This is a genomic window from Micromonospora sp. CNZ295, assembly GCF_004217535.1.
The window spans coordinates 2,914,135-3,140,200 of sequence record NZ_SHKZ01000001.1; the positions used below are offsets into that span (position 1 = coordinate 2,914,135).

The 226,066-nt window shown below is 72.9% G+C and carries 204 protein-coding genes, 1 tRNA gene, 3 pseudogenes and 2 riboswitches (2 of these 210 running past the window's edge); of the genes and pseudogenes, 100 read left to right on the forward strand and 108 right to left on the reverse strand.

Annotation, left to right across the window (positions count from 1 at the left end):
* Together EV376_RS13820 and EV376_RS13825 are read right to left on the reverse strand one after the other, a co-directional pair.
* Positions 1–103, reverse strand: the 5' portion of a protein-coding gene (locus EV376_RS13820; protein WP_130323342.1) for a phosphoketolase family protein. It extends 2,300 nt beyond the left edge of the window; the window shows 103 of its 2,403 coding nt (coding positions 1–103); the start codon lies at positions 101–103; the stop codon falls past the left edge of the window.
* A 106-nt stretch (positions 104–209) separates the two neighbouring features.
* A complete protein-coding gene (locus EV376_RS13825; RefSeq protein WP_130323344.1) occupies positions 210–1,025 on the reverse strand; it encodes a universal stress protein in 816 nt (271 codons plus the stop codon).
* A 664-nt stretch (positions 1,026–1,689) separates the two neighbouring features.
* On the opposite strand from EV376_RS13825, the gene EV376_RS13830 reads away from it, so the two are divergent.
* Positions 1,690–2,283, forward strand: a complete 594-nt coding sequence (locus EV376_RS13830) for a hypothetical protein (protein WP_130323346.1) — start codon at positions 1,690–1,692, stop codon at positions 2,281–2,283.
* Positions 2,284–2,409: 126 nt separating this feature from the next.
* Here the strand turns inward: EV376_RS13830 and EV376_RS13835 are convergent, their stop codons facing one another.
* Positions 2,410–3,159 (reverse strand): PP2C family protein-serine/threonine phosphatase, encoded by a 750-nt coding sequence (locus EV376_RS13835; protein WP_130323348.1) that lies wholly within the window; start codon positions 3,157–3,159, stop codon positions 2,410–2,412.
* Positions 3,160–3,226: 67 nt separating this feature from the next.
* Here EV376_RS13835 and EV376_RS13840 point away from each other — a divergent pair, with 67 nt between their 5' ends.
* The 6 genes from EV376_RS13840 (at position 3,227) to EV376_RS13865 (ending at position 8,520) form a co-directional block, all read left to right on the forward strand.
* Positions 3,227–3,463, forward strand: coding sequence for a helix-turn-helix domain-containing protein (locus EV376_RS13840; protein ID WP_130323350.1), 237 nt, complete (start codon positions 3,227–3,229; stop codon positions 3,461–3,463).
* Entirely contained in the window at positions 3,463–4,041 is a 579-nt protein-coding gene (locus EV376_RS13845; protein ID WP_130323352.1) for a Clp protease N-terminal domain-containing protein, read from the forward strand. The genes EV376_RS13840 and EV376_RS13845 overlap by 1 nt, the downstream gene beginning before the upstream one ends.
* Positions 4,042–4,130: 89 nt before the next feature.
* Positions 4,131–5,117, forward strand: coding sequence for a diacylglycerol/lipid kinase family protein (locus EV376_RS13850; protein WP_486482620.1), 987 nt, complete (start codon positions 4,131–4,133; stop codon positions 5,115–5,117).
* On the forward strand, positions 5,110–6,111 hold the full coding sequence (locus EV376_RS13855) for a YihY/virulence factor BrkB family protein (RefSeq protein WP_130323356.1): 1,002 nt from the start codon (positions 5,110–5,112) through the stop codon (positions 6,109–6,111). The genes EV376_RS13850 and EV376_RS13855 overlap by 8 nt, the downstream gene beginning before the upstream one ends.
* Positions 6,112–6,181: 70 nt before the next feature.
* Entirely contained in the window at positions 6,182–7,672 is a 1,491-nt protein-coding gene (locus EV376_RS13860) for a phosphatase PAP2 family protein (protein WP_130323358.1), read from the forward strand.
* Positions 7,673–7,680: 8 nt separating this feature from the next.
* Positions 7,681–8,520 (forward strand): endonuclease/exonuclease/phosphatase family protein, encoded by an 840-nt coding sequence (locus EV376_RS13865; protein WP_130323360.1) that lies wholly within the window; start codon positions 7,681–7,683, stop codon positions 8,518–8,520.
* A gap of 23 nt (positions 8,521–8,543) precedes the next feature.
* On the opposite strand, the gene EV376_RS30870 is transcribed toward EV376_RS13865, so the two are convergent.
* From EV376_RS30870 to EV376_RS13875, 3 genes are read right to left on the reverse strand one after another with little or no spacing between them, the layout of a single operon-like run.
* Positions 8,544–8,672: a hypothetical protein gene (locus tag EV376_RS30870; protein WP_486482950.1), complete on the reverse strand. Its 129-nt coding sequence runs from the start codon at positions 8,670–8,672 to the stop codon at positions 8,544–8,546.
* A complete protein-coding gene (locus EV376_RS13870) occupies positions 8,669–9,526 on the reverse strand; it encodes an alpha/beta hydrolase (protein ID WP_486482621.1) in 858 nt (285 codons plus the stop codon). The genes EV376_RS30870 and EV376_RS13870 overlap by 4 nt, the downstream gene beginning before the upstream one ends.
* Complete coding sequence (locus EV376_RS13875; protein ID WP_130323362.1) at positions 9,523–10,485, reverse strand: TIGR03557 family F420-dependent LLM class oxidoreductase; 963 nt, start codon at positions 10,483–10,485, stop codon at positions 9,523–9,525. Before EV376_RS13875 ends, EV376_RS13870 begins: the two co-directional genes overlap by 4 nt.
* A 227-nt stretch (positions 10,486–10,712) precedes the next feature.
* Between EV376_RS13875 and EV376_RS13880 the strand changes: the two genes are divergently transcribed.
* Positions 10,713–12,095 carry a cellulase family glycosylhydrolase gene (locus EV376_RS13880; RefSeq protein ID WP_130323364.1) on the forward strand — a complete coding sequence of 461 codons (1,383 nt, stop codon included), beginning with the start codon at positions 10,713–10,715 and terminating at the stop codon, positions 12,093–12,095.
* Positions 12,096–12,371: 276 nt separating this feature from the next.
* Here EV376_RS13880 and EV376_RS13885 read toward each other — a convergent pair whose 3' ends face one another.
* The 6 genes from EV376_RS13885 to EV376_RS13910 form a co-directional block, all read right to left on the reverse strand.
* Positions 12,372–13,625, reverse strand: coding sequence for a sigma-70 family RNA polymerase sigma factor (locus EV376_RS13885; RefSeq protein ID WP_130323366.1), 1,254 nt, complete (start codon positions 13,623–13,625; stop codon positions 12,372–12,374).
* Positions 13,626–13,628: 3 nt separating this feature from the next.
* Positions 13,629–14,021, reverse strand: coding sequence for a YciI family protein (locus tag EV376_RS13890; protein WP_486482897.1), 393 nt, complete (start codon positions 14,019–14,021; stop codon positions 13,629–13,631).
* Between the two features lie 113 nt (positions 14,022–14,134).
* Positions 14,135–16,345 (reverse strand): alpha-galactosidase, encoded by a 2,211-nt coding sequence (locus tag EV376_RS13895; RefSeq protein WP_130323369.1) that lies wholly within the window; start codon positions 16,343–16,345, stop codon positions 14,135–14,137.
* Entirely contained in the window at positions 16,342–17,253 is a 912-nt protein-coding gene (locus EV376_RS13900; protein WP_130323371.1) for a carbohydrate ABC transporter permease, read from the reverse strand. Before EV376_RS13900 ends, EV376_RS13895 begins: the two co-directional genes overlap by 4 nt.
* On the reverse strand, positions 17,250–18,206 hold the full coding sequence (locus EV376_RS13905) for a carbohydrate ABC transporter permease (RefSeq protein ID WP_130323373.1): 957 nt from the start codon (positions 18,204–18,206) through the stop codon (positions 17,250–17,252). The genes EV376_RS13900 and EV376_RS13905 overlap by 4 nt, the downstream gene beginning before the upstream one ends.
* Before the next feature lie 22 nt (positions 18,207–18,228).
* Positions 18,229–19,557: an ABC transporter substrate-binding protein gene (locus EV376_RS13910; RefSeq protein ID WP_130323375.1), complete on the reverse strand. Its 1,329-nt coding sequence runs from the start codon at positions 19,555–19,557 to the stop codon at positions 18,229–18,231.
* 275 nt (positions 19,558–19,832) lie between these two features.
* Between EV376_RS13910 and EV376_RS13915 the strand changes: the two genes are divergently transcribed.
* From EV376_RS13915 to EV376_RS13930, 4 genes are all read left to right on the forward strand, one after another.
* Positions 19,833–21,872 (forward strand): beta-galactosidase, encoded by a 2,040-nt coding sequence (locus EV376_RS13915; protein ID WP_130323377.1) that lies wholly within the window; start codon positions 19,833–19,835, stop codon positions 21,870–21,872.
* 36 nt (positions 21,873–21,908) lie between these two features.
* A complete protein-coding gene (locus tag EV376_RS13920; RefSeq protein WP_130323379.1) occupies positions 21,909–22,691 on the forward strand; it encodes a DeoR/GlpR family DNA-binding transcription regulator in 783 nt (260 codons plus the stop codon).
* 71 nt (positions 22,692–22,762) lie between these two features.
* Positions 22,763–23,416: a DUF1707 and DUF2154 domain-containing protein gene (locus EV376_RS13925; protein ID WP_486482898.1), complete on the forward strand. Its 654-nt coding sequence runs from the start codon at positions 22,763–22,765 to the stop codon at positions 23,414–23,416.
* Positions 23,417–23,593: 177 nt separating this feature from the next.
* Positions 23,594–24,565, forward strand: a complete 972-nt coding sequence (locus EV376_RS13930; protein ID WP_130323383.1) for a sporulation protein — start codon at positions 23,594–23,596, stop codon at positions 24,563–24,565.
* A 58-nt stretch (positions 24,566–24,623) separates the two neighbouring features.
* Here EV376_RS13930 and EV376_RS13935 read toward each other — a convergent pair whose 3' ends face one another.
* A complete protein-coding gene (locus tag EV376_RS13935) occupies positions 24,624–25,001 on the reverse strand; it encodes a hypothetical protein (protein WP_130323385.1) in 378 nt (125 codons plus the stop codon).
* A gap of 425 nt (positions 25,002–25,426) precedes the next feature.
* Here EV376_RS13935 and EV376_RS13945 point away from each other — a divergent pair, with 425 nt between their 5' ends.
* The gene (locus EV376_RS13945) at positions 25,427–25,834 is read left to right on the forward strand and encodes a hypothetical protein (protein ID WP_130323387.1); all 408 of its coding nucleotides are present in this window, start codon (positions 25,427–25,429) and stop codon (positions 25,832–25,834) included.
* A gap of 93 nt (positions 25,835–25,927) precedes the next feature.
* On the opposite strand, the gene EV376_RS13950 is transcribed toward EV376_RS13945, so the two are convergent.
* Together EV376_RS13950 and EV376_RS13955 are read right to left on the reverse strand one after the other, a co-directional pair.
* Entirely contained in the window at positions 25,928–28,207 is a 2,280-nt protein-coding gene (locus EV376_RS13950) for an ATP-binding domain-containing protein (protein ID WP_130323389.1), read from the reverse strand.
* A 214-nt stretch (positions 28,208–28,421) separates the two neighbouring features.
* Positions 28,422–29,501: a sigma-E factor regulatory protein RseB domain-containing protein gene (locus tag EV376_RS13955; RefSeq protein WP_130323391.1), complete on the reverse strand. Its 1,080-nt coding sequence runs from the start codon at positions 29,499–29,501 to the stop codon at positions 28,422–28,424.
* Between the two features lie 97 nt (positions 29,502–29,598).
* Between EV376_RS13955 and EV376_RS13960 the strand changes: the two genes are divergently transcribed.
* Positions 29,599–30,255 (forward strand): response regulator transcription factor, encoded by a 657-nt coding sequence (locus EV376_RS13960; protein WP_130323393.1) that lies wholly within the window; start codon positions 29,599–29,601, stop codon positions 30,253–30,255.
* Positions 30,256–30,326: 71 nt separating this feature from the next.
* Positions 30,327–31,667, forward strand: a complete 1,341-nt coding sequence (locus tag EV376_RS13965; protein WP_130328648.1) for a sensor histidine kinase — start codon at positions 30,327–30,329, stop codon at positions 31,665–31,667.
* On the opposite strand, the gene EV376_RS13970 is transcribed toward EV376_RS13965, so the two are convergent.
* Together EV376_RS13970 and EV376_RS13975 are read right to left on the reverse strand one after the other, a co-directional pair.
* Entirely contained in the window at positions 31,664–33,523 is a 1,860-nt protein-coding gene (locus EV376_RS13970; protein WP_130323395.1) for a tetratricopeptide repeat protein, read from the reverse strand. The genes EV376_RS13965 and EV376_RS13970 overlap by 4 nt on opposite strands.
* Before the next feature lie 47 nt (positions 33,524–33,570).
* A complete protein-coding gene (locus EV376_RS13975; protein ID WP_130328649.1) occupies positions 33,571–34,032 on the reverse strand; it encodes a MarR family transcriptional regulator in 462 nt (153 codons plus the stop codon).
* 49 nt (positions 34,033–34,081) lie between these two features.
* Here EV376_RS13975 and EV376_RS13980 point away from each other — a divergent pair, with 49 nt between their 5' ends.
* Both EV376_RS13980 and EV376_RS13985 read left to right on the forward strand, forming a co-directional pair.
* On the forward strand, positions 34,082–34,606 hold the full coding sequence (locus EV376_RS13980) for a VOC family protein (RefSeq protein ID WP_130323397.1): 525 nt from the start codon (positions 34,082–34,084) through the stop codon (positions 34,604–34,606).
* Positions 34,607–34,722: 116 nt separating this feature from the next.
* On the forward strand, positions 34,723–35,649 hold the full coding sequence (locus EV376_RS13985; RefSeq protein ID WP_130323399.1) for a hypothetical protein: 927 nt from the start codon (positions 34,723–34,725) through the stop codon (positions 35,647–35,649).
* On the opposite strand, the gene EV376_RS30185 is transcribed toward EV376_RS13985, so the two are convergent.
* The 5 genes from EV376_RS30185 to EV376_RS14005 form a co-directional block, all read right to left on the reverse strand.
* Complete coding sequence (locus EV376_RS30185) at positions 35,627–35,788, reverse strand: hypothetical protein (RefSeq protein WP_165438001.1); 162 nt, start codon at positions 35,786–35,788, stop codon at positions 35,627–35,629. The genes EV376_RS13985 and EV376_RS30185 overlap by 23 nt on opposite strands.
* A gap of 115 nt (positions 35,789–35,903) precedes the next feature.
* A complete protein-coding gene (locus tag EV376_RS13990) occupies positions 35,904–36,083 on the reverse strand; it encodes a DUF4236 domain-containing protein (RefSeq protein ID WP_130323401.1) in 180 nt (59 codons plus the stop codon).
* Between the two features lie 155 nt (positions 36,084–36,238).
* Positions 36,239–36,781 carry a GNAT family N-acetyltransferase gene (locus EV376_RS13995; RefSeq protein WP_130323403.1) on the reverse strand — a complete coding sequence of 181 codons (543 nt, stop codon included), beginning with the start codon at positions 36,779–36,781 and terminating at the stop codon, positions 36,239–36,241.
* A complete protein-coding gene (locus EV376_RS14000) occupies positions 36,781–37,236 on the reverse strand; it encodes an Rrf2 family transcriptional regulator (protein ID WP_130323406.1) in 456 nt (151 codons plus the stop codon). The genes EV376_RS13995 and EV376_RS14000 overlap by 1 nt, the downstream gene beginning before the upstream one ends.
* Before the next feature lie 7 nt (positions 37,237–37,243).
* Positions 37,244–38,191: a helix-turn-helix domain-containing protein gene (locus tag EV376_RS14005; protein WP_130323408.1), complete on the reverse strand. Its 948-nt coding sequence runs from the start codon at positions 38,189–38,191 to the stop codon at positions 37,244–37,246.
* A 224-nt stretch (positions 38,192–38,415) separates the two neighbouring features.
* Between EV376_RS14005 and EV376_RS14010 the strand changes: the two genes are divergently transcribed.
* Entirely contained in the window at positions 38,416–39,192 is a 777-nt protein-coding gene (locus tag EV376_RS14010) for a RhlG family 3-oxoacyl-ACP reductase (protein ID WP_130323410.1), read from the forward strand.
* Between the two features lie 103 nt (positions 39,193–39,295).
* Here the strand turns inward: EV376_RS14010 and EV376_RS14015 are convergent, their stop codons facing one another.
* Positions 39,296–39,727, reverse strand: a complete 432-nt coding sequence (locus tag EV376_RS14015) for an SsgA family sporulation/cell division regulator (RefSeq protein WP_007457244.1) — start codon at positions 39,725–39,727, stop codon at positions 39,296–39,298.
* 294 nt (positions 39,728–40,021) lie between these two features.
* Between EV376_RS14015 and EV376_RS14020 the strand changes: the two genes are divergently transcribed.
* Together EV376_RS14020 and EV376_RS14025 are read left to right on the forward strand one after the other, a co-directional pair.
* On the forward strand, positions 40,022–40,579 hold the full coding sequence (locus EV376_RS14020; protein WP_130328650.1) for a TIGR02611 family protein: 558 nt from the start codon (positions 40,022–40,024) through the stop codon (positions 40,577–40,579).
* 50 nt (positions 40,580–40,629) lie between these two features.
* Positions 40,630–40,701: transfer RNA gene (locus EV376_RS14025), tRNA-Val, on the forward strand.
* A 75-nt stretch (positions 40,702–40,776) separates the two neighbouring features.
* Here the strand turns inward: EV376_RS14025 and EV376_RS14030 are convergent.
* The 3 genes from EV376_RS14030 to EV376_RS14040 all read right to left on the reverse strand — a co-directional run bounded on the left by EV376_RS14030 (position 40,777) and on the right by EV376_RS14040 (position 43,309).
* A complete protein-coding gene (locus tag EV376_RS14030) occupies positions 40,777–41,997 on the reverse strand; it encodes a site-specific integrase (protein WP_130323412.1) in 1,221 nt (406 codons plus the stop codon).
* Positions 41,997–42,194 (reverse strand): MerR family transcriptional regulator, encoded by a 198-nt coding sequence (locus tag EV376_RS14035; RefSeq protein ID WP_130323414.1) that lies wholly within the window; start codon positions 42,192–42,194, stop codon positions 41,997–41,999. The genes EV376_RS14030 and EV376_RS14035 overlap by 1 nt, the downstream gene beginning before the upstream one ends.
* 221 nt (positions 42,195–42,415) lie before the next feature.
* Complete coding sequence (locus EV376_RS14040) at positions 42,416–43,309, reverse strand: aminoglycoside phosphotransferase family protein (RefSeq protein ID WP_130323416.1); 894 nt, start codon at positions 43,307–43,309, stop codon at positions 42,416–42,418.
* 324 nt (positions 43,310–43,633) lie between these two features.
* On the opposite strand from EV376_RS14040, the pseudogene EV376_RS14045 reads away from it, so the two are divergent.
* Positions 43,634–44,825, forward strand: a pseudogene (locus EV376_RS14045) (helix-turn-helix domain-containing protein).
* A gap of 337 nt (positions 44,826–45,162) precedes the next feature.
* Positions 45,163–45,381 carry a hypothetical protein gene (locus tag EV376_RS30875; protein WP_130323420.1) on the forward strand — a complete coding sequence of 73 codons (219 nt, stop codon included), beginning with the start codon at positions 45,163–45,165 and terminating at the stop codon, positions 45,379–45,381.
* A 321-nt stretch (positions 45,382–45,702) separates the two neighbouring features.
* Here the strand turns inward: EV376_RS30875 and EV376_RS14060 are convergent, their stop codons facing one another.
* Positions 45,703–46,503, reverse strand: a complete 801-nt coding sequence (locus tag EV376_RS14060) for a CHAP domain-containing protein (protein ID WP_130323422.1) — start codon at positions 46,501–46,503, stop codon at positions 45,703–45,705.
* 474 nt (positions 46,504–46,977) lie between these two features.
* On the opposite strand from EV376_RS14060, the gene EV376_RS14065 reads away from it, so the two are divergent.
* On the forward strand, positions 46,978–49,242 hold the full coding sequence (locus tag EV376_RS14065; RefSeq protein WP_165438002.1) for a tetratricopeptide repeat protein: 2,265 nt from the start codon (positions 46,978–46,980) through the stop codon (positions 49,240–49,242).
* 21 nt (positions 49,243–49,263) lie between these two features.
* Here EV376_RS14065 and EV376_RS14070 read toward each other — a convergent pair.
* Positions 49,264–49,509, reverse strand: a pseudogene (locus tag EV376_RS14070) (transposase); the annotation flags it as partial.
* Between the two features lie 543 nt (positions 49,510–50,052).
* Between EV376_RS14070 and EV376_RS14075 the strand changes: the two are divergent.
* Positions 50,053–50,802: an alpha/beta hydrolase gene (locus EV376_RS14075; RefSeq protein ID WP_130323426.1), complete on the forward strand. Its 750-nt coding sequence runs from the start codon at positions 50,053–50,055 to the stop codon at positions 50,800–50,802.
* A 308-nt stretch (positions 50,803–51,110) separates the two neighbouring features.
* Here EV376_RS14075 and EV376_RS14080 read toward each other — a convergent pair whose 3' ends face one another.
* Together EV376_RS14080 and EV376_RS14085 are read right to left on the reverse strand one after the other, a co-directional pair.
* Entirely contained in the window at positions 51,111–52,652 is a 1,542-nt protein-coding gene (locus EV376_RS14080) for an IS1634 family transposase (RefSeq protein WP_486482899.1), read from the reverse strand.
* Between the two features lie 110 nt (positions 52,653–52,762).
* Positions 52,763–53,545 carry a methyltransferase domain-containing protein gene (locus EV376_RS14085; protein ID WP_130323428.1) on the reverse strand — a complete coding sequence of 261 codons (783 nt, stop codon included), beginning with the start codon at positions 53,543–53,545 and terminating at the stop codon, positions 52,763–52,765.
* 168 nt (positions 53,546–53,713) lie between these two features.
* Here EV376_RS14085 and EV376_RS14090 point away from each other — a divergent pair, with 168 nt between their 5' ends.
* Complete coding sequence (locus tag EV376_RS14090) at positions 53,714–54,208, forward strand: GNAT family N-acetyltransferase (RefSeq protein ID WP_130323429.1); 495 nt, start codon at positions 53,714–53,716, stop codon at positions 54,206–54,208.
* A gap of 69 nt (positions 54,209–54,277) precedes the next feature.
* On the opposite strand, the gene EV376_RS14095 is transcribed toward EV376_RS14090, so the two are convergent.
* The 3 genes from EV376_RS14095 to EV376_RS14110 form a co-directional block, all read right to left on the reverse strand.
* A complete protein-coding gene (locus EV376_RS14095) occupies positions 54,278–54,706 on the reverse strand; it encodes a carboxymuconolactone decarboxylase family protein (protein WP_130323430.1) in 429 nt (142 codons plus the stop codon).
* 656 nt (positions 54,707–55,362) lie between these two features.
* Entirely contained in the window at positions 55,363–56,304 is a 942-nt protein-coding gene (gene yidC, locus EV376_RS14105) for a membrane protein insertase YidC (protein WP_130328651.1), read from the reverse strand.
* Between the two features lie 189 nt (positions 56,305–56,493).
* Complete coding sequence (locus tag EV376_RS14110) at positions 56,494–56,775, reverse strand: DUF6412 domain-containing protein (protein WP_130323431.1); 282 nt, start codon at positions 56,773–56,775, stop codon at positions 56,494–56,496.
* 145 nt (positions 56,776–56,920) lie between these two features.
* On the opposite strand from EV376_RS14110, the gene EV376_RS14115 reads away from it, so the two are divergent.
* Positions 56,921–57,253 (forward strand): hypothetical protein, encoded by a 333-nt coding sequence (locus EV376_RS14115; protein ID WP_130323432.1) that lies wholly within the window; start codon positions 56,921–56,923, stop codon positions 57,251–57,253.
* A 108-nt stretch (positions 57,254–57,361) separates the two neighbouring features.
* Here the strand turns inward: EV376_RS14115 and EV376_RS14120 are convergent, their stop codons facing one another.
* A complete protein-coding gene (locus EV376_RS14120) occupies positions 57,362–58,357 on the reverse strand; it encodes a ribonucleotide-diphosphate reductase subunit beta (protein ID WP_130328652.1) in 996 nt (331 codons plus the stop codon).
* Positions 58,358–58,404: 47 nt separating this feature from the next.
* Complete coding sequence (locus EV376_RS14125) at positions 58,405–60,774, reverse strand: ribonucleoside-diphosphate reductase subunit alpha (protein WP_130323433.1); 2,370 nt, start codon at positions 60,772–60,774, stop codon at positions 58,405–58,407.
* Positions 60,775–60,901: 127 nt separating this feature from the next.
* Positions 60,902–61,114: riboswitch (cobalamin riboswitch) on the reverse strand.
* Between the two features lie 133 nt (positions 61,115–61,247).
* Between EV376_RS14125 and EV376_RS14130 the strand changes: the two genes are divergently transcribed.
* From EV376_RS14130 to EV376_RS14150, 5 genes are all read left to right on the forward strand, one after another.
* The gene (locus EV376_RS14130) at positions 61,248–61,892 is read left to right on the forward strand and encodes an alpha/beta hydrolase (protein ID WP_130323435.1); all 645 of its coding nucleotides are present in this window, start codon (positions 61,248–61,250) and stop codon (positions 61,890–61,892) included.
* A 132-nt stretch (positions 61,893–62,024) separates the two neighbouring features.
* Positions 62,025–63,185, forward strand: a complete 1,161-nt coding sequence (locus EV376_RS14135) for a hypothetical protein (protein WP_130323437.1) — start codon at positions 62,025–62,027, stop codon at positions 63,183–63,185.
* 144 nt (positions 63,186–63,329) lie between these two features.
* A complete protein-coding gene (locus tag EV376_RS14140; RefSeq protein WP_165438003.1) occupies positions 63,330–63,854 on the forward strand; it encodes a hypothetical protein in 525 nt (174 codons plus the stop codon).
* A 95-nt stretch (positions 63,855–63,949) separates the two neighbouring features.
* Positions 63,950–65,425 (forward strand): tetratricopeptide repeat protein, encoded by a 1,476-nt coding sequence (locus tag EV376_RS14145; protein WP_130323441.1) that lies wholly within the window; start codon positions 63,950–63,952, stop codon positions 65,423–65,425.
* Between the two features lie 193 nt (positions 65,426–65,618).
* Positions 65,619–66,179 (forward strand): GNAT family N-acetyltransferase, encoded by a 561-nt coding sequence (locus EV376_RS14150; RefSeq protein ID WP_130323443.1) that lies wholly within the window; start codon positions 65,619–65,621, stop codon positions 66,177–66,179.
* A 79-nt stretch (positions 66,180–66,258) separates the two neighbouring features.
* Here the strand turns inward: EV376_RS14150 and rph are convergent, their stop codons facing one another.
* On the reverse strand, positions 66,259–68,856 hold the full coding sequence (rph, locus tag EV376_RS14155; protein WP_130323445.1) for a rifamycin-inactivating phosphotransferase: 2,598 nt from the start codon (positions 68,854–68,856) through the stop codon (positions 66,259–66,261).
* Between the two features lie 183 nt (positions 68,857–69,039).
* The gene (locus EV376_RS14160) at positions 69,040–69,654 is read right to left on the reverse strand and encodes a VOC family protein (protein ID WP_165438004.1); all 615 of its coding nucleotides are present in this window, start codon (positions 69,652–69,654) and stop codon (positions 69,040–69,042) included.
* Positions 69,655–69,776: 122 nt separating this feature from the next.
* Between EV376_RS14160 and EV376_RS14165 the strand changes: the two genes are divergently transcribed.
* The 6 genes from EV376_RS14165 to EV376_RS14190 all read left to right on the forward strand — a co-directional run bounded on the left by EV376_RS14165 (position 69,777) and on the right by EV376_RS14190 (position 75,830).
* On the forward strand, positions 69,777–70,610 hold the full coding sequence (locus tag EV376_RS14165) for an ATP-binding cassette domain-containing protein (RefSeq protein WP_130323447.1): 834 nt from the start codon (positions 69,777–69,779) through the stop codon (positions 70,608–70,610).
* Positions 70,611–70,619: 9 nt separating this feature from the next.
* The gene (locus tag EV376_RS14170) at positions 70,620–71,381 is read left to right on the forward strand and encodes an ABC transporter permease (protein ID WP_130323449.1); all 762 of its coding nucleotides are present in this window, start codon (positions 70,620–70,622) and stop codon (positions 71,379–71,381) included.
* A gap of 48 nt (positions 71,382–71,429) precedes the next feature.
* A complete protein-coding gene (locus EV376_RS14175; protein ID WP_130323451.1) occupies positions 71,430–72,200 on the forward strand; it encodes a MerR family transcriptional regulator in 771 nt (256 codons plus the stop codon).
* Positions 72,201–72,400: 200 nt separating this feature from the next.
* Entirely contained in the window at positions 72,401–73,939 is a 1,539-nt protein-coding gene (locus EV376_RS14180; protein ID WP_486482622.1) for a Re/Si-specific NAD(P)(+) transhydrogenase subunit alpha, read from the forward strand.
* Positions 73,940–73,970: 31 nt separating this feature from the next.
* Complete coding sequence (gene pntB / locus EV376_RS14185) at positions 73,971–75,431, forward strand: Re/Si-specific NAD(P)(+) transhydrogenase subunit beta (protein WP_130323455.1); 1,461 nt, start codon at positions 73,971–73,973, stop codon at positions 75,429–75,431.
* Positions 75,432–75,488: 57 nt separating this feature from the next.
* Positions 75,489–75,830, forward strand: a complete 342-nt coding sequence (locus EV376_RS14190; RefSeq protein ID WP_130323457.1) for an MmcQ/YjbR family DNA-binding protein — start codon at positions 75,489–75,491, stop codon at positions 75,828–75,830.
* Positions 75,831–75,891: 61 nt separating this feature from the next.
* On the opposite strand, the gene EV376_RS14195 is transcribed toward EV376_RS14190, so the two are convergent.
* From EV376_RS14195 to EV376_RS14225, 7 genes are all read right to left on the reverse strand, one after another.
* Entirely contained in the window at positions 75,892–77,544 is a 1,653-nt protein-coding gene (locus tag EV376_RS14195; protein WP_130323459.1) for a hypothetical protein, read from the reverse strand.
* A gap of 46 nt (positions 77,545–77,590) precedes the next feature.
* Positions 77,591–81,805 (reverse strand): hypothetical protein, encoded by a 4,215-nt coding sequence (locus EV376_RS14200; protein WP_130323461.1) that lies wholly within the window; start codon positions 81,803–81,805, stop codon positions 77,591–77,593.
* Positions 81,802–84,597, reverse strand: coding sequence for a hypothetical protein (locus EV376_RS14205; RefSeq protein ID WP_130323463.1), 2,796 nt, complete (start codon positions 84,595–84,597; stop codon positions 81,802–81,804). The genes EV376_RS14200 and EV376_RS14205 overlap by 4 nt, the downstream gene beginning before the upstream one ends.
* Complete coding sequence (locus EV376_RS14210; protein WP_130323465.1) at positions 84,594–87,833, reverse strand: DUF6603 domain-containing protein; 3,240 nt, start codon at positions 87,831–87,833, stop codon at positions 84,594–84,596. Before EV376_RS14210 ends, EV376_RS14205 begins: the two co-directional genes overlap by 4 nt.
* Positions 87,830–89,161 (reverse strand): hypothetical protein, encoded by a 1,332-nt coding sequence (locus EV376_RS14215; protein WP_130323467.1) that lies wholly within the window; start codon positions 89,159–89,161, stop codon positions 87,830–87,832. The genes EV376_RS14210 and EV376_RS14215 overlap by 4 nt, the downstream gene beginning before the upstream one ends.
* Complete coding sequence (locus tag EV376_RS14220) at positions 89,158–91,770, reverse strand: hypothetical protein (RefSeq protein ID WP_130323469.1); 2,613 nt, start codon at positions 91,768–91,770, stop codon at positions 89,158–89,160. Before EV376_RS14220 ends, EV376_RS14215 begins: the two co-directional genes overlap by 4 nt.
* A 120-nt stretch (positions 91,771–91,890) precedes the next feature.
* Positions 91,891–92,688, reverse strand: a complete 798-nt coding sequence (locus EV376_RS14225) for a pyridoxamine 5'-phosphate oxidase family protein (protein WP_130323471.1) — start codon at positions 92,686–92,688, stop codon at positions 91,891–91,893.
* A 111-nt stretch (positions 92,689–92,799) separates the two neighbouring features.
* Here EV376_RS14225 and EV376_RS14230 point away from each other — a divergent pair, with 111 nt between their 5' ends.
* The 3 genes from EV376_RS14230 to EV376_RS14240 all read left to right on the forward strand — a co-directional run bounded on the left by EV376_RS14230 (position 92,800) and on the right by EV376_RS14240 (position 96,287).
* The gene (locus EV376_RS14230) at positions 92,800–94,599 is read left to right on the forward strand and encodes a carbon starvation CstA family protein (RefSeq protein WP_130323473.1); all 1,800 of its coding nucleotides are present in this window, start codon (positions 92,800–92,802) and stop codon (positions 94,597–94,599) included.
* Positions 94,599–95,033, forward strand: a complete 435-nt coding sequence (locus EV376_RS14235) for a hypothetical protein (protein ID WP_130323475.1) — start codon at positions 94,599–94,601, stop codon at positions 95,031–95,033. Before EV376_RS14230 ends, EV376_RS14235 begins: the two co-directional genes overlap by 1 nt.
* A 165-nt stretch (positions 95,034–95,198) precedes the next feature.
* Positions 95,199–96,287, forward strand: a complete 1,089-nt coding sequence (locus EV376_RS14240) for a CapA family protein (protein ID WP_130323477.1) — start codon at positions 95,199–95,201, stop codon at positions 96,285–96,287.
* Positions 96,288–96,315: 28 nt separating this feature from the next.
* Here EV376_RS14240 and EV376_RS14245 read toward each other — a convergent pair whose 3' ends face one another.
* On the reverse strand, positions 96,316–96,879 hold the full coding sequence (locus EV376_RS14245; RefSeq protein ID WP_130323479.1) for a PadR family transcriptional regulator: 564 nt from the start codon (positions 96,877–96,879) through the stop codon (positions 96,316–96,318).
* Positions 96,880–96,957: 78 nt separating this feature from the next.
* On the opposite strand from EV376_RS14245, the gene EV376_RS14250 reads away from it, so the two are divergent.
* Positions 96,958–97,374, forward strand: coding sequence for a nuclear transport factor 2 family protein (locus EV376_RS14250; protein ID WP_130323481.1), 417 nt, complete (start codon positions 96,958–96,960; stop codon positions 97,372–97,374).
* 16 nt (positions 97,375–97,390) lie between these two features.
* Positions 97,391–98,416: an LLM class F420-dependent oxidoreductase gene (locus EV376_RS14255; RefSeq protein WP_130323483.1), complete on the forward strand. Its 1,026-nt coding sequence runs from the start codon at positions 97,391–97,393 to the stop codon at positions 98,414–98,416.
* A 47-nt stretch (positions 98,417–98,463) separates the two neighbouring features.
* On the opposite strand, the gene EV376_RS14260 is transcribed toward EV376_RS14255, so the two are convergent.
* The 4 genes from EV376_RS14260 to EV376_RS14275 all read right to left on the reverse strand — a co-directional run bounded on the left by EV376_RS14260 (position 98,464) and on the right by EV376_RS14275 (position 101,502).
* Positions 98,464–99,534 (reverse strand): endonuclease/exonuclease/phosphatase family protein, encoded by a 1,071-nt coding sequence (locus tag EV376_RS14260; protein WP_165438005.1) that lies wholly within the window; start codon positions 99,532–99,534, stop codon positions 98,464–98,466.
* Positions 99,535–99,817: 283 nt separating this feature from the next.
* Positions 99,818–100,267, reverse strand: a complete 450-nt coding sequence (locus tag EV376_RS14265) for a MerR family transcriptional regulator (protein ID WP_130323487.1) — start codon at positions 100,265–100,267, stop codon at positions 99,818–99,820.
* The gene (locus EV376_RS14270) at positions 100,264–100,620 is read right to left on the reverse strand and encodes a hypothetical protein (protein WP_486482623.1); all 357 of its coding nucleotides are present in this window, start codon (positions 100,618–100,620) and stop codon (positions 100,264–100,266) included. The genes EV376_RS14265 and EV376_RS14270 overlap by 4 nt, the downstream gene beginning before the upstream one ends.
* A gap of 69 nt (positions 100,621–100,689) precedes the next feature.
* Entirely contained in the window at positions 100,690–101,502 is an 813-nt protein-coding gene (locus EV376_RS14275; RefSeq protein WP_130323489.1) for an alpha/beta fold hydrolase, read from the reverse strand.
* A gap of 277 nt (positions 101,503–101,779) precedes the next feature.
* Here EV376_RS14275 and EV376_RS14280 point away from each other — a divergent pair, with 277 nt between their 5' ends.
* Positions 101,780–102,529, forward strand: coding sequence for a helix-turn-helix domain-containing protein (locus tag EV376_RS14280; RefSeq protein ID WP_130323490.1), 750 nt, complete (start codon positions 101,780–101,782; stop codon positions 102,527–102,529).
* A gap of 112 nt (positions 102,530–102,641) precedes the next feature.
* A complete protein-coding gene (locus tag EV376_RS14285; protein WP_130323492.1) occupies positions 102,642–103,073 on the forward strand; it encodes a hypothetical protein in 432 nt (143 codons plus the stop codon).
* Between the two features lie 107 nt (positions 103,074–103,180).
* On the opposite strand, the gene EV376_RS14290 is transcribed toward EV376_RS14285, so the two are convergent.
* Positions 103,181–106,174 carry a BTAD domain-containing putative transcriptional regulator gene (locus EV376_RS14290; RefSeq protein ID WP_130323494.1) on the reverse strand — a complete coding sequence of 998 codons (2,994 nt, stop codon included), beginning with the start codon at positions 106,172–106,174 and terminating at the stop codon, positions 103,181–103,183.
* A gap of 186 nt (positions 106,175–106,360) precedes the next feature.
* Between EV376_RS14290 and EV376_RS14295 the strand changes: the two genes are divergently transcribed.
* From EV376_RS14295 to EV376_RS14315, 6 genes are all read left to right on the forward strand, one after another.
* The gene (locus tag EV376_RS14295; protein ID WP_130323496.1) at positions 106,361–108,556 is read left to right on the forward strand and encodes a glycoside hydrolase domain-containing protein; all 2,196 of its coding nucleotides are present in this window, start codon (positions 106,361–106,363) and stop codon (positions 108,554–108,556) included.
* 22 nt (positions 108,557–108,578) lie between these two features.
* Positions 108,579–109,289, forward strand: a complete 711-nt coding sequence (locus EV376_RS14300) for a hypothetical protein (RefSeq protein WP_130328654.1) — start codon at positions 108,579–108,581, stop codon at positions 109,287–109,289.
* A gap of 312 nt (positions 109,290–109,601) precedes the next feature.
* Positions 109,602–109,733: a hypothetical protein gene (locus EV376_RS30880; RefSeq protein WP_486482624.1), complete on the forward strand. Its 132-nt coding sequence runs from the start codon at positions 109,602–109,604 to the stop codon at positions 109,731–109,733.
* Position 109,734: 1 nt separating this feature from the next.
* Complete coding sequence (locus EV376_RS14305) at positions 109,735–110,211, forward strand: hypothetical protein (protein ID WP_130323498.1); 477 nt, start codon at positions 109,735–109,737, stop codon at positions 110,209–110,211.
* A gap of 37 nt (positions 110,212–110,248) precedes the next feature.
* On the forward strand, positions 110,249–112,036 hold the full coding sequence (locus tag EV376_RS14310; RefSeq protein WP_130323500.1) for a glycoside hydrolase family 15 protein: 1,788 nt from the start codon (positions 110,249–110,251) through the stop codon (positions 112,034–112,036).
* 108 nt (positions 112,037–112,144) lie between these two features.
* Positions 112,145–113,047, forward strand: a complete 903-nt coding sequence (locus tag EV376_RS14315; RefSeq protein ID WP_207228154.1) for an aminoglycoside phosphotransferase family protein — start codon at positions 112,145–112,147, stop codon at positions 113,045–113,047.
* Between the two features lie 41 nt (positions 113,048–113,088).
* Here the strand turns inward: EV376_RS14315 and EV376_RS14320 are convergent, their stop codons facing one another.
* The 3 genes from EV376_RS14320 to EV376_RS14330 all read right to left on the reverse strand — a co-directional run bounded on the left by EV376_RS14320 (position 113,089) and on the right by EV376_RS14330 (position 117,333).
* On the reverse strand, positions 113,089–114,228 hold the full coding sequence (locus EV376_RS14320) for a DUF6596 domain-containing protein (RefSeq protein WP_130323504.1): 1,140 nt from the start codon (positions 114,226–114,228) through the stop codon (positions 113,089–113,091).
* Between the two features lie 4 nt (positions 114,229–114,232).
* A complete protein-coding gene (locus tag EV376_RS14325; RefSeq protein WP_130323506.1) occupies positions 114,233–114,640 on the reverse strand; it encodes a YciI family protein in 408 nt (135 codons plus the stop codon).
* A gap of 218 nt (positions 114,641–114,858) precedes the next feature.
* Entirely contained in the window at positions 114,859–117,333 is a 2,475-nt protein-coding gene (locus EV376_RS14330; RefSeq protein ID WP_130323508.1) for a M14 family metallopeptidase, read from the reverse strand.
* Between the two features lie 297 nt (positions 117,334–117,630).
* Here EV376_RS14330 and EV376_RS14335 point away from each other — a divergent pair, with 297 nt between their 5' ends.
* The gene (locus EV376_RS14335; protein WP_130323510.1) at positions 117,631–118,086 is read left to right on the forward strand and encodes a pyridoxamine 5'-phosphate oxidase family protein; all 456 of its coding nucleotides are present in this window, start codon (positions 117,631–117,633) and stop codon (positions 118,084–118,086) included.
* Positions 118,087–118,109: 23 nt separating this feature from the next.
* Here EV376_RS14335 and EV376_RS14340 read toward each other — a convergent pair whose 3' ends face one another.
* Positions 118,110–118,994 carry a sulfotransferase domain-containing protein gene (locus EV376_RS14340; RefSeq protein ID WP_130323512.1) on the reverse strand — a complete coding sequence of 295 codons (885 nt, stop codon included), beginning with the start codon at positions 118,992–118,994 and terminating at the stop codon, positions 118,110–118,112.
* Positions 118,995–119,237: 243 nt separating this feature from the next.
* Here EV376_RS14340 and EV376_RS30885 point away from each other — a divergent pair, with 243 nt between their 5' ends.
* From EV376_RS30885 to EV376_RS14350, 3 genes are all read left to right on the forward strand, one after another.
* Positions 119,238–119,369 carry a hypothetical protein gene (locus EV376_RS30885; RefSeq protein WP_486482625.1) on the forward strand — a complete coding sequence of 44 codons (132 nt, stop codon included), beginning with the start codon at positions 119,238–119,240 and terminating at the stop codon, positions 119,367–119,369.
* A gap of 353 nt (positions 119,370–119,722) precedes the next feature.
* On the forward strand, positions 119,723–120,394 hold the full coding sequence (locus EV376_RS14345) for a phosphotransferase (RefSeq protein ID WP_130323514.1): 672 nt from the start codon (positions 119,723–119,725) through the stop codon (positions 120,392–120,394).
* 141 nt (positions 120,395–120,535) lie between these two features.
* Positions 120,536–121,324, forward strand: coding sequence for an SIR2 family NAD-dependent protein deacylase (locus EV376_RS14350; RefSeq protein WP_130323516.1), 789 nt, complete (start codon positions 120,536–120,538; stop codon positions 121,322–121,324).
* Between the two features lie 120 nt (positions 121,325–121,444).
* Here the strand turns inward: EV376_RS14350 and EV376_RS14355 are convergent, their stop codons facing one another.
* Entirely contained in the window at positions 121,445–122,239 is a 795-nt protein-coding gene (locus EV376_RS14355; RefSeq protein ID WP_486482626.1) for a hypothetical protein, read from the reverse strand.
* A 60-nt stretch (positions 122,240–122,299) separates the two neighbouring features.
* Here EV376_RS14355 and EV376_RS14360 point away from each other — a divergent pair, with 60 nt between their 5' ends.
* The gene (locus tag EV376_RS14360) at positions 122,300–123,814 is read left to right on the forward strand and encodes an aminotransferase class I/II-fold pyridoxal phosphate-dependent enzyme (protein WP_165438006.1); all 1,515 of its coding nucleotides are present in this window, start codon (positions 122,300–122,302) and stop codon (positions 123,812–123,814) included.
* Between the two features lie 39 nt (positions 123,815–123,853).
* Here the strand turns inward: EV376_RS14360 and EV376_RS14365 are convergent, their stop codons facing one another.
* From EV376_RS14365 to EV376_RS14380, 4 genes are all read right to left on the reverse strand, one after another.
* Complete coding sequence (locus EV376_RS14365; RefSeq protein ID WP_130323520.1) at positions 123,854–124,600, reverse strand: zf-HC2 domain-containing protein; 747 nt, start codon at positions 124,598–124,600, stop codon at positions 123,854–123,856.
* A gap of 112 nt (positions 124,601–124,712) precedes the next feature.
* Positions 124,713–125,273: a sigma-70 family RNA polymerase sigma factor gene (locus EV376_RS14370; RefSeq protein WP_130323522.1), complete on the reverse strand. Its 561-nt coding sequence runs from the start codon at positions 125,271–125,273 to the stop codon at positions 124,713–124,715.
* Between the two features lie 202 nt (positions 125,274–125,475).
* Positions 125,476–125,955: a YcxB family protein gene (locus EV376_RS14375; protein WP_130323524.1), complete on the reverse strand. Its 480-nt coding sequence runs from the start codon at positions 125,953–125,955 to the stop codon at positions 125,476–125,478.
* A gap of 88 nt (positions 125,956–126,043) precedes the next feature.
* Entirely contained in the window at positions 126,044–126,973 is a 930-nt protein-coding gene (locus EV376_RS14380) for an arginase family protein (RefSeq protein WP_130323526.1), read from the reverse strand.
* Positions 126,974–127,033: 60 nt separating this feature from the next.
* Here EV376_RS14380 and EV376_RS30190 point away from each other — a divergent pair, with 60 nt between their 5' ends.
* Positions 127,034–127,183, forward strand: coding sequence for a hypothetical protein (locus tag EV376_RS30190; protein WP_165438007.1), 150 nt, complete (start codon positions 127,034–127,036; stop codon positions 127,181–127,183).
* A 37-nt stretch (positions 127,184–127,220) separates the two neighbouring features.
* Here the strand turns inward: EV376_RS30190 and EV376_RS14385 are convergent, their stop codons facing one another.
* The 4 genes from EV376_RS14385 to EV376_RS14400 all read right to left on the reverse strand — a co-directional run bounded on the left by EV376_RS14385 (position 127,221) and on the right by EV376_RS14400 (position 130,007).
* Positions 127,221–128,048, reverse strand: a complete 828-nt coding sequence (locus tag EV376_RS14385) for an alpha/beta fold hydrolase (RefSeq protein WP_130323528.1) — start codon at positions 128,046–128,048, stop codon at positions 127,221–127,223.
* A gap of 47 nt (positions 128,049–128,095) precedes the next feature.
* Positions 128,096–128,497, reverse strand: coding sequence for an MmcQ/YjbR family DNA-binding protein (locus tag EV376_RS14390; protein WP_130323530.1), 402 nt, complete (start codon positions 128,495–128,497; stop codon positions 128,096–128,098).
* Between the two features lie 70 nt (positions 128,498–128,567).
* Complete coding sequence (locus EV376_RS14395) at positions 128,568–129,212, reverse strand: DNA alkylation repair protein (RefSeq protein ID WP_207228551.1); 645 nt, start codon at positions 129,210–129,212, stop codon at positions 128,568–128,570.
* A gap of 75 nt (positions 129,213–129,287) precedes the next feature.
* On the reverse strand, positions 129,288–130,007 hold the full coding sequence (locus EV376_RS14400; RefSeq protein ID WP_130323534.1) for an MBL fold metallo-hydrolase: 720 nt from the start codon (positions 130,005–130,007) through the stop codon (positions 129,288–129,290).
* Positions 130,008–130,071: 64 nt separating this feature from the next.
* Between EV376_RS14400 and EV376_RS14405 the strand changes: the two genes are divergently transcribed.
* On the forward strand, positions 130,072–130,635 hold the full coding sequence (locus EV376_RS14405; protein ID WP_130323536.1) for a TetR/AcrR family transcriptional regulator: 564 nt from the start codon (positions 130,072–130,074) through the stop codon (positions 130,633–130,635).
* 60 nt (positions 130,636–130,695) lie between these two features.
* Here the strand turns inward: EV376_RS14405 and EV376_RS14410 are convergent, their stop codons facing one another.
* Positions 130,696–131,787 (reverse strand): P1 family peptidase, encoded by a 1,092-nt coding sequence (locus EV376_RS14410; RefSeq protein WP_486482627.1) that lies wholly within the window; start codon positions 131,785–131,787, stop codon positions 130,696–130,698.
* The gene (locus EV376_RS14415) at positions 131,739–132,842 is read right to left on the reverse strand and encodes a DNA glycosylase AlkZ-like family protein (protein WP_130323538.1); all 1,104 of its coding nucleotides are present in this window, start codon (positions 132,840–132,842) and stop codon (positions 131,739–131,741) included. Before EV376_RS14415 ends, EV376_RS14410 begins: the two co-directional genes overlap by 49 nt.
* 48 nt (positions 132,843–132,890) lie before the next feature.
* Between EV376_RS14415 and EV376_RS30890 the strand changes: the two are divergent.
* Both EV376_RS30890 and EV376_RS14425 read left to right on the forward strand, forming a co-directional pair.
* Positions 132,891–133,085 (forward strand): annotated as a pseudogene (locus EV376_RS30890) (hypothetical protein); the annotation flags it as partial.
* 515 nt (positions 133,086–133,600) lie between these two features.
* Positions 133,601–133,915 (forward strand): hypothetical protein, encoded by a 315-nt coding sequence (locus tag EV376_RS14425; RefSeq protein WP_130323540.1) that lies wholly within the window; start codon positions 133,601–133,603, stop codon positions 133,913–133,915.
* Between the two features lie 15 nt (positions 133,916–133,930).
* Here EV376_RS14425 and EV376_RS14430 read toward each other — a convergent pair whose 3' ends face one another.
* On the reverse strand, positions 133,931–134,716 hold the full coding sequence (locus tag EV376_RS14430; RefSeq protein ID WP_486482628.1) for a FadR/GntR family transcriptional regulator: 786 nt from the start codon (positions 134,714–134,716) through the stop codon (positions 133,931–133,933).
* Positions 134,717–134,851: 135 nt separating this feature from the next.
* Here EV376_RS14430 and EV376_RS14435 point away from each other — a divergent pair, with 135 nt between their 5' ends.
* From EV376_RS14435 to EV376_RS14470, 8 genes are all read left to right on the forward strand, one after another.
* Positions 134,852–136,138: an ABC transporter substrate-binding protein gene (locus tag EV376_RS14435; RefSeq protein WP_486482629.1), complete on the forward strand. Its 1,287-nt coding sequence runs from the start codon at positions 134,852–134,854 to the stop codon at positions 136,136–136,138.
* 77 nt (positions 136,139–136,215) lie between these two features.
* Complete coding sequence (locus tag EV376_RS14440; protein ID WP_207228155.1) at positions 136,216–137,163, forward strand: carbohydrate ABC transporter permease; 948 nt, start codon at positions 136,216–136,218, stop codon at positions 137,161–137,163.
* Positions 137,160–137,975, forward strand: coding sequence for a carbohydrate ABC transporter permease (locus EV376_RS14445; RefSeq protein WP_130323544.1), 816 nt, complete (start codon positions 137,160–137,162; stop codon positions 137,973–137,975). The genes EV376_RS14440 and EV376_RS14445 overlap by 4 nt, the downstream gene beginning before the upstream one ends.
* 4 nt (positions 137,976–137,979) lie before the next feature.
* On the forward strand, positions 137,980–139,128 hold the full coding sequence (dgoD, locus tag EV376_RS14450) for a galactonate dehydratase (protein ID WP_130323546.1): 1,149 nt from the start codon (positions 137,980–137,982) through the stop codon (positions 139,126–139,128).
* Between the two features lie 5 nt (positions 139,129–139,133).
* Complete coding sequence (locus tag EV376_RS14455) at positions 139,134–139,772, forward strand: bifunctional 4-hydroxy-2-oxoglutarate aldolase/2-dehydro-3-deoxy-phosphogluconate aldolase (RefSeq protein WP_130323548.1); 639 nt, start codon at positions 139,134–139,136, stop codon at positions 139,770–139,772.
* Complete coding sequence (locus tag EV376_RS14460; RefSeq protein ID WP_130323550.1) at positions 139,769–140,722, forward strand: sugar kinase; 954 nt, start codon at positions 139,769–139,771, stop codon at positions 140,720–140,722. The genes EV376_RS14455 and EV376_RS14460 overlap by 4 nt, the downstream gene beginning before the upstream one ends.
* A gap of 16 nt (positions 140,723–140,738) precedes the next feature.
* Positions 140,739–141,986 carry a D-mannonate dehydratase ManD gene (gene manD / locus EV376_RS14465; protein WP_130323552.1) on the forward strand — a complete coding sequence of 416 codons (1,248 nt, stop codon included), beginning with the start codon at positions 140,739–140,741 and terminating at the stop codon, positions 141,984–141,986.
* Positions 141,976–142,515, forward strand: a complete 540-nt coding sequence (locus EV376_RS14470; protein ID WP_130323554.1) for a gluconokinase — start codon at positions 141,976–141,978, stop codon at positions 142,513–142,515. The genes manD and EV376_RS14470 overlap by 11 nt, the downstream gene beginning before the upstream one ends.
* A 10-nt stretch (positions 142,516–142,525) precedes the next feature.
* Here EV376_RS14470 and EV376_RS14475 read toward each other — a convergent pair whose 3' ends face one another.
* On the reverse strand, positions 142,526–144,412 hold the full coding sequence (locus tag EV376_RS14475) for a transketolase (RefSeq protein ID WP_130323556.1): 1,887 nt from the start codon (positions 144,410–144,412) through the stop codon (positions 142,526–142,528).
* Positions 144,413–144,546: 134 nt separating this feature from the next.
* Between EV376_RS14475 and EV376_RS14480 the strand changes: the two genes are divergently transcribed.
* Positions 144,547–145,968, forward strand: coding sequence for a glucose-6-phosphate dehydrogenase (locus EV376_RS14480; protein WP_486482630.1), 1,422 nt, complete (start codon positions 144,547–144,549; stop codon positions 145,966–145,968).
* A gap of 96 nt (positions 145,969–146,064) precedes the next feature.
* On the opposite strand, the gene EV376_RS14485 is transcribed toward EV376_RS14480, so the two are convergent.
* On the reverse strand, positions 146,065–146,952 hold the full coding sequence (locus tag EV376_RS14485) for a bifunctional helix-turn-helix transcriptional regulator/GNAT family N-acetyltransferase (RefSeq protein WP_130323561.1): 888 nt from the start codon (positions 146,950–146,952) through the stop codon (positions 146,065–146,067).
* Positions 146,953–146,996: 44 nt separating this feature from the next.
* Complete coding sequence (locus tag EV376_RS14490) at positions 146,997–147,320, reverse strand: hypothetical protein (protein WP_130323563.1); 324 nt, start codon at positions 147,318–147,320, stop codon at positions 146,997–146,999.
* A 124-nt stretch (positions 147,321–147,444) separates the two neighbouring features.
* Between EV376_RS14490 and EV376_RS14495 the strand changes: the two genes are divergently transcribed.
* Positions 147,445–148,065, forward strand: coding sequence for a M23 family metallopeptidase (locus EV376_RS14495; RefSeq protein ID WP_486482631.1), 621 nt, complete (start codon positions 147,445–147,447; stop codon positions 148,063–148,065).
* A gap of 44 nt (positions 148,066–148,109) precedes the next feature.
* A complete protein-coding gene (locus EV376_RS14500; RefSeq protein ID WP_130323566.1) occupies positions 148,110–148,640 on the forward strand; it encodes a hypothetical protein in 531 nt (176 codons plus the stop codon).
* Positions 148,641–148,724: 84 nt separating this feature from the next.
* On the opposite strand, the gene EV376_RS14505 is transcribed toward EV376_RS14500, so the two are convergent.
* Together EV376_RS14505 and EV376_RS14510 are read right to left on the reverse strand one after the other, a co-directional pair.
* Positions 148,725–148,916: a DUF397 domain-containing protein gene (locus EV376_RS14505; RefSeq protein WP_130323568.1), complete on the reverse strand. Its 192-nt coding sequence runs from the start codon at positions 148,914–148,916 to the stop codon at positions 148,725–148,727.
* A complete protein-coding gene (locus tag EV376_RS14510; RefSeq protein WP_130323570.1) occupies positions 148,907–149,674 on the reverse strand; it encodes a Scr1 family TA system antitoxin-like transcriptional regulator in 768 nt (255 codons plus the stop codon). Before EV376_RS14510 ends, EV376_RS14505 begins: the two co-directional genes overlap by 10 nt.
* Before the next feature lie 268 nt (positions 149,675–149,942).
* Here EV376_RS14510 and EV376_RS30485 point away from each other — a divergent pair, with 268 nt between their 5' ends.
* The 3 genes from EV376_RS30485 (at position 149,943) to EV376_RS14525 (ending at position 151,833) form a co-directional block, all read left to right on the forward strand.
* Positions 149,943–150,239, forward strand: coding sequence for a hypothetical protein (locus EV376_RS30485; RefSeq protein WP_207228156.1), 297 nt, complete (start codon positions 149,943–149,945; stop codon positions 150,237–150,239).
* A complete protein-coding gene (locus tag EV376_RS14520; RefSeq protein ID WP_130323572.1) occupies positions 150,236–150,487 on the forward strand; it encodes a flavin reductase in 252 nt (83 codons plus the stop codon). The genes EV376_RS30485 and EV376_RS14520 overlap by 4 nt, the downstream gene beginning before the upstream one ends.
* A gap of 119 nt (positions 150,488–150,606) precedes the next feature.
* Positions 150,607–151,833, forward strand: coding sequence for a helix-turn-helix domain-containing protein (locus EV376_RS14525; protein ID WP_130323574.1), 1,227 nt, complete (start codon positions 150,607–150,609; stop codon positions 151,831–151,833).
* 5 nt (positions 151,834–151,838) lie between these two features.
* Here the strand turns inward: EV376_RS14525 and EV376_RS14530 are convergent, their stop codons facing one another.
* Both EV376_RS14530 and EV376_RS14535 read right to left on the reverse strand, forming a co-directional pair.
* Positions 151,839–152,066 (reverse strand): cation:proton antiporter regulatory subunit, encoded by a 228-nt coding sequence (locus EV376_RS14530; protein WP_130323576.1) that lies wholly within the window; start codon positions 152,064–152,066, stop codon positions 151,839–151,841.
* Between the two features lie 50 nt (positions 152,067–152,116).
* Positions 152,117–152,320 (reverse strand): hypothetical protein, encoded by a 204-nt coding sequence (locus EV376_RS14535; RefSeq protein WP_130323578.1) that lies wholly within the window; start codon positions 152,318–152,320, stop codon positions 152,117–152,119.
* A 413-nt stretch (positions 152,321–152,733) separates the two neighbouring features.
* Here EV376_RS14535 and EV376_RS14540 point away from each other — a divergent pair, with 413 nt between their 5' ends.
* The 4 genes from EV376_RS14540 (at position 152,734) to EV376_RS14555 (ending at position 155,852) form a co-directional block, all read left to right on the forward strand.
* A complete protein-coding gene (locus EV376_RS14540) occupies positions 152,734–153,549 on the forward strand; it encodes a rod shape-determining protein (protein ID WP_130323580.1) in 816 nt (271 codons plus the stop codon).
* A gap of 33 nt (positions 153,550–153,582) precedes the next feature.
* Positions 153,583–153,897: a TraR/DksA family transcriptional regulator gene (locus tag EV376_RS14545; RefSeq protein WP_130323582.1), complete on the forward strand. Its 315-nt coding sequence runs from the start codon at positions 153,583–153,585 to the stop codon at positions 153,895–153,897.
* 92 nt (positions 153,898–153,989) lie between these two features.
* The gene (gene folE, locus EV376_RS14550) at positions 153,990–154,583 is read left to right on the forward strand and encodes a GTP cyclohydrolase I (RefSeq protein WP_486482632.1); all 594 of its coding nucleotides are present in this window, start codon (positions 153,990–153,992) and stop codon (positions 154,581–154,583) included.
* Positions 154,584–154,601: 18 nt separating this feature from the next.
* Positions 154,602–155,852 (forward strand): FAD-dependent oxidoreductase, encoded by a 1,251-nt coding sequence (locus tag EV376_RS14555; RefSeq protein ID WP_130323584.1) that lies wholly within the window; start codon positions 154,602–154,604, stop codon positions 155,850–155,852.
* Between the two features lie 47 nt (positions 155,853–155,899).
* Here EV376_RS14555 and EV376_RS14560 read toward each other — a convergent pair whose 3' ends face one another.
* The 7 genes from EV376_RS14560 to EV376_RS14590 are packed head-to-tail and all read right to left on the reverse strand — an operon-like array spanning position 155,900 to position 167,055.
* Positions 155,900–156,544 (reverse strand): helix-turn-helix domain-containing protein, encoded by a 645-nt coding sequence (locus EV376_RS14560; RefSeq protein ID WP_130323586.1) that lies wholly within the window; start codon positions 156,542–156,544, stop codon positions 155,900–155,902.
* A gap of 53 nt (positions 156,545–156,597) precedes the next feature.
* On the reverse strand, positions 156,598–158,943 hold the full coding sequence (locus EV376_RS14565) for a transglycosylase domain-containing protein (RefSeq protein WP_130323588.1): 2,346 nt from the start codon (positions 158,941–158,943) through the stop codon (positions 156,598–156,600).
* A gap of 42 nt (positions 158,944–158,985) precedes the next feature.
* Positions 158,986–160,215 carry an MFS transporter gene (locus EV376_RS14570; RefSeq protein WP_130323590.1) on the reverse strand — a complete coding sequence of 410 codons (1,230 nt, stop codon included), beginning with the start codon at positions 160,213–160,215 and terminating at the stop codon, positions 158,986–158,988.
* Between the two features lie 16 nt (positions 160,216–160,231).
* A complete protein-coding gene (gene narI, locus EV376_RS14575) occupies positions 160,232–161,002 on the reverse strand; it encodes a respiratory nitrate reductase subunit gamma (RefSeq protein WP_130323592.1) in 771 nt (256 codons plus the stop codon).
* A 55-nt stretch (positions 161,003–161,057) separates the two neighbouring features.
* Positions 161,058–161,678 (reverse strand): nitrate reductase molybdenum cofactor assembly chaperone, encoded by a 621-nt coding sequence (narJ, locus tag EV376_RS14580; RefSeq protein WP_130323594.1) that lies wholly within the window; start codon positions 161,676–161,678, stop codon positions 161,058–161,060.
* Positions 161,675–163,372 (reverse strand): nitrate reductase subunit beta, encoded by a 1,698-nt coding sequence (narH, locus tag EV376_RS14585; protein WP_130323596.1) that lies wholly within the window; start codon positions 163,370–163,372, stop codon positions 161,675–161,677. The genes narJ and narH overlap by 4 nt, the downstream gene beginning before the upstream one ends.
* Entirely contained in the window at positions 163,372–167,055 is a 3,684-nt protein-coding gene (locus EV376_RS14590) for a nitrate reductase subunit alpha (RefSeq protein ID WP_130323598.1), read from the reverse strand. The genes narH and EV376_RS14590 overlap by 1 nt, the downstream gene beginning before the upstream one ends.
* A 255-nt stretch (positions 167,056–167,310) precedes the next feature.
* On the opposite strand from EV376_RS14590, the gene EV376_RS14595 reads away from it, so the two are divergent.
* Entirely contained in the window at positions 167,311–168,018 is a 708-nt protein-coding gene (locus EV376_RS14595) for a helix-turn-helix domain-containing protein (RefSeq protein WP_130323600.1), read from the forward strand.
* A complete protein-coding gene (locus tag EV376_RS14600) occupies positions 168,015–168,773 on the forward strand; it encodes a YwiC-like family protein (RefSeq protein ID WP_130323602.1) in 759 nt (252 codons plus the stop codon). The genes EV376_RS14595 and EV376_RS14600 overlap by 4 nt, the downstream gene beginning before the upstream one ends.
* 102 nt (positions 168,774–168,875) lie before the next feature.
* Here the strand turns inward: EV376_RS14600 and EV376_RS14605 are convergent, their stop codons facing one another.
* The 3 genes from EV376_RS14605 to EV376_RS14615 all read right to left on the reverse strand — a co-directional run bounded on the left by EV376_RS14605 (position 168,876) and on the right by EV376_RS14615 (position 174,703).
* Positions 168,876–171,137: a catalase gene (locus EV376_RS14605; protein ID WP_130328660.1), complete on the reverse strand. Its 2,262-nt coding sequence runs from the start codon at positions 171,135–171,137 to the stop codon at positions 168,876–168,878.
* Between the two features lie 125 nt (positions 171,138–171,262).
* Positions 171,263–172,981 (reverse strand): arginine--tRNA ligase, encoded by a 1,719-nt coding sequence (argS, locus tag EV376_RS14610; protein ID WP_130323604.1) that lies wholly within the window; start codon positions 172,979–172,981, stop codon positions 171,263–171,265.
* Between the two features lie 282 nt (positions 172,982–173,263).
* Positions 173,264–174,703, reverse strand: a complete 1,440-nt coding sequence (locus EV376_RS14615; RefSeq protein ID WP_486482633.1) for a nitroreductase family protein — start codon at positions 174,701–174,703, stop codon at positions 173,264–173,266.
* A gap of 85 nt (positions 174,704–174,788) precedes the next feature.
* Here EV376_RS14615 and EV376_RS14620 point away from each other — a divergent pair, with 85 nt between their 5' ends.
* Entirely contained in the window at positions 174,789–175,412 is a 624-nt protein-coding gene (locus EV376_RS14620) for a CG0192-related protein (protein ID WP_130323606.1), read from the forward strand.
* A 1,138-nt stretch (positions 175,413–176,550) separates the two neighbouring features.
* Here the strand turns inward: EV376_RS14620 and EV376_RS14625 are convergent.
* Positions 176,551–178,419 carry an adenylyl cyclase gene (locus EV376_RS14625; RefSeq protein WP_130323608.1) on the reverse strand — a complete coding sequence of 623 codons (1,869 nt, stop codon included), beginning with the start codon at positions 178,417–178,419 and terminating at the stop codon, positions 176,551–176,553.
* A 182-nt stretch (positions 178,420–178,601) separates the two neighbouring features.
* On the opposite strand from EV376_RS14625, the gene EV376_RS14630 reads away from it, so the two are divergent.
* The 3 genes from EV376_RS14630 to EV376_RS14640 all read left to right on the forward strand — a co-directional run bounded on the left by EV376_RS14630 (position 178,602) and on the right by EV376_RS14640 (position 181,984).
* Positions 178,602–179,081 carry a hypothetical protein gene (locus tag EV376_RS14630; RefSeq protein WP_130323610.1) on the forward strand — a complete coding sequence of 160 codons (480 nt, stop codon included), beginning with the start codon at positions 178,602–178,604 and terminating at the stop codon, positions 179,079–179,081.
* Between the two features lie 78 nt (positions 179,082–179,159).
* Positions 179,160–180,410 carry an MFS transporter gene (locus EV376_RS14635; protein ID WP_130323612.1) on the forward strand — a complete coding sequence of 417 codons (1,251 nt, stop codon included), beginning with the start codon at positions 179,160–179,162 and terminating at the stop codon, positions 180,408–180,410.
* The gene (locus EV376_RS14640) at positions 180,410–181,984 is read left to right on the forward strand and encodes a Na+/H+ antiporter (protein ID WP_130323614.1); all 1,575 of its coding nucleotides are present in this window, start codon (positions 180,410–180,412) and stop codon (positions 181,982–181,984) included. The genes EV376_RS14635 and EV376_RS14640 overlap by 1 nt, the downstream gene beginning before the upstream one ends.
* Positions 181,985–181,990: 6 nt before the next feature.
* Here EV376_RS14640 and EV376_RS14645 read toward each other — a convergent pair whose 3' ends face one another.
* Both EV376_RS14645 and EV376_RS14650 read right to left on the reverse strand, forming a co-directional pair.
* Positions 181,991–182,731: an N-acetyltransferase gene (locus EV376_RS14645; RefSeq protein ID WP_486482634.1), complete on the reverse strand. Its 741-nt coding sequence runs from the start codon at positions 182,729–182,731 to the stop codon at positions 181,991–181,993.
* A 129-nt stretch (positions 182,732–182,860) separates the two neighbouring features.
* Positions 182,861–183,907: an NAD(P)-dependent alcohol dehydrogenase gene (locus EV376_RS14650; protein WP_130323618.1), complete on the reverse strand. Its 1,047-nt coding sequence runs from the start codon at positions 183,905–183,907 to the stop codon at positions 182,861–182,863.
* Positions 183,908–184,121: 214 nt separating this feature from the next.
* Here EV376_RS14650 and EV376_RS14655 point away from each other — a divergent pair, with 214 nt between their 5' ends.
* Together EV376_RS14655 and EV376_RS14660 are read left to right on the forward strand one after the other, a co-directional pair.
* A complete protein-coding gene (locus EV376_RS14655; RefSeq protein WP_130323620.1) occupies positions 184,122–184,535 on the forward strand; it encodes an SCP2 sterol-binding domain-containing protein in 414 nt (137 codons plus the stop codon).
* A complete protein-coding gene (locus EV376_RS14660; RefSeq protein WP_130323622.1) occupies positions 184,532–186,607 on the forward strand; it encodes a glycogen debranching N-terminal domain-containing protein in 2,076 nt (691 codons plus the stop codon). Before EV376_RS14655 ends, EV376_RS14660 begins: the two co-directional genes overlap by 4 nt.
* 63 nt (positions 186,608–186,670) lie before the next feature.
* Here EV376_RS14660 and EV376_RS14665 read toward each other — a convergent pair whose 3' ends face one another.
* Positions 186,671–187,438, reverse strand: coding sequence for a hypothetical protein (locus tag EV376_RS14665; protein WP_130323624.1), 768 nt, complete (start codon positions 187,436–187,438; stop codon positions 186,671–186,673).
* A gap of 132 nt (positions 187,439–187,570) precedes the next feature.
* On the opposite strand from EV376_RS14665, the gene EV376_RS14670 reads away from it, so the two are divergent.
* Both EV376_RS14670 and EV376_RS14675 read left to right on the forward strand, forming a co-directional pair.
* The gene (locus tag EV376_RS14670; RefSeq protein ID WP_130323626.1) at positions 187,571–188,470 is read left to right on the forward strand and encodes a DUF72 domain-containing protein; all 900 of its coding nucleotides are present in this window, start codon (positions 187,571–187,573) and stop codon (positions 188,468–188,470) included.
* Between the two features lie 39 nt (positions 188,471–188,509).
* Positions 188,510–188,725, forward strand: coding sequence for a GTPase activator (locus EV376_RS14675; RefSeq protein WP_130323628.1), 216 nt, complete (start codon positions 188,510–188,512; stop codon positions 188,723–188,725).
* A gap of 67 nt (positions 188,726–188,792) precedes the next feature.
* Here the strand turns inward: EV376_RS14675 and EV376_RS14680 are convergent, their stop codons facing one another.
* Both EV376_RS14680 and EV376_RS14685 read right to left on the reverse strand, forming a co-directional pair.
* On the reverse strand, positions 188,793–189,155 hold the full coding sequence (locus tag EV376_RS14680) for a hypothetical protein (RefSeq protein ID WP_130323630.1): 363 nt from the start codon (positions 189,153–189,155) through the stop codon (positions 188,793–188,795).
* A 122-nt stretch (positions 189,156–189,277) separates the two neighbouring features.
* Entirely contained in the window at positions 189,278–189,940 is a 663-nt protein-coding gene (locus tag EV376_RS14685) for a hypothetical protein (protein ID WP_130323632.1), read from the reverse strand.
* Between the two features lie 319 nt (positions 189,941–190,259).
* On the opposite strand from EV376_RS14685, the gene EV376_RS14690 reads away from it, so the two are divergent.
* Positions 190,260–192,023 (forward strand): SpoIIE family protein phosphatase, encoded by a 1,764-nt coding sequence (locus EV376_RS14690; protein ID WP_165438008.1) that lies wholly within the window; start codon positions 190,260–190,262, stop codon positions 192,021–192,023.
* A 61-nt stretch (positions 192,024–192,084) separates the two neighbouring features.
* Here the strand turns inward: EV376_RS14690 and EV376_RS14695 are convergent, their stop codons facing one another.
* From EV376_RS14695 to EV376_RS14740, 10 genes are all read right to left on the reverse strand, one after another.
* Positions 192,085–192,942, reverse strand: coding sequence for an alpha/beta fold hydrolase (locus tag EV376_RS14695; protein WP_130323636.1), 858 nt, complete (start codon positions 192,940–192,942; stop codon positions 192,085–192,087).
* 53 nt (positions 192,943–192,995) lie between these two features.
* Positions 192,996–193,982 carry a glycosyltransferase family 9 protein gene (locus EV376_RS14700; RefSeq protein ID WP_130323638.1) on the reverse strand — a complete coding sequence of 329 codons (987 nt, stop codon included), beginning with the start codon at positions 193,980–193,982 and terminating at the stop codon, positions 192,996–192,998.
* Complete coding sequence (locus EV376_RS14705; protein ID WP_130323640.1) at positions 193,979–194,674, reverse strand: SDR family oxidoreductase; 696 nt, start codon at positions 194,672–194,674, stop codon at positions 193,979–193,981. The genes EV376_RS14700 and EV376_RS14705 overlap by 4 nt, the downstream gene beginning before the upstream one ends.
* A 142-nt stretch (positions 194,675–194,816) precedes the next feature.
* Positions 194,817–196,229 carry a PfkB family carbohydrate kinase gene (locus EV376_RS14710; RefSeq protein ID WP_130323642.1) on the reverse strand — a complete coding sequence of 471 codons (1,413 nt, stop codon included), beginning with the start codon at positions 196,227–196,229 and terminating at the stop codon, positions 194,817–194,819.
* Complete coding sequence (locus tag EV376_RS14715; protein ID WP_130323644.1) at positions 196,226–196,981, reverse strand: SIS domain-containing protein; 756 nt, start codon at positions 196,979–196,981, stop codon at positions 196,226–196,228. Before EV376_RS14715 ends, EV376_RS14710 begins: the two co-directional genes overlap by 4 nt.
* Entirely contained in the window at positions 196,981–198,198 is a 1,218-nt protein-coding gene (locus EV376_RS14720) for a glycosyltransferase (protein ID WP_130323646.1), read from the reverse strand. The genes EV376_RS14715 and EV376_RS14720 overlap by 1 nt, the downstream gene beginning before the upstream one ends.
* Complete coding sequence (locus tag EV376_RS14725) at positions 198,183–199,169, reverse strand: glycosyltransferase (RefSeq protein WP_130323648.1); 987 nt, start codon at positions 199,167–199,169, stop codon at positions 198,183–198,185. Before EV376_RS14725 ends, EV376_RS14720 begins: the two co-directional genes overlap by 16 nt.
* Positions 199,166–200,776: an HAD-IIIA family hydrolase gene (locus EV376_RS14730; RefSeq protein ID WP_486482635.1), complete on the reverse strand. Its 1,611-nt coding sequence runs from the start codon at positions 200,774–200,776 to the stop codon at positions 199,166–199,168. The genes EV376_RS14725 and EV376_RS14730 overlap by 4 nt, the downstream gene beginning before the upstream one ends.
* Positions 200,777–200,814: 38 nt before the next feature.
* Positions 200,815–201,816: a glycosyltransferase gene (locus tag EV376_RS14735; protein WP_130323652.1), complete on the reverse strand. Its 1,002-nt coding sequence runs from the start codon at positions 201,814–201,816 to the stop codon at positions 200,815–200,817.
* Positions 201,813–203,465, reverse strand: coding sequence for a carbamoyltransferase C-terminal domain-containing protein (locus EV376_RS14740; RefSeq protein ID WP_130323654.1), 1,653 nt, complete (start codon positions 203,463–203,465; stop codon positions 201,813–201,815). Before EV376_RS14740 ends, EV376_RS14735 begins: the two co-directional genes overlap by 4 nt.
* A gap of 207 nt (positions 203,466–203,672) precedes the next feature.
* Between EV376_RS14740 and EV376_RS14745 the strand changes: the two genes are divergently transcribed.
* Entirely contained in the window at positions 203,673–204,002 is a 330-nt protein-coding gene (locus EV376_RS14745; RefSeq protein ID WP_130323656.1) for a cupin domain-containing protein, read from the forward strand.
* 52 nt (positions 204,003–204,054) lie between these two features.
* Here EV376_RS14745 and EV376_RS14750 read toward each other — a convergent pair whose 3' ends face one another.
* The 3 genes from EV376_RS14750 to EV376_RS14770 form a co-directional block, all read right to left on the reverse strand.
* On the reverse strand, positions 204,055–205,266 hold the full coding sequence (locus EV376_RS14750) for an NO-inducible flavohemoprotein (protein ID WP_486482636.1): 1,212 nt from the start codon (positions 205,264–205,266) through the stop codon (positions 204,055–204,057).
* Between the two features lie 156 nt (positions 205,267–205,422).
* Positions 205,423–206,679, reverse strand: a complete 1,257-nt coding sequence (locus EV376_RS14755) for an SGNH/GDSL hydrolase family protein (protein ID WP_130323658.1) — start codon at positions 206,677–206,679, stop codon at positions 205,423–205,425.
* A gap of 1,083 nt (positions 206,680–207,762) precedes the next feature.
* Entirely contained in the window at positions 207,763–208,353 is a 591-nt protein-coding gene (locus EV376_RS14770) for an isopeptide-forming domain-containing protein (protein WP_130323662.1), read from the reverse strand.
* Positions 208,354–208,962: 609 nt separating this feature from the next.
* Here EV376_RS14770 and EV376_RS14775 point away from each other — a divergent pair.
* Together EV376_RS14775 and EV376_RS14780 are read left to right on the forward strand one after the other, a co-directional pair.
* Positions 208,963–211,071 (forward strand): DNA topoisomerase IV subunit B, encoded by a 2,109-nt coding sequence (locus EV376_RS14775; RefSeq protein WP_207228158.1) that lies wholly within the window; start codon positions 208,963–208,965, stop codon positions 211,069–211,071.
* A 34-nt stretch (positions 211,072–211,105) separates the two neighbouring features.
* The gene (locus EV376_RS14780; RefSeq protein WP_130323664.1) at positions 211,106–213,589 is read left to right on the forward strand and encodes a DNA topoisomerase IV subunit A; all 2,484 of its coding nucleotides are present in this window, start codon (positions 211,106–211,108) and stop codon (positions 213,587–213,589) included.
* A gap of 63 nt (positions 213,590–213,652) precedes the next feature.
* Here the strand turns inward: EV376_RS14780 and EV376_RS14785 are convergent, their stop codons facing one another.
* The gene (locus EV376_RS14785) at positions 213,653–214,261 is read right to left on the reverse strand and encodes an alpha-ketoglutarate-dependent dioxygenase AlkB (RefSeq protein WP_130328664.1); all 609 of its coding nucleotides are present in this window, start codon (positions 214,259–214,261) and stop codon (positions 213,653–213,655) included.
* A 169-nt stretch (positions 214,262–214,430) separates the two neighbouring features.
* On the opposite strand from EV376_RS14785, the gene EV376_RS14790 reads away from it, so the two are divergent.
* From EV376_RS14790 to EV376_RS14805, 4 genes are all read left to right on the forward strand, one after another.
* On the forward strand, positions 214,431–215,618 hold the full coding sequence (locus EV376_RS14790; RefSeq protein WP_486482637.1) for an acyltransferase family protein: 1,188 nt from the start codon (positions 214,431–214,433) through the stop codon (positions 215,616–215,618).
* Between the two features lie 90 nt (positions 215,619–215,708).
* Positions 215,709–216,113, forward strand: a complete 405-nt coding sequence (locus EV376_RS14795) for a hypothetical protein (RefSeq protein ID WP_130323666.1) — start codon at positions 215,709–215,711, stop codon at positions 216,111–216,113.
* Between the two features lie 199 nt (positions 216,114–216,312).
* Complete coding sequence (locus tag EV376_RS14800; protein ID WP_130323668.1) at positions 216,313–217,050, forward strand: hypothetical protein; 738 nt, start codon at positions 216,313–216,315, stop codon at positions 217,048–217,050.
* A 289-nt stretch (positions 217,051–217,339) separates the two neighbouring features.
* Positions 217,340–217,474: riboswitch (cyclic di-AMP (ydaO/yuaA leader) on the forward strand.
* 240 nt (positions 217,475–217,714) lie between these two features.
* The gene (locus EV376_RS14805) at positions 217,715–218,551 is read left to right on the forward strand and encodes a C39 family peptidase (protein ID WP_130323670.1); all 837 of its coding nucleotides are present in this window, start codon (positions 217,715–217,717) and stop codon (positions 218,549–218,551) included.
* Between the two features lie 449 nt (positions 218,552–219,000).
* Here the strand turns inward: EV376_RS14805 and EV376_RS14810 are convergent, their stop codons facing one another.
* Together EV376_RS14810 and EV376_RS14815 are read right to left on the reverse strand one after the other, a co-directional pair.
* Positions 219,001–219,195, reverse strand: coding sequence for a DUF397 domain-containing protein (locus EV376_RS14810; protein ID WP_130323672.1), 195 nt, complete (start codon positions 219,193–219,195; stop codon positions 219,001–219,003).
* Entirely contained in the window at positions 219,183–220,034 is an 852-nt protein-coding gene (locus EV376_RS14815) for a helix-turn-helix domain-containing protein (RefSeq protein ID WP_486482638.1), read from the reverse strand. Before EV376_RS14815 ends, EV376_RS14810 begins: the two co-directional genes overlap by 13 nt.
* A 153-nt stretch (positions 220,035–220,187) precedes the next feature.
* Between EV376_RS14815 and EV376_RS14820 the strand changes: the two genes are divergently transcribed.
* Both EV376_RS14820 and EV376_RS14825 read left to right on the forward strand, forming a co-directional pair.
* Positions 220,188–220,424: a hypothetical protein gene (locus EV376_RS14820; RefSeq protein ID WP_130323676.1), complete on the forward strand. Its 237-nt coding sequence runs from the start codon at positions 220,188–220,190 to the stop codon at positions 220,422–220,424.
* Positions 220,421–220,669, forward strand: a complete 249-nt coding sequence (locus tag EV376_RS14825; protein WP_130323678.1) for a flavin reductase — start codon at positions 220,421–220,423, stop codon at positions 220,667–220,669. Before EV376_RS14820 ends, EV376_RS14825 begins: the two co-directional genes overlap by 4 nt.
* A 57-nt stretch (positions 220,670–220,726) precedes the next feature.
* Here EV376_RS14825 and EV376_RS14830 read toward each other — a convergent pair whose 3' ends face one another.
* Positions 220,727–221,332, reverse strand: coding sequence for a dihydrofolate reductase family protein (locus tag EV376_RS14830; RefSeq protein WP_130323680.1), 606 nt, complete (start codon positions 221,330–221,332; stop codon positions 220,727–220,729).
* 251 nt (positions 221,333–221,583) lie between these two features.
* Between EV376_RS14830 and EV376_RS14835 the strand changes: the two genes are divergently transcribed.
* The 3 genes from EV376_RS14835 (at position 221,584) to EV376_RS14845 (ending at position 223,789) form a co-directional block, all read left to right on the forward strand.
* The gene (locus EV376_RS14835; protein WP_130323682.1) at positions 221,584–222,033 is read left to right on the forward strand and encodes a hypothetical protein; all 450 of its coding nucleotides are present in this window, start codon (positions 221,584–221,586) and stop codon (positions 222,031–222,033) included.
* An 18-nt stretch (positions 222,034–222,051) separates the two neighbouring features.
* Positions 222,052–222,921 carry an endonuclease/exonuclease/phosphatase family protein gene (locus tag EV376_RS14840; protein WP_130323684.1) on the forward strand — a complete coding sequence of 290 codons (870 nt, stop codon included), beginning with the start codon at positions 222,052–222,054 and terminating at the stop codon, positions 222,919–222,921.
* An 82-nt stretch (positions 222,922–223,003) separates the two neighbouring features.
* A complete protein-coding gene (locus EV376_RS14845; RefSeq protein WP_130323686.1) occupies positions 223,004–223,789 on the forward strand; it encodes an alpha/beta fold hydrolase in 786 nt (261 codons plus the stop codon).
* 64 nt (positions 223,790–223,853) lie between these two features.
* Here the strand turns inward: EV376_RS14845 and EV376_RS14850 are convergent, their stop codons facing one another.
* Both EV376_RS14850 and EV376_RS14855 read right to left on the reverse strand, forming a co-directional pair.
* Positions 223,854–225,551 (reverse strand): CDP-glycerol glycerophosphotransferase family protein, encoded by a 1,698-nt coding sequence (locus EV376_RS14850; protein ID WP_130323688.1) that lies wholly within the window; start codon positions 225,549–225,551, stop codon positions 223,854–223,856.
* Positions 225,541–226,066, reverse strand: partial view of a bifunctional cytidylyltransferase/SDR family oxidoreductase gene (locus EV376_RS14855; protein ID WP_130323690.1) — the 3' end only. 995 nt of this gene lie beyond the right edge of the window; the window shows 526 of its 1,521 coding nt (coding positions 996–1,521); its start codon lies off the right edge, out of view; the stop codon is at positions 225,541–225,543. The genes EV376_RS14850 and EV376_RS14855 overlap by 11 nt, the downstream gene beginning before the upstream one ends.

The following is a 226,066-nucleotide window of genomic DNA, read 5'->3' on the forward strand; positions in this document are numbered from 1 at the left end:
AGATCTGCCCGACGGTGAGGTAGTTCGCCGCACGCCAGTACGCGTCCAGCCGGCGCAGCTCGTCTTCGGTCAGGGGGCTGTGCGGGGCGGTTGCGGTGTCCATACTGCCTGAGCCTCTCGCGGTTCGGGTGTTGGCGCATCCGGAAGGACGTTTCCGTCCTCAGCTTCGCGGAAACGACGGTTCTGGATCAGAGTCCTTGGTCCCTGCGTCAGGGGCCCTCTGCCGAGAGCCCCCGCACCACGATCACCGGCGCCGGCGCCCGGTAGAGCACCTTCTGGCACACCGACCCGAGCATCCCCCGACCGGGCCGCTGGCCCCGGGCCGCCACCACCGTCACCTGCGTCGACTTCGACTGCTCAACGAGGACCTGCCCGGGGTCGCCGCGGATGGTGTGGCACTCCACAGCCACCGACGGGTGTCGACGGTCGGCCCGGGCCACGAGGCCGGCGAGAACCGCGGGGTCCTCGTTCCCGCCCGGTTCCACCACCCGTACGGTGACCAGCCGGGCCGCCCGCCGGGCCGCGCAGTCGAACGCCCACTCCAGGGCCCGCTGGGAGTCCTCCGAGCCGTCCACGCCGACCAGCACCGGGCCCTCCGGCGGCGGGTCCCGCCGGCCCACCAGCACCGGGCAGCCGGCTCGGGCGGCGACCTGCACCGCGGCCGTGTCGGTGGCGACCCAGCCGGAGTCGGTGCTCATGCCGCCATCCCCGATCACCATCAGGAACGCCGCTTCCGAGCGGCGGACCAGCATGTCCACCACCGGGCCCTCGGTGATCTCGCCGCTGACCGGCAGCGTCTCGTCGACGTCCTTGGCGATCTCCGTCGCCCGGGCGAGTAGCTCCTCGGCGGCGTCGTGCGGGCCGGCGACGGAGGGCGCCGCCAGGGCCGCTCCCCAGTCGAAGGCGTGCAGCAGGCGCAGGGGTCGATCGTGCGTGGCGGCCTCCCGGGCCGCCAGGGCGACCAGTGGCAGGTTGTGTTCCGAGCCGACACCGGCGAGCACCGGCGCGTCGGCGGCTGCGGCCATCCGGCATCACCTCCGCAGGTGTCGCGCCCCGGGCCCTCGTCCCGAGGCTAGTCCGGGCGGTACGACAGCGGGGCGGGATCGTCGTACCGCCGGTTCCGGCTTTGTTCGTTCTGGTCGCGGTTGGGGGGTGTGGCCCGCCGTGCCCGGCTTCCGGGCAGGCTTGATCCGTGCGCCGGTCCCGGCGGGCACACCCCTGACGTGGGCCCCATCGGGGCGTTACCGGTCAGATCCCGCCACGAGACAGCTCCCAAGCCCCTCGCCAGCGGGCGGACCCGGCCGGGGGTCTTCCGGGGGTCGGCGTCGCGGGCTGTGCTGTGTGTGCCGGGTGTCCGGATCTGGTGTGCCCGTCTGGGCCGGGTGTCGGGTTTGGGGGTGTGACCGGGGGCATGGTGGGGGCGGAATCGTGGGCGGGGTGGGGGCGTTACATCCACTGGACGATCGAGCAGGAGCCCGGGGTCTTCGACGGGTTGGTGGTCGCCGGAATGTTGGCGGCCGGTCGGTCGTTACACCTGGACCCGGCACCGTGAAGGGGCCATCCCCCCGCCCCTCGGATGCCGGTGGTCTTTCCCCCAAGTCTTTTGAGCGCCTCGGATGGTGCTTGCACCGCCTACGCCCGTCCCCCCCTTGTGGGCTGGTGGTGCCGACCCCCGAATGGAGCTTCATCATGAACACGATCATGCGTAAGAGCGTTCTGGGTATCGTTGGTCTGGCGTTCGCTGGTGGTCTGGCCGCTGGTCCGCTGAACCACGACACCGCCAGCACGACCGCGCCGGTGACCGGGGCTCCGGTCGCCGCGGTGCAGGCCGACAAGCCGGACACGGGCAAGCTGATCCCGCACGGTGTGCAGGGCAAGCAGTCGCGCATCGACCTGTCCGATGAGCAGACCGCGAATGTGAAGGCGATCATCGCGGCGACGAAGAAGTCCGGCATGGACGAGCGGGCCGCCGTGGTCGCGATCGCCACCGCGCTGCAGGAGTCGAAGCTGGAGAACCTGGGTCACCTGGGTGAGCGCAACGACCACGACTCGCAGGGCCTGTTCCAGCAGCGCCCGTCCAGCGGGTGGGGCACGGTGGAGCAGATCACCGACCCCGAGTACTCGACCATGGCGTTCCTCAAGGGCCTCCAGCAGGTCGACGGCTGGCAGGACATGCCGCTGACCAAGGCCGCCCAGACCGTGCAGGTCTCGGCCTACCCGGACCACTACGCCCAGTGGGAACAGCAGGCCGCCGACCTGGTCGCCAAGCACTGGACCAGCTGACCCACACACACATTCCTCACAGGGGGAAATGAAGTCGCTGGCCGGCACCCGAGCCCGGGGTGCCGGCCAGCGGCGTCTCCGCCCACGGGAGCCTCGAAGGGGGCGGCCGGCGAGGTGCGTCCGCTCCTACCGCACCCGGATCAGGACGGCGGTGGCGTTGTCGGCGCCGCCGGCGGTCAGGGTCGCGTCGAGCAGGTCCCGGGTGACCTCGTCGGGCTGCGCCGCCGTGAGCAGTTCCCGGATCCGGTGGTAGTCGAGCTGGTCGCTGAGGCCGTCGGTGCAGAGCAGCCAGGTGTCACCGGGGCGCAGCGTCACCGCGAGCAGGTCGGCCTCCGGCTCGCCGGGGTGGCCGGCGTACCGGGTGAGCTGGTAGCGGGCCCGGGCGGCGGCGGGGGAGTCGGCCGCGTACCAGCCGTGGACCACGCCGAGCCAGGCGGCCGTGTGGTCGACGGTGAGCAGTTCGAGGAGGCCGTCGCGCAGCCGGTACGCCCGCGAGTCGCCGAGTTGGACCAGCCAGCCCTGGCCGCCGTCCGGCTCGACGAGCAGGGGGGTGAGCGTGCACCCGGTCAGTTCGGCGAGGTCGGCGCCGGCGGCGCGTACCGCCGACTGGACCTCGGCCACGGCGGCGCGCAACCGCCGGGCGTCCACCCGGGGCCAGGCGGCCCGGACCCCGGCGACGAGCGCCTGCACGGCGGTGGCTCCGGCCCGCCGGCTTCCCTCGCCCGCGCCCATGCCGTCCGCTACCACGGCGAGCGGCAGGTCGGGGTCGACGTGAAGGACGTCGAAGTTCGCCGGGTACCGGTGGCCGACCACGCTGTCGCCCGCCACGTCCAGCCGGAGATCGCCGACGGACACCGACGTGGGGTGAGCGCGCATGGCCGGACCCTAACAGGATCGTCAACCAGGGTTGACAACGGCCGCTTCGTCAACGTAAGTTGACACCATGAGTCAGGCGACGGAACTCGCGGCGGCCGCCGCCAGCACCGACCCCCGGGTCGGGTTGCGCGCCGTCCGCGCACTGCGCCGGCTGCTCGAGCGGCTCGAGGTGGTCCAGGTCGACAACGCCCGACGGCAGGGCTGGTCCTGGCAGGAGATCGCCGACGCGCTCGAGGTCAGCCGGCAGGCGGTCCACAAGAAGCACGCCGGGCGGCCGGCGGTCGATCAGTCCTGGGAGGCGTGATGTTCGAGCGGTTCACCGACCGGGCCCGCAGCGTGGTGAAGCAGGCCCGCGAGGAGGCCCGCACCGAGGGGCAGCGGCCGGTCGGCACCGAGCACCTGCTGCTCGCGCTGCTGACCGACGGCGACAGTCTCGCCGTGCGGGTGCTGCACGAGGCGGGCGTGAGCGCGGACGACCTCCGGGCCCGCATCCGCCGCCACACCGAGCACGCCGGCACCGGCCTGGCCGACGCCGACGCGGCGGCCCTGCGCGAGATCGGCATCGACCTGGCGGCCATCGTCGCGCGGATCGAGGAGACCTTCGGCCCGGACGCGCTCCGCGAGGCCGCGCCGGCGTCGCGCCGCCGCTGGGGCCGGCGACGGTACGCGGGCGGCCCGTTCTCGCCCCGCGCCAAGAAGGTTCTCGAACTGTCCCTGCGCGAGGCGCTGCGGCTGCGCCACGGGCACATCGGCACCGAGCACATCCTGCTCGGCCTCCTCCGGGAGGGGAACGGCCTCGCCGCCCTGGTCCTGACCGAGGCCGGCGTCGGGCTCGACGACCTGCGCCGCCGCGTCGAGACCGCGCTCCGCGCCGCGGCCTGACCACCCGCGGGGCGCGCGCCGTTCAAACCTTTCTGTGGCGCTGTCCTCGTGGGCTCGCTGAACGCGCCGTCGTGCCGCACACTGGCGCCGTGAACGGTGGAGCGGACAGCGGCGGGCTGCGGTCGGCCGTGGTGGTGAACCCGGCGAAGGTGGCCGACCTGGACGAGCTGCGCCGCACGGTCGACGAAGCCCTCGTCGCCGCCGGCTGGGCCGAACCGCTCTGGTTCGAGACCACCGTCGAGGACCCGGGGCGCGGCCAGACCGAGGAGGCCGTCAAGGCCGGCGTCGACGTGGTCTTCGCCTGCGGCGGTGACGGCACGGTGATGTCCTGCGTCAGCGGGCTGGTCGGCACGGAGGTGGCGCTGGCCGTGCTGCCGCAGGGCACCGGCAACCTGCTCGCGGCCAACCTGGGCCTCTCCGACGACCTCGCGGCCGGCCTCGAGGTGGCGGTCGAGCGTGGCCGGCGACTGCTCGACGTCGGCCAGGTCGAGGAGCACTACTTCACGGTGATGGCCGGCATGGGCTTCGACGCGCAGATGCTCGCCGACACCTCCGAGACCACGAAGCGGCGGATCGGCTGGCCGGCGTACGTGATGGGGGCGGCCCGACACCTGCGGGACCGACCGATGCGGGTCGCCATCCGGATCGACGACCAGCAGCCGGTCCGCCGGCGCGCCCGGTCCGTTCTGGTCGCCAACGTCGGCCGCCTCCAGGGCGGCGTACGCCTGCTCACCGAGGCCGAGCCCGACGACGGGTACCTGGACGTCGCCGTGCTCACCCCGCGGACGCTGCGGCACTGGATCCAACTGGGCTGGGCGGTGCTGCGGCGGCGCGAGCGGGTCCCGCGGATGGAGGTGTTCCGCGGCCGGCGGGTGGAGATCACCAGCGACCGCCCGCAGCCGCGCGAGCTGGACGGTGACCTCATCGATCCGGGCCGCACGCTGAAGGCGGAGATCCGGCGCCGGGCGTTGTGGCTGTGCGTACCGCAGCCGGAGCGCGCGCCCGACCTCGCGGTTGACGCCGAGGCCGTCGCCGAGCGCGGCGAACGGCTGATCGGGGAGGCGCACGGTGAGTAGCACCCGGATGGTGCCGGAGACCCGGCTGATGGCGGACGAGGAACTGTCCGCCGACGACGCCTGGCACACGCTGCGCCGGGAGGGCGGCTGGCACCTGCTGCGGGACGCGTTCATCCGGTTCCGCTACGGCGACGGGTTCAGCCACTCCCGGGCGTTCGCGTTGCAGCTCTGCCTCGCGGTCGTGCCGTTCCTGATCGCGCTGACCGGTCTGATCTCGGAGCTGGGTGTCCAGGAGGGCGGCGAGGTCGTCGCCGACACCGTGCTGGCGCTCTCCCCGGGCGCCAGCGACGAGGTGGTGGGCGAGCTGCTCGGCGAGGGCGAGCGCACCGAGGAGGTCGGCGAGCTGGCCCTGACCCTCGGACTGCTCACCGGCCTGGTCGCGCTGACCACGACGATGGCGCAGATCGAGCGGGGCGCGAACCGGATCTACGGCGTCGAGCGGGACCGGCCGGCACTGTGGAAGTACGTCCGCGCCGCGGTCCTCGCCGTCGCCGCCGGCCTGCCCGCGCTGACCGGGTTCCTCATCCTGGTCGCCGGTGGGGCGATCGGCGACTCGGTGCAGCGCCACTACGCGTGGGGTGACGTCGCCGAGAGCGGGTGGGACGTGGTGCGGTGGCCGCTGAGCCTCGCGCTGACCGTGCTGGCCGTCGCCGTGCTGTTCCGGCACGCGCCGCGCCGCAACCAGCCCGGCCTGTCGTGGCTCTTCTTCGGCGCGGGGATCGCCACGGCGCTGTGGTGGATCACCAGCCTGCTGCTCGCGGCGTACGTGGCCTGGAGCGACGACTTCAACCAGACGTACGGCGCGCTGACCGGCATGATGGCGCTGCTGCTGTGGGCAAACCTCACCGGCATGGCACTCTTCGGCGGGCTGGCCTTCGCCGCCCAACTGGAGGCGGTCCGGATCGGCGTCCAGGAGCCCGCCCAGCCCGACCTGTGGGAGCCCGAGGCAGCGCGGGTGGAGGTGCCCGACACCGGCGAGATGACCTCCCGCTAGACCGGCCTCCGGTGTACGTGGAGCCCCCATGGGGTAAAGCGCCACGCCAGGAGCTGAGAGGGAGGCTGCCGTGAGCGCGGTCATCGATGCGTTGCGCCGACCCCTGGGTCACTTCACCGAGCGGACGCTCGCCGGCCTGGCGCTCGTGCTCGGCACCGGAGTCGGATTCGGCGTGCTGCTGGTGCTGGTCCGCGTCCGGTGGACGCCGCTGTACGACGTCGACCACGGCGTCGCCGCCTGGCTCAACGACCTCGTGTCGCCGTACGGGCCGCTGGTGACGGTGCTCAACGCGCTCACCGATCTCGGCGGGCGGGCGGTGCTGATCTGGTTGATCTCGGTGGCCATGGTCGGCCTGCTGATCCGTCGGCAGGGCCGGCTGGCGGTGTTCCTCATCGTCACCGGCGTCGGCGCGCTCATCCTGGACCCGGCGCTCAAGACGCTGGTCGACCGGCTGCGTCCCGAGGTGGCGGTGCCGATCGGCGGGTACGCGGGGCAGAGCTTCCCCTCCGGCCACGCGCTCGGGTCGTTCGTCGCGTACGGCGCGCTGCTGCTGGTCTTCCTCCCGGCGCTGGCGCCGCGCTGGCGCCGGCCGGCCGTCGCCCTGGTCGCCACGATCGTGGCGCTGATCGGGCTGACCCGGATCGCGCTCGGCGTGCACTTCGTCTCGGACGTGCTCGGTGCCTGGCTGCTCGGTGCGGCGTGGCTGGGCATCACCGCGTACGCCTTCCGCCTCTGGCGGCTGGAACGCGGCCGGCCGGTGCCGGCGTTGAGCGAGGGGCTCGAACCGGAGGCCGCGTACGACGTGGCGCCCGCCCCCGACGAGGCGCACCTGCTGCCGCACCCCCGGGCCGCGGTCTTCGAGCTGGTCGTCGGCTGGGTGCTGGTGCTCGGTGCGCTCTTCGGGTTCGGCATCTTCGTCAGCTACCACGCCGGCGGCACGTTCCTCGCGACCCTGGACACCGAGGTGCCGCGCTGGTTCGCCGAGCAGCGCACTGCCGCCCGGGACGACGTCTCCTGGTGGTGGAGCAAGGCCGGCGACACGCACGCGATCCTGCTGGTCTCGCTGGTCTTCTGCCCGCTGGTGCTGGCGGTGTGGCGGCGGTGGCGACCGGTGCTGTTCGTCGCGCTGACCATGTTCGGCGAGCTGAGTCTCTTCCTCGCCGCGGCCGCGGCGGTGGACCGGCCCCGGCCGCCGGTGGGGAACCTGGACGGGCCGATGCCGACGTCGTCCTTCCCGTCCGGCCACATCGCGGCCACCCTCTGCCTCTGGGTGGCCATCGCGATCGTCGTCTTCCCGCGGACCGACCGCTGGTGGCGGTGGGTCTTCGTGGCCCTGGCGGTGGTGCTGCCGGTCGGGGTGGCGGTCTCCCGGATGTACCGGGGGATGCACCACCCGACCGACTTCATGGGCGCGATCATCCTGTGCACCCTCTGGGTGGGGTTGCTCTACTGGGTGGTCCGCCCGAACGAGGACCTGCGCGAGGGCAACCGGCCAACGATCGAGTCGGAGGATGTGCACACCCTCGACGACGAGCTGGCCAAGGCCGGCCGGGTGGACTGACCGGGCGCATGCTGCGGGTGGCGACCTGGAACATCCGGACCGGCGGCCGCGACACCGGCGGCACCGACCGGCGGGACCTGATCCTGCGGGTCCTCGACGAGCTGCGGCCGGACGTCCTCGCGTTGCAGGAGCTGCGCGGCTTCGACGACCGGGTGCTGGCCGGCTTCGCCGACCGGATCCAGATGCGTGGGCACCTGGCCCGGTCGTGGTTCGGTCAACCGGTGGGGGTGCTCGTCCGCCCGCCGCTGCGGGTGCTCGCCGCCGGGCCGCTCCGCCGTCCGTTCCACCACGCCGCGGTCCGGGTCCGGGTGGCGACGTCGGCGGGACCGCTGACGCTGCTCGGCACGCACCTCGATCCGTACTCGGGTGGCCGGCGGCGGCTGGAGGCCGACTGGCTGGCGGCGGCCCTCCGCCGGGGGCGGGCCGACCTGGCCCTGGTCGCCGGGGACCTCAACACCCTCGACCCGGCGGCCGACCATGCCGAGCGCCTGGCCGGGCTGCCGGAGCTGTACCGGCGCCGGCACCTGCGGCGCGACGGCCGGACCGTCGACACGCGGGCGGTCGGCCGGCTGCTGGACGCCGGCCTGGTGGACCTGTGGCGATCTGCTGGCGCTGGCGGGCCGGGACCCGGTGCGAGCGGGCCCGACGAGGCGGGTGACGCGGCGGGGCGGACCGTGCCGACCCGGCACGGTGGCGCGGAGTTCGCGCCGATGCGCCTGGACTACCTCCTGGCCACGCCGAGGCTCGCCGAGCTGACCCGGCAGGTGCGGGTGGTCCGGGGCGGCGCGACCGAGTACGCCTCCGACCACTACCCGGTCGCCGCCGACCTCGACCTCACCGTCGCCTGAGGACGCACCCCGGATCCGGCGCGTCACAGCGCCAGGTTGAGCAGCACGGTCAGCACGATCGAGGCGACGATCGAGAAGAGGATCATCAGCAGGCAGCCGAGGCCGCCGCCGGCCGGCCGGATCTCCATGTTGCCGATGCGCATGCGGATCACCTGTTCGTCAGGGTAGGGGCCAGTAGGTGTCGAACGGCGTCGGCGACCTGCGCCGGCGCGGTGGTGACGACGTTGTGCGCGGCGCCGGGCACCGCGAGGTCCCGGCCGCCGGGGACGAGCCGCGCGGCCTGCGACCGCCAGCCCGCCGGCGCGACCGGGTCCCGCGAGCCGGTCACCACCAGGGTGGGCACGGTGATCCGTACCAGGTCCGCCTCGACGGTGTTGCGCACCGAGTGGCCCAGCGTGGCGTACACCCGCCAGGGGCGGGCGTCCCAGACGTCGCGCAGCAGGATCGGCGCCTGGAGCTTCGCCTCGCGCAGCGCGTCCACCAGCCAGCGGCCGAACTGGCCGCGCCGGGACCGCGCCGCCGGGTCGCTGGTCGGTCCGGCCAGCACCACCGCGCGGACCGCGCCGGGATGGCGGGCGGCGAGCGACGCGACGACCTCCGCGCCGAAGGAGTGGCCGAGCAGGCAGGCCGGCGGCAGCCGGTACGCGGCCAGCCAGGCCGCCAGGTGGTCGGCGAGCCGGGGCACGCCGTACGCCGTGTCGGGGCGTTCGCTCAGGCCGAAGCCGGGGAGGTCCGGCACGTACACGGGGTGCGTGTCGGCGAGCCGCGCCGCCAGCGGGGTGAGGTACCGGTGCGAGACGGCCAGCCCGTGCACGAGGACCACCGGTGGCGCGCCGGTGCCCGGGTCGGCGCCGCGGCGGGTGTGCGTCCGCAGGCCGTCCACGAGCCGCCACTCGCTGGTGAGCCCGGCGGCCGGGCGGGGCGCGGCGAGCGCGAGGCGCAGCTCGCCCGGGCCGAACCGGCCGGGCGCGGTCGGGCGGGGCCGCCGCAGCGGCGAGGGCCTCACAGCTCCCGCAGGCGCGGCAGCAGCTGCTCCTGCGCCCACTCCAGGAACATCGGCTGGCTGTCCCCGCCGACCTGTACGAGCGCGACGTGGCTGAAGCCGGCGTCGACGAACTTCTTGAACGCCTCGACGTGCCGGTCCACGTCCGGGCCGCAGGAGATGCCCTCGGCCACGTCCTCCTCGCGGACGAACTGGGTGGCGGCGGCGAAGGAGTCGGGGCCGGGCAGGTCGGCGTTGACCTTCCAGCCGAGCCCGAACCAGCGGAACTGGTCGTGCACGATCTTGCGGCACTCGGCCTCGTCCGGCCCGTAGCAGATGGCGACCTGCCCGTAGCGGGGCTTCCCGACGCCGCCGGCGTCGTCGTACATCTGGATGAGGTGCGGGTCCGGTTCGGTGGCGATGACGCCGTCGGCGTACTCGGCGGCGAGGGTGGTCGACTGGCGGCCGGACGCGGCGACGGCCATCGGCACCGGCCGTTCGGGCCGGTCCCACACGTACGCGTCGGGCACGTCGTAGTGGTTGCCGGAGAAGGTAAGCGTCTCCCCGTTGAGCAGCGGCCGGATGATCTGCAGCGCCTCCTCGAACATCTCGTGCCGCTGCTGCACGTGCGGCCAGCCGCCGACGACGTGCTCGTTGAGGTTCTCACCCGCGCCCAGGCCCAGGGTGAACCGGCCGTCGGAGAGCGCCCCGACGGTGCTCGCCTTCTGCGCCACGACGGCCGGGTGGTAGCGGCGGATCGGGCAGGTCACGAACGACATCAGCGCCGCCCGGGAGGTGGCGTGGGCGACCGCGCCGAGCACCGACCAGGCGTACGGGGAGTGGCCCTGGGAGTCGAGCCAGGGGTAGTAGTGGTCGGACACGACCAGGTGGTCGAAGCCGGCCGCCTCGGCGCGCACGGCGTAGTCGACCAGCTGTTTCGGCCCGGCCTGCTCGCCCAAGAGGGTGTAGCCGACGTTCACCATGGTGCCTCCTCGTTCCGACCCGGCCGATCCTCCCGGGTTACCCCGGCCTGCGCCGGTCAACCCTCACGGTCCAGGTTCCTTAACCGGTTCATTGCGTTGCGGCAGCCATCGTCCTACGCTGATGCCTGCGCCGCCGGGAGCCAGGTGGCGGCTGTCGGGCTACAGCCGCTGTCCCCTGTGACGTCCCACCCCTGCGCGGGCAGCGGGGGTCCTCGGTGAGGAAGGCCATGACAAGAAGACTCTCCGCTGCCGGCACCGCGCTGCTCGCGCTGGTCGTCGCGGTGCTGATGATCGGGCAGCCGGCGCGGGCCGCGACCGGCTTCACGGTCGCCAACGGCAAGCTGTACGAGGCGAACGGCAACGAGTTCATCATGCGCGGGGTCAACCACGCGCACACCTGGTACACGAACCAGACCAGCTCCTTCGCCAACATCAAGGCGCTCGGGGCGAACACCGTACGGGTCGTGCTCTCCAGCGGTGACCGGTGGACCCGCAACAGCGCGGCCGACGTCGCGAACGTCATCTCGCTGTGCAAGACCAACCGGCTGATCTGCGTCCTGGAGGTGCACGACACCACCGGGTACGGCGAGCAGAGCGGCGCGGTGTCGCTCGACCGGGCCGTGGACTACTGGATCAGCATCGCCGACGTCCTGCGTGGACAGGAGGCGTACGTGATCGTCAACATCGGCAACGAGCCGCACGGCAACCAGGGCTACGCCGCCTGGACCACCGACACGTCGAACGCGATCCGGCGGCTGCGCAACGCCAACTTCGACCACACGATCATGGTCGACGCCCCGAACTGGGGTCAGGACTGGACGTTCACGATGCGCGACAACGCGGCGGCGGTCTTCGCCGCCGACGCGGACCGCAACACCGTCTTCTCCATCCACATGTACGGCGTCTTCGACACCGCCGCCGAGATCAGCGATTACCTCGGCCGGTTCCGCACCGCCGGGCTGCCGATCGTGGTGGGCGAGTTCGGCCACAACCACTCCGACGGCGACCCGGACGAGGACGCGATCCTCAGCTACACCCAGGCCAACCGCATCGGCTGGCTGGGCTGGTCCTGGAGCGGCAACGGCGGCGGGGTGGAGTACCTGGACCTCGCCATCAACTTCGACCCGAACAACCTGAGCACCTGGGGTCAGCGGCTGTTCAACGGCGCCAACGGCATCAAGGCCACCGCGCGGGAGGCGACCATCTTCGGCAACCCGCCGACCAGCCCGCCGCCGACGACGCCTCCGCCGACGACCCCGCCGCCGACGACGCCTCCGCCGACCACCCCGCCGCCGACGACGCCCCCGCCGGGCGGTTGCACGGCCACGTACACGGTCACCAACCAGTGGCCGGGCGGCTTCCAGGGGGACGTCCGGGTGACCGCCGGCGGGTCGGCGATCACCGGCTGGACGGTGCGCTGGACGTTCGCCAACGGCCAGACCGTCAACCAGGCCTGGAACGCGTCGGTGACCAGTAGCGGCTCGACGGTGACCGCCCGCAACGTCGACTGGAACGGCCGGCTGGGCGCCGGCGCCAGCACCAGCTTCGGCTTCATCGGCAGCTGGAACGGCACCAACACCGCCCCCACGGCGACCTGCACCGCCAGCTGAATCTCCGCACCGGTGGCCGGGCCCGGTCGGGCCCGGCCACCACCGGCCGGCGCCGGACGCCGCCCGAGGGCACCCGCATCGGGTGGCCGTCCGGCCCGCGGCACGAGGAACCTCACCGCGTCCTTTGCTCTGCTTCAACGAGCGCATGGGTTTCCGCTCGAAACCGGTGCGTGGGTTGAAGCAGAGCAAAGGAGGAAAAGGGGCTCGTCCGCCCCCGTGGCCGCACGTCAACCCGAGTCGCCGGGCGACCCGCCACCTGCGGCGGAAGGTGGCAGGTCAGGACTCCGCGGCGAGGCGGGCGGCGCGCAGGCGTAGGTAGCGCTGTTCGGGGAGGCTCGCCGTCAGCTCGGCGGCGGCGCTGTAGTCGGCGATCGCCCGCTCCCGGTCGCCGGCCATCTCGTGCAGGTGCGCCCGGGCGGCGGGCAGCCGGTGGTGGCCGGCCAGTCGGGGGTCCGCCGCCAGGTCGTCGAGGGCGGCCAGCCCGGCGGCCGGACCGTGCACCATGGCGGTCGCCACCGCCCGGTTGAGCGAGACCACCGGGCCGGGGGACAGCCGCTCCAGCACCTCGTACAGCGCGAGGATCTGCGGCCAGTCGGTCTCCGCCGCGGTCGGCGCCTCGTCGTGCAGCGCGGCGATCGCGGCCTGCACCTGGTACGGCCCGACCGGCCCCCGGGGCAGCGCCCGGGTCACCAGCGCGACACCCTCGGCGATCGCTGCCCGGTCCCACCGCGAGCGGTCCTGATCGGCCAGGGGGACCAGCTCTCCGGCGGGGTCGGTGCGTGCCGCGGCGCGCGCGTCGGTGAGCAGCATGAGCGCGAGCAGCCCGGCGACCTCGCTCTCGCCCGGCACCGCCCGGTGCAGCCCGCGGGCCAGCCGGACCGCCTCCTCCGCCAGGTCCACCCGCCGCAGCTCGGCGCCGACGCTGGCGGTGTGCCCCTCGGTGAAGATCAGGTAGAGCACGTGCAGCACCGCCGCGAGCCGGGCCGGCCGCTCTGCCGCCGCCGGCATTCGGAACGGCACCCCCGAGGAGCGGATCCGCTGCTTGGCCCGGCTGATCCGCTGCGCCATCGTGGCCTCGGGGACCAGGAACGCGCGGGCGATCTCCGCCGTGGTGAGGCCGCCGACCGCCCGCAGGGTCAGGGCGATCGCCGACGCGGGGGAGAGCACCGGGTGCGCGCACAGCAGCAGCAGGACCAGCGTGTCGTCGCGCTGCCCGCCCAGTTCCTCGTCCGCCGCCGGTGCGGTCAGCCGGTCGTCCGGCTCCCGGCGGGCCACCAGGTCCTCGCGCCGCCGCCGGGCCGTCTCGGCGCGGACCAGCTCGACCATCCGGCGGTACGCGACCTGCACGAGCCAGCCGCGCGGATTGTCCGGCAGACCGTCGACCGGCCACTGCGTCGCCGCCGCCAGCAGCGCCTCCTGCACGGCGTCCTCGGCGGTGGCGAAGTCACCGAAGCGGCGGGCGAGCACGCCGAGGACCTGCGGCGCCAGCTCGCGCAGCAGGTCCTCGACGGCACGACGGGCGGTGTCCAGGCGTCACAGCTCCTCGGGCGGTGCGGACATGACGGGGTGCACCTCGATCGGCATGTTCAGCGGCCGGCCGCCGGGGCCGGGCGCGGTGGAGATGTGCGCGGCGACCTCCACCGCCCGCTCGGGGCTGTCGACGTCGACGATCCACCAGCCGGCCAGGAACTCCTTCGTCTCGGCGAACGGGCCCTCGGTGACCACCGGCTCGCCGGCCGACCCGGCCCGGACGATCTTCGCCTGCGCCGGCCCGCCGAGGCCCTCGCCCTGGACCCACTCGCCGTCGGCGACCAGCTTCTCGTTGACCTCGCCCATGAACCCGATGTGGGCCCGGATCTCCTCCGGGGTCCAGATGTGGATCGGCGGGAAGTCGGTGTCGGCGGTGCTGAACTGCATGAGCAACATGTACTTCACGTCTGACTCCTCAGCTCTCGGGCACCATCGTCGGTGCTCTCACCCGTAGGTAGAAGCCGGCACACCGGTCCTCGACATCCTCCGCGAACTTTTCCGGGGAATTTCTAGTCCCGCGCCGCGACCTCCACCAGCAGCGCCTGCTCCGGGTGCAGCGCCGGCAGCTGGAGACCGACCGAGGCGAGCACGCTCCCGGGCAGGGTGACGCCCCGGTCGTCCCACCAGCCCGGCTCGGTCAGCTGGAGCACGGCCGGCTCCGGCACGCCGGCCGCCGGGCGGACCGCGTACCGGCGGTGCCCGTCGAGGCCGGGGAACCGGACCGGCCCCGGCACCTGCGCCACCGAGGTGGCCAGCCGCGTCACCGCGTACACCGCTCGGGAGCGGTCGTGGGCGACCACGCCGTGCGCCCAGACGGCCGGGTCGGGGTGGTCGACCCGGACCACCCGGCCGGAGTGCAGCAGCGGCCGGAGGCGCTTGTGCAGCCCCACCCAGGCGGCCAGCTCCCGGCGCTCACCGGTGCCGATCGCCCCGATGTCCCACTCGATGCCGTGGTGGCCGAAGAGCGCGGTCACCGCCCGGAAGCCCAGGTCGTGCACGCGGTGCGTGGTGTGCGAGCGCTCCGGCCCGATGTGCGTGCCGACCAGCTCGGGCGGCAGCAGCAGGCCGGTCCAGCGCTGGATCGCCAGCCGTTCCAGCGCGTCGTTGCAGTCGCTGGCCCAGACCCGGTCGGTGCGCCGCAGGATCTCCAGGTCGACCCGCGCGCCGCCGGAGGAGCAGCTCTCGATCTCCACGCCGGGGTGACGGGCGCGCAACTCGTCCAGGAGCCGGTAGACCGCGAGGGTCTGCTCGCGTACGCCCGGCCGGCCGTGGTGGCCGGCCTCGGTGAGGTCCCGGTTGTGGTCCCACTTGAGGTAGCTGATGCCCGGGTGCTCGCGCAGCAGCGCGTCGAGCCGGCCGAGCAGGTACGCGTACGCCTCCGGGTGGGCGACGTCGAGCACCTGCTGGTGCCGCCACTCCGGCGGCAGCCGGCCGGGCACCGCGAGCAGCCAGTCGGGGTGGGCCCGGTACAGCGCCGAGTCGGTGTTGACCATCTCCGGCTCGACCCAGAGGCCGAACCGCAGGCCGAGCCCGGTCACGTGGTCGATGAGCGGGGTCAGGCCGTCCGGCCAGATCTCCTCGTCGACGTACCAGTCGCCCAGCCCGGCGCGGTCGTGCCGCCGGCCGCGGAACCAGCCGTCGTCGAGGACGAACCGCTCCACCCCGACCTCGGCGGCCCGGTCGGCGAGGTCGCGCAGCCGGTCGAGGTCGTGGTCGAAGTAGACCGCCTCCCACACGTTCAGCGTGACCGGCCGGGGTGTGCGCGGATGGTTCGGCCGGGCCCGCAGGTGGCGGTGCAGCACGTCGCTGAGCCCGTCCAGCCCGGCGTCGGACCACGCGGCGTAGAGCAGCGGGGTGGCGTACTCGGCCCCCGGCGCGAGCACGACCTCGCCGGGGGCCAGCAGCTCACCGCCGCCGAGCGTCGACTCGCCGGTGGGCCGCCGCTCGGCGAAGGTGACGTGGTCGCCGCTCCAGGCGGTGTGCACCGCCCACACCTCGCCGTGCCCGAAACCGAAGCCGGCGGTGCCGGCCACCAGCAGCAGGGTCGCGTCGTGCCCGGTGCGGCCGTGCCGGCCCTCCCGGACCCAGGTGCCCATCGGCCACGGGTGCCGCTGCGGCGACCGTTCCCGGCACCAGCGGCCGGTCAGGTCGAGCAGTTCGGTGGCGACCGCCGGCACCGGCAGCACCGGTACCAGCTCCCGCAGCTCGTACGCCGTCGCGCCGTCGTTGCGCAACCGGTGCCGTACGGTCAACAGGCCGTGCGGGTCCAGCGCCAGCTCGACGGTGAGGGACAGGCCGGCGGCCGGGTCCGACGCCCGCACGGTCACCCGCGCCGTCCCGGGCCCGTCGCGGTCCCGGGACGCATCGGGTACGCGCACCGGGTCGCCGCCCGCCGCCACCCGGTCCGGGTCCGGGGCGCTGCCGGCGACCTCGACGCCGTCCAGCCGGAACGCGGTGGACCAGGCCGCCCCGTCCCGGTGCCCGGCCAGCGCCGGCCGGCCGCTCCACCCGGCGCTCGGCTCGGGCAGCAGGGACAGCACGGTCGGCGCGTCGAAGCTGCTCGGCACCACCGGCGGGACGGTCGCGGCGACCAGGGCGGACAGCTCGTCGTCGGTGAGCGGGCCCAGGTCGGCGCCCCAGTGCACGACGCGGGGCAGCCCGGGGCCGCGCGCGTCGAGCACCAGGCTGGTCCGGGCACGGCTCAGGCGCAGGATCGTCATCCCTTGGACGCTCCCAGGGTCAGGCCCCGGACGAACTGCTTCTGGAGCAGGAAGAAGATCACCAGGGTTGGGATCGCGACCAGCACCGAGCCGGCCGAGACCAGGTTGTTGTCGGTGAAGAACTCACCGCGCAGGTTGTTCAGCGAGCTGGTGACCGGGAACTTGTCGCCGGTGCGCATCAGCACGGTGGCCCAGAAGAACTCGTTGTAGATCCAGGTCACCTCCAGCGTCGCCAACGCGGCCAGGGCGGGCCGGCACAGCGGCATGGTCACCTGCCAGTACTGCCGCCAGACGCTCGCCCCGTCGACCATCGCCGCCTCGTACAGGTCCCGGGGGAGCGCCTTCATGTAGTTGCTCAGCACGAAGACGCAGAAGCCGCACTGGAAGGCGACGTTGACCAGGATCAGGCCCCAGTAGCTGTCGTACAGCAGCTCGGAGTCGCTCATGAACTCCGGCAGCGGCACCTGCGTGAACAGCCGGAACAGCGGGATCAGCAGGGCCTGCTGGGGCAGCAGGTTCGCCGCCGTGAACAGGCCGAGCAGGATCAGGTTGGTACGCCAGCTGAACCGCGCGATGACGAACGCCACGCACGAGGCGAGGAAGAGGGTCAGCAGCACCGCCGGCACAGTGATGTACGCGGAGTTGAGGAAGTGCTGGCCGAACTCGGCGGTCCGCCACGCGGTGACGTAGTTGTCGAACGTCCAGCCGCCGAGTGAGACGTACCCGTTGGCCGCGGTGTACTCGTAGGAGCGCAGCGAGGTGAGCACGGCCCACAGGATCGGGAACAGCCAGCCGACGGCGACCGCACCCAGGAAGACGTGCAGGACCACCCGGGCGGGCCGCAGCGGTCGGCGGCGCGCGACCGGCGCGTCGGCCGCCGGCTCACGGGTCAGCGTCGCGGTGCTCATCGCCGGTCCTCCCTCATCACGGTGGCCAGGTAGACGGTGATGAAGACCAGCGAGACGACCAGCATGATGGTCGCCAGCGCCGAGCCGAAGCCGATCCGGCTGGCCTCGCCGACCACGTTCGCGGTCACCAGCGCGGAGAGCAGTTCCAGGCCGTTGCGTCCCTTGTTGATGACCCAGACCAGGTCGAACGCGCGCAGCGACTCGATCACGGTCACCACCAGCACGATGATGTTGATCGGGCGCATGACCGGGAAGACCACCCGGAAGAAGGCGCGGGTCTCCGAGGCGCCGTCGACGGCGGCGGCCTCCCGCAGCGACGGGTCCACGCCCTTCAGGCCGGCCAGGTAGAGCAGCATGATGTAGCCGACGTGCCGCCAGCCGGCCGCGACCAGCACCGCCCAGATGTTGACGTCCGGGTCGCCGTACCAGTCGACGTTGGCGCCGGACACGCCGTTGAGCAGCCCCTGGTCGCGGGAGTAGATGAGCTGCCAGACGAAGCCGATCAGCGCCAGGGAGAGCACCACCGGCAGGTAGAGCGCGGTCTGGTAGAACCGCGTGCCGCGCAGCTCCTTGTCGAGCAGCACGGCCAGGAACATGCCGAGCGGGGTCGCCACCACGAAGAGGGCGGCCAGCCAGAGCAGGTTGTTCTGCACGGCCGGGACGAACGGCGGGTAGATCTGCACGACGTCGGCGTAGTTGCGGCCACCGACCCACTCGATCTCGCTGATCGGGCCGATGCCGTCCCAGTCGGTGGCCGACAGCGCCACCGTGGCCAGCGCCGGTAGCCAGACCAGACTGACGACGAGCAGCAGCGGTACGAGCACCATCAGCGCGATGACCACGCGGTCGGTGCCGGACAGGAGCCGTAGCCGACGGCCGCGCCCACCGGTGGTGGTGGTCGCGGCCGGCGGCGGTACGGCGCGGTCCGCTTGGACCAGGGGCAGGTCGGACACGGTTGTCCTCCCCCTTCCGCCGTCAGTCGGTGAAGATCGACTTTTTCTGGTTCTCGATGCTGTTGGTGAGCCCGTCGATGTCGGCCGGGTCCTTGATGAACTGCTGGAGCGCCGGGATGATCACCGTCGAGGCGAAGTCCGGGCGGGTGTCCCGGTCGAGGAACTGGGCGATCTCGGTGGCCGAGCCGACCAGCTCGGCGGCCTTGCGCTGCAGCGCGGTGTAGCCGCCGGTGTCGGCGTCGCCGTTGGCGACCAGGGTGGCCGGGTCGTTCTTCACGGTGATGTCCGCGGCCGCCTTCGAACCGAGGTACTCCAGCAGCTGCTTGGCGTTGGCCTCCTCCTTCGGGCGGCGGGCCATCATGTAGCCGTCGATCGGCGCGTCCAGGGCCTTCGCTCCGATCGCTGGGTCGATCTCGGGGAACGTGAAGAAGTCCAGGTCGTCCTGCTCGTCGTTGTTGAACTGCTGGCCGACGAAGAGGCCGAGCAGGTACATGCCGCTCTTCTTCTGCTGCAGCGACTGGGCCGCCTCCTGCCAGGTGCGCCCGAGGCTGTCCGGCTGGTGCAGCGGCAGCAGCCCGCGCCAGGTGTCGAAGACCTTCTTCACCTTGTCCGAGGTCCACGACTCCTTGCCGGCCATCAGGTCGATGTGGAACTGGTAGCCGTTGATCCGCAGGTTGAGGATGTCGAAGGTGCCCATCGCCGGCCAGCCGTCCTTGTCGGCGAAGGCGATCGGGACGAGGCCGTCCTTCTTCATCTCGGTGGCCAGGTTGGTCAGGTCGTCCAGGGTCTTCGGCACCTGGTAGCCGTTCTGCTGCCACACCGACTTGCGGTAGAACACCGCCCACGGGTAGTACGACGCGGGCACGAAGTACTGCTTGCCGTCGTCCCCGGTCGACGCCGCCTTGAACGCGTCGGAGAAGCCGGAGAGCTTGCCCCACACGTCGCTGAGGTCACCGGCGAGGCCGCGGGCGGCGAAGAACCGCATCCGGTAGCCGGCGAACCACGTGAAGACGTCGTCCGGCTTGCCCTGCAGGTAGTTGTTGATGTTCTCCTGGAACGTGTTGTGGTCGACGGTGTTGATCGCCACCTCGAGGCCGGACGAGGTCTGGAACCCGTCCACGACCTTCGCGACGACATCCTTGGGCTTGGGGTCGGACTGGTTCGAACCGAGCGACACCGTCTTGGAGCCCGAGCCGCCCGAGTCGTCGCCACCGCAGCCGGCGAGCAGGCCGGTGCCGAGCAGCGCGCCGGTCGCGGCGGCACCGGTGAGCAGCGAGCGGCGGCGGAGGCCGGCGACGGACGGAGGTACGAGCCGGGCGAGGTACTCGGCTTGGGATCGGGGACGGGACATGGTGCCTCCTGCGGATGAGAAGGTGCGCTGCGCCCGAGGGCCGTCGGCTGGCAGTCACCCGTCGTGATCCCACATGTCGATCCACCGAGAATCCACATTGGCGAACACGAACTGCCAGTGGCCGCTCAAGCTACTCGCCTCCGGAGTCCTGTCAAGAGGGTTGTGTAGTGCCGATAACCCAGTCGTGACAAGCCTGTTACGAGGTAAACGTTGGAAAGGAGGTCGATGTTGGAAACTGTTGACTTGACCTTCCCAGCGGGGCACCCTCTGCTGTCATGCGGCGGTGGCAGGGTGAGCGGATCTTCTACGGCGGCGACTACAACCCGGAGCAGTGGCCGGCGGAGACCTGGGTCGAGGACGTCGAGCTCATGCGCCGCGCCGGGGTCAACCTGGTCTCGGTCGGGATCTTCTCCTGGGCACTGCTCGAACCGGAGCCCGGCCGGTTCGAGTTCGACTGGCTCGACCGCGTCCTGGACCTGCTGCACGACGGGGGCATCGCGGTCGACCTGGCCACCGCCACCGCGAGCCCGCCGCCGTGGCTGGCCCACCGGCACCCGGAGACGCTGCCCCGGCGGGCGGACGGCGCGGTCCTCTGGCCCGGCGGCCGACAGGCGTACTGCCCCAGCTCCCCGGTGTTCCGGGAGCGTTCGCTGGCGCTCGTCGAGGCGGTCGCCACCCGGTACGCCGACCATCCGGCCGTGGTCATGTGGCACGTCTCCAACGAGCTGGGCTGCCACAACGTGCACTGCTACTGCGACGTCAGCGCCGAGGCGTTCCGCGGCTGGCTGCGGGACCGCTACGGCACCCTGGACGCGCTCAACGACGCCTGGGGCACCTCCTTCTGGAGCCAGCGCTACGGCGACTGGGCGCACGTCAACCCGCCCCGGCTCGCCCCCACCTTCGCCAACCCCACCCAGCAGCTGGACTTCCTGCGCTTCTCCTCCGACGAGCAGCGCGCCCAGCTGCGGGCCGAACGGGCGCTGCTGGCCCGGCTCGTCCGCCAGCCGGTCACCACGAACTTCATGGTCGGCACCGGCATCAAGTACCTGGACTACCACTCGTGGGCGTCCGACGTGGACCTGGTCGCCAACGACCACTACCTGACCGCCGCCGACCCCGCGGCACACGTCGGGCTGGCGCTCGCCGCGGACCAGACGCGCGGCGTCGCCGGCGGCGAGCCGTGGCTGCTGATGGAGCACTCCACCAGCGCGGTCAACTGGCAGCCCCGCAACGTCGCCAAGACGCCGGGGCAGCTGCGCCGCAACAGCCTCTCGCACGTGGCGCGCGGCGCCGACGGCGTGCTCTTCTTCCAGTGGCGGGCCTCCCGTGCCGGAGCGGAGAAGTTCCACTCGGCGCTGCTGCCGCACGCCGGACCGGACTCCAAGGTATTCCGGGAGGTGTGCCGCCTCGGCACCGACCTGGCGGCGCTGGCCGAGGTCGTCGGCAGCCGGGTGGACGCCCAGGTGGCGATCCTGTTCGACTACGAGGCCTGGTGGGGCGTCGAACTCGACTCGCATCCGAGCGTCGACGTGACGTACGCCGACCGGCTGCGGGCGCTGTACGAGGCGCTGTGGCGGGCCGGGGTCACCACCGACGTGGTGCACCCGGCGGCCGACCTGACCCGCTACCGCCTGGTGCTCGTACCCACCCTGTACCTGGTCCGGGACGCGCACGCCGCCGCGCTGCGCACCTTCGTCGAGGCCGGCGGAACGGCCCTCGTCACGTACTTCAGCGGGATCGTCGACGAGAACGACCACATCCGGCTCGGCGGGTACCCGGGTGCGTTCCGCGACCTGCTCGGCGTCCGGGTGGAGGAGTTCTTCCCGCTGCGGGCGGGGGAGCGGGTCACGTTGGACGACGGATCGGGAGCGGACGTGTGGACCGAGTGGCTGCACGTCGACGGCGCCGAGGTGTTCGCCTCGTACGCCGACGGGCCGCTGCCGGGCGTACCGGCGGTGACCCGGAACCGGGCCGGCGCCGGCGCCGCCTGGTACGTCGGCACCCGGCTGGACGCCGCGGCCACCGCGCGGCTGGTGGCCCGGCTGGTCACCGAGGCCGGGGTACGCCCGGCCGCCGACGTGCCGCCCGGCGTCGAGGTCGTCCGCCGCCGTGCCGAGGAGCGCAGCTGGCTGTTCGTCCTCAACCACACCGACGGCGAGGTCCGGGTCGCCGCCACCGGCACCGAACTGCTCGGCGGTGCACCCTGCACGGGCGAGCTGACCGTCCCGCCCGGCGAGGTGGCGGTGGTCCGGGAGGAGGCGGCCGCCGAGGCGGCCTTCCGGGAGCCGGTCGAGCAGACCGCGGACGCGGCCTGACCGGTTGTCTTGACCTCGACCTGGCAAGGAGGTTCGATGCTCGCCCAGCAGCGGCAGACCGCCATCCTCGAGCTGATCCGGCAGCGGGGCGGCGTGCGCGTCAGCCACCTGGTGAGCCGGTTCGGGGTCTCCGACATGACCATCCGCCGGGACCTGGAGGTGCTCGCCGAGCGCGGGCTGATCGACAAGGTGCACGGCGGGGCGACGCTGGCCGGCCCGGGCTCCGCCGAGGAACCCGGGTTCGCCGCCAAGTCGGTGCGCCAGCAGGCCGAGAAGCGGGCGATCGCGGAGCGGGCCGCCGCGCTCGTCGAGCCCGGAATGGCCATCGCGCTCTCGGCCGGCACCACCACCGCCGCGCTGGCCGGGCTGCTCGCCGACGTCCGGGGGCTGACCGTGGTGACCAATTCGATCCCGGTGGCCGATGCTCTCTACCAGAACCCGCGCGCCGACCAGACGGTCGTGCTGACCGGCGGCATCCGTACGCCGTCGGACGCGTTGACCGGCCCGGTGGCCGAGGCGGCGATCGGGTCGCTCAACGTGGACCTGCTCTTCCTCGGCGTGCACGGGATGAGCCCGCGTACCGGCTTCACCACGCCGAACCTGCTGGAGGCGGGCGTGAACCGGGCGCTGATCGCCGCGTCCCGCCGGCTGGTGGTGCTGGCCGACCACACCAAGTGGGAGACGATCGGCATCGCCACCATCGCCCCGCTGGAGGACGCCGACGTCCTGGTCACCGACTCGGGGCTGCCGCACGAGGCACGCGGCCAGATCGGCGACCAGGTCGGCGAGCTGGTGGTGGTCGACGCGGTCCCGGCCTGACGTCACCCGCGCACAGATCGGCCTAATGATCAACGAGCTGTCGGGGGCCGGGTAGGCTCGACGGGGTGGAGATGGAGCCTCGACGTGATCAGCCCGTACGGAGACCGAGCGAGGCGGAGCAGGAGGCGGCCGCCGCAGCGCTGCGCGAGGCCGTCGGCGACGGCCGCCTGACCCTCGAGGAGTTCAGCGACCGGGTCGGGGCGGTCTGGGCCGCCGAACGCACCGACGAACTGGCGCGAGCGACCGCCGGGGTGGTGGGTCCGCCGCCGGTCGGCGGCACGCACACCGTGTCGACTGTGGTCGCCTTCCTCGGTGACCAGCGTCGCGTGGGCCGGTGGCGGCTACCCGCCCGGCTGCGTACGTTCAGCGTGCTGGGCGACGTGCACCTCGATCTGCGTACGGCGGTCTGCGCCGAGGACGTGGTGGAGATCAACGCCTGGAACCTGATGGGCGACATCGACATCGTGGTGCCGGACGGGGTGGACGTCGAACTCGCCGGGTTCGACCTGCTCGGCGACCGGGAACTCCGGCTCGCGCCGGTGCCCCCGGTGCCGGGAACGCCGCTGATCCGCGTCCGGGTGTACGCCCTGATGGGCGACGTGCACGTCCGATCGACGAGCGCGGGCAAGGGGGTACCGGGCTGGCGCCGCTGGTTGCTCGGCCAGCAGTCGCCACCGGTCTCCAGCGATTCCCCACCGCCGCCACCCCGGATCGAGGGGCCCTAGCGGCGCTGCCGGCGTGATCGGGTCGACCGTGCCGCTCGACCGGGGCGCGGCGGCTGGTGGCCGGGTGGCGTCGGTGTGACACTTTTCAGCGACCTCACAGCGGCAGCCGATAGCGTGCCCTCCGTCAGTCGTCCCGCTCCGCCGAGCGTGGGCAACAGTCCCAGCGGGAGAGTTCCGATGGTCTTCAAGAAGATGTTGAGCGCGTTCGGCGTGGGTGGCCCCAGTGTGGACACCGTCCTCACCAACCCGAACACCCGACCCGGCCTGACCCTCGACGGCCAGGTCAACCTGCTCGGCGGGGATGCTCCGGCGGCCATCGAGCAGATCGTCGTCGGCCTGGTCACCCGGGTCGAGATCGAGGGCCACGACACCGAGTACGCGGGCGTCATGGAGTTCCACCGGATGCCGGTCTCCGGTCCGCTCCAGCTCGCCCCCAAGCAGCAGCTGTCAATCCCGTTCCAGCTGCCGGTGCCGTGGGAGACCCCGATCACCGACGTGTACGGCCAGCGCCTGCACGGCATGACGATGGGCCTGCGCACCGAGCTGGCGATCGCCCGCGCCGTCGACAAGAGCGACCTGGACCAGGTCAACGTGCACCCGTTGCCGGTGCACGAGCGGATCCTGGAGGCGTTCCAGCGGCTCGGCTTCCGGTTCAAGGTGGCCGACCTGGAGCGGGGCCACATCCGGGGCACGCAGCAGACGCTGCCGTTCTACCAGGAGATCGAGTTCTTCGCCGCGCCGCAGTACGCGCAGACGATCAGCGAGGTCGAGCTGACCTTCGTCACCAGCCCGCACGGGGTCGACGTGATCCTGGAGTGCGACAAGCGTGGCGGCTTCTTCACCTCGGGGCACGACGTGTTCGGCCGCTACCAGGTCTCGCACCAGGACGCCGACCGGCTGGACTGGACGCAGGTGGTCGACGGCTGGCTGCGCGAGACGACCTCCCGCTACGGCAGCCTGCGGGCGCAGGGCCTCGGCATGCCGCACCAGCACGGCCACGGCCGGCGGGGGATGGGCGTCGGCGGGGTGGTCGCCGGTGCCGCACTCGGCATGGCCGGCGGCATGATCGCCGGCGAGATGATCGGGGACGCCATGGAGGGCGACTTCGGCGGGGACTTCGGCGGCGACTTCGGCGGCTTCGAGGAGTAGGCCGGACAGCCGACGGTGCCCTCCGGGATGTCCTCCCGGAGGGCACCGTTTCGCCGGGTCACCGGCGCTTGGACCGTTCCTCACCGGAGCGGTGACTACTACCGGCCTTGGCCAGGCCCCGGCTACCCAGGTAACCGAGGGTCAGCAGCGTGATGAAGAACCACGCCTGGCCCGGGTTGTTCAGGTTCAGACCGTTGGCGGTCGTACCCCGCCAGAAGGCGGCGATCACGACGGCTGCGACACCCGCGGCGTAGATCCAGAACTCGGTCGTCTGGAGCGAGCCCTTGGTCTCGGTGCCGGGCGACGGTGCCGGCTGCCGATGTCCGTCACCCGTCATCGGCATCGGCCTGGTGGGTGTCTCCTGCATGGCCGCGCGGTTCTGCACGTCCGTGTCCGGACGGTTCATCGGCCTGGTGGATGCAGCCTGCGTGCTCATCTGGTCCTCCTCAGGATTTGATGAGTACCTGCGATCCCTCGCCCCGCTACCGCGTATCGGCCACGGCACGGTTCGCGTACTTGGCGGGGGCACCCTGCGTCTACCCGACCGGCCCGAGGCAGTAACACCACCGCGGCCGGAAAAAGTCGGGACCGCGCCCGGCCCCGGGCCCTTGCCGGGCAGGCGCGCTGACCAGCAGGTCTCAGGTCGACGTCGATGATCCGTTCCAGCACCGTCGCGTCGTCGCCGGGTCCGGCTCACGCGTGGCCCGTACCGCGCCGAAGGGGGCGCACGTCCGGTCCGTAGGCGGATGCCGGGTTCGCGAGCAGCGGGCGAGGCCCGGGGCGAACCCGCCGTACGGGTTTGGCCGGGCCGGCGTCGGGCACGCAACGGGACTACCGACGATGTCTGCGAGGTGATGCAGCGTGCGTACCGACGACGCGCGGAACGAGGCGGCCCGCCGGGCCGAGGAACGGATCGCCGGTGGGGTGTACGGCGAGGGAGTCCTGGACGAGGTGACCGTGCCGCAGACCGATGTGCAACGGGTCATCCAGGAAGAGGACCCGGGTGATCCGGCGCACGTCCGGGTCGATCCCCAGGTCCTGCGGGACGGTGGCCCGACCGGGGGTCAGGGCGCGATCACGACGACCGGCGGCACGGCCGGCCCGGCCAGCGCGCGCCGGGTGGCCCGCCAGCCGGAGCGGCACCCCGGCAAGGTCGCCCCGACCACCACCGGCGACGCCACGACCGGTGGCCTGAGCACCCCGACGTCGGGCTCCACGAGCGACGCGTCCGGCCCCGGCGTCCACGTAGCCGGCCTCTCCGACGACTGACCGTCCCTGAACGCGGTCCCCGGCCCAATCCGGACCGGGGACCGCACCTCGTCGATCAAGAGGTTTTCGGGTGAGTTGATCTCGGAGCCACCCCTAAACCTCTTGATCGACCTCGCTCGGGCGGAGGATGTGTAGGCGTTGGGTGGCGCGGGTGAGGGCTACGTAGAGGTCGTTGCGGCCTCTCCGGGACTCGGTTCGGATGGTGTCGGGGTCGACCAGGAGGACCGTGTCGAACTCCAGGCCCTTGGCCTGGGCGACGGTGAGGACGACGGTGCGACTCTCCAGGTCCGGGTCGGCGCCGACGGCCGCCTCCGGGAGAGCCTGCGTCAGGGCGGCGCCCAGCTCGTCGATGCGGGACGCCGGCACGATCACCCCGACCCGGCCCTCGGCCAGGTCGGCCACCTCGCGCGTGGCCGCGTCGACCAGCTCCGCCACGAGCCGCTCCGGGAGCACCGACCGGTCGACGGGCGGCACACCGGTCGACCGGACCGAGCGCGGCGGGCGCAGCGCCGGGTCGATCTCCGTGAGCACGTCCGCCGCCACCGCCATGATCTCGGCTGGGGTGCGGTAGCTGACCGTCAGCTCCTCCAGCCGCCAGCGCTGGGCGACGTACGGCTCGAGCACGTCGGCCCAGGAGCCGGTGCCGGCCAGCGCGCCGGTCTGGGCCACGTCCCCGACGATCGTCATGGACCGGCTGGGGCAGCGGCGCATCAGCAGCCGCCACGCCATCGGCGAGAGCTCCTGCGCCTCGTCCACGATGACGTGCCCGAACGCCCAGCTCCGGTCCGCGGCGGCCCGCTGCGCCGTGGTCAGCCGGTCGGCCTCCGCCTGCCGCTCCACCAGGCGGTCGGCGTCGAGCAGGTCGGTGACGCCGAGGATCTCGCCGCCGTCCGCCTCGTCCTCGACGTCGATCGACCGGGAGCCCCGGGCGATCTCCAGCACACCTTCCGCGTACTCCAACTGGAGGGCGCGCAGGCGTTCCCGGCGGGCCTCGGCGGCGCGGTCGTCCTCGCCGAGCAACTCGGCCGCCTCGTCCAGCAGCGGCACGTCGGCCGGCGTCCAGCCGCTTGGCTCGCGGTGCAGCAGGGCCTGCTCGGCGTCGGTCAGCATGGGCGCGGCGGCGGCGATCCGGGCCGGGTCGGCGTACAGGTCGGCGAGCAGGCGCTGCGGGGTGAGCACCGGCCACAGCTCGTCCAGCGTCGCCCGTACCTCCGGGTCCTCCCGCAGCTCACGGCGGATCTCGGCGACGTCGGCCTCCTCCAGCAGGTTCTCCCCGCCCAGCGGGTCGGCGCCGATGCGCTCGGCCACCTGCGCGGCGAGCGCGTGCACGATCTCGATGTCGAACAGCGGCCGGGCCAGGTTGTGCGGCCGGCCGGACCGGCGGGCGCGCTCCCGGGCCGCGCGGACCGTCTCCGGGTCGAGCACCAGGACCTCCCGCTGGGGCTGCTCGATCTCGACCGGTTCGTCGGGCACCCGCTGGCGGTCGCGGACCGCGCCGGCGAGCACGTCGACCATCACCTCGCGGCCCTTGAGCGCGGCCGTCCCGGCCGGCTCGGTGTGCCGGGCGGTGACGCCCGGGAACAGGTCGGCCTGGGTGCGCAGCAGCACGCCGGTCTCGGCGAGCGCGGGCAGCACCTGGGAGATGTAGCGCAGGAAGGTGGCGTTCGGCCCGACCAGCAGCACGCCGCGGGTGGAGAGTTCCCGCCGGTGGGTGTAGAGCAGGTACGCCGCCCGGTGCAGCGCCACCGCCGTCTTGCCGGTGCCCGGCCCGCCCTGCACCACCAGTACGCCCGGCAGGTCGGCCCGGATGATCCGGTCCTGCTCGGCCTGGATGGTCTCGACGATGTCCCGCATCCGGCCGGTCCGGCCGGCGCTGAGGGCGGCGAGCAGGGCCGCCTCGCCGGTCAGCTCCTCGTGGGCGGTGGGGGAGGCGGCGGCCAGGTCGAGCACCTCGTCGGTGAGCCCGACCACCTTGCGCTGCCGGGTCCGCAGGTGCCGCCGCCGGCGGACGCCCTGCGGGTTGGCGGCGGTGGCCAGGTAGAAGGCGCGGGCGGCCGGGGCCCGCCAGTCGATCAGCAGCGGGTCGTAGTCGCCGCTGGTGTCGAAGATGCCGATCCGGCCGATGTAGTGGCGGGCGCCGTCCTCGGTGTCGAGCCGGCCGAAGCACAGGCCGTTCTCCACCGCGGAGAACTGCTCCACCTGCTCGGCGTACATCCGCACCGCGCTGTCCCGCTGGGAGCGGGCCTGGAAGGTGCCGCCGGTGATCCGCAGCTCCTCGGCCAGCCTCCGGGCGGCCTGCTCGCGCAGCCCGTCCAGCCGGCCGTAGAGCATCGAGACGTACTCCTGCTCCTGACCGATCTCGTCGTCGTCCACGGGCAGAACATCGGATCCGCCGGAGTGCCTTGACAAGCCGTCTCCCAATTGGTTAGTATCTTTCTCGGAACGGCCATTGAGCCGTTCTTTTTTGTTTCCCCGAACTGAGAAAGATACCGCCCGGCGGCCCGCCGCCCCAACCGTTCCCGGCATGTGCCGAGTGCCGACCCGGCCGGGGCCCGCGGTGGGCGCGACCCCGGCCGGGCGGGCGACGTCAGCCCCGGGCCACCTCGTAGAGCCGCTCCGGGGTCACCGCGCCGGCGATCAGCCGGCCGTCGTCGGTGAGCAGCGCCGTCACCAGGTCGCTGCGGAACAGCCGGCCGCTGCCCCAGTCACCGCGCACCGCCGGCAACTGCTTGGCGAGCAGGTCCAGGTCCGGCGCGTCCGCCGCGGCGGGCCGGACCGGGCCGTCGATCTTCGCGACCACCACCGTGGTCCAGCCCGCGCCGACGGTATGCACGTCCGGCCGCTCGCTCCCGGCCGGCCGGCGCGGCATGTCCGGCCGGTCCCGGTGGATTCCCTCCTCGGTCACCCGCACGCCGGGCGGCGGGTTGAACGTGAACTGGTCGGCGTCCGGCCGGGCGTAGTCGATCTGGGTGAAGGCCAGCTCGAACGCCGGGCGGTCGCCACCGTCGGCGAAGACCTCGAACCGCAGCGGCAGGTGCTCGGTCGCGTCGATGGCGATCCGGACCTGGTGCACCAGGGAGGCGTCGTCGCGCGGCGTGAGGACCAACTCGTACGCGGGCCGCCCGGCCACCGTGGCCGCCCGCCCGACGCTCACCTCGGTGGTCGGGTCGATCGCGGCGAGGGCCGCCGTCGCGGCGTCCTGCGGTGTGGCCGGCACCTCGGGCGTGGGCTCGGCGTCCTTCTCCGCGGGCAGGGTGAAATGGGTCGCCGTGTTGCTCCGGCTGTTCCACGTCCACACGTCGCGCCCGTTGCGGACGATGTCCCGCTCGCCGAGCGTGTCGACGAGCGCGATCCGCTGTTTGTCCGGGCCGGAGTGCCAGACCCGCACCGTGTGGGTGCCGGTCAGCAGTCCGGCCGGACTGTCGCCGGCGACCAGCCCGGCGATGGGCGGCAGGCCGAGGTCGGCGCGCTGCACGACGGTGCCGGAGAGGCCGTCGAGGCGGGCGGTCTGCAGGTCCACCAGGAGCTGGGCGGCGGACCGGGGCGGCAGGCTCGGCTCGGCGTTGGCGGCGAACCGGCCGAGCGCGGCGCCGCCACCGACGACGGTCACGACGGCGGCGGCCGGCACCAGCCAGCGCAGGGCGGGACGGCTTGTCAGGACGGACATGGGTACACCTCCTGCCGACCATCCTGACTGACGCACCCTGTGAAGGGGCTGAGGACGGCGTTCCCGGCCCGGGCGCGGGGGTGGCACCCTTGACTCCGTGCGGCTGCTGGTGGTGGAGGACGAGGCGCGGCTGGCGTCCGCCCTGCAGCGCGGGTTGCAGGCCGAGGGGTTCGCGGTCGACGTGGCGCCCACCGGTCCGGCCGGCCTGGACGCGGCCCGCCACGGCGGGTACGACGCGATGATCCTGGACGTGATGCTGCCCGGCCTCTCCGGCTACGAGGTGGTCCGCCGGTTGCGGGCCGAGCGGCGCTGGCTGCCGGTGCTCATGCTGTCGGCCAAGGACGGCGAGTACGACCAGGCCGACGGACTGGACTGCGGCGCCGACGACTACCTCACCAAACCCTTCTCGTACGTGGTGCTGCTGGCCCGGCTGCGCGCGCTGCTGCGCCGCGGCGCGCCCGAGCGGCCCGCCGTGCTCACCGTGGGCGACCTGCGGCTGGACCCGGCGCGGCGGCGGGTGACCCGGGGCGATGTCGAGGTCGCCCTGACCACCCGGGAGTTCGCGCTGCTGAACTACCTGATACGTCGTCCCGGCGAGGTGGTCTCCAAGACCGAGCTGCTCGACCACGTGTGGGACGGGGGCGTGGAGACCGCCCCGAACGCGGTGGAGGTGTACGTGGGCTACCTGCGCCGCAAGATCGGCCGGGAGCGGCTGGAGACCGTCCGCGGTGCCGGCTACCGGCTCACGACGTGAGCGAGGGAAGCGGCCCTTCTCACCGGAAGGGCCCCCTCTTGACGCGGGCGTTCGGCCTGCGCGGCCGACTCATGCTGCTCGGCGTCTCCGGGATGTCGGTGGGCCTGGCCGTCGGCGGCCTGGTGCTGGTCGCCGTGCTCGCCTGGTCCCTGCACCGCACCGTCGACACCGAGGCGTTCCGCACCGCCGACGCGGTCGCGCTGCTGGCCGCCGAGGACGCGCTGCCCGACCCGCTGCCCGTGGCGGGCGGGCAGACCCGCGTCCAGGTGGTCGACGCGCAGGGGCGGGTGCGGGCCGCGTCGATCGACGCCGACCGGCTCGTGCCGATGGTCCGGCCCGAACGTCTCGACCCCGGCGCCCGGCAACAGCTCACCGTGCCGGGGGAGCGGGTGGGGCTGGCCGGGCCGGTCCGGGTCGTGGCCGTGCCCGCCGGCACCGGCGCCGAACCGCTCACCGTGCTGGTCGCCCGGTCGCTGGCCGACGTGCGGCACAGCACGTACGTCGTCCGCAACATCCTGCTGGTCAGCTTCCCGCTGCTGGTGGCCGTGCTCGCCGCGGTCGCCTGGCGGGTGGTCGGCGCGACGCTGCGTCCGGTGGAGGCGCTGCGCCGGGGCGCGGAGGAGATCACCGGCCGGGACGGCGGTGGGCGGCTGCCGGTCCCGGAGTCGCGGGACGAGATCCACCGGCTGGCGGTCACCCTCAACGGGATGCTGGACCGGCTGCGGGCCAGCCGGGACCGGGAACGCGCCTTCGTCGCCGACGCCGCCCACGAGCTGCGCAGCCCGCTGGCGAACATGCGTACCGAGTTGGAGGTCGCGCAGCGGCTGGCGGGGGGCACCGACTGGTCGGCCGTGTCGGCGAACCTCCTCGCCGACACCGAGCGGCTCGGCCGGCTCGTGGACGACCTGCTGCTGCTCGCCCGCCTCGACGAGGCCCCGCCCGCGCGGGCCACCGGGCCGGTCGAGCTGGGCTCGCTGATCGCCGAGGTGGCCACCCGGCACCCGGCCCGGGCCGTCGAGGTGGTGCCGCCCGCGGTGCCGCTGTGGACCGTCGGGGAGGCGGACGAGCTGCGCCGGGTGCTCACCAACCTGGTCGACAACGCGGTCCGGCACGCGCGTGGGCGGGTGGTGGTCGCCGCCGAGCCGGACGGGTCCGCGTACCACCGGGTGACCGTGACCGACGACGGGCCCGGCATCCCGGCCGCGGACCGGGAGCGGGTGTTCGGCCGGTTCACCCGGCTCGACCCGGCGCGCGACCGGGACGCCGGCGGGGCCGGCCTGGGCCTGGCCATCGTGCGCGAGCTGGTCCGGCGCGCCGGCGGCCGGGTCGACCTCGACGACGCGGATCCGCCGCCGGGGCTGCGGGTACGGGTGCTGCTGCCGGCGCTGGCCGAGGACGCCGAGTCGGCCTAGCCCCGGTCGGTGCAGACCTCCGTCGACCGAGCGATCAGCTCGGTCGACCAGACCACCGCCACGGTGAAGCAGTAGTCGGTGCTGCGGTTGAGGCCGTACACGACGAAGTCGGTGGTGCCGGCGGGCAGGTTCGCGAAGGCCGTCTGCGGCTGGCCGGCCCGGCCGCCGGAGACCACCACCGGGCCCTCGCTGCCCGACGGGTACGTCCAGCGCAGCGTGACGCTGTCCCGGTTGTCCTGCAGGGCCAGGTCACCGGGTGGGGTGCCGGGGGCGGCGGACGTCCCGGCCGGCGGGGCGGCGGACGTGCCGCCCGACGCCGCCGGGGTGCCCGTCGCCGGCCCGGTCGTGCCGGTCGCCGCCGGCGGCGCACCGTCGAACCGGGACACACCGGCGACCACCGCCACCGTGCCGAGCAGCACCACCGCCACGCCGCCTACCACGAGCGGCAGCAACCGGTTGGGTGGCGGCGCGGGGGCGCGGTGCACCGGCACGGGCAGCAGCCGCGACGGCTGGTACCCCGGCTCCCCGGGCGCGGCGGGATCGCGGACCCGGTGGACCCCGTCGGCCTCCTCGGCGCCGGCCAGCGGCACCACCGGCGGGGGTACGGCGGAGCCCGGCGGGTCGGGCCGCCAGGCGTCGTGCTCCGGCGGCCACTCGCCGGCTGGCCCGGGCGGCCACCGGTCGGCCGGCTCTCCACCGCCTTCCGACGCCCAGCGGTCGGCCGGCTCTCCGCCGCCTGCCGACGCCCAGCGGTCGGCTGGCGGGGCGCTGTTTTCCGACGCCCAGCGGTCGGCCGGCGGGGCGCCGTTGTCCGGTGCCCAGCGGTCGGCCGGCTCCCCGCCGCGTTCCGGTGCCCACGGGTCGTCCGTCGGCGGGTGCGGCGGCCACCGCCCGGCCTCCGCGGTCGACCGCCCGGTGTCGTCCTCGGCCGGCGTCGCGCCGTCCACCGGCTGGCGGGGTGTCGGGACGGAGGGCGGCGGCGCGTACCCGGCCGCGGGGTGCTCCTCGACCTCCGGCCCGTCGAGGTCCGGGTCGGCGTACGGCCCGGCCGGGCGGTAGCCGGGCTGCGACGGGTGGTGCGGCTGGGTCCCCGGCGCGTCCCCGGGCGGGGGTGTGCGGGCGGTCGGCACGATCGGCGTCTCCCGCCCGACCGGTGCGGTGTCGGCGCAGGTGTGGCCGGGGTCGGCCGCCGCCCGGGCGAGCGCCGCCACCTGCCCGGTGAGCGGGTCGTCCGGGCTCAGGTGCCGGCGGCACAGCTCCTCGGCCAGCCCGAGGTTCTCGTGCGCCTCGCCGAACAGGCCGCAGTCGCGCTGCATCGCGCCGAGCCGGGCGAGCATCTTGATGCCGCTGGGGTGCCCGTCGCCGTACACCTCGCGGTGCAGCTCCCACGCGTCGGCGAGCCGGTCGCGGGCCACCCGGCACTGGCCGCGCGCGTACTCCACGGTGGCCAGATCGGCGTGCGCGGCGAGGACGCGTAACGACTCCGGGCCGTCCAGGGCGGTCAGCTCGATGATGACCTCCTGGTAGAGCCGTGCCGCGCGGGACCAGCTGCCGACCCGGTGCAGCACCGCCGCCAGGGTGGCGGCCGCCGCGATGGTGCGCTCGTCGGAGCGGCCGTGCAGGTGGGTGGTGGCCGCGTACGCGTAGGCGGCCCAGCCCCGGGCGGCCTGCGGGTCGCCGAGCGCCACCAGCACCCGGGCCTGCAGGCTCGCCGCCTCGGCCAGCTCGGGGGTGGCGTTGGCGGGGCGCGGATCGGCATCGGTCAGCGCGTCGGCGAGGAGCCGCTGGGCGCCGGCGAGGTCGCCGGTGGACACCAGGTGGTGCGCGTGGTCAGTAAGGTCACCGAAGCCGGGCACGCCCCATCGTGCTCATCCGGCGACGGTAAGTACAAGTCCCGCGCCGGTCAGGTTTCGCGGAGATGGTCGGCCAGGGTCTCGCTGATCCGGCGGAGCTGGTCGACCTGCGCCGGGCTGAGCGCGTCGAACAGGTGCCGGCGTACCCCCTCGACGTGGCCGGGTGCGGCGGCCGCGAGGGTCGCGAAGCCGTCGTCGGTGAGGGACGCGAGCTGCCCGCGCCGGTCCGTCGGGCACTCCTCGCGGCGGACCCAGCCGGCCGCCTCCAGCCGGGCGACGGCGTGCGAGAGCCGGCTCCGGGACGAGCCGGTGGCCTCGGCCAGCTCGCTCATCCGCAGCCGCCGCTCCGGCGCCTCGGAGAGCCGGACCAGGATCTCGTAGTACGCGTGCGGCATCCCGGCGTCGCGTTGCAGCTCGCGGTCGAGCGTGTCCATCAACGCCCGGGTGGCGGTGAGGAACGCCCGCCAGGTGCGCTGCTCGTCCTGGTCCAGCCAGCGGGTCATGACGCCCATCATAGCGCCAATAGTTGAAGGCTCAACTAAACCGAGCTACGGTCGGGACATGGGAATCCATCGCCTCAACCACGCCGTCCTGTACGTCTCCGACCTCGAGCGCAGCGTCGCCTTCTACCGCGACGTGCTCGGCTTCCGCCGGGTGCCGATGACCCCGGACGGATTCCGGGGCGCCGCCTTCCTCCAGGCGCCCGACTCCACCAACGACCACGACCTCGGCCTGTTCGAGATCGGCGCCGGGGCCGGCCGCTCCACCGCCGGGCGGGGCACGGTGGGTCTCTACCACCTGGCCTGGGAGGTCGACACCCTCGACGAGCTGGCCGCCACGGCCGAGCGGCTCGCCGCCGCCGGGGCGCTGGTCGGCAGCTCCGACCACGGCACCACCAAGAGCCTCTACGGGAAGGACCCGGACGGGCTGGAGTTCGAGATCGTCTGGCTGGTCCCCGCCGACCGCCTCGACGACGCCGCCCTCGCCGCCCGCAAGCGCATCGGCCGCCTCGACCTGGACGCCGAGCGCAGCCGGTACGGCGGCCAGACCCGCGGCGGCCTGGGCGTGAGCGTCCCCGTCGCGTAACGCCCCGCCCCAACCCGTCGATCATGGACTTGTGATGCCCGGCCAGCCCCGCTCGGTCCACATTTGTCCACCACCACGACTCCATGATCGCCAAGTTGCGGTAGAACCGTGGCGTGATGGACGGTGTGGTTCGTGAGGTTCTCGTCCGGCACCTGGAGGTCTGGGTGCCCCGGGCGGTCGGGCGGGGGCGGCGCAGTGTCGTCGCGGTCGCGTACGGGGACGGGGCCGTCGCGGCGGCCACCGACTCCGCCGAGGCGGTGCTCGGCGTGGTCGCCGAGTACGCCGACCGGCTGCGCGGCCGGCAGCTCACCGTGCTGGTGCTCGCCGGTGGCACCGAGGAGCTGCCCGCCCGGCTCGGTGCCGTCGAGGCGACGCTGCCACCCGAGGTCGCCGTCCATCTGGTGCCCGGTGGGCCGGCCCGACTGCCCGTCGCGTTGAAGGCGGCCGGAGCCACCGGGGCGCCGCTGCTGTCGTACCTGGACGGTGTCGGCGCAGCCGACCCCGCCGTGCTGGCCGCCACCGCGTCCGGCCGCCCCGCCGAGGTCCTCCTCGTCACCGACGTCGTCGCCGCGACCGCCGGCCCCGGCCCGTCCGCCACCGCGCCCCGGGAGGCGCTGGCCGGCGCGGGGTTCCCGCTGGCGGCCGAGGTCGACCTGGTCCCGGTCGACGGGTCGCCGGGCCGGCGGCTCGCGTTCGGCACCGGCCACGACCGCAGCCTGGAGGCGTTCAAGGACGTGCTGTGGGCGGTCGACGAGTACGCCGGCGTTCGTTACCGCGACCCCGCCGACCCGGCCGGCCGGCTGCTCGACATCGCGCTGGCCCCCGAGGCGGGGCCGCTGCGCCGCGAGCTCCTCGCCGAACTGGCCCGCTCCGGCCCCCGTACGGTGACCGAGCTGCGCCGGCACGCGCTGACCGCGACCGTGTACCGGGCGACGGACGTGCAACGGGCGCTCGCCGGGCTGTTGCACTCCGGCGCGGCCACCCGCGACCCGGAACACGGCCGGCTCGGCGGCGACGTCGTCATCGCAGCGGCGGACCGGTAGGCCCCGGCGGCGTCATCGGCGCTGTGTCCGGGTCGGAGCTCACCGGGATGACGAAGTACGCCACCAGCAGGAGCAGGCAGGCCAGCAACGCCTGTCGGATCTCGCGTCGCCAGCGCCGGGCCATGTCGAGATTGTTCACCGCGACGCCCGCTCCCCACCGCGGTTCACGGAACCGGGTGCGGGGCGGGCGGGACGGGCGCGCTGTTAAGAAGGGACCCTTCCGCTACCCAGGCGTCCAGGAAGGGCCCTTCCTTTCAGCTGCGCGACTTGTCCTGCTTCCAGGACAGCGGGCCGGGCAGGTCGACGCGGTGGGCCTTCGCCCGGGAGTTCCACGACCAGCGGCCGATCCTGATGCTCCAGGAGGAGAAGCCGTTCTCGGTGAAGTTCAGGATGATCGGGCCGATCTTCTTGCGCTTGCGGAACATGAGACCCATCGCCGGGCTCCCTTCGGTATCCCTTCCCTGCCGTGTCGAACCCGAACATGCCCGAAACGTCTTTTCGGGAAACCCGGTGTCCATCCAGGGTGGACCGGGCGGCAAGTCCGATCCGGCAAGTAGGAACCAGGCAGTTGTGAACGGGCGGCGCCCGGTCAGGACAAGGCCGGGTCAACGCCGGCGGAGCGGACGCCGGTGGGCGTCACGGCGAGGACGCGGGTGGTCGTGCCGTCCTCCTCGGCGATGTCACGCTCGTGGACGAAGCCGAGCTTGGCGAGCAGCGCGAGGCTCGCGTGGTTGGCGTCGGCGACGGTCGCGTACACCACCGGCAGGCCGAGGTGGTCGAAGCCGTACCGGACCACCGCCCGGGCCAGCTCGCTGCCGAGGCCGCCGCCCCAGGCCGGCTTCGCCAGCGCGTACACGATCTCGTGGCCGTCGACCTGGTCGGTGTTCTTGATCTCGGCGTGCCCGACGTACCGGCCGTCGTGCCGCACCGCCCACACGTCGAACAGGTCGTCGGCGTAGACCTTCGTGAACACCCGGCCGAACAGGCCGCCCGCCTCCTCGGCGGACAGCGGGCCGTCGCCCATGAACCGGCCCACCTCCGGGTCGGTGAACAGGGCGACGAAGTCCTCGGCGTCGTCCGGCCGGTACGGCTCCAGCAGCAACCGGTCGGTGTGCAGCACGGGGGTGGGCATCAGCGTGGCTCCCAGGCGTCGGGCAGGGCGGTCAGTTTCCGCACGTGCGCGGGGAGCCGGCCGCTGACTATCTCGGCCAGGCTGACCTCGTCGACCACCCGCCGCACGGCCGCCCGTACCGCCACCCACAGCCCGGGCAGGTTCTCCGCCGCGCCGTCGTACCGGGTCTCCTCCGGCCGCACGCCGCGCACCCCGGCGAGCGGACCCTCCGCCGCCCGCAGCACCGCGCCGACCGTCACCTCGCGCGGCGGCCGCGCGAGGGTGTAGCCGCCCTCCGCGCCGCGCTGCGCCCGCACGACGCCGGCCCGGCGCAGGTCGGCCAGGACCGCCTCGAGGAACTTGCGGGGCATCTCCTGCTCCGCGGCGATGGCCTGGGTGGAGAGCAACCGGGGGTACGCCGCGGCGAGGCTCAACGCCGCCCGCACCGCGTAGTCACCGCGCGCCGAGATCTGCACCAGCCCATCATGCCCGTCGGCGGTCACCGGCCGCGTCGGCAGGTGGGCGGGGGCGCACCATCCGGGGCAGCACACCGAGGGCCGGGCTGCCCGGCGCCTCCGCCGGCCCGTCGGCCTCGTCGGTGTCGGCGGTGCGGTCCCGGGCGGCCCGGAAGGCGCCGGGGCTGACCCCGACCTCCCGGGTGAAGAAACGCCCGAAGTTGGTCGGCTCGGAGAAACCCAGGTGCTGGCCGATCCGGGCGACCGGCTCGTCCGTCGCCGCCAGCAGGCGGCGGGCCTGCAACGTGACCCGGTCGTCCACCACCTGCTTGGCGCTGCGCCCGGTGACCGCCAGGCAGGCGCGGGTCAGGGTACGCACCGAGCAGCCGAGCTGCGCCGCGTAGTCCTCCACCCGACGGGTGTGCTGGTAGCCGCGCTCCACCTCGCGGCAGAGCCGCTGGAAGGTGATCGTCTCGGCGCGCGGCGCCGGTGGCACCGCGTCCGGCAGCAGGGCCAGGCGCAGCAGCAGCACGGCCAACTGGTGCCGGAGCAGGCCGGCAGCGGCGGACACGCCGTGGTGCCGTTCGCAGTCGACCGCGAGCTGGCTCACCTCGGTGATGATCGCGTCCTCGTCCTCGCCGGCCAGCTGGAGCCAGGGCGGTACGGCGTCCGGATCGACGTCGAACCCGCGCAGCGCCCCCGGGGCCCAGCGCACCACGGTCGCGTCCAGGTCCGCCAGGGCGCACCGGAGCACCTGGCCGGCGCGGACCCGCAGGAGCGTGCCAGGCCGGCAGGGCAGCACGCGGAAGTCCAGCTCAGCGCCGCCGTGACCGCTGGTGACCAGGACGAGCAGGTCCCGGTCGAGCAGGACGGGACGCCGCCACACCGGATCCGCCGCGAGGTCACCGAGGCTGAGCGTCTCGATCTCGGCAGGGGCGAGGAACGTGCCGGGGGAGGGCTGAGCAGGAGAAACCATCACCTGCGACGGTAGCCCGGGGCGACGATCATCGCATCTCGCCGCGCTTCGTGTCCGTACCGCGAACTCCGGCAGTTTCCGGGAAAGAGCGCCCGCCAGCGTCCGGAAGGGGACAACGTCCCGGAAAGGGTGCGCTGCCGGAAGGGTGGGGGCGGGGTTGTGGGGGGCGGTGGGGGCGGATACGTTACCGGGCGGTAGGGGCGAATTGGGCGAGGGGATGGGCGATGACGGATCTGTTCTCGGTCGGCGGCAAGACGGTCCTGGTCACCGGCGGCTCCCGAGGCATCGGCCTGATGATCGCCGAGGGCTTCGTACGCGCCGGCGCACACGTGATCATCTCCTCCCGGAAGGCGGACGTCTGCGAGGCGGTCGCCAAGGACCTGTCGACGCGCGGCCGCTGCGAGGCGATCCCCGCCGACCTGAGCACCGACGCGGGGGCCGAGGGCCTCGCCGCCGCCGTGCGGGAGCGCTACGACCGGCTCGACGTGCTGGTCAACAACGCGGGCGCGACCTGGGGCGCGCCGCTCGAGGCGTACCCGGAGAGCGCGTTCGACAAGCTCTGGGCGGTCAACGTCAAGGCCGTCTTCCGGCTCACCACCGCGCTGCTGCCCACGCTGCGCGCGGCGGCCAGCGCCGACGACCCCGCCCGCGTGATCAACATCGGCTCGATCGACGGCATCCGCGTGCCGTGGATGGAGGTGTACGCGTACTCGGCCACGAAGGCGGCCGTGCACATGCTGACCCGCGGCCTCGCCCACCAGCTCGCCGGCGAGCACATCACCGTCAACGCGATCGCGCCCGGCCCGTTCGAGAGCAAGATGATGGCCTTCGCGCTGGACGACCCGTCGTCCCGGGCCGCCATCGAGCAGCAGGTGCCGCTGGGCCGGATCGGCCGCCCGGAGGACATGGCCGGCGCGGCGATCTACCTCTCCTCGCGTGCGGGCGCCTACCTGACGGGCGCGGTGATCCCGGTCGACGGCGGCATCACCACCCGCGGCTGAGCACCACCGGAGGCGGGAGGCTGCCCGCGTACCCCCGGGGTAGCCGGAGCCGCGCGGACTCGGCAGATCCGCGCGGCCCCGTCTGGCCGGTTTGACCGGGTTTTCAGCGACCGGCGAGCAGCCGGTTCACCGCTGTGTCGACGTCCAGGTGCTCGGCCTCGCGGCCGCGCGGGACGACGACGTAGGTCCGCCGCAGGAAGCGCACCAGGACGCTCCGCGGCACCTCGAACAGGGCGTTGCCGTCCGGGGACGACAGCGCCAGGGCGACGAAGTCCCCGCGCGGGGTGGCCCAGGGCCAGACCCGCACGTCGCCGATGCCGGCCGGCTCATCGAGGCCGGTCACCAGCAGTTCCCGCGCGAACGACCAGCTGACGGCCTCGCCGCCGGCCGATTCGGCGTGGAACAGGACATGGACCGCATACGGGTCAGCAGGGTCGTATCGCAGACTGGCCCGCACCGGCAAGGCCGTGGCGTCAGGTGCGACGAGCCTTAGCGACGTCTCGACCTCTACGGTCGTCGGTCGGATGACACTCATGGACGTTCTCCCCCCGGCACCGCTGCGGAACGCGCGTGTCCCGCTTTTCCCATACTCAGGTGCTGCTCCTAGCTACGCTCCGCCATACGCTGACTTCACCCAGTGGTGGGAAGGACGTCGGAAAGCCTTCGAGAACATGAAGATTCTTGTAGAATTTCCGGTTCTACCCAGTCCGCGGTGCCGCCCGGCATCGGGTGGTTCAGTCGTCGACTTACTCCGGTAACGTCCAGTCGACGGTTGCAGTGACGGGCGCGCGCCACACTGGGGGAGGAAATGGTGACGAAGCGATCCTCAGTGGATCCGGTCACGCCGCCAGGCCCGCCGATCATCGCGGCCGGGGCAGCCGAAAAGCGGGGGTACGGGGTGCCGAACGAGCAGCGCGACAGGCCCGGACGGCCGGCGCAGAAGGAGAGCGCGCCGACCGGGGGCACGACGCTGGCCGTCCGGCGGCAGCCGCCGCGTTGGCGCCGGCGGATCTCGATGACCCTCGCGCTCATCCGGGCCAACCCCACCGGCCGGGTCGCCCTCAAGATCTTCATCGCGGTCGCCGGCGCGCTCGTCGTCACCCTCGGAATCGCGCTGATCCCGCTGCCCGGGCCGGGCTGGCTGCTGGTGATCGCCGGCCTCGGCATCTGGGCGGTCGAGTATCACTGGGCGCGGCGCCTGCTCACCTTCACCCGGCGGCACGTCCACGGCTGGACCGAGTGGGTCAAGCGCCAGTCGCTCGGGGTGCGGTTCGTGATCGGCTCGGTCGGCCTCGTCTTCGTGTCGACCGTGGTGTGGCTGTCACTCAAGTACAGCCTCGGCATCGACGTGGTCGCCCGGGCGCTGCACTACCTCGCGACGCACTGAGGCCCGGTTTTTGGTCGGGGCCGGCGATCGGGTAGAGTCGTCGGCGCTGAGGGCGATTAGCTCAGCGGGAGAGCGCTTCGTTCACACCGAAGAGGTCACTGGTTCGATCCCAGTATCGCCCACGCAGGTAGAAGGCCACTTCCCGGTTTCGGGAGTGGCCTTTTCGCTGCCCGTACAGCAGCTAAATACAGCAACGGTCATGTGCCGAGGGAATCGCCGAGGCGCTTGAGAGCGTCGCGGGTCGCCTTGGACGAGACCTGCGTGTAGATCTCCATCGTTACGGAGAAGCGGGCGTGGCGGAGGACCTGCATGGCGACTCTGGGATGGACGTCGAGGTCGGCCAGGAGCGTGGCGCAGGTACGGCGGGCGTCGTGGACGGTGATCGGCTTGACGCCCGCTTTCTCGCACCTCGTCCGCCAGGAGCGCTGGAAGTTGCGCGGCTCGATCGGTGTGCCATAGCGGGTGGTGAATACGAGGCCGGTTTCCTGCCATGCCTTGCCGGCGGCTGCTCGTGCTTCGTCGCGTTGTTCGCTCCGCAGCTTGAGGGCGGTCAGGCAGATGTCGGGCAGGGGGAGCGTGGCGTCGGACGCCTGGGTCTTGGTGTTCCGATGGAGGAGCTGGCCGCGTACGCGTTGCAGTTGGCGGCCGATGGTCAGCTCTCCGGCGTCGAGGTCGACGTCTGCCCAGGTGAGCCCGAGCGCTTCGCCCTTGCGTAGGCCGGTGACGAGGACCAGGGCGTAGGCGGCGTAGAGCGGGTCCTCGTCGGCGCGGGCGGACTCCAGGAACCTACGGGCCTCGTCGCTCGACCATGACTTGCCCCGGCGGCGGCGGACCGTGGCCAGGGTGACCGGCACGGCGGGGTTCTTGGCGATGAGGTCTTCGGCCTGAGCGTGGGTGAGGGCGGCCCGCAGCGCGGCCCGGATGTCGCTGACCGTGCGGGTCGACGGGACGGCCTGGCAGCAGCGACCGACGGCGCAGCAGCGCCGCTTGTGCTTCGGGCGGGCGGCGTCCTTGCCCTGGGCGCAGCACTGGCAGGTCCGGGCCACCTGGTTGATCCAGGTCTGCACGTCGCGTGACTGGAGCCGGTCGAGCCGCTTGGCCCCGAGGCCGGGGGCGATGTAGCGGCGGACGAACGTCTCGTAGGTGGCGTAGGTCAGGGGTGCCCGGTTCGGCTGGATGATCTCGGTCAGCCAGTAGGTCAGGAAGCTGCCGACCGTGGGGACGCTGGTCGCCACCGGACCCTGCTTCGCCTGTTGGTGCAGTTTGATCCACTTGTCGTGGACGGCCTCGCGGGTCTTGCCGTAGACGTACTCGCGGGTGCGTTTGCCGTCGGGTTTGCTGACCCAGGCGTAGGCGGCGTAGCCGTTGCGGTAGGGGAAGATGGAGCCTTCGCCGTTGGCTCGGGCGCGTGCGGGCATCAGGCTGCGTCCTGGCGTTCGACCTGGTTGCGGATGTAGTCGTCGACCCATTCGGGGAGGATGCGGCGGTACTTGCCGTCCTTGATGGAGCGCGGTTCGCCGGTGGCGATCTTCATCTTGACCTTGGAGATGTCGAAGCCGAGCAGGACGGCGACCTCGGCGGGGGAGTACCAGCGGGGGGTGAGGTTCTGGCTCATGCGGCGGCTCCGGTGAGCCAGGCGTCGTGGGCGAGTTCTTCCCGGCCGATGCGTCTGCTCTCGCGTCGCTGAGCGGCCATCTCCGAGACCTGCGACTTCGACAGCTGCTGGCGACGACGTCTGCCAGGTGACAAGGCGTGGTCGGTCCGATGACCAGGCCGGCCGGTGCCCCCTTACCTGTAGTTGGTGAACCGCAAGGGACCTGGGCGCCATCCGACCCTTTACGGTCGGTAGGCGGCGAGACGCTGGTCGGCCCAAGCCGTGTGGCGGTTGCGCAAAGTTGCGGCGGTCAGGTCGGTGCGGCCGAGGTGGTGGTAGTTGGGCAGCCAGGTTTCGACGGAGTGGTGCGAGTTCGTGAGGGCGAACAGGTCCCACAGCGCCAGCTCGCGGACGGCTTCGCCGGCCGCTTCCTGGTACGCGTACAAGAATGTCGTGGCCGCGTCGGGGCCGTGTAGCAGGACGAGATCGAGCCGGCACCAGCTCACGTCGAAGCCGCGTGGCGCCTGCGATGCGCCGGACCAGTCGACGATGCCGGTGAGGGTGCCGTTGTGCCAGAGCACGTTGCCTGACCAGAAGTCGTAGTGCGTCAGAACTGGGCTTTGTTCAGTGAGGCGGTGACGGTGGTTAGCAAGGATCGCCGCCGCTGGATCCGAGCGTTCGGCTCGGGCGGACGATGCCGTCGCGGCCGCCATGCCGTCGCGTAGCCCGGCGAGCTGAGCGAGCGACACGGCGTGGAGGCGGGCGAGGGTCCGTCCCAGTTGGGCGGCTGCGGCGTGCGGAGAGGTCGGCGTAATGTCGGCGCGGCCGGGGAGCCGGCTTATCAAGACGGCGGGTTCGCCGAAGCGGCGTCCATCGGGGTCGGCGTCCAGCAGCCGAGGCGCCCAGCCGTCGAGGCCGTCGAGTGCCGCGAGCACGTGGGCCTCCTTTGCGGCGGCCATGTCGCCGGGCGGGAAGCGGCGAAGCACGATCTCCGCGGTGTTTCCGGTGATCGCCAGCAGGTGCGTGGCGGCATGGGTCCCGCCAGCCAGTCGCCGTACCGTCCGTATCGAGGCACCCGGGCCAGCGACCTCGGCTGCCCAGGAGAGGGCGGCCGGCGGTGGTTGCTCCTCGAGCATCGGGCCACAATGCCCCACTGACGGGCTTGACCGCCACCCGCAATGGGCTACGCGTACGAAAGCCTGCGAAGCATCGGTTGCGGCAGCGGCGACCTGACATCAGTCGTTGACATCAACGGTGGCGGCCGACGCCGGACGAGTGCGGACGGGTGTCGCCTCGGAGCCGAATCCGGTGGACGTCAACGGACGCTGCGACTCCTGTCGGAAGCGCCTTACAAGCGAGAGGTCGTCGATGCGCGGCGTACCGGGGGTACCGCCGACAGCGGTGGCTCGCTGGGTCGCAGCCCGGCGAGCCTGCTTGAACCTTCAGCTTGGAGCGGCGCTATGGCCTCATCCGTCGACCCTCGCTTCGGCGTAGCTTTGCGTGAGTTCCGGGAGCGGCGTGGTCTGTCGCTTCGATCTCTCGGGCAGCTCGCCCATCGGAGTAAGAGCCATCTGCACGAGCTGGAGACGGGGCTCAAGGCTCCAACGGTCGATACGGCGCGCCACCTGGACCGGATGCTCGACGCGGGGGGCATGCTTGCTTGGTCGATGCGCCGATTGACCATGCGGCCGAAGCCGGGGAGCTGCTGGCGAGAGTTGCCGCCAGCGATGTCAGTAGCGACGTGCTCGACCGGATCGAGCAGGGTGTCGATGACCTTGCCAGTGCCTATCCAACGATGGCCCCGGCTGACCTCTTGCCGTTGGTGCGGCGGCATCTCGTCTATGTCGGGCGGTTGCTGGATGGGCGGGTCACGCTTGCTCAACGACGACGTTTGTTGTTGCTGGCGGCTGGTTGGCGGTGCTGCGGGCCACCGTTCACATTGACCTGCGACAGCGGCATGCGGCGGCTGCCCACTTGCGGGTCGCTCGTGATCTTGCCGAACATGCTGAGCACGCCGAGATCCAGGCCTGGTGTCTGGAAACCCGGGCCTGGGACATGTTGACACAGGGCGACTATCGGACGGCACTCGATCTTTCCCGCCAGGCTCAGCGGGTCGCCCCGAGAGGAAGCTCTGCCCGCATTCAGGCGACTGCTCAGGAGGCTCGTGCGTGGGCGCGGATGGGGGACGTCGGTGCGACTCGGCGAGCGTTGGACCGGGTGGAACGGCTGACGGCGAATTTGCCCCTTCCTGAGCGAGCCGAGCACCACTATCGCTACGACCCGGCCAAGGCAGCGGCGTACGCGGCCACAACGTTGTCCTGGGCGGGTGACCCCGGTGCCGAGCAGGTAGCGCGGGCGGTGCTGGCCGACCTGGACCCGGACGGCGATGGGGGAGCGCGGCCCCGCCGGTCCGCGTCGGCCCGTCTCGACCTTGGTCTTGCCCTAGTCGCCGCCGGGCAGCCGGACGAGGCGGTCGCTCTCGGGGCGCAGGCTGTGGCGTCCGGGCGTGTAGTGCCGTCGAACTGGTGGCGGGCTGCAGAGTTGCTGACAAAGGTGGAGCAGACGGGATTGCCAGAGGCAGCGACATTCCGCAACCTGTGCACCGAGTACGCCCCTGGACGTCGACCACCAGCGGACAGCACAGTCGGTTAGCGGACAGTCACCTTCTGGCTCGATGATGTGCGCGGCGTGACGCTGGTCCTCACTGCACTCGGGCGCGGATCAGTGCACATCAGCAGGTGTCCCCTCCGCGCCCTCGACATGGAGGGCCGGACACATGACGTTGGTTGTTGAACTCCTGCGGCGGATCGTCAGCCGGTACTTCCCGTCCGCCGGCTGTCCCCGGCATCGGGCAGCGCATCCAGGCAGGGGAGCAGGAGGCAGCTCGGCGGCGGCTGTTGGATCAGGCACGACGCAGACAGCACCACCCGACAGCGAACGGTGGGCCGCTCAACCCTGACTCGGCGGCGCGTCTCGGGGAGCACGGCGAATGACCGTCCACGGGCCGGTGCTGCCCATCTGGAGTTGCGGCGGATGTGGCGCGCCGTGGCCATGCCCCACCCGTCGCCGCGAGCTGCGCGCGGAGTTCGAAGACGCTCCGGTGTCCCTGTCTCTCTACATGGGGGCACAACTCGTTCGCGCCACCGCCGACCTGACGTGGGCTCCCGCCGGCACGCTGCATCGACGGTTCCTCGGCTGGATGCGGTGAGCATCCTTCGACCCGGCGACGAGAAGTTCCACTACAGCGACAGCTCCCACAAGTGGATTCCGCCGGACCCCGATCAAGGCTTAACGAAACAGCGAGGCTAACGCGACCGACCTGCTTAACGTGAACGTAGCAGCAATCGCGTTACCGGTTGGGCGAATCCGTCGAATCATCAGTCTCGATGCGGTCGAGCGAGCCGCGATCCGGCGATCTAGGGCAAGCGGAAGGCGGGCCCGGTACCCCCGCGTCGCCAGGTCCGTGCCGTTCCACTACGGGCAGGCGCGTTCTGGGCGAAGCGGGGGACCGGGCTTCACCGGGGTGCCGTTACGGATAGATGAATACGCTGAAAGCTCCGGGCGACACGGTGCGCGTCCCGTACTTGCACCGGCTGGCCCAGTTGTACTCCTCGATCACATATGTGCCGTCGGTGTTCACCCTCGACACATAGGCGACGTGGCCGAGAGGACCGGAGTTGGAGACCGCAACCGAGCCCACCAACGGCATTGAGCCCTTGGCGATCCCCTTGCCGGCGGCCCGGTCGTCCCATGCGTTGGCGTTGCCGAGCCCGCTGAGGTTGACGCCAAGCCGCTGATTCGCGCGGAAAGCGACGAAGGAGGTGCACTGGCCCATGGTGTAACCCCAGATGTCACGGCTCCCCGAGCCGCCTCCGACATCCGGGCACTGGCCCCGGTGCGGGTAGTCGTCGACCCTCGGCTCATCGCACAGGCTCGGCTGGCTGACCACCTCAAGGTAGGCCCGGCTGATGTACTTGCGTTTCGCGATCTTGTACCAAACCCGCGAGGTCCCCCTGGTGCCGGTCACGGTCTCACCGTAGGTCACGCAGGTGACGGTCACCCGGGTACCGCGAGCGATGCTCCCGTTGGTCGCGTAGTAAGCCGAGTGCGGTCCCTTGCGGATGTTCAACGACGTGTCTGGCCAGGCGATGACCGTGCCGCTGACCTGCGGCTCGTTGTCCGCGTCGGCCTCCGAGGCCAGGTGGGGCTCGGCGACCGGCCCGGCCCCGGCGGCTGCTGTTGGCTGAAAACTCAGCAGCACAAGGGAACCGGTGACCACAGTCAACAGCCACCTCCAGCCGCCGCGCGGCAGGGCAACAGGTTTTCTCATGCGGCGATGCTCCTTCCGTTACGATCCACCACGTTCCACGCGGAGATCAACAGGTGATGCGCCCTTGGGTTTGTCCAATCGCGACCGTGTCTTAAGCGGATCAAAAGGCGCTGGACTCATCGTTTAGTTGCGCCACCCGGTGAACAACCCCAGAATCTGCATCTGATCGCTCAGAAGATCGATCGCCTTCGACAACGGACGGCCACCGCCACAGCGCTTGCCCGCCACCGCCGGAGTTGACGGGCGGATCGGGTCGAGGTCGGCGAGGGAGGCACGATGGAAACGCTCAGCGACGTGTTGGACAGCGCCATGCGGCGGGCCGGGGTCGGTTCGCAGACGCTGAGCAAGCTGACCGGCGTCCCGCGGACGGCGATCGACAACTGGCGCGAGGGCAGGGTACGCCGCCCCAGGCACTGGCGCCCGCTGGTGCGCATCGCGCGGGTCCTGTCCCTGTCCACCGAGCAGACCGGGGCCTTGCTGGCCGCGGCGGCGTACCCGGACGTGGCGGAACTCGCCGGTAGCCTCGCCCCGGGAGATCCGGACCGGGAACATCTGCACCCGTGGCTGCCCCGGCCGGAGGTGCAACCGGTCCACCAGCTCCGTGCGCCCGCAGGCGACCTGGTCGGCCGCGCCGACGCCCTCGTCACCCTGCTCGACGCGTTACGCCCGGCCGATGCCGCGGCGATTTGCGGGGTACGCGGGATGGGCGGCGTCGGCAAGACGGAGCTGGCCATCCTGGCGGCAAACCGGTTGCGCGACGAGTTCCCCGACGGCCAGCTCATGCTCGGCATGAACGGGGCCAGTGCGTCCCCGATGCCGCCGGCTCAAGCGATCCGGCAGGTGATCCGCGCGTTCGCCCCGGACGCTCAGCCTCCCGACGACCTCGACGAGCTGCAGCGAAGGTACTGCGCGACGCTGAGCGGGCGGCGGGTGCTGATCCTGGCCGACGATGCCAGCGATGTGAACCAGGTCCGGCCGTTGTCGCCGCCAGCCGGGTGTGCCCTGCTCATCACCAGCCGGCAACGGTTCTCCCTGCCCGGGATGACAACTGTCGATCTTGAGCAGCTCACCGAGGCCGAGGCGGTCCAGCTGCTGCGCGGCATCTGCCACCGGGTAGCCCCGGCGCAGGCTCGGACGCTGGCGCGGGCGTGCGGATACCTCCCGCTGGCGCTGAGGATCAGCGCCAGCGCACTGCACAACGATCCGGCTCTGGCCGTCTCCGACTACCTGGCCGCGCTGGCGGACCGACGGCAGCGCCTGGCGCGGCTGCGCGACCCGGACGACGTCCAGCTCGACGTGGCCGCATCGCTGTCGCTCAGTTATGCCGGGCTCGATCCGCCGACCCGGTCGGTGCTGCGTCAGCTCGGCGTGTTCACGACGGACTTCGACGCCGAGCTGGCCGAGGCCGTGGTCCAGGAGGAAGGCGCCGACGTCGTCGCCGCGCTGCACCTGCTGCTACGCCGCAACCTTGTCGGCTACGACCCGGCCCGCCGACGGTGGCGGCTGCACGACCTGATCCAGGACCTTGCCCACCGGTACCTGACCGAGGCCGGCGAAGCAACGGCGGTCATGTGGCGATACGCCGAAGCCGCGGTGCGTTCAGCCGCCGCGACCCAGCGGCAGTTCCACTCCGGCGGGCCGCAGACCGGGCTGGCACTTGCCCGCTTCGACGCCGACCGCCCACACCTTGACGCGGCGCGCGGCTGGGCGGCGGCGCGCGCGGGTGAGCAGCGCGCCGACCGGCTGCTCGTGGCGGAGGCCGAGGCGTCGAACAGCATCGGTTTCCTGCGCTACGACCATCGTGGCGAGATCACGCCGCAGGTGCACCGGGCCCTGGCCGCCGCGCGGCGGCTGCGGGACCGGCGAGCCCAGGCGATCGCGCTCAACCGCCTCGGTCGCCTGCACGTCGACCTGGGCGAGGTCAAGCAGGCGATCACCTGCCTCCGCGCGGAACTCGACATCGTCCGGCGCGACAACGACCACGCCGGTGAGGTGCGGGCGCTCAACGGCCTGGCGATCGCCTACACCCAGTCCGGCGACTTCCGCCGAGCGATCCAGCTCAACCGGGAACAGCTGGCCCTGTGCCGGCGGCTCGGGGACCGATCCGGAGAATCCAAGGCACTGTGCAACCTCGGCCGTTGCCGGCACAGCCTGGGCCAGACCGAGCAGGCTCTCTCCTATTTGGAGCCCGCTCTGGCGATCATGCAGGACCGCGGCGACCTGTATGGGGAGAGCGTCGTGCAGTCCAACATCGGCTGCGCCTACCACGCCATGGGCGACGCCGATACGGCGATGGCGCACCTCAACGCCGCCTGCACCATCGCCCGCGGCATCGGCGATCGCCACCTCGAATTGCAGGTCATGGGCGACCTGCCGCCGGTGTCGGCCGCGCTGGGCAAACCCGAACAGGGCATCGAGCACGGTCTGCGTGCCCTGGCCATCGCGTGGGAGATCGGTGCCCGCCAAGGCGAAGCCAAGGCCCTGCGCGGACTGGGACTTGGCTACCGGACGCTCGGCGACATACCGCGGGCGCGGGCAGCCTTCGAGGAGGCGCTGTGCGTGCTGCGCGCCGTCGGCGACCGGTGTGGCGAAGCTGAAACCGGCTGGGACATGGGCCTCCTGCTGATCCGCCACGACCGTGACCGTGCCCTTTCACTGCTGCGCTCGGCCGTGGCCTACCAGCGCAAGATAGGACATGTGCAGGCAGCGGAACGCGCGTCGCTGCTCGATCAGCTGTAGCGCGGGCGCCTTCTCCGGATTGCCGCAGGCGGTCAGCGGCCGTAGGAACGCCAGCCAGCCGGCGCCGTCCTCGTCGGAGGCGACGTCCAGACCCAATACTTCGCGCCCGTCGTCGGCGTTGACCCCGACCGCGATCAGCGCGTGGACGTTGACGGTGCGGCCCGCTTCGCGGACCCTCATCGTCAGCGCGTCGGTCCACACGAACGTGTAGTGCTCGCTGTCGAGGGGCCGGTTGCGGAACGCCTCGACCTGGGCGTCCAGATGGGCGTCGGAGGCCGATCGCGAGCGACCAACGACGACCACTGATGACGACGTCTGCCCAAGTGACAAGGCGTGGTCGGCCCGTACCCTGACCATATGTTCGAGGTCCTGTTCGTGTTGGCCGCTGTGGTCGCTACCGTGCTCGGAATAGTGGCGGTGCGCAGAACGCGGGTCAAGCGATTGAAGGGGCCGGGGGTCAGCCCCTACGCCGACGGATGGTGGGTCGCTGGGCACGGCCACAGGAGTGACGATGACAGTGCCGACGGGAGCGGCGGCGGCGGGGGCGGAGGCGAGTGACGGCTCGCCGGGAGGGCGGCTGACGCCGGAGGGCGGAGCCGTGGTGGTGCCACACTCCGCCAATGGGGTCATGTGCTTTCGCACTCGTGGACATCCGGCCGCACGGCCGGTGACTTCGCCGACGATGACCGCGCCCAGCAGGCAAGATCCGCGGTAGCTTTACTTTGGACCGGAAACGGATAAGCAACCCCACGGTGCGTCGAAGGGACCTCCACTCATGCGAGCGAGTGGGCTGCCGGAAGGTGATGTTGAATGAATACGACTCCTGATACGTCGGGCCAGAAGCCAGGGCTGCCGACTGTTGTGCTCGTGCATGGGGCGTTCGCCGACTCGTCCAGCTGGAATGGGGTGATCGCTCACCTCAAGCGTCGAGGCTACCCGGTCATGGCCGTCGCCAACCCGCTGCGCGGCGTGCAAGAGGACGCCGCTTACATTCGCTCGATTCTGGACAACGTGGACGGTCCGGTCGTGATGGCCGCTCATTCGTACGGGGGGTTGGTGATGACCGAGGCCGCCGATGGCGCCGCCAACGTGAAGGCTTTGGTGTACATCGCCAGCATCAGCCCGGACGTCGGCGAAAGTGTGATCGACCTGGTCATGAAGTATCCCGGGAGTCAACTCGGCACTTCCATCAAGATGGTTCCCTTTCGTCTCCCCGATGGGGGCACGTCCATGGAGCAGTACATCGAGCAGGACAAGTACCCAGCGGTGTTCGCTGCCGACGTCGCCCCCGAAGTCGCCGAGTTGATGGCGGTGACGCAGCGGCCGGCTGCAGAGAGTGCCCAGACCGGGTCCGTGACCAAGGTCGCCTGGAAGACGATCCCGTCGTGGACTCTGGTCAGTACGCAGGACCTGGGCATTCCGCCGGACCTGCAACGCTTCATGGCCCAGAGGGCTGGGTCCACCACGGTCGAGATCGACGCGTCTCACGCCGTGGCGGTCTCGCAACCCGGCCCGGTCGCAGACTTCATCGACACCGCCGCCCGCGCCACCACCGGCTAGGTGTGCTGTCCAGGTAAGACGTGCAGTGCCAGCAGATCAGCAAGAATTCTGCAAGAAATCTGGTGCCATCCGCCGTTGAGCGGCGCATGAGATCGAGCGGCCGGTTCATCCATTGCGTTCGGTCTCTGGACCAGACGATTGAGGTTAGTTCCTGCCGCGACTGCGCGGAGATCCGGTCCCTGTCCCTTTTTGCTGCCCTTGCCGCCTAGCTGACGGTGGCGGCGGTGAGGAAGAACGTGACTGCGTAGGTGAACCGGTGTGCTTCGACGGCCTCATCGAACTGCTCTTCGAACCTGAGTTGGGTCAGATTAGTGCGCACCGGGGCGGCTGTGGACGCGGTCGAGGACGCTATGCAGTTCGTCGGATAGGGGGTCCGCGGCGGTGAAGATGTGGGCGCCGGCCTGGATCTCGATGGTGCGGTAGCGGCGGGTGGTGCGGACGAACTTCTTGATCGACCAGCCGGTCCGGTCTTCGATCCAGCGGCTGACCGCGAGGGCGGCGAACACGATCGTGAGGTGAGCTTCGATTGATTCGCGCTGGTGGTGGTAGATCGGTCGGGCTTGCAGGTCGTGTTTGGACATGCGGAACGACTTTTCGATCTGGAACAGCCGGTGGTAGGCGTCGATCACGAACTCGGCCGTCACGGGGGTGCCGTCGGGGCAGGCGGCGAGGTTGGTGACGTAGCCCTTCAGACCAGCCACGGCCCGGGCCTTGGCCTCCAGAGCCCGGTTGACCGTGCGGGTGCCGCCGGAGAGCTGGACGAACCGGTTGCGCTTGACCGTCGTCTTCCCGGCGACGGCTTTCTCGGCCTTGGCGACCTGCTCGTCGATGCCGCGCAGGGTCCGCCGGGCACGGTCAGCCCGGTACTGGTAGTAGATGACGTGGTCCCGCCGCCGGTCAGCCGGCCCGGCGGGCCAGGGTTGGGTGAAGATCTGCCCGTCGTCGATGTCCTGGTCGGGGTGGGCCTCGCGCCAGGTGGCGACGACGTAAGGGACCTCGGGGATCCGGGCGCCGAGGATGAACGACAACCCGGCTTCCTCGATCGCCTTCTGGTTCGCCGCTGACACCATGCCCGCGTCGGCCACGATCGTCACGTCGGGCAGCCGGTGGGCGGCCATGAACGCGCGGATCGTCGGCAGCATCGTGGTCGTCTCGGCCTTGTTGCCCTCGAACGCGTTGACCATCAACGGGAATCCAGTCGCATCGGTCAGCAGACCAATCGTGATCTGCGGATCCAGGCGACGTTCCTTGGAGAACCCAGGTTCGCGGAACCCGTCGCCAGCGTCGGTCTCGAAGTACAGCGTCGACACGTCGTAGAGCACCAGACTGGCCGGACCCAACCCCGCATGAGCGGCGCACGCCGCAGCCAACCGCTGTCGCCACGACTCCTGCGCGAACACCGGCAGGCGTCGTGTGACAGTGCGATAGGACGGCGGTGACACCCCGACCTCATCGAGGACCCGCAAGGAATCGAGCTTGCTGGTCGGCTCGATGATCCGCGCCAGCACCAACTGCCGGAACACCTCATCCCCGCCGGCGGCCTGAGCGAACCCGAGCGTGTCGTAGGCATGCGACAGGGCATCCCACAGGTGCCCCATCCGCGACGCCGTGATCGGCAACGGCCCACCCGCCGATGCCGATCCTCCCGCCGCAGTCAAGCCGAGGTCGAGTTCGCCCTGGCCAGCGACCATCCGCTGCCGGGCGGCCGCCTTCAGTACCTCCAGCTCGGCATCGTCGTGCGCCGACCCGATGTGCTCGATATCCCGCGCCCCGCGCCGCGAGGAGTACACGATCTGCACCGCCCTCGCACCCGAGGCAGTCTTCACCGTGCGCACGTACGGGGACACCAGTCCACCCTACGGCCCGGATTAGTGCGCAGATTCCGCCAAGACAAGGACCAAACCCGCAAGTCAGCGCCCCATCAACTCGCTGACGGCCAGAACGTGGCCCAAGTCAGGGCCTAGCTGACGGTGGCGGCGGTGAGGAAGAACGTGACTGCGTAGGTGAACCGGTGTGCTTCGACGGCCTCATCGAACTGCTCTTCGAACGCACGAGCTTCGGCGGGGTCGAGTGCGCCGCGTTGCGCGGCTGTGGCAGCCCAACTGCGGAGGCCGAGAACGTTGTCGACGGCCGCCGGGTTCCGGACCAGCAGCGTTCGGGGCTCGACGGTGACGTCGACCAGGCCGTGTGCGGCGAGAAGGCCAGCGTGTTGATGTGCCAGGTTGCCGTTGCGGAGGAGGACATCAGCCCGGAACCTCAGCACGCGCCGGGCCAAACTTTGATCGGCGATGTCGAGCACCTGAGTGTCGTAGTCGGGGTCCGCGAGGACGACGCGACCGCCCGGCCGCACGACCCTGATGAGTTCCTTGATCGCGGCGTGGGGATCGGCGAGATGTTGCAAGGTGCGATCGGCCGATGCGCCATCGAAGGAGTTGCTGAGAAACGGCAGGTGATGGGCGTCGGCGACGGCGCATTGGGTCAGGCTGCGGGCTCGCATGGCAGCAGCCATGGTCAGCGAGCGATCAACGGTCGCCACCTTGACTTCGTGTTCATCTCTCAGGTGGGCTGCGCTTGCCCCTGTTCCGGCGCCAACCTCGACGTAGCGACGGCCGGGCGCGGGACGGAGTAACTCGCGGAGCCGCTGCCGGTATGCCTGGTAGAAGGGCTCCTTGCTGAGACGGTCGAGTACGCCGACCCACGAGTCTGGGTCTGACTGGCGGTCGACGTCGGTGAAGCCATGCATGATCTACAATCTATTGCGGCGGCACTGCTACCCGACAGCAACCGCGCTGGACGGCGGAGACCGGCAAGCGTCGAGACGGATGCTTCGCCGTCCGACCGGGCCTGGTCGGTACACCGTGGCAGCGGATACCGGATTGCCTGCTCGCCGCGCCTGCGGAACCCTCACCGCGTGATCAATACCCGTGTGCTCGGCGAGGGCGACTGGAAGATGTGGCGGGAGCTGCGGCTCGCCGCGCTGGCGGAGGCCGGGTACGCCTTCGGCGCCCAGCTGGCGGACTGGCAGGGCGACGGCGACCGCGAGGAACGCTGGCGCGGGCGACTGGCCATCCCCGGCTCGTACAACATCCTGGCCCTGCTCGACGGTCAGGCCGTCGGGATGGCCAGCGGCGTGCCCACCGACCACGACGGGGTCGTCGAGCTGATCTCGATGTACGTGGCACCTTTGGGACGTGGCCGAGGCGTGGGCGACCACCTCGTGCGGGCGGTCGAGCAGTGGGCCCGGCTGGCGGGCGCGCGGACGCTGCGGCTGGCCGTCGCGGAGGGCAACACGGACGCCTGGGCCCTCTACCGGCGGAACGGCTTCCGTGACACGGGCGAACCCGGCGACCTCATGCCCGACGGCGTGCGCCGCGAACATGTCATGACCAAGAGCCTCGTGGGTTAGCGGTGGGCCCGCGCGGTTCAGGGTTTCCAACCGCGCAGCGGTAGCCAGCGAGCGGAACGTTGCGCTGGCTCACCCGGGAGGCGCCGTCGTGGGCATGGCACCCTCGGCGAGCTTGAGTCGCGTCCAGATGTTCATGTTGATCACAACGCCCACGATCTCCAGGATCTCGTCCTCCGTGAAGTGCGTCGCCAGCCTGTCGTGTGCCTCCTGGAACCGGTTGTTGACGGTGGCGTCGGCGGCTCGGGTCAAGGTCTCGGCATAGGCCAGCGCGGCTCGCTCCCCCTCGGTGAACAGGTGCGTCTCCCACCACGCGGTGAGGGTCTCGACCTTGGACGGCGGGATGTCGGCGGTCCGGGCAGCGGCGTGGTGCACCAGAAGGCAGTAGCTGCAATTGTTGATCTGCGCGACGCGTAACCGCAGAAGCTGGGCCAGGGCCGGGTCCACCTGGAGGGTGGCGGTATGGCCGAAGGCTGCGGCCCCGGCAGTTGCCAGAGCCATCAGGTGCTCGTTTGCCGTGGCGTCCAGTCGGACGTTCGGGATCCTGGTATCCAAGAGCTGACCTCCTGTAGGTCATAACGACTGTCCCCGACCGATCGCGCGGTCGCGCCGGCTCACCGGTTGAGGACGCGGAAGCGCAGGTGGACCGCCTTGCCGGTGCCGACCGGTTCGGCGGGAACGAGCCGGAGCCGGCCGCCACCGATGTGCTCGAAAAACCGGGTGCCGAGTGGGTCACCACGAACACCGGGACCCGCGCGGGACCGGACGGGCCGTCCGCACCCCACCACGGCAGCGACATGTCGTACGTGCGCCGGCCGGTGATGATCGCTCCCACCCCGGCGCCGCCCCCACCGAGAACCTCCCGGTCGCGGTCGTCGCCATCGAACGCCCACTCGTGCAGCACCAGACCGCCCTCGCCCATGGGCTCTTCCGCGGAGACGTTCGCCGTGTTGACGAACCCATCCAGAGACATGCTGATGTCCACGATGACCTTGCTCATTTCGGGCCTCCTCGCTCATGCAGCGCGCTTTCACCTACGGGTCGATTCGGCACCGCCGCAGGTCGACATTCCGCCGCGCCGGACTTGAGATGACCTGCACCACAGTGCGCCCGGCGCCGGCCCGACGGCCGACGGGCAGTGGCGAGGCAGCTAGCTGCTAGCGCTTGGCCGCACCGCCCTTCTTCGGGTTGACCGGCTTCGCGCCGACCTTCGGCCCCGGAGGCTTGACCGGCGAGTCTCTCCCGTCGCCGGCTTCGGCCGTGGCTTCCGGTTCGCCCCTCTGCTCGTCCGCACCGGCCCGCCGGCTTCCGGTCGGCGGGTATCTGCGCAGCACCCACGTTTGCTGACCGAGCGAGAAGAGGTTCGTGGTCACCCAGTAGATGATCACGCCGATCGGGAAGATCAGGCCCGAGATGAGCAGCGAGAACGGGACGCCGTAGAGCATCAGCCGCTGGACCAGCTTCTGCTGCGGGTTATCGGCCCACCCCGCCTTCAGGATCATCTGGCGGCTGGTCAGAAACGTCGTGCCGATCATCGCGACGATCAGGATCGCGGCAACGACCTGGACCGTGGTGCCGTCGGCGTTGAGCAGGGACAGCTCCTGCGGCGTGGACCTACCGAAGCTGGCCGCGATGGGGGCGCCGAACAGCTTCGCCGACGAGGCGCTGTCGAACTGGGCGACCGTCCAGCCGTACAGCGTCTTCAGGTGTTCGGGCATCGTCGGCTTCAGGTGCCGCAGCACGTGGAACAGGCCCAGGAACACCGGGATCTGCACCACCATCGGCAGGCAGCCCATCAGCGGGTTGGCCTTCTCCGACCGGTACAGCTCCAGGAGCTCCTTCTGCAGGCTCTCCCGGTCGTCCTTGTGCTTTTCCTGGAGCGCCTTGACTCTCGGCTGCAACTCCTGCATCGCCCGCTGGGACCTGATCTGTTTGACGAAGAGCGGGAACAGCATGGCCCGGACGGTCAGCACCAGGAAGACGATGCCAAGCACCCACGACCAGTTGGTTCCCAGCACAGGCGCGTCACCGAACAGCCGGTGCCAGGCGGCATGCCAGAACAGCAGGATTCCGGAGCTGGCCGCGTAGATCGCTCCCATCAGCGTGTCGACGAGTGCGCTCACGACACGGCCCTGGTGATGAGTGGAGACACGACGACGGAAACCCCGTCGATCGACGAAATGGACATGGAACACCCCTCGGAGGACGACCTGTGACTGACGAGGACAGAAAGCAGTCATGAGCGGTCGCCGACGAGCGGTGGAGACGAGCGGAGAGAGGGTGAGCGCTCAGGCGACCGCGAGCGCGGTCGCGGGGGCTCTGGGGCGCGATCGGCCGGCGGCATCAGGGTCGCGATGGCGGGGTACGCCCGTCCGGCCGGCCCGCTCCCGCAGAACCCGGCGAGTGACCCGTACCCCGGGATCGGCTACCACCGGCCGGCGCAGGATCGACGCGGCGAGCATCAGGGCCAGCAGCACCCCGGTCGCGGCAGCCGTGCCGGCGAGCAGACCTGCCGGGCCCACGTCGGTCAGCACACCGACGAGGTGCCAGAGCAGGCCGATCCCGATCACGCCACAACCATAGCCGGGGCGTGCACGCGCTCGGAGCGTACGGCCTGTTGCGCGCCCGCCACCGCAACCCTCGGTGCTGGAGCGGGGCGGGACCAGACGGACCGGAACGCGCGGCACCGGCGGGAAGCACGGTAGCCTCGGACGGGTGCGGTTCATCGCGTTCCTGGCCGTCGCCATCGTCGTGCTGGCCGTCGTCCTGCTGGTTTCCGCGGCCGTGACGGCCGGCGCCCGACGCCGAAGCCTCGCTTCGCAGATGTCCGCCCGTTGGACGGTGCGCCACTACGCCATACCGGGGCGGGGGCACACGGTCGTCGGGGTCACCCTGATCGACGCGGACGGCCGGATGCACGGTGAGCATGTGGTCGCGCGCATCCCGGACGACGCCCAGGACTGGCAGCGCGACTTCCTCGCGGCCCGACAGGAGGCTGAGGAGCGCGCGTTCCACCTCAACCGGGACCGCCCGCCGATCGAGGGCTGAACGGCCCCCGCCGAGCCGCGGCGGGCCGGGAGCGCGAGTCGGTCGGCGGAGCGGGCCCGCCCGACGTGGATCGCGGCGATCCACCCCGGGACGGGCCCGGACCCGGGGTCAGAAGTCGTCGTCGAAGGTGACGCTTCCGGTGACGCCGACCTGGTACGCGGACACCCGTCGTTCGAAGAAGTTCGACAGCTCCTGCACGTCCTGCAGCTCCATGAACGCGAACGGGTTGCGGCTGCCGTACATCGGCTCGATGCCGAGTGTCGCCAGCCGCCGGTCGGCCACGTGCTGGAGGTATTCGCGCATGTCGGACAGCGACATCCCGGAGACACCCTGCTCGAGGAGGTCTTCGGCGAACTGGACCTCGCACTCGACCGCCTCGGCCAGCATGTCCCTGACCTGCTGTTCCATGCCGGCGTCGAACAGCTCCGGCTCCTCGTCGCGTACGGTGGCCACCACGTCGAAGGCGAACGCCATGTGCATCGATTCGTCGCGGAACACCCAGTTCGTGCCGGAGGCGAGCCCGTTGAGCAGGCCCCGGGAGCGCAGGAAGTAGACGTAGGCGAAGGCGCCGTAGAAGAACAGGCCCTCGATGCAGGCGGCGAAGCAGATCAGGTTGAGCAGGAACGCTCGGCGGTCCGCGCGGGTCGTCAGCTCGCGCAGCGCGAAGATGGAGTCGATCCACTTGAAGCAGAACTCGGCCTTGCGGGCGATCGAGGGGATGTTCTCCACGGCCGCGAACGCCGCGGACCGTTCCCGATCGTCGGGGACGTACGTGTCGAGCAGGTTCAGGTAGAACTGGACGTGCACGGCTTCCTCGAACAGCTGCCGGGACAGGTAGAGCCGGCCCTCGGGCGAGTTGACGTGCTGATAGAGGTTGAGCACGAGGTTGTTGGCGACGATGGTGTCGCCGGTGGCGAAGAACGCCACGAGCCGGGACACCAGGTGTCGCTCGGCGGGTGAGAGCTTGGCCAGGTCGGCGAGGTCGGAGTGCAGGTCGACCTCCTCCACCGTCCAGGTGTTCCGGATCGCGTCCTTGAACCGGTCGAAGAACCGCGGATACCGCATCGGTCGCAGGGTGAGGTCCAGGCCGGGGTCGAGCAGCATGCGCCGCTCGCCGGTGCTGGCGCTGGTACGGGGCTCGGGAACGGTGGTCACTGGCAGGCCTCGCAGCTCTCGGGGTTCTCCAGGGAGCAGGCCGGTGCCTCGTCGCCGGGGACGGCGGCGACCGGGGTGCCGGCGACGGTGGCCTGCTGGATGCGCGTCGCGGGGCGCGAGCGCAGGTAGTAGGTGGTCTTCAGCCCGGACTTCCAGGCGTACAGGTACATCGAGGACAGCTTGCCGATGGTGGGTGCGCTCAGGAACAGGTTCAGTGACTGCGACTGGTCCACGTACGGCGCCCGGTCGGCGGCGAGGTCGATCAGCGCCCGCTGCGGGAGTTCCCAGGCGGTGCGGAACAGTTCCCGTACGTCGGCGGGCAGGTCCGTGATGCCCTGCACCGAGCCGTCGGCGCGCTTGATCTGGTCCCGGATCTGCGGCGTCCACAGTCCGCGCGCCTTGAGGTCGCCGACCAGGTAGGTGTTGACCTGGAGGAACTCGCCGGACATGGTCTCGCGTTTGAACAGGTTGGAGACCTGCGGCTCGATGCACTCGTAGCAGCCGGCGATCGAGGCGATGGTGGCGGTCGGGGCGATCGCGACCAGCAGGGAGTTGCGTAGGCCGTGGGCGGCGATCGCGGCGCGCAGCGCGTGCCACCGCTCGCGCTGGGTGGGTTCCACGCCCCACAGGTCGGGGTGCAGCTCACCGCGGGCGGCGCGGGTCTCGGCGTACGCCGGATGGGGGCCGAACCGCTCGGCCAGGCCGGCCGAGGTCTCCAGCGCGGTCAGGAAGATCTCTTCCTGTACGCGGGTGGAGAGCTGTCTCGCCTCGGCCGAGTCGAACGGCAGGCGCAGGATGAAGAACGCGTCCTGCAGGCCCATCAGACCGAGCCCGACGGGGCGCCAGCGCGGGTTCGACGCCGCGGCCTGCGCCGCCGGGTAGTAGTTGGTGTCGATCACCCGGTCGAGGAACACGACCGCGGTGCGTACGGTCGCTCGCAGCTTCGCCCAGTCGACTCCGTCCGGAGTGACATGGGCACCGAGGTTGACCGAGCCGAGGTTGCACACCGACGTCTCGGTGTCGCTGTTCACCTCGAGGATCTCGGTGCACAGGTTGGACAGGTGGATCGTGTTGCCCGGTGCGGCGGTCTGGTTGGACAGCTGGTTCGACCGGTCCTTGAACGTCATCCACCCGTTGCCGGTCTGCGCCAGGGTGCGCATCATCCGCCCGTACAGGTCCCGGGCCCGGACCGTCCGCACCGCCTTCTTCTCCGCGACGCGGTAGGCGGCGTCGAACTCCTCGCCGTAGAGGTCGGGCAGGTGTGGCGCGTCGGACGGGTCGATCAGCGACCAGTCGCCGTCGGCCTCGACCCGGCGCATGAACTCGTCGGGGATCCAGTTGGCCAGGTTGAGGTTGTGCGTACGCCGGGACTCCTCGCCGGTGTTGTCCCGCAGTTCGAGGAACTCCTCGATGTCCGGGTGCCACGGCTCCAGGTAGACACACGCCGCCCCCTTGCGCCGGCCGCCCTGGTTGACCGCCGCCACGCCCGCGTCGAGGGTCTTCAGGAACGGCACGATGCCGTTCGAGCGGCCGTTCGTGCCGCGGATCAGCGCGCCCCGGCCACGGACCCGGGACCAGGCGATGCCGATGCCGCCGGAGAACTTCGACAACTTCGCGACCTGGTGGTACCGCTCGTAGATCGAGTCCAGCTCGTCACGGGGCGAGTCGACCAGGAAGCACGACGACATCTGCCGGTGCCGGGTGCCCGAGTTGAACAACGTCGGCGAGCTGGGCAGGTACGCCAGCGAGGACATCAGGCGGTAGAACTCGACCGCCTCGACCGCCGCCTCGGACAACCCGCAGGCGACCCGCAGCAGCCAGTACTGCGGTGTCTCCACCACCAGCCGGGACTCGGGATGGCGCAGCAGGTACCGGTCGGCGACGGTACGCAGCCCGAAGTACTCGAACCGGAGATCGCCGGCCGGGTCGACGGCGTCGTCGAGCTTGCGGGCGTTGCGGGCCACGAACGCGGCGGTGTCGTCGCCGATCAGTCCCAGGCCGTGGGCGTACCGGACGGACTGGCTGAAGCTCGCCACGCCCTGGCCGCGTACCTCCTTGTCCACGAACGCGGCCAACAACCGTGCCGCCAGCCTCGAATACTGCGGCTCCGCACCGATCAGCTCCGCCGCCGTCTGGATCGACAGCCTGTCCAGCTCGGCGGTGGTGGCCCCGTCGTACAGGCCGCTGATCGTCTTCGTGGCGACCCGTAGCGGGTCCACCTCGGCCAGGTCGACGGCCCAGCGCTCCACCGCCTTGACGATCTTGTTGACGTCCACCGGCTCGGTCTCGCCGCTGCGCTTTCGGACCCGCATCGTCTGCCGGCGCTGCTCCGGCCCGGACCCGGGTCTCTCCCGCACGACCGTCATGGCTCCTCCGTACCCTTCGACGAAGGTCGTCGGTGCGCGGGTGGACGCCACTGGGCGTGCGGCGGCTGGCCGCTCGTCCGGCTCTGGCGTCGGCCGTCCCGCGCGGCCGCCGACCGCCGCGCACCGGTCGGTACGCGGCGCGCTGGCAGGTCTTCGGACTCGCGGGCAGCACCGGACAGGCCGGTCGCCTACTGGCCGTCGCTTCCCAGGCCGTGCGGCCCAGTGCTTCATGACGGCGGTCGTTCCCACTCACCGCTGCGGGGCAGTCCCGGACTCACACCGGGTTCCCTCTTGCCTCGACCGCCGTCAGAGCGGCCGAACCAGCTGCGTGAGACACCATATATGCCGCTCCCGCCGAGGTGACAACACCAGATGTCGCGTCAGCGTGTCCGGGGCGATCGGGCGCCGCCGTGCGGGTGCCGCGGCGACACCGGTGCGGCCGGCTGTCGTACCGGTGTGTGAGGCTCCGGGGCATGGCGACTTTCGTTCTGATCCACGGCGGCGGGGGCAGCGCCTGGGACTGGCATCCGCTGGTCCCCGAGCTGGTCGGCCGCGGCCACGACGTGGTGGTGCCGGAGCTGCCGATCGAGGACCGGTCGGCGGGGTTCGCCGAGTTCTGCGAGACGGTCGTCGACGCGATCGGCGACCGGGGCGACCTGGTGGTCGTCGGGCACTCGTACGGCGCGTTCACCGCGCCACTGATCGCCGACCAGCTGCCGGTGCGGCTGCTCGTCCTGCTCACGCCGATGATCCCGCGGCCGGGGGAGAAGCCGGGGGACTGGTGGGACAACACCGGCTACCGCGGCGCGGAGGGGCTCAGCGAGGAGCAGCAGTTCTACAACGGCGTGCCGACCGGGATCGTCGCGGAGGCTGCGGCGCACGGCCGGGAGCAGGTCAGCGCCGAGGGGAACGAGCCGTGGCCCCTGGACGCCTGGCCGGACGTGCCGACGAAGGTGCTCATCGCTCGCGAGGACCAGTTCTTCCTGCCGGACTTCCAGCGTCGGGTGGCCGCCGACCGGCTCGGCGTCGCCCCCGACGAGATCGACGGTGGCCATTCCGTGGCGCTCAGCCAGCCGAGGCAGCTCGCCGACCGGCTGACCGCGTACCTGCTGCACTGACGGCGCTCGCAGCCCGTCGCGCCGCAGCCGGCGCGTCGCGGCACCCGCGGTGTCTCGCATGCTTGACCTTCGACCTGGCTGGGCCAACGTGGCTGGCGTGGACACCCTACGGTTGCGACCGGGGGTGGGCGGATGCGGCAGGCGCGCCGGCAACGGGTGGCACGGCGCCACGAAGCGTGGGCGCTGCAGTGGTCCCGAGCCGGCCGGCACCCGTGGGCGATCGATGCGGCCAACGAGGCGGTCGCGGTGCGGCGACCCGACGCCGAGCGGCACCCCGCGGCGATGGCCCGGGCCCTCGCCGTCCGGGCCGTGTGTCTGCACGTCCGGGGGCGCACGGCCGAGGCGACACGCGATGTCGACGAATGCCTGTCCCACTGCGGTCGGGCCTCCGGCGCCGCGGGCATGGCCGACGTCGCGGTCACCGCGTCGCTGCTCGATCAGGCCGGCCGCGCCGACCAGGCATCGGCGCTGGCCGAGCGGCTGGTCGCCGAGGTCAGGGCACTGCCGGCGCCGCGTCCGGCGGCACCGCTGCTGGTGTACGCCGAGCTTCTGCTGCGGCGTGGTCGGGCCGAGGAGGCCGTCGCTCCGCTACGCGAGGCGTACGCGGCGGCCGAGGGGACCCCGCGGCTCCGGGCGAGCGGCCTGCTGTTCGAGGCGCTCGCCGCCAGCGGACGCCACGAGGAGCTCAAGGAGCACGCGCATCGCGACCTGTGGTTGTTCGCCGTCAACGCCTGGGGAAGCGTCCCGGGTCGCCTGCGATACATCCACCTACTCGAACTGCTGCAACGCCACGACGTCGTCTCGCGCCGTCTCCCGCCCTTCCCGGCGGCGATCGCGCGCCAGCATCGGAAGCTACGCCGCCAGCGACGCCGACGGTGGCTTCTGGCGGTGGTCCTCGCGGTAGTGACCGGACGCCCGCGCGAGGTACCGGATGAGCCCCGAGCGGCTGCGCCGCCGAGCGCCGACCGCGCCGCCGCTCTCGCCCGCGCCGAGCGGGCCGAGGCCGACATCGAGCGGTACCGCGAGTCCGGCGACGCCCGTGCGTTGTCCGAGGCCTGGGGCGCGCTGGCCCAGGCGCGCTGGCAGGCCGGCGGCCAGCGCAGCGCTGCGCTGCGGGCACAGCGCACCGCGTTGGCGGAGGCCCGCCGGTGGGCCGCGGAAGACCCCGACGGAGCCCGGCCGGCACTGATCCTGCACCTGCGGCGGTTCGCGGACTACGCCGGCGTCGTCGGGCTGCGATCCGACGCGCAACTGGCCCGTGCGGAGGCCGATCACCTGGACCACCGCGCCTGATCCGACCGGATCTGCTCACCCACGCCTTCCTGCCAGCTGGTGCCCCCCGGTCGGCGGCCGGACAGATCGGCCGGATGCAGTACGCTTCCGGCCCGGTGACAAGGGGACGGGGGCAGGGTGGGCGCATCGGCGTGGAGCTGGCAGGTGCCGTATCAGCGGGATCTCGATGGCGCGTTGCAGCAGGCCCGCCGCGAGGCGTACGCCCGGGGCGCGTTCTATCGCAGCGAGCCGGACAGCCAGGCGCGTTCGATGAGTGAGGAGGACTACGTCGCGTGGGACCTCGCCGAGACCCGGAAGAGCATGGCCGACGTGTTCGGCGACGACGACTGGGAACCCGACGACACCATGTCCCGGGACGCCTGGCACGCTGCGCAGATCGAGGTGACCGGCCCCGATTCGCTGCTGGAGTCGCAGCCGTTCTCCGGCACCCACTCAATCATCGACATGACCGGGGTCTCGGCCACCTCGGCGCCGCACATGGTGGCACCGGTGCCGGCCGAGGAACTGGACGAGCTGTTCGGCAGCCGCCGACCGGCCACCACCGCGGTCGCCGAGGCGATCGAGAACGGCACCCTCACCGGCCTCGAGCGATGGTACGGCCGGTACGTGATCGGGTATGACGGCACCGTGCCGCACACCATTCACTTCGTGGGGTACAGCGGCGACTGACCTGGTGCGAACCGGCCGCGGACCCGCCAGGCGGAGCCTCGCCAGGGTTCCCGCGGGTACGCGAACACCGGTCGGCAGGCCCTAAACTGCGGCTCGTGACGACACCCCCCACCCCGGTCGAGGTGGCCTTCGCGCTGTTGCGGGAGGGCCGGATGGGCGACGCCGAGAACCTCATGACCCGCGAGCTGCAGGCCACCGTGGACCGGCACGGCCACGGCAGCCCGGAATGGGCCTCGGCCCAGTGCGATCTCGGCAACGTGCTGCTCAACGCGGATCAACTCGACCGGGCGGTCGAGTGCTACCGGCGCGCCGTCTCCGCCACGCCCCGTGATCAAGAGTCCCGCAAGGACCAGTTGACCTACCGGCTCAATCTGGGCCTGGCGCTGCGGATGGCCGGACGACTCGACGAGGCCGAGACCGAGTTGCGTCAGGGCGTCCAGGAGCGGCTCGCCTTCTACGGTCGGGAGCACGCCGGGTACGCGTTCGGCCTCGAACCGCTGGCGGATCTGCTGCGACAGCGTGGCGACGTGGCGGGTGCCCGGCAGGTCGTCGAGGAAGCGGTGGCCAACCTGTGGCGCAACGGGCACGAGCGGGTGGCCTCCGCGTTGGCGCTGCGAGCCGCGATCGTGCACGCCGGTGGCACCGGCGAGCCGCTCTTCGTGGGCCTGGACCAGCTGCCGGACGAGGTCGTCGAGCAGGTCGGGCAGGTCGTCACCCAGCTGCTGGACCACGACGGTCCAGCGTCCAAGCCCCTGCTCACCGCCCTGGTCGTCGCGCTGGAGGAGCGGCTCGGCATCGACCACCAGGCGACGCTCAACGCCCTGTCCGCGTTGGCGAACCTTGGCCGCGATCTCGGTGACCAGGCGGGGCGGGTCGATGCGATCGAGCGCGTGCTCGCCTCGTACGACCGGCAGGGCCGGCAGGAGGAGGCGCTGATGGCAGCGCTCGGCCTGGCGATGGCCCAGGACGAGGCCGGCGACACCGAGGCGGCGCTGGGCACGTACGCGTCGGCGTACGCGAGGGCCGAACGTATCGGCCGCCGGGATCTGCGCAGCCAGGTGCTGCGCAACTGGGGTCTCGCGCTGAAGGAGGCCGGCCAGGTGGGCCTGGCGGAGCAACGGCTGACCGAGGCGGTGAGCCAGGCGCGCCGCGGCGCCGACCCGGAGACGGTCGGGCGGGCCTGCGTCGCCCTCGGTCTGTTCCTCCAGCACGAGGCACGGTTGTCGGAGGCCCGCACGATCCTGGAGGAGGGCCTGGCCGTCCTGGATCCCGTCCACCCGGACGCGATCATGGGCCGCAGTCACCTCGGTGCGGTCCTGGAGGGCCGCACCTGTGGGTGCGGCGACATGGCGGGCACGGTCGCCGACGCGTTCCGGGAGTTCGTCATGACCAGGCTTCCCGCGGAGTTGCTCGACGATCTCCGCGTGGCGATCGTGGACGGCGACTTCAAGATCGAGGTCGGGCTGCGGCGAGAACCGACCGAGTCCGAGCTCGAGCGGCTCAACGACGTCATGCGGACCGCGCACGCCGAGTTCCGCCACCGGCTCGGCGAGCCCCGCTACGCCGGCTGACCGCCCGGCTGCCGGCGTGGCCCCGGTGTCCGCCGCGGCCGGCACGGCGACTGCGAGCCCGCCGTGGTGCGGCATCGCCGGACCGCCTGTCGGTGTGCCGCGGGACCGCGGCGCAGCGCACGCGCCGTGCCGGCCAGGCGGCGGCCGGATAATCGGACGTGTCGCCGTGGTGCATCGGTTAGCGTCCCAGCTCATGGAGAGCACCCACCGACGCACCGAACGCCTCGAGCTTCGCCCGGTGCGGGAGGAGGACGTCGACCGGATTCTGGAGTACCGCAACCTGCCGGAGGTCACCCGCTGGCTACTGCGTACCGAGGTCGACCCGACGTCTTTCCGGTCGGCGTGGCGGCGCGCGGCGGAGGACCCCGACGACCACAGCGTGGCGGTGCTCCTGGACGGCGTCGTGATCGGGACCGTCTCGCTGGAGGTGGTCGACGGGATGGGTCAGCCCGGCATGCCCCGGCGGACGGAGGCCCACCTCGGCTACATCTTCGACCCGGCGTACGGCGGCAACGGCTACGCGACCGAGGCGGTCACCGCGATGGTGGCGCACGCGTTCGACCGGCTGGGCGTCCGACGGATCACCGCCGGCTGCTTCGCCGACAACCTCGCCTCGGTGCGGCTCCTGGAGAAGATCGGCATGCGCCGTGAGCAGCACGGCGTCGGCGACTCCTGGCACGCCGAGCTGGGCTGGGTCGACGGCTACACGTACGCCCTGCTCGCCGAGGCATGGCGCCGCGGGACGACGCCCTAGGGTCGGCGACGTGCTGCGGCTGGAGCGCCTCGCCGGCGTTCCAGCCGACGGCGGGCGGGCCTTCCCGGCGAGTGGTCCGTCACGGCAGAATCTCGACGTACCCGTCGCTTCCGTGCACGCGGATCCGCTGCCCATCGGAGATCAGCCGGGTGGCATCCACCACGCTGACCACCGCCGGCAGGCCGTACTCCCGGGCGATCACCGCGCCGTGGGTCATCAATCCGCCGACCTCCGTCACCAGGCCCGCGATGCCGACGAAGAGGGGCGTCCAGCTCGGGTCCGTGTGGGCCGTGACGAGGATGTCACCCGGTGCGAGATCAGCCTGGGCCAGGTCCAGGATGACGCGGGCGCGCCCTTCGACGGTCCCGGCGGACACCGGCAGGCCGACCAGGGCCCCGGCCGGCACGTCGTCACGTCGGTACGCTCCGACGATGACCTCGCCATCCGATGTCAGCACCCGGGGCGGGGTGAGCGCGTGGTACGACCGGAACGCGTCCTTGCGTCGGCGGATCAGCTCGTCGTCGACCTGGTTCGTGCGCACCGCGTCGCGGAACTCCTGGAACGTGAGGTAGAAGGCGTCCTCCCGGACCGGGAGCACGCCGGCCTGCACGAGGCGCCCGGCCTCGTCGAGCAGGGCCTGCTTGTAGACGAAGTAGCGGCTGACGATGTCGTACTTCGGGTACTCCCGGTAGCCGATGAAGGTCCGGACCCGGTCGATCATCCGCTCGGTCTCGTCGGCCTTCCGCTCCCCGTCCGGTAGCGCCCGCAGGCGTTCGAGCACCTCCTGCGCCTTCTGTCGCGCCTCGTGCCGCCCCTGCTCGAAGCGCCGCTTCGCGGCGCCCGGCTCGAAGTTCCTGACGTTGTCGAGGATCACGGGCACGAGAGTGGCGGGGCGCTCGCGCCAACGCGGCCTCGTGATGTCGATCTCGCCGACGCAGCGCATGCCGTACCGGTCGAGGTAGGCCTCGATGGCGTCGCGCGCTTCGGTCCCGCCCGGGATCTTCGGCAGTTCGTCCAGGAAGTCGTCGTCCTCGACGCTCCGCAGGAACGCCACCACCTCCGGATGCGGGCGGATCGCGTCCGCGACGTCGAGCAGCGCCAGGCCCATCTCCGACGTGACGTTGCCGGGGGCGGACAGGGTGAGGGTGTCGGCCGCGTTCTTCTCGCCCAGCCAATCCCGCAGCCGGTCATTGAGCCACCAGGTGGCCTCCATCCCCGCCATGATCGCCTGCATGCTGGCCGGATCACTGAGGACCCGCTTGTGCTCCTGGATGGCCTCCAGCAGGAAGTCGAACAGCGCCGGCCCGGTCTTCGTCCGGATGTCGCGCCGCAGCGCGGCGATGGACGCCCGGCTGCGCTCGATCAGCTCGGTGACGATGGCCGGGTCGGTCTCGATCGGGGCGGTCGCACCGCCGACCGGCGGCCGGCCGGGACCGGCGTCCGGGAGCGTCGGGACGAAGTCCTGGCGGTCGAGGACGGTCTCCAGGGCGTCCCTGGTCAGCGGGTCGGACCTCCCCGCCATCTCCAGGAAGCCGGCGCGGCTCGCGGGCGCGGCCAGGTGCCGGGTGACGTCGACGAACAGCCTCCCGCCGGCCGCCTGCATCGGCGCCATGGCCGTCAGCTGCCACATGGAGAGCCCCAGTGGCTTCATGGGGTCGGTCATCATCTGCTGGTGACCGACGGAGAGGTAGACGTGGTTCTCCCGGTCGTCGGCCGCCGGGACGGGGAACAGGGTGGTGATCGGCCGGCTCTGGACGATCTGGAAGTCGTCGTCGACCAGACACCACTCGATGTCCTGCGGGCGGCCGAACTGCGCTTCGATCCGCCGCCCGAGCCGCACGAGCCGCACGACCTGCGCATCCGTCAGTGCCGGCTGCTCCTGCCGCGGCGGGTCGATCGCCACCTCCCGCGTCCCACCGGCCGGCAGGGCGTGAACGGCACGCCGCTTGGCGGCGACCGTCTTGGCGATGACCTCGCCGTCGCGCACCGTGAAGACGTCCGGGTTCACCCGGCCGGAGACCAGGGCCTCGCCGAGGCCGAAGCTGGCGTCCACGGTGGCGATCTTCCGGTTGCCCGTGACGGGGTCGGCGGTGAACAGGATGCCGGCCGCCTCCGGAAAGACCATCTGCTGCACGACCACGGCCATCTGGACCTTCCGGTGGTCGAAGCCGTTTCGCAGGCGGTAGATCACGGCCCGCTCGGTGAACAGCGACGCCCAGCACCGGCTGACGTGCCGCAGGATCGCCGCCGGCCCCACGACGTTCAGGTACGTGTCCTGCTGGCCCGCGAAGGAGGCCGTCGGCATGTCCTCCGCCGTCGCGCTGGACCGCACGGCGTAGGCGGCCTGCTCGCCGTACCGGGCGAGCGCGCGGGTGACCGCCGCCACCAGGTCGCCCGGGATGGGGAGCCCTTCGATGGTCCGGCGGATCTCCGCACTGAGCGTGCGGATCGCCGCCCGGTCGTCCGGGTCCAGGCGCGACAGCCGATCGAGCCGATCGTCGATCGACGGCGCCGCCAGCATGATCCGGCGGAAGGCGGCCGTCGTGACGCAGAAGCCGGGCGGCACCCGGATGCCATCGATCCGCGACAGCCCGCCCAGGTGCGCGGCCTTGCCGCCGACGACCGCGACCTGCGCCCCGTCGATCTCGTGCAGACCCAACACGTACCGCTCGGTCATCGGGACACCTCCCGAGCAGCGGTGCTCAGTTGCCCCAGCACCGGCTCGACGTCTCCGCGTCCCGCGTCGGTCGACCACAACACGCGCACGTCGCGCCCCCCGTGTCTTCGTCCGTTCCTGGTCCGGCCGACGATTCTGCAGCGCCACCCGGGTCTTGCGGCAAGCCCCCCGCTCCGCTATACGTTAGGAGTGGCAAGGAGTACATCTCCTTGCCTTACTTCTTGGCCCGTCCGCTTCCTGCTCGGGCCAACGTCCCTCAGACGAGGATTCCGGACAAGGTGGGTGCGTCGGCCACGGTGCGCCGGCACGGCTAGACGACGCAGAACTCGTTACCCTCCGGGTCCTGCAGCACCACGGCTCGTTACCCTCCGGGTCCTGCAGCACCACGGCGTAGAACTCCATGGCCGGCTCGTCCTTTGTCTGAAGGACGGTGGCGCCGGCCTTCGTCAACCGCTCCACCCTCGCGGTGACCCGCTGGGCACGAAGCGCCACCGGCACGTCGCGCCCACCGCCCACCTCCAGGTCGAGGTGCAACCGGTTCTTGCCGACCTTCGACTCCGGCACCTGTTGGAACCAGATCCGCGGCCCCCGTCCCGCCGGATCGACGATGGACTCCGGCAACTCCCCGGCGCCAGGAGGCAACTCCGCCTCGGGCACGCCCATGTCGGACCAGTAGGCCCGCCACGTCTCGTGGCCGTTCGGGGGCGGCTCGGGCACGTAGCCCAGAGCCTCCGCCCAGAAGGGGACCAGCCGGCGAGGGTCGGCGCAGTCGATCACCAGTTGCAGGGTCATCTCCATCCGCGGACCCTCTCCGACGGCTACGACAAGCAGGGCCGGGGGCCGGCGGGTCCGCCAGGAGGCGGAGAAACCGCACCGCCAGGCTTGACCTTGACGCAGCGTCAACCCCGCATGCTGGCGCCATGTCGACAGCTTCCCACCCGGACATCGAGCAGGCGCTCGGGCCGGTGATCCAGGTCCAGGGCCTGACGAAGTCGTACCACGAGCTGCACGTGCTGCGCGGTGTGGACTTCGACGTGGCGCGGGGCAGCATCTTCGCCCTGCTCGGCTCCAACGGAGCGGGCAAGACCACGATCGTACGGATCCTGTCCACCCTGCTCAGGGCGGACGCGGGGACGGCCAGCGTCAACGGCTTCGACGTCGTCCGGCAGGCCGCGAAGGTACGGGAGTCCATCAGCCTGACGGGGCAGTTCGCGGCCGTCGACGAGATCCTCACCGGGCGGGAGAACCTGGTGCTGGTCGCCCGGTTGCGGCACCTGCGGGATCCGGGCCGGATCGCCGACGACCTGCTGGCGCGCTTCGCGCTGACCGACGCGGCCGGCCGGAGGGTGTCGACCTACTCGGGTGGATTGCGGCGCCGCCTCGACATCGCGATGAGCCTCATCGGGAACCCGCCGGTGATCTTCCTCGACGAGCCGACGACCGGGCTCGACCCTCAGGCGCGTCTCGAGGTGTGGCAGGCCGTCCGGGAGCTGGCCCGGCAGGGCACGACCGTGCTGCTCACCACGCAGTACCTCGACGAGGCCGAACAGCTCGCCGACCGGATCGCGATCCTGCACCAGGGGCGCATCATCGCCGACGGCACCCTCCCCGAGCTCAAGCGGCTGCTCCCGCCCGCCAAGGTCGAGTACGTCGAGAAGCAGCCGAGTCTCGAGGACGTCTTCCTCGCCATCGTCGGCGACGAGAGCACCGGCAGCAGGGCAGGCGTCACCAACCCGCACCGCACCAACACGTGAGGACCTTCGATGACCAGGCACTTCTTCGGTGACACCGCTGTCCTGCTGGGGCGGTCCCTGCGCCACATCAGCCGCAGCCCGGACACCATCATCTCGACCGCGATCATGCCGATCGCGTTCCTGCTGCTGTTCGTCTACGTGTTCGGCGGCGCGATCCAGACCGGCACGGACAGCTACGTGAACTACCTGCTGCCCGGCATCCTGCTGATCACGGTCGCCTCGGGCATCTCCTACACCGCGTACCGGCTCTTCCTGGACCTGAAGGGCGGCATCTTCGAGCGGTTCCAGTCCATGCCGATCGCCCGTTCGTCCGTGCTGTGGGCGCACGTCCTGACGTCGCTGGTCGCCAACCTCGTCTCGCTCGTGGTGGTGGTCCTGGTCGCCCTCGTCATGGGCTTCCGCTCGGCGGCCGGCGTGCTGGACTGGTTCGCCGTCGCCGGCATCATGATGCTGTTCACGCTGGCCCTGACCTGGCTCGCCGTCATCCCGGGGCTGACCGCGAGGACGGTGGACGGAGCGAGCGCGTTCTCCTACCCGCTCATCTTCCTGCCGTTCGTCAGCTCGGCGTTCGTACCCACGCAGAGCATGCCCGGCCCCGTTCGCGCCTTCGCCGAGAACCAGCCGGTGACGTCGATCGTCAACACGATCCGCGGCTTGTTCGCCCAGCAGCAGGTCGGTGGCGACGTCTGGACCGCGCTCGCCTGGTGCGCCGGCCTCCTCGTCGTCGCGTACGGCATCGCCATGACGATCCACCGCCGCCGGGTCGGATGACCGGCCGGCCGCCGGATCGGTTGCCGATGCGTGGTGCAGGCTGAAGCCATGTTGACGATCGGACGGCTGGCGTCCTACGCCGGGGTGACCATCCGGGCGGTGCGGCACTACCACCAGATCGGCCTGCTCCAGGAGCCGGAGCGCGACGCCTCCGGCTACCGGAGGTACGACGCCGCCGCGGTCGTCCGACTCATCCGGATCCGTACCCTGGCCGAGGCCGGCGTCCCGTTGTCCCGGGTCCGCGAACTACTCGACGCCGACCCCAACACGTTCGCCGCCGCGACCGTCGAGATCGACCGGCAGCTGCGGGCGCGGATCCGCGCGCTGCAGGAGCACCGGCGGCGGATCGCGCGGCTGGGCTGCGGCGACTCCCTGGCGGTCCCCGAGGAGGTGGTCGACTACCTGAACCGTCTGCGTGCCATCGGAGCACCGACGGCGCTCGTCGAGGCCGAGCGCGACGGGTGGATCCTGCTGGCGGCGCGATGGCCGGAGGCGATCCCGGCGCTCATGGCCGACAAGGTGGCCCAGCTGTCCGACCCGAAGGTCGTCCGGCTCTACCAGCTCATCAGCCGGATCGCCGAGGACTGGACGGACGAAGAGCTGCTGCGCGAGACGGCCGACCTGATGATCGAGCTGTTCGAGCAGGCGGCGGCCAGCGGCGAGCTGGACCTGCAGGACGAGGTCCTGCCCGACGAGGCGTTCGTCAGCCTGATGGACTCGTTCGCCGATGCCGCCCACCCGGCCGTCGCGCGGTTGCGGGAGCTGATCGCCGATCGTGGTTGGACCGGGTGGACCCGGGTCGAGAAGCGCAAGCCCTGAGGCGGCCCTGACCAGACGTACTCGGCTGGCTCCCCTCCGCGGCGATGGTGGAGAAAGGCCGCACTGCCTATGGCAGATCGATGCAATGATCGACATCATGGAAGTCGCGGTCATCCTGCAACGGCGCCGGATGAGTCGGCAGCGCCTGACCGCCAAGACGCAGGGATCCGACGCCTGGCGGCGTCCTCGCGACGAAGGAGATGCAGGTGCTTGTCGGCGTTGTCAACGAGACGAGGCGCGGGGAGACCCGGGTGGCCGCGACGCCCACCACCGTGGCCCAGCTGCTGAAGCTGGGCTACCAGGTGGTGGTGGAACCGGCCGCCGGAGAGTCGTCGAGCTTCCCGGACGAGACCTACGTCTCCGCCGGCGCTTCCCTCGGGAACCCGCTCACCGCCGACGTCGTGTTCGGTGTGAACGCGCCGTCGGTGGAGCAGCTTGACGCGCTCCGGCCGGGAGCGACGTGGATCAGCCTGCTGGCCCCGGCCACCAGCCCCGAGCTGGTGGCGGAGCTGGCGCGTCGTCCGATCACCGCCCTCGCGATGGACGCGGTACCACGAATCTCCCGGGCGCAGTCGCTCGACGTGCTGTCGTCGATGGCGAACATCGCGGGGTACCGGGCCGTGGTCGAGGCGGCGCACGTCTTCGGCCGGTTCTTCACCGGGCAGGTCACCGCCGCCGGCAAGGTGCCGCCGGCGAGGGTGCTGGTGGCGGGTGCGGGCGTCGCCGGGCTGGCGGCGATCGGTGCCGCCGGCAGCCTGGGCGCGGTCGTCCGCGCCACCGACCCCCGCCCGGAGGTCGCCGACCAGGTGCGTTCGCTGGGCGGGGAGTACCTCGCGGTGGCGGCGCCGGACGTGGAGGTCTCGGCCACCGGGTACGCCAAGGAGATGTCGCAGGACTACAACGCCCGGGCCGCTGCCCTGTACGCGGAGCAGTGCCGGGACGTGGACATCGTCATCACCACGGCGCTGATCCCGGGGAAGCCGGCGCCCCTGCTCCTGACCAAGGAGATGGTGGCGAGCATGAAGCCGGGCAGCGTCATCGTCGACATGGCGGCGTCGAACGGCGGGAACGTGGAGGGCACGATCCCCGGTGAGGCGGTCGTCACCGAGAACGGCGTCACGATCCTGGGCTACACCGACCTCGCCGCTCGCCTGCCCGCCCAGGCCTCGCAGCTGTACGGCACCAACATCGTCAACCTGCTGAAGCTGCTCACGCCCGGCAAGGACGGCCAGCTCGTGCTCGACTTCGACGACGTGGTGCAGCGGTCGATGACGGTGGTCCGGGACGGCGAACTCACCTGGCCGCCACCGCCCGTGCAGGTCTCGGCGGCGCCGGCCGCCGTCGCGGCACCCGCGCCCGAAAAGCAGGCGAAGCAGCCGGTGCCGGCGTCGCGCCGCGTCGCGCTGGCGACGGCGGCCGGGGCAGTGCTGTTCCTGATCGCCGCTCTGGCGCCGCCGGCGCTGCTGGGCCACCTGACGGTGTTCGCGTTGGCGATCGTGATCGGCTACTACGTGATCGGTCACGTGCACCACGCGCTGCACACACCACTGATGTCGGTGACCAACGCGATCTCGGGGATCATCGTGGTCGGCGCGTTGCTGCAGATCGGTCACGGCGCGACGACGAACCAGGCCCTGATCACCGGGCTGGCATGCGCCGCGATCCTGCTGGCCAGCATCAACATCTTCGGCGGCTTCGCCGTCACCCGCCGCATGCTCACGATGTTCTCCCGCAGCTGAAGTCGCACCCGAGTCCTGGAGCTTCTACGACATGACCATCGAGACCGCGGCGCAATCCGCATACATCGTGGCGGCGCTGTTGTTCATCCTGGCGCTGGCCGGCCTGTCCAAGCACGAGACCGCCAAGGCGGGCAACGCCTTCGGCATGGCCGGCATGGCGCTGGCCCTGGTCGCCACCGTCGCGCTCGCCGTCGACAACGGCATCGGCGGCATCGGCGCGGCCCTGCTCGTCGGGGCCACCCTGATCGGTGCCGTCATCGGCCTGGACCGGGCCAGGCGGGTGGAGATGACCGGCATGCCCGAGCTGATCGCGCTGCTGCACTCCTTCGTCGGCCTCGCCGCCGTGCTCGTCGGCTGGAACGGCTACCTCCAGGTCGAAGGCGATCTCGGCGGCGCGGAGGCCAGCGCCCTGCGGGCCGAGGAGATGCTGGGGATCCACCATGCCGAGGTCGTCATCGGCGTCTTCATCGGGGCGGTCACCTTCACCGGGTCGGTTGTCGCCTTCGGGAAGCTGTCGGCCCGGATGAGGTCCGCCCCGCTGATGCTGCCCGGCAAGAACGCGCTCAACGTCGGCGCGCTGGCCGCGTTCGCGTCGCTCACCGTCTGGTTCGTCCTGGACCCGCAGTTCTGGCTGCTCGTCGTCGTCACCGCGATCGCGCTGGCACTGGGCTGGCACCTGGTCGCCTCGATCGGCGGGGGCGACATGCCGGTGGTGGTGTCGATGCTGAACAGCTACTCCGGCTGGGCCGCCGCCGCGTCCGGGTTCCTGCTGGAGAACAACCTGCTCATCATCACCGGCGCGCTGGTCGGCTCCTCCGGCGCCTACCTCTCCTACATCATGTGCCGGGCGATGAACCGGTCGTTCCTGTCCGTCATCGCCGGCGGCTTCGGTATCGAGAGCGCCGCCCCTGGGGAGGCGGCCCAGGGCGAGCACCGCGAGGTGACCGCCGAGCAGGTCGCCGAGATCCTCGCGGAGGCGGACTCGGTCGTCATCACGCCCGGCTACGGCATGGCGGTCGCCCAGGCGCAGCACGGCGTCGCCGAGCTCACCCGCCGGCTCCGCGAGCGCGGCGTCGAGGTCCGCTTCGGCATCCACCCGGTGGCGGGACGCCTTCCCGGCCACATGAACGTCCTGCTGGCCGAGGCGAAGGTCCCCTACGACATCGTCCTGGAGATGGACGAGATCAACGACGACTTCGCGCGGACCTCCGTCGTCCTGGTCATCGGCGCCAACGACACCGTCAACCCCGCTGCCGCCGAGGATCCCACCAGCCCCATCGCCGGAATGCCCGTCCTGAGCGTCTGGGAGGCCGGCCAGGTCGTGGTGTTCAAGCGCTCGCTGGCCACCGGCTACGCCGGTGTCCAGAACCCGCTCTTCTACCGGGACAACACAGCCATGCTGTTCGGGGACGCCAAGCAGCGCGTCGAGGACATCCTCGCGGCGCTGCCGACGCCCAGCACGACCCGCCCGGCCCTGACCACGGTCGGCTAGCCGGCGGCGGTCGGTTGCTCCACGACCGCTGTCGTACGGCACCGCTACGGTGCCGGCATGGTCACCGTCGCCGACGTCCGGGCACTGGCGCTCACCCTGCCCCGCACCACGGAGCACCTGATCCGCGACCGGGTGAAGTTCCGGGTCGGCGCGATCGTCTACGTGGCGTTCTCCCGTGACGAGACCACCATGGGTTTCGGCTTCCACAAGGAGGAACGTCCCGCCCTGGTCGCCGCCGAGCCGGAGCTGTTCTTCCTGCCCGGCGCGGCCGACCTGCGCTTCAACTGGGTCTGCTGCCACCTCGACCGCCTCGACCACGACCGCATGGTCGAGCTGGTGAGCGAGGCGTGGCGGATGGTGGTGCCGAAGTTCCTGGCCCGCCAGCGGTTGGGCGGCTGAGCGGGCCGGCACGCCCGGCCCCTCGGGACCGCGAACGCGGGTGACCGACTGATCGGCGCCCCTACGTCAGCAGGTCCCAGCGTACGTCGCTGGACGGGTCGCCCCGGCCCGGCCGCTTACGGCGCTGCAGCCAGACGTGCACCGAGCCGTCGTGCCAGCGGGCGAGCTGCCAGGACCGCTCGACCCGCACCCCGCCGGCCGGCACCTCCTCCTCGTACAGCCAGACCGGCCGGCGCGGGTCGAGCAGGACGCTGCGCGGGCCGACCGGCTGGCCGTCGAGACCGGCCCAGGCCCGCATCCGGGCCCGGCGCAGCCGGACCTGCGGGCTGTCGTCGGCGAGCCGCTCCGCGACGAACGGCACCCACCACGGCGGCGCGGTGGCCGCCAACCGATAGCGCCAGACCTCGCCGCGCCGCTGCGCCGGCGGGCGCGGCCCGGTCCGCTGGACCGCTCGACCCAGCGGCCCTTCGATCAGCTGCTCGATGCCCCAGGCGAGGTTCGCCGCCTCGTCCCGGGTCAGGGTGACCCGCTCCAGCACCGGACCGGCCAGGGCACCGCCGGTCGGGGGTACGAACAGCCACGGCGCCGGATGGCTGTCGCTCACCTCGTCGCCGGTCAACTCGAACATCCGCCACACCCGGCCGGCACCCGCCCGGTCGAAGTCGGTCTTCGCGGTGGACGGCACCTTCGTCCGCCCGCCGAACGTGTCGACCACCTCGACCGATTCGACCTCGGTCAGCGAGCCGACCGGTACCGGTACCGGCACCACGAAGTGGTCGTCGGCGTACACCGTGGCGAATTCGGCGACCAGCAGCCGGGCCAGGTCCGCGGGGCCGGCCTCGATGTCCCCGAAGTGCACGGCGCTGTCCTCGAACTCCCACCAGCGGGAGGCCGGCATCCCGGGATACCGGATCCGCGTCGGCACGGCGACGGTGGTGCGCCGGGGCAGGCCGACCGGGTCCAGCGCGTGCCGGGCCGACTTGTCCCGGTTGACGTCCACGGTGTACCAGTCGAGGTGCCCGCCGTCGTGCTCCGGCGCGTCGAGGACCACCTCGCCGGTGTCGGTCGGGGCGGCCAGCGAGAACGAGTGCTCAAGACGGTGCGCGTCCCAGGCCGGCGAGGCGGCCGGCGGCTGCGTCGCGGCCTGCCAGGCGGTCACCAGCCCGACGGCCCGGTCCCGCGCGTCGGGGCCGAGCCCGGTGAGCGCCGCTCGGAGGTCGGCCTCCGGTGCGACGGTGAGCCGGGCCACGTCGAGTGACCAGCGGGCGAGCAGTTCGGCGGCGACCCGCCCGGCCTCGCCGACATCGGTGACCGGCTCGGCCGGTGGGGGTGGGAACGCCTTGCGCAGCAGCGGCACGGCGGAGGCCAGCCGGGCGTCGCGCAGCGCCCGGATCAGCCGGCGCGCGGCCCGCGCCCCGGCGTACCGGCCGGCCGTGCCGAGATCCGGCTCGGCCGCGGCCTCGACGACCATTTCGAGCGGGCGGTCGGTCGGGTAGGGTTCCGCCGGCCCCCCGCCGGGCCGGTAGCTGGTGACCCGCGCGGTACGCGTGACGACCCGCGCGGCGGCGGGCTGTGCCGCGTCGTCGCCGGTGAACTCGCCGACCTGCAGCTGCCGGGCGAGCATCCACAGCGGATCGGCGATCCGTGCGGCCAGGCCGTCGGTGAGCCCGGTGCTGCGGGCCATCGACTCCAGCCGGTCCCATCCGCCGCTCACCGGACCTCCTCGGTCGTTCCGGCAGTCGCTCCCGCGACTGCCGCCGTCATGTGCTTCCCCGCTGGCGGGACCGCTCCCGCCGCGCGGCGGGAGCGCCGGAGGTTCGGCCGGCCCACGGGAGGATCGCGCCGGGGGTGTACACCGTCGGTACGGCCCGGCCGTAGTCGAGCAGGTCCTCGGTGCCGACCGCGCGGATGGCGGCCCAGTCGAGGGTCTCGGTCAGCGTGTCGAGTACCAGCTGCCCGCTCCACTTCTCGCCGTCCGGGGTGACGGCCAGCAGCCACGCCTGCGGTGGCCGGTTGCTGGGCGCGTCGAACTGCAGGGCCACCGCGGTCTGCTGGCCGGCCCGGGGGACCCGCTCCGGCCAGCCGTCGACCACGAGCCCACACGCGGCGCCCGCCGCGGGCGCCGGCGACGGCCCGCCGATCACGACGATCGACAGCCGCCCGCCGGCCCCGGCCGGCACCGGGTGGACCGCCGCCCACCGCTCGCCCTCGACCGCCGGCAGTTGCACGGCGCCGGCGCGCAGCCCGCCGTCGGACACCAGCAGCTCGCTGAGGAGGCCGGCACCGACCAGCCGGCCCACGTCGGGCCGGACCCGAGCGACCCGGTCCAGCCAACCGTCCACCACGGCGGGCCCGGCGGACGCCGGCGCGGCCGCCGCGAACCCGGGCGGCAGCGGGAACCGGCCGAGCAGTGGCACGGCGCCTCCGACCAGGGCGGCCAGCCGCCGGCGCAGGCCGGGCCGGCGATCGGCGGGGTCGACCTCGATGGCCAGCACGGTCGCCAGCCGCCGGGCGGCGACCTCGGCCAGTGGCACCCGGTCGTCGCCGACCACCCCGTACCGGGCCAGCGCGTCCGGGTCGGTGAGCCCGGCGAACCCGTCGACCAGCGCTGCCACGGCGTCCAGCGCCGCCGCGTCGTCCAGGTCCGGTTCGCCCGCCTCGTGACCCGGCCGCACGTCCCGGGCCGTGGCCACCCGCAGCGCCTCCACGGACCGGCGCAGCTCGATCGCGAGTACGGCGAACTCGCTCAGCGCCACCGCCGCGCCGCCGCGTGCGGACGGCTCGACCTGGCCGGTCGCGGCCGGGCCGAGGCGCGCGGCGGCGAGGGTACGCAGCGCCGGCGTGGCCACCGCCGGATCGTCGCCGACCAGGTAGATCGCGTCGAGTGGGGACAACCGGAGGTCGGTGAGGGTCATCGGGGTGCCGTCGGCGGTGAACCCGACCGCGTCGGCGCGGGGGAGCAGGCCGGCCACCCACGCGTCGAGCGCCGGTGCCACGGTGTCGCGTACCCCGGCCACCCAGCCCCGGTCGGGGCGCGCCGCGTCGGGATCGAGCAGCACCAGCACCCGGTGCTCGACCGACCCGCCGGCCCGGTAGGTACGCGGGGCACGCAACTCGGGCGGGGCGTGCGTACCGGCGAGCGCGCCGAGGGTTGCGGTCGCCCGCTCGGTGTTGCCCGCGGCGAGTTGGTGGACCGCCTCGACCAGGGCCACGTCGTGCGTGGCGTCGAAGGCGTCCTCGATCACCGCGAGCGCCGCGGCCGTGTCCGGGTCGACCGGATCCAGCCGGCCGGACCGGTACAGGTCGAGCAGCTCGATCCCGTCGACCGGCTGGTCCGGCTCCCGGTCCGGGTGGCCGGTGAGTTCGAGGACCCGCTCGCGGACCGGCCGGATCCGCGCGTCGGCGCCCCGGTCGTGCAGCGCCCGCTCGAACCGGTAGCCGAGCAGCGCACCCAGTTGCTGCCCCTGGCGTACTCCGTCGAGCAGCCACGACGCGGCCCGGACCCGCGCCGAGGTGTATCCGACGGCGGCCGGCGACAGCGGATCGTCGCTGCCGTGCGCCAGCCAGCCGGAGCGCAGCAGCGCGGCCGTGCCGGCCTGCGCCATCGACGGCGCGTGCACGAAGCCGGTGCGCTCGGCGCCCCGGTCGCGCGGGGCGAGCCCGGTCACCCAGCCGTACGCGCCGACCTGCAGGCCGCGCGGCCGGGCGGCCCGCAGCCGTTGCAGCCGCTCGCTGGCCAGCGAGGTGGCCCACGCGTCGAGCCGGTGCCCGCCGAGCCCCAGGCTCTCCCGCAGCAGCCATTCGAGCTCCTCGGGGGTGCGCCCGGCCAGCCCGTCGAGGGCCGCCGGCAGCGCCGGGTCGTCCGGCATCAGCGACAGCGTGTTGTCCAGCAGCTGGTACAGCAGCGGTTGAGCGGCGAGGAACGCCGGATCCAGCGTGGAGGGCGGGTTGTCGGCCCGGGCGGGGTACCGGCCGCGCAGGTCGGCGAGGTAGTCGGCGGCGGTGTGCCCGGCCGGCGCGTTCGGCGCCTGGACCAGCCCGGCATCGCCCCACTCGGTCGACGACGCCCACAGCACGCCCGAGATCAGCTCGGTGTTCGGCTCGCCCAGCACTCCCGAGAAGCGCGGCAGGCCCAGCTCGCGAACCGGGTTCTGGCGCGACCGGTACGCCCCCAGTATCGCCAGCATGGTGTCGAGCTGGCCGAGGCCGTCCTCGATCACGGCCTGGCCCTGGCCGGTCATGAAGCCCGGCAGCTGCGCACGGACCGCCGCCCAGATCGCGATCTGCTCGTCGATGTCGTCGATCGTCACGTTCATCGTCAGCAGCGCGTACAGGCCCGCGATCTCGCGGAACGGTGACTCCAGGTCGGGGACGGCGAGGTTGTAGCTGTGCCGCATCACCAGGTCGTACCAGTTGTTGACGGTGAGCGCCCGCTCGAAGACGTTCAGGTCGGCGTACCGGTCGAGGTTGCGTACGAAGAACCGGGCCGGGTGCGGCTGGTTCGCCAGCACCGCGGCGACGTCGCTCTCCGGACCGTCGGCGCGGTTCGGGTCCAGCCGCGGCAGCGTTCCGGCGGCCCGCCGCCACTCGCCGGCGAGCAGGTTGACCACCTGCTGGACGCGGTCGGCGGTGCCGGACGGCTCGGTGGGGGTGGTGCTGCGGCGAACCGGCAACACCCCGTAGGGCTGCGCGCCGACCCGCACGCAGGGGTACGGCGCTCCGCCGGTCACGTGCGCCACGCACCAGTCGCGCAGCGCGTCGACCGCCGTCGGGCTGAGCGCGTCCTCGCCGTCCACCTGCAGCACCCGGCGGACGAACGTGCCCAGAATCGCCTCGAACAGCGCGCGCACCATCCACCGTGACCGGTCGCGCTCCCGGTCCGGACCGTACGGCGCCCGGGCCAGGGCGCCGGCGTCGGCCAGGCCCAGCGCGTCGGCCAGTCGGTAGGCGTTCTCCCCGAGGTGCGGTGGCGCGGGCACCGGGTGCGGGCCGGGCGGGGCCGGCCGGGGGTCGACCGGGTCGAGTTCCCGGGCGAGCTGGGCGATCTCGTCGGTCGGCACCGGCGTGCCGGCCACTGTCGAGTCGGTGTTGTTGGTCGGCGTGCCCTGCGGCACGAACGCGAGGCCGTCGGTACGCGCGTGCGCGGCCAGCAGCCGGTTCAGTTCGTCGGCGGCGGCGAGGGGCTCGTAGCGTTCGGCGACGCCGACCACGAGCAGCGTCTCGACGCGTTCCAGCGCGCTCGCCGCGTCCCCGGTGAGCGGTACGGTCACCGCCATGCCGGCGGCCAGCGCCCGCTCGTAGTCGAACATCCACGCCATCGCCTCGTCGATGTGCAGGCCACTGGCCGGCACCCGCCACGGTGGCGCGGCCGGGTCGGGTGCGGTCCGCAGGTCGGTGGCGACCGGCCGGCTGGTGCGCCGGAACAGCTCACCGGCCGCCGAGTACCCGACCGCGAGCCAGCGATCGGGCAGCAGCACCGGGCCGGCCGGGCCGCGCCCGGCCTCCTTGTCCACCGTGGGGAACAGCGGCTCGCCGGGCCGGCCGGTGCGCGGGCGCAGCAGGCGGGCCAGGTGGCCGGCGCGACCGGCGCCGACCCGCTGGACGTGTGCCCGCCACGCCTTCTGCCGGCCGGCCTCGCCGGTCGCGGCGTGCCACTCGCGCCAGAACAGGGTGGTCAGCTCGATCTCTCCGGGGCTGGCGCCCGGCCGGTCGTCGTCGATGTGGATCTGGTCCGGGTAGATCCGGATGCGCAGCTCCGGTGGATCGGCCCGGAGCACGTACCGGGTCTCGATCCGGACCGGCAGCAGCAACAGCGGCAGGCCGGCGTCGAGCCCGGCGAACGGGTCGACCGGCGGTGCCTTGGGCCGGTCGGGGACCGGGTCGAGGTCGGGAACGCGGTGCGGCGCCGGCCGCGGACGGCCGCCGGGCACCGGCTTCTCGCCGGTCCGCGGCCCGGCGCGCTGGTCGGGGGTCATCGCTGCCCGCCCCGGGTCGGGCCCGGCGGCGCGGGCGGACCGGTCGGCAGGTCGTCGAGGATGTCGCCGGGAGCCCAGCCCGGCGGCCAGGACGGCAGGTCGGGCAGCATCGAGTCGGCGTGGGTGAGCATCCGCACCGGGCGCTGCAGGGTGATCCGGGCCATCGCCGCCGCGTCCGCGCCCCACTCGTCCGGCCCGCCGTTGCCGCGCAGCGCCCCGGCGGCGACCAGCCACTCCGGCCCGGTCGGGTCCACGAAGGACGGTAGCGGCGCGCCGGCGCCGGCCAGGTGCGCCCAGGACAGCGCCGACCAGCGGGCCGGCGCGGTGCCGCGGAACCGGTCGCGGGGTGCGTCCAGGCCGAACCGCGGCGCCCGCGGCCGCTCCTCGAGCACGAAGAACCAGCCCGGGTGGTCCGCCTCGACCGTGCTGCCGCGCGCCTCGGCGACGGTGAGCGCGAACCCGTAGAAGTACGCGTCGCGCTGCAGCCGGCCGGCGAACACGGGCAGCGCCACCGCGCCGCCGGCCTTCTCCCGCCGCCGGCCGTCGGCCCACTCGGCCTCGACGGCGTACACCCGCAGGTCGGGGTACCGGCGGGGGAGCGCGCCCTTGACCAGCAGCACGAGGTCGGCCGACGGGGCCTCCCGCGGGCGGTGGCCGCCGAGGCCGGCGGCGGGATCCCAGCGCCGGATGACGGCGATGTCGGCCGGCCCGCCCGGCCCGGTGTCGAAGAACTGCCGGCACCACGTCGCCGACGGCCGCGCCGGGTACTCCCGCCACACCAGCTCGCGGCCCAACTCGTGGTTCATCCCGGCGAGGAAGGCCTCGACGAAGCCCTGGTTGGCCCGCAACAGCCCGAGCGAGTCGTCCGGCACGTCACCGATCCCGGGCACCAGGTACTCCACGGACAGCGCCAGCAGCCGCTGGTACATCGGGGTGGTGAACTCCGGCCGTACCCAGATCCGGTCCGGTACCCGGTGGTCGCGCCCGGCGGGCAGGCCGGCCGTGCGGGCCTCGACCATCGCGACGATCGCGGCCGGACCGTCGAGCGCCGAGCGCACGTCGGCGGCGAGCGACCCGGCGGTGCCGGTGCCCGGCACCGCGACGGGCCCGGGAGCATCGACCGGCTGGGTGCTCGGCCCGGCTCCGGTAGTGCCGGCGCGGGCGCCGGTGGTGAGCGGCGCCGGCGCGCTGCTCGTCTGCAGGTCGGCGCCGGCCGGCAGGCGCACCGCCGTCCAGGCCGCCGCGAACCCGGCCGGGTCGGCCAGCGCGGACCGGATCACCGCGTCGGTGCGGGCCAGGCCGCTGGTGGTCCGGGTGAGCCGCCGGAACGCGCCGCTGAGCAGGCCGGCCGGGAGGCCGCTGGTACGGAGCGAACCGAGCGCGGTCCCGCCGTCCGGGAGCCGTAGCCGAGCCATCGCCGGCGCGGCGACCTGCAGCAGGGTGGCGTCGTCGAGCCGGCCGAGCTTCGGCTGCGCCTTGCTGGCCAGCTCCCAGCCCAGCCGCGCGCGGGCCAGCACGCCGTTGACGTCGACCTGCTCCGCGGCGTACCGCCAGGCGGCCGCGACCATCGCCTCCTGGTCGGCGCGGACCACCTCGGCGCCGAGCCCCGCGACCACCCGCCGTGGCGGCTCGGTGTTCAGCTCCTCGAACCAGACCGGGGGCTGCTCCGGCCCCGGTATCCGCCGGCGGCCGGCCTGCGGCGCCGCGTACGCGGGCGGGCCGACGACCGGGTCGTCGCGGAGCGCGTCGTACGACTGGCCGGGGTCGGCCGGCGAGGCGGGCCGGAGGCTGGCGTTCAGCGTCCGGCGCAGCGCCGCCTTGGTCTCGCCGCGATGCGGCTCCGGCCACGGCCGGACGCCACCGGCGGCCGGTGACACCAGTGCCCCCTCGTACGTGACCAGCGTGCCCGGGGCCCGGGGCAGTCCGCCGCCCGGCTGGCCGATGTCAAGTTCCCGCCGGCCGACGCCGGCCGGCAGCTCGACCGGGCGCAGCCGCCGTACCAGGGACTCGAAGTCGCCGGCCGCGCCGGTGCGGAACCGCCACCAGTCGTACACCGGCAGCTCGACGTCCAGCGTGGACGTCGCCCAGGCCAAGCCGAGGTCGGTGCCGCCCCGCTCGCCGAGCGCGGCGCGCCGGCCGGCTTCGAACGTGGGTACCAGGCAGGCGATCCAGGACCGGCCCGGCGGCAGCCGGCGCGGGCACATCAGCCGGGAGCGGAACGCCTCCGGCGCCTCGGCCAGGGCCGCGGCCACGCCGTCGGGGAGGTCGTGCTCGGCCTGTACGTGTGCCCAGGCCCAGCACCGGGTCAGGTCCGGCAGTTCGGCCTCGGCGCGGTCCACGTGCAGCAGCGGGCACCGCGCCGGGCCGCGCGCGACCAGCGTGACGCCGGCCCGGTCCTCGACGACGACGAGCGCGAGCCACGGCTGCAGCCGGCCGTCCGCGTCCGGCGCCGCCGGCGTGTACCGCCAGGGCAGGTCCGGGGCGGTCAGCTCGACCAGCGCGAAGTAGTTCGCCTCGGCGTCGGTCGCGCCCGGCTCCGGGTGCCGGCGCAGGATCTGCGCCGGGTCGAGGCCCACCACGTCGGCCGGGCCGCGCAGCCGTACCGGCGGACCGCTGATCGGGTCGACCCGGTCGCCGCCGTCGCCGGTCGAGCGCAGCTGGACGGCGACGGTGGCCGAGGCGCTGTCCCGGCCGGCCAGCCCGGCCTGCGCCGGTTCGGTGATCGCCGTCGCCAGGCCGGTGCGCAGCCACGGCAGGAACTGCGGGGCCGGTGTCGTGGACGCCTCGGTCATGGCAGCAACTCCCAGGTCGGCACGACGGTGGTGGCACGCCGCCGCCCGGCGTCACTCTGGTGGGCCCGCGACCACGAGCTGTCGTGGGCCCGGAGGTCGCCGGTGACGCGGTCGGTCACCGCGTACCCGGTCCGTCGCGGTGTCACCGCGTCGGGGTCCGCGGCGATGGTGAAGCCGCTCGCGCGTACGCTGCCCGGCCCGTCGACGGTGACGAGCGCGGTGCGGTCGACCACGCCGAGGTCGACGCGGTCCTCGGCGAGCTCCGGGTCACGCAGGATCTCCTCGAAGTCCAGCGAGATCCGCCGCGCCGGGCCGGCCACCGGGTCGCCACCGCCGAACCGCACTCCGGCCGGCAGCCACTCGAACGACGGCGACGACAGCCGCTCGGCGCCGGCCAGCTCGACGTAGTACCCGGGGGCGAACCAGTCGTGCGCCTGGCCGGTGTGGGCGGCGCTGCCGGCCACCGGCTCGACGGTGAACGTGTGGTACGCCCCGATCGGGGCGTCGCCGACCTTGTCCAGCCGTATCCCCAGCGGGGCCACCTTCTGCCGCACCTCGACCGTGCCGTCCGGCATCGCCACGCACTCGTCCGCGGTGGCGTCGGTGAGGAGCACGCCGGTGGACGTGCCGGCGATCGCCGCCCACGACTCGGGTCGGGCCAGCGCGGCGCCGATCTCGTCGCGCGGGTCCGTCGACGGCGGCGCGGGATCCGCGCGGGTCTGGCCGATCCGCTCGTCGATGTGGATCGACTCGCGGATGCCGAGCACGGTGAACCGGGCGTCGCCGATGACCCGCCACGGGTTCGGCCCGGAGACGGTGGCGTCGAGCCACACCCCCATCAGGTCGAGGCCGGCGGCGGTCACCGAGACGTAGTAGCCGACCCGGGTGGTGACCCGGAACGGGCTGAACGAGACCAGCGCGTCGAAGCCGGTGCCGCCGGCCACGCCGAAACCGGCCACGTCGGCGGTCATCTCGAACTCGGCGCCGAACTGGACGGTGTTCGAGGTGAGCGCGAAGTAACACTCGAAGGAGATGTCCAGCACCGGTGGCGCGCCGATCGCGAGCCGCAGCCGATCCACCGGCGGGAACGCCGGCGGCGGCTCGAAGCCGGGGTGGAACCCGCCGAGCGCGAGCAGGAACGACGGCTCGTCGGTGAAGTCGGCGCGCAACTCCATCGCGCCGCTGAGCGCGAAGCAGGCGATGTGCGAGTCGTGCAGCCTCGCGCTCACCGACAGCGTGCCGGCCGCGGAATCGACCACCCCGGCCACGTCCAGGTGCAGCGCCACCAGATCGAGGTCCGGCGTGGGCAGCACCGAGGTGACCGAGCCGAGCACGGCGACCACCACCGGGTCGGGCAGTGAGACGACGATCCCGATCCGCGCCTCGATCAGCGTCGGCGTGCCCCAGCCGATCTTCACCACCGGCCCGAACACGTACTGCCCGTCGTCGGGTGGGAACATCGACCGCAGCTGCTCGATGACGAATGGCGCCTCGGCCACCGGGTCGGCCGGGAAGAGGACGGTGTCCAGCGCGCCGGAGCGTACCGCCGCCTCCAGCGCCGGGGTGTCCAGTCGCCGGTTGATCCCGGCCAGCCCGCCGACGCCGGTGAGCGTGAAGCCGAACCCGAGCTGGATCGCCGGGACGTCGAGGAACAACGCCAGGAACAGGGACCAGCCGTCGACGTCGGGTGCGTCCGTGTCGACGATGACGAACGCGCTGATCCCGACCTCGATCAGGCGCAGCTCGATGACCCCGGCGTAACGCCCGTGGTCCGGGTCGAGGTACAGGTAGCCGCCACCGGCCGCGACACCGGCGTCGACGCCCAGGCCGACGCCGTCCGGTGGCTTGACCGCCAGGGCGGCGCCGACCGGGCCGAGCGGTATCCCGTCGCTCTGGGCGGCCGGCGCGACGGCCAGCCGCAGCCCGGCGCCGGCGATCGCCGCCGACACCGGCCCGATCGTGCCGCTCACCGCGGCGGTCAGCTCCAGGGTGAGCGCGCCGTCGGCGACCAGCAGCGCGATGGTCAGGCCGTCGACGATGACCGGCCCGATCGCCACGCTGGTGTCGATCCGGATCTCCAGCCCGGCCGCGCCGTCGACGGCCAGCCCGTCGGCCGGTGACCACCGGCCGGCCAGCCGCATCGACGCGCCGATCTCGGCCGGGCCGAGGATCGAGGCGAGGAACGAGTCCGCCTCGCCGGGGCTGAGGACCAGCCGCAGCCCCTCGGCGGCGAAGGTGATCGCGAACTCCGGCGTGCCGCCGAGGTTCTCGCCGGTCAGGGCGATCTCGGCGGCGGCGAGTTCGAGGCGGCTACCGGTGGCGGCGCCGAGCAGGACCCACGGCGTGGCCGGCCGGCCGGCCAGTGTCACCGCCGCGGAGTCCAGGGTGGACGCGTCGAGCGGCGCCGTACCGTCGGCCAGCACCACCAGGCCGGCGGTACCCTCGCCGCCGGCAGCGGTGAGCGTCCAGCCGGCCGCGAGGTCCACGCCGTCGGCCGCCCGCTCCAGGCCGCTGACCGACACCGCCAGCCCGCCCCGCCCGGCGGCCGCGGGTACGACCTGCACGGCCAGCGGTCCGGGGCGGGCGGACACGCCGTCGACGTCGCCGAACGCCCCGTCGCCGGACACCGCCCGCGCGCCCTCGAACTCGACCGTCCCGCCGTACCGGGCACCGGCGCCGCGTCCGTCGACGAACCGGCGCAGCGGCTCGACGAGCACGGCGAGATCCGGGCCGAGGACGGCGCCGAACCGCCCTCCGGGGTCGCCGGCGACCTCGACCAGCCGGCCGAAGTCGAACGTGCCCGGGCCGACCACCCCGGCGAGCGCGAGCAGGTCGAAGAGCTCGCCGTGCGCCTCGTCCAGCCACCGGTTGAGCAGGTACGCGGGCAGGCGCTCGGCGAGCACCCGCCAGAACCGCGGCGCGTCGAACGGCGGGCCGAGGTCGGCGGCCGGCACGGCGCGCAGGTCGTCGACCGCCGCGAACAGGCCACCGAGGCTCGCCGCGAGGCCGGCCACCCGCTCCGCCAAAGCGATCGCCGGGTCGTCGAGCGCGGCCAACGCCTCGATGGTGTTCGTCGCGGTCTCGGCGAGGGCGACCAGCTCGGCCGGTACGGGCGGCGGCGGCTGGCGGGCGTCGGCCATGCCCAGATCGCGCAGCAGCGCGTCGAGCCGCGCGGGATCGGCGCCGATCGCGGTCAGCGGCGCGACCAGCGCGGCGAACTCCCCGGCGGCGCTCACCAGATCACCTCGTGGGTACGCAGGAAGGCCTCCAGCCGCTCGGGCTCGTGCGAGCCGATCAGGTAGACGTCGGTGTCCCGGCCGATCTCGGCGGCCACGTCGGGGCGGGCCAGCTGGCTGTTGGCGAGGTCCTCGAGCACCGGCAGCCGGGCGGTGTAGTAATCCTCGATGTGGGCCCAGATCTCCAGCTCGTGCATGTCGCGACGCAGGATGCTGCCGTGGCGGGCGAACACGTCGCGGATCAACTGCGCCCGCTCGGGGGTGGTGGCCAGGTCGGCGCCGAGGTCGATCCGGGCCCGGCCGGTCCGTCGGAACGCTTCCAGCACCGTCTCGATGATCTGGTTGCCGACGTACTGGACGTCGCAGATGTACAGCGTCGTCTCACCGAGCGGGTGCCAGCCGCTGAGGTTGGTCGGCGGGAACGAGGTGAACGGCGCGGCGGTCGGCCCGGGCACCATGAAGCTGGTCCGCTTCCAGCGCAGCGCGTCGGTCACCGCCTGCTTGACCATGTTCGGCCCGGTCACCTTCTTGATCTGGCCGGAGCTGTCGCGGACGAGGTTCACCCGGCCGACGGCGAGCGTGTCGGGCAGCGAATACGCCTTGTACTGGCCACCGATCGCGTACTGCATGCCGAACAGCAGCGAGTCGAAGCTGGCGGCCATGTCGGTGCCGTAGAGGAGCGGCGCGCGGACCTGGTGCACCGGCGCCAGCCCGGTGCGGGAGACGAACCGGGACATGACATCGGTGTAGCGCAGCTCGAACCGCAGCCCGTGCTCGAAGCCGTACCGGTTGACGAACCCACGGGTGAACCCGATCATCGCCGGCAGCAGCGTGCCGTACAGCGGCGCCAGCTCGCCGGAACTGGTCAGCATCTCCGCGCCGGCGGCGAGCTGCGCCTCGGCGATCCGCCGGATCCGCTCCTCCGCGGAGATCATCCGCTTGTGCTTGGTGAGCCGGTTGTTGCCCGCGACGAGGCGTCGGGCCGCCGCCGGGGGCAGGCCGAAGGTCTTGACGTGGTCGAGCTGGGCCTGCACCCCGTCGGCGAAGAAGTCGTGCGGCCGGTCGAGGCCGGCGAACGCCCGGTCCGCGGGCAGCAGCGCGCCGGCGGCGTAGACCTTGATCCTGGAAAGCTGGCTGCGGACGAGGTCGAACACGCCGTCGACGATCTGGTCGTCGGAGATCTCCGACACGAACCGCACCGGTCCGGGGATGCGCGCCCGGCTCGGCCCGCCGGTCTGGTACCGGCGCGCCTGCTGGGCCAGCCGGCGGGTCAGCGCCTGCGCGCTGTGCACCACCGCGGCGGACGCCGCCCGGGCCTTGCCGGTCACCGGAGACCCTCGATGTATACGACCGGCCGGAGCGCCGGGTCGCGGCGCAGCGCACGCAGGTAGGGGATCTCCAGCGAGCTGGTGACGAAGCCGTACGCCGGGTCGTCGGTGAGCACGTCGGCGATGGTCAGCCAGCCCCGGTACCGCCCGGCGAGCAGGGCGTCGGCGAGGCCGGGGACCGGTCCCAGGTCGGCGCCGAGCGTCTCGGCCAGTTCCCGGGACAGCTCCCGGCGGGTCGGCGAGACGCCGAGGTCACCGGTCGCGCCGAGCGCGCGCAGCGGGCTCGGCTCGCCCATCGCCGCCTGGACCTGCTCGATGGGCAGGTCGTCGTGCCAGTCGACGCCGCGGCCCAGGTGGGCCATCTCGGCGGCGGAGACCGGCCGGGCCAGCTCCTGCGGCGGCGCGGCACGCAGCAGGCCGGCCAGGGTCTCGCCGGCGCGTAGCACGAACCGGCTCGACACCAGGGGAACGGCCGCGCAGACGAGCATCAGCGCCAGCTGGAACCGGGTGACGGGTCGCCCCCACCGGTCCAGCCCGGTCTGGTACGCGTACGCGGCCTCGCCGACGTCGGCGATGTCACCGACGTAGGGCACGAAACCGAGCGCGACGTCGGCGGCGTCCATCAGCAGCGAGTCGATGTAGCCGTACTGTCGGTAGCTGTGCGGCGCCGGTGTCAGCCCGACGAACTCCCGCGCCGTCTCGTCGAACCAGTCGGCCCGGCGCAGGTCGGTGTCGTACTCGAGCGTCTCCGGCGCCGGCTCGGCGAACGGATGGTCCCGGTCACCCGGGAAGAGGTCCTGCACCGACTCCGGTGCCAGTCCACCCCACATCTCCTGGAACACCGCGCTCCAGAAGGTCGGCGGCGCGGCCGCCGCCCAGGGAGTGAGCGGCAGGTCCGCCCGCCACGGCCGGGGCAGCACGTCCGGCCGGTCGGTGACGTGCAGCTCGACGACGAACAGGTGACCGTCGACGGTTCTGGACAGCACCGACGGGTTGCCCGCTGCCGGCGTGTCGTTGCCGCTGAGGTTCGAGGTGATCGTGACGCCCTCGGTGATCCAGACCGTGACGTGCGCGCCGCCCCGGAACGGTCCGCCGAGGGCCAGGTCCATGAACCGGCCGGTGAAGTACCGGACGTCGACGGCGTACGCCTGCGTACCACTTGTGGGGTCGACGGTCAGCTCGACGACGGCCGGCACGAAGCCGGTCGCCGGGCCGCCGACCGTGTCCGGGATGACGCCGGGCGAGGTCGGGTAGACCAGCAGCACCCCGTCCGGCTTCGGCTTCACCAACAGTTGCGGGTAGCCCGCCAGGACCTCGTCGGTGATCGGACCGACGCACTCCTCGTCGTACGGCTCGATCTGGGTGCCGGCGAGCAGCAATGTGGTGTCGATCATCGAGCCGAGCGGCGGGACGAGGGCGTCGTCCTGTACCCGGTGGATCTGCAGCTCCCACGGCCGGCGCACGGCGGGGTCGATCCGGTGCTCGATCGCCACGCCCCGCCCGGCGACCAGCAGCACGGTCGGCCGCACCTGGCTGTCGCCGGGCACGTAGTCCCACGCGACACTCGACGTCAGCCCCGGCCCGCCCTGCTCCGGGAACACGGTCTCCCGGCGCAGTGTGACGGGCGTGTCGCCCCAGATCCACAGCCGGATCGAGTCGACCGCGTCGCCGCTGGTCGCCAGCTCCTCGGCGGCGATCGCCTCCGGCGGGTCGCCGGGGTCGACGAGCCCGTCGATCAGGATCACGCCGCGCAGCACGAGGTCGAGCAGCACGTCCAGCCAGGCCGGGGCACCCGCGCCCCGGTAGAGCCGCCGCTCGGCCTCGAACAGCCGGGTCGCCGCGCCGGTGACCTGCAGGTGCCAGGTCAACGCGCGCCAGACCCCCCGGTGCATGGAGCCGGCGTCGAACGCGGGCTCGGCGGTGGCGCCACCCATGAGGAACAGCAGGTTCGGCGGACCGGCGCCGGCGCCCGGCGCGTGCAGGTCCCGGTCGGCGTACACCTGGCCGCGGAGGAAGCCGGTCGGGTTCGCGTACATCTGGTTGAGCGCGAGCTGGATCCAGAACTGGAGCATGGCGTCGGTGGGGTGCCAGTGCCGCGCGTCGAAGATCCACAGCAGCCCGCCGCCGTCGTCCCGGGGTACGCCCCCGGCGTCGGGCACCCGCCTCGCCAGGTCCGCGACCGCCGCGTCGACGAACGCGGCGATGCCCGACCGGATCTCCGGCGGCACGGAGTGGTCGTCGGTGTACCCGCCGGCGAACACCGGGAACTCCAACCCGGTCGCGTACCCGGCGGCGACCTGTCCGACCAGGTCGTCGACCTCGGCGACGTCCAACCAGATGCCCGGGCCCTGGTCGGGCAGGTCGGGGGAGACCGATGCGCCGGGCAGCAGCTCCAGCGTGTCCAGGTCGATGCTCTGCCAGTCGCCGTGGACCGCCGGCCCGGGACCGAAACCGATGTTGATCGCGTCCACCGAGTAGCCGTGCAGCGCGGCGACGCGCAACACCGGACGCAGGGCGGTGACCAGTTCCCCGTAGGTCGGCCCGTCGAGCCACGCCACCTCGGCCCACCAGGGCTGCCGAGCGAGGGTGGTGTCGTCCGGCCAGAACATACCCCGGCACGTTAAGGATCGATGAACAACTACACAACGGCTCGGCGCTAAGCCGACAATGAGCGGCCGGCCCTGACCGTGACCGGAACCGCGCCGCCTCCATGCGTGCCGCAGGAAGGGCTACCGTGTGGCGGCCTCGCCGTCGAGGGCGTCGCGGCACTCGCGGGCCAGCCGTCGCTGGCGGGTCAGCCGTTGCCACAGCCCGAGCGGCGGCGCCAGGCCGGCGCGGGCAGGTGCCTCCTCGACGGTCAGCGTCGCGCCGGTCAGCCGCCCCCGGGTGGTCCACGGCGTCCAGCGTTCGAGGTCCGGCGCGGAGAAGTCGTGCCCGAGCAGCACCGCCGGGCCGGGCGTCGGCAACCGCCCGGCGAGGCTCGCCAACCGGACCGGGTCGTCCCCGTCGCCGAGCCGGCGCACCGTGTCCACGTGCAGGCGCTGGTCACCGGCGGCGACCGCCAGCACCTCGCCGGCCCCGCCGGCGCGAACGCCCACCGGGGCCGCCGCCACGACGTCCAGCACCAGGACGAGTCGCGGCAGGTACCACCAGTGCTCGCGGCGCAGCAGCGGTGAGTCGATGAGCGCGCGCGCCGGCGGGTACTTGCGGAGTTCCTGGGTGAGCAGCTCGGTCGTGAACAGGTTGCCGTCGCGGTCCTCGATCAGGCGGGGCCGGCCGGTGACCGCGACCGGCCGCCAGCCCCGCCCGGTGAGCCGGTCGTCGGAGGCGACCAGCGCGGCGACCGGCGCCGCGGCCACCCGGCGGGCCAGCGCCGCCTCGGCGTACGGAAACGCGATCGCGGGTTGGTCGCCGAGCAGTAGCGGAGTGATCGGGTGGGCGTGCGGCCGGCCGGTGTCGTCCAACCAGGCCAGCTCGCCGACGGTGGCGGCCCGGACCGCGCGGCGGGTGTCTGCGTCGACGTCCATGAAAACCAACCGATCGATTGCCATGGGATGTGATCGTCGTTACATTACCGGTCAAGGTTTTCCCGAAAGCGTGGCGAGCGCCCGCCCCGGGCGGGCTGCAGGGAGGCAGCTATGCCCGCCATCGTCGTCGTCGCCGTGGTCATGGCGATGTTCGCCCTCGGCTACCGCTACTACTCGCGGTACCTCGCCGACCGGGTGTACGGGCTGGACCCGGCGTACGTCACCCCGGCGCACCGGTTCGCTGACGGGGTGGACTTCGTTCCTACCAACAAGCACGTGCTCTTCGGCCACCACTTCACCTCGGTCGCCGGCGCCGCGCCGATCGTCGGTCCGGCGATCGCCGTGTTCTGGGGCTGGGGGCCGGCACTGGCCTGGGTGGTGCTCGGCACCATCTTCGCGGCCGGCGTGCACGACCTCGGGGCGCTCGCGGTCTCGGTGCGGCACCGGGCTCGCAACATCGGGACGCTCGCCTCGGACGTGATCAGCAAGCGGGCCCGGACCCTCTTCCTGCTCATCATCTTCTTCCTGCTCACGCTGGTGAACGCGGTCTTCGCGGTGGTGATCGGCAACCTGCTCGTGGCGTACCCGGGCGCGGTCATCCCGATCTTCGTGGAGATCCCGCTGGCCATCGCGATCGGGCAGCACATCTACCGCACCCGCAGCGCCGCGCTGGTGCCCTCGATCGTCGGCGTGATCGCCCTCTACTTCCTGATCTGGGTGGGCAACCTCTGGCCGATCGAGATCACCGGGCTGGCCGACACCCTCGGCTTCGAGCAGCCGCGCAACCTCTGGGTGATCATCCTCTTCGCGTACACCTTCATCGCCTCGCGCCTGCCGGTCTGGATGTTGCTGCAGCCACGCGACTACATCAACTCCCACCAGCTGTTCATCGCCCTGGCGATCATCTTCACCGGCCTGCTGGTCGGCATGGACCGGATCGTGGCGCCGCTGGTCAACGACGTGCCGGCCGGCTCGCCGAGCATCTTCCCGTTCCTGTTCATCACCGTCGCCTGCGGGGCGATATCCGGCTTCCACTCCCTGGTGTCGTCCGGCACCACCTCCAAACAGCTGGACAAGGAAACCGACGCCCGGTACGTGGGCTACGCCGGGGCGATCGGCGAGGGCAGCCTCGCCCTGGGGTCGATCATCGCGGTCACGGCCGGGGTCGCCGCCAGCCGGGCCGAGTGGGACGGCCTGTACGCCACCCACGCCGACGCGTCGGGCGGGGCGACCCGCAACTTCGTCAACGGAATAGCCAGCTTCGCCGAGAACCTGGGCGTCGAGTTCCAGCTCGCGACCGTCTTCGCGGCGGTGGTGGTGATCTCGTTCGCGGCCACCACGATGGACACCGGCATCCGGTTGCAGCGCTACATCGTCCAGGAGATCGCCGAGCTGGTCCGCTGGCGGGTCGCGTCGCGGAACCTGACCGTCGCCGGCCTGCTGGCCGTGGCCGCGCCACTCGCGCTCGCGCTGCTGCCCGGCGGCGGGGACGCCGGCTACACCTTCGGTGTCCTGTGGCGCCTGTTCGGCACCACCAACCAGCTCACCGCAGGCCTGGCCCTGGCGGTGATCGCGGTCTGGGTGCTCCGCCGCCGGCGCAACCCGGTCGCGGTCGTCGTGCCGCTGGTCTTCCTGCTGGTGATGACCACCTGGGCGCTGATCGTGCAGTTGCGCGAGTTCATCGAAGCCGAGGAGTGGGTGCTGGCGCCGTTGGACGCGATCATCTTCGTTCTCGCGGTCTGGCTGATCATCGAGGCGGTGCTCGCGCTGCGCCGCGCCAGCGGACAGACCGCCGACACCGAATCGGTGCCGGGCCCGCGCCCAGCGGCGGACGGCGCGGAGCCCGAGCAGGGGGTCGGCGCCGGCTCCGGCGCCGGAGCTGAGACCGGTCCGGCCGACGACCGCCGCTGATGAGCCGGCACCGGGTCCTGCTGGTCCGCCCGTGGGACACGGCCCGGGCCGGCTCCGGCTGCTGCACGGGCGTGACCGCCAGCTGTGCCGAGGGCTGGCACGAGGATCTCGAGTTGGCCCGCCAGCGCGCCAACCAGCGGCCGTTGGGTGAGGTCTACCTGGCGGTACGTGCCGGCCTGCCGCCCGAGGTCGACGTGGAGATCGTCGACCCGCACAACACCCTGTTCCTGCTGCCGGCGATGCTGCGGGACGGGCGCCGGCACGGCCGGCCGTGGCGGGCGCTCCTGCGGGACCTGGCACGCGCCCCGGGGTACGCGGCGGTCATCGTGAACGGCCGAGTGCTGAGCGATGCCGGCCTACCCGCTCCGGAGCAGGCGCTGCGCCTCATCCGGCAGGCGCTCGACGCACCGCCCCGCGAGGCGGGCGTCGGCTGAGCCCTTCCCCGGGACACCCATCCCGCGGGCGCGTTGGCCGGCCGTCGCGCGGTTGCGGGAGCTGATCGCCGATCGTGGTTGGACGGGTGGACCCGGGTCGAGGAGCGCAAGCCCTGAGGCGGCGGCCGGGTCCTGGGAATCGCCCGCGCCGCGTACCCTGGCCGGATGATCCGCAGGACGGCGCGTGCCTCGCTGGCGGCGCTGACGGCGGTCGCCGTCGGCGCCGGGCTGGCCGGGTGCGCTGCCGGGTCGGCCGACGCGGCGCCGGTCTGGCGCGGGGCCGCGCCGGGTCCGCCGTCGCCCGCCGCGACGCCGGCGCCGGACGCGTCGGTCGAGCTGCGGCTGGCGTTCGCCGGCGACGTCCACTTCACCGGCCGCACCCGGCGCCTGCTCGACGACCCGGAGACGGCTTTCGGGCCGATCGCGTCGAGGTTGCGCGACGCCGACGTCACGCTGCTCAACCTGGAGACGGCGGTGACCGACCGGGGCACTCCGCAGCCGAAGACGTACCACTTCCGGGCTCCGAAGACCGCCTTCGCGGCACTGCGCGCGGCCGGGGTCGACGCGGTGTCGATCGCCAACAACCACATCCTCGACTACGGCCAGCAGGGACTCTCCGACACCCTCGCGGCCGCGGCGGAAGCCCGGTACCCGGTGTTCGGCGCGGGCCGGGACGCCGACGCGGCGTACGCGCCCTGGCTGACCACGGTGCGCGGGACGCGGATCGCGGTGCTCGGCATGTCTCAGGTGCATGACCTGGCCGGGTCGTGGCGGGCGACGGACACCCGCCCGGGAGTCGCGATGGCGTTCGACACCGCCCGGGCCACCGCCGCGGTGCGTGCCGCGCGGGAGCAGGCCGACCTGGTCGTGGTCTTCATGCACTGGGGCGTCGAGGGCAGGTCGTGCCCGAGCGGGGAGATGAAGACGTTCGCCGGAAGGTTGTCCGCGGCCGGCGCCGACATCGTGGTCGGTACGCACGCGCACACGCTGCTGGCCGACGGCTGGCTGGGCCGGACCTACGTGCACTACGGACTGGGCAACTTCCTCTGGTACGGCAGTTCGCGCAGCACCGACTCCGGAGTGCTGCACCTGGTCGTACGCGGCCGGACCGTGGTGGACAGCCGGTTCGTCCCGGCGGTGGTCTCCGGCAGCGGCCAGCCGGTGCCGGCCACCGGCGCTGCCGAGCAGGGCATCCTCGACCGGCTCGCGACCGCGCAGCGGTGCTCCGGCCTGGCCGTGCGACACCCGGGATAGCGCTGGGCGGGCCACCCCCGGTCGTCGGTCAACGGGGGAGCGGCGCCCGGGCGCGCAGCAGCGCCGCGACCTGCTCGCACCACTCGCGGTTCTCCTGCTCGAACCGCCGGCCGCGCAGGCAGGTCAGGTACGGCCCGACGCGGTCGCTCTCGCGCAGGAACGTCTCCTCGTCCAGGTCGCCCCGGAGCCGCCGGAGCATCCGATCGAAGATCTCCACCTTCGCCGCCGCCGTGACCGCACGCTCCTCGAGCTGGGCGATGACCGGGGCCGGGTCCAGCCGGTCGACGGCCTGGACCATGACGAGCAGATCCTCCCGGATGGCCGACGGCTTCGACGGCGTCGCGGCGAACGCGGCCAGCTCCGCGAGACCGGCGTCGGTGACCGTGAACAGTCGCTTGTTGGGCCGGTCCCGCTGGATGACCTGCCGGCCGGAGATCAGCCCCGCACGCTCCAGCTTGGCCAGCTCCGCGTAGAGCTGCTGGGGTACCGCGTACCAGAAGTTCGACAGTGACACATCGAAGGCCTTGGCCAGCTGGTAACCGCTGTACTCGCCGTCGAGCAGTGCCGCCAGCACCGCGTGGCGCAACGCCATCGGGCCGCACCTCCCACTTCCCTCGGCCGCCTAGTCAATGATATGACTACTCCTATTGTTGACTATAGGGAGGCCGCCGTGACGACCGTCGAGCGGTTCCGTTCCGCCGTCGAGGCCCGGGATCTGGCCGCGTTCGACGGGCTGTTCAGTCCGGACGTCCGGCTGTTCAGCCCGGTGACGTTCACGCCGTTCGAGGGGGCACCGGCCGTCCACGGGCTCCTCCGGGTGCTCCTGCGCACGTTCGAGGACTTCCGGTACGTCGGGCAGTTGGCCGGCCAGGCCGAGCTCGGCCCGGCGGGCCGGCCGGTCGAGTCGCACCTCCTCATCTTCCGCGCGACCGTGCGCGGCAAGCAGATCCACGGCATCGACCTGCTCCAGCTCGGCGACGACGGCCTGATCGAGGAGTTCACCGTCATGGTCCGCCCCCTGTCCGCCGTCACCACACTGGGCGAGGCGGTCCTCGCCGGTCTCGCCGCCGACGGCATCGCACCGTGAGACGGAAGGACACGCGATGAAACTCGGGTACACCACCGGCTACTGGTCCTCCGGCCCACCCGCCGGCGTCACGGAGGCCATCGCGGAGGCCGACCGCCTCGGCTTCGACTCCGTCTGGGCCGCCGAAGCGTACGGGTCGGACTGCCTGACCCCGCTCGCCTGGTGGGGAGCCAACACCTCCCGGGTACGGCTGGGCACCAACATCATGCAGATGTCGGCCCGCACGCCGACCGCCGCCGCGATGGCGGCGCTCACCCTCGACCACCTCTCCGGCGGCCGGTTCATCCTCGGGCTCGGCGCCTCCGGCCCGCAGGTCGTGGAGGGCTGGTACGGCCAGCCCTACCCCCGGCCGCTGGCCCGCACCCGGGAGTACATCGAGATCGTCCGCGCCGTCCTCGCCCGCACCGGCCCGGTCGAGTACGACGGCGCCTTCTACCAGCTGCCGCACCGCGGCGGCACCGGCCTGGGCAAGCCGCTCAAGTCCACGGTCCACCCGCTGCGCGCCGACATCCCGATCTTCCTCGCCGCCGAAGGCCCGAAGAACGTGGCGCTGGCCGCCGAGCTCGCCGACGGCTGGCTGCCGTTGTTCTTCTCGCCCAAGGCGGACAGCTTCTACCGGGCCGCGCTGGCCGAGGGCTTCGCCCGACCCGGCGCCCGCCGCGGTCCGGACGCGTTCGAGATCGCCGCGACCGTGCCGATCGTCGTCGACGACGACGTGGAGCGGGCAGCCGACCGGATCCGGCCGTTCGTCGCGCTGTACGTCGGCGGCATGGGCGCCAAGTCGGCCAACTTCCACCGGGACGTCATCGCCCGCCTCGGATACGAGCGGGAGTGCGACGTCATCACCGAGGCGTACCTGGCGGGCCGGAAGCAGGAGGCCGTCGCCGCCGTGCCGACCGCGCTGGTGGAGGACATCGCGCTGATCGGCCCGGCCGCGAAGATCAAGGACGAGCTGCAGCGGTGGCGCGAGACTGCGATCACCACCCTGCTGGTCCAGGGCGGTCCGCGGCAGCTGCGCCAGGTCGCGGAGCTGGTCGGCTGACAGACCCCGCGTCCCGCGCCGCGGCGGCGGGCCGGGCCGGCCCGCCGCTACGGAAGGGCGACCGTCGCGACGTGACCGAGGTGGTCGGACGCCCAGCGACCGTCGGGGGTCCGCCGCTCGGCGCCGAAGACCTCACTCGCCACGGGGACGACGGCGCCACGGACCAGCACCATGTCGATCCGGTGCTCGACGTCGTCGGCCGGCTGCGTCAGGTCGTCACCCAGGCCGGCGGTGTATCCCGGCTCGCCCGGATGCAGGACGGGCCAGGTGTCCACCATGCCACCGGCCACCAGAGTGAAGTACGCGAGCCGGTTTGCCGGCACGGGCAGCTCGGGTCCGGTGTTGAGGTCCCCGATGAGGATCAGGCGCCCGCTGTGCTTCAGCGGGCCGGCCAGCAGCTCCTCGGCCTGGCGCACCCGCACCACCGGGTGGAACGCCTCCAGGTGGGTGTTCACCACCCGGAAGGACCGTCGACCGTGGACCACGTCCACCGCGGTCCAGCCCCGGGTGCTCGTCACCGCGGGGAGCGGGGCCGGAAGTTGGATCTCCAGGTTTTCAGCGAAGTTGCCCGACGAGGTTCCGGTCACCTTCACCCGGCCGCCGTGCCGGACCAGGATGACGTCCCGCATGGTGAGCCGGGCGTCCAGGTTGTGCGGTGCCCCGGCCGGGGCCTCCAGGTCCGCCTGCTCCTGCACCACCGCCACGTCGTAGCGATGGCCGGCGGTCGCCAGCTCCCGCATCAGCAGCGCGAGGTAGTCGTACCGGACCGTGGTGGCCGGCGCCGGGTCGAGGAACGCCCCGGTGCGCCAGAGCGCCACCTCCTGCAGGCCGACCACGTCGGGCTTGTGCTCGCGGATCTCCTGCGCGAGCAGCTTCGCCCGGGCGGGGAAGTCGACCAGATCCACGTGGCTGAGCAGGGCCGCGTTCGCGGTCAGGAAGGCCGGCAGGTTCGGCGCGGTCATCGACGGGGTGAGGTCGCCGCCGAGGTAGAGGTTGCGGGTCATCACGGAGATCTTGGGGCCCGCCTGGGCGGACGCGGGCGGCGCCGCCAGCCCCAGGGTGGCCGCGGTGAGAGCGGCGACGGCCACCAGTCCGGCCAGTCGGTGCAGGCGAGCCATACCGTTCAAGGTCCGGGCCTCCGTTGCGCGATCCACGTGCGGGAATTCCCCGTACGGTAGTGCCGCGACGTCTGTCCCGGGTACCACCCGTTCGGGCGGTACCCAGGTCGGACAGGGGTTGCGGTGCGGGCCGAGGGTCAATGCGGCGTTGGCGCGTCCGACGTGCAGCAGGAGCAGCCCGGCTGGCATCCGCACGCGTCATCCGTGCTGGCGCCGTTCGCCAGCCGTCGTGGCACCGAGGGAGGCGGTCAGCGGGACGGCCCAGCAGGCGTCACCGCGCCACTCAGCTTCCGCCGGCACGGTTGTTCCTCTCGGCGAGTTCGGCGAACGGCAGGGGGCAGCAGGAGCTGCCGGCGCAGGCGACCAGGTCGTCACAGCCGGCCGAGATGGCGGCGCGGAGGGTGTCGCGGATGACGGCGAGGTCGGCCAGCTTCTGCTCCACCTCGACGAGCTTCTCCCTGGCTCGCGCCTGGAGGCCGGTATCCGGTTGGTCCCGGTGCCGGTGACGGCCGGCGTCGAGCAGGTCGGCGATCTCGTTGAGGGTGAAGCCGAGACGTTGCGCGGTCCTGATGACCCGCAGCAGCGTGACCGACTCGGACGGGTAGAGCCGGTGCCCGCCCGGTGACCGCCGCGGGGAGGCGAGCAGGCCACGGCGCTCGTAGTAGCGCAGCGTCTGCGGGTTGACCCCCGCCGCCTCCGCGAGCTGGCCGCTGCGCAGCCCTGATCCGCTCACCGCGGGCCCCCCGCGGACGCCGCGCGGACGGCCAGGCCATCCAGCACGTCGACGTGGGCCGCCGGCACCCGGACGTCCAACGTCAGCGCGTCCGGGCCGGACCGGGAGAGGTCGAAGGCGAAGAAGGAGCAGCAGGAGGACTCACGGGCGGTCAGGTCCCGCGCCGTCTCCTCGACCTGCCCGCCGCCGGCGAGATACAGCCGCAGATGCTGCGCCGACAACCGGTCGGAACCCCGCACCGCGGCCCGGAAGAACTGATCGAACTCAGCCAGCCGCAGCGGCTGTTCAGCCGTCGGCAGGGTGCAGGCATCCGGCACCCAGGAGTTGTCGGCGATGCCTTGTCGGTCGCTCATGCGCCCACGATAAGCCTGTACCTGAGTACCGGATGCAACCCTGCGCCCGTCGGCCTCCGGTCGTCCCCCTCAGCGCCCCGGGTCGAGGGCGGCGACCTCGCGTACGGCCGCGGCGACGGCTGCGAAGTCCTTCTTGAGGATCGCACCGTGGTTGCTGGTGACCTTCGCGCCGACCTGGATGTTCGGGTTGCGGGCGGTCACCGCGTCGAGGCTGGTGCGGATCCGTTCCTGCTCGTCGCCCCGGCTCCCGAAGGATGCCCCCGAAGCGACCACGTACCGCACCGGGACGGTGATGTCGTCCAGCACGGGAGCCAGTTCGCGCTCGCGGGAGAGCCTGCCGAGCTCGATGTTGCTGGTGGCCTGCTGGTCGGCGGTCATCCGTGGGGCCAGTCCCGTCGGGCGCAGCAGCGGCAGGAACCAGCTCATGCGCCGGAACAGCTTCCGGATCCGCTGCTCCATGGCCTCGTCCAGCCAGTCGTACGGGAACGCCCCGTCGACCAGGACGGCGCCCACGGTACGTGCCGGATTCCGGCTGGCCCAGTGCGCCGCGACGCAGGCCCCGTAGGACCAGCCCACCACCAGGGCCCGGTCCACACCCCTGGCCGCGAGGACGGCATCGACGTCCCGGACGGCTGCCTCGAAGGAGTAGTCGGCCGACCGCCTCGATCTGCCGCGGGCCCGCTCGTCGTAGGTGATGTGCCGCCAGCCCGTCCCCAGCTCGGCGACGACCCGCCGCCAGTACCCCTGGGTGGCGAACTGTCCGTTGAGGTAGACCACGGGGACGCCGGGGCCGCCGGTGTCGGCGACGGCCAGGGCCGTGTCGTCCACCGGGAGCATGCCGGTCCACTTCGAGCCGGTTGAGGATGTGTCGATCTCCGTCATGTCTTCCGCCTTTCGCGTGGGCGTCTCGGGTGCTGTCGTGAATTGGTCTGCATCGGGCTCTCCGCCTGCTGTTTCCAACAACGGAAACGCTACGCTCCTTCGAGAGTTCCCGACAACAAGTCTGTTGCGTTAAGAGAGCATTATCCCAGGTAGAGGACGTAATTTCATTGCAACTGCTCGCGGGATAACGCAACGACCCGGAGCGCTGTCGTTGCAATGACAAGGGATTGAACGCTACTGTGCGGTCAAGGCCGTCATGAACCTCAAGGAGATCTCGATGCCGGGAGGCAGGCTCACCCAACCGGAACGCCAGCAGATCGCGCTGGGACTGGCCGAGAGCCTTCCCTACGCCGAGATCGCCCGACGTCTCGGCCGTCCGACATCGACGGTCACGCGGGAGGTGCTGCGCAACGGCGGTCCCATCGCCTACCGCGCCGACCTGGCCCACCGGGCCACCGAGCGCCGCGCCCGCCGGCGCAGGCCCGCACCCTTGAGAGCGGCGGAGGCGGTCGCCCAGCCGCACGGGCGCGACGCGGAGGCCGTGGCCGAGTACGAGGAGAGCTTCACCACCGTCCTCATGGCCTCGGGCCTGAACAAGATGGCGGCCCGGGTGCTGACCTGCCTGTTCACCACCGACTCGGGCAGCCTCACCGCATCCCAACTCGCCCAGCGCCTACAGGTCAGCCCGGCGTCCATCTCCAAGGCGATCGCCTTCCTGGCGAGCCAGAGCCTCGTCCGTCGCGAACGCGACGAGCGCCGCAGAGACCGCTACGTCGTCGACGACGACCTCTTCTACCAGGCGACGATCGCCAGCGCCCGGGCCAACGACCAGCTCGTCGAGACCGCGCGCCAGGGCGTCGCCGTCCTCGGCGCGCACACCCCCGCCGCCGCCCGCCTGCAGAACATCGCCCGGTTCCTCGACTTCATCAGTGAGAGCATCACCCGCGCCGCCGAGCAGGCCCGCGAGGTCCTCCACACCACACCCGCAACGACCTCGACCGACGCCGCTCAACCGGCGCAGCCGTGAGACGACGCCGGCTGCCTTCCCCACCTGGTGCTCCATGCCGCTTGCACGCGGCTTGCACTCCGTCGCACCACGATCGGACTCGCTGACCAGACCTTCTGAGGAGAGGACCGACATGAGGAGAGCACTGGCGGTACTGACGAGCGTGGTGACCGCCACGGTCACCTTCGCCAGCCCCGCGCAGGCGGCCCACGACGACAGCTTCCTGCTCTGCACCCCGTACGGCGTCTACGGCGCCTGCGTCCGCTTCGTCGACTACGGCGAAGGCTGGCCCGGCGGCGGCAAGAACGACGACTACGTCGTCATCCACGACTACGCCCGCGACGGTTACGGGACCAAGGCCTACGCCTGGCTCAACGGCAGGTACCTGGGCTGGAAGTACAACGGCAACGGCTACGACGGCGCCGCCGTGCTCTGGGACCCGTTCGGCAATGTCGTCAAGGGCGACCTGATCGGGCTCAAGGTCTGCCTTTCGGACGGCCCCGACGATCCCAACATCTACGACCACTGGTGCGTCAGCCACAGCACCAAGAGCGTCGACGGATGACGTGAACCGGCGGCTGGCCTGCCTCGCGGTCGACGCGGAGGTCGTACGGCTTCCGCCGGTGACCGGGGCAGGCCGCCCGGCCGTACCGGGTGGCGGCGAGCCGTCCGTCAGGAGACGGTGGCCCGCAGCCGGTTGGCCTCCACCCGCAGCGCCCCCGCCTGGTCGGTGTCGCCCAACGCGAGCAAGGTCTCGGCGAGCGTGTCCAGGCCCCAGGTCAGCCAGTAGCGCGAACCGATCCGGCGCCAGATCCCGACCGCCGCCCGGGCCCGGCCGAGCGCCGGCCCGGGACGGCCGACGGTCAGTTGGGCGTGGGCGAGCGCGCAGAGGGTGGCCGCCTCGCCCCAGGCATTGCCGTGCTCCCGGTAGACCCACAGGCACCGGGCCAGCAGCCGGCGGCCGTCCCCGTGCCGCCCCTGGCGGACCAGCGCCTCGCCGAGCCAGGTCGCGGCGTGCGCCGTGCCGAGGCGGTCACCCAACTCGCCGCTGGTCCGCATCGCCTCGCCGAACGCGACGGTCGCCGCCGCGTGGTCGGCACGGCCCCGCGCCACGTGCCCGAGACCGCGGAACGCCTGGGCCTGCCCGGGCCGGTAGCTCGCCTCCCGGCTGAGCCGCAACGCCCGGTCGAACAACTCCTCGGCGGCGGCGAGCCGCCCCTGTTCGAGATGCACCACGCCGGTGCCGGCCAGGGCGTACACCAGGCTGTTGACGTTGCCGATCCGCTCGGACAGCTCAGCCGACCGCTGGAAACACTCCGTCGCCTGCCGGTACTGGCCGAGCAGCCGGTGCAGGTAGCCCAGGCCGGAGGTCACGGCCGCCTCGTAGGCGGGCTCAGGCCGCCGCACCGCGCCGAGCGCGGCCTGGAAGTGGGCTGCCGCCTCGGCGTACCGATCCTGGATGGTGTCCAGCTCGCCCAGGCCCCGGTGCAGCAGCACCGCGGTGCTCCGGTCGCCGGTGGCCTCCACCGCGGCGAGGGCGCGCGACTGCGTCCGGCGCCATTCGTCGAACAGCCCGCAGATCTGGAAGAACGTGGTCAGCGCGGCGGCCAGCCGCGCGGCGAGATCGGTCAGGCCCGCGTCCAGGCCGTCGCGCAGGGTCGCCGAGAGGAAGGCGTGCTCGCGGGAGAACCACGCGCTCGGATCGGCGATCAGCCGCTCCGCCTCGACCTGCGGCAGCCGCCACTCCGGCGCCGGTCGGCCCTGCCCGAGCCCGAGGAAATCGGCGCTGAGCGCGGCGTCGGCCCGCTCGGCCAGATCCAACGTGGCGGCGAGCAGCCGACGCGTCGACGCCGACCGCACCGCCGCCGGCTCCTCCGCCAGCGCGCGTTCCCGCGCCACGAGCCGCACCAGGCCGTGCAACCGGTACCGGGTGCCGGCCGGGCAGGTCGAGGCGACCTCCACGAGGTGGGCCTGGTGCAGGTCGTCCAGCAGCCGTTCCGCGCGGACCGGCGGCACGTCGAGGAGCGCGGTCAGGCTCCACGCCGCCAGGTCGTCGGCGCGTACCAGGCCGAGCGCGCGCAGCGCCCGGCGTGTCTGCTCGTCCAGCCGGCGGTAGCTCAGCTCGATGCTGGCCCGCACCGCGACGTCGCCGACGGTCAGCTCGTCGAGCCGGCGTCGCTCGTCGACGAGGGCCCGGCGCAGGAGCGCCAGCGACCAGTGCGGCCGGGTGGCGAGCCGGGCGCCGGCCACCCAGACGGCCAGCGGCAGCCCGCCGCAGAGGTCCACCACGGCGCGGGCGTCCGCCGGGTCGGCCGCGATCCGCTCCGCTCCGACGACCTCGCCGAGCAGCGCCATCGACTCCTCCGCGGTGAGCGTGGGCAGCGCGACCCGCACGCCGTGCAGGTCGGCCAGGCTGGTGCGGCTGGTCACCAGCGCCGCGCAGCCGGCTCCGTTGGGCAGCAGATCCTGCACCTGACGCGCGTCGGCCGCGTTGTCCAGGACCACCAGCACCCGACGCCGGGCCAGCAGCGTCCGGTACAGGTGGACCCGCTCGACCAGGTCGTCGGGGAGCGCCTGGCCCCGGACACCCAGCGCGCGCAGGAACCGGCCCAGCACTTCCGTCGGATCGGTCGGATCGGGGTACGTCCCGTGCAGGTCGGCGTAGAGCTGCCCGTCGGGGAAGTCCGCGCCGGCGACGTCGTGCCCGACCCGGACGACGAGGCTCGTCTTGCCCGCCCCGGCCGGCGCGGTGACCACGACGGTGGCGGGGCGGCGCTCTGGATCGAGAAGGTGCTCCCGGATCCGCGCGCACTCGTCGTCCCGACCGACCAGCCGGGGCACCGCGGCCGGCAACAGGCAGGGGGCCGGCGCCGATCCACCCGGCGGCGCCGCGGGCGGTCGGGAGGCGGGAATCTCCCGCCGCAGGATCGTCCGGTGCAGCGTCTCCAACGCGGGCGCGTCGATGCCCCGGGTACGCAGCAGGGCAACGCCCTCCCGGCAGACCTCGGCGGCCTCGTTCACCCGTTGTTCCCGGTAGAGCGCCAGGGCCAGCAGGCGGCGCTGGGCCTCGTCGAAGGGGTCGTCGGCGACAGCGTCCACCAGCTCACCGAGGACCTCGCCGTGCCGCCCGAGCCCGAACATCGACTCCGCGTACGCCCGCCGGGCCACCCGGCGGAGTTCGGTCAGCCGGGCGATCGGTGGGGCGGCGAACGGCCGGGTCGCGACGTCGGCGAACGCCGGCCCACGCCACAGCGACAGCGCCTCGCGCAGCACCGTGCTCGCCGCCGGATCGTCGGCCCGCATCAGGCGCAGACCCTCCTGGACCAGCTCGGTGAAGCGGTGGGCGTCGATCCGCGCGGAGGCCAGGCGGAGTTGGTACCCGGTGCTGCCGGCACCCACGGTCACCAGGACCCCGGGGGCCCGGCGACGTCCGGGCTCCAGGAGTCGACGCAGGTTCGCCACGTGACTGCGCAACGTGGCCATGCTGCCGGCCGGCGCCGGCTCGCCCCAGAGCACGTCCACCAGCCGGTGCGCGGGCACCGCCCGGTCGCGCTCGATGACGAGGACGGAGAGCAGCGCCGTCTGCTGGGGGCCGAGCCGTACGAGTTTCCCGTCGCGGTGGACCCGCAGCGGCCCGAGTACCTCGATGTCCAGCCCGGTATCCACTCCCTACCCCCGATTGAGGCCGCCCGACGCGTGCGCGCCATCGAAGGGCCTCCATGCTACTTGCACGCCGCCTGCACTGGGTCGCTCCAGACTCGTGATCCTGACAACGATCCCGACCCGGGGGAGATCCCGATGAAGACCACCAGGGCTGCCCGTGGCCAGCTGGTCCCCGCCTGAGGAGGGCAGATGGCCGACGAGATGGTGCGGCTGGCACAGCGGTTCGTCAACGTCACCTATGGTCACGTGCCGGACATCCCGCATGTCGACGAGGACGGCATCACCGGGTGGGCGACGATGTACGCCCTCACCCGGGCGCTCCAGCACGAGCTGGGCATCAGCCCGCTCTCGAACAGTTTCGGGCCGGCGACCCTGGCCGCCCTGCAGGCGCAGTACCCGGTCATCGCGGGGGACCACCCCCGGGACAACATCACCCGGATCGTGCAGTCCGCCCTCTACTGCAAGGGGTACGACGGCGGCAGGATCGACGGGATCTACGACGACCGGACCGGGGCGAGCGTCACCGAACTGAAGAGCGACATGGGGGTCCTGGGCGTCTACCCGGGCGTTGGGGTCACCCCGAAGGTCTTCAAGGCGCTGCTGACGATGGATCCGTACGTCGTGGTCAACGGCGGCAGCGACCAGGTGCGCTCCGTCCAGCAGTGGATGAACGCCCGGTACGTCAACCGGCGGAACTTCTTCGTGGTGCCGTGCGACGGGCACTTCTCCCGCGACGTGCAGAAGGCGCTCATGCTGGCGATCCAGTACGAGATCGGGATGAGCGACGACGTGGCCAACGGGGTGTTCGGGCCCGGCACGCAGTCCGGCCTCAAGTCCAACACCGTCGGCGAGGGGTCGTCGGGGGTGTGGGTGCAGCTGTTCAGCGCGGCCATGCTCTTCAACCGCCGCGCCGGAGTGGCGTTCACCGGCACCTTCACCAGTTCGCTGGCGTACGCGGTGCGCACCTTCCAGGAGTTCGTGAAGCTGCCCGTGACCGGTCGCGGCGATTTCCAGACCTGGGCCTCGTTGCTGGTCTCCACCGGGGACGCCACCCGCCGGGGCACCGCCCTGGACTGCGTCACCGAGATCACCACGGCGCGGGCGCGGGCGCTCACCGCCGCCGGCTACCGGATCGTCGGCCGCTACCTGTGCAACGTGGCGAACACCTCGCTGAACAAGATGATCCAGCCCTTCGAACTGGAGACGATCGTCCAGAACGGGATGCGGGTCTTCCCGATCTACCAGACCTGGGGCGGCGAGGTGAGCTACTTCAACAGCCACCAGGGCACCGTCGACGCGCTGGACGCCATCAACTGGGCTCGCTTCCACGGCTTCCGGAGCGGGACCCGGATCTACTTCGCGGTGGACTACGACGCGATCGACGCCGACGTGACCAGCAACATCCTTCCGCACTTCCGGGCGATCCGGGCAACCATCGACGAGTACAGCGGATACCAGGTCGGTATCTACGGCCCTCGCAACGTCTGCCGCCGGGTCGGCGAGATCGGCGTGACAACGGCGAGTTTCGTCGCCGACATGTCCACCGGGTTCAGCGGCAACCTCGGCTTCCCGCACCCCGCCGACTGGGCCTTCGACCAGATCGCCACGATCACCGTCGGCAGCGGCGACGGCCGCATCGAGATCGACAACAACATCGCCTCCGGGCGGGACAACGGCCAGAACTCGTTCAGTCCGGACCGGGCGGCGCAACGGGTCGACGTCGACTTCGACATGAGCCAGCGCGCCGCCCTCCTCGCCGACGTCCGCGGGTACCTCCAGTCCATCGGCATCCCGGAGGATTCGTACGGCGGCTTCACCCATGTCTTCACCACCGGCGAGGCGTTCGACGCCGTCCTTCGACTCGACCGGCTCATCACCAGCCTGTCGCAGGCGCTGCGGTTGCGGAAGGCGCTCATCCAGGTGCCGATCCTCTGGGAGACCCGGCACATGAACACCATTGACATCGGGAAGGACGAGGCCGTTCGGGCGCACCACCAGCTGGGCGTACCCGGACCGAGCGACTGCTCGACCGGGCTCGGCCAGATCTTCGCGGCGACCGCGATCCGGGCCCGGAACAACTCGATCAACCAGGGGCTGCTCAACGGCACCTTGCTGGACCCGGCCAACGAGGCGCACCTCTGGCAGGTCTGGCAGAAGCTGAACGAGGACCCGATCTACACCGCCAGCACCGTCCCGCACATCCACATCTGGGAGGCCGGCCGCGCGTCGATTCCCCGGCCGGCGCTCGACTACAGCGAGGACTACACCCTGCGGCTGCTCATCCGGTACCAGGGCACGGACGAGCGTGCCGAGGAGGGCGGCCGTCAGCGGCTCGGTCTCTACCGCGTCTTCGAGCGGTACAACGCCATCCTGCGAAATGCCTAGCGTCGACTTGGAGGGGCTGACCATGCCCGAGAGCCACCCTGGACTGTCCCGGCGGCTCCTGCTGCGCGGGGCGGCCACCGCCGCGGTCGCCGGCGGCCTGGCCGCCGCGGGAGCGTCACACCCGGCGCGGGCCGCCGCACCCCGGAGCGGGCCGGCCGGCCGGGTCACGCCGGGCCGGACGAGCGCGAACGGCTGGCGCGTGGCGAGCACGGCGGACGGCGACCCGATCCGCACGGTACGCGTACCGGGCACCGGCGTCTCGGTCGCGCTGCGCGGCGGCGACGTCTCGGTCGTGCTGATCCACCTGGTGCGCCGGTTCCACTACGAGGTCGAGGCGTTGCGCCCCGGTGAGGTCGTCGGGTTCAAGCCGCCGCAGGCGTTCCCGGCGCGGCACGAGACCAACCACGCGTCCGGCACCGCCGTCGACATCCGGGCCGACTGGTACCCGATCGGCGCGCGGGGCGGGTTCTTCCCCACCCAACTCGACGTCGTCCGCGACATCCTCGCCGACTGCGACGGTGTCGTGCGCTGGGGCGCGGATCTCGATCCGGTGGACGAGGCGCATTTCCAGATCGACGTCCCGCCCGGCGACGCGCGGCTGCGCGACCTGGCCGCGAAGATCCGTGGCTGGGCGCAGCGGCCCGGGACGGGGGCGGGCGTCCTGTGGGACCCGCTGACGCCGGCCCGGCGTCGACGGGCCCGGGCGCTGCACCACCGCCAACGCGTCAACTGACCGGACTCGCGGGCGGAGGCACCGGGGTCCGTGCCTCCGCCCGCGTCGGTCGGCCGCCAGGAGCGGGCGGTGCCCGCCAGGCGGAGCGGCCCGGACGGGTGACGCCGGGTGGCCGGGACCGGCGCCTGGCCCGAACGGCACGAGGTTGCTCGATCCGTCCGGTCGCGCTGTCGATTTCGGCGAGCCGACGGCGTTCGCGGCCCGATGGGCCTAGGGTGGAGACCCGGGCGACCGCCGTGGCCGGAAGTCGTTGTAAGCATGCGGGCCCGGCCAGGCCCGAACCGACCTCGAGTGTCCAGCCGGAAGGCATCGATGGCCGAGAAGAGTTCGCAGGGCCGCGTACGGAACGCCGGGCGGTCGCTGCACGGCAGGTCGAGACGCGACCCGAGCACGCTGGCGTGGGTGACCGACTGCGGCCGGGTCAGCCTCGTCGGCCACGGTTGAGATGGACTGGGCCGGGTGGGCGGTGTTCGGGTTGGTCGCCACCGCCTCGCTCACCGCAGCGATGATCGCGGCGCAAATGGTCGGGCTCACCCGCCTCGACCTTCCCCTGGTCCTCGGGACCATCGTCACCGAGGACCCCGATCGCGCCCGTGTGGTCGGCTTCTTCATCCACCTCATCGCCGGGCAGGGCTTCGCCCTGGGGTACGCGACCGCGTTCGCCCTGTTGCACCGCGCCACCTGGTGGATCGGTGCGTTGCTCGGTGGCCTCCATGTCGCGATCGCGTTGACGGTGCTGCTGCCGCTGCTCCCGGGCGTACATCCGCGAATGGCCTCGCTGCGGGCCGGACCGTCCAGCACCGCCATGCTGGAGCCGCCCGGCCTGTTCGCCCTCAACTACGGCGTCCAGACGCCGGCGGTCGCGGTTGTCGTCCACATCCTCTACGGGGTCGTCCTCGGGCTGCTCCTCCGGGCCCATTGATGCACATCGCGAGGTCCGGGCGACCGGTGAGCCCGCCATGACCCGGCCGCGGCCACCGATCGGCGACTACGGGCTGCTGGGCGACACCCGTACCGCTGCCCTCGTCGCCAGCGACGGCGCCATCGACTGGTTCTGTGTGCCCCGCTTCGACGGGGAACCCCTGTTCGGGCGGCTCGTCGGTGGCCCGCCGGCGGGCACGTTCCGGGTCGGCCCGGCCGGGCCCGCCACGGTCGTCCAGCGGCGTTACCGGCCGCACACCGCCACGCTCGAGACGACCTGGGCGGTGGACGGCTGCCGGCTCACGCTCGCCGAGTCCATGGTCGGCGACGTGACCGGACGGCTCCTGCCCGCAACGCTGCTCGTGCGGCGGCTGTCGGCCGAGGGCGGGGCGGTCGACTGCGCCGTCGAGTTCGACCCCCGCCTCGGCGCACGGCACCGCCGGCCCCGAGCCCGCCACCGTGGCGGAGCCCTGGTGTGTGAGTGGGGGGCGCTGGCGGTGTCCCTGAGCTGCACGCCGGACGTCCAGATCGAACCGGGTCGGCAGACGTCGGTCGGGGTCACGCCGGGACACCCGGTCACCCTGGTCCTCGCCGTGGCCCACCGCGAACCGTTGATCCACGTCGAGCCGGCGGCGGCGTGGGAACTCGTCGTCGAGGACGAGGCCCGCTGGCGGGCCTGGACGGCCGGAGTCCACGCTTCGCTCCCGTTCCGGGAGCACGTCGTGCGCAGCTTGATGATCCTGCGCTTGCTGACCTACTCCCCGTCACAGGCGCCGGTGGCCGCCCCGACGACGTCGCTGCCCGAGGATCCCGGTGGTGCGCGGAACTGGGACTACCGCTATGTCTGGCCCAGAGATGCCAGCATCGGCGTCAACGCGTTCCTCGGCGTCGGCAAACTCGACCAGGCCCGGGGCTTCCTCGCGTGGCTGCTCCACGCCAGCCGGTTGGAGCGGCCACGCCTGCCGGCGCTGTTCACCCTGGACGGCCGCCAGGTGCCACGGGAACGGGAGCTGCCGGGCTGGGCCGGCTATCACGACAGCGTGCCGGTCCGGGTCGGCAACGGCGCCGCCGGTCAGCACCAGCTCGACGGCTACGGCTGGGTGGTCGATGCCGCCTGGGTGTTCGTCCAGGCCGGCCACCGGCTCTACTCCGAGACGTGGCGGGCCGTACGCGGCTTCGCCGACGTCGTCGCCCGTCGCTGGCGGGATCCGGATGCCGGGATCTGGGAGGTCCGCGAACCCGATCAGCACGTGCACTCCAAGGTCATGGGCTGGCTGGCCCTGGACCGGGCGCTGCGCATCGCCGAAACTCACCCGCTTTCGGCGCGGCAACGCCGGCGCTGGCAGGAGGCCCGGGATGCCATCGCCGCCGAGGTCCGGGCCCGGGGCTTCGACCCGGAGCAGGGCAGCTACGTCCGCAGCTACGGCTCCACCGAGCTGGACGCCGCGCTGCTCGTGCTGCCCCTGCTGGATCTGGACAGCGTCGACTCACCCCGCGTGCGCGGCACCATCGAGGCCATCCGCGACCGGCTCTCCGCCGGCGGTCCGTTGCTCTACCGTTACCCGCCCGGACACGACGGGCTCCCCGGTGCCGAAGGCGCGTTCCTGCCCTGCTCGTTCTGGCTGGTCCAGGCGCTCGCCCGGGTCGGCCGGCGTCCCGAGGCGGTCGAGCTGTTCGAGGCGCTGCTCGAACACGCCAGCCCACTCGGCCTCTACGCCGAGGAGCTCGACCCCGCGACCGGCGCCCAGCTCGGCAACTACCCGCAGACGCTGACCCACGCCGCACTCATCCAGGCCGCGCTCGCGATCCGGGACAGCGCCCGGTAGCGCCGTCGCTGTCCGGACACGCCACCGGCTCGTGCGTCGCGGTAGCCGCTCGCGGACGCCACCTAATCGGTTGGCACCGCGGACCGCCCGGTCGTTACCGTGCCCGCCGTGCGCATCCATCCTGACGAGGTCCGGGCCACCGTGGCGCAGGTGCGCCGCCTGGTGGCAGCCCAGTGCCCGCAGTGGGCCGGCCTTCCCGTGACGGCCCTGCCCGACGAACTGGAGGGCACCGACCACGTGCTCTTCCGGGTCGGCGATCAACTCGTCGCCCGCCTGCCGAAGGTCGTCGGGGCGGTCGACCAGGTCGACTCCGATGCGCGGTGGCTGCCTCGGCTGGCGCCCCACCTGCCGGTGCGGGTACCCGTTCCGCTGCACGTGGGCGAGCCGGGCGCCGGGTACCCGTGGCGGTGGACCGTGGTGCGGTGGGTCGCGGGAAGCACCCCTCCCCGGCTCGGCTGCGACGACGTACCGCTGGCCCGCGACGTGGCGGCCTTCGTTCGCGCCCTGCACCGAGCGGATCCGGTCGGCGGCCCGATGAAACCACCCGGTTCCCGCGGGTCGGCTCTGCTGCACGTCGATGACGGTGTCCGCCGGGTGCTGCCCCGGCTCGCCGAGCACGACGACGGCTTCGACGTGACGGCCGCCGAGGCGGCCTGGGACGCCTGCCTGGCGGCGCCGGCCTGGGACCGGGAGCCGGTCTGGATCCACGGTGACCTGCAGCCCGGCAACCTGGTCACCGACCGCGGCCGGCTGGCCGCGGTCATCGACTTCGGCGCACTCGGTGTCGGCGATCCGGCGCCGGACGTGGCTCCCGCGCTCTGGACCTTCACCGGCGCGGCACGGGCCGCCTACCGGGAGGCGACCGGCTACGACGACGCCACCTGGCGGCGGGCCTGCGGCTGGGCCCTGGCACCGTCACTGACCGGCATCGACTACTACCGGCGCACCTTCCCCCGGATGGCCGAGCACGGACGCCGCACCGTCCGCGCCGTGATCGCCGAACTCGCGTAGGCGGTTTCCGGTCGTCGTCCGCGGCCCGGCGGCCGGACCGGTCAACGGCGGTTGTTGAGCCGGGCGGCCTGGCGCGTGAGGTGGTCGCGCTCGGCGAGGTTGGGGGCCTTCCGGGCCGCCTCGGCGTACAGCCGGGCCGCCGTCGCCAGGTCGCCGTCCCGTTCGTGCAGGTACGCCGCCACGGCGGTGTGGCGGGGGAGGGTGTCGGCCAGCGCTGCGAGCGCCACCAGTCCGGCGCGCGCCCCGTCGGCCTCGCCGACGGCCACCGCGCGGTTGAGCCGGACGACCGGGCTGTCGGTCAGGCGAGCGAGTTCGTCGTACCACTCGACGATCTGCACCCAGTCGGTCTCCTCGGCGGTGGGCGCGTCGGCGTGCAGTGCCGCGATGGCGGCCTGGGCCTGGAACTCGCCCAACCGGTCACGGGCCAGGGCCGCCTGCAGGATCTCGACGCCCTCGGCGATCGCGCCGGTGTCCCAGCGGCGGCGGTCCTGCTCCGCCAGCGGCACCAGGCTGCCGTCGGGCGCGGTCCGGGTGGCGCGGCGGGCGTGGTGCAGCAGCATGAGGGCGAGCAGCCCGGCCACCTCGGGGTGGTCGATGGTGGCCGCGAGCTGCCGGGTGAGCCGGATCGCCTCGGCGACCAGGTCGAGGTCGCCGGAGTAGCCCTCGTTGAAGATCAGATAGAGCACGCGCAGCACCGTGGCGACGTCGCCGGGCTGGTCGAACCGTACGCCGGAGATCGTGCGCTTGGCCCGGCTGATGCGCTGCGCCATGGTCGCCTCGGGCACCAGGTAGGCCCGGGCGATCTGGCGGGTGGTCAGCCCGCCGACGGCCCGCAGCGTCAGCGCGACCGCGGACGACGGGGTCAGCGACGGGTGGGCGCACAGGAAGTACAGCTGGAGCGTGTCGTCGACCATGGACACCGGCCCGGGCGCCGGCTCCTCGTCGACGAGTTCCTCACGCCGCCGGCGGGCGGCGTCGGCGCGGGTCGCGTCGAGGTACCTACGCCAGGCCACGGTGACCAGCCAGGCCTTCGGGTCCCGGGGCGGATCGGCCGGCCAGACGCGGAGCGCCTCGACCAACGCGTCCTGCACGGCGTCCTCGGCCGCCGCGAAGTCAGCTCCGCGGCGGACGAGGATGCCGAGCACGGCCGGCGTGAGGCTCCGGAGCAGGGCCTCCTCCATCAGGTCAGTCCGTGATGGTGGGCGGCTCGGTCAGGAAGGGGCGCAGCTCGAGCCACTCGTGGATCGGCTTCCCGCCCGCTCCCGGGGCGGCCGACAGTTCCCCGGCCAGTTCGACGGCGCGCTCGTAGCTGTCCACGTCGATCACCATCCAGCCGGCGATGAGGTCCTTGGTCTCGGCGAACGGGCCGTCGGTGACCGGCGGGCGCCCCTCGCCGTCGGACCGGACCCACGTCCCCCCGGGGGCGAGCGCCTGCCCGTCGACGAACTCGCCGGTCTTCTCCAGCCGGGCCGCGAAGTCGTTCATGTACTGCACATGCGCCGAGATCTCCTCCGGCGTCCACCGGTCCATGGGCACGTCGTTGACCGCTGCCGGGGCGCCGCGGTAGTGCTTGAGCAGCAGGTACTTGGCCATCGTGGTTCTCCTCGATCGGGTGCGACCCATTCTGGTCACGTTCACCAAGGGGACGGAGCCGGGCACGGGTTCTCGACGTCGCCGCCAGATTTTCTTGCCGGCCCCACCGCCCTTGATCGGCGATGCGCCAACCGCGGCTTGAGCACGCACGAGGCCGTCGCCCCGCCAGCGCGGGCGCACTGGCGGGGCGACGGCCGGAGGACGGTGACCGGACGCGACTACGGCGTGATGGTGATCGTCGCCGTGCGGTAGTTGTCGCGCTTGTCGTTCTTCGTCGGGTCGTAGTTCTGCTCGATGTTGCCGGCGGAGTCGACCGAGAACCACTTGAACGTCGTCGTCTCGGTCACGTGGAACACCTGCCCCGGCTCGCGGAACTCGGTCGCCTGGTAGCGCGGCGACTCCAGGGTGGGCCGGCTGCCGTCCGTCGTGTAGTAGATGGTGGCCGGCTCGCTCGTCTCGAAGCGCACGTCCACCGGGCCGGAGTAGTTCCCGCCGCCGGGAACGAGCTTGGATGTCGGCTTCTTGTTGTCCTTGCCCCACTCCGCCGCGATCCGGAACATCTCCATGATCCCGTTGGCGTACTCCATCGTCTCGGCGTGGCCGCTGACCAGCTCCGGGTTGCCCACCCAGGCCGGCTGGAAGGAGCCGCCCTGCCAGTTGCCCGTGGCCGGGTTGTAGATCGAGCCGCCGACCTCCCAGCCGAAGGCGTAGATCCCGTACGTGTGGTACAGGTCCTCGCGCACGTTGCCGGCGGAGGAGTACAGGACGTCCGACGAGCCGCCGACGTTCTCCGGCGTGACGACGGTCTCCCGGTACGCCTTCACCTGCGACAGGATCCGGCCGGCCGACTGCCAGTAGAACGCCTCGTCACCCAGCGGCGGGCGCGGGGTGGTGATCCGCCCGTCGGCGATGTAGGCGCCCGGCTGCCAGAACAGCTGCCCGCCGTTGGAGTGCACCGACATCATGAACTTGATGTTCCGGTGGTTCTCCACCAGCCAGACGATGTTCTTCGACTCGGGCTCGGACAGCTTCTCCGGTCCCTGGTAGGTGTCGCTGACGCAGCTGTTCGACCCGCCCGCGTAGCCGTCGTGCGCGGAACCGACCCGGTAGTTCCGGTTCAGGTCGACGCCCCAGGAGTTGCGCCGGGCCGGATCGGCGTTCTCGTCCGGGCAGTGGTTGGTCAGGTTGCGGCGCTGCGAGGCGAAGTTGTAGAAGCTGTAGTTCGCCCCGTCGGGGTTGTTGGACAGGATGAAGAAGACGTCGGTGTTGTCGACGATCTTCTTCGTGTCCCAGTCGGACTTGTAGTTGTGCACGAGGCGCTCGGCCGCCTCCAGCGACGTCGTCGCCGGCACCCACTCGCGCGCGTGGTCCTGCGCCTGGATCAGCACGCCCGGGTTCCGCCCGTCGCGGTGCTTGCCGATCCGCAGCACCGGGATCGTGGCCGGGCCGCGCGGCACCTCGCCCTCCGGCGCGCCGGCGCGCTTCTGGTCGAGGAAGTCGGTCAGCGCGACCGGGCCGGCCGTCGGCGCGACGATGCCGGTGCCCGCGTTGGTCCGGTACGGGTGCGCCCGGTCGATCAGGCCGTCGGACTGCGTCTCGAGGGCGTTCGCCACCTGCGCAGCGGTGCTCGCGAGCGCTCCGGACGCGTTCTTCGCGAGCAGCACCCGGACCGCGTTGCCGGTGACCTCGACCGCGAGCGGCAGGTTCGCCCCCGGCCGGTCCACGAACTCGACGGTGATGTCGTTGCCGCCCTCGTGCCCCCACGCCGCCGAACTGACCACGACCGCGGACTGCCCGGTGCCGCCGATCGTGGCCTGCGCCTTGCGCTGGTACCCGTTCGTCTTGTTCGGCAGGTAGACGATCTCGGCGATGCCCGGGTACTGGCGGGCGATCTCCTCGGCGCGGCTGTAGAGCTGCTGCGGGGTCCGGTAGCCGTCGACGAAGTTCCACTTGTAGCCCGGGTTCGCCGTCAGGGGCGGCGGACCGTCCTCGAGCCAGTTGGAGACGTTTCCGGTGGCGACGCCGCCGGTCGAGCTCGTCACCCGGATCTGGCTCGGGCGGGTGTCGAGCTTGAACAGGTTCCGGTGGAACATGTACTGCCCGGAGTCGACGAACCGGCTCATGGTCCGGGCGAAGCCGAACGGCGTACCGGCACCTGAGTCGTTCTCGAGCTGCATCGTGACGACCGGGTTCGTCTGCAGCCCCTCGGTGGTACGCGCCTCGACGTAGAGGAAGCCCTGGCCCTTCGTGGTGAACCAGTCGGCGCGGGCGATCCGTACCGTCGCCTCGTGGCTCAGCGCCTGGGTGGCCTGCGCGCGGAGGGCGCGCAGGCCGCCGTCGGCCTCCTCGCTCCAGGCGAAGCCCTCGCCGTCGCCGAGGATCCGTACGCCCATCGCCTCGAGCTCGGCGATCTGCCCGGCGGTCACCACCGCCTCGCCCTCGATGCCGTCCGGCACGCGCTTGAGGCCGTGTTCGAGGTCGAAGCCGGCGGCGACCACCTCGTCGAGCATGTCGGCGCCGGTCAGCTGGACGCGGACGAGGCGTACCGATTCCTGGTCCGCCGACTGGGATCGGCCCGAGTCCGCCGGGGCCGATGCGGTGGGATCCGCGCCCGCCGGCCCGGTGGCCACGAGGACGCTCCCCACCAGGGCGGGCAACGCGAGAAGCGCGATGCGTCGTTGAATGCCTCGCATACTCTCCCCTTCTGCTTGCGACATCTGGTGGCCTGCTGGTCGGGCCCGGTTGCGGGACGGGCCGGTCCGGCAGACCGGATTGCTTAGCTCGCGCAGGGCAGGCCCGTCAGGACGTTGCTCCGTCCGGACGGGGTCGGGGAGTACCGGTAGCGAGCCGCGTGCGGCGAGTGTATGGACCTACGTCGTTACCGGCGGTCGCCCGGCACCGGAGTTGAGGATCACTTGAGGCAGGACCCGTCGGCGGCGGCCGTGCGGGCAAGCGAGCCGGTCGGCTCCGACGGGTGCCACCATGTGCGTATGACCGCATGGCGGGAAGTCGAACGGGCCGAGCCGGAGTTCGCGCAGCGGGTACGCGCGTTGTTCGACGCCCACCGGCACAAGACCATCGCGACGCTGCGAGCCGACGGGTCGCCGAGGATCTCTGGGATCGAGGCGGCGTTCGAGGACGGCGAACTCGTCTTCGGTTCGATGCCGCACGCGCGCAAGGGCGCGGATCTCCGTCGGGATCCGCGGTTCGCCCTGCACAGCGCCACGGTCGACCCGGTCGACGGCGCGGAGGCGGCATGGCCGGGCGAGGCGAAGATCGCCGGCCGGGCGATCGCCGCCGGACCGCTGACCGATGGACCGGACGGCGAGCGCTTCCGCGCCGACATCACCGAGGTCGTGCACACCCACCTCAACCAGGAGGCCACGCTGCTCGTCATCGAGTGGTGGACCCCCACGCACGGGCTGCGACGGACCGAGCGTGAGTGACGCCGCCCGCGCGAGCGGCAGCGCTATCTGCCCCGCGCGCCGGCAGACTGGTCGCGTGCCGGGTAGCCGAGGACCTCTACGAGATCGCCCGTCGCGGCGGTGAAGGCCGCGTAGATCTCGTCATCGAAGTGGTTGCGCCAGTCGCCGGCCTTCCCCTTCCGGTAGTGGGAGACCTGCCCGGCGGCGGCTCCGTCCTTCCGCATCTTCGAGAAGCTGTAGCGCGACAGGAGGGCCTCCAGTTCCGCCGGCGGCAGGACGATCCCGCAGTGCCGCAGCAGCTGATCCATCTCCTCCAGCTGCCGCTCGCCGGTCAGGTCCTCGTAGCGGAACAGACGGACGGTCTCGGATTGCGGGGCGACCGCCCACGACCGGAGCTGCTTGAAGGTGTATCGCCGGGAGAGGCGATCGATGACGTACAGCAGCCCTTCCTTCATGGGCTTCTCCTGCAGGATCTTGCGCGCCTGCAGAATGTCGCCCATAGGCGCGTGTGAGTTGCGGAGGGAGAAGTAGCTGGAAACGACGATGTCACGCGGGTCGCGGATCACGAAGAACGCGCGGTGGTTATCGGGTTTGACGATTTGCTGGAACCGTGGATAGGAGTGGAAGAGGGCCAGCCCTGAACGGCCCGGCGGGATGACCGGCAGCGAGCGCCGCTTGTAGAAGCGCGGGTCGTAGGGCAGCAATCCGGAATATTGGTAGACGACAGGATCGCTGAACATGGCCTTGATCCATTGGCTGCCCGTCTTGTGCACAGTGCAGTGATAGACGTTCTCATACTCGGATCGCGCGATCACCGGAACGGTCAGCCGCATTTTGGCGTTGCGGGTTTCGAGTTGCGCTCGGCGCGCCAAAATCCGCATGGAGTTGGGCGTATGGTGCTTGGAGAACCCGACAACTCGCTTGATCATTGTCCAAACCTTGTCCGTACCGGCCTGGGGCAAACGTCAATATTTCAGACTTTGCCTTGTCCGTCCCGTATGTCGACATGCCGCTAGGAATATCGCCGACGGCCGTATCAATGTCAATCCCCTACGCTGGGCGACCGGTCAGTTGCTCAGAAGCATGATCGAAGGTGCCGGACCCGGCCGCGTTCAGCTCGGCCTTCCCATTGTCGCCCCAGGGCCTCGGCTAAACACTTTGAGCCCCACCGGGTGGACGGTCCCGACCTGGTACGACTGGGCATCGCCCCCGCCGCTCGCCGGGACGAGGAGCTGGCCAGCCGGATGGTCGACGACGTGACGCGGCCGGAGCGCGGCCTCCTCCCGCCGGGAGCGCCGCCGTAGCGGCGCGCTGGGACAGGGTGCTCCACGAGCTGCTGCTCGACAACGGATGGGACCGCGACGAGCCGTGGACACCGTTCCAGCGCGACCTGGCGCAGCCCGTGCAGGACTGCGGCGTGCGGGTCGAGGCGATCGGCCCGGAGCAGGCCCACCTGCGGGCCGAAGTGCAGCGCGCGGCGTTCGACCGATCGACCTTCACGGATGCGCCGAGAGCGCCAACGTCGGCGCCGTCGCCGCCTACCGGTCGGCTGGCTTCCGACAGCTTCCCGACGTGCCGGACCTGCGCCGGAGGGCTTAGCCGGGACGCCGGGGGTCGTCCCCTCCGGAATGGTGAACGCGACCGTTACAGTCGAGGCGTGATCACTCCGGTCCCGCTGGCGTCAGGACGGGAAGCCGACGTCTTCGTCATCGACGAGCGACGTGTCCTCCGCCGCTACCGGCACGGCGCCGACGTGGCCGCCGAGGCGGCCGTCATGGCGTACCTGGCCGACCTCGGCTTTCCGGTGCCGACGGTGTACGACGCCCACGGCGGCGACCTCGTCATGGAGCGACTCCACGGGCGCACCATGCTGTCCGCGTTCACCGCCGGTGACCTCGACGCCGTCGACGGGGCCGCCTGCCTGGCCGACCTGCACCGCCGGCTCCACGCGCTGCCGCCCCGGCACAGCCAACGCGAGGACGTCCGGATCCTGCACCTCGACCTGCACCCGGACAACGTCATGCTGACCAAACGGGGGCCGGTCGTCATTGACTGGCACAACGCCACCGAAGGGCCTCCGGACCTCGATGTGGCGGTCTCCGCGATCATCCTCGCCCAGGTGGCCGTCGACGAGGCGAACCCACTGGCGGCGCCGGCCGCAGCCCTGCTGCACGCCTTCCTCGACCGTGTCGACGGTGACCCACTCGCCGCCCTGGACCAGGCCGTGACGAGGCGGCGGAACGACCCGGCGCTGACCGATCTCGAACGGGAGCGACTGGGCGCCGCCGCGGCCCTCGTCACCGGTCGCCGGCGACGGTGGTCCGCGTAGGGTCGACGGGTGGCGCGGGTGTCGGGTGACCGGCAGGTCGGGCGTGGGCAGGACGACGCCGCTGGACGGGCCGGCCGATCGGCGCGCCCCGGGCGGCGGTGGGGCCCGGCGAGTCCCGGCCTTCCGGCAGGATCTCGTCGTATGGAGAGTGCTCTGTCGCGTCGTGCCGCCGAGCTGCTCGGCGCGGCCCGCCGGGTCGTCGTCTTCACCGGCGCCGGGATCTCCGCCGAGAGCGGCGTGCCCACCTTCCGCGACGATCTCACCGGCCTGTGGGCGCGGTTCGACGCCGAGCGGCTCGCCACCCCGCAGGCGTTCCACGCCGATCCCGATCTGGTCTGGGGCTGGTACGAGTGGCGGCGCGCCCGGGTGCGGCGAGCCGAGCCCAACCCCGGGCATCTGGCCATCGCCGCCATCGAGGCCCGGGTCCCGGACAGCACCGTCGTCACCCAGAACGTCGACGACCTGCACGAGCGAGCCGGGAGCCGGGCGCCGGTCCACCTGCACGGCAGCCTCTTCGCGCCCCGGTGCCTGACGGCGGCGCACCCGGCGGCGTTCGACGACGTTCCCGACGAGGAGACCGCGCCGCCGCACGAGGGCCGCCGGATCCCGCCGCCACGGTGCGGGTCCTGCGGCGCGCTCGTCCGGCCGGGCGTGGTGTGGTTCGGTGAGGCCCTGCCCGAGGCGGCGCTGGCCGCCGCGGTCGGAGCCGCCGCCGCCTGCGACGTGCTCCTGACGGTCGGCACCTCCGGCGTCGTGTACCCGGCCGCCGAGATTCCCCGGATCGCGGCACGCTCGGGAGCCGCCGTGATCCAGGTGGACCCGGAGCCGACTCCACTCGACCGGGTCTGCGCCGTCAACCTGCGCGGCACTGCGGCGGGTGTCCTCCCGTCCCTGGTGGCGGCCGCCTGGCCGGGGGCCCGGGGGAGCTGACGGCGGCTGCCTGGCTGGGGGCCGGGGGAGCTGACGGCGGCTGCCTGGCCGGGGGCCGGGGGAGCTGACGGCGGCTGCCTGGCCGGGGCCCGGGTGAGCTGACGGCGGCTGCCGCGCCGGTCAGGCCGGGGCGAGGTCGGTGCAGTACGCGATCGACGCGTCGTCCGCCCGCACCGCGTGCTGGGCCTCCGCCCGCCGGACGCGGTGGATGACCTCGGCGGGTCCGCTCGACGCCAGGACGCTCATCAGCCCGGGCCAGTCGGTCAGCCCGAACCGGTCCACGATGCGGGTGGCTCCGTTGCTGAGCAGGGCGGCCCCGGCCAGCTCGGCGACCGGACAGCGGCCGGTGACCGCCTCGTCCGCCGCGCGTGGGTCGTCCTTGGCCAGCCAGAAGCCGCCCGGCTGGTTCCGGTTGGCGCGCAGGTCGCGCAGGAGCCGGTGGCGCTCGGCACTGTCCTCGGCAGTGGCCTCGACGGCCGCCTGGTACGACCGGCTGATGACCACCTCGCGGGGGTCGGTGACGACCAGGGGATCGTCGTCCGCCCGGTCCAGCACCAGGAACGAGTCACCCAGCACCAGGTACTCGACGAGACCGCCGGACCGGCGCAGGACGGCCACCGTCGCCGACGGGCTGATCGGGTTGGCGACGTCGCAGGCGTCCCGGTGGACGTCGGTGACCTGCTCGATGGCCTCGGCGAGCAGCGCCGGCAGACCGCGGTCCGGCGCGTACGACAGGAGGCCGAGCAGGGTGCCGCCCAGGCGGGTGGCGTACCAGGCCACGCCGTGCCGGCAGATCGCCTCGGTGCCGGGGATGCCGGCCCCGTCGATCAGCACCGCCGCCGTCGGCACGGCACCGGTGAAGTCCTCGTTCGCGCGGCCGGTCCACGCCGCGACGCTCGCCATGGTCACCCGCACGGCACGCCTCCCCGAGTCGACGGGTCGATGCTGTCACATGATCGAACTATCCTCCGCCCCATGACTTCGAACCCGTCGACCGGGCGCGACACGAACCCCGCCCTGGACCTGTCCGCCGAACAGATCCGGGACGTGGGCGCCCGCGCGGTCGAGTGGGCCGCCACCTACCACGACTCGATCCGGGACCTGCCGGTCGCCCCGCGCACCTCCTCGGCCGAGCTGGCGGGGTTGCTCGCCGAGCCGCTGCCGGTCGAGGGCCGCGACTTCGCCGACCTGCTAGCGGTCTTCCGCGACGTGATCGTCCCCGGCAGCCGGCACAACGGGCATCCCCGCTTCTTCGGCTATGTCTCGGCGCCGGGAACCGCGGTCGCCGCCGTGGCCGACTTCCTCGCGTCGGCGCTGAACCCGAACCTCACCGCGTGGCGCTCGGCGCCGGCCCCCGCCGAGCTGGAGCACGTGGTCATCGACTGGATCAAGGAGGCTCTCGGCTGCGCCCCGGACGCCGGCGGCCTGCTCATGAGCGGCGGCTCGATGGCCAACCTCACCGCACTCGCCGCCGCCCGGCACCGCCACTGCGGCGAGGCGGTCGCCGCCCAGGGCGCTGCCGCCCACTCCGCGCCGCTGCGGGTCTACGCCTCGACCGAGACCCACCACTCGATCCACAAGGCCGCCGCCCTGATCGGGATCGGGCGGGCCAACGTCTGGGAGATCCCGGTGGACGGTCGCCTCCGGATGGACGTCGGTGCGCTGGCCCGGGCCATCGAGGAGGACCGGGCCGCGGGAGCGGAGCCGTTCTGCGTGGTCGCGAACGCCGGAACCGTCGTCACCGGTGCCGTCGACCCGCTCCCGGAGATCGCGGCGGTCGCCCGGCGGCACGGGCTGTGGATGCACGTCGACGCGTGCTACGGCGGGTTCGCCCGGCTCGCCCCCTCGGCCCGCCCGCTCCTCGACGGCCTGGCGGAGGCCGACTCCATCGCCCTGGACCCGCACAAGTGGCTCTACCTGCCGGCGGACTGCGGCTGCCTCATCTACCGCGACCCGGCGGCGGTGCGCCCCGCCTTCAGCCTCGACGCCGACTACACCCGCGTCGTGCAGACCGAGCCGGCGGAGGCCTTCGCCTTCTGGGACTACGGCCCGGACCTGTCCCGGCGGTTCCGGGCGCTCAAGGTCTGGATGGGGTTGGCGCACGCCGGCTCGCGCGCCGTCGGCGACGCCATCGAACGCAACCTGGACTGTGCCCGTCACCTCGCCGAACTCGTCGACGCGAGCGACGACTTCGAACTGGTCGCGCCGGTCGAGCTGTCGATCTTCTGCTTCCGCTACCTGCCGCCCGGCGTACGCTCCGGCGCGCGGTCGCCGGCCGACGAGGCGGACGTCGACCGGCTCAACGAACGGATCATGGTCGCGCTTCAGCGGGCGGGCAGCTCGTACCTGTCGAACGCGACCGTCAACGGCCGCTTCGCGCTGCGCGGCTGCGTGCTCAACTACCGCACCACCCGGCGGGACATGGAGATCCTGCTCGACGACGTGCGCGACGCCGCCGAGCGGGTCATCGGGGAGGCGCGGGCCGGCTGACCCCGGTCCGAGGATCCGGCGCTCGGCGCGGCGGCTGCCTCAGGCCGCCGTGCGGTGGTGGGCCGAGCCCGGATACGGCGGGCGCAGCAGCCGCAGGCCGGGCTCCGGTGTCTCGTCCTCCACCGGGATGCGCCAGCGGGGCCGGTCGCCGCGGGCCCGGGTGGACGGGCCGTCCGGGCGCAGGCCGGGCCGGGACATGGCGACCACGATCGCGTAACCGGCGAGCAGGAAGGCGTGGCTGACCAGGCGGGCGGTGTCCACGCGGCCGGTGACCAGATCGTTGACCGACAGCAGCACGAGCGTGCCCACGAACGCGCTCAACATGGGCACCAGCCCCGTCGGACGGGTGCGGCGGGCGGCGACGAACAGGAAACCCGCGCCCACGGCCACGTTCCACGCCGCCGCCTCGTGCCACAGGTGCCCGGACGCCAGCGGGCCGCCGGCGTGGACGTGCGGACCGGCCGCGCCCCGGCCGACCTGCACCAGACCCAGCAGCACCTGCGCCGCCCCGATCAACCCGAGCGCCGCCCGCAGCGTCAGCGCCACGCGCTCCCGCCGGGACCGCCGCGGTCGCGCGGGCAGCGCGGCCAGGACCGCGCCGGTGAGGTCCGGGCCGGTCACGCTCACCGACAGCCGGGCGCGCCGGGTCACCGCCGCCGCCCGGTCGAACCACGCCCGGCACTCGCCGCACCCGGCCAGGTGGGACTCGACCGCCGTACGCTCGGCCGGAGTCTCCTCCCCGTCCAGCTGAGCCGACAGCACCTCACGCCACTGCTCGCACCCCATGTACCGGTAGTCGCGCCAGCGGCGGCGTTGGTTCCCGCGACCGGTGCGGCAAAGGTCACTGCGCCGCAGGTCACGTACGCCCTCGGTGGGCCGGCGGAATCGCCGCGACGGCTCAGCCGGCGGCGCCACCGCGGGTCTGCGGGCCGGGCCGGGCGTTCACGGCGGCGACCAGGTCCGCGCGGGCCCGGGCCACCCGGGACCTGATCGTCCCGACCGGGCAGCCGCACACCTCCGCCGCCTCGGCGTAGGACAGCCCGAGGACCTGGGTGACGACGAAGGCCTCCCGCCGGTCGGCCGGCAGCCCGGCGACGAGCCGCTCCAGTGCGACCTGCCGGTCGAAGTCGCTGCGAGCCGGGTCGACGGCGTCGTGGGAATCCGACATGGCCACCGTCCGTGGCCGGGATGTCGCCGCCCGCACGTGGTCGACGGCGACCCGGCGGGCGATGCTGAGCAACCACGTACGCGCCGAGGAGCGTCCCGCGAACGACGGGAGCGACCGCGTCGCGCGCAGGTAGGTCTCCTGCGCCAGGTCGTCGGCCTCGGCCGGCGAGATCAGCGCCGCGAGGAAGCGGCGGACCTGCTGTTGCGTGGCCCGGACGAAGGAACCGGCGGCATCCCGGTCACCCCGGCCCGCTTCGAGTGCCCAGGCGGTGACCTGCTCGTCGTCCGTCACCTGGGGCACCTCCGTCGGTACGTGAACTACCACCTGTAGTAGTAGTCAGACCGTAGCGTACGGCACCCCTGGCGCTGGTCCCGTCCCATGCTGGTACGGAGCGCGACCCGGCCCGGATCATCGATCCGCACAACCGTTCGGGAGGGGGCGGCGCCGACAGCGGTGACGGCAGCCGTGCGCTGCCGACCGGCGTGCCGGCTCGTCACCTGGCGGCTGGTCGCAGGGCGTTGACGAACGCGGCGAACGCGGCCCGCTGCTCCTCGGTCAACGGGCCCTTCGGAATCGTGATCGCCTGGAGCTTGCCGAACATGACGTACCAGGCCTCGGGCGTGTCGACGGCCTTGCCAAGGCCGCTCCACCGGAACCGCGACTCGGCGAGCGGGTAGGTCAGGGTGACCCACTCGTCGTCCAGCGTCAGCTGGAATCCGTCCTTGATGACGTTGGACTGCATGCGCATCGACTGGGCCACCGTGATCGGCTCGATGGCGAACACGAACAGGAGCCCGAGGAGCAGCGGAGCGTAGAGCAACGGCATCGTCGGCTCCAGCGCCACCGGGACCAGACCGAGGATGATCAGCACTCCGCCCAGGACGCGGAGGGACTTCAGCTGCGGGCGGAGGACGAAGCGGAGGGTGCGCCGTAGCTGCTTCTCGTCGTAACGGACCCACACGGAGATCTGCACCGGCGAATCCTAGGCCCACGGGGGTGGTGCGGTGGGGCCCGGCGGCGGCGATGCTCGACCGATGCGCGGCGGTGCCGAACCGGAGCGGTCAGGAACGGAGGCGGGCTCCCCGGTCGACGAGGCCGGCGGCAAGGGCGTCGCCCACGGTAGACACGTAGCGACGGATCAGCTGCCCGTCCGGATCATGCCCAGGATTGACCTCGGTCAGGACGACGGCTGCCAGTCCGTCGGCACCGCTGGCGACCCGCAGCGCGCGACCGGCCTGCGCCAGGGTGACTCCCGTGCCGTAGTGCGGGAAGTTGGCCAGCGGCAGGTCGCCGGAGTCGACCGCGTCCACGTCGAAGTGCAGCAGAACGCCGACCGCCGTCCGCTCCAGAGCCTCCAGCGCGCTGGCGGCGCAGCCGGACGGGTCGGCGCGGACCTGGTGGTCGGCGAAGCGCAGCAGGCCGGGGCGGGCGTCGAGGACCGACGGGCGGAACGTCTCGGGATCCGACTCGTCGAATCCGAACAGGACGAGCCGCTCGTCGTCGAGCATCGGATGCTGGTCGGCGATTCGGGCCAGCTCGGTGTCGGCGAGGCCGAGCAGATGGGCGACTCCCATGGCGTCCAGCACCCCGCCGGTCGTCGTGTCGGGGGGGGCCAGGTCCGCGTCCCCGTCGAAGTAGAACAGCCCGACCTGCGGGCGGGACCGCAGCAGCCCGGCGACGACGCCGACGGTGATCGTGCAGTCGCCCCCGATCACCAGGGGGATCGAACCCTGGCCGACCACCGCGGCGACGAGATTGGCCACCGCCCGCGCCACCCGGACCACGGCGGGAAGGTTGCGCCGGCCGGGATGCGCGTGATCCACGGCGAAGACCTCGCTGACCACGTCCCCGCGGTCGTCCACCGACAGGCCCGCCGAGCGGAGCCGGTCGACCAGCCCGGCCTCCCGCAAGGCCCGTGGTGCGCTCTCCTGGCCCGCGTGGTGGGCACCGGCGCTGCTCGCCACCCCCAGCACGACAAGATCAGCCGCCATCGCAACCTCCCGACGGTCGACCGGCGTACGTCGACATCATCCGCTCGCGGGCGTAGGGGCGTGCGCGAACGGCACAAACGCTTCCCGCTCGGCGCGAGCGTCACGGTCGACGACATGCCGGCCGGCGGCGACGCCGTCACCCCCGCGTACCGCAGCGGAAAGCGGTCACCGAACAGCGCGCCCGCGTCCCGCTGGACGTTGGGTCGGTGACGTGCCGGTGCGGAAAGATCGGAGCGCAGGGCGTGGCTCAGGTTGTCGTGGCCGCCGAGGTGAGCCAACGGTGCAGCGTCGTGGCCAGTCGTACGGGCTGGTCCAGGTGGACGAGGTGGCCTGCTCCGTCGATCAGCGCGAGTCGAGCGCCGGGGATGAGTTCGGTCAGGCGGTGCGCCCGGTCGACCGGGATCCACGTGTCGTTCTCGCCCCACACCACCAGGACCGGCAGGTCGAGACGGGGATAGAGCCCTTCGATCTCGTCGGTGTAGGCCTGGTCCGCCTGCGCGATCTGCCGGTAGAACGCCGCCTGTCCGTCAGCGCCGAGCCAGGGCGAGACGAGGGCCCGCAGCTGGTCCGGCGTGAGGCCGACGTGACTGGCTCCCGCGATGTAGGCCCGGAGCGCCCCTTCGTGCACGGCGCTCGGGAGCGCGCTGAAGACCTCGGCGTTGTCGCGGACGAGGCGGAAGAAGTCCGAACCCCACGGGGCCAGCGCCACCACGTCGACCAGCGCCAACGACGCGAACGCGGAACCGTGCAGGAGATGGGCCCGCAGGGCGACGGCACCGCCGTAGTCGTGCGCCACGACATGCGGGGACCGCAGCTCCCAGTACGCGAGGAGATCGGCCAGCAGTTCACCCTGGAGATCCAGTGACACCCGGTGCTCGGGGAGTTTCGAGGACCGCCCGTAGCCCGGCATGTCCCAGAGGTGGACGGTGAACTCGTCGCGCAGGGCTTCGGCGAACGGGCCCCACAACTGCGCGGACCACGGCGTCCCGTGGCAGAACACGACGTCGGGCCCACAACCGGTGCGCCGCCACCGCACTTCCCGGCCGCGCCACTCGAACACCTCGGTCAGCTCCATCCGGCCAACCCTGCCAGACGTCACCGGGGCACCGGTGCCGAAGTGCGCTACCCCGGCCTACCGCTCTGGTCCGGCAGCAGCGGGCCGTCGTCGAGGTCGCCGACGAGGTCGGTCGGGGCGCGCATCCGCCACGCGTCGGTGACCAGCTCCGTCAGGCGGTCGACGCTCACCGCCGCCAACCGCACCATGACCAGGGGCAGTCCCCCGTACGCGGGCGTGGTGAAGAACAGCTCGGGCTCGCCCAGGAGCAGCGCCTGCTTCTCCGCCTCGTCGCCCACGTACAGGACGGCGATGTCGGTGCGGATGCGGCGCGGCCTGCCGGGCACGCGCTCGGGATAGGACCAGACGAATCCCTTGTCGGCGACGCGGAAGTCGAAGCCCTCGCTGTCGATCTCGACCGCGTGCGGCAGGGCCAGCGCCAGGCGGCGGACATCGTCGGCGTCAGCCATCGAGTTCCCGCCAGGACACCGCCGCCCGCATCCCGACAGCCTAACCGCCGCCGGCCCCCGGGGCGCCTTCCTACCCGCCCTGCCGTCGACGCACCATCTCGGTGATCCAGCTGGGCGCGTACGGGGATGTGCAGCCCGGGGGTGTCGGGTAGTCCTTGAGCACCGCCAGGCGCTCGCCGATGTCGAGGGCGCGGGCGCGGTGGCCGGCGTGCTCGATCCCGATCTGGGCCAGGCAGTGGTTCATCGCCCACTGCAGGCGGTCCGGGGCGTCCCGCAGCTCCGCCTCGATGACGTCGAGCAGCCCGGCGAGGTCGAGGCCCTCCGGGTTCTTCGCCACGCGCTCGGTGGTCAGCGCCCAACCGGCACTCGCGACCACCGGGTCCGGATCGGCGAACCAGGCCCGGCGCAGCTCCTCGGCGTGCGGGCTCTTCTTCACCACGTAGTTCACGAGCCAGTCGTGCACCTTCGGGGTGCGTGCCTCGCGCAGCATGAGGTCCAACTCGTCACGCGCGAACGCCTTCGGGCGGCAGATCAGGATCGCCAGCAGTCTCGCCGCGCTGTCGCCGGTCTCCCAGAGCTGGCGCGCGAGGTCCTGCTGCGTCTTCAGCCGCTTGGCGACCGCGCGAAGCTTGCCGAGGTTCACGCCGTGATCGTCGCCGTGTCTCTCGTTCACCTGGCGTGACTTCGGGTCCTCGAGTGCGGCGAGTTCGGCCATCACCTCGGCGACCGTCGTCCCGGTCGGCGTCGTCCCGGCCACCTCAGCCTCCTGTCGTCGCCTGCGCGTCGCAGCCTACGACGAGCCGGCCGCGGCGCGGTACGCGGCGAGCAGCGCCGGTACACCGCCGGTCCACGGCGCGCCGTGGCCCGGGATGACCCAGTCGGCCCCGATGTCCGCCACCCGGGTCAGCGCCTCGGCGGCGGCCGCCGGGTCGTCGGTGAACGGTGCGGGCTGCGGGCCGGTCGCCCCGGTGAGCACGTGCCGGGTGGTGAGGGCGTCGCCGACGAACAGCGCGCGGACGGCCGGGACGTGCACCGCGACGCTTCCGGGGGAGTGCCCGGGCAGGCTGATGATGCGCGGGGCGCCGGGCAGGGGGAGCACGTCGCCGTCCCGGAAGACGGTCACCTCAGCCGGGTGCCGGGTCCGCAGGCCGCCCTTGCCGGCCGCGTAGGCGAGGAACCGTACGGTCGGCGCGAGCCGCACCTTTCCCCAGGCCGGGCTGGTGCTCTCCGCGCCGCGCGCCCGCGCGGCGTCGGCCTCGTGCACGTACACCGGAACGCCGTTGTCGGCGCGTAGCCGCTCGGCGAACCCCAGGTGGTCGGTGTCGCCGTGGGTCAGGACGATGCCGCGTACGTCGTCGAGGTCACGACCGGCGGCGCGCAGCTCGGCGCGCAGCTCCCGGTAGTGACCGGAGAGGCCGGCGTCGATGATCGTCACGCCGTCGGGCGTGATGACCAGGTGGACGGCGACGAGGTCGTTGCCGATGCGGCGGAGTCCGGGTGTAAGTTCCATGATGGCTACGATAATTAGCCATCATGGCTAAGGTCAATAGCCATGCGAGCGACAGGAGGTGTCGGTGCCCACACCGGAGCGCACCACGACCGAGGCGGTCATCGCCGCCGGCCGGGCGATCATCGAGGACGGCGGGTTGGACGCGCTGACCATGCAGGCGGTCGCGGCCCGGGTCGGAGTGCGCGCGCCGTCGCTCTACAAACGCGTACGTGATCGGGACGAACTGGTCCGGCGCATCGTCGAGGCGACGGTCGACGATCTCGGCACCCGGCTCCGGGCCGCCGCCGGCGGCACCGGGGACGATCCCCGTGCGGCGCTCGTCCGGCTCGCGCACGAGCTGCGCGCGTTCGCCCACGAGCGACCCCACGGTTACCGGCTCGTCTTCGGCCCGCTGCCGTCCGGTGCGCGCGCCGAACCCGACCAGCTGGCCCGCGCGAGCGCTCCGGTGCTGGACGCCACGCGGAGACTCGCCGGCGACGAGAACGCGCTGGAGGCCGCGCGCACCGTGACCGCGTGGGCGAACGGCTTCCTGTTCATGGAGCTCGCCGACGCGTTCCAGCTCGGCGGGGACGTGGACCGGGCGTACGCCTGGGGGGCCGCGCGGATCGTCGACGCGATCGCGCGCTGACGCCGCACGGAGCCGCCCCGGCCGGACCGCTCCGCCGGGGTCGGCGCGGACCCGTCGGGGTCAGCCGCCCGTGGCCAGCCGGCCGGCCGCCGCCAGGCGCCGGACGACAGCCTCGTGCGGCACGGCGTGGCTGGTGCGCCCACCCGGACCGCTGGTGGTCGTGGCGGTGATGAGCGAGTTGAGCAGCGCCTCCTCGACCGAGTCGAGGACGGCGGCGAAGATCGGGTTGAGCTGCGCGTCGGGGATCAGCGGCCGGCCCGGCGGGGCCGTGCTGACGGCGATCGCGTAGTCGCCGCTGCCGTTGCTGTACGCGGCGCCGACCCGACCCATGGCGAAGATGGCGCGCCGGGCGAGGCGACCGAGCTGCCGGGCGTCCAGGGGAGCATCGGTGGCCACCACGATCATGCAGGAGTTGCCCGCCGGCTCGGCCCGGTCGGCGGCCGGGATCAGCTCCTCGACCGGCATCGGGACACCGAGCACGGTCAGCAGGCCGCCGAAGTTGGACTGGGTCAGGGCGCCCACCGTCACCGGGTCACCGGCCATCGGCACCAGCCGGGACGCGGTGCCGATGCCGCCCTTGTAGCCGAGGGCCGTGGTGCCGGTCCCGGCGCCGACGCAGCCCTCCGCCGGCGGAGCGGCGGACGCGCCGGTCACGGCGCCGAGCACGTGCTGCTCGGTGATCGGACGCCGGCGGATGTCCGAGAGATGGCCGTCGTTGGTCTCGCCGACCAGCGGGTTGAACGACACGGCGTCCGGCCGGCGGTCCATCAGCCAGGTCAGCAGCGCGTCCGCGGCCCGGAACACCGACAGCGTGGCGGTGAGGACGATCGGTGACTCCAGCACGCCGAGCTCGTCCACCTGGGTCGAGCCGACCAGCTTCCCGTAGCCGTTGCCGGAGTACACGGCGGCCGGCAGGGTCCACCGCTCCGGGCCGAGCCGGCTCGGCACCACCGCCGTGACGCCGGTGTGCAGGTCGCGGCCGTCGTCGACGGTGGTGTGCCCCACCAGCACACCGGGGACGTCGGTGATGGTGTTGTGCGGCCCGGTGGTCAGGGGACCGACGACGATGCCGAGATCGCGGGCGCGGCGGATCGGCGGGGTCATCACGTCCCCGCCGCCGTCGCCGGCCAGCGGACGTCGAGGCGGAGCCACCGGGCCAGGTCCTCGATCTCGGCGCGGACCGCGGCGGTCACCTCCGGTGTGAACGGGACGTCCTCGTGGATCGCGTTGACGACCAGGGCGCCGGCTCTGCGGTCGGCGGTCGCGTCCAGCTTGCCGACGAGCCGGTCGTGGTGGAGGACCGGTAGGGCGAAGTAGCCCCAGCGGCGCTTGACCGCGGGCTTGTACATCTCGAGAACGTATTCGAAACCGAAGAGCTGCTCGGCGCGTACCCGGTCGTGGATCAGCCGGTCGAAGGGCGAGAGCAGCGCGGTGCGGCCCTGGAACGGCAGCCCCACGTACGCGGGGTGGACCCGCCAGGTGCCGGGGGTGCCCTCGACGACGACCTCCTCGCCGGCGTCCCCGACGTACGGTGACTCGCCGGGGATCTGCGGCCCGGTGGCCCGGGCGATGCCGAGCGCCGCGAGCCGGCGCTCGTTGCGGACCCGGACCGCGACGTCGTGGTCGAGGCTCGGCAGGTCGGCCGGGTGGACCCGCTCGGGAAGGTCCCAGTAGCGCTCGCGCCCCTTGCGGCCGGAGATCGCGACGTACCCGCGCAGTGCCATGGACTCGAGCATCCTGGTGACGTTGCGGTTGTTTGTCCAGCCCGACGACGGCCACGGCACGACGCTGGTGTCGGGGACGTCCCGGGAGAGCAGCGGCCCGTCGCGCGCCAGCAGCGCCAGGATGTCCCGCCGGAAGGACTCGTTCGCCGCCAGCCACGCGCGGGTGGTCGGGTGCGTCGGGGTGCCCCGGGCCTCGGCGATCACGGCCGGCAGGTCGCGGGGGGACCGGATGTACGCCACGGTCTCGACGAGCGTGCGGTCGGTCTCGATGGCCCGGGTCAGGGCCGCTGGGTCGTAGGTCGGGCCGAGCCGGCTCCACAGCACCAGGTCGGCGCTCGGCGCGAGGGCCGCGGTGGGGTCGATCTGCAGGAACGTCAGGCGTTCGACGACCTCGACGATGCCGGTCGGGCGGGGCGCGTCGAGCAGCTGCGCGTGGATCGCGATCCGACGTGCCTCGTCCCTCGTCAGACGCTGGACGGTCATGGCGCCGACCCTAGCGCCAACCGCTGACGAGAGCTGACCGCCACTGCCGTGCCGTCCCGCCGGCGAGCGGAGGTTTCCGGTGCCCGGCTCGGGGAAGCCTGCCGCATGGCCGAGACCTTCGCGGATCAGGACCTCGCGACGCTGCGGTCGATCGCCCGCGGCGCCGGAATCCCGGACACCGAGCGCATGCCGCACGACGAGCTGGTCGACATGCTGCGCCGGGCCGGACTGGCCGAGCCGGACGGCCGGCCGGTGGACACCGAACCCGCCGAGTCGGGTGGAGCGGGCGGATACCACGCACGAGGTGTCGGACGGCGCGAGTCCGCCGGCGGGCCGGCCGCACAGCCGGCCGGTGCCGTGGACCAGCCGACGCGCGACCCGGCCGGGTTGTCCGGGCTGCCCCGCAGCGACCTCTCGCTGGGTGACCGGAGCACGGGCGGGCGGGCCGCCGAGGAGGCGATCGGGGCGCGGCGCGGCGAGACGACGATCGAGGACCGGGCCCAGGACGCGCGTGGCGTGCAGGGCGAGATCCAGGATCCGGCCGGGTTGTCCGGGCTGCCCCGCAGCAGCCTCAAGCTGGGTGACCAGAGCACCGGCGGGCAGGCCGCCGAGGAGGCGATCGGCGCGCGGCCCCACGAGTCGGGCACCGAGATCGACGACCGCACGGAGCGCTGACCCGCGAAACCGCCGCCACCACGCGGCGTACCGGCGCGATATCGTGACGGCCGGTCGTCGGGCGACGGTGAGTGGGGTGGCGGGTGTCCTTGCGGGGTGGTTCGGGCTCCGTCCTGGGCGGAGTCGCCGTGGCCCTGGTCGGGCACGCGGTCGCCGTCGGCGCGGCGCTCCTGCCGTACCTGTACTACGACGCCGGCACGGCGGACCTGGAGGCCGGCGGCCGGTTCGGCGTGGCCTTCCTGATGCTGGTCCTGTTCGTGTTCGCGGAGCTGGTCGTGCTCGGCGCCGCCGTCCTCACCGCGTACGCGTTCGATCTGGACCGCTTCCTCGCGGGGCTGGGTGCGGCCGGGTGGCTCGGCATCCTGCTGATCTGCGGCGTCTGGACCTTCGCCCGGTAGCCGGGACGGCGCGGCTCAGGGCCGCAGCAGCATCTCGCCGTCGCCCACCGCCGGGTCGGCGGCCTTCTCCCAGATGGCCTTCATCTCGTCGAAGGCGTGCTCCATGATCTCCACCATCGCGCTGCGGGCGCGTTCGCCGTCGCGTCGCTGGATCGCCTGGGCCACGTCGGCGTGCAGTTGGAGTGCCTGCTCGTGCGGGTGGTGCGGCATCAGGTTGTAGTGGTGCCGGCCGCTGAGCACCTCGGCGACGAGGTCCTGGAGCTTGACGAACATCTCGTTGCCGGACGCGGCCAGCACCCGCTGGTGGAACTCGATGTCCAGGCGGAGGAACCGCTCCTCGTCGCCGGCCTTGCCGGCGGCCCACATCTTGGCGGCGAGCCCGACGAGCTCGCTCGCCTCGTCGTGACCGATGCGGTCGGCGGCCAGCCAGGCGGCGTGCGGTTCGATCGCCGTGCGCAGCTCGGTGATCGAGCGGATCTGGGCGATGCGGCCGGCCGAGGCGAGCCGCCAGCGGATCACCTGCGGGTCGAAGACGTTCCAGGCGTCCGCGGTGCGGATCGTGACGCCCACGCGACGGCGGGTCTCGATGAACCCGATCGACGCCAGTACCCGCAGCACCTCGCGGACCACCGAGCGGGACACCGCGTACCGGTCGACCAGTTCGTCGATGTTGAGGATCGAACCCGGTGGGAGCTCGCCACCGCAGATCGCGGTGCCGAGGTGATCGAGGACGCGTGCGTGCAGCCCGGCCTCGGCAGAGGCGTTCTGGGCAGCTGCGGCCCCGGAGGAGTACCGTTCCACGCCACGGAGCATATCAGTTAGATCAACCTCTTGTATAAGTCTGCTTTTTCGACCTAGCATCCGGCGTTAAGCGGATGTAAACGCCGAGGTAGCGCCCTAGCCGGGGTTGCGACCGGGACAGAAGGAGAAACAAGCGTGCGACGTCGAGCAATAATCGGCACTTCTCTGGCCGTGGTCGCCGCCATGGGCCTGGCCGCCTGCGGCGGCGAGGACGGCGGCAGCGGCTCCGACACCCTCCGGGTGACGCTGGTGAACCACGTCTGGACGGAGAACATCAAGAAGGCGCTGCCGGAGTTCGAGAAGCAGAGCGGCCTGAAGGTCGAGGTCACCCAGCTCGGTGAGGACCAGCTGTCGGACCAGTACAACGTCAAGCTGAACGCCGGGTCCAGCGACATCGACGTGATGATGTACCGGCCGCTGCAGGAGGGGAAGCTGTTCGCCAAGAACAAGTACCTCGCCGACCTGAGCGAGCGGGCCAAGTCGGACAGCGCCTTCGAGATCGCCGACTTCCAGGACGGCCCGGTCCAGGCGACCACGTACGAGGACAAGCTGGTCGGCGTGCCGATCATCACCGAGCAGGAGGTCCTGTACTACCGCAAGGACCTGCTGGAGAAGTCCGGCTTCACCGCCCCGCCGAAGACCCTTGACGAGCTCAAGGCGCAGGCGGCGAAGGTCGAGGCGGACAACCCGGGCGTGGCCGGCTTCGTGGCCCGTACCGGCAAGTCGGCGGCCGTCACCCAGTTCTCCAGCTTCCTGTACAGCTTCGGCGGTGACTTCGTCGACGCCAGCGGCAAGGCGTCGGTCAACACCGAGCAGGCCAAGCAGGCGTACGCCTACTACGGCGGCCTGCTGCGCGACCACGGCCCGGCGAACATCAGCACCGACATGAGCTGGTCCGAGGCGATGGCGATCTTCACCCAGGGCAAGGCCGCCTTCTACACCGAGGCCAACTCGCTCTACAAGAACGCCACCGACCCGGCCAAGTCGAAGGTCTCCGACACCGTCGGCTTCGCCGTCTTCCCGGCCGGCCCGGGCGGCTCGAAGCCGTACAACGTCCCGTCCTGGGCGCTCGGCATCAACGACGCGTCCAAGAACAAGGACAACGCCTGGAAGTTCATCCAGTGGGCGGCCGGCAAGGAGCAGTCGCTGGAGCAGCAGAAGGCCGGCGTCCCCGGCGCCCGTACCTCCGTCTGGGAGAACCCGGAGGGCACCGCGACCTACCCGGCCGACCTCGCCGAGGCGACCAAGGTCAGCACCGCCAACGGCATCGGCCACGACCGCCCGCTGGTCGTGAAGGTCGCCGAGGCTCGCGAGATCGTCGGCCAGCCGATCGTCGACGCGATCACCGGCAAGGACTCGGCCGCCTCCGCGGACGCCGCGAACGAGGCGTTCCAGAAGTTCCTCGACGACGAGGCGAAGTAACCCGACCGCGGGTGGCGGGGCCGACCGGCCCCGCCACCCGCGCCGGACCCTGGCCGCCCTGAGACCCCGGAGACCTCATGTCAGCCGTCACCACACCAGCCACCAGAACGCCCGAGGCGCGCCCCACGTCGGCGGACCCGGCCTGGTCGCGCTGGCTCAACGCGCACCGCAAGTGGCTCTTCGCGGCACCCGCCATGGCGTTCGTCGCCGTGCTGATCATCTTCCCGGTGGCGTGGACGGGGTATCTCAGCCTCACCGACGCCGAGGGTTCGGTGCGCGCCGAGAGCGAGTTCATCGGCTTCCAGAACTACCTGGAGGTGCTCGCCGACACCGACCGGTTCTGGCCGGCGGTGTGGCGCACCGTCCTCTTCACCGGCGTCGTGCTCCTCGTCGAGGTCGTGCTCGGCATGGCGATCGCCCTGCTGCTGTGGCGGCCGTTCCGGGGCGAGAAGTGGGTCCGGGTCGCCATCCTGCTGCCGCTCGTGGCCACCCCGGTCGCGGTCGGCATGATGTGGCGGCTGATCTTCGACCCCAACATCGGCATGGCGAACCAACTGCTCAGCTATGTCGGGATCGGCCCGCAGCCGTGGCTGTCCGGCCAGAACTCGGCGCTGCCGACCACGATGTTCATCGACATCTGGCAGTGGACGCCGATGGTCGTGCTGATCCTGCTCGCCGGCCTGACGTCGCTCTCCGACGAGCCCCAGGAGGCGGCGCTGATCGACGGCGCCAGCACCTGGCAGCGCTTCCGGCATGTCACGCTGCCGCTGCTGATGCCCACCGTGATCGTCGCGATCCTGCTGCGCGGCATCGACGCGCTGAAGACGTTCGACATCCTGTATGCCACCAAAGGCCGTGGCGGCGGGTCGTTCCACGAGGTGGAGACCCTCAACGTCTACGCGTACGGCCTGAGCTTCGACTACAACGACTACGGCGTCTCATCGACAGTCCTCATCATCTTCTTCCTGATCATCATCGGGGTGATGTGGGCCCTGACCTACCGCAAGAAGGGGCTGGAGCGATGAAGCCGAGCAAGCCGTTCAAGGCGTTCCGGTCGGTGGCCCTCGTCGTCGTGGTGCTCGCGCTGGTCGCGCCGCTGCTGTGGATGGTGACGGCGTCGCTCAAGACCAACGTCGACATCTACGACCCGGAGAAGACCTTCGCCTTCTCGCCCACCCTGACCAACTACGACACCGTCCTCCAGCGGGCGAACTACGTCGAGTTCATCGGCAACAGCCTCTGGGTGGCGCTCGCGGCGACGGTGCTCTCGCTGATCCTCGGGGTGCCCGCCGCGTTCTCGATGAGCCGCTTCAACATGAAGAAGTCCGCGCTCGTCGTGCTCATGGCCCGGGTGATCCCCGGTGTGTCGCTGCTGGTGCCCTGGTACTACGTCTTCTCGAACCTGCAGATGGTCGGCGGGTACACGGTGCTGATCCTCAGCCACATGTTCGTGTCGCTGCCGCTGATCGTCTACATCATGATGGGCTACTTCGACGGCCTGCCCACCGAACTCGAAGAGGCGGCGCTGGTCGACGGCCTGACCCACATCGGCGCCTTCCGGCGGATCACCCTGCCGCTGTCGGTGCCCGGCGTCGCCACCGCCGGCATCCTGTCGTTCATCTTCTCCTGGAACAACTTCATGTTCGCCCTGGTGCTCTCCGGCGCCGACACCAAGACGCTGCCCGTGGCGATCTTCGACTTCGTCGGCTACGCCAGCATCGACTGGGGCGGCCTGATGGCGGCGGCCACCGTGGTCACCCTGCCGATCATGGTGATCGCCCTGTTCGTGCAGAAGTACATCGTCTCCGGCCTGACCGCCGGCGCCACGAAGGGCTGAGGCCATGACCACGATCGCGCGGGTGGAGACGTTCCTCGTCGCGCCCCGCTGGCTCTTCGTCCGGGTGGAGACCACCGACGGGATCGTCGGCTGGGGCGAGGCGACGTGCGAGGGCCGCTCCGAGACGGTACGCGCCGCCGTCGAGCAGCTCAGCGAGCTGCTGGTCGGCAACGACGCGCTGCGGATCGAGGACCACTGGCAGGTGCTGACCAAGGGCTCGTTCTACCGGGGCGGGCCGATCCTGGCCAGCGCCGTCGCGGGGCTGGACCAGGCGCTCTGGGACATCGCCGGCAAGCACTTCGGCGCCCCGGTGCACCAGCTGCTCGGCGGCCCGGTCCGGGACCGGATCCGGGTCTACGGCTGGGTCGGCGGCGACGAGCCCGCCGAGGTCCGCGACCAGATCAGCGCCGCCGTCGAGAGCGGACTGACCGCGGTGAAGATGAACGCGTCCGGCCGGATGAGCGCGGTCGCCTCGGTCGCCGAGCTCGACGGCGTGGTCCGGCGGGTCGCCGCCGCCCGTGAGGTGCTCGGCGACGAGCGGGACGTGGCGGTCGACTTCCACGGCCGGTTCACGCTCGCCAGCGCCCGCCGGGTCGCGCCGCTGCTCGAGGAGTTCCGGCCGTTCTTCCTGGAGGAGCCGGTGGTCCCGGAGAACTCGCACCTGATCGGCGAGTTCGTCCGCTCCACCACCACCCCGGTGTCGACCGGCGAGCGGCTCTACAGCCGGCAGGAGTTCCTGCCGGTGCTGCAGGCCGGCATCGCGGTCGCGCAGCCGGACCTCTCGCACGCCGGCGGCATCACCGAGGTACGCAAGATCGCCGCGCTGGCCGAGGTGTACGACGTGCAGCTCGCCCCGCACTGCCCGCTCGGGCCGATCGCGCTGGCGGCCTGCCTGCAGGTCGGCTTCGCCACGCCGAACTACCTGATCCAGGAACAGAGCATCGGCATCCACTACAACCTCGGCGCCGAGGTGCTCGACTACTGCCTCGACAAGGCCCCGCTGACGTTCGTCGACGGGTACGTCGAGCGGCTCACCGGCCCCGGCCTCGGCATCGAGATCGACGAAGACGCGGTGCGGGCGGCGGACAAGCGCGGCCACGCCTGGCGCAGCCCGACCTGGCGGCACCGCGACGGCTCCTACGCGGAATGGTGATCTGAATGACCGTCAATCTCACCGCCGAACTCGCCGACGCCCGCATCCTGGCGGTCATCCGCGGCACCAGCACCGACGGGGCGGTGGCCGCCGGCACCGCCCTGCTGGAGGAGGGCGTACGCCTGGTCGAGGTGGCCCTCACCACGCCGGACGCGGCGCGGGCCATCGCGGCGCTGCGCGCCGTCGCGCCGGCCGGGTCGCTGGTCGGCGCCGGCACCGTGCTCACCGCCGCCGACGTCGCCGACGTGGTCGCCGCCGGTGCGCAGTTCGTCGTGACCCCGGCCGTGGTCGAGTCGATCGCCGAGGCGGCGCGGCGGGACATCCCGGTCGCCGCCGGGGCGTTCACCCCCACCGAGGCGTACACCGCGATGCGGATGGGCGCGTCGGCGATCAAGCTGTTCCCGGCGTCGGTCGGCGGCCCGGCGTACCTCAAGGCGGTGCGCGACCCCTTCCCGGACATCCCGTTCGTCGCGGTCGGCGGCGTGGGCCTGGCCGACGTGCCCGGCTACCTCCGGGCCGGCGCGATCGCCGTCGGGGTCGGCGGACCGCTGGTGGGCGACGCCGCGTCCGGCGGTGACCTGGCCGCCCTGCGGGACCGGGCCCGCACCTACCTCGCCGCGGTGCGGGAGCCGGACCGCCGATGACCGCACCCGACCTGCTCACCTTCGGCGAGACCATGGTGTCGCTGCGCTCGGCCGGCCCGCTCGCCGCCGGCGGACCGCTGACGATGCACCTGGCCGGCGCCGAGTCCAACGTGGCCGTGGGCGTGGCCCGCCTGGGCCACCGGGCCGCCTGGGCCGGCCGGGTGAGCACCGACGAGTTCGGCGAGTACGTGCTGCGCCAGTTGCGGGCCGAGGGGATCGGCGTCGACGGCGTGGTCCGCGACCCCGACCGGCCGACCGGCCTGATGTTCCTGGAGCAGCGCACCGCCGACCTGACCCGGGTGCAGTATCACCGCTCCGGGTCGGCCGGGTCCGCGTTGCGCGTCGACGACCTGCGCCCGGCGCTGGCCGCGGGCGCGCGGATGCTGCACCTGACCGGCATCACCCCGGCCCTGTCCGACACCGCCCGGGAGGCCACCGAGTGGGCGGTCGAGACCGCCACGGCGGCGGGCGTCCCGGTGTGCCTCGACGTCAACCACCGCGCCCGGCTCTGGTCCCGGGACCGGGCCCGCGAGGTGCTCACCCCGCTGGCGCGGCGCGCCGCGGTGGTCATCGCCTCCGCCGACGAACTGGACCTGGTCGGCGACCCGGGGGCCGACGAGGCGACGGTGGTGGCGGAGCTGCTCGGGCAGGGGGTGCGGACGGTCCTGGTCAAGCTGGGCTCGGACGGCGCCCGGGCGCACACCCCGGACGAGACCCGCTACGCCGGGGCGGTGCCGGTGACCGCCGTCGACGCCGTCGGCGCCGGCGACGCCTTCACCGCCGGCTACCTGTCCGGGTGGTTCGACGGCCTCGACCTGGCCGGGTGCCTGCGCCGGGCGACCACGCTCGGCGCGTTCGCGGTCTCCAGCCGGGGCGACTGCGAAGGCCTGCCCCGCCGCGCCGAACTGACCCTCCTCGACGGCCACGAGACCGGAAGCGTTCTCCGCTAGCCGACACCATCCACGTGTGAAGAAAGGCCACCCCGTGAAGATCGCCGCCGCCGACGTCATCGTCACCAGTCCGGACCGCAACTTCGTCACCCTCAAGATCACGACCGACGACGGCGTCGTCGGTCTCGGTGACGGCACCCTCAACGGACGCGAGCTGTCGGTCGCCTCGTACCTGCGCGACCATGTCGTCCCGCTGCTGATCGGCCGGGACCCGCACCGCATCGAGGACACCTGGCAGTTCCTGTACCGCTCGGCGTACTGGCGGCGCGGGCCGGTGACGATGGCGGCCATCGCCGCGGTCGACGTCGCGCTGTGGGACATCAAGGCCAAGGCGGCCGGCATGCCGCTGTACCAGCTGCTCGGCGGCGCGTCGCGCACCGGCATCATGGCGTACGGGCACGCCTCCGGTCGGGACCTGCCGGAGCTGTTCGACTCGATCCGCCGGCACCTGGCGGACGGCTTCCGGTCGATCCGGGTGCAGACCTCGGTGCCGGGCATCAACGCGGTCTACGGCGTGGCCGCCCAGCCCAGCGTCGACGGCAAGCGCTACGACTACGAGCCGGCGCAGCGCATCCCGCTGCCGGCCGAGGAGGACTGGGACAGCCGCGCCTACCTGCGCCACCTGCCCGGGGTGTTCGAGGCCGTCCGCAACGAGTTCGGCCCCGAGCTGCCGCTGCTGCACGACGCCCACCACCGGCTGACGCCCATCCAGGCGGCGAAGCTGGGCAAGACGCTCGAGCCGTACGACCTGTTCTGGCTGGAGGACTGCACCCCGGCGGAGAACCAGGAGGCGCTGCGGCTGGTCCGCCAGCACACCACCACTCCGCTGGCCATCGGCGAGGTCTTCAACACCGTGTGGGACTACCAGACCCTCATCCGGGAGCAGCTGATCGACTACGTGCGGTCGGCCGTCACCCACACCGGCGGCATCACCGCCCTGCGCAAGCTGCTCGACTACGCCGCGCAGTACCAGATCAAGTCGGGCATCCACGGACCGACCGACATCTCGCCGGTGGGCATGGCCGCCGCGCTCCACCTGGACCTGGCCATCCACAACTTCGGCATCCAGGAGTACATGCGGCACGGGCCACTCACCAACGAGGTGTTCCGGCAGTCGTTCACCTTCGCCGACGGCTACCTGCACCCGGGCGAGCAGCCCGGCATCGGCGTCGAGTTGGACGAGGAGGCCGCCGCCCGCTTCCCGTACGTCCCGGCCTACCTGCCCTTCAACCGGCTCCAGGACGGCACCGTCCATGACTGGTGACCCGCGCCGTACGCGCCACGTCGTGGTGATGGGGGTGTCCGGGTGCGGCAAGACGACGGTGGCGCGGCTCCTCAGCGAGCTGACCGGGCTCGCCTTCGCGGAGGCCGACGAGTTCCATTCCGAGGCGAACGTGGAGCGGATGCGCTCCGGGGTGCCGCTGGACGACGCCGCCCGTTGGCCCTGGCTGCGCGATCTCGCCGGGTGGATGGCGGCCCGTCACCGGGCGGGGGTGTCGACGGTGCTGGCCTGCTCCGCGCTCAAGCGGTCCTACCGCGACGTCCTCCGGCAGGGACCGCCGAAGGTGGAGTTCGTGCACCTGGCCGGCCCGACCGAGGTGATCCGCGAGCGGATGGCCACCCGGACGCACCCCTACATGCCGGCGAGCCTGCTCGACTCCCAGGCGGCGATCCTGGAACCGCTCGGGCCGGACGAAAGCGGCCTGGTGCTCGACCTCCGGCTGCCGCCGGAGGCGCTCGCCCCGCTGGCCGCGGACCGGCTCGGCCTGCCGCTCACCGTCAAGGGCAGCTGAGCGGCGTCGCTCACCCCTCCCGGACCAGGGCGCGGGCGGCGGCGGCGATGTGGTCGGCGTCGATGCCGGCCCAGGCGAACAGCTCCGCGGGGCTACCGGAGCCCGGCATGCCGCGTACGGCCAGGTGGGCCACGTGCCGCGGGGACGTGCCGGCGGCCAGCAGGGCCTGGGTGACCGCCGAGCCGAGCCCGCCCTCCGGCCGGTGGTCCTCGGCGATCACGAGGCGCCCGCCGGTGGCGTCGGCGGCGTCCGCGAGGGTGGCGGTGTCGATCGGCTTGACCGAGTAGCAGTCGACGACCCGGGCGCGGACGCCCTGCTCGCCGAGGAGGTCGGCGGCGCGCAGGCACTCGTGGACGGTGACCCCGGCCCCGATCAGGGTGACCTCGTCCTGGTCGCCGCCCCGCAGGATCTTGGACCCGCCGATGGGGAACGCCTCTCCGGCCGGGTAGAGGACCGGGTACGCGCCGCGGGTGGTGCGCAGGTAGCTGATGCCGGGCAGGGTCGCCATCGCCTCGACGAGGGCGGCCGTGCTGGTGGCGTCGCTGGGGTAGAGCACGGTCGAGCCGTACGTCGCGCAGAGCATCGCGAGGTCCTCGAGGCCCATCTGGGAGGGCCCGTCGGCGCCGACCTCGATCCCGGCGTGCGACCCCACCAGGCACAGGTCGACGCCGGAGATGGCGCCCATCCGGATGAAGTCGTGCGCCCGGGTCAGGAACGCCGCGAACGTGGAGGCGAACGGGCGGTAGCCGGCCACGGCCAGGCCGGTCGCCGCCGCGATCATCTGCTGTTCGGCGATGAACATCTCGAAGAAGCGGTCGGGGTACGCCTCGGCGAACTTGTGGGCGCGGGTGGAGTCGCTGACCTCCCCGTCGAGCGCGACCACCCGCTGGTCCCGGCTGCCGAGCGCCACCAGCGCCTCGCCGTACGCGTTGCGGGTGGCCACCTTCTCGCCGACCGCGTACCGCGGCGGTTGTGCCGGCGCGGGCAGGGCCGGCCGGCGGAGCTCCGGCGCGGCGGCCGGGGTCGGGCCGCGCAGGACCAGGTTGCGGACGCCACCGAGTTCGGCCACGGCCCGGTCGGCGAGGTCGGGGGGCAGCTGCTTGCCGTGCCAGTGCGGCTGGTCGGCGACCTCGCTGAAGCCGTACCCCTTGACCGTGCGGGCCAGCACGACGGTGGGCCGGTCGCCGCTCGGGTCGCCGGCCGTGCCCAGCGCCGCGTCGATCGCGGCCAGGTCGTGGCCGTCGACGACGAGCGCGCGGGCGCCGAACGCCTCGACGCGACGGGCGTAGGCCGCCAGGTCCCAGCCCAGCTCGGTGGGGCCGCGCTGGCCGAGACGGTTGACGTCGACGATGGTGACGAGGTTGGCCAGCCGGTAGTAGGCGGCCTTGTCCAGCGCCTCCCAGATCGAGCCCTCGGTCATCTCGCTGTCCCCGCACAGCACCCACACCCGGTACGGGTAGCGGTCCAGGTACCGGCCGGCGAGGGCGACGCCGACGCCGTCCGGCAACCCCTGACCCAACGAGCCGGTCGCCACGTCGACCCAGGGCAGCACCGGCGTTGGGTGGCCCTGCAGGCGCTGGCCGAAGCGCCGGTAGCCGGTCATCAGCTCCTCTTCGGAGACCACCCCGACCGCCTTGAACACCGCGTACAGCAGGGGAGAGGCGTGCCCCTTGGAGAAGATCAGGTGATCGTTGCCGGCGGCCCTCGGGTCGTCCCAGTCGTAACGCAGGTGTCGGGTGATCAGGACGGCCAGCAGGTCCGCCGCGGACATGCTCGACGTCGGGTGGCCGGAGCCGGCGCCGGTGGTCGCGCGGATCGAGTCCACCCGCAGCTGCGCGGCCAGGTCGGCGACGGTGTCCAGACCGGCCCCCGCCGTGACGGTCGAGGTCGTCGTCATCGTGAGTGCTCCATCACCTGAGCCAGGCTAGACGACCGATTCGCATCACATACCCGGATAGCGCACTTTGACCCGGCGGTGGCTTCCGGGCGGAACCGGCGTACCGCCGCGGCCGGCAGGGCATGGTGTTGGGCATGACTACCTCGCCCCGGACCGGATCGGATCGCGTTCCCCAGACGTTGCTGCTGCTGGGCGCCACCGGTGACCTCGCCGCGCGGCTGCTGCTGCCCGGGCTCGGCCGGCTGGTGGCCACCGGCACCCCGCCGGATCTCACCCTGATCGGCAGCGGCACGGAGGACTGGGACGACGAGCGGTGGCAACGCCGGGTGGCCGACTCCTTCGCGACGGTGGGCGCGGACGGTCCGCGGGCGACCGAGGTCGTGCGGACCAGCCGGTACGTCCCGGCCGACGTGACCCGGGAGGAGGATCTGCGGCGGTTGCTGGCCACCTGCCACGGCCGGCTGGTGATCTTCTTCGCGCTGCCGCCGATGATCACCGCCCGGGCCGCCGCCGCGCTGGCCCGCATCGGTCTGCCGCCCGGGACCCGCCTGATGCTGGAGAAGCCGTTCGGCACCGACGCCGTCTCCGCGCGGTCGCTCAACGAGATCCTGGCCCGGCTCGTCCCCGAGGACCAGGTGCACCGGATCGACCACTTCCTCGGCAAGTCCACCGTGGTCAACATCCTCGGGCTGCGCTTCGCGAACCGGATCTTCGAGCCGGTGCTCACCTCCGCACACGTCGCCTGCGTCGACATCGTCTTCGACGAGACCCTCGGCCTGGAGGGCCGGGCCGGCTACTACGACAACGCCGGCGCACTCGTCGACATGGTGCAGAGCCACCTCCTGCAGGTCCTCGCGCTGATCGCGATGGACGCACCGCCCACGCTCGACGCCCGCGACGTGCGGGGCCGCAAGGCGCAGGTGCTGCGGGCCACCCGCGTGTGGGACGACGACCCGGTGCGGTGGAGCCGGCGGGCCCGGTACGCGGCCGGCGCGGTCGCCGGGCGGCAGCTGCCCGCGTACGCCGACGAGGCGGGCGTCGACGCGTCCCGCGGGACCGAGACGCTCGCCGAGGTGGTGCTGGCGGTGGACACCTGGCGCTGGGCGGGCGTCCCGTTCCGGCTCCGCTCCGGCAAGGCCCTGGCCGACAAGCGCAAGGAGGCGGTCATCACCTTCAAGCAGCCGCCCCGGGTGCCCACCGGACTCACCGGGTACGACCAGCCGGACCGGCTGCGGATCGGCTTCGGCCCGGACCGGCTCGGCCTCGACGTGAACATCAACGGACCGGGTCACCCGATGGATCTCGACCAGGTGCACCTGAGCGCCGACTTCGGGCCGGGCGACCTGCCGCCCTACGGCGAGGTGCTCCGCGGCGCGTTCGACGGCGACCCCACCCTGTCGGTGCGCGGTGACACCGCCGAGGACTGCTGGCGCATCGTGACGCCGGTGCTGGCGGCGTGGCGGGCGGGGACCGTGCCGCTGCAGGAGTACGCGGCGGGCGGCCCCGGCCCGGGCGACTCCCTGCTGACGCCGGCCCCGGGCGAGGTGGCCGGGTGAGCGGTCCGGTGGCGCACCGGGCCCGACGCCACGGGCGGCCGGCCCGTTGTGCACCGACGGCGGGGCGGCCGCCGGCTCGTCCGCACCGCCGGGCGGTCACCGGGGGAGGCGCTTCTCGAACCAGTGGTGGGCGTAGCGCTCGGTGTTGAACGGCTCGACCTCCCGGTAGCCGGCGGCACGGTACATCGCGATCGCCTCGCTGAGGTTGCGGTTGGTGTCCAGCCGCACGGTCGTCCAGCCCCGCTCGGCGGCGTACCGCTCCAGCTCGTCGAGCATCCGCCGGCCGATCCCGAGGCCCCGGACGCTGTCGGCCACCCAGACCCGCTTGATCTCGGCGGGCGCGTCGCGGTGCAGTTTGACCGCGCCGCAGCCGACCGGCTCCGAGTTCAGCGTGGCGAGCAGGAACACGCCGGCCGGCGGGACCACCTCCTCGTCCCGCAACGGGCTGCTGAGCGCGGGATCGAAACCGTCGTCGAACCGCCGCGCGACGTCGCGGGCGTACGCCCGGACGCAGGCCCGGGCCCGGGGGTCACCGGGTGGGCACGGCTCGATGACCACCATCGAGCCGATCAACAGGCGCTCGACCTCTTCCATCGCGGCGACCAGCCGCTCCCGGCGGCGTTCGTCGAGCGGCGCGAGGATCGACCAGGCGAGTTCGTCGGAGCGCTTGTCCAACTCGGTCCACTCCGTCCGGCCGGCCTCGGTGAGGCCGGCGACCCGGACCCGCCCGTCGCCGCCCGCCGGGCCGACCGTGACCAGCCCGTCGCTCTCCAGGGTGCGCAGCAACCGGCTCAGGTATCCGGAGTCGAGCCCGAGCCGGGCCCGCAGCGCCGCTACCTCGGCGCCGGCGGGGCCGATCTCCCACAGCAGCCGTGCCTGGGCGAGCGGCCGCCCGCGGGCCATGTACTCGTCGTCGAGGGCGCCCACCCGCTGGGTGACCGTCCGGTTGAACCGCCGTACCGCCGTTACCAACTCGTCCCTCATGATGCCTGACTTTAGTCAGGTAATGCTGGTCCTGCCTAGGCGGCTCAGGCCACGGTCCCGCGCGCCGGCACGGAGCCTCCGGACAGCGACCGGATACGGGTGAGAAGCGCCGCGACGAACGGCTGGCGCGCGAAGGAGCCCCAACCGCCGGCGTGCCGCCAGCCGCGCGCCTCGAAGAACAGGCACCCCCGCAGCCGGTCGAGGTCGTCGCCCAGTTCCCCGGTCCGCTGCCAGTGCTCCTGCACCGCCCGGACCTCTTCGGACAGGTGGTTCAGGCCGCCGTGCAGCTCGTAACCGTTGTAAGAGTGGGCGAACCGGAAGACGGCGTCGTCGTCGCCCGGGTCCGGTACCCGTACCTGCTCGGTCATGGTCGATCCGACCTCCTCCGCACGCCGGTCGGGAGCGGCGTGCGTCAACGGTAGGCGAGGGTCGCGCAGCGCGGCCCGGGGGAGGCGACCGGGTCTGTTGCCGGCTTCTGCGATGCTCGGGGCGATGACCACCGGCCGCCGTACCCTCGTCGTCCTCGCGCTCGGCGCGGTCGCCGCCCTCGTCGCCGTCGCCGTGGTCGTCGTGCCGCTGCTGCTGCCGCCGGGCCCGCGCCCGCTGTTCCAGCTGCCCGTGGCGTGCGGGGAGGAATGGCGGCTCGGCACGTACCCGGGCCACGACGACTACGACGTCGACCTGTTCCCCGACGAGGGCGAAGCCTGGGGGCGGCCCGTGCTGGCCTCCGCCGCCGGCGAGGTGACCGTGGCCGGGATCAACGGCACGCTGGGCGGCCGGACACCGGACGACCCGGACGGTCCGCGCGGACGCGGCGGCGGCTACTGGGTGAAGATCGACCACGGCGGCCGGTGGGAGACGCAGTACCTGCACCTGCTGGAGCCGCCGCTGGTCCGGGTCGGCCAGCGGGTCGAGCAGGGCGAGCAGATCGGGAAGGTTGGCAGCACCGGCAACTCGGGCGCTCCGCACCTGCACTACGAGCAGCGTCGAGGCTGGGCGAAGGTGGAGACCTGGTTCGACGGCGTACCGTCGGGCATCACCCACGACGACCGGGAGTACACGGTCACCCGCACCAGCAACAACTGTTTGGGCCCGGCGATGCCGAGTGGATGAGTTGGTATTCGGAGATGAAGGGAAGCGTGGCGTAGGTGAGGCGCGTGACGCTGAGATCGCGAATGCTGTTCGTTAGTGGCTCGGCGCTATGGGTTATCTCCGCCATGGCGATGGTTGCCTTTGGAGCGAACAACGGGCCGATTGAAGTGCTGACGCCAGCGCTTTTCCTGCTCGCAATCTGCTATTCGGTCGCCGTATTTTCCATGTTTTCGATGGTGCGGCTGACGACCGAGGCGCTCGTTATCCGGAACCCCGGGAGGCAGATCTACGTTCCCTGGTCCAAGGTGCGCGGCGCGTATGGCGAAGATGGCCTTCAAATTGACATCGCGGGTCGCGGCGAGAAAGTCTATTCTGCCGCCTACCAACAATCCCTGATTGGTGCGCTGGTCGGGTATCCCGGTGCTAGGAAAGCGGCAGAAAGAATATGTGCGTTTCGTGACAGCGTCGGCGAGGGTCGCTCTACTCCACGTGGCGTCACCGAATGTGTCCCGTGGCGCGAGCACCTTCTGTGGGTCGGATCGGGACTGCTTGTATTCGCGGTGTTCATGCCAGCGCTAGGGCGGCACCTCTCGTAATGCGGTCCGATCAACCCGCCGTTGTCGGTGTGCACGCCGGTGAGGTCCCGATAGGAGGATGGGCGCTCTCCCGTGTGTCTCCCGTCAAGCCCGATCGGCTACCTGGGCGATGAACGCCCGCCAGGCGGCCGGGGAGAAGGCCAGTGCCGGCCCGGCCGGGTCCTTCGAGTCCCGGACGCCGACCACGCCGGGAAGGTTGTCGGCGACCTCGACGCAGTCACCGCCATTGCCGCCGCTCTTCGTGCTCTTGCGCCACCGTGCTGCGGTCATGTCCATGAGCTTGCCGCTTCTTTCAGGAGATCCAGGGTGCGCCAGCGCGGAAGCGCCTCCCCGCGGATGCGTTCCCAGCGCCGCTCAAGCGTAACAAGGTCGGAGGGCTGGTCGAGGATCTGCGCCTGGGCTGGACCGTCCACATGGGCCACCCGCGAGCCGCCTGGCAGGTCGGCGATGGTGAACGGGCCGTCCAGGCCCGGATAGCTCGGCGCGTCGAGCGGGACGACGTGCAGTTGCACGCTCGGCAGGTCGACGCACTCGAGGAGATGTGCGAGCTGCTCCGCCATGAGCGCCGGGCTGTTGCCCACCCGCCGCCGGAGGACCCCTTCGTCGAGGACGGCCACCAGCAGCGGACCGCGCTCGCGGCGGAGGATCGCCTGCCGGTTGAGCCGCGCCTCGACCAGGTCGTCCACGGTGTCCGGGGTCAGCACGCCCCCGGTGAGCGTCGCTCGCGCGTACGCCTCGGTCTGGAGCAGGCCGGGAACCCAGGCAAGCTGGAACGCGCGGAGGGTGGTCGCCTCGCGCTCGATGTCGACCCACGGCCGGAACCACACCGGCTCGCGCCGCTTGCCAACATCCGGCCAGAGCGCGTCGACATCCTGGCCGAGCAGGTTTGCGACGGTCGCCCGGTGCCGGCTCTGCGGAATATGCCCGGGGTTTGCCCACCGCGCAACGGTCTTGGGATGCACTCCGATCTGGCCTGCGAGGCTCTCGGCCGTGTGACCCGCCTCGGCGAGCGCGGCGACAAACGCCTGGTTCATCCTTCTCCTCCCCCGGAGCAAAACGACCGTCCGAAGAAGATTAGACAACGCTGTGTGATTGTCTGGCAACCGTTGGCAAGGTGCCTTGTGGACGGCGTGACCGGTGGAGGCGATTCGAGGGCCCGGCGGTCGCGTCAGTCGGGGTCGCCCTGGGCGAGCAACCGGGGCGACCCCTTCCAACGAGTAGGGAGGCCGCCATGCGCCTGCGTTTCCTGCGGTGCAAACCTGATCCGCCGCCGCTTCCCCGGCGTGGGCACGGGGGCCGCTGGTGAACGCCGGTCCGCTGCGGGCCGGAGACCTTGTTCTGCTGACCCGCGCGGCATCGCCTCAGTTCGTCCGTTCGCTGACCGTCCGCGTGATCCGCGAACTGACCGACCGGCACCCCTACGCTGGCTGGTTCTGGTTCGAGGGGTACGAGCTGAACCCGCGCGGGGAGGCCGTACGCCGCCGCGAGCTGTACGCCTTACGCGCCGGCGTCCGATGGGTGAGCGACGCCCGCCGCGAGCCACCGACCGTTCCGCGCAGCTCTCTTCGGCCGCTTCCCAAGCGGGCAGCGGCGCGATGAGCCGACGCCGTACCGAGCATCTTCCGTCCCGGCCCACCTGGCGCTGCTCGGCGTGCGGGATCGCCTGGCCCTGTTCGCCCGCGAAGCTCCGTCTCCTGGGGGAGTATCGCAACGACCGAGCAGCTCTGCTGATTTATCTGGCGACGCTCCAGGCCGAGGCAGCCGAGCAGCTCGCCGAGCTGGACACCGGGACGTCGCCGGCGCGCCTGCACGCCCGATTCCTCGGCTGGGCCTCGGCTCGCGGGTGACGCCGCCGGTCTGGCCGGCGTCGCCGGGCCGGGCGCCGTCACCGTAGACCTCAGGAGAACACCCGGGCCACCTTCTAGGCTGGTCCCGCGAGGTCCAGGTGCCGGGGGAGGTGTCCGCGATGGCCGGAAGCGCCCGTCGGGGGCCGTCCGACGACGCGTGGCTGGCCGAGGTGGCCCGCGCCGCCAGCGCCGACGCCGGCGGGGTGCCGGTGGAACTGCTCGGCGACTACCTGCGGCTGCTCGCCGACGCGGCGGCGACCGGGCGGCGACCGCGCCGCGGCGAACTCGACGCCGTCGGTGTGCTCGGGCGTCGCGCCGCCGAGCAGGGCGTCTCGGCGGGACGGGCGGTGCGCCTCTACCTGTCCGCGGCCCGGCGGCTGTGGCAGCAGTTGCCGCAGCTGGTGCGCTCCACCGACAGCGAGGTGGTGCGGGCGGCGGCGGAGGCGGTGCTGCACGTCGTCGACACCGCGGTGGCCACCCTCGCCGAGGGGTACGCGGTCGCCCGCCGGGAACTGGTCCGCCGGGAGGAGGCGCTGCGCCGGGAACTCGTCGACGACCTGCTACGGGGTGAGTCGGACCTGGGCGGGCTGGTGGAGCGCGCCGAGCCGTTCGGGCTGGACCTGGCGCGGGTGCACCAGGTCGCGCTGGCGGCGCCCAGCCGGCGCCTGCCGGACACCGACGCGGCGATCAGCGCCCTGGAGCGGGTCATCTTCGACCGGCTGGGCGACCGGGACGTGCTGGTGGCCACGAAGGAGGGACTGCTGGTCGTCATCGCGCCGGCCGACACGGTGACGCCCGACCGGGGCGCCGAGGGTGAGGGCGCCCCGGTGGGGGACCTCGGCCGGCTGATGCACGCGGAACTGGACCGGCTGCCGCGCGGCCGGCCGTGGCAGGTGGCCGTCGGCCGCCCGCACCCCGGCCTGTACGGCATCGCACGGTCCTACGAGGAGGCCCGCGAGGCGCTCACCATGGCGCAGCGGCTGCACGCCGACACCGCCGTCATCGACGCCCACGACCTGCTCATCTACCGGGTCCTGCTGCGGGACCAGCCGGCGATGGTGGATCTCGTGCAGGCCGTGCTCGGCCCGCTGCGTCGGGCGCGGGGCGGGGCCGAGCCGCTGCTGGACACCCTGGACGCGTACTTCGCCTGCGGGCAGGTCGCCACCGAGGCGGCCCGCCGGCTGCACGTCTCGGTCCGTACGGTGACCTACCGGCTGGAGCGGATCCGGACGCTGAGCGGCTACGACCCGGCGGAGTCGCGGGACCGGTTCACGCTGCACGCGGCCGTGCTCGGCGCCCGGGCGCTGGACTGGCCGCGCCAGCCGCTGCCCGGGCCGACGGCGTGACGCGGTCACGCGGCGGCGACCAGCTCGGGGAAGCCCAGCAGCGTCGCCAGGGCGTTCGCCTCGGTGGGGGTCAGGGTGAGGCTGACCATGCGGTCCGGGTCGTCCGGGTCGTCGTGGAGGAACTCGCGGCGGCCGCCGACGTCGTACTCGACGATGCCAACCCGGCGGCCCTGTTCGGTGGTGAAGGTGTGCCGGACCCCGATGCCGGGCAGCGTCGTGCGTTCGATCTGCATGGGAGACTCCAGGCGGAAACGGCCCGCGCGGGGGCGGGCGGCGGTGGCGGTCAGGAGGGTGACGGCGCACCGGGGGGCGCCCGGTCGGCCGACCAGGCGGGCACGCAACCCGGGACCGCTCCGGCCAGCCGGACCACGATGCACATGCCGAGCGCGCCGCCGGCCCGCACCGCCGATCCGACCACCGCCAGCACGACGAGCATCGACAGCGTGAGCCGCTGGTCGATGTCGCTGGAGTGCTGCCGGTTCCGCATGCGGCAACCATAGCCGGCCGGGGAGGCAGTGGCGGCTCGCCGACTTCGGTTCGACCGACCACGGAACGTGAAGAATCACTGACGGTGAGCGGTCGATATTTCCGGTGACCGGCAAGCGGGCCGATCGTTGTTGGCCGGCGGCGCGCAATGTCAGGCCGGGGTTTTCGGCCGACGCTGGAGGTCCGACGCATACCCGACCACGGAGGAGGCGGTGATGACGACCCGTACCTCGGCGGCTCCGCCAGCATCGCCGGCCGGCTCCCCGTCGAGCCCGCCTCCCGGTCCGCTCGCCCGGCCGTCGCGCGGCTCCGCGACCTGACGAGTTCGGCCCGTCTCCGCCGCACCCTCCGTCTTCTCGCGCCGCCCCGACACCGGCGGCGGCATCGTCGTATCCACCCGTGAGAGAGGTCGGTATGCCCGTCCACGTCACGTCCGTCCAACCGTCCGGCCGCACCGGCATGCTCGCCGGCCGCTCCCACACCTCGCGGCCGGCGGCGACCGTCAACCCCGAGCCACTCGCGGTCGACCTCGGCAGCGCGCACCTGCGGATCTGGCTGGGGCCGGCCGGCATGCTGAGCGTGCCGTTCGGCGACGGACTGCGGACGCCGGTGGTGCGACGCGGGCGGGTCGTGGACGGCCCCGCGTGCGTCGCCGAGCTGCGGCGGCTGCTGCGGGACCACCGCACGCCGGTGCCGGTGGGGGCGCTGGTGGTCGCCTGCCGCCCGGTGCTCTCCGCTCCGGCCGACCAGGAGGCGATGCGGCGCGTGCTCGCCGCCGTGCTCGCGCCGTCCCGGCTGCTGTTCGTCGACACCGTACGCGCCGGCGCCATCGGTGCCGGCGCGGCCGCCGGCACCCTGCTGCTCGCCGACGTCGGTGCCCAGCTCACCGAGGTGGCCGTCCTGGAGGACGGCCGGGTGATCGCGGCGCGGCGCGCCGAGGTCGGTACCCGGGACCTGAACCACGCGGTGACCGCCTCGATGCTCGCCGACACCGTCGCCCGGCTGGTGCGGGAGCTGCGGCGGGAGCCGGCGGTGCGGCCGATGGTCACGGCGGCGCTGGCCCGGGGGATCGTGGTCGTCGGGGACGGCGCGACGCGACCCGACCTGACCGCACGGCTGGTGGCCGCTCTGGGTGCGTCCGTGCACCGCGCCGCGTCGCCGCGCACCGCCGCGCTGACCGGCGCCAGCCTGGCCGCCGTGGCGGCGAGCCGGCATCCCGCCGGGACCTGAGCCCGGAAGCCCTTCGAGAAGGAGCCACCGACGATGACGCACACCGTGAACGACCGCACCGAGACCCTGCGCGACGTGCTGGAGCGCCAGTTCCGGGAGCACACCGACCAGCTCACCGAGCTGACCGTGTACTCGCGGCAGCCCGACCACGGCGGCCACGACCCGGACACCCTGCGCCGGCTGATCGAGGCCGCGCGGCAGGGCGTCGCCGACAGCGCGCAGGCGCTGCGGCGGATGTCCGACGGCAGCTACGGCACCTGCGAGGGCTGCGGTGGCGAGATCCCGGCGGCCCGGCTGGAGATCCGGCCCGCGGCCCGGTACTGCGTCCCCTGCCAGGAGCGGCGCTGACCTCGGACATCGACGGGCGCTCTTGAAATCCGGACCGCCAGGGTCCAGGATGGCAAATTAAGAAGCGGCCGTTGGTGAAAATGGAGGTCGACGTGACCATCGCACCTGCTCCACGTCGCGTCGACCACCAACCGAGGCACGACCTCGCCGCCGCCGAGTCGGCCGCCGCCCGGTTCCTGACCGCGCTCGGCGTCGACCTGGCCGCCGACGGCCTGCGGGCCACGCCCGGCCGGATGGCCCGGGCGTACGCGGAGCTGCTCACCGCCCGCCCGTTCGACCTGACCACGTTCCCCAACGACGAGGGGTACGACGAACTGGTGCTGGCCCGGTCGGTCCCGGTGCGGTCGGTGTGCGAACACCACCTGCTGCCGTTCGTCGGGGTCGCGCACATCGGTTACCTGCCGGGCGACCGGATCCTCGGTCTGTCCAAACTCGCCCGGGTCGTGGAGCTCTTCGCCCACCGCCCGCAGGTGCAGGAACGGTTGACCCGGCAGGTGGCCGACTGGCTGGCCCTCGAACTGGCTCCCCGGGGGGTCGGTGTGGTCATCGAGGCGGAACATCTCTGCATGACCCTGCGCGGCGTCCGGGCGGCGGGCGCCACCACCGTGACGTCCACGCTGCTCGGGACGCTGCGGGACGACGCCCGCTCCCGGGCCGAGTTCCTCGCCCTGACCGGCGCCCGCTGACCCGATTGGAGTACGCCGATGGCAAGCCCCACCTTCGTCATCGTCGGAGCCGGCCTGGCCGGCGCGAAGGCCGCCCAGACACTGCGTGAGGAGGGCTTCGGCGGCCGGGTGGTGCTGCTCGGCGACGAGACCGAGCGGCCCTACGAACGGCCGCCCCTGTCCAAGGGGCTGCTGCTCGGCAGCGCCTCGCGAGACGAGGTGTACGTGCACGACGCCGGCTGGTACCAGACCAACGACGTCGACCTGCGTACCGGGACCCGGGTCACCGCCGTCGACCGCGACTCCCGCCAGGTGACGCTGGCCGACGGCGACCGGCTGGGGTACGACAAGCTGCTGCTGGCCACCGGCTCCACGCCCCGCCGTCTCGACGTTCCCGGCGCCGACCTCGACGGTGTCCACTACCTGCGCACCCTGGCCGACTCGGACCGGATCGCCGCGGCCCTCACCGAGCAGGCCCGGATCGTGGTGATCGGCGCCGGCTGGATCGGCCTGGAGATCGCCGCCGCCGCGCGCCGCCGCGGCGGCGCGGTGACCGTGGTGGAGGCCGCGCACCTGCCGCTGCAGCGGGTGCTCGGCGACGAGGTCGCCCGGGTCTTCGCCGACCTGCACCGCGCCAACGACGTCACGTTCCACTTCGGCGTCGGCGTCGCGCAACTGTCGGGATCCGGGCGGGTGTCGTCGGTGCTGCTGACCGACGGCACCCGGCTGCCCGCCGACGCCGTCGTGGTGGGCGTGGGCATCCGGCCGGACACCCGCCTGGCCGAGGCGGCGGGCCTGAAGGTGGACGACGGCATCGTCACCGACGCCCGGCTGCGCACCTCGGATCCGCACATCTACGCCGCGGGCGACGTGGCGAACGCGCACCACCCACTGCTCGGCCGGCACATCCGCGTCGAGCACTGGGCGAACGCGCTCAACGGCGGCCCGGCCGCCGCCCGGTCCATGCTGGACCAGCAGGTGGAGTACGCCCGGTTGCCGTACTTCTACTCGGACCAGTACGACCTGGGGATGGAGTACTCGGGGTGGGTGGCGCCGGGCGGTTACGACCGGGTGGTGTTCCGCGGGGACCCGGCCGTATCGGGCGGCGGCGCGCCGGAGTTCATCGCCTTCTGGGTCCGCGACGGCCGGGTGCTGGCCGGGATGAACGCCAACGTGTGGGACGTGACCGATCCGATCCAGGCGCTGGTACGGGCGGGCCACGGTGGCCGGGGCGTCGACCTGGACCGGCTCGCCGACCCCGGTGTGCCGCTCACCGACCTCCTGACCTGAGCGGCCCGGCTGGGCCGACCGGCGGCGCGGTGACGGTCGGCCCGGCGTCAGGCCGGCCGGATCTGCACGCAGCAGGCACCGGGGGCGGGGGCCAGCCGGGCCTGGAGGTCCATCCGGCCCAGCCCGGCCAGGAGCCCGGCGACGAAGGCCTGGTTGAGGCCGCACACCAGCTCGGTCTGCTGCACGGCGAGTTGGTGGAACGGGCAGTTCCGCAGCCGGATCAGCGCCCCCTCGCCGGCCGGCTCGAAGCCGAGCCCGGCCAGCACGTCGACGACCGGCTCGCGGCCGCCGACCTGCCGGCCCAGCTCCGCGCCCCGGCGCTCCGCCACGCGCAGGGCGGCCGACCGGGCGTCGGTGGGCTCCTCGGCGACCGCCTGGGCGAGGATCTCGCCGATCAGCTCGTAGCGGCGCTCCGGGATGGTCAGCGCGATGCAGTCGGGGGTCGCCTCGTACACCTTCGGCGTCCGGCCACGGCCGCGCGGCCCGCTGCCCGGCGCCTCATAGCGTGAGGTCAGCAGGCCGGCGGCGACCAGCTTGTCGAGGTGGAAGGCGGCCAGGTTGCGCGAGATGCGCTGTGCCTCGGCCGCCTCGTCCCGGGTCACCGGGTGGTCCTGGCGCCGGACGTAGTCGTACAGCGCCCGCCGGACCTGATCGACCAGCAGCGTCACCGCCTGCCAGGGGGCAGCCACCATGGCAGGGAGTTTATCACCAGCGCTTATTGATGAAAATCGTCTTGGCTGGCCGGTCAGCCCGGATCGCGCGACGGTTCCAGGCTTCCCGACGGGCTCGGCCGCGGTGACCGGGTCGGGCTGCGCGTCGGCTCGGGCTCGGCGGTCGGGGTCGCCGAGGCGCACCCTTCGGGGTCGCAGGTCGGCCGGGAGACGCTCGGGGTCGGCCGCGCGCTCGTCTCCGTCGGTGCCGCCTCCGTCGGCTTCGGCTCGGCCGACCTGGCGGGTGCGTCGTCCGGGAACTTCGGCTCGGCGAACCGGTACCGGTCCGGGTCGAGCTTCAGCGCCGCCGTGGCCTGTTCCATGAACTGCCGCCAGATCGGCCCGGCGCCGGTGGAACCGTAGACGTCGTAGCTGCCGTCCTTCGTCCGCAACGGCTTGCCGTCGGTGGTACCGAGCCAGACCGCGCCGGCGAGGGCGCCGGTCCAGCCGACCATCCAGGTGTGCACGTTCCTGGTGGTGCTCTCGGCCGCCTGCCAGGTGCCGGTCTTGCCGGCCGAGTCCCAGCCGTTGTCCAGCTCGGCCGCCCTGACCCGCCGCAACGTCCAGTTGAGCTGGGCGATCGCCTCCTGGTCGAGCCCCACGTCGCTCTGGGTGAGGCGCTCCTTGAGGATCTCGTCGTCGCCTTTGCTCACCGACCGGACGAAGTGCGCCTCGGCCCGCTTGCCGCCGGCGGCGAAGGTGGCCATCCCGTTGGCGTGGTCCTGGACGGTGATGCCGTACTGGCCGATGCCGACCTCGGTGGAGAAGTGCCGGGCGGCCTCCTCGGCGCCCTGTTCGCGAAGGTCGACCCGCTGCGCCGGGGCGTCGCCCTTCGGGTTGGCCCACATCGACTCGACGCCCGACCGGTTGGCCATGTCGATCACCTTGGCCGTGCCCAGCTTCTCGGTGAGCTCGAAGTAGGTGACGTTCAGCGAGGCGACGGTGGCCTCCCACAGCTCGCAGTTCGGTTGGCAGGGCGCCTGCTCGGCGTTGCGGATCGGGCCCGCCGCGCTCTCCTTCGTGCGCCCCGACCTGGGGAACTCCTTGGTGTCGGGGGCGTGGAAACGCTGCTTGACGGAGATCTTGTCCCGGACCGCCGCGGCCAGGTCGTACACCTTGAAGGACGACCCGGGCGGGTGCTGGCCGAAGCCGCGGGCCGCGCCGTTCTCGTCGCGGTACCAGCCGGCGTAGTCGGCGCCCGCGCCGTCGTTGCCGCCGTAGTAGCCGAGCACCCGGCCGGAGCCGGGCTCGACCGCCACCAGCGCCGCCTGCCAGTTCTTCGGCTGGCCACGGACCGCCTCCGGAGCGGTGTCGCGGCGGATGTCGGCGGCCGCCTCGGCGGCGTCCTGCACCCGTTTGTCGATGGTGCTGACGATCTTGAACCCGCCGTTGCGCACGTAGTCGGCGGGCCTGTCCTTGAACGGCCCGGTCTGCCGCAGCTCGCTCAGGACATGGTTGACGACCAGGCCGGTCGGCCGATCGAGGCCGGATCCGTCCACGTCCGGGTCGAACGGCTTCACCGTGTCGGGGTACGCCAGGTTCGCCGCCTCCTCCGCCGACAGGTAACCCAGCTCGACCATGCCGTCGCGGATGTACGTCCACCGGTCGATGGAGTTCTGCCGGGCCGTCGGTCCGCGCATCGGGTCGTAGCCGGGCTTACCCTCGGGGTCGTCCGGGTCGGCCTCCGGCTGCTTCACCATCGCGCAGAGCACCATCGCCTCGGCCGGGGTCAGCTGCTTCTCGGCCGGCGCGGCACGGCGCACGGTCTTGCCGAAGTACGCCTGCGCGGCGGCCTCGATCCCGTACGCGCCCCGCCCGAACGGCACGGTGTTCAGGTAGAAGCCGAGAATCTCCTCCTTGCTGTACTTGTCGTCGAGTTTCCACGCGATGACCGCCTCGCGGGCCTTGCGTGAGTAGGTGACGCCCTTGAGGTCGGCGGCCACCCGGGCGTACTGCTGCGTGATCGTCGAGGCGCCCTGCCGCTGCCCGCCGGTGAGGTTGGCCCAGGCGGCGCGCAGCACGCCCGCGAAGTCGATGCCCTCGTTGGTCCAGAACGTGCGGTCCTCGGCCGCCACGATGGCCTGCTTGGCGGAGTCGTTCATCTCGGCGTAGGGCACGATCGTGCGGTTCTCCGTGCCGAGCTTCGCCATCGGCGTCCGGCCGTCGGCGTAGTAGACCGCGGTCGACTCGGGCAGTTTCAGGTCGGTGGGAGTGGGCACGCTGTCGACGTAGTAGGCGACGGCGAGCAGACCCGAGCCCAGGAGGAGCGCGACCACGGCCAGGATGATCGGGAGGCGCCTGCGCCGCCGGGCCCGGCCCGCCGGAGTGTCCGGTGACCGGGGTACGCCGCCAGCGCGGTCGTCGTCGACATGTGGATCCACCTGGGCTTCCCTACCCCGTGGCCGGTTCCCCGAATCGTGCCGTCAGGCCTCCCGCCGGGCCAGGCCGGCCATCTTGACCGCGGTGAACACCGCGGCGGCCAGCGCGACGTCGGACAGCAGCATCAGGCCGATCGCGTACGAGCCCTCGATGTCGTACACCCAGCCCATCACCAGCGGCGGCACGAAGCCGCCCAGCCCGCCCGCGGCGCCGACCAGCCCGGTCACCGCACCCACCTGGTCGGCTGGGGCTACCTTGCCGACCAGGGCGAACACGGCGCCGCTGGCGGCGCCGAGCAGCGCCGCCAGGCCGAGCAACGCGACCGTCGCCACCGGCATCAGCGGCGGCGCGAACGCCTGCACGACGGCGAACAGGGCCACCCCGGCGAAGCACCACACCAGCACCGGCACGGGGTGCAGCCGGTCGGAGAGCCACCCGCCCGCCGGCCGGGCCAGCACGGCCAGCACCACGAAACCGGCGGTACGCAGCGCGCCGTCGGCGGGCTCCAGCCCGTACTCGGTGCGCAGGTAGGCGGGCAGGTACACGCTGAAGGCCACGAAGCCGCCGAAGCCCACCGCGTACAGGAAGCACAGCTGCCAGGTCACCGGCAGCCGCCCGACCGCGGTGAGCCGCCGCCAGAGCGTGCCCGCCGGGCGGGCACGTCCGGGCGCGTCGCGCAGCAGCAGGAACGCCAGCCCGGCGTACCCGGCCAGGATCGCGGCGACCAGCAGGAACGGCGCGTCCTCGCCGTAGGCGTCGGCCAGCCGCACGGTGGTGAAGTTGGCGACCGCGGTGCCACCGGTGCCGATGCCGAACACGCCGATCGCGAAGCCGCGCCGCGCCGGCGGATACCAGCCGGAGACCAGGGGCACGCCGACCGCGAACGCGGTGCCGCCGATGCCGAGGAAGAAGCCGGCCACGATCAGCGCCGGGTACGACGACACCACGGTCAGGGCCAGCACCGGCACGATCGTGGCGAGCGTGACCAGGGGGAAGACGACCCGGGCGCCGTACCGGTCGGTGAGGGCGCCGACCGGGACGCGGCCGACGGAGCCCACCACCACCGGTACGGCGACCAGCAGCGACTGTGCGGCGAAGCCGAGGTCGAGCCGTTCCTTGATGCCGGGGCCGAGAGGCCCCAGCAGCGCCCACGCCCAGAAGTTGACCAGGAAGCCGAGGGTGGCGACGGTGAGCTGGAGGGCGGCCCCGGGGCCGGTCCGGGTGGACGCGGCGGGATCGGTGGCGAGCGTGGTGTCCCGCGGGGCGGTGGTCATCGCGCTGCCTCCATCCTCACCGGGTCGAGCGGGCGCGCCGGCCGCGCTGGCTGGGCGGCGTCGGCGGCCCCTCCCAGCCGGGGCGGGCCGGGCGCAGCCCGGGGCGCTCGTCCCGGCTGCGGTAGACGACGTACGGGCGGGTGAGGTAGCCGACCGGCGCGCTGAAGGCGTGCACCAGCCGGGTGAACGGCCAGAAGGCGAAGAGCGCGAACGCCGCCACGACGTGGATCTGGAAACCGACCGGCACACCGGCCATCAGCTCCGGATCCGGGCTGAGGTAGAACAGCGACCGGAACCACGGCGAGATGGTCTCCCGGTAGTCGTAGCCGGGGCCGGTGACATTGGCCCGGACCGTGGACCACAGGCCGAGGACGATGACCCCGGTCAGGACCACGTACATCGCCTTGTCGTTGCGGGTGGTCGCGGCGAAGACCGGGCCGGTCAGCCGGCGGCGGGCGATGAGGATGCCGAGGCCGATCAGGGTGCAGAAGCCGGCGACCGTGCCGATGAACACGGCCATCAGGTGGTAGGTGTGCTCGGTGATCCCGACCGCCTCGGTCCACGACTTCGGCACCAGCAGGCCCCCGACGTGACCGATGAGGACCATCAGCACGCCGAAGTGGAACAGCGGGCTGCCCCAGCGCAGGACGGTGCTCTCGTAGAGCTGGGAGGAGCGGGTGGTCCAGCCGAACTTGTCGTAGCGGTAGCGCCAGATCAGGCCGCCGACCAGCACGGCCAGCGCCAGGTACGGGTAGACGACCCAGAGCAGCACGTTCACGGTGTTCACCGGTGCCACCTTTCGTTCGCGACTGCGGCACTCCGCTGCGCCGCGTTCCCCGCGCTCACCGGCGACCTCCGGTGGTGTTGACGAGGCCGAACGGTTCGAGGCCGACCTGTTCCACCGGCGGGCCGGTGCGGGCCAGTTGGGCGGCGGCGGCGAGGTCGGCGGGCCGGGCGGGCGGCAGCATCGCGCGGACCGCGACGATCGCGTGCCGGTATACCGACCGCTCCCGTCCCAGCGCTTCGACCAGCAGGTCGAGGCCCACGCGGTTGTCCCGCAGCAGCCGCCAGCCACTCTCGTCGGCGGCCGCCAGGTCGAGCAGCGCCGGCAGGAAGTCGGGCAGCTCACCGTCGACCAGAGCCAGACCCGCCCGCTTGTAGACGGCGGCGAAACCCACCAGCGCCTCGCCGCGGCGGCGGGTGTCGCCGCAGGTGTAGTAGCTCAGGTGCAGGCAGCAGCGTCGCCGGAAGTCGAACAGCTGGACGTACCCGGCGCGCAGCTCGCCCGGTGGGGTCGACTCGCGGTGGGCCACGACCTCCCGCAGTGGTCCGGCCACCTCGGCCGGCAGCCCGTCCAGGGCGGCCCGGATCGTGGGCAGGACCGCCAGGACCTCCTCGTCGGGGTAGCGCAGCAGCAGGGACGCCGCGCGGGCGGCCACCGGCCGCCAGGACGGCCGGCTCACGGCTGGCCCCCGTTCACCCGGTCGGACTCGGGTCGGCGCGGCGGGAAGAGGCCCTTGGGTGTGCCCTTGCCGTCCCAGTTGAGCAGGTTGACCCGGCGGGGCTCGTCGCCCGGGTCGACGAACCCCTCGGAGGTCTGCCGGTCGCGCAGCATGTGGAACGTCTCCACCTGCACCGGCACCGGGTTGCCGGAGGACTCGCCGAACGGCCCCTGCCCGTACGGGCCGCCGCCGCCCATGCCGGGGCCGCCCTCGTAGTCCAGGCTGCACTCGGTGGCGATCTTCTCCAGCCGGTGCGCGTCCTCGGCGTGCGCGGTGGGGATGACGTACCGCTGCTCGTACTTGGCGATGGCGAGCAGCCGGTACATGTCGTCCATCTCGGCGCCGGTCATGCCGACCGCGGCGGCGATCGACTCGTCCGGCGCCTCGCCCAGATTGATCCGCCGCTGGTAGGCGCGCATCGCGGCGAGCCGGTTGAGCACCGCCCGCACCGGGTGCGGGTCGCCGGCGGTGAACAGCTCGGCGAGGTACTCCACCGGGATCCGCAGCGCGTCGATGGCACCGAAGAGGTTGCCGGCCGCCTCGCCGTCGTGCCCGGTGTCGCGCAGCGCGTCCACGACCGGGGACAGCGGCGGGATGTACCAGACCATCGGCATGGTGCGGTACTCCGGGTGCAGTGGCAGGGCCACCTCGTACTTCATGATCAGATCCCAGATCGGGGAGCGTTGCGCGGCCTCGATCCAGTCGTCGGGGATGCCGGCGGCCCGGGCGGCGGTGACCACCGCGGGGTCGTGCGGGTCGAGGAAGACCGAGCGCTGCGCGGCGTACAGGTCGTGCTCGTCCTTGACAGCGGCGGCCTGGGTGACCAGGTCGGCGTCGTAGAGCATGAGGCCCAGGTAGCGCAGTCGGCCGACGCAGGTTTCGGAGCAGATGGTGGGTTGGCCGATCTCGATGCGTGGGAAGCAGAAGGTGCATTTCTCGGCTTTGCCGGTGCGGTGGTTGAAGTAGACCTTTTTGTAGGGGCAGCCGGTGATGCACATCCGCCAGCCCCGGCAGCGGTCCTGGTCGACCAGGACGATGCCGTCCTCGCTGCGTTTGTAGATCGCCCCGGACGGGCAGGACGCGGCGCAGGACGGGTTGAGGCAGTGCTCGCAGATCCGCGGCAGGAAGAACATGAAGGTTTTCTCGTACTCCTGCCGGATCTGGTCGGAGACCTTCGCCAGCACCGGGTCACCGGCGGCGACCTCGTTGCCGCCGGCGAGCGAGTCGTCCCAGTTGGCGCTCCAGGTGATCTTCGTGTCCTGGCCGGTGAGCAGCGACTTCGGGCGGGCCACCGGCGTGTCGTCACCGGCCGGTGCGCTGATCAGGTGCTCGTAGTCGTAGGTCCACGGCTCGTAGTAGTCGCGCATGGACGGCAGTTTCGGGTTGGCGAAGATGCTGAACAGCTTCTTCACCCGCCCGCCGGCGCGCGGCTTGAGCCGCCCGGAGCGGGTGCGCACCCAGCCGCCCTGCCAGCGCTGCTGGTCCTGGTACGTGCGCGGGTAGCCCTGGCCGGGGCGGGTCTCCACGTTGTTGAACCACACGTACTCGACCCCGGACCGGTTGGTCCACGCCTGCTTGCAGGTCACCGAGCAGGTGTGGCAGCCGATGCACTTGTCGAGGTTCATCACCATCGCCATCTGCGCCATCACCCGCATCAGTACCGCACCTCCTGCGAGCGGCGGCGGATCACCGTGACCTCGTCGCGCTGGTTACCGGTCGGCCCGAGATAGTTGAACGCGAACGACAGCTGCGCGTACCCGCCGATGAGGTGGGTGGGCTTGACCAGCAGCCGGGTCAGCGAGTTGTGGATGCCGCCGCGCCGGCCGTTGACCTCGGCCTTCGGCACGTCGATCACCCGCTCCTGGGCGTGGTACATGTAGACCGTGCCCTCGGGCATCTTGTGGCTGACCACCGCCCGGCACACCACGACACCGTTGCGGTTGACCGCCTCGATCCAGTCGTTGTCCCGCACCCCGATCTTCGCCGCGTCGGCCTCACTCATCCACATCGTCGGCCCGCCCCGGGAGAGGGTGAGCATGATCAGGTTGTCCTGGTACTCCGAGTGGATGGACCACTTCGAGTGCGGCGTCAGGTATCGGACGGTGATCTCCAGTTCGCCGTTGGCGCCGAGTCGCGGCTCGCCGAAGAGCCTGTGCATGTCCAACGGCGGCCGGAACACGGGCAGTGCCTCACCCGCCTCCTGCATCCAGTCGTGGTCGAGGAAGAAGTGCTGCCGCCCGGTGAGCGTGTGCCACGGTTTGAGCCGCTCGGTATTGATGGTGAACGGCGAGTAGCGCCGCCCACCATGCTCACTACCCGACCACTCCGGACTCGTGATCACCGGCACCGGACGCGACTGGGTGTCGGCGAAGGTGATCTGCTTGCCCTCGTGCTCGGCGGCCAGGTCCGCCAGGCGTACGCCGGTGCGTTTCTCCACGTCCCGGAAGCCGGCGGTGGCCACCCGGCCGTTCGTGGTGCCGGACAGCGCGAGGATCGCCTCGCAGGCGTGCACGTCCGTCGCCAGCGACGGCCGCCCGTCTGCCGCGCCGCCCCGGATCTCACCGTTCTTGTGGCGCAGGTACTCCACCTCGGGCCGGACGTCCACCGACACGCCCTTGCCGCTGGTGCCGAGCGTGTCCAGCATCGGGCCCAGCGCGGCCAGCTTGGCGGCGACCGCACCGTAGTCCCGCTCGACCACCATCAGCTTCGGCATCGTCCGGCCCGGCACCGGGGTCTCGCCGGTGGTCGCCCAGTCGCGTACCCGGCCGTGCGGGGTCGCCATCGCGTCGGCGGTGTCGTGCAGCAGCGGCGCCGCCACCAGGTCCCGCCGCACGCCCAGGCGCCCCGCCGCCAGCGTGGAGAACGCCTTCGCGATGCCGTGGAAGGCGTCGAAGTCGGTACGGGTCTGCCACGGCGGGTTGATCGCCGGGGTGAACGCGTGCACGAACGGGTGCATGTCGGTGCTGCTCAGGTCGTGCTTCTCGTACCAGGTGGCGGCCGGCAGCACGACGTCGGAGAACAGCGTCGTGGAGGTCATCCGGAAGTCGAGGCTCAGCAGCAGGTCGAGCTTGCCCTCCGGGGCCTCGTCCCGCCAGGTGACGTCCTGCGGGCGCAGCTCGGCCGGCGCCTCCTCGGCCCGCAGGTTCGCGTCGGTGCCGAGCAGGTGGCGCAGGAAGTACTCGTTGCCCTTGGCGGACGAGCCGAGCAGATTCGCCCGCCACACCGTGAGTACCCGTGGCCAGTTCTGCGGCGCGTCCGGGTCGGTGCAGGCGAACCGGACGTCGCCCCGGCCGACCTGCTCGGCGACCCAGCCCGCGGGGTCGTCCGGCGACTCGGTGAGGGCCTCGTCGGCCAGGTCGAGCGGATTGCGGTCGAAGGTCGGCATGGACGGCATCCAGCCCAGCCGGGCCGACTGGGCCAGCAGGTCCATCGTGTGCTTCCCGGCGAACGCGCCGTTGCCGGTGGGGGAGGCGACCACGTCGGCGGAGTACGTGTCGTAGCGCCACTGGTCGGTGTGGACGTACCAGTAGCCGGTGCCGATCATCTGCCGTGGCGGGCGGACCCAGTCCAGCCCGAACGCGAGCTGCTGCCACCCGGTGACCGGCCGGCACTTCTCCTGCCCGACGTAGTGCGCCCAGCCGCCGCCGTTGACCCCCTGGCAGCCGGTCAGCGTCGTCAGCGCCAGGATCGCCCGGTAGGTGGCGTCGGCATGGAACCAGTGGTTCGTCCCCGCGCCCAGCAGGATCATCGACCGGCCGCCGGAGCGCTCGGCGTTGTCGGCGAACTCCCGGGCCACCCGCGCCACCTGCGCCGCCGGCACACCCGTGATCGGCTCCTGCCACGCCGGCGTGTACGGCACCTCGACGTCGTCGTACCCGGCCGGCCACTGCCCGGGCAGCCCGTCGCGGGCCACCCCGTACTGCGCGAGCAGCAGGTCGAAGACGCTGGTCACGATGATCTCTTCGCTCGCGGAGGCCCGCCGCACCGTGCGGGTGGGCACGCCCCGGCGCAGCACCTGCGGGGTGTCGGTGTCGAAGCGGGGAAGTTCGACCTCGACCGGCTCACCCGCGCCGAGGCAGGTCAGCGCCGGCTCCAGGTCGCCCAGGTCGAGGTTCCACTGGCCGGGCTGCGCGCCCCAGCGGTGGCCGAGACTGCCGCGCGGCACGGCCGGCGCGTCGGTCGCGGAATCCCAGAGCACCGGCCGGAACGCCGCCTCCCGGTCGGTCTCACCGAGGTCCGCGGCGGTGAGGAACTTCCCCGGCCGGTACGCCCCGCCCGCCCCCGGCTCCAGCGTGATCAGGAACGGCAGGTCGGTGAAGCGGCGTACATAGTCGACGAAGCGCGGGGTGCGCCGGTCGACGAAAAACTCCTTGAGGATCACGTGCCCCATCGCCATCGCCAGGGCGCCGTCGGTACCCGGCTGCGCCGGCATCCACTCGTCGGCGAACTTGACGTTGTCGGCGAAGTCCGGGCTGACCACGACGACCTTCTGACCCCGGTACCGCGCCTCGGCCATCCAATGCGCGTCCGGCGTCCGGGTCACCGGGACGTTGGAGCCCCACATGACGAAGTACGAGGCGTCCCACCAGTCACCGGACTCCGGCACGTCGGTCTGGTCGCCGAACACCTGTGGTGAGGCCACCGGCAGGTCCGCGTACCAGTCGTAGAAGGACAGCATCGACCCGCCGAGCAGCGAGATGAACCGCGCACCCACCGCATGCGACACCATCGACATCGCGGGAATCGGCGAGAAGCCGGCGATCCGGTCCGGACCGTACTCGCCGATCGTGTGCACGTGCGCGGCGGCGACCATCTCCAGCGCCTCGTCCCAGGAGATCCGCACCAGACCACCCTTGCCGCGGGCCCGCTGGTAGCGGCGCCGCCGCCGCGGGTCCGCCTGGATGTCCGCCCACGCCGCCACCGGATCCCCCAGCCGACGCTTCGCCTCCCGGTACATCTCCACCAGCACACCCCGCGCGTACGGATACCGCACCCGCGTGGGCGAATACGTGTACCAGGAGAAGGCGGCGCCCCGGGGGCAGCCGCGCGGCTCGTACTCCGGACGGTCCGGCCCGACACTCGGATAGTCCGTCTGCTGCTGCTCCCACGTGATGATCCCGTCCCGGACATACACCTTCCAGGAACACGACCCCGTGCAGTTCACCCCGTGCGTCGAGCGCACCACCTTGTCATACGACCAACGATCCCGATAGAACGCGTCCGCCTCCCGGCCGCCGACCTGGTGCAACGTCCGTCCGTCGGCGGAAACCTCCGCCCGCCGCACCAGGCCGCCCACCCCCAGCAGGGCCCGCTGGGCGCTCTCGGTCGCTCGCGACATACGCCTCATTCCCTCGGTCGTGACGTGCTGCCCACCGTGGCCCGGATCTTGTCTGGGCGCAACCCGAGCGGCACCCTGTCGCCATCGTGCCGAGGGACGACGGACGACAACCGGGCCGAAGGTCCCGAGATCATCCGGAGTTGTGCTCAGCCACTCTGACGGGCGGATGATCCGGTCCCAGGCGTTGATCGGCAGGAGTGTGACAGGACACCCTCCGTGGTTTTGGCGGCGTTCTTCGTTGTAACGTTATTTAGCGTGAAAACCCCGAGAACAGGGCCGAGTGGGGAGGTCATCGACGCCACCCGGCACCGGGCCCTCGGCACCGCGAGCCGGGCCTCGATCCTGGAGCTGGTGCGCGCCGCCGGCGGTGGCCTGACCATCGCCGAGGCCAGCGAACGGACCGGTCTGCACCCCTCCACCGCCCGCAGCCACCTCGACCGGCTGGTCGGTGCCGGCCTGCTCGTCAAGGCACGCGCCAGCGGCGGACAGCCGGGCCGGCCGGCGTGGCGCTACCGGGTTGCCACCGAGGAGACCCCCGCCCCGGCGCCCTACCGCGCCCTCGCCGCCGCCCTCCTCGACCACCTCGCCCGGCACGGCCGGGGTGACGTCCGGGCCGAGGCAGCCCGCGCCGGCCACGACTGGGGGCGCCACCTCGCCGCGGCGACACCTGCGGGCGGGAACCCAGTCGACACGCTGATCACGGTGCTGCGCGGCCTCGGCTTCGACCCCAGCCTGCACCCCACGGCCGACGGACGCACCGAGATCCACCTGTCCACCTGCCCGTTCCTCGAACTCGTGGGCCGCAACCCCGACGCCATCTGCGGGCTGCACGTGGGCGTCGTCCGTGGCGTCCTGGAGCAGGCCGGCGCCCCGCCCAACGAGGCCGTGCTGGAACCGTTCGGCGCGCCGACCGCCTGCGTGGTGCGCCTGTCCCTCCCGCCCGACGTCACCCCGCCGGCATGACCACCGCCGCCGCCCCCGCCGTCCGGCCGGTCAATCGCCGCCGCGCCGTTCGCCGCTACCTGCCGCCACAGCACGGCGCCTGGGCGATGCTGCTGCTGCCGTACCTGGTCGGGGTCGTGCTGGTCGGGCCGCGCTGGCCGCACCTGCCGCTGCTCGGCGCCTGGCTCGGCGGTTACCTGCTGTCGTACTACGTCTTCCAGGCCGTCAAGAGCCGGCGGCCGCGCCGGTTCGCCGCGCAGCTCCGGGCGTACGCGCTGGTCACGACGCCCCTCGCGGCGGCGGTGGTGCTGGCCCGGCCGGCGGCGCTGTGGTATGCGCCGGCCTTCGCCGTGCTGCTCGCGGTCAACGCCGGGTACGCGTGGCGGCGGCGCGAGCGGGCGCTGCTGAACGACCTCGCCTCGGTGGCACAGAGCTGCCTGCTGGTCTTCGTCGTGGCCACGGTCGCCGGCGTGCCCCCGGCGCGGGTCGTCCCCGCGTTCGTGGCCCTGCTGCTCTACCTGACCGGCACGGTCCTCTACGTCAAGACGATGATCCGGGAGCGGGGGAGTGCCCGCTACCTGCGCTGGTCGGTCGGCTACCACCTGGCGGCACTGGTCGCGGCCGCCCTGCTCGACCCGCTGCTCGCCCCGGTGTTCCTGGTGCTCCTGATCCGCGCCCGGCTCCTGCCGCCGCGCGGGCTGCGGCCCGCGCAGGTCGGCATGATCGAGATCGTCTGCTCGCTGCTGGTCCTCGCCTCGGTGCTCGTCGCGGCCTGACCGGCCGGAGCCGCCCGTCCCGGTGCGAGCCACCGGAGCGCTCGGGGCCGCCCAACGGGGGAGGCCCGGACCGGGACGGCCCGGGCCTCCCGACCGGTCGGGTCAGGCCACCGAGGTGGGGAACCGTTCCCAGGTCCGGTGCGCGGCCAGCAACTGCTTCACCTCACTCAGCACGTCGGTGGCGGTGTCGCCGGTGACGACACCGGGCGTACCGGTCACCCCGGCCTGCCGCAGCACGGCCTCACCGGCGCCCCACCCGCCGATCGCCTTGGCGTGCCGCCAGGCCTCCTCGACCATGAGCAGCACCCGCGGGTCCACGATCACCGTGTCGGTGGTTCCCGCCTTGGCGTCCCGGGCGGGCAGCGCGTCCGGCGCCGGTGCCGGCGCGCCGGCCAGCAGCAGGGCGTCGAACTCGACCGACCGGGCGGTGGCGAAGGTCCGCTGCACCGGCAGGCCGGCCACCGTGCCGCCGTGCGGGGCGACGAGCAGCGGGACCATGCCGGCGGCGAACACCGCCTCGCGTACCGCGCCGACGCCGTCGAGGTCGCCGTCGGGGTCCACGACGATCCCCACCATCCGACCGTCGGCCGGCCACACCCGGCCCACCTGCGACAGCGCGGGGCTGGGCGCGACGTCGGCGAGCGGAACGGTCGGCGCCGGGGCGGGCAGGCCCAGGCCGGTGGCGACCTGCGCGCACAGCACCGGGTCGATGTTGGCCAGACACTGGAGCTGCCGCTCCTTGATCGCCTGGTGGTAACACTTGCCCAGCTCGAAGGTGTACGCGCGGATGATGTGCTCCTTCTCGACCGGCGACATGCTCAGCCAGAACAGGCGCGCCTGGCTGAAGTGGTCGTCGAACGAGACCGGGTTCGCGCGTACCTTTGGTGCCTCCGCGACCGTCACCGGCACGTCGACGAACGCGTTCTCCGCGTCGCCGGCCGGGAAGGGGTTGCCGCCGTCGAGCGAGTTCGGCCGGTACGGCGCGACTCCCGCGTGGACGGCGTGCTGGTGGAAGCCGTCGCGCAGCAGGTCGTTGACCGGGGCGTGCGGCCGGTTGATCGGGATCTGCGAGAAGTTCGGGCCGCCCAGGCGGGTGAGCTGCGTGTCGACGTACGAGAAGAGCCGGCCCTGCAACAGCGGATCGTTCGTGACGTCGATGCCCGGCGGCAGGTGCCCGACGTGGAAGGCGACCTGCTCGGACTCGGCGAAGAAGTTCGTCGGCGTGCGGTTGAGCACCAGCCGCCCCACCGGCTGCACCGGCGCGAGCTCCTCCGGGACGATCTTCGTCGGGTCCAGCAGGTCGATCCCGGCGAACGTCTCCTCCGGGGTGTCCGGGAACACCTGGAGACCGAGTTCCCACTCCGGGTACGCGCCCGCCTCGATCGCGTCGTACACGTCCCGGCGGTGGAAGTCCGGGTCGATGCCGTTCAGCAACTGGGCCTCCTCCCAGGCGAGGGAGTGCACGCCGAGCTTCGGCTTCCAGTGGAACTTGACCAGCACCGTCTCCCCGGCGGCGTTGACCAGCCGGAAGGTGTGCACGCCGAAGCCCTCCATCGTCCGGTACGAACGCGGGATGCCCCGGTCGGACATGTTCCACATGGTGTGGTGCTGCGCCTCGGTGTGCAGGGAGACGAAGTCCCAGAACGTGTCGTGCGCGCTCTGCGCCTGCGGGATCTCCCGGTCCGGATGGGGCTTGCCGGCATGGATGATGTCCGGGAACTTGATGGCGTCCTGGATGAAGAAGACCGGCATGTTGTTGGCGACCAGGTCGAAGGTGCCCTCGTCGGTGTAGAACTTCGTCGCGAAGCCGCGGGTGTCGCGGACCGTGTCGGCCGACCCGCGGAAGCCGAGGACGGTGGAGAACCGGACGAAGACCGGGGTCTCCCGTCCCTTCCCGAGGAAGCCCGCCCGGGTGAGCGCCTCGGCGGTGCCGTAACTCGTGAACACGCCGTGCGCTCCGGTGCCGCGGGCGTGGACCACCCGCTCCGGGATGCGCTCGTGGTCGAAGTGGGTGATCTTCTCGCGGAAGTGGTGGTCCTGGAGCAGGATCGGCCCGCGTGGCCCCGCCTTGAGCGAATGGTCGGTGTCCCGCAGCCGCGCGCCCTGCGAGGTCGTGAGGTACGCGCCCTGCTGGCCCTTCGCGATCGCCGGTGCCCCGGTCTCCGCGCCGGTCGGGGTACGGGTCTCGGGGGCGCCCTGCTCCTTCTTCGGTGGCAGCGGGTCGTGCGGGGTGGTCGGCTCCTCGACGGTCGGGGGCGCGCTGCCCGGCGCGCCGGGCACGTCGGGCGTGAGAACGTCGGTCAACTTCTCGGCGGCGGCCTCCACGACGTCCTTGACCGCCTTGGCGGGCTTGCTGGCATCCATCTGGGCGGGTTCCTCCATCGGGGCTGCTGGGAACGTGCCCTGAACGCCCTACCCCCGGTCGAGGGGTAGAAACGCGGCGTTCCCGACACCACCTGGTTGTTTCGGCCCGCGCGCGGACCCCGCGCTCACATCCGTTCCGGAGTGCGGATGCCGAGCAGGTGCAGGCCCTGCCGCAGCACCCGGGCGGTCAGGTCGCAGAGCAGCAGCCGGCTGTCGCGTACCGGCGCGGCGGCGGCCAGCACCGGGCAGCGTTCGTAGAAGCCGCTGAACGTGGTGGCGAGCCGGTGCAGGTACCCGGCGAGCTGGTGGAACTCCAGGGACCGCTCGACGGCGCCGACGACCGCCGCGAAGCCGGTCAGCTCCATCGCGAGCGCCCGCTCCGCCGGGTCGGTCAGCCGCACCGTGGCCGCCGGCGGCGGGAGCTGGCCTGCCCGCCGGAAGATGGACCGGATCCGGGCGTAGGCGTACTGGAGGTAGGGGGCGGTGTTGCCGTCCAGCGACAGCATCCGGTCCCAGTCGAAGACGTAGTCGCGGTTGCGGTCGGTGGACAGGTCGGCGTACTTCACCGCCCCGACCCCCACCGCCCGCCCGACCGCAGCCACCTCGACCTCGCCCAGGTCGGGGTTCTTCCGGCGGGCCAGCTCCGTGGCGCGGGCCACCGCCTCGTCGAGCAGTGCGGCGAGCTTCACCGAGTCCCCGCTGCGGCTGCGCAGCATCCGCCCGTCCGTGCTGAGGATCGAGCCGAAGCCGACGTGCTCGGCCCGGGTGCCCTCCGGGAGCCAGCCGGCGAGTGCGGCCACCGCGAAGACCAGCTCGAAGTGCTGCCGCTGGGGCAGGCCCACGACGTACAGCAGCCGGGTGGCGGCGATCTCGCCGGTGCGGTGCCGGAGCGCGGCCAGGTCCGTGGCCGGGTAACCGAAGCCGCCGTCGGCCTTGCGGACGATCAACGGCAGCCGGCGGCCGTCCCGCCCGCTGAAGCCGGGCGGGAAGACGCAGGCGGCGCCGCCGCTGTGGGTCAGCAGGCCGAGCCGGTCGAGCTCGTCCACCACCGGCGCGAGCAGGTCGTGGTAGCTGCTCTCGCCCCGGAAGTCGGCGTCGGCCAGGGTGACGTCGAGCCGGTCGTAGACGCGCAGGAAGTACGCCGTGGACTGGGCGACGAGCACCCGCCACAGCCGCAGCGTGCGCTCGTCACCGCCCTGCAGCGCGACCACCCGGGACCGGGACCGTTCCCGGAAGTCGTCGTCGGCGTCGAACTTCGCCCGCGCCGACCGGTAGAACGAGTCGAGGTCGCCGACCGACAGCTCCCGGACCGCCTCGTCCTCGCCGAGGTCGAGCAGGTGCTCGATCAGCATGCCGAACGGGGTGCCCCAGTCGCCGAGGTGGTTGGCCCGAACCACCCGGTGGCCCCGCCAGCCGAGCAGCCGGGCCACCGCGTCGCCGATGACGGTCGAGCGGAGGTGCCCGACGTGCATCTCCTTGGCGACGTTCGGCGCCGAGTAGTCGACCACCACCGTCTCCGGCCGGTCGCAGACCGGGACGCCCAGGCGCCGATCCGCGGCCAGGCCGGACACCAGGTCACCGAGGGCGGCGTCCGCGACGGTGAGGTTGATGAAGCCGGGACCGGACACCTCCGCCGTGGCGCACAGGTCGGCGAGGTCCGCCCCGGCCAGGGCCTCGGCCGCGACGTCCCGGGGCGCACGGCCGAGCCGCCGCGCCAGCGGGAGCGCCGCGTCCGACTGGAAGTCCGCGTACTGCGAGCGGCGCACGCCGGGGTCGACGGGACTGCCCGCCACCGCGGCGAACGCCGGCGCCAGCCGGTCGGACAGCAACTTCTCCAGATCCATCGGGTCTGCCGATCTCGTTCGGACCCGCGCCGAAAGGCGGGTCGCCGGATGGGAATCCGGACGGATCGACGGACGGCTCCGAGGGGGGGACCGGGCGGGTCGATCCGCCCGTTCGCAGGTGACGTCGGCTCAGGCGGTCGTGGCTCGCAGGCGAGCCGCCGAACGTCGACGTCGCTCCACACCCGCCCGCACGGCGCACCGGGGCCGGTTGCTGGGGACGGCGGAGCCACTCATGCCCGGCACTCTACGCGGCCGGCGGCGGCGGTGGCCATCCGATAGCGGTCAGCTGCCGCCGATGCGGGGGCGGACCGGGCGGACCTCGACCGGCTCGCCGGGCCGGCCACCCGGCCGGGACGCGTACTCGGGCACGCCCACGCAGGTGAAGAGCAGCGCGGCCAGGTCGTCCGGCTCGCCGAGCAGGCCCGGCACCGCGGAGTCGTTGAACGTCATCCCGGAGGCGCCGGCGCCCAGGGCGTACGCCGCGAGGTGCAGCCGGCCCTCGACGAGCCCGGCGGCGAGCTGCGCGTCCCGGTAGGACCGGTCGTCGAGGACGGACGCGCGGGTGGCGGCGATGACGACGTACCCGGCGTCGGCGGCGAGACCCTGGTCGAGGCAGACGCGGAGCAAGTCGTCGCGGAGGTCGCCGGTGCGCAACGGCGCCGACAGGTCGGGCCAGCGGTAGAGGCCGGGTGGCACCCCGTCGACGCCGTGGACGGCCACCCAGTGCGGCACCGCCACGCCGCGCAGGGCGGCGCTCATCGACCACTCCAGCGTGCGGCGGGGCAGCGTCCGGGAGCGGTCCATCCGGCGCTGTGACCCGCGTCGGCGTATCACCTCGTCCAGCGTGTCGGACTCCGGGACGTCCGCCAGGGTGTCGCCGGCCGGCCAGGGGTCGCCGAGTTCCGCCCGCTCGCCGGCGCGCTGCGCGGTGGTGCAGAGCGGCAGCTCCACCGGCGGCAGGTCGCCGGTGGCGGCTGGGCCGGCGGGCTCGACGGCGGGGACGCCGGCGCCGAGGGTGAGCAACGCGAGCGGATACTCGTGGACGCCGTCCGCACCGACGAGCCCGCGGATCTGCGCGTCCGGGAACAGCGAACGCAGTGCCGGCGGGTGGCCCGCGCTCGCCGCGGCGGCCGAGAGCTGGGACAGCAGCGTGCCGGCGTCCCAGTAGAGGTGCCGCCAGCCGCGTTCCGCGTACCGCCAGCCGGTCCGCCACGGCACGCCGGTCACGACGAGCGTGGTGGCCGTCCCGCCCGCGGCCGGCGCGACCTGCACGAGGGCGTGTCGCTGGCCGTCGTACCAGTGCACGCCGTCGGGCACGCCGGCGACGCCGCGCGTGCTCGCGTAGAGCTCCAGGGGGAAGCGGGCGCCCGCCGAGCCGGCCGCGCGGAAGAGGACGGGACGCCCGTTGCGCTCGGCGGTCCGGACCACGCCGGCGCCGAGGAAGAGCACGCGACCGAGCTGCGCCGCGTCGAGCGGGCGCGCCGGGCCGAGAGCGCCGGCGAGCACGGCGGTCGCCGGCACGCCCGGGTCGGGCAGTTCGCGCGGCAACGCCACGACGGGCAGGTTCCCGGCGTACGCCTTCATCGGCGGCGGCAGCGTCGCCGGGTCGTTCGGGACGAGGTCGTGGCGGACGCGCGGGTCGTCGGCGGGCACGTCCCACTCGCGGTCCGGCACGTACGAGGTGAGCCGGTGCAGCAGGCCGGCGCCCGAGTCGAGATCCACCCGGCCATCCTGCCAGCCGGCCGGCCGGAGTGCCGGGTCCTCCGGCGCGGTGATCAACCGACGCAGTCCCGATACGATGCCGCGCATGGCGTTGTTGCACCGTGCCGACCTGAAGCCCAACAAGCTCGAACTCCTCGCCGGGTGGCTGCCCGGTCGGGCCTGGTTCGCGGGGGACGCGGGCGCGGAGGTCACCCGCGTCGCCGCGTACCGCTTCGACGACCCGGCGGGCGCGGTGGGTGTCGAGACCCTGCTCGTTCGCGCCGGCGCCGGGCCGGTCCTCCAGGTGCCGCTGACCTACCGCGATGCGCCCCTGGCCGGCGGGGAGCCGTGGCTGGTCGGCACCGCCGAGCACTCGGTGCTGGGCCGACGCTGGGCGTACGACGGCTGCGGTGACCCGGTCTACGCCGCCGTGCTGGCGGACGTTCTCCGTGGCGACGCCGGCCAGGCGGAGGAGTACTTCGAGGTCGGCGGCGTCCGCGAGGTCCGCGCGGCGCTCATGACCGTCGCGGTCGACGGGCGGGCCGACGTGCCGGCGGCCGGCGCGATCCGCCGGGTCGACGACGCCGACCCGACGGTGATCGTCACCGACGGCGTCGAGTTGGCCGTCGTGCGCCGGGTCGCCGGCGACGCGACGGCGGCGGGCGCGGTCCTCACCGGCACCTGGCCCGGCGGTCCCGGAGCTGTCCCGCTCGCGTACGTGCGGAGCTGACCGCTCCCTCGTCGGCGCTGTCGACCGGCACGTGGTGTGGGTCTTCGCGGGCCGGGACCAGGGGCGACCGGGTCGCTGGGCGCGGGTGCCGGCGCGGCTGCGGACGCGGCTCGGCGGTCGCTGCGTTGCCGGCAAGTTCCGTTGCCGCGCCGCCTGCGGCGCGTAGGTGTGGGGTAGCCACCTTTGGAGCTGATGTCGCGCGTGGATCGCGCCCGCCGGCTCGCACGGACTTCCCGCTACGCCGACGCGATCGGTCCTGCGCCGGGTCCTCGTTTCGGGGGTGCGGTCGGTCCTGCGTCGGGTTTTGGTTTCGGTGGCGCGGTCGGTCCTGCGTCGGGTTTTGGTTTCGGTGCGGTCGGTCCTGCGCCGGGTCTCCGCTCCGGCGGCGCGATCAGTCCTACACCGAGGCGAGCCGCTTCGGCGCGCTCTGATCGATGCCGACGTCGACGGGCCGGTGCCTACGCCGCGCACCGGTTGACCGTGCGGGTCCCGGATCACGCCGCTGGCCGGCGTCGGACCGGTGCCCGCGTCGCGGTTCGGTGCCGCGGTCAGATTCGATACCTGGAGGACGGGTTTTGACCCAGGGCTGACATCGTGAACTGCTCAGCTCCAAAGGCGGCCGTCGGCGACGTCGGGCCCACACCGCCCGCGAGCCGCTGTTCAGCCCGAGCCGCGGCCCGAGCCGCTGTTTCGGGGGTGCGGTCGGTCCTGCGTCGGGTTTTCGTTTCGGTGGCGCGGTCGGTCCTGCGCCGGGTCTCCGCTCCGGCGACGCGATCAGTCCTACACCGAGGCGAGCCGCTTCGGCGCGCTCTGATCGATGCCGACGTCGACGGGCCGGTGCCTACGCCGCGCACCGGTTGACCGTGCGGGTCCCGGATCACGCCGCTGGCCGGCGTCGGACCGGTGCCCGCGTCGCGGTTCGGTGCCGCGGTCAGATTCGATACCTGGAGGACGGGTTTTGACCCAGGGCTGACATCGTGAACTGCTCAGCTCCAAAGGCGGCCGTCGGCGACGTCGGGCCCACACCGCCCACGAGCCGCTGTTCAGCCCGAGCCGCGGCCCGAGCCGCTGTTCGGCCCGAGCCACGGTCGGTCCCGCGTGGGGCCGAAGCAGGTCACTCCGGCCCCACGCCGCCGGTTCACGGGATCGGGTACTCCGCGAGGTAGACCGGCGCGCCGACGCGGGTGGTGTCGGCCGCCGCACCGACACCGTTGACCACGTGGTCGATCGTGCCGGCGCTTAGGTTCACGGTCATCACGTGGTGCAGCCGCACACCGGGTCGCTCCGGCACCTCGAAGCCGTTCTCGGTGTGGATCGACGGGTTGTTCTGGTTGAACACGTACACCCCGCCGCCGTGCAGCGTGTGGTGCCGCACCCGGTCGCCGACCTTGTAGCCGGCCCACCCCTGGACGTCGCCGTTCATCCAGTCCGCCTGCGTCGGCGGGTCGTACGGCAGCTCGTTCTGGTAGAGGATCGTCGTCCCGTGCTCGCCGTTCCACACCGTGTTGTAGCGCTGGAAGTGCTCGACGAACAGCCCGGTGGCGGTGACGTGGTCGCCGTTGACGACCGCGCCGTACCGGCCGGTGTTGGTCCGCCAGCGGTCGGTGTCACCGTTGACGCCCTCGGTGAAGCCCTCGACGCCGTGGTCGCCCCGCCACACCCAGGTGTGGTCGATGAGGACGTGGTCGCTGTTGACCTCGAGCGCGGTGTGGGTCCGGCCGATGTGCGGCCCGCCGACCCGGAAGTACACGTCGGACAGCGTGATCGGGTTGCGCGCGGTGCTGTGGTTGCGCCCGTGCCGGCTGCCGACCCGCAGCAGGACCGGCGACTCCCGGAGCCCGGCGTCCACGGTCACCCCGGCCACCACGACGCCGGGCACGCCCGCGACGTCGAGCGGCACCGCGCCGTTCACGGCGGTCAGCGTGGCGTGGCCGAGCCCGAGCACGACCGTGTCCGGGCGCCGGATCTCGATGCTGCGGGCGACGTCGTACACACCGGGGGTGAGCAGCAGGTGCTTGCCGCGGGCGAGTTCCCGGTTGATCACGTGCACCGAGTCGCCCGGCTTGGCGATGAAGAAGTCGCGGATCGGGATGCTGCGGCCCGGGGTCAGGCCGGCACCCCAGGAGATGCCGCGGGTGTCCCGCCGGACGGCCGGCACCCGGACGTGGTAGCGGCCGCGGTCGTCCACGTACAGGTACGGCTTCTCCCGGCTGAGCGGCGTGGTGTCGAGCGTGGTGTACGGCGGGTCCGGGAAGCCGGCGTCGTCCGGGGCGCCGACGACGCCCGCGAAGACCTGGTTCCACACGGCGTTGGACCAGCTGCCGACCTCGCTGTTACGGGTCAGCCACTGCTGCTGGGAGCCGTTGACGACGTCCGGCAGCCGCGAGTCGGCGATGAAGCCGCCGCTGGCGTACTGCGGGCCGGCCGTGCAGTAGTCCATCAGCGACAACGTGCCGCCGCTGACGTCGAGACGGCGCATCGACACCGCCTGTGAGACGGCCCAGAAGTTCGCCGAGGACCGGCAGTCGTCCTGGCCGGTGGCGTTGATCGACAACGACAGGTTCGACAGCGTACGCCAGAAGTTGACCAGGGCGATGCAGTTGCCGGCGCCGCCGTCGGCGAGGCAACGGTTGTAGACCTCGATCTTGCCGTTGAGACGGACGTCGGTGGGGACGGCACCGAGGCCGGAGACCTCGGTGTAGTAGCCGACCTTCACCTGCAGCGGCTGCTCGGCGCTGCCGTAGCTCCCGGGCAGGAACAGGTACGCGTGCCGGGCGCTGCCCATCTCGGCGTCGACCTGTGCCGCGTGCCGGGCGTCCATGGTGGCCTGGATCTCGCTGACCGGGGTGCCCGGGCCGAAGATCGTCACGTTGGGGCCGAAGTCGGGGGTGCCCGGACGTGGTGGGCCGGCGGTGGCGGCGGGCGCCGTGGCGGCGACGGCGGTTGCCAGCGCGAGACCGAGCACCAGGGCCCGGCGTCCGCGCCGTCGTGTGCCGTGGGTGGTCATGCGTTCGTCCTCTCGGGAGGTGGCGGAAGTGAGAGAGCGCTCTCCGAACGAGTCGTGCGGTGGTTGGGATCGACGACGGGGGATCGGAACTGTTTCTACCGGGTGAACGCGCCGGGTGGAAGGGGCCACTCCGACGTCCTCGGCGGACGCCCGGGCGCCGCCTGTCAACGTATCGTTGACACATGACGTCCGAACTGGACCGGCTCGCCGAGGTGACCGCCGCCCGGGCGCGGCTCGACGACGAGGAGTTGACGCTGATCGACCGGGCCCGGCACGCCGGGGCGACCTGGGCTCAGATTGCCACCGTGCTCGGCCTGGCCAGCCGGCAGGCGGCCGAGCAGCGGCGCCAGCGGCTCGCCGCGGCGGCCCGGGTCCGGCGAGCGGCCGGCGACGCGCCCTTCGGCCCCCGGGCCGCCGCTCTCCGCGCCGCCGTCGCGGAACTCGACCGGTGGATCGCCGCCGACCGGCGCTGGGACGGTCGCTTCGCCGCTGCTCCGCTGGTGCGGCGCACCGTCACCGCGGCCCTGGACGCGCCGCCCGGCCCGCTGCACTCACTGGCCCGGCACGTGGTGGCCGACCTCGCCGCGGCCGGGCCGGACCGGGTGCCGGCCCGGGCCTGGGCGGTCGCCGACGCCGTCCGGGCGCTGTCAACGCCACGTTGACGCCACGCCCAGATCTTGCGGCGACACGACTCAGGTTTGGAGGATCAGGGCTGTCGCGCCGCAATCGTCGGGGGTTCCATGCGCCGTAACGCCGTGCTCTTCGTGGCCATCTCCCTGCTGTCGGGCTTCGGCAGCACCACCATGTCGCTCGTCGCCGGCATCTGGATCCTCGACCTGACCGGCTCGGCCGGCCTCGCGGCGCTGGCCGGCGTCTGCGTCTTCGCCCCGGTCCTGGCCGGGCCCTGGCTCGGCGGCGTCGTCGACCGGCTGCCCCGGCGCCCCACCCTGATCACCGTGCACCTGCTGCTGGTGCCGGCACTGCTCAGCCTGCTCGCCGTGCGGGACGCGGGCGACACCTGGTTGCTCTTCGCCGTCCCCCTCGCCTACGGGGTCAGCTACGTGCTCATCGACGCGGGCGAGTCGGCGTTCCTGCCGGAGGCGCTGCCCGCCGAGCAGCTCGGCCACGTCAACGGCTGGCGAACCAGCGCCCAGGAGGGCGTCAAGCTGGTGGCCCCGCTCGCCGGGGCGGGACTCTACGCCTGGCAGGGCGGCCACCTCGTCGCGGTGCTGAGCGCGGCGATGCCGGTCTTGGCGGCCGTCCTCTACACCACCGTCCGCCCGGCCGGGCGAGCCCCGGCCCCGCCGACGGGCCGCCGCCCCGGTCTCCGCGCCGGGCTCGCGGTGATCCGGCACCAACCCGTCATCCACCGCAGCGTGGGTCTCGCCGCCGTCGCCATCGGCCTGTCCGGCTTCACCACCGCGGCGCTCTACCGGGTCGTCACCGACGACCTGGCGATGCCGTCGACGTTCCTCGGCGTACTGCTGAGCGCCCAGGGCGCCGGGTCCATCGCCGCCGGGCTGGTCGCCGGGCGCCTGATCGGCCGGCTCGGGTCGGTCCGGGTCGCCACCGTCGGGACCGTCCTGTTCGCCGTGGTGTGCCTCGGCCGGTGCCTGCCGTGGTGGCCCGCGGCGGTCGTGGCCGCCGTACTCGCCGGCCTCGCCCTGCCGTGGGCGCTGGTCGCGGCGGTCACCGCCGTCCAGACGCATGCCCCGGCGGCGCAGCTCGGGCGGGTCGCGGCGACCGCCACCACCGCCATGTTCGGCCCGGTCGCGGTGGCCACCCCACTCGGTTCCGCCGCCGTGGCGCTCGGTGCCCGGCCGGCGTTCGCCCTCGCCGCCGCCCTGTGCCTGGTGGCGGCCGCGGTCGTGGCCGGCGGACAGCGTCGGGGCGGCGGCGGTCCACCTCGGCACCACCCGTCGGCTCCGGCGTTCCCCGGTGCGCCTCCGGCCCCTTCCCAGATCATGGAGAGGCAGCCGGAGGAGGTGTGATGGAGGCGCTTGACCTGCTCGTGGTGTTGGGTGCCACCGTGCTCGTCGGCACGACGCTGGGCGGCCGGTACCGGGTCGCGCCGCCGGTGTTGCTGATCACCATGGGCGTGCTGATCGCGCTCATCCCACTCTTCTCGAACGTGCTGCTCGAGCCCGAGGTCGTGCTGCTGCTGTTCCTACCGGCGATCCTCTATCGCGAGAGCATCACCACCAGCCTGCGGGAGATCCGTGCCAACCTCACGGCCATCTCCCTGCTGGCGGTCGGGCTGGTGGTGGTGACCATGGTGACGGTGGCCTACACCGCGATGGCGTTCGGCGTCGACCCGGCGGCGGCCTGGGTGCTCGGCGCCGTGCTGGCGCCGACCGACGCCGCGGCGGTGGCCGGGTTGGCGAAGCGGATGCCGCGCCGGCTGCTCACCACGCTGCGCGCGGAGAGCCTGATCAACGACGGTACGGCGCTGGTTCTCTTCGCCGTCGCGCTCGGTCTGATCACCGGCCACACCGCGCCCGGGGTGCTCGGGTTCCTGGAGCGGCTGGGCGGCGCCTTCCTCGGCGGTGTGGTCGCCGGCCTGCTGGTCGGCGCGGCGGTGGTCGTGCTGCGCAAGCGACTGGACGACCCGCTGCGGGAGGGCGCGCTGAGCGTGCTCACCCCGTTCACGTCGTTCCTGCTCGCCGAGCTGGTTCACGCCAGCGGCGTGCTGGCGGTGCTGGTGGCCGGCCTGGTGCTCTCGTGGGCGAGCCCGCGGGTGATCAGCGCGCGGGCGCGGATCATGGCGTTCGACTTCTGGGACCTGAGCACCTTCCTCATCAACGGCGGCCTCTTCGTGCTCGTCGGCATGCAGATCCCGCGCGCGGTCGAGGGCGTCACCAGCACCTCGCTGGCCCGGGCCCTGCTCATCGCGGTGGTCGTCGCCGGTGTCATCTTCGTGACCCGGACGGGGTGCGTGCACCTGTCGAGCCTCGCGGTCTGGGCGCTGCGGCGGCGTACGCCGCGGCGCGAGCCCCGGCCGTCGTGGCGGGTGACCGTCGTGACCGGCTGGGCCGGCTTCCGTGGGGCGGTGTCGTTCGCCGCGGCGCTCGCGGTGCCGCTGACCGTGCCGGACGGCGGGCCGGTACACGAGCGGGACCTGATCATCTTCTGCACGGCGCTGGTGATCGTGCTGATCATGCTGGTCCAGGGCACCACGCTCCCGCTGGTCGTCCGGTGGGCCGGCCTGACGGGGGACACCCAGCGCGAGGACGAGGTGCGCCTGGCCCGGCTCCGTGCCACCGAGGCCGCCCTGGCGGCGCTGCCGGACGTCGCCGGCCGGCTCGGCGTCGACGATGACCTGGTCGAGCGGCTCCGGGTTGAGTACGAGTCGCGCCTGGAGGGCATGCGCAGCGGCGTGGAGGAGGAGGGGGAGCAGATGCGGGACCAGGAACGCCGGCTGCGGCTGGAGGTCCTGGAGCACAAGCGCCGCGCCGTCACCCGGCTGCGGGACCGCAACGAGATCGACGACATCGTCCTGCGGGAACTCCAGGCGGTGCTCGACATCGAGGAGATCCGGCTGGTCGGGCCGACCGCCAGCGAATGACGGTGGTCAGAGAGCGTGCCGGACCCAGACGTTGGGCTCGACGTAGACGGCGTGGTCCTGGGCCACGTCGCACCAGACCGGTGCCAGCGCGTGCGGCACGTGCACGGGGCCGGTGCGGTCGAACGGCAGGCCGGTCCAGGCGCGCCACTCGGCGAGGGTGCCGGGGATCGTCATCGAGCGGGGCGCGACCGAGTCGATCCGCCCGCCGGCGCGTACGTGCACCCGCAGCCACGGGTCCACCGGCAGGCCGTCGTCGCGGACCCGGAACGCGTACTCCCGCATCGGCTCGTCGGGAACGGTGTGCTTGCCGCTGGGACGGACCGGCGCGACCAGTTCGGTGAAGCCGAGGCGCTTCGCGTTCGCGCGCATCGCGGCGAGCATCCGGGCCGAGACCCCGCGGCCCCGTACCTCCGGGCGTACGCAGATCTCCAGCGCCGACACCAGGTTGGGCTCGGTACCCGCCAGCTGGTTGAGGGTGGCCCGCTGCACGATCCGGTCCCAGCCGCCCGGTGGCAACTCGTCGGCGGTCCAGGACAGCGGCACGCTGTACGCCCGCGCCACCGCACGGCCGGGCCGGGCCGGGCCGAGGGCGAGCAGGACATGCTCCGGATACCGCTGGTCGGCGACGGCGTAGTACAGCGACGCCATCGGGTCCCAGGCCATGAACTCCGGCCACGCGCCGTCGAAGTCGTCCAGCAGCGGTGCCAGTTCGGGTCGCTCGGCGAGGGTCACGATTTCAAGATCCACGTAGCGCACCGTAACGCCCGGCCTCTCGTCGCGCATCCGCATATCGGTGCCCGGTGGTTGGAAGGGGTTCGTCCGCACCGACTGGGCGGCGGGAACGCGGATGGTTCAGGGGAGGGGGACGGGCCCCGGTCAGGGGACGATGACGGCGCGGCCGTCGAGCGTGCCGTCGGCCATCTTCCGGTACGCGGTCATCGCGTCCGCCAGCGCGAACGTGCTCGCCTTCGGCCGGACCAGACCCCGGGCGCCCAGTTCGAGCACCTCGATCAGCTCCGGCCGGCTCCCCCAGTAGGTGGTCTGGATGCTCACCTCGTACGGCACGGAGAAGAACCCCACCGACAGGGTGCCGCCACCGATGCCGACGATGGTCAGGTCGCCCTTGGTCCGCGCGGCGGCGGCGCCGAGCCCGAGGGTCGCGTCGGCGCCGACGCAGTCGACGATGACGTCGGCGCCCCGGCCTCCGGTGGCCTTCCGGATCTCCTGGGCGGTGTCCGGGCCGGAGCGCATGGTCAGGTCGGCGCCGCACTCCTCGGCCAGTGTCAGCGCGTCCGCGCGGGTGTCGACGGCGATCACCCGGGCGGCGGTGGTGGCCTTGAGGATCTGCACGCCGACGTGGCCCAGGCCGCCGATGCCGATCACCACGGCGGTGCTGGTCGGCCCCAGCTTGGGCCAGGAGCGGCGGATCGCGTGGTAGGGCGTCAGACCGGCGTCGGTCAGCGGTGCGGCCCGCACCGGGTCGAGCCCGTCCGGCAGGGGTACGACCAGCCGGGCGTCCGGCACCAGCAGGTAGTCGGCCATGCCGCCGTCCAGGCCGAGGCCGCCGCCACCGCCGGGCACCGGCGCACCCGCCGGGTTCTCGCAGTAGTTCTCGGCGCCCACCCGGCACCGGGCGCACGTCCCGCAGCCCCACGGCCCGTAGACGGCCACCGGTTGCCCGACCTCCAGCGCGGTCACGCCGTCGCCCAGGGCGTGCACCCAGCCGGCGTTCTCGTGCCCGAGGGTGAACGGCGGGTCCCAGGGCACGGCACCGGCCTCGAAGTCGTGCATCAGGTGCAGGTCGGAGTGGCAGGCGCCGGCCGCACCGACCTTGACCACCACCTGGCCGGGGCCGGGCGTCGGCTCGTCGACCTCGACCAGTTCGGGCTCCGACTTCCACCCGGGCAATCGCAGCGCACGCATGGGCGATCCTCCTGTCGGTTCGGATTGCGCTCCGACTGGCGGTCTGCCCGTTCCGGGCCGGGTCAAACCGGTCGGCGCCGGCGGCGGCCGGTCCGCCCCCGTCGCCGCCTCGTCCGGTGTCCACCCGATCCGCCGCGAGCAGCTTCACCCGGTATGGGTGAAGCGGCCTCACCCCGGCCGGTGTGAGCCTGCCAGGGACAGGGAGGAGGAGGCGATGACGACGCCTGCGGCGGAGCTGATCGGTCGGCTGGAAGCGCGGCGCCACCCGGACCTGCCGGAGACCACGACCGGCACCGTACGCCTCGACGCCCGCGAGGACGGCAGCACCGAGCACTGGCACCTCACGATCGCCGACCAGCGGATCCGGGTGCGAAGGTGCGCCGACGAGGCCGACCTGGTCCTGCGGGCCAACCGGAGGGTGTTCGACCGGATCGCCACCGGGGAGCTGCATCCGGCCGCCGCCCTGGGCCGCAACGACCTGACCGTGAAGGGCGACATCCGGCTCTTCATGATCCTCCGCCGGCTCTTCCCGGGTCCGCCCGGTGCGCGCCACCCGCGGGAGGTGGCCCGGGCTTCCCGGGCGGCGGCCAGGTCGTCCGCACCGACCGTGGAAGGCAGGGACCGGTGAGGCAGGAGCGGGTGCAGGTGATGGCGGGCAACGCCGTCGCCATCAGCGACGCGCAGGGTGACATGGAGATCGATCCCACGGCGCCGGTCGGGCTGTTCGCCTGGGACACCCGGTTCCTGACGCACTGGGTGCTCCGGGTCGACGGCGAGCGGCTGAACTCGCTCTCCCGCGACGACATGGCGTACTTCGAGACGCGCTTCTTCCTCGTCCCCGGCACGACCAGCCACTACGTCGACGCCGACGTCTCCATCATCCGGCACCGGTCGTTGAACGACAGCTTCCGCGAGCGGCTCGTCGTGCTCAACCATTCCCCCGAGCCGGCGGATCTGACCGTGCGGATGGAGATGGGCAACGACTTCGCCGACATCGCCGACACGACCGCGCCCGCCGGTCCCCGCCACCGGCGGGTACGCGTCACCGCGGATCCGATCCTGCATCAGGTGCGGCTGCGGTACCGGCGCGAGCGGTTCGACCGCGAGACGGTCGTCACCAGCACCGAGCCGGCCGAGGTCGACGAGCAGGGCATGACCTTCCGCATCCGGGTCGAGCCGCACGGGCAGTGGGAGAACGACCTGCACGTCGGCATGATCGTGCACGGTGAGGCCAGCCGGGACATGCGCGCCGACCTGGCGACCCACCGGCTGCATGTCACCCGGGACATGCGCCAGGATCTGCGGAGGTGGCTGGAGGGGGCGCCCACGCTGGTGGCCGAGAACGACTCGCTCGTGGCGTCGTACCGGCGCTGCCTGGTCGACCTGGCCGCCCTGCGGTACGAGCCGCTGTCCTCGATGCACCGGGTGCTCGTCGGTGGCCTGCCGTGGGCGTTGGGGCTCTACGGGCGGGACAGCCTGGTGACCTGCCTGCAGACGCTGCCGTTCACGCCGGAGCTGTCCCCGGTCGTGCTGCGCCTGCTGGCCCTGCTCCAGGGCGGCCAACTCGACGACACGCACGAGGAGGAGCCCGGCAAGATCCTCGCCCAGTTGCGCTACGGGGAGACGGCCGCGTTCGGCGACGAACCGACCATCATGTACTACGGCGCGGCCGACACGACGCCGCTGTTCGTGGTGCTGCTCGACGAGTACGAACGCTGGACCGGCGACACCGACCTGGTGCGGGAACTGCGCCACCCCGCCCGGCTGGCGTTGAACTGGATCGACGAGTACGGCGACTCCCTCGGCGACGGGTACGTGCGCTACCAGCGCCGCAACGCCCGGCAGGGCGCCGTCAACCAGTGCTGGAAGGACTCGCCCGAGGCGATCACCGACGGGGACGGGTGGGAACCCGGTTTCCCGCGGGCGACCTGCGAGGTGCAGGGCTACGCGTACGACGCGAAGATGCGTGGCGCCCGCCTCGCCCGGGAGGTCTGGGACGACCCCGCGTACGCCGACCGGCTCGAGCGGGAGGCCGCGGAGCTGAAGCGCCGGTTCAACGACGACTTCTGGTTGCCGCACCAGGGTTACTACGCGCTGGCCCTCGGCCCGGACGGAGAACCGGTCGACGCCCTCACCTCCAACATCGGCCACCTGCTGTGGAGCGGCATCGTGACCGACGACCGGGCCGGGCTGCTCGCCGAGCGGCTGGTCGGCCCGGACCTCTTCTCCGGCTGGGGGGTCCGCACGATGGCGGCCGGCCAGCGGGTCTACAACCCGGTCGGCTCCCACCTCGGCGCGGTGTGGCCCTGGGACAACGCCGTGGTCGCTGCCGGTCTGCGCCGCTACCGGTGTGATGTCGAGGCCGCCCGGATCGCCGAGGGGATGTTCGCCATGGCCGAGGTCCTCGGAGGTTCGGTGCCCGAGGTCATCGCGGGCTACCCGCGCACCGTCACCAAGTACCCGGTGAAGCTGCCGACCGCCGGGTGCCCGCAGGCCTGGTCCGTCGGCGGGCTGCTGATGCTGCTGAGCACCCTGCTGGGGCTCAAGCCGTGTGGTGACAACCTGCTGGTGGACCCGGCGCTGCCACCCGGCATCGGGCGGATCGAGCTGCTGGACATCCCGGGCCGGTGGGGCCGCGCCGACGCCTACGCCCGGGCCCGTGCCCAGGACGTGCGTGGGCAGCGGCCACGGCTGCGCTGACCCGGATACCCGGCCGGACGCGGCCGCGTCGACCGGCCATGCCCCGGGGATCGCCGGCCGGGCTCACCCGTTGCCGCCGGACCGCGCCGTCGGTCGCTCGGGATCGGCTTGGGTGCCGGGGCCTGGACCGCCGGGCCCGGCGGAGCGTCTGGTCGGCGTGGCGGGCTGCTTCGATCGCCCGGTCGGGCGGACGTCCGGCCGGTTGCCGGGCCGGCCGGGCGCGGTCGGGTCGGCGGTGCCCGGCTCCGTGGCCAGCACCTGGTCGCAGTAGCCGGGCACCTGGTCCGGCCCACCGGCCGCGTCGACGAGGCGGGCGAAGGCCGGGGTGTCCAGCGCCCGCCCGGGGCTGTCGCCGGACCTGGTCCGGTAGGCGCGGCAGAGCCCGGACGCACCCGGCTCGGGCCGGCCCGTCGCGTCGGCCGGTGGGGTGGACCGCGGGTCGGCGGTGGGGGAGCCGCCGGGCGCGACGGCCGGAGCGGACGGCCCGGGCGGTGGAACCGGTGGGCGCAACGGGTTGGGAACGACACCGCCGGCGGCGAGGGCGACCCCGCCGGTGCCCGCGACGAGCAGACCCGCGAGAGCGGCGCGGGCACCGAAGCCGGTCAGGGTGAAGCCCCGCCGGCGTACGCCGGGCACGGTCAGGGGCTCGCCGAGCCGGGCCATCCGGTACGCCCGCACCGCTGCCGCCTCCCCGGTCAGCTCGCCGGGGCACGGCGCGGCGCGGACCGCGGACAGCAGCGGCGCGAGGGGGTGCCGCCCGTCCCGGGGGACCGCGGCGGCGCCGTCGAGCAGTCGGTCGGCGGTCTCGGAGTCAAGCCCGTGTGCGTTCATCTCGTGTGTGTCAGCGCCGCCGGCCGGCTGAGCGTCACACGAGAGCACCGGTGGTGCCCCGGGCAACCGAGGTCCGGCGGCGGATTCCGCCCTGCGGTTGCCGGTTCGTCCGATCCACGCTCCACTAATTACATGGGTGTAATCAAGGTCGGCACGGCGTCGTGGGCGGACCAGCCGCTGTTGCGGTCCGGCTGGTATCCGCGCTCCGCCCGCACCCCCGCCGCCCGGCTGGCCCACTACGCCGGCCGGTTCCCGCTGGTGGAGGTGGACACGTCGTACTACGCGGTGCCGGCGCCGGAGACCGCGTCCGGCTGGGCCGCGGCGACGCCGGCCGGCTTCACCTTCGACGTCAAGGCGTTCCGCCTGTTCACCGGCCACCCGACGCCGGTCGACTGCCTTCCCCGGGAGCTGCGCCCCACCGGGACCCCGCGCCGGGTCCGCCGCCGGGACCTGCCGCCCGGCGCGTACGACGAGCTGTGGTCCCGGTTCCGCGCGGCGGTCGAACAGCTCGCGGCGGCCGACCGGCTCGGCGCTGTGCTGTTGCAGTTCCCACCGTGGCTGGCCCGGGGTGACGCCGCCCGGCGCCGCATCGTCGAGCTGGCCGGGCGGTGCCGGCCGTGGCCGGTCGCCGTGGAGCTCCGGCACGGTTCCTGGTTCGAGGACACGGCCGCGCTGGACACACTGGCGTTCCTCCGTGAACACGAGCTCGCGCACGTGGTCGTGGACATGCCGCAGGGACACCCGTCGTCGGTGCCCCCTGTCCCGGTCGCCACGGTCGACCTGGCCGTGGTCCGCTTCCACGGGCACAGCACCGGCTGGGAGAGCGGCGACCGGCAGGAGAAGTTCCGGTACGCCTACGGCGAGCGGGAGCTGCGCACCTGGGCGGAGCTGCTCGTCGAACTGGCCGGGCAGTGCGCCGAGCTGCACGTGCTGTTCAACAACTGCTGCGGCGACCAGGCGCAACGCGACGCCGCCCGCCTCGCCGACCTGCTCGGCGTCGAGCCGGCCCGGCCGCCCGCCCGCGCCGGCTGACCCTGGTTTCCCGCTTCCGCGTCCGGGTACGGAACGATCATGAGCCTCGACGACGGGAGCGACGGACCGATGAGCGACCAGCGGCAGGAGCACCACCTCGACGGCGCCCCCGGCGTGCCGCGGGACGCGTCGGCGCGGGAGACCCGCGAGGCGCAGGAGGCGCACGGCGGCAGCATGGCTCCCGGCCTGGTGGACGACACCGGCCACCCGGTGGCGCCCGACCCGTCGACGCCGGCGGACACCGCCGGCGGCTGACCGCTCGGGCCGACTTCCGGCCGGGGAGCCGGCCGCCCACGGCTGAGGAGTGCCGCGCCCGCGCAGGTCAGGAGCGCCGGCCCCGCGTGCGCAGCGCGTCTTCGGCGCGCTGGTCGATGTCGGCGTCGTCCGGGAAGGTCCGGCGCGAGGGCGCCGGGTCCGGCGGCGCGCCGGGGCCCGCCGTCGCCGTCCGGGTCGGCTCCACCGGCCCGAAGCCGTGCCGGCCCGCCCGCCCGGCCGGCCCGCCCGGTTCGCCGGCGCGGCGTTCGCCGCGCCGACCCTCCGGAACGGCCGTCTCCTCGCTGCCCTCGTCCATCGGGTCGTCCTCGCCCGCGCCCCACGGTGGGTCGGCGTCGAAGCCGTCCCGGGTGATCCACGGGGTTGCCGCCTCCGGCTGCCGCCCGTCGTCACGTCCGCTCTTCCCGGTCATCGCCCACCTCGCTGGTCTCGTCGGGCTGGACCGCCCGCCCCGGTAACCCGGTCAGGTCTGCGTCGGTTCGGCCGGGCGCGCCCCGCCGTCGAGGTCGCGGAGGGGCGGCGCCCGGCGCCGCCTCAGCGGTGGTGGTGGGACATCGCCATCCCGCGCCGCGAAGCGCCCATCATGGCCATCTTGCGTCCGGCCATGCCCATCATCGCCAGCTTCCCGATGTTCTTCGGGGTGCCCAGCGAGCCGGCCCGGCCGAGCATGCCCCGCAGGACCTGGCCGGGCTTCTGCTGTTCACCCATGTACGACGTGACCACGATCAGCGCGCCGGTGAGCGCGGGGATCGCCCACTGGAGCACCCGCATCTGCCGCTGGCAGGACGCCACGTTCGACGGCGTCGAGTGGTTCGGCTCGGTCGTGCCGTCGACCGGCGGGTTACCGGCCTTCTCCAACCTCATGCCCAGCAGCCGGCTGTACCCGGTGACCGCGAGCGCGCTCACGGTGAGCGCGGTCTTGAGCGTGCTGGCCCGGCCCACACCTGACTGGCTCGCCATCCGGGGGCTCTCCGTCACCAGTTCGCCGACGGCGCCGGCGAGGTGGGCCCCGATCGCCGCCGCGTTCACCGGGGTCCACTTGGCCCACCCGGCCGAGGCCGTCGGCAGCCGCTGGGTCGAGTCGCTGATCTGAGCCGCGCCGCCGTTGACGCCGAACGCTCCCATGAGGGAGCCCCCGAACCAGGCCGCCAGGCCCAGATCGTGCATCGAGCGCAGCGCGGTGTGCCGTTCGGACATCTGATCCCCTTCCACCGTGTCGGGCGGTGCGGCATACCCACCGCCCGTGCCGCTAATCCCGACCGTCGACCGCCGATACGGCGCGCGGCCGGTGATTCGGCCGCAGAGCCGCCGGCGGGCTCGCGCCGTCCCCGCCCGGCCGCCGCGTCGACCCGGCCGTGGGCGGGCGGCGCCGGGGCGGTGGACCGATGTGCCCCGCAACGGCGGACCCGGCCGGGAGGAGTCGGCGGCCCTCCGTACGGGTAGTTCGCCGGGGCGCCGGGTGTCGGATGTCGGCCGGTGGGGCACTGGAGGAGCGCGATGCGAGGAAGGGGGACCGGTGGAGGCGGGTACGGGGTGGATCGGCTCGCCGGTCCGGATCAACTGGGCGACGGTGTTCGCCGCCACGCCCACGCCGTACCTGGTGCTCACGCCGGAACTCGTCATCGTCGCGGCGAACGACGCGTACCTGCGGGCCACCGATCGCAGCCGGGAGGAGCTCGTCGGCCGGCACCTGTTCGACGCCTTCCCGGCCAACCCGGACGACCCCGAGGGCACCGGCGTGGCCAACCTGCGGGCCTCGCTGCGCCGCGCCCGGGAGGCCGGTCGACCCGACCCGATGGGCCTGCAGCGCTACGACATCCCCACCCGGGCGGGAGGCTTCGAGCCGCGATGGTGGAGCCCGCTGAACGTGCCGGTCCTCGACGACACCGGCCGGGTGGTGCTGCTGCTGCACCGGGTCCAGGACCTGACCGACTTCGTCCGGCGCCGGCAGGGGTCGCCGGGCGGCGAGGGCGCGGCCCGGCGGGCCGTCGAGGCGGAGGCCGACCTGCTCGCCCGGTCGAAGGAGCTGCGGGGGGCGCTGGCGGCCGAGGCGCTCGCCACCCAGCGGCTCGCCGCGCTGGGCGACGTGGCCCGGGAACTCGCCGCCTGCGACAGCGTCGACGCGCTGACCGACATCGTGGTCGAACGCGGCCTGTCCGCGCTGGGCGCCGACGGCGGTTCGGTCGCGGTACGCGACGGCGGGCGGCTGCACCTCACCTTCACGGAGAGTCTCGGCGAGCTGACCCGGGAGCGCTACGGGGAGCTGCCGCTCGACGGCGAGCTGCCGACCAGCGTGGCCGCCCGCACCGGGGAGCGGGTGCTGGTGCCGGACCGGGCGGCCGCTCTGGCGCTCACCGGGGAGATGGCCGGTGTGCTCGACACGACCGGTATGCGGGCCTGGGCGGCACTGCCGCTGCGGGTCGGCGACCGGCTGCTCGGCGCCCTCAGCGTCGGCTGGCGGGAGGCGCACCCGTTCCCGCCCCGGGAGATCGAGCTGCTGGACACGTTCGCCGCCCAGTGCGCGCAGACCCTGGACCGCATCCGCGTGCACCAGGCGCAGCGGCGTACGTCGGAGACCCTGCAACGCAGCCTGCTGACCGACCCGCCGCCGGTGGCCGGCCTGAGCATCGCCGTCCGGTACCAGCCGGCGGCGGAGCACGAGCAGGTCGGCGGGGACTGGTACGACGCGTTCCACGCCGCGGACGGCGCGCTCACCGTCGTGATCGGCGACGTGGCCGGGCACGACCGCCGGGCGCTCGCCGCGATGGCGCAGATCCGGAGCAAGCTACGGGGCATCGCGTACGTGCTCGGGGAGCGGCCGGCGGCGATCTTCGCCGGGTTGGAGCGGGCGCAGCGCGGGCTGGGCGTGTCGACCCTGGCCTCGGCGCTGCTCGGGCACATCCGCCCGCCCGGCGCCTCCGGCGACCCGGACCGGGCCCACCTGGTGTGGTGCAACGCCGGGCACCCGCCACCGGTGCTGGTGCCCCGCGACGGCGAGCCACGGGTGCTGGCGACGGCGCCGGACCCGCTGCTGGGCGTCGGCCCGTGCGGCCGGCACGACCACGAACTCCTGCTGGAGCGGGGCAGCGTCCTGGTCCTCTACACCGACGGCCTGGTCGAGCGCCGGGACGCGACCATCGACGAGGGCGTCGAGCGGCTGCGGCGGGCCGCCGCCCGGCTCCGGCACCGGCCGCTGGGGGAGTTCTGTGCGGCGCTCGTCGCCGAACTGGCCGCCGAACCCGGCGACGACATCGCCCTGCTGGCGCTGCGGGTGGACTGACCGGTGTCAACCGCCCCGGCCCGCGCTCGCCACCTGTGGGCAGCGGCGACGGGTGGACCGGTCAGCGGGCCGGCAGCTCGGCGGCGAACCGGGCGACCCGCTCGGCCAGCGGGGTCGCCGCGCGTACCCAGGTGAAGTGGTCCATCCGGGCGCCGGCCTGCGCGGCCGTGTAGCGCTCGCGCACCACGGACGTGGCGGTGAGCTTGGCGCAGAGGTGGTCGAGCGTCTCGTGCGGCGTGTACTGGTCGTCGTCCACGCTGACCGCCAGCACCGGTACGCGGAGCGCGCGGACCGCCGCCTCGGCGTCCACGCCGTCCAGGTGGGGGAACCGCCCGGTCCGGGCGGTGTACGCCCAGTCGCGGATCACCCCGCGCGCCTGCCGGCCGCCGAAGCCCCAACCGGGCCACACGCCGAGCAGCCGGGCGACCGCCGCGATGCCCTGCGTGTACGGCAGGACGCCGTATCCCCGCCCGCCCGGGTAGATCCGCCACCACGGCAGACCCACGGCGACCAGGGTCAGACCGTCCACGTCCGGCTCGTCGCGCAGCGCGGTGTGCAACAGGGACGCCTGCCCGCCGAGGGAGTGCCCGAGCAGGACCGTGCGCCGGCCGTCGCGGCGGTCCTTCAGCGCCGCCAGCGCCGCGCCGACATCGGCGGCCAGCTCCGCGTACCCGTACCGGCACGCGCGGCTCGGCCGGGGCGTGCTCGCGCCGGTGCCCCGCAGGTCCGCGACCGCGACGGCGAGCCCGGCGTTACGAAGCGCCGTGGCGAACGGCCGGTAGTAGCGGGCGGGGACGCCCATCGCGGGCGAGATCAGCACCACTGGGGCGTCGTGACCGCCGTCCGGCTCCGGGTAGACCTGTAGGCCGAGGCGCGCCCCGTCGACCTCGACGAACTCCTTCCGGTACTCCGCGTTCACGGGCTCAATCTACGGCCCCTGCCTACCGCCCGGTAACCGCTGGGTGACGGCCGTCACGCGACCGGCAGGTGCTGCTCCCGCGGGCGGACCGGTGCGGCCGCCGGCCGCCCGAGCCGCGCCGCCGCCTCGACCCGCGCCACCGCCGCGAGCACGTCCGGCACGTCGAGGGCCGCCAGCGCCGGATGCGGTACGCCGTCCGCCCGGCCGTCCCGGTACCGGCCCCGCCAGAGCGCCTCGTGCCGAGGCCGGCCCGGTGGTGGTCCCCAGCGGGCGGGTGAGACGGGGCCGAAGAGGACGACGGAGGGGGTGTGGTAGGCGGTGGCGAGGTGGGCGATGCCGGTGTCGCCGCTGATGAGCAGTCGGGCGTGGGCGACGAGGGTGGCGAGGTGGTGCAGGTCGGTCTTGCCGGCGAGGACCGTGTCGTCGGGCAGCCCGGCGAGGCGGGCGATCCGCCCGGCCAAGCCGTGCTCCGCGCGGTCGCCGGTGATGACGACGTGGTGGCCGGCGGCGGTGAGGTGGCGGGCGACGGCGGCGAACCGCCCGGCCGGCCAGCGCCGTTGCGGCGCCTTCGCTCCCGGATGGACGATCGTCGCCCCGGCCGGCAGCTCTCCGAGCGGCGGCCGGGCCAGCGCGAGGTCGGTGCGGTCGGCGGGGATGCCGTACCAGGCCAGCAGGCGGCACCAGCGGTCGACCTCGTGTTCGTCGTCGCGCCAGTGCGGGCCGTCGTGGTGGTTGGTGTCGGGGTTGGCGTAGGCGAGTAGTCGGCGTGGTCGGGTGGTGGTGAGGAGGTGGTGGGACTGGGGGCCGCGGCCGTGCAGGTTGACGGCGAGGTCGGGGGTGGGGCCGGGGTAGGTGAGGGGGTTGAGTCCGGGGGTGTGGAGGTGGTGGTCGATGCCGCCGATGAGGGTGATCAGGGGGGCGAGCCAGTGGGGGGCGGCGAGGGTGAGGTGGTGGTGGGGGTGGGCGCGGCGTAGGGCGCGTAGGGCGGGTACGGCGGTGGCGAGGTCGCCGACGCCGAGGGCGCGTAGGGCGAGGATCACGGGTAGGAGGTTTCCTGTTCGGCGCAGACGACGAGTTCGCGGATGGCGCAGCCGGTGGGTTGGGTGAGGGCGAAGAGGATGGCGGCGGCGGTGTGGTCGGGGTCGTTGAGGATGGCGTCGGGGCCGGGTTTGTACTGGGGGTCGCGGTTGTCGAAGAAGGCGGTGCGCATGCCGCCGGGGATGAGCAGGGTCACGTTGATGGTGCCGGCGAGTTCGGCGGCCAGGGCGCGGGTGAAGCCGACCACGCCGAACTTGGCGGCGCAGTACGCGGTCGCGTCACTGACCGCCTTCACCCCCAACGTCGAGGCGACCGTCACCACCGTGCCGTGCGTGGCCGTCAGCGCCGGCACCGCCGCCCGCACCACCGCCGCCGTTCCGAGCAGATTGATCGCGACGATCCGGTCCCAGGTCTCGCCCGGCAGGTCGGCCAGCCGGCCCGGCACGTCCATCCCGGCGGCGGTGACCACACCGGTCAGCCCGCCGGCCCGCTCGACGACCTCCCGGGTGGCGGCCTCGGCGGCCCGCGCGTCGACCAGGTCGCACTCGACCCACTCCACCCCGTCCGCCGGCGGTCGCCGGTCCAGCACGTACGGCCGCCCCCCGGCCCTGGCGACGGCGGCGACCACGGCCGCCCCCAGGCCGCTCGACCCGCCGGTCACCAGGACCGCCGCCCCGGTCAGATCCCGGCTCATGCCGCCACTCCGCTTCGCTCCGCGCCGTCCTGCGGCACCACAGCGCGGCACTGACGATTCGCTCGCTGGCGCTCGCTCCTGCCGCCGCCTTCCGACGGACCGGCGGTGCCACGCACCGCGCCGGCCCGGATGATCCGCTCGCTCATGCCGCTCCCTTGATCAGTTGGTCACCGCGCTGTCGCGCGGCCGTGATGGTTGCCGTGGTGGACCGGCCGGCCAGGTAGGGCACCGTGACGACCCGCCCGCCCCAGCCGCGGACCAGTTCGGCCTCGGGCAGGTCCGGTGCGCCGTCCCCGGCGTAGTCGCCGCCCTTCACCCAGATGTCCGGGCGCAGGCGGGACAGCACGGCGTGCGGTGTGGGCTCGTCGAAGACCACCACCGCGTCCACGCAGTCCAGAGCCGACAGCAGCGCCGCACGGTCCGCCTCGGTGTTCAGCGGTCGCTCCGGGCCCTTCAGGCCCCGGACGCCGCGGTCGGAGTTGAGGCAGACGACCAGCACGTCGCCGAGCCGGCGGGCGGCCTGGAGAGTGGCGACGTGCCCGGCGTGCAGGAGGTCGAAGCAGCCACCGGTCGCGACGACCGTCCCGCCGTCGGCGCGTACCCGCGCGATCAGCTCCTCGGCCACCGCCGGCGCGGACCGCCCGGTGCGCCGTCCCGGCTCCCGGTGCAGACCGGCCGCGCCTCCCGCGGCCACGTACGCGGACGCCGCCGCGACGGCCTCGCCGACCGCCTCCGAGACGAGCGCTCCGCCGGCGAGCGCGGTCGCGGCGGCAGCGGCGAACCGGTCGCCCGCACCGCAGGTGTCCTCGACGGTGTCCACCGGCGACGGCGGCGGCACGACCAGTGGCGTGTTGCCCCCGTGGCAGAGGATCGCCCCGTCGGCACCGGTCGTCACGGCCACCGCACCGACCCGCCACCGCCGGCGCAGCTCCTGGCCGGCGCGGGTGGCGGTGGACAGCGCCGGGCCGCCGCCGGCGTCACCGGTGAGCTGGCGCAGCTCCGCCAGGTTCGGCGTCGCCAGCCGGGCCCCGGGCACCGAGGCCGGCCCCTTCGGGTGCGGATCCCACACCACCGGTGCGGCGGTCGCCGCCAGGGCGGCCCGCAGCGCGGGCAGCCGCAGCAGCCCACGCCCGTAGTCGCTGGCCAGGACCGCTCCCGCGGCGGCGATCACGTCGAGGGCCGCCGCCGGCGGCTCGGCCGGCACCCGGGGCTCGCCGCCCCGGTCCAGGCGGAGCAGTGTCTGGCCACCCGCCCGCAGCCGGATCTTCTCCGGCGTGGCACCCGGGCTGCGCAGCGGGTACACGCGCACCCCGGCGGCCGTGAGCAGCTCGGCCAGGCGGGCCCCGGCCGGGTCGTCGGCGAGGGCGGTCACCAGGGCGACCTCGGTGCCCGCCGCGGCGGCGAGCAGTGCGGCCAGCCCGGCACCGCCGGGCCGGTCGGTGGCCGTCCGCTCGTCGAGCACCGGCACCGGGGCGTCCGGGCAGACCCGACTGACCGTGCCGGCGACGTCGCGGTCCAGCAGGGTGTCGCCGACCACCACCAGCGGCCCGTTCACGATTCCCCGCCGTCCGTCCGGACGCTCGGGTGCCCGTTGCGGCCGTGCCCGTTCGGTCCGTGCCCGTTGGGTCCGTGCCCGTTGGGTCCGTGCCCGTTGGTCAGGCCGGCGGTGGCGAGAGCGGACCCCTCGACGAACCGCCCGGTACGCGGCGCCGGCACCCGCGGCAGGTCCCGGACCAGCGGCAGCGCCTGGTCGACGTATTCGCAGAGCAGGTGGCTGGTGACGAGGTGGAGTTCCTGGACGACCTGGGGGTCGGGGGAGGGGACGGCGAGGGTGTCGTGGCAGAGGTCGGCGAGGGGGTTGGGGGTGGGGCCGGTGAGGGCCCAGGTGTGTAGGCCGGTGTGGTGGGCGGCGTGGGCGGCGTGCAGGAGGTTGGGGCTGGTGCCGCTGGTGGTGAGTAGGAGGAGGATGTCGCCGGGTCGGCCGTGGGCGTGGACTTGGCGGGCGTAGACGTGGTCGTAGCCGTAGTCGTTGGCGATGGCGGTGAGGGCGCTGGTTTCGGCGTGGAGGGCGATGGCGGACAGGGGTTGGCGGTCGTTGCGGAGTTTGCCGACGAGTTCGGCGGTGAGGTGTTGGGCTTCGGCGGCGCTGCCGCCGTTGCCGGCCACCAACAGCCGCCCGCCGCGCCCGAGGGTCCAGGCCAGCTCGGTGCCCCAGCCGGCGAGCCGCTCGGCCACCTGCCGGTACGGCAGCAACGCGGCGGCCAGGTTCGCCAGGTGACTGTCGAGCGTGGACAGCGCCGGTGTCATCAGGCCACCGCCGGGGTGGCACGGCCGACGGCGGTCACCGCCGCGTACACGGCGCCGAGCTGCTCCGCGCAGCGCTTCCAGGAGTAGCGGCTGCGGATGCGGTCCAGCGCCGCCGTGGCGTACGCGAACCGCCGCACCTTGTCGGCGAGCAGCCGCCGGATCGCCGCGCCCAGCGCCCGCGGGTCGCGCGGCGGCACCAGGTCACCGGTCAGGCCGTGGACGACCGTGTCGGAGATCCCGCCGACGTCGGTGCCCACCACCGGTACGCCGCAGGCCATGCCCTCCAACGGGGTCAGCCCGAACGGCTCGTACCAGGGTGCGGCCACCAGCAGGTCCGCGGACCGGTACCAGCGGCCCATCTCCTCGCGGGGCACCGCGCCGACCAGGTTCACCCGGTCGGCAACGCCGCAGGATGCGGCGACCGCGGCCAGCCGGCGGGCGAACGGGTCGCCCGGGAGCTGCGCGGCGGGCGGCCCGCCGACCACCACGCACTCGGCCCGCGGCACCGCCGGCAGGGCGCGGACCACGTCGAGGAAGCCCTTCCGCTCGACCATCCGGCCGACCGTGATGATCCGGGGGCGCGTCGGGTCGCGGGGTACGGCCGGCCCGTCCGGGCGGAACATCTGCTGGTTGACCCCGGAGGGGACCAGCGCCATCCGCGAGCGGGGCACACCGAGCCGGACCAGCTCCCCGATCTCGTCCTGGCACTGCACGATGACCCGGTCGGCGGCCCGGCCCAGCGCCCGTTCGTAGCCGATCCGGCCCGGTGGGCTGGTGTCGCGGACACCCTGGTGCCGCTTCTTGACCACACCGAGCGCGTGGTACGTCAGCACCACCGGCACCCCGGTCCGCCGTCCCGCGTGCAGGGTGGCCAGGCCGCTCATCCAGAAGTGCGCGTGCGCCACGTCCGGTGTCCAGTCGCCGGCGCGCCACTGCTCGGCGAGCCACCGCCCGAACTCGCCCATGTGCGGGAGCAGGTCGTCCTTCGGCACCCGCAGCGCCGGGCCGGCCGGCACGTGGCACACCTGGTAGCCGTCCGGTGTGGGCACCGTGTCCGGCAGGGCGGTGGAGTCGCGGCGCGTGTAGACGCGTACGTCATGGCCCTCGCCCACCAGCGCGGCGGCGAGTTCCGCCACGTGGGTGTTCTGCCCGCCGGCGTCCTCCTCGCCGAGGACGGCGAGCGGGCTGGCGTGCTCCGAGATCATCGCGATGCGCATGTTTCCTCCTCCATCAGCCGGTCCCAGTCGGCGAGGAACCGGTCGAGCCCGAACCGGTCCTTCGCCACCTCGCGACCCCGTGCCCCCAGGCGGGCGGCCGCGTCGCGGTCGGTCATCAGCCAGCGGGCCGCCTCGACGAGGGTGTCCACCCGCGTGGAGAGCACTCCGGCGTCGGCCGGCACCGCGTCCACCGCCTCGGTGGTGGCCAGCGCGATCACCGGCATGCCCATCGCCATCGCCTCGATCAGGCTCAGCCCGAGCGAGGTCCACCGGCACAGGTGCAGGTACGCCCGCCGCCGGGCCAGCTCGGCGTGCATCCGGTCCTGCGGCAGGTCCTCGTGCCCGGTCACCGGCAGGCCGGGGTGGCCGGCGCGGGCCAGCGCGTCGGGCAGGTCGGCGACCCCCATGCCGAAGACGTCCAGCGGGGCGACCCGCGCGAAGCGCGGCATCAGGTCGGTGCCGGTGACCCGCCAGCGGCGTACCGGCTCGTTCGTCACCACCGCGAGCCGGTCCGCCTCGCCGCTCCACCCGGCGCGGGGCGGCACGATCCCGTGCTCGACGACGGCGGTGCGGGTGCCGCCGGCGTCCCAGAACAGCTCGTTGAAGTGGGTGACGTGGGCGATGAGCAGGTCGTCGTGGTCGGCCATCGGGTGTCGGCTGTTGGGGACGTCGCCGTCCTTGGGTGTGTTGTGTTCGACGTAGATCGCGGGTAGGTCGTGGCCGGGTCGGCGGCGCAGCCATTGGGTGGCGAGGTCGAGTTCCTCGGGGCGTTGCAGGATCACCAGGTCGACGTCGGTGGTGGCCAGCTCGTGGGGGGTGACTTCGACGGCGTTGTCCGGCCAGGGGTAGGTGCGGGCGCGGCCGAGGCCGTAGGGGCCGCGGTCGGGGGTGACCGGGATCAGGTAGCGGTGCTTGCCGTGGACGAAGGAGGTGGTCCACGAGCCGTGCACGTGCCAGAGCAGGATGTTCATGCCTCTCCTCGACCGGTGTGGTCTCGGGGTCCGGGCGCCAGCAGGCGCACCGCGTCCACCACCTCGCCCGGGTCCAGCCCGGCCAGGCAGGGGTGGTCGCGTACCGGGCAGACCGACGCCCGGGTGTCGCGGCAACCGGCGGCGGCGTCACCGAGCCGGACGACGGGCACCCGCCACGGGCCCCACTGTCCGAACGGGACGGTCGGGGCGAAGAGGCTGACCACCGGCGTGCCGACGGCCGCCGCCAGGTGGGCCGGGCCGGTGTTGCCGACCACCACCGCGCGGGCGCCGGCGAGCACCCGCGCCAGGTCCGGTAGCGGCGTGCGCCCGCCCAGGTCCACCGCCCGGTCGCCGGCCACGTACGCGGTCAGCTCCCGCTCGTGCGGTTCCCCGGTGACCACCACCCGGTGACCGGCCTCGGCGAGCGCGGCGACGATCGCGGCGCACCGCCGGGGCGGGCAGGCCCGTGCCGGTACCGACGCGCCGGGGTGCACGACGACGTAGCCGGGCTCGGCGAGCGCGGGATGCGGCCCGTCGAGCAGGTCGGCCCGCAGCCGCAGGGCGAACTCGTCGTGGTCGGGCAGGGCGAAGCCGGCGGCGGCGGCGAGGGACAGGGCCCGTTCGGGTTCGGGGACGCCCACCGGGACGCGGTGGCGGACGTCGAGCAGACTGCCCGGGTAGTCGTCGCTGATCGCGGCGATCCGGCCGACGCCGGCGGTGCGCAGCAGCAGAGCCAAGGGCAACGGAGACTGGTGGTAGCTGGTGAAGATGACCGCCTCGTCCGCGCCCACGGCGGCCAGTTTGCCGGTGAGCGCGGCGATGTCGGCGGGATCGACAGGCCCCGGATCGGGATCGATCCAGGGCAACCGGTGTTCGATCACCTCATCGACACCAGGCAGCAGCCCCGCAGCCGCCCGACCACGAGGCCCGCACAACAACACCACCCGCCGCGCGCCCGCAGCCACCGCCCGGATACCCGGCCCGGTCACCAACACATCCCCCGCCGAATCGGCACGCACCACCAACACCGTGCCCGCCCGCCGCGACTCACCCGCCACCACCGCCGCCTGCCGGGACAAAATCTGCGCCACCGCCGCCGGCAGATCCACCGCCACCCACGGCGCCGCATCCACCTCCTCCGCCCGAGTCACCGGCGTCGGCACCAACACCGCCTGCGCCCCCGCGGCAAGCGCCGCCCCCACATCCCGCCCGATATCCCCCACCACCACACACCGCTGCGGCACCGTGCCCAACTCGCGGGCCGCCTCCCGCACCAACCCCGCAGCCGGCTTACGGCAACCACACCCATCACCCTCGTCGTGCGGACACACCACCCACACATCGAACGGCCCCAACAACTGCTCAACCCGGGCATGCACCGCCCGCAACTGCGCCCGGCTGAACAACCCCTTCGCCAAACCCGACTGATTCGTCACCACACCCAGCCGCAACCCCGCCGCCCGCACCGCCTCCACCGCCGCCCGCGCACCCGCAACCAGCCGCACCTTCTCCGGATCCCCGTTGTACGGCACGTCCTCGACCAACGTCCCGTCCCGGTCGAACAACACCGCATCGAACAGCCGCGGACCCGCCGGATCACTTTCCATGCGGCAGCAGTTGCCCCTGGCAAGCGACGGTGTAAACATCAGCGCCCCGCCCCGGGACGCTCGCCGCGGGTGCCCCACCATCCGCGTACCCAGTGGGTCACCGCCAGTGGCGGGATCAGCGCACTGGTCAACAGCATGGTGGTGACCTCGTAGACGGTGCGCGGACCCGGCGCGATACGGGCGTGGGCGAACTCCGCGGTGCCGGCCACCCAGCCCGCCGCGCCGCCCGCCGCCACCGCGCGCAGCAGGCGCCGGGGCGTACCGGGGGTGGTCCGGGACAGCGCGGCGGCGACCACCGCGACGGCGCCGGCGGCCGCGACCGCGACGTGCCGGCGCCGCCGGCCGGGCGGCACCTCCAGGTCGGCCCGCCAGTTCGGCCCGTACCGGCGGCGCAGCAGCGCGTCGTCAGCGTTGCCGCGCTGCATCCGCAGGCTCACCCAGCGGTCCTCGGCCCGGACCGGATGGGTCACCGACCGCCGGCCGCGGGCCAGCTCCCAGCCGGCGAGCCGGACGCGGTGCGCCAGGTCGGCGTCCTCCCGGTAGGCCCGGGGGAACCGCTCGTCGAAACCGCCCACCTGGGCCAGCGCCGCGCGGCGGTAGGCCATGTCGGCGGTGATCCAGGCACCGTCTGCGAGCCCGGCGGTGCCGCGCTCCCAGTCCGTGGGGCGACGGTCGACCGGCAGCGGCACCTCGACCCGGCCCTGCACGCCGCCGACGCGGTCGCCGACCGCGAGGTCCGCGACCAGCCGGCGGGCCCAGTCCGCCGCCGGCACCACGTCGTCGTCGAGGAAGACGATCCAGGGCGAGCGGGCCGCGCGCCAACCCAGGTTGCGGGCCGCCGCCGGCCCCGCGCCGGGCCCGGTCAACACCTTGGTGTACGCGGACAGCGTCCCCGGCACCGCCAGCTCCCCGGCGGCCGCACCGCGGTCGTCGACCAGCAGGATCTCCGGGTCGGGCAGCTCGCCGACCTGCGCGGCGAGTGCGTCCAGCAGCACCGCGAGGCTCGGCCGGCCGAGCGTCGGCACCACGAGGCTGATCAACGGGCACCGCCCAGCGCGTCGCGGCGCACCGCGAACGGCCCGATCGCCAGCAGCTCCACCGGCGCGGAACCGAACAGCTCCATCGCCTCCCGGGGCGTGTCCACCATCGGCCGGCCGGCGGTGTTCAGCGAGGTGTTCACCACCACGGGCAGGCCGGTGAGCCGCTCGAAGGTGGCCAGCAGCTCCGCGACCAGCGGCTCGGTGTCGGCGTGCACGGTCTGCACCCGGGCGGTGCCGTCGACGTGGGTGACCGCCGGGACGCGGTCCCGCCACCCGGGCCGCACGGTGTGCACGAAGAGCATGTACGGGCTCGGGAAGACCCCGTCGAAGATCTCGCCCGCCCGCTCCGCGCGGACCATCGGCGCGATCGGCCGGAACTGCTCGCGGCCCTTGACGTCGTTCATCCGTCGGGTGGTGTCCGGGTCGCCGGGGTGGGCCAGCAGGGATCGGTGGCCGAGCGCGCGCGGACCGTACTCGCTGCGTCCCTGGAACCAGGCGACGATGCCGTTGCCGGCGAGGACCCGGGCCGCCTCGGCCGCGATCGAGTCGGGCCGGAAGTAGGGCAGCGCGGCCCGGCGCAGCTCGGCCTCCAGGTCCTCGTCGGACCAGCCGCGGCCCAGGTCCGCGCCGGGCATCGGGACCGGCCGGTCGCCGAGGTCACGGGCGAGGTGCAGGGCGGCGCCGAGCGCGGTACCCGAGTCGCCCGCCGCCGGCTGCACCCAGACGTCGCGGAACGGGCCCTGCGCCGCCAGCCGCGCGTTGGCCACACAGTTCAGCGCCACGCCGCCGGCGAGGGCGATGGTGGCGGCGCCGCCGGACGCGTCGTACAGCCAGCGGGCCAGGTCGAGGATGACCTCCTCCAGCCGGGCCTGCACGCTGGCGGCCAGGTCGGCGTGGTCCCCGGTCAGCTCACCGTCGGCCGGGCGCGGCTTCGCGAGGCTGCCCCAGTCGACGCGCTCGACGTGGAACCCGCCCTCCGGCGTGACCCGCACCAGCTCGCGGAGCAGCCCGAGGTGCTTCGGCTCCCCGTACGAGGCCAGGGCCATCACCTTGTACTCGTCGCTGGAGTGCAGGAAGCCCAGGTGCCGGGTCAGGTCCTCGTACAGCAGGCCGAGGGAGTGCGGCAGCTCCTGCGCGTACAGGGGCTCGAGCCGGCCGTCGGCGTAGACGCCGGCGAGATGGCTGGCCACCTCACCGCGCCCGTCGAGGACGAGCACCGCGGTGTCGTCGCCGGCCGCCGGCGCGGCCAGTCCGGCGGAGGCGGCGTGCGCCACGTGGTGCGGGACGAACCGTACCTTCGCCGGGTCCAGGCCGGGCAGGGCGGCAGCGAGGAACTGCGGGGCGCGCTGCGCGTACTCGACCCGAAGCCAGTCCCACGGGTCGGCGAGCCCCAGGCTCTCGGCCGGGCGGCACAGCCCGGGGTCGAACGAGTAGGCGACCGCGTCGAGATCGTCGGCGTCCAGGCCGGCGCTCGCGAGGCACCAGGCGGCGGAGAGTTCGGGCAGCTCCCACGCCGAGAAGGGGACGGGACGCTTTCCGTGCTTGCGGCGGCTGAACCGCTCCTCTTCGGCGGCGGCCACCACCCGGCCGTCGACCACCAGGGCGGCCGCGGGGTCGTGGAAGATCGCGTTGATGCCAAGGACGCGCATGCGCCAGTCGGTACCCTGGTGTCCGGCTCCTAACCGCTAGATCATCGACTTCTGCGCGCGGCGCAAGGTCCGCTGTGGAGAAATCCCGAGTGTGGGACCAAAGCCCCTGGCGGTACGCCACTCTTGTGACGAAGCTGGGCAAAGAGTCACAGGTAGGCCATGGCTCGTGGACCATTCCATTGTGATCCGCCGACTCGGAGGTGCCGTATGTCCCCGTCCTCGCTCACCACGTTGACCGAGGAGCAGCTCGCCGTCGCGCGCACCACGGACCACGGGCGCAGTGCCCGCACCGTCCACGGCGGTTCGGGCAGCCGACTGCGGCAGACCCTGCTCGCGCTGGCCGCCGGGCACCAGCTGGCCGAGCACGCCAGCCCCGGCGAGGCGACGCTCCAGGTGCTGCGGGGGCGGGTCCGGCTGGTCGCCGGTGACCGGTCCTGGACCGGCGTCACCGGGGACCTGCTGGTGATTCCCGACGCCCAGCACTCGCTGCACGCCGACGAGGACTCGGCCGTGCTGCTCACCGTGGCGGTCGGCTGACCGACGGTCGGCCCGACGGGCCGGCGTGGACGCCGGCCCGTCGAGCTGCGACTCAGTCGCGCAGCATGCCCGGCCCGAACACCTCGTAGGCGATCCGGTCCGCCGGCACGCCCCGCCGCAGCAGGCCACCGCGGACCCGGCGCATGAACGGCACCGGCCCGCAGAGGTGCACGTGCGCCTCGGGCGAGAGCGGGATCAGGGCCGGGTCCACCAGCCCCGGGGCGATCTCCGCCGTCAGCCCGGCCAGCTCGGCGCCGGCCGCGTTCTCGTACCACAGCCGGACCGAGAGGTTCGGCAGCCGCTCCTGCAGCGCGGGCAGCTCGCCGCGGCGGGCGTGGGCGGCGGCCGCCCGGTCCGCGTGCACCAGCACCACCTGCCGCTCCGGCTCGGTCACCGCCAGGTGCTCCAGGGCCGCCATCGCCGGGGTGAGGCCGATGCCGGCGCTGACCAGCAGCAGCGGGCCGGCGTCGCCGATCGCGCTGACCTCGCCGAACGGCGGGCTGAGCCGGAGCGTGTCGCCGACCGTCACCCGCTCGTGCAGGAAGCCGGAGACCATCCCGTCCGGTGCGCCGTCGATGCCGCGTACCCGCTTGACGGTGATCCGCCAGTCCGCCGCCCCGGGCCGGCCGGAGAGACTGTACTGGCGGATCTGCTGCCCGCGGTCACCGCCCAGCTCGACGGCGACCGAGACGTACTGGCCCGGGGTGAACTCCGGGACCGCGCCGCCGTCGGCCGGGACCAGCCGGAACGAGACCACGTCGGCGGTCTCCCGTGTCGCGGCCGTCACCCGCCAGTCCCGCCACACCGAACCGTCCTCGGCCACCCCGGCCAGCGTGTAGAGACGCGCCTCCCGGGCGATCAGCTCGCACGCGAGCAGCCAGTACACCTCGTCCCACGCGGCCGCGACCTCGGCGGTGACGGCATCGCCCAGCACCTCGCCGACGGCGGCGAGCAGGTGCCGCCCGACGATCGTGTACTGGGTGGCGGTGATGCCCAGCGACGCGTGCTTGTGCGCGATCCGGTCCAGGACCGGACCCCACGGCAGGCGGCTGCCACCGGTCAGGTGCTCGGCGTACGCGACCACCGCGGCGGCGAGGACCGCCTTCTGCTGTCCGCTCGCCTGGTTGCCCCGGTTGAAGACGTCCAGCAGCTCCGGATGGGCGTCGAACATGCGCTGGTAGAACCGGCCGGTGATGGCCTCGCCATGTGCCTGCACGGCGGGCAGGGTCGCGGTCACCACTGCGGCTGAGGATTCCGAGAGCACAACTTCTCCTTCGGGCGTCGACGGGGTCGAGCGCCAATGAACAGAAACGCAACACCCCGCTTCAGGGTCGAAGGTCCCGGGCGGTGCGTAGCCCTCGTCACACGGTGCGTATCGCCCGTCACACCTCGGCGCCGGCCCCGCCACGCCGGCGGCGGCTCAGCTCACCGTGATCGCACCGGTCGAGGACCGGACGCAGGACACCGAGCGGGCGCTCGTCGCCGCGGCACCGGTCAGGCAGTGGCCGAGCACCTGGTGGCCGGCCGCATTCGGGTGCCAGGACTCCTGGCAGGTCTGGAAGTACGTCACGCAGGAGTTGGCGATCCGCTGGATAGCGATCTTGTCCTTCCCGGAGAGGCTGGTGACGAAGACGCCGGTCGGGCCGTCCATCAAGCGGATCGGGGTGGCCAGGGCGTTGCCCGGGCTGCCGGCCGACTCGCAGAGCCGCGCCCCGTCGAAGGCACGCTGCACGTTGAGGTGGACCAGGTCCGCGTTCGGGAACTCGGCGGCGATCGCCGTGCGTACCGAGCCGACCAGGGTGCCGAGACCCTGCGAGAAGCGGTGGCCGGGCGCGAGGCTGGCCCGGTGGATCGGGCAGCCGGCGGCGTACCGTTCCGCGCCGAGCGCGCGGAACTTGTCCCGCGTGTCGTCCCGGCTGTCCTCGGTCCAGTACGTGGTGGCCAGCTCCGGCGGCAGCGGGTTCGTGTAGTCCTGGAGCACCACCCGGTGCTGCCCGTCGGCGTCGACCTGGGCGAGGGTGGTGAGGATCTGCCGCACCGCCGCGATGGTCTCCGCGGTCGCCGCGCTGAACTGGGCGGCCGTCGCCAGGTCCGCGTCCGTGCAGGGCTCCTGCTCGACCGGCCCGCCGAGGTACGCCCAGAACTCCCACCACCCGGTCCAGGCGTCCGCGATGAACCGGTTGGCGCACTTCTCGGCGACCCCGCCGAACGTGAACGAGCTGTTGTTCGAGCCGAGCCCGACGAGCACCAGGTCGATGTCGTGGGTCTGTGCGACCGCCCGCAGCTGGTCGAGCTGGGAGGCGACCTGCCGTCCCTTGGCCCGGGACGCCGACGCGCCGGCGATGTCGTACGGCTGCCCGCCGGAGCAGGCCAGGTTGAACCGGGCCGCGATTCCGGGCAGGTTCGCCTTGAACAGCGAGGCGTTCGGGGAACGGTGGCAGAAGTACGCGTTGCTGTTCGGCGCCGACCAGCCCGGGAAGCCCTGGGCCACGCCGTTGACGTCGACCACCGGCGCGTACGCCCCGGCGCCCTCGCCGCTGATGAAGCTGTCCCCGAGCGCCACGGCGGCGGTGGGCGGCGCCGCGCTGGCCGGGGTGGACGGAGCGACGGCCGCCGAGAAGGCGGCCGCGACGACGGCGATCCCCGCCGCCAGGACCCTACGACGCAACCTGGACATTGAACGCCCCTATCGAAATGTGAAAGATCCTCTGGGTCTGGGATCAGATCACTTCCGCATGACAGACGTCAATGCCCCGCAACAACCTCGCCCCCTGACCGACACATTCGCTGCCGACCCGGTCGGGCGGGAGCAGCGATGCGCCTCGGTTGCCGCACAGTCGACCCGCGCCGGCCACCGCTACGCCGCCCGAGTGGGATCACCGGCCGGGGGCACGGCCGGGAACCCTCCCCGCACGGGCCGACCGACCGGGTCAGGCTGAGCGGGCCGGGTCAGGCTGAGCAGGCCGGACAGGCTGAGCAGGCCGGACAGGCTGAGCAGGCCGGACAGGCTGAGCGGGACGGACAGGCTGAGCGGGACGGACAGGCTGAGCAGGCCGGGTCAGGCTGAGCGGGCCGGGACAGGTTGAACAGGCCGGACAGGCTGAGCAGGCCGGGACAGCATGGGCAGGCCGGACAGCCTGAGCAGGCCGGGACAGCATGGGCAGGCCGGACAGGCTGAGCGGGCCTGGACGTGCGGGCCGGCGGCTGTGGAGCTGACCCGTTAACGTCATCACTGCCGCGCGGGGTGTGATCGGCTCCGGTTCCTGCGCGTCGGGTCTAGGCGTCACGGGTTCACGTGATGAAAGATCGAGTCGATCACGGTCGGGGCGGGCGGTGGAGGCCTCACCGTGCTTCGGAGCGGCGTCCGGGTTGGTTCGTGTCCGCCGGCCGGCGTCGGCCTAACAGGCGGCACCGCCCGGGCCGGTGGCGGTGGGGGCTCGGTCGCGGGTGCCGTAGCCGGGTGATGACGTGTACGAGTCAGGTCCACAGTCGCCGGCCCCGCACGTCCAGGCCCATCAGAACCTGCCCGGCCTAATGGCCCACAGCCCGACAGACCCGCCTGGCCTGCCCAGGCCGCCTGGCCTGCCCAGGCCGCCTGGCCTGCCCAGGCCGCCTGGCCTGCCCAGGCCGCCTGGCCTTCCCGGCTGCCTGGCCGGTCGCCGGTGGGGCCGGTCGGTCGGTGCAGATGCCGCTGGCCGGCACCCGGGTTCGGGTGCCGGCCAGCGACTTCATTTCCCCCTGTGAGGAATGTGTGTGTGGGTCAGTTCCAGTGCTTGGCGACCAGGTCGGCGGCCTGCTGTTCCCACTGGGCGTAGTGGTCCGGGTAGGCCGAGACCTGCACGGTCTGGGCGGCCTTGGTCAGCGGCATGTCCTGCCAGCCGTCGACCTGCTTGAGGCCCTTGAGGAACGCCATGGTCGAGTACTCGGGGTCGGTGATCTGCTCCACCGTGCCCCACCCGCTGGACGGGCGCTGCTGGAACAGGCCCTGCGAGTCGTGGTCGTTGCGCTCACCCAGGTGACCCAGGTTCTCCAGCTTCGACTCCTGCAGCGCGGTCGCGATCGCGACCACGGCGGCCCGCTCGTCCATGCCGGACTTCTTCGTCGCCGCGATGATCGCCTTCACATTGCCGGTCTGCTCATCGGACAGGTCGATGCGCGACTGCTTGCCCTGCACACCGTGCGGGACCAGCTTGCCCGCATCAGGCTTGTCAGCCCGCACCACAGCGGCAGCGGCGGTGGGGGTGGTTTCGAGGGTCGGGGCGGCGTGCGCGGCGACCGGGCCACCGACCAGACCACCAGCAAACGCCAGACCAGCAATACCCAGAACGCTCTTACGCATGATCGTGTTCATCACGAAGCTCCATTCGGGGGTCGACACCACCCAGCCCAAAAGGGGGGGACGGGCGTAGGCGGTGCAAGCACCATCCGAGGCGCTCAAAAGACTTGGGGAAAGAACCACCGGCATCCGAGGGGCGGGGGGATGGCCCCTTCACGGCGCCGGGTCCAGGTGTAACGACCGACCGGCCGCCAACATTCCGGCGACCACCAACCCGTCGAAGACCCGGGCTCCTGCTCGATCGTCCAGTGGATGTAACGCCCCCACCCCGCCCACGATTCCGCCCCCACGATGCCCCCGGTCACACCCCCAAACCCGACACCCGGCCCCAGACTGGCACACCAGATCCAGGCATTGGTCGCATACCGCGCAGCGCGCCCCCGGCCGCCGTCGCCGTCGAGGAGCCCTCTGGGGCCCGGACCTGGACCCGCCGTCCCCGGCGCCGGGATCCGGCACAGGTGTCCGGAGCGGCCGTACCGGGTACCTGGGACGACTGTCGCCTCGGTCACCGCCGGAATCGTCCGGTGTCCCGGTCCGTTGCGCCGGTTGCGGCGGGTCGAGCGGGGCTTCCGGGCGTTGTCGGAGCGTACGGCTAGGCTCGCTGCGGCGCGCCGCTTACGGCCGATGCCCGCCGTCCCCGGCACCACCACCGCCGAGACCTGGGAGTACGACCAGTTGACCGCAGAGCCTGAGACCCTGTACGGGGCCGACGACCTCACGCACCTCGAGGGGCTGGACGCTGTCCGGAAGCGCCCGGGCATGTACATCGGCTCGACGGACAGCCGTGGCGTTGGCCACCTCGTCAACGAGATCCTCGACAACTCCACCGACGAGGGCGTCGCCGGCCACGCGACGTCCGTCGAGGTCACGCTGCACGCCGACGGCTCGGTCCAGGTCGACGACGACGGCCGGGGGATCCCCACGGACGTGCACGCCAAGTCCGGCATCTCCGGCGTCGAGCTGGTGCTGACCCGGCTGCACGCCGGCGGCAAGTTCGGCGGCTCGGGCTACAAGACCTCCGGCGGCCTGCACGGCGTCGGCGCCTCGGCCGTCAACGCGCTCGCCCGCCGCTTCGACGTGACGGTCCGCCGCGGCGGCAAGGTCCACGCGATGTCGTTCCGGCACGGCGTCCCCGGCATCTTCGACGGCGACGGTCCGGACGCCCCCTTCACCGCGGGCCCGGGGCTCCAGGTGGTCGGGGCGATGAAGCGCCGGGAGCGCACCGGCACCTCGATCCGCTACTGGCACGACCCGCGCTACTTCGAGACCGGCGCCGCGCTGGACGTCGAGGCCGTACGCATGAAGCTGCGCAACACCGCCTTCCTCGTGCCCGGCATCCGCTACCTGCTGCGCGACCACACCGCCGCCGAGCCGGTGGAGGAGCGGTTCCACTTCCCCAACGGGCTGACCGACATGGTGGAGTTCCTGGCTCCGGCCGGCGACCGGCCGGTGTCCGGCACGCTGGTGGTGACCGGCGAGGGGACGTACCGGGAGAACGCGGCGGACGCCAACGGCGTCATGCAGGCCAACGTGCAGCGCCGTGCCGAGGTGGAGGTGGCGTTCCGCTGGGGCACCGGCTATGAGCGCACGGTGGAGTGCTTCACCAACACGATCCGCAACGCGCACGGCGGCACCCACCGCAAGGGCTTCGAACGGGCGCTGGCGCGTGCCCTCGCCGACGCCGCCCGCAACGCCCGCGGCCTGTTGAAGGCCAAGGAGGACGCACCCACCCTGGAGGACATCCTCGAGGGGATGACCGCCGTGGTCCACGTGCGGATCCCGGAGCCGCAGTTCACCTCCCAGACCAAGGACGAGCTGTCCACCGCCGGCATCACCAAGGTGCTCCAGGGCCTGGTCGAGCAGCATCTCAAGGCCTGGCTGGAGGACCGGAAGACGAGGGCCGAGGCGCGTACGGTCCTGCAGAAGATCGTCGACGCGGCGCGGGTCCGGCTCACCCAGAAGCAGCAGAAGGACGCGGCCCGGCGCAAGACCGCGCTGGAGGGCGCGTCGATGCCGGCGAAGCTGGTCGACTGCCGGTCGACCGGGGTGGAGCGCAGCGAGCTGTTCATCGTCGAGGGCGACAGTGCCCTCGGCACCGCCCGGATGGCACGCTCGTCGGAGTACCAGGCGCTGCTGCCGATCCGCGGCAAGATCCTCAACGTGCAGAAGGCGAATCTCCAGCAGGTGCTGGACAATGCCGAGTGCGCGGCGATCGTGCAGGTGCTGGGTGCCGGCTCGGGCCGTACGTTCGACCTGTCGGCCCTGCGGTACGGCCGGGTCCTGATCATGGCCGACGCCGATGTGGACGGTGCGCACATCCGCACGCTGCTGATCACGCTCTTCGCCCGGTACATGCGGCCGCTGATCGAGGCCGGCCGGCTGTACGCGGCGATGCCGCCCCTGCACAAGATCACCACGAAGGGGCGCAACCCGCAGACGATCTACACCTACACCCAGGCCGAGATGGAGTCGACGGTCCGCAAGCTGGAGAAGGCCGGCAAGCAGATCGTCACCCCGATCCCGCGCTTCAAGGGTCTCGGCGAGATGAACGCCGACGAGCTGTGGGAGACCACGATGAACCCGGCCACCCGGGCGGTCCGCCGGATCACCCTCGACGACGTCGAGGCGGCCGAGCAGATCCTGGAGCTGCTCATGGGCGAGAAGGTCGAGCCGCGCCGCAACTGGCTGATCGAGTCGGCCGACCGCGTCGACCGCGAGGCGATCGACGCATGACGCAGACCACCGACCACGGACAAGGACACTGACGATGGCACGCCGCAAGGAAACGAAGGTCGACCTCTCCGTCTTCGACCAGGCCGGCGCGCGGGTCTTCGACAACCCGCTGGTCACCGAGGTCTCCGACTCCTACCTGGAGTACGCGTTCTCGGTCATCCACTCCCGTGCGCTGCCGGACGCCCGGGACGGGCTGAAGCCGGTGCACCGGCGCATCCTCTGGTCGATGATCGAGTCCGGTCACCGCCCGGACCGGGGGCACGTGAAGTCGGCCCGCGTGGTCGGCGACGTGATGGGGCGCTACCACCCGCACAGCGACGCGGCGATCTACGACGCGTTGGTTCGCCTCGCGCAGGACTTCTCACTCAACGCGCCCCTCATCGACGGGCACGGCAACTTCGGCAGTCCGGACGACGGCCCGGCGGCGGCGCGCTACACCGAGGCCCGGCTCTCCCGCGAGGCGATGCTGCTCGTCGGCGAGCTCGGCGAGGACACGGTCGACCTGGAGCCCAACTACGACGGCTCGCTGACCCAGCCCACCGTGCTGCCGGCCGCCTTCCCCAACCTGCTGGTCAACGGCGCGTCGGGGATCGCGGTCGGGATGGCGACCAACATGATCCCGCACAACCTCGGCGAGGTGGTCTCCGCCGCCCGGTGGCTGATCAACCACCCGGACGCCACGCTGGACAAGCTCATGGAGTTCGTCCCGGGTCCGGACCTGCCCACCGGCGGGATGCTGCTCGGGCTGGACGAGGTGCGGCGCGCGTACGAGACCGGGCGCGGCGTCGTGCGGATGCGCGCCAAGGTGGAGATCGGCCCGGTCGAGGGCAGCCGCGGCCGGCAGGCGATCACCGTCGTCGAGCTGCCGTACGGCGTGGGCGCGGAGAAGGTCATCGCCGCCATCACCAACGAGGTCACGAAGACCAAGCGGCTCACCGGCATCGCCGACGTGAAGGACCTCACCGACCGGGAGAACGGCACCCGCCTGGTCGTCGAGTGCAAGGTCGGGGTCAACCCGCAGGCGCTGCTCGCCGACCTCTACCGGCTCACCCCGCTGGAGCAGTCGTTCGGCGTGAACAACCTGGTGCTGGTGGACGGGCAGCCGCGGACCCTGGGGCTCAAGCCCCTGCTGGAGGTCTTCCTGTCCCACCGGTACGACGTGGTGACCCGGCGCAGCGCGTACCGCAAGCGCAAGCGCGAGGAGCGCCTGCACCTGGTCGACGGCCTGCTGATCGCGCTGCTCGACATCGACAAGGTGGTCAAGCTGATCCGGGCCAGCGAGGACGCGCAGGCCGCGAAGGACGGCCTGATGCGGCGGTTCAAACTCTCCGAGATCCAGGCCACCTACATCCTGGACACGCCCCTGCGCCGGCTGACGAAGTACGACCGGCTGGAGCTGGAGGCCGAGCAGGAGAAGCTGCGCGGCGAGATCGCCGAGCTGTCGAAGATCCTCGACGACCCGAAGGTGCTGCGGAAGGTCGTCTCCGACGAGCTGGCGGCGGTGGTCAAGCAGTTCGCCGCGCCGCGCCGCACCACCCTGGTCGACGGTGACCTGAAGGAGGTGCTGGCCGCGTCCGCGCCGGCCGGCCCGCTGGAGGTCGCCGACGACCCCTGCCAGGTGATCCTCTCGGCGACCGGCCTGGTCGCCCGCACCGCGGCCGAGTCCGAGGAGGCGGCCGAGGGGCGCCGGCGGCACGGCCGGGTCAAGCACGACGCGGTCCGCGCCGTGGTCCACTCCACGGCCCGCGGCCGGGTCCTCCTGGTCACCAGCGCCGGTCGCGCCTTCAAGGTGGACGTGCTGCCGCTGCCGGTGCTGCCCGAGCAGTCCGGCACGGTGTCGCTGCGCGGCGGGATGTCCGCCGCCGAGCTGGTGCCCCTGGCGACGGGGGAGACCGTGGTGGGGCTGGCGCCGCTCGGGCCGACCGCCGAGGGCTCACCCGGGCTGGCGCTGGGCACCCGGCAGGGCGTGGTCAAGGTCTGCACGCCGGAGTGGCCGGTGCGGTCCGACGAGTTCGAGGTGATCGGCCTGCGGGACGGTGACGAGGTGGTCGGGGCGACCTGGCTGACCGACGGCGCCGAGACGCTGGCGTTCATCACCTCGCAGGCGTCGCTGCTGCGGTTCCCGGCCGGCCTGGTCCGTCCGCAGGGCCTCCGGGGCGGCGGCATGACCGGGATCAACCTGCCCGCTGACACGACCGTGGTGTTCTTCGGCGCGGTCCGCACCGACGATCCGAGGCACGGCGCGCCGATGGTGGTCACGTCGACCGGAGCCACGGTGAAGGTGACGCCGTTCGCCGCGTACCCGGCGAAGGGGAGGGCGACCGGCGGCGTGCGCGCGCAGCGCTTCCTCAAGGGTGAGACCGACGTGGTGGTCGCCTGGATCGGCCCGCGGCCGGTCGGCTCGACGGCGAACGGCGAGCCGGTGGAGCTGCCGGCGGCCGACCCGCGGCGCGACGGCAGCGGCTTCGCCGTGCTGCTCGGCCCGGCGGTCGTCGGCCACCAGGTCGAACGCGACTGACCCAGGATTGGTGCCGGCCCCGGCGTGACCGCCGGGGCCGGGCGGGCGCTGGCTGGACTGGGCTCAGGCCACGTTGGTGGGGCGGAACTGGACGCTGACGCGGGGGCCGGTCGGCCGGGCGGTCTTCGGGATCGCATGTTCCCAGGTGCGCTGGCAGGAGCCGCCCATCACGACGAGATCGCCGTGGCCCAGCGGGAAGCGGAGGCTGGTGCCGCCGCCGCGGGGCCGCAGCAGCAGCGGTCGCGGCGAGCCGAAGGAGACGATGGCGACCATGGTGTCGACGCGGGCACCCCGGCCGATGGTGTCGCCGTGCCAGGCGACGCTGTCCCGCCCGTCGCGGTAGAGGCACATGCCGGCGGTCGCGAACGGCTCGCCGAGCTCGGCCGCGTAGTGCCTCGTCAGCGTCTCCCGGGCGGCGGTGAGCACCGGGTGGGGCAGCGGCCGGTCCGCCGCGTACCAGCACAGCAGGCGCGGCACGTCCACCTCGGCCTCGTACATCGTGCGGCGTTCGGCCCGCCACGGCACCTCGTGCAGCAGCGTGTCGAGCACCTGATCGGAGCCGCGCACCCAGCCGGGCAGGTGGTCGACCCAGGCACCCCGGGTGAGCCGGTGCCGCGTCACCCGGCCGCTGAGCGGCCCGAGCGTCGGCCCGGCGTCGGCGACATCCAGCATCGAGGGCTGGTAGGAGACGTCCGGCACGCGCCGATCCTACCGCAGCTGTCGTACATGCGTACGAGTCGTGGCCCGGTGCGACGTGGCGGTCACCGTCCCGGCGGGTAATGTCGCACGGCGGTGCCGACCGGGCCACCGGCCCGGCCACGACCCTCAGGAGGAAGAGCCCGTGCGGTTGACCCCCACCGACCGGCCGGTACGCGCGGCGGATTCCGTCGCTCCCGCACCGGGCGGCCGGCTGCCGTCGCTGACCGGGCTCCGGTGGATCGCGGCGCTGCTGGTCTTCGGCTTCCACGCCGGGACGATGGGCATCGTCGCCCAGCCCGACTACAAGGCCGTCGTGGACCGGGTGTTCACCCTCGGCCTGTCCGGCGTGCAGTTCTTCTTCATCCTCAGCGGATTCGTGCTGGTCTGGTCGTACCGGCCGGGGGAGGCGAAGCGCACCTTCCTGCGCCGGCGGGTCGCCAAGATCTACCCGAACCACGTGGTGATGTTCGTGGCGGCGCTGCTGGTCGCGTACGCCTTCGCCGACCCGGTCAACCCCCGCGCCGCGCTGGAGAACCTGCTGCTGGTGCAGGCCTGGGACCCCACCCCCGGCGTCTTCTACAGCATCAACACGGTGAGCTGGTCGCTCTCCTGTGAGCTGTTCTTCTACGCCTGTCTGCCGTTCGCGCTGCCGCTGATCCGGCGGCTGCCGGCCGGTGCGCTGTCGGCCGTGGTCGTCGCGGTGCCCCTGCTCATCCTCGCGCTGTGGCCGGCGCAGGCCCTCGTACCCGAGGAGAGCCGGTGGTGGTTCACCCAGATCTTCCCGCCGGTGCGCTCGCTGGAGTTCTGGATGGGCGTTGCCGCCGCCGAGTTGCTGCGCCGGGGCCGGTGGCGCGGCCCGCGCCTGGGACCGGCCACTGTGGTCTTCGTGGTGACCTGGGTGGTGGCCGGCGGCTGGATCCGGGCCGAGCTGTGGGCGGCGCTGCTGTCCGCGGCGTACGTCCTGGTCATCGCTGCCGCCGCCGACGCGGACGTGCGCGGCCGGCGGACCCCGTGGCGCTCCCGGCCGATGGTCTGGCTCGGCGAGGTCTCGTTCGCGTTCTACCTGGTGCACGTCCTGGTAATGGTGAGCGTGCTGCGGCTGACCGGTCACTACGGCGTGGGCCTGGGTGGCTGGTGGGGGCCGGCCGCCGTGGTGGGCTTCCTCCTGGTCAACCTGCTGCTGGCGGCGCTGCTGCACCGCTGGGTGGAGACACCGATGATGCGCCGGCTCGGGCCGCGCCGCACCCGGCGGCCCGCCGCCGGGTCCGTGCCGGCGCCGCGCACCGCCGAGCCCGACAACCCCAGGGTGTACGCGGGCGAGCGCCGCTGATCCTCCACGCTGGCCGGTCCCGGCGCGCAACTCACCGCGACACGCCCGTCACAGCTGCCGGCGGGGCGGTGCCGGCGGTACCGTGGGGCCGTGCTTCCGGTCGCCCTCACCTGTCCGTTGTGGTGGGTGGCGCGCTGGGCCTCGCGGCTGCTCGCCGGCCTCGCACTGACCGCCGGTCTCACCTTCGGCGGCACCGGCCCGGCCCACGCGGCCGGGGCGGTCGATGCGACCGGAGCGTTCGCCACGGTCGCCCCCGCGGCTGACTCCACCCGGCCGACTGCCGATGGCGAGCGCTGCGCGGGCGGGTCCGCGCCCGGCATCACGTCGGCCACCCGGTCGGCGGTGGACGAGGCGTCCTCGGGCTGGCTGACGGCCGTCGCCGCGGCGGTGCCGCACGGCAGCGCCCGGCCGGCCCCGGCGACCGGCGGCGACTCGGTGCGGTGGTCCGACCGGTCCGGCACCACCTCCGGTCCGCGGGCCCCGCCGCTGAGCTGAGCGCGGCCGCCCGACACCTTGCGCACGGGCACCCTCCCGCCGCGAGCGGCAGCGGACGGGCCCTGCCGACACTCACCGACTCGACCACGGGTCCCTGAGTCGGCCCGGCCCGACCAGCATCCGTCCCCCCGCCGCACCGCCGGCCAGCCTGCCGGGCGGTGCGAGCGTCCGATCCGTATCCCCGTGAGGATTGCCGGCAATGACCACCGTTCTCCACGAGTTCCTCGTCGATGTGCCCCGGGCGACGGCCATCTGGTCGGCGCTGCTCCTGCTCGCCCTGACCACGCTCACCGTCGTCGCCGCCCGGCCCGAGCCGGACCAGCCCGTCGCCGACCCGCCACCGCCGGACGAGACCGCCGACCTGCGCCGGTACGCCGAGGAGGTGGCGGTGGCAGCGGCTGGCGCGGCCCAGACGGCGCGTCGGCGGCGGGACGCCTGGCTGGCCGCCCAGCAGGAGGCCGAGGGGGCCTGGCAGGCGTACGACGAGGCGGACAGCGCGGCCTGCCGGCTCGCCGCGGCGGCGCCGCTGCCGCCGCCGGCCAGCCCCCGCACGCCGGCCGAGTACGCGTACCGCGAGCGCTGGCTGCACCACGCCGCGGTGGCCGCCCATTGGCGCGGCGACCTCTCCGCCCAGCAGCTCCAGGACGTGTTCCGGCACCGGGAGGGGTGGGACCCCCGCCTGCACCCGGTGGACCAGGAGATCGTCTTGACGCGGGCCGTGCGGGACGGCAAGCTGGCCGCCTATCGCGCGGCGGCGGCGCGTGAGCGGGCGTGCTGGCGGGACGCCGAGGTGGCCGCCGAGGCGGCCCGGACGCTCGCCGCGGAGGCGTGCGCGGCGGCGGAGCGGCTGCGCCCGGTGCGGCCGGCGCGGTCCCGGCCGGCGCCGGTCGGACGGCGGGTGGCCTCGGTGCGATGGCGGCCGGCCCGGGTGGGCTGACCTGCCGCGTTAATTTCGGTGACGCCGCTCACAGGAATGCCGAACCGGTCAAGTTTCTCAGGCTGGTCGATTATCTCAGGCCCCGTGCGAGAAAAAGGGACGACCTGTCCCGTTCTCGACCGGCCGCGCCGTCATGGCCCCTTAGCCAATTGAGTGACGTCAGTTCGGAAGTGTCCACTAAATTGCTGCCATGATCGAGGTTTAAGCAGGTCACGACGGCTTGGCAGGCCCATGAACCGACCAGTAATGTCGGCCCGTCCGGTGCGGTACCCGTCGCAAGTGGCGACGCCGCGCCGACCCGCTCAATCGCCGAAAGGCGAGCCGGGGACCCCTTGCAACTGGGGTGAATCCGCGAGTTTCGCGGTAGGGCGCACTTCCCGCCCGAATCCGTCAGCTAACCCGGTAGGCGGTGCCGGAAGGAGTTCCGTCTTCGTGCAGCACGAACCAGCCCCCCGGGCGTCCCGCCGCCTCCACGGCCTCGCGGTGCCCGCGCCCGTCCGGTCCACCGCCGGGCGCTGACCCACCGCCCACCGCCCGGTCCCACCGGGCGCGAACCCTGGTGGCCACCCGCCGGCGGAGCCCCCTCCGCGCGGCCCGCCCCTCGCCGCTCGCGGCCGGCACGGTGCGCCACCAGCCCCAACCGTCCGTGGAGGAGAAGGAACCCGTGAAGCACCACCTCAAGCGACAGCTCCGTCGCCTCGTCTCCGAGCGCCCGTACCAGGTCGCCGCCGCGTCGGCCGCGGCGCTCGTGCTGGCGACCGGGGCCGGCGCCCTGGCCGCCGGCGCCGACGAGACCCCGGCCCCCACCTCGGCGCAGTCCACCGCCGCGCTGGCCGAGCGGGACGGCGACGCCCCCGCCTCGCGTGGCGAGGCCCGCGTGGCGGTCGCCCCCACCAGCGCCGCCCCGTCGAGCGCCGCGCCGTCCAGCGCCCCCGCCACCACGGCCGCCGCCGACCCGGATCTCAAGAAGAAGCCGGCGGCGCCCAAGCCGCCGAAGTCCAAGGTCCTGAAGTACGACTACCAGGCGCAGATCAACTTCTACTACTGCGGGCCGGCCGCCGTCCGGAACGCGCTCAGCGCCGCCGGCATCGAGCGGACGCAGGACCAGCTCGCCGGGCCGCTCGGCACCGACCAGTTCGGCACCGACTCGGCCGAGGACACCACCCGGGTGCTCAACGCCACGGTGAAGGGCTCCCCGTACCGGACCCGGATGATCAAGGGCGGCGCCGCCACCCCGGCCCAGATGGACCAGCTCCAGGCCGACGTCGTCAAGGCCGTCACCGACGGTCGCGGCGTGGTGGTCAACGTCGCCGGCTCCGCCACCGACACCGCCGGCGGCTGGCACTCGTTCCCCGGCGGCCACTACATCGCGGTCGTCGGCTACGACGACGAGGGCCGCCGGGTGCGGATCGCCGACTCGGCGAACCCCGCCGCCGGCTCGTACTGGATGACCACGATCGCGCTGGCGAACTGGGCCGCGACCCGCGGCTACTCCGCCTGATCTGCCGCTGCGACGTCGGGCGCCGGTTCCCCTTCCTGGGGATCGGCGCCCGTCGCCGTTCCGGCGGCCGGGCCGGAGGCCGCGCGGCCCCGCGAGGGGCGACTCGTGTCACCCCTGGCCGTCGCGTGCCGGCTTTCCGCAGGTACGGGGCGGAGTGCGCGCGCCATGACCGCGCGCCGTCGCGCGCGGCCAGCGCGCGCCGCTTCGCGCACCATGGCCGCACCCAGCCGCCCGTCCCAGCCGGCTTCCGCACGACGCCCGTGCGCAGATCTTGGACAGTTACCGTTCGCCGCGAACGGTAACTGTCCAAGGTCTCTGAGCGCTGAGGGTTGTCCCGGACCAACCGCGCCGCCGCACGCCGGCTTCGAGGCGGCAACCGGCAGGGGGCGGCACCTGACCCAGAAAAAGCGCCCGCCCGGATACCGGGGCGGGCGCTTTCGAGTGGCTGGTCAGCCGCGCGCGGAGACCCTCGTGACGAAGGCCCGCCACGCGGCGGGGGAGAAGGTCAGCGCCGGCCCGGTCGGGTCCGTGGAGTCCCGGACACCCACGACACCGGGCAGGTTGTCGGCGACCTCGACGCAGGTGCCGCCGTTGGTCGACGAGCGGGACGACTTGCGCCAGCGGGCACCGGTCAGGTTGTCCATGTCTTCGCCGCTTTCGTGAGTACGTCGAGTGTCTGCCCGAGCGGGAGGGCCTCACCCCGGACCGCTTCCCACAGCACTCCCAAGCGCGCCACCGGGTCGGGCAGTCCTTCGGTCTGCGACTTTAGCTGGTGGTCCACGCAGCCGGCGCGTGAGCCATCCGGCAGGTCGGCCAGGATGAACGCTCCGGCCAGTCCTGAGTAGATGCCAGCGGACAACGGCACGACGTGCAACTGAATATGGGGCTGTGCGGCGCAGGCCAGCAGGTGTTCCACCTGCTCGGCCATCACGTCGGCGCCTCCGCACGCCCGCCGGACGACCATCTCGTCCAGCACGACGAAGAGCTGTGGGGCCGGGTCCCGACCGAGAACGGACTGCCGTTCCAGCCGCGCGGCCACGCGCCGGTCGAGCTCCGCAGCCGGCGCACGGGCCGCGCGGAACGTCGCGCGAGCGTACGCCTCGGTCTGGAGCAGCCCCGGCACGAAGGAATGTTCGTACCAGCGCAGCGCGGTCGCCTCCCGCTCGACCTGAATCCACTCGCGCAGCCAGACCGGAGCGGCATCCCCCTTGACCAACTCGTCCCAGAGCGTCGCGAAGTAGCCACCCGTGCTCAACGCCTTGTCGACCGCCGTCAGGTAGGGCAGCGTCGGCGGTTTGGTCCCGGTCTCGATCGCGCTGACCTGCGAATCCGAGCAGTAGACCGACTCGCCGAGTTGAGCCTGGGTCAGCCCGGCGGCCGTCCGGCGTCGCCGCAGCTCACGGAGGAGGAACTCGGACGGCGAGATACCCACGACTTCCACACCCTTCCACGGCTCTCCACACCACTCCGCGCCGGTCCGCATCGGAGCGTCGCGCTCCGCGATCGAGTGGTGACTGTTCCGAGCCTAGGGGGCTGGCGTCCAGGGTGGAAGGACGAGCGGCGTGCGCCGGTGGAGGGCCCCGAACTCACCGGTCGCGCCGCCGGCCCCGGCCTACCCGCGAAGGAGGTACCGCTGGTGACCATCGCCGTCGGCCGCACGATCCGGGTCCGGGAGGACGCCTACCGGTTCGGCACCGGGACCCTGACCCTGTCCATCACCGAGGTCATCAGCAGCCAGGTCATCGACGGCGCGGTCTGGGTCCAGCTCAAGGGCCGCGAGATCCGCCCGGACCGGTCGGTCGCTCCCCGGGAGCGGTACGCGGCCGTCCGGGTCGACGCCGTGACGGAGATAGAGCCGGTGCGGGCCCGGTGACCCGACGCCGCGCCGAACACATCCCGTCCCGGCCCACCTGGCGCTGCCGGGCGTGCGGGATCGCGTGGCCGTGCTCGCCGGCGAAGCTTCGCCTGCTGGGGGAGTACCGCCATGACCGGGCGGCCCTGCTGGTCCACCTGGCGACGCTCTGGGCTGAGGCCGCCGAGCAACTCGCCGGGTTGGACGGCGGCACCCCACCGGACCGCCTGTTCGAGCGCTTCACCGCCTGGGCCCGCGCCCGGTAGGCGGCCGCCCGCCGCACCAGCCGGGCCGCCCCGAGCCGGCGACCCGACCGGGCGTACTCAGGAAAGCTGCTCCTTGGCCTCGTCGTAGCCGGCCGGGGCAGGTGCCGCGGTGGGCGAGTAGATCACGCGGATGACGCCGGTCGGGTACGCCTCCGTCGCCGTCACCGCGAAGTGGTACCGCGGGTCGCCGTCGTCGAACAGTTTGCGGCCCTTGCGCGCCGCCACCGGGTGCACCAGCAGGCGCAGCTCGTCGACCAGCCCCGCGGCGAGCAGCTGCTGCACCACGGAGATCGACCCGGGGATGAGGACGCCCCGGAGGCTGGCGTCGGCCTTGAGCGCGGCGACGGCATCGACCAGCTCACCGCCGATCAGCTCCGAGTTGCGCCAGGAGAACTCCAGCGGCTGCCGCGACACCACCACCTTGCGCATGTCCCCGAGCTGCTTCGCGAACGGCGCGTCCTCGCCACCCGCGGCCTCCCGGTCGGGCCAGGCGCCGGCGAAGCTGTCGTAGGTCACCCGGCCGATGAGCAGCACGTCGGCGGCGTCGTAGTCCTCGGTCACGGCACGGCCCATGTTGTCGTCGAAGTACGGGAAGTGCCAGTCAGGGTCGATCTCGGCCACACCGTCGGCCGAGATGAACAGGGTGGAGATGACCTTCGCCATCGAGGTGGTCCCTTCGAAAGAGAGTGTGTCGGCAGGTTGGACCGGTGCAGCATCGCAAACTCATCGGCCGGCCACGGCCCGACCGGACGAACCAGGTGTCGGCCTCCGTCGCAAGCTTTGTGCCGGGTGCGCCAGCCCGGTCGCCGACCTGATCAGGAATCGAGAAGCGGCGGGCGTCCGGCCAGACCTAGCCTTTTCCTCAGTTCAGCGGCGTCCCGCCGCACCGGCAACGTCGAAAGGCAACCTGAGTTATGGCCGAGAAGAGTGCCAAGACCGAATCCGACGGCTTCAGCGCCGAAGAGCGCGCCGCGATGAAGGAGCGCGCGGCCGAGTTGCGCGCCGAGGGCAGGAAGGGCGCCAAGAAGGCCGACGGGCTGCAGGCGGTCCTGGACCGGATCGCGCAGATGGCGCCGGAGGACCGCGCGCTCGCCGAGCGCGTACACGTGGCGGTGACCGCCGCCGCCCCGCAGCTGGCGCCGAAGACCTGGTACGGGATGCCCGCCTACGCGAACGAGGACGGCAAGATCGTCGTCTTCTTCCAGGACGCGGGCAAGTTCAACTACCGGTACTCGACGCTGGGCTTCCAGGACACGGCCAACATCGACGACGGGGACATGTGGCCGGTGTCGTACGCACTCCAGACGTGGAGCCCGGAGGTGGAGAAGAAGGTGATCGAGCTGGTGCGGGCCGCGGTTTCCTGACCGGGGCAGAATGGCCCCATGACGGTTGCCCCGACGCCCGCGGCCGGTTCACCGTCCGGGCGGGTCCGCGTGGTGACGGCGAACCTGCTGTCGCCCGATCACGCGGACTGGGAGCGGCGCCGGCCGGTTCTGCGGGCCGGGTTCGCCGCCCTGCGTCCGGACGTGGTGGCTTTGCAGGAGACCGGGTGGGGCGACGGGTACGACCAGGCGGCCGACCTGCTCGGGCCGGGTTATCAGGTGGCCCGCCACTCCGGTCGGTCCGCCGACGGTGTCGGAGCCGCGTTGGCGAGCCGCTGGCCGCTCGGCGCCGTACGTGAGGTGGACCTTCGGGTGACGCCCCGGGCCGACCTGCCGTGGGCCGCCGCCGTCGTCGCCGAGGTCCTCGCCCCCGCCCCCGTGGGCCCGTTCCTGTTCGTGCACCACAAGCCCAACTGGCAGTTCGGGTACGCGCACGAGCGGGAGCTGCAGGCGGTGACGTGCGCCCGGTTCGTCGAGCAGCTGCTCGGCGACCGGAAGGCTCACGTGCTGCTGGCCGGGGACTTCGACGACACCCCGGATTCGGCCAGCATCCGGTTCTGGACGGGGCGGCAGTCCCTGCAGGACATGAGCGTCGCGTACCGGGACGCCTGGAGCACGATCCACCCGGACGAACCAGGGCACACCTTCTCGCCGCGGAACCCGCTGGTCCGCGCCGGGGAGATGGCTCTCGAACTCGGCCGCCGCATCGACTACGTCATGGTCCGGTGCGGCGTGCACGGTCCCACCCTCGACGTCGTCGACTGCTTCCGTGCCTTCGACGAGCCGGTGGACGGGGTCTGGGGCAGCGACCACTTCGCGCTGGTCGCCGATCTCCAGGTACCGGCCCGGCCACCGGGGTCGTGGGTCTGATCCGCCGGAAGGACTACCCGGCCGGCAGGGACCAGCAGGTCGGTGCTCGCTTGGGGCACCGGCACGGTGGCACACTGCGCCCATGGTCGATGAATCGCGGGGCCCGGTCCTGGTGCTGCTGCACGGCATGGGCGCGACCGGCGAGGTGTGGCTGCCCTGGGCGCCGCTGCTGGAACGCCGCTGGCCCGGGCGCTGGCTCGCGCCGGACCTGGCCGGCCACGGCTGGTCGCCGCAGCTGCCGGCGTACTCCTTCACCGCGCTGGCCGACCAGCTCACCGGGACGCTGGGCCGCGGGCTGACCACCACGGCGGGCGGCGTCGACCGGCCCGCCGGCACCGTGGGCCGCGACGACCGGCTCGTCGTGCTCGGGCACTCGCTCGGCGGGGTGGTCGGGCTGGCGCTGGCCGCCCGGTCGGTCGGCCTGCCGGTCGACGCGGTGGTCGGGCTCGGCATCAAGGCCGTGTGGTCGCCCGCGGAGCTGGCGAAGGCGGCGGAGCTGGCCACCCGCCCGGTGACCTGGTTCGCCAGCCGGGACGAGGCCGCCCGGCGATACCTGCGGGTGTCCGGCCTCGCCGGTCTGCTCGCACCGGACCACCCGGTCGTGGACGGTGGGTTGCGGCAGGTCGACGGCCGCTGGCGGCTCGCCATGGACCCGGCCGCGTTCGCGGTGGGCGAGCCGGACCTGTCCGCCCTGCTGTCGGCGACCGACGCGCCGGTCCTGCTGGCCCGGGGCGAGCACGACCCGATGGTCTCCGACGCGCAGCTCAAGGAGCTGGGGGTGCCGGTGGCGACGCTGCCGGGCCTCGGCCACAACGCCCACGTCGAGGACCCGGCGGCGGTCCTGGCGCTGGTCGACGACTACCGCTGACGCCGCGCCGCCCGGACCGGGCGGCTCCGGCGGGAGCCGCCCGACCGGCCCGGCGTCGTGCGGCTCAGGCGGTGGGGGCCACCGGGGCGTCCTCGGCGGTACGCGGCGCCGGCACGGCGGTGCCGCCGTCCAGCTCCCGCCGGGCGGCGGCCAGGAAACCCTCGGCGTACGACTCGGCCGGGAAGTCGCCCAGGTAGCGGGTCCGCATCGCCCACCGGGTCTCCGCCAGCGGGTCCGCGCCGAGCAGCCGGTCCAGCACGTCGTCGACGTTGGACATGTCCCGCCGCAGCACGTAGCCGGACGCGGCGAGGGGGAAGTCCGCCGGGAACCGGTCACGGGCGTCCACCATGTCGGTCACCGCGTACGGCTTGCCGGAGTAGAGGTAGTCGGAGATGACCCCGGAGACGTCGGAGACCAGGGCGTCGGAGCGGTTCACGCACTCGGTCAGCGTCAGCTCCCGGCTGGCCGCCGCGCCGAAGACGTGCGCCCGCCCGGTCCGGGCCCGGTCGGCGGCGAGCAGCTCGTGCAGCCGCGCCAGCTGCCGCGCCGAGGCCGGGTTCTGCGCGGTGTACGGGTGGGCCCGCAGGATGACCGTCACGCCACGCTCCAGCAGCCCCCGCAGCAGCGTCTCGGCGACCGGCAGGGAGCAGTAGTTGGTGTCCGCGTTGTGGCCGGTCCAGGTCGGCGTGTAGAGGACGGTCGGCGCGGCGGCGGTGACCGCCCCCCGGCGTACCTCGATGCCCTCCACCTGCGGCCGGCCGACGACGACGAACTTCTCGGCGGGGATGTGCACGCCGGCGCGGGCGTACCGGTCGATGGCCGCCTGGCCGGCGACGAAGATCCGGTCGAAGATGCCGGACACCGGGTTCGCGCTGGGCGCCTTGTCGCTGTCGCCGTGGTGCAGCTGCACGTGGGTGAGCTGGGTGTAGCGGATGCAGTGGCTGTTCTTCGCGCCGTGGTTGACGTAGAAGGCGACGCGCAGGCCGGGCACCAGCGCCTCGTCCATCGCGTGCAGGGTGGGGCAGTAGACGACCGGGGCGGTGGTGGCCGCGGCGACGGTCGGCAGGAGCTCCGGCTCGCGCAGCATGACCAGGAACGGCCGGCCGAGCCGCTCGAGGTACGGCAGCCACATGGTGACCTGGTATTCGGAGCCGGGCGGCGCCGAGAAGTAGAGCAGGAACTCCGGGCGGTGCCGGCGCAGCGCCCGGGCCACCGGGCCGCCGCCGGCGGCCGGGCGGAACCGGCGGCGGGCCAGGTCGAGCCCGACCGCGCCCGCGGCGCCGCCGACGAGCAGGGTGGCGACGAGCGCCAGCCAGGCCGGCAGGGCCGCCGCGGCCGCGCCGGCGAGCAGGGCGAGCAGCACGAGCAGGGCGTTCGGCAGCTCGGCGGCGACCAGCGGGGTCCACCCGCGCACCGGCAGGTTGGCGGCGCGGATCTGGAGGTTGCCCGCCTGGCGGAGCGGGCCGACGAGCAGGGCCAGCCCCAGCAGCACCAGCGCGGTGACCGCCAGCGCGGGGTCGAAGCCGGCGTCGAGGCGCTGCGCGTACCCGGTCAGGATGCCCGCCGCGAGCAGGACCGTCTCGGCGACGCCGTCGGCCTGCGGCCGGACCCGGCGCTCCCAGCCGGCCGCCGCGAGGGCGGCCACCGCGAGCCCGAGACCCCAACCGGTCGCCCCGGTCAGCGCGAGGACGACGAAGGCCAGCACCGCCAGCCCGGTGGCCAGGCCGCGGGCGATCAGCTTCCGGACGAGGTCACCCCGCATCGCGGCCCGCTCCCACCTGGTCGGCCGGGCGTCCGTCGCGCTCCGGTCCGGCCTGCGCCGGCAGCACCGCCGCCGGCTCCGCGTCCCCGTCGGCCGGGCGGCGTACGTCGATCACCTGGCCGGTGAGCGCGGACAGCAGCACGTCCAGCGAGGCCCGGGCCACCGCCTCCGCCGAGAGCAGCGTGTGGACGGGCTCCTCGCCGAAGGCCCGCGTGCGCATCGGGGTGGCGGTCCGCTCGGGGTTCACGCAGTTGACCCGTACGCCGTCCTCCGCCCACTCGTCGGCGAGCGCCTGGGTGAGGTTGACCAGGGCCGCCTTGGTGGCCGAGTAGAGCGCGTACCGGGCCCGGCCCCGGGTGTACGAGCTGGAGGTGTAGAGCAGCAGTTGCCCGCGGGTCTGCCGCAGGTACGGCAGGGCGGCTCGGGCGACCGTCACCGGGCCGACGAAGTTGACCTGCAGCAGCCGGTCCATGGTGGCCGGGGTCATGTCGGCGAGGGCGCCGCGCTCCAGCAGC

Excerpts from the sequence above, each read along its gene's own strand:
- EV376_RS13965 (WP_130328648.1), top strand. The coding sequence starts at position 30,327 with ATGCTGCTCGGCGTCTCCGGGATGTCGGTGGGCCTGGCCGTCGGCGGC.
- EV376_RS14225 (WP_130323471.1), bottom strand. The coding sequence starts at position 92,688 with ATGGACGTCGACGCAGACACCCGCCGCGCGGTCCGGGCCGCCACCGTC.
- EV376_RS13900 (WP_130323371.1), bottom strand. The coding sequence starts at position 17,253 with ATGAGCACCGCGACGCTGACCCGTGAGCCGGCGGCCGACGCGCCGGTC.
- EV376_RS14850 (WP_130323688.1), bottom strand. The coding sequence starts at position 225,551 with ATGCGGGGTGACCTCGTCCGGAAGCTGATCGCCCGCGGCCTGGCCACC.
- EV376_RS14270 (WP_486482623.1), bottom strand. The coding sequence starts at position 100,620 with ATGAGCGACCGACAAGGCATCGCCGACAACTCCTGGGTGCCGGATGCC.
- EV376_RS14190 (WP_130323457.1), top strand. The coding sequence starts at position 75,489 with ATGGTCACCGTCGCCGACGTCCGGGCACTGGCGCTCACCCTGCCCCGC.
- EV376_RS13935 (WP_130323385.1), bottom strand. The coding sequence starts at position 25,001 with ATGAGCACGCAGGCTGCATCCACCAGGCCGATGAACCGTCCGGACACG.
- EV376_RS14740 (WP_130323654.1), bottom strand. The coding sequence starts at position 203,465 with ATGCGCGTCCTTGGCATCAACGCGATCTTCCACGACCCCGCGGCCGCC.
- EV376_RS14600 (WP_130323602.1), top strand. The coding sequence starts at position 168,015 with ATGACCACCGCCGCCGCCCCCGCCGTCCGGCCGGTCAATCGCCGCCGC.
- EV376_RS14310 (WP_130323500.1), top strand. The coding sequence starts at position 110,249 with ATGACCCGGCCGCGGCCACCGATCGGCGACTACGGGCTGCTGGGCGAC.
- EV376_RS14555 (WP_130323584.1), top strand. The coding sequence starts at position 154,602 with ATGGCAAGCCCCACCTTCGTCATCGTCGGAGCCGGCCTGGCCGGCGCG.
- EV376_RS14530 (WP_130323576.1), bottom strand. The coding sequence starts at position 152,066 with ATGCAGATCGAACGCACGACGCTGCCCGGCATCGGGGTCCGGCACACC.
- EV376_RS14245 (WP_130323479.1), bottom strand. The coding sequence starts at position 96,879 with ATGGCGTTGCGCCACGCGGTGCTGGCGGCACTGCTCGACGGCGAGTAC.
- EV376_RS14720 (WP_130323646.1), bottom strand. The coding sequence starts at position 198,198 with ATGCGCATCGCGATGATCTCGGAGCACGCCAGCCCGCTCGCCGTCCTC.
- EV376_RS14295 (WP_130323496.1), top strand. The coding sequence starts at position 106,361 with ATGGCCGACGAGATGGTGCGGCTGGCACAGCGGTTCGTCAACGTCACC.
- EV376_RS14525 (WP_130323574.1), top strand. The coding sequence starts at position 150,607 with ATGGCCGGAAGCGCCCGTCGGGGGCCGTCCGACGACGCGTGGCTGGCC.
- EV376_RS30875 (WP_130323420.1), top strand. The coding sequence starts at position 45,163 with ATGACCGTCCACGGGCCGGTGCTGCCCATCTGGAGTTGCGGCGGATGT.
- EV376_RS14470 (WP_130323554.1), top strand. The coding sequence starts at position 141,976 with ATGACTGGTGACCCGCGCCGTACGCGCCACGTCGTGGTGATGGGGGTG.
- EV376_RS14590 (WP_130323598.1), bottom strand. The coding sequence starts at position 167,055 with ATGTCGCGAGCGACCGAGAGCGCCCAGCGGGCCCTGCTGGGGGTGGGC.
- EV376_RS14380 (WP_130323526.1), bottom strand. The coding sequence starts at position 126,973 with ATGGCGGCTGATCTTGTCGTGCTGGGGGTGGCGAGCAGCGCCGGTGCC.
- EV376_RS14485 (WP_130323561.1), bottom strand. The coding sequence starts at position 146,952 with ATGAGGGACGAGTTGGTAACGGCGGTACGGCGGTTCAACCGGACGGTC.
- EV376_RS14030 (WP_130323412.1), bottom strand. The coding sequence starts at position 41,997 with ATGCCCGCACGCGCCCGAGCCAACGGCGAAGGCTCCATCTTCCCCTAC.
- EV376_RS14455 (WP_130323548.1), top strand. The coding sequence starts at position 139,134 with ATGACCGTCAATCTCACCGCCGAACTCGCCGACGCCCGCATCCTGGCG.
- EV376_RS13845 (WP_130323352.1), top strand. The coding sequence starts at position 3,463 with ATGTTCGAGCGGTTCACCGACCGGGCCCGCAGCGTGGTGAAGCAGGCC.
- EV376_RS14400 (WP_130323534.1), bottom strand. The coding sequence starts at position 130,007 with ATGGAACTTACACCCGGACTCCGCCGCATCGGCAACGACCTCGTCGCC.
- EV376_RS14775 (WP_207228158.1), top strand. The coding sequence starts at position 208,963 with ATGCCCGCCGTCCCCGGCACCACCACCGCCGAGACCTGGGAGTACGAC.
- EV376_RS13880 (WP_130323364.1), top strand. The coding sequence starts at position 10,713 with ATGACAAGAAGACTCTCCGCTGCCGGCACCGCGCTGCTCGCGCTGGTC.
- EV376_RS14255 (WP_130323483.1), top strand. The coding sequence starts at position 97,391 with ATGAAACTCGGGTACACCACCGGCTACTGGTCCTCCGGCCCACCCGCC.
- EV376_RS14160 (WP_165438004.1), bottom strand. The coding sequence starts at position 69,654 with ATGGAGATGACCCTGCAACTGGTGATCGACTGCGCCGACCCTCGCCGG.
- EV376_RS14685 (WP_130323632.1), bottom strand. The coding sequence starts at position 189,940 with ATGTCCGAACGGCACACCGCGCTGCGCTCGATGCACGATCTGGGCCTG.
- EV376_RS13890 (WP_486482897.1), bottom strand. The coding sequence starts at position 14,021 with ATGTTGCTCATGCAGTTCAGCACCGCCGACACCGACTTCCCGCCGATC.
- EV376_RS14365 (WP_130323520.1), bottom strand. The coding sequence starts at position 124,600 with ATGGGGTGCGAGCAGTGGCGTGAGGTGCTGTCGGCTCAGCTGGACGGG.
- EV376_RS14670 (WP_130323626.1), top strand. The coding sequence starts at position 187,571 with ATGGGTGTAATCAAGGTCGGCACGGCGTCGTGGGCGGACCAGCCGCTG.
- EV376_RS14325 (WP_130323506.1), bottom strand. The coding sequence starts at position 114,640 with ATGGCCAAGTACCTGCTGCTCAAGCACTACCGCGGCGCCCCGGCAGCG.
- EV376_RS14545 (WP_130323582.1), top strand. The coding sequence starts at position 153,583 with ATGACGCACACCGTGAACGACCGCACCGAGACCCTGCGCGACGTGCTG.
- argS (WP_130323604.1), bottom strand. The coding sequence starts at position 172,981 with ATGGATCTGGAGAAGTTGCTGTCCGACCGGCTGGCGCCGGCGTTCGCC.
- EV376_RS14475 (WP_130323556.1), bottom strand. The coding sequence starts at position 144,412 with ATGACGACGACCTCGACCGTCACGGCGGGGGCCGGTCTGGACACCGTC.
- EV376_RS14360 (WP_165438006.1), top strand. The coding sequence starts at position 122,300 with ATGACTTCGAACCCGTCGACCGGGCGCGACACGAACCCCGCCCTGGAC.
- EV376_RS14705 (WP_130323640.1), bottom strand. The coding sequence starts at position 194,674 with ATGAGCCGGGATCTGACCGGGGCGGCGGTCCTGGTGACCGGCGGGTCG.
- EV376_RS14350 (WP_130323516.1), top strand. The coding sequence starts at position 120,536 with ATGGAGAGTGCTCTGTCGCGTCGTGCCGCCGAGCTGCTCGGCGCGGCC.
- EV376_RS14675 (WP_130323628.1), top strand. The coding sequence starts at position 188,510 with ATGAGCCTCGACGACGGGAGCGACGGACCGATGAGCGACCAGCGGCAG.
- EV376_RS14205 (WP_130323463.1), bottom strand. The coding sequence starts at position 84,597 with ATGACCGAGGCGTCCACGACACCGGCCCCGCAGTTCCTGCCGTGGCTG.
- EV376_RS14845 (WP_130323686.1), top strand. The coding sequence starts at position 223,004 with ATGGTCGATGAATCGCGGGGCCCGGTCCTGGTGCTGCTGCACGGCATG.
- EV376_RS14135 (WP_130323437.1), top strand. The coding sequence starts at position 62,025 with ATGCGGCAGGCGCGCCGGCAACGGGTGGCACGGCGCCACGAAGCGTGG.
- EV376_RS14755 (WP_130323658.1), bottom strand. The coding sequence starts at position 206,679 with ATGTCCAGGTTGCGTCGTAGGGTCCTGGCGGCGGGGATCGCCGTCGTC.
- EV376_RS14540 (WP_130323580.1), top strand. The coding sequence starts at position 152,734 with ATGCCCGTCCACGTCACGTCCGTCCAACCGTCCGGCCGCACCGGCATG.
- EV376_RS14015 (WP_007457244.1), bottom strand. The coding sequence starts at position 39,727 with ATGAGTGTCATCCGACCGACGACCGTAGAGGTCGAGACGTCGCTAAGG.
- EV376_RS14095 (WP_130323430.1), bottom strand. The coding sequence starts at position 54,706 with ATGGCTCTGGCAACTGCCGGGGCCGCAGCCTTCGGCCATACCGCCACC.
- EV376_RS14035 (WP_130323414.1), bottom strand. The coding sequence starts at position 42,194 with ATGAGCCAGAACCTCACCCCCCGCTGGTACTCCCCCGCCGAGGTCGCC.
- pntB (WP_130323455.1), top strand. The coding sequence starts at position 73,971 with ATGACCATCGAGACCGCGGCGCAATCCGCATACATCGTGGCGGCGCTG.
- EV376_RS14415 (WP_130323538.1), bottom strand. The coding sequence starts at position 132,842 with ATGACCGTCCAGCGTCTGACGAGGGACGAGGCACGTCGGATCGCGATC.
- EV376_RS14285 (WP_130323492.1), top strand. The coding sequence starts at position 102,642 with ATGAGGAGAGCACTGGCGGTACTGACGAGCGTGGTGACCGCCACGGTC.
- EV376_RS13835 (WP_130323348.1), bottom strand. The coding sequence starts at position 3,159 with ATGCGCGCTCACCCCACGTCGGTGTCCGTCGGCGATCTCCGGCTGGAC.
- EV376_RS14480 (WP_486482630.1), top strand. The coding sequence starts at position 144,547 with ATGACTACCTCGCCCCGGACCGGATCGGATCGCGTTCCCCAGACGTTG.
- EV376_RS14715 (WP_130323644.1), bottom strand. The coding sequence starts at position 196,981 with ATGACACCGGCGCTGTCCACGCTCGACAGTCACCTGGCGAACCTGGCC.
- yidC (WP_130328651.1), bottom strand. The coding sequence starts at position 56,304 with ATGGGAGCGATCTACGCGGCCAGCTCCGGAATCCTGCTGTTCTGGCAT.
- EV376_RS30880 (WP_486482624.1), top strand. The coding sequence starts at position 109,602 with ATGGCCGAGAAGAGTTCGCAGGGCCGCGTACGGAACGCCGGGCGGTCG.
- EV376_RS14275 (WP_130323489.1), bottom strand. The coding sequence starts at position 101,502 with ATGACGGAGATCGACACATCCTCAACCGGCTCGAAGTGGACCGGCATG.
- EV376_RS14175 (WP_130323451.1), top strand. The coding sequence starts at position 71,430 with ATGTTGACGATCGGACGGCTGGCGTCCTACGCCGGGGTGACCATCCGG.
- EV376_RS14655 (WP_130323620.1), top strand. The coding sequence starts at position 184,122 with ATGACGACGCCTGCGGCGGAGCTGATCGGTCGGCTGGAAGCGCGGCGC.
- EV376_RS14680 (WP_130323630.1), bottom strand. The coding sequence starts at position 189,155 with ATGACCGGGAAGAGCGGACGTGACGACGGGCGGCAGCCGGAGGCGGCA.
- narH (WP_130323596.1), bottom strand. The coding sequence starts at position 163,372 with ATGCGGGTGATGGCGCAGATGGCGATGGTGATGAACCTCGACAAGTGC.
- EV376_RS13975 (WP_130328649.1), bottom strand. The coding sequence starts at position 34,032 with ATGGGCGTCATGACCCGCTGGCTGGACCAGGACGAGCAGCGCACCTGG.
- EV376_RS14340 (WP_130323512.1), bottom strand. The coding sequence starts at position 118,994 with ATGATCAAGCGAGTTGTCGGGTTCTCCAAGCACCATACGCCCAACTCC.
- EV376_RS14640 (WP_130323614.1), top strand. The coding sequence starts at position 180,410 with ATGGAGGCGCTTGACCTGCTCGTGGTGTTGGGTGCCACCGTGCTCGTC.
- EV376_RS14220 (WP_130323469.1), bottom strand. The coding sequence starts at position 91,770 with ATGTTCTGGCCGGACGACACCACCCTCGCTCGGCAGCCCTGGTGGGCC.
- EV376_RS14445 (WP_130323544.1), top strand. The coding sequence starts at position 137,160 with ATGAAGCCGAGCAAGCCGTTCAAGGCGTTCCGGTCGGTGGCCCTCGTC.
- EV376_RS13830 (WP_130323346.1), top strand. The coding sequence starts at position 1,690 with ATGAACACGATCATGCGTAAGAGCGTTCTGGGTATCGTTGGTCTGGCG.
- EV376_RS14810 (WP_130323672.1), bottom strand. The coding sequence starts at position 219,195 with ATGGACAACCTGACCGGTGCCCGCTGGCGCAAGTCGTCCCGCTCGTCG.
- EV376_RS14665 (WP_130323624.1), bottom strand. The coding sequence starts at position 187,438 with ATGAACGCACACGGGCTTGACTCCGAGACCGCCGACCGACTGCTCGAC.
- EV376_RS14235 (WP_130323475.1), top strand. The coding sequence starts at position 94,599 with ATGAGCCGGCACCGGGTCCTGCTGGTCCGCCCGTGGGACACGGCCCGG.
- EV376_RS14745 (WP_130323656.1), top strand. The coding sequence starts at position 203,673 with ATGTCCCCGTCCTCGCTCACCACGTTGACCGAGGAGCAGCTCGCCGTC.
- EV376_RS14785 (WP_130328664.1), bottom strand. The coding sequence starts at position 214,261 with ATGCTGGATGTCGCCGACGCCGGGCCGACGCTCGGGCCGCTCAGCGGC.
- EV376_RS13930 (WP_130323383.1), top strand. The coding sequence starts at position 23,594 with ATGGTCTTCAAGAAGATGTTGAGCGCGTTCGGCGTGGGTGGCCCCAGT.
- EV376_RS14040 (WP_130323416.1), bottom strand. The coding sequence starts at position 43,309 with ATGCTCGAGGAGCAACCACCGCCGGCCGCCCTCTCCTGGGCAGCCGAG.
- EV376_RS13875 (WP_130323362.1), bottom strand. The coding sequence starts at position 10,485 with ATGGTGAACGTCGGCTACACCCTCTTGGGCGAGCAGGCCGGGCCGAAA.
- EV376_RS14460 (WP_130323550.1), top strand. The coding sequence starts at position 139,769 with ATGACCGCACCCGACCTGCTCACCTTCGGCGAGACCATGGTGTCGCTG.
- EV376_RS14520 (WP_130323572.1), top strand. The coding sequence starts at position 150,236 with ATGAGCCGACGCCGTACCGAGCATCTTCCGTCCCGGCCCACCTGGCGC.
- EV376_RS13985 (WP_130323399.1), top strand. The coding sequence starts at position 34,723 with ATGGACGGTGTGGTTCGTGAGGTTCTCGTCCGGCACCTGGAGGTCTGG.
- EV376_RS14005 (WP_130323408.1), bottom strand. The coding sequence starts at position 38,191 with ATGGTTTCTCCTGCTCAGCCCTCCCCCGGCACGTTCCTCGCCCCTGCC.
- EV376_RS13910 (WP_130323375.1), bottom strand. The coding sequence starts at position 19,557 with ATGTCCCGTCCCCGATCCCAAGCCGAGTACCTCGCCCGGCTCGTACCT.
- EV376_RS13865 (WP_130323360.1), top strand. The coding sequence starts at position 7,681 with ATGCTGCGGGTGGCGACCTGGAACATCCGGACCGGCGGCCGCGACACC.
- EV376_RS14120 (WP_130328652.1), bottom strand. The coding sequence starts at position 58,357 with ATGCTGCTCGACCCCGGCCTGGACCTCACCCTGCGACCGATGCGGTAT.
- EV376_RS14780 (WP_130323664.1), top strand. The coding sequence starts at position 211,106 with ATGGCACGCCGCAAGGAAACGAAGGTCGACCTCTCCGTCTTCGACCAG.
- EV376_RS14230 (WP_130323473.1), top strand. The coding sequence starts at position 92,800 with ATGCCCGCCATCGTCGTCGTCGCCGTGGTCATGGCGATGTTCGCCCTC.
- EV376_RS14510 (WP_130323570.1), bottom strand. The coding sequence starts at position 149,674 with ATGAACCAGGCGTTTGTCGCCGCGCTCGCCGAGGCGGGTCACACGGCC.
- EV376_RS14385 (WP_130323528.1), bottom strand. The coding sequence starts at position 128,048 with ATGGAGCTGACCGAGGTGTTCGAGTGGCGCGGCCGGGAAGTGCGGTGG.
- EV376_RS14770 (WP_130323662.1), bottom strand. The coding sequence starts at position 208,353 with ATGAACACGATCATGCGTAAGAGCGTTCTGGGTATTGCTGGTCTGGCG.
- EV376_RS14440 (WP_207228155.1), top strand. The coding sequence starts at position 136,216 with ATGTCAGCCGTCACCACACCAGCCACCAGAACGCCCGAGGCGCGCCCC.
- EV376_RS13840 (WP_130323350.1), top strand. The coding sequence starts at position 3,227 with ATGAGTCAGGCGACGGAACTCGCGGCGGCCGCCGCCAGCACCGACCCC.
- EV376_RS14170 (WP_130323449.1), top strand. The coding sequence starts at position 70,620 with ATGACCAGGCACTTCTTCGGTGACACCGCTGTCCTGCTGGGGCGGTCC.
- EV376_RS14260 (WP_165438005.1), bottom strand. The coding sequence starts at position 99,534 with ATGGCTCGCCTGCACCGACTGGCCGGACTGGTGGCCGTCGCCGCTCTC.
- EV376_RS14650 (WP_130323618.1), bottom strand. The coding sequence starts at position 183,907 with ATGCGTGCGCTGCGATTGCCCGGGTGGAAGTCGGAGCCCGAACTGGTC.
- EV376_RS13920 (WP_130323379.1), top strand. The coding sequence starts at position 21,909 with ATGCTCGCCCAGCAGCGGCAGACCGCCATCCTCGAGCTGATCCGGCAG.
- EV376_RS14830 (WP_130323680.1), bottom strand. The coding sequence starts at position 221,332 with ATGGCGAAGGTCATCTCCACCCTGTTCATCTCGGCCGACGGTGTGGCC.
- EV376_RS14505 (WP_130323568.1), bottom strand. The coding sequence starts at position 148,916 with ATGGACATGACCGCAGCACGGTGGCGCAAGAGCACGAAGAGCGGCGGC.
- EV376_RS14150 (WP_130323443.1), top strand. The coding sequence starts at position 65,619 with ATGGAGAGCACCCACCGACGCACCGAACGCCTCGAGCTTCGCCCGGTG.
- EV376_RS14180 (WP_486482622.1), top strand. The coding sequence starts at position 72,401 with ATGCAGGTGCTTGTCGGCGTTGTCAACGAGACGAGGCGCGGGGAGACC.
- EV376_RS13980 (WP_130323397.1), top strand. The coding sequence starts at position 34,082 with ATGGGAATCCATCGCCTCAACCACGCCGTCCTGTACGTCTCCGACCTC.
- rph (WP_130323445.1), bottom strand. The coding sequence starts at position 68,856 with ATGACCGAGCGGTACGTGTTGGGTCTGCACGAGATCGACGGGGCGCAG.
- EV376_RS14800 (WP_130323668.1), top strand. The coding sequence starts at position 216,313 with ATGACCACCGTTCTCCACGAGTTCCTCGTCGATGTGCCCCGGGCGACG.
- EV376_RS14495 (WP_486482631.1), top strand. The coding sequence starts at position 147,445 with ATGACCACCGGCCGCCGTACCCTCGTCGTCCTCGCGCTCGGCGCGGTC.
- EV376_RS14300 (WP_130328654.1), top strand. The coding sequence starts at position 108,579 with ATGCCCGAGAGCCACCCTGGACTGTCCCGGCGGCTCCTGCTGCGCGGG.
- EV376_RS14320 (WP_130323504.1), bottom strand. The coding sequence starts at position 114,228 with ATGGAGGAGGCCCTGCTCCGGAGCCTCACGCCGGCCGTGCTCGGCATC.
- EV376_RS14165 (WP_130323447.1), top strand. The coding sequence starts at position 69,777 with ATGTCGACAGCTTCCCACCCGGACATCGAGCAGGCGCTCGGGCCGGTG.
- EV376_RS14200 (WP_130323461.1), bottom strand. The coding sequence starts at position 81,805 with ATGACCCCCGACCAGCGCGCCGGGCCGCGGACCGGCGAGAAGCCGGTG.
- EV376_RS14010 (WP_130323410.1), top strand. The coding sequence starts at position 38,416 with ATGACGGATCTGTTCTCGGTCGGCGGCAAGACGGTCCTGGTCACCGGC.
- EV376_RS14085 (WP_130323428.1), bottom strand. The coding sequence starts at position 53,545 with ATGCATGGCTTCACCGACGTCGACCGCCAGTCAGACCCAGACTCGTGG.
- EV376_RS14605 (WP_130328660.1), bottom strand. The coding sequence starts at position 171,137 with ATGGATGCCAGCAAGCCCGCCAAGGCGGTCAAGGACGTCGTGGAGGCC.
- EV376_RS14570 (WP_130323590.1), bottom strand. The coding sequence starts at position 160,215 with ATGACCACCGCCCCGCGGGACACCACGCTCGCCACCGATCCCGCCGCG.
- dgoD (WP_130323546.1), top strand. The coding sequence starts at position 137,980 with ATGACCACGATCGCGCGGGTGGAGACGTTCCTCGTCGCGCCCCGCTGG.
- EV376_RS14305 (WP_130323498.1), top strand. The coding sequence starts at position 109,735 with ATGGACTGGGCCGGGTGGGCGGTGTTCGGGTTGGTCGCCACCGCCTCG.
- EV376_RS14620 (WP_130323606.1), top strand. The coding sequence starts at position 174,789 with ATGGCGTTGTTGCACCGTGCCGACCTGAAGCCCAACAAGCTCGAACTC.
- EV376_RS14280 (WP_130323490.1), top strand. The coding sequence starts at position 101,780 with ATGCCGGGAGGCAGGCTCACCCAACCGGAACGCCAGCAGATCGCGCTG.
- EV376_RS13995 (WP_130323403.1), bottom strand. The coding sequence starts at position 36,781 with ATGCCCACCCCCGTGCTGCACACCGACCGGTTGCTGCTGGAGCCGTAC.
- EV376_RS13955 (WP_130323391.1), bottom strand. The coding sequence starts at position 29,501 with ATGTCCGTCCTGACAAGCCGTCCCGCCCTGCGCTGGCTGGTGCCGGCC.
- EV376_RS14635 (WP_130323612.1), top strand. The coding sequence starts at position 179,160 with ATGCGCCGTAACGCCGTGCTCTTCGTGGCCATCTCCCTGCTGTCGGGC.
- EV376_RS14060 (WP_130323422.1), bottom strand. The coding sequence starts at position 46,503 with ATGAGAAAACCTGTTGCCCTGCCGCGCGGCGGCTGGAGGTGGCTGTTG.
- EV376_RS14630 (WP_130323610.1), top strand. The coding sequence starts at position 178,602 with ATGACGTCCGAACTGGACCGGCTCGCCGAGGTGACCGCCGCCCGGGCG.
- EV376_RS14560 (WP_130323586.1), bottom strand. The coding sequence starts at position 156,544 with ATGGTGGCTGCCCCCTGGCAGGCGGTGACGCTGCTGGTCGATCAGGTC.
- EV376_RS14835 (WP_130323682.1), top strand. The coding sequence starts at position 221,584 with ATGGCCGAGAAGAGTGCCAAGACCGAATCCGACGGCTTCAGCGCCGAA.
- EV376_RS13915 (WP_130323377.1), top strand. The coding sequence starts at position 19,833 with ATGCGGCGGTGGCAGGGTGAGCGGATCTTCTACGGCGGCGACTACAAC.
- EV376_RS14240 (WP_130323477.1), top strand. The coding sequence starts at position 95,199 with ATGATCCGCAGGACGGCGCGTGCCTCGCTGGCGGCGCTGACGGCGGTC.
- EV376_RS13825 (WP_130323344.1), bottom strand. The coding sequence starts at position 1,025 with ATGGCCGCAGCCGCCGACGCGCCGGTGCTCGCCGGTGTCGGCTCGGAA.
- EV376_RS14815 (WP_486482638.1), bottom strand. The coding sequence starts at position 220,034 with ATGCGGACCGGCGCGGAGTGGTGTGGAGAGCCGTGGAAGGGTGTGGAA.
- EV376_RS14490 (WP_130323563.1), bottom strand. The coding sequence starts at position 147,320 with ATGACCGAGCAGGTACGGGTACCGGACCCGGGCGACGACGACGCCGTC.
- EV376_RS14395 (WP_207228551.1), bottom strand. The coding sequence starts at position 129,212 with ATGGCCGAACTCGCCGCACTCGAGGACCCGAAGTCACGCCAGGTGAAC.
- EV376_RS14535 (WP_130323578.1), bottom strand. The coding sequence starts at position 152,320 with ATGCGGAACCGGCAGCACTCCAGCGACATCGACCAGCGGCTCACGCTG.
- EV376_RS14625 (WP_130323608.1), bottom strand. The coding sequence starts at position 178,419 with ATGACCACCCACGGCACACGACGGCGCGGACGCCGGGCCCTGGTGCTC.
- EV376_RS14725 (WP_130323648.1), bottom strand. The coding sequence starts at position 199,169 with ATGAACATCCTGCTCTGGCACGTGCACGGCTCGTGGACCACCTCCTTC.
- EV376_RS13925 (WP_486482898.1), top strand. The coding sequence starts at position 22,763 with ATGGAGCCTCGACGTGATCAGCCCGTACGGAGACCGAGCGAGGCGGAG.
- EV376_RS14130 (WP_130323435.1), top strand. The coding sequence starts at position 61,248 with ATGGCGACTTTCGTTCTGATCCACGGCGGCGGGGGCAGCGCCTGGGAC.
- EV376_RS14730 (WP_486482635.1), bottom strand. The coding sequence starts at position 200,776 with ATGGAAAGTGATCCGGCGGGTCCGCGGCTGTTCGATGCGGTGTTGTTC.
- EV376_RS13895 (WP_130323369.1), bottom strand. The coding sequence starts at position 16,345 with ATGACGATCCTGCGCCTGAGCCGTGCCCGGACCAGCCTGGTGCTCGAC.
- EV376_RS14840 (WP_130323684.1), top strand. The coding sequence starts at position 222,052 with ATGACGGTTGCCCCGACGCCCGCGGCCGGTTCACCGTCCGGGCGGGTC.
- EV376_RS14390 (WP_130323530.1), bottom strand. The coding sequence starts at position 128,497 with ATGGCTGACGCCGACGATGTCCGCCGCCTGGCGCTGGCCCTGCCGCAC.
- EV376_RS14075 (WP_130323426.1), top strand. The coding sequence starts at position 50,053 with ATGAATACGACTCCTGATACGTCGGGCCAGAAGCCAGGGCTGCCGACT.
- EV376_RS13990 (WP_130323401.1), bottom strand. The coding sequence starts at position 36,083 with ATGGGTCTCATGTTCCGCAAGCGCAAGAAGATCGGCCCGATCATCCTG.
- EV376_RS14125 (WP_130323433.1), bottom strand. The coding sequence starts at position 60,774 with ATGACGGTCGTGCGGGAGAGACCCGGGTCCGGGCCGGAGCAGCGCCGG.
- EV376_RS14335 (WP_130323510.1), top strand. The coding sequence starts at position 117,631 with ATGACCGCATGGCGGGAAGTCGAACGGGCCGAGCCGGAGTTCGCGCAG.
- EV376_RS14330 (WP_130323508.1), bottom strand. The coding sequence starts at position 117,333 with ATGCGAGGCATTCAACGACGCATCGCGCTTCTCGCGTTGCCCGCCCTG.